Origin of the sequence: Photobacterium chitinilyticum, from assembly GCF_004104355.1 — a bacterium.
In the GTDB taxonomy this organism is placed as follows: domain Bacteria; phylum Pseudomonadota; class Gammaproteobacteria; order Enterobacterales; family Vibrionaceae; genus Photobacterium; species Photobacterium chitinilyticum.
In genome coordinates this window covers 57,672-241,273 of the sequence record NZ_RJLM01000007.1, presented here as the reverse complement: position 1 = coordinate 241,273, position 183,602 = coordinate 57,672, and the positions used below count along the sequence as shown (strand labels likewise).

The 183,602-nt window shown below is 49.6% G+C and carries 174 protein-coding genes and 2 pseudogenes (1 of these 176 only partly in view); 78 read left to right on the top strand and 98 right to left on the bottom strand.

Annotated features, from left to right (window positions below):
* From tuf to fkpA, 9 genes are all read right to left on the bottom strand, one after another.
* Positions 1-904 (bottom strand): elongation factor Tu (gene tuf, locus EDI28_RS17575; RefSeq protein WP_128785186.1); only part of this gene is annotated, 904 nt, incomplete at its 3' end.
* Positions 905-1,005: 101 nt separating this feature from the next.
* Positions 1,006-3,102 (bottom strand): elongation factor G, encoded by a 2,097-nt coding sequence (gene fusA, locus EDI28_RS17570; protein WP_128785185.1) that lies wholly within the window; start codon positions 3,100-3,102, stop codon positions 1,006-1,008.
* Between the two features lie 78 nt (positions 3,103-3,180).
* Positions 3,181-3,651: a 30S ribosomal protein S7 gene (gene rpsG / locus EDI28_RS17565; protein WP_128785184.1), complete on the bottom strand. Its 471-nt coding sequence runs from the start codon at positions 3,649-3,651 to the stop codon at positions 3,181-3,183.
* 96 nt (positions 3,652-3,747) lie between these two features.
* Positions 3,748-4,122, bottom strand: coding sequence for a 30S ribosomal protein S12 (gene rpsL / locus EDI28_RS17560; protein ID WP_128785183.1), 375 nt, complete (start codon positions 4,120-4,122; stop codon positions 3,748-3,750).
* 177 nt (positions 4,123-4,299) lie between these two features.
* On the bottom strand, positions 4,300-4,593 hold the full coding sequence (tusB, locus tag EDI28_RS17555) for a sulfurtransferase complex subunit TusB (protein WP_128785182.1): 294 nt from the start codon (positions 4,591-4,593) through the stop codon (positions 4,300-4,302).
* Between the two features lie 7 nt (positions 4,594-4,600).
* Positions 4,601-4,957 carry a sulfurtransferase complex subunit TusC gene (tusC, locus tag EDI28_RS17550; protein ID WP_128785181.1) on the bottom strand — a complete coding sequence of 119 codons (357 nt, stop codon included), beginning with the start codon at positions 4,955-4,957 and terminating at the stop codon, positions 4,601-4,603.
* Between the two features lie 24 nt (positions 4,958-4,981).
* On the bottom strand, positions 4,982-5,374 hold the full coding sequence (gene tusD, locus EDI28_RS17545; protein WP_128785180.1) for a sulfurtransferase complex subunit TusD: 393 nt from the start codon (positions 5,372-5,374) through the stop codon (positions 4,982-4,984).
* Complete coding sequence (locus EDI28_RS17540; protein WP_128785199.1) at positions 5,371-6,093, bottom strand: helix-turn-helix transcriptional regulator; 723 nt, start codon at positions 6,091-6,093, stop codon at positions 5,371-5,373. The genes tusD and EDI28_RS17540 overlap by 4 nt, the downstream gene beginning before the upstream one ends.
* A gap of 237 nt (positions 6,094-6,330) precedes the next feature.
* Positions 6,331-7,137: an FKBP-type peptidyl-prolyl cis-trans isomerase gene (gene fkpA, locus EDI28_RS17535; RefSeq protein WP_128785179.1), complete on the bottom strand. Its 807-nt coding sequence runs from the start codon at positions 7,135-7,137 to the stop codon at positions 6,331-6,333.
* Positions 7,138-7,332: 195 nt separating this feature from the next.
* Between fkpA and EDI28_RS17530 the strand changes: the two genes are divergently transcribed.
* Together EDI28_RS17530 and EDI28_RS17525 are read left to right on the top strand one after the other, a co-directional pair.
* Positions 7,333-8,310 (top strand): WD40 repeat domain-containing protein, encoded by a 978-nt coding sequence (locus EDI28_RS17530; protein WP_128785178.1) that lies wholly within the window; start codon positions 7,333-7,335, stop codon positions 8,308-8,310.
* 19 nt (positions 8,311-8,329) lie between these two features.
* Entirely contained in the window at positions 8,330-8,551 is a 222-nt protein-coding gene (locus EDI28_RS17525; RefSeq protein ID WP_128785177.1) for a SlyX family protein, read from the top strand.
* Positions 8,552-8,615: 64 nt separating this feature from the next.
* On the opposite strand, the gene slyD is transcribed toward EDI28_RS17525, so the two are convergent.
* From slyD to kefG, 4 genes are all read right to left on the bottom strand, one after another.
* Entirely contained in the window at positions 8,616-9,191 is a 576-nt protein-coding gene (gene slyD / locus EDI28_RS17520; protein WP_128785176.1) for a peptidylprolyl isomerase, read from the bottom strand.
* Positions 9,192-9,327: 136 nt separating this feature from the next.
* Complete coding sequence (locus EDI28_RS17515; protein WP_128785175.1) at positions 9,328-9,537, bottom strand: YheV family putative zinc ribbon protein; 210 nt, start codon at positions 9,535-9,537, stop codon at positions 9,328-9,330.
* 53 nt (positions 9,538-9,590) lie between these two features.
* Positions 9,591-11,399: a glutathione-regulated potassium-efflux system protein KefB gene (gene kefB / locus EDI28_RS17510; protein ID WP_199287457.1), complete on the bottom strand. Its 1,809-nt coding sequence runs from the start codon at positions 11,397-11,399 to the stop codon at positions 9,591-9,593.
* Positions 11,383-11,952 (bottom strand): glutathione-regulated potassium-efflux system ancillary protein KefG, encoded by a 570-nt coding sequence (gene kefG, locus EDI28_RS17505; protein WP_128785173.1) that lies wholly within the window; start codon positions 11,950-11,952, stop codon positions 11,383-11,385. Before kefG ends, kefB begins: the two co-directional genes overlap by 17 nt.
* A 238-nt stretch (positions 11,953-12,190) precedes the next feature.
* On the opposite strand from kefG, the gene EDI28_RS17500 reads away from it, so the two are divergent.
* Positions 12,191-14,116 (top strand): ABC transporter ATP-binding protein, encoded by a 1,926-nt coding sequence (locus EDI28_RS17500; RefSeq protein ID WP_128785172.1) that lies wholly within the window; start codon positions 12,191-12,193, stop codon positions 14,114-14,116.
* Positions 14,116-14,616 (top strand): TIGR02444 family protein, encoded by a 501-nt coding sequence (locus tag EDI28_RS17495; RefSeq protein WP_128785171.1) that lies wholly within the window; start codon positions 14,116-14,118, stop codon positions 14,614-14,616. Before EDI28_RS17500 ends, EDI28_RS17495 begins: the two co-directional genes overlap by 1 nt.
* Before the next feature lie 36 nt (positions 14,617-14,652).
* On the opposite strand, the gene EDI28_RS17490 is transcribed toward EDI28_RS17495, so the two are convergent.
* Positions 14,653-15,252, bottom strand: a complete 600-nt coding sequence (locus tag EDI28_RS17490) for a LysE family translocator (RefSeq protein ID WP_128785198.1) — start codon at positions 15,250-15,252, stop codon at positions 14,653-14,655.
* Positions 15,253-15,377: 125 nt separating this feature from the next.
* Between EDI28_RS17490 and EDI28_RS17485 the strand changes: the two genes are divergently transcribed.
* The 4 genes from EDI28_RS17485 to EDI28_RS17470 all read left to right on the top strand — a co-directional run bounded on the left by EDI28_RS17485 (position 15,378) and on the right by EDI28_RS17470 (position 19,143).
* Positions 15,378-16,778, top strand: coding sequence for an aminotransferase-like domain-containing protein (locus EDI28_RS17485; protein ID WP_128785170.1), 1,401 nt, complete (start codon positions 15,378-15,380; stop codon positions 16,776-16,778).
* A gap of 19 nt (positions 16,779-16,797) precedes the next feature.
* The gene (locus tag EDI28_RS17480) at positions 16,798-17,769 is read left to right on the top strand and encodes a hydrolase (RefSeq protein WP_233353453.1); all 972 of its coding nucleotides are present in this window, start codon (positions 16,798-16,800) and stop codon (positions 17,767-17,769) included.
* 140 nt (positions 17,770-17,909) lie between these two features.
* On the top strand, positions 17,910-18,131 hold the full coding sequence (locus tag EDI28_RS17475; protein ID WP_128785169.1) for a YheU family protein: 222 nt from the start codon (positions 17,910-17,912) through the stop codon (positions 18,129-18,131).
* Positions 18,132-18,273: 142 nt separating this feature from the next.
* A complete protein-coding gene (locus EDI28_RS17470; RefSeq protein WP_128785168.1) occupies positions 18,274-19,143 on the top strand; it encodes a phosphoribulokinase in 870 nt (289 codons plus the stop codon).
* Between the two features lie 89 nt (positions 19,144-19,232).
* Here the strand turns inward: EDI28_RS17470 and EDI28_RS17465 are convergent, their stop codons facing one another.
* Positions 19,233-19,637: an OsmC family protein gene (locus EDI28_RS17465; RefSeq protein ID WP_128785167.1), complete on the bottom strand. Its 405-nt coding sequence runs from the start codon at positions 19,635-19,637 to the stop codon at positions 19,233-19,235.
* A gap of 272 nt (positions 19,638-19,909) precedes the next feature.
* Here EDI28_RS17465 and crp point away from each other — a divergent pair, with 272 nt between their 5' ends.
* Both crp and EDI28_RS17455 read left to right on the top strand, forming a co-directional pair.
* Entirely contained in the window at positions 19,910-20,542 is a 633-nt protein-coding gene (crp, locus tag EDI28_RS17460; RefSeq protein ID WP_036801200.1) for a cAMP-activated global transcriptional regulator CRP, read from the top strand.
* Between the two features lie 195 nt (positions 20,543-20,737).
* The gene (locus tag EDI28_RS17455) at positions 20,738-20,986 is read left to right on the top strand and encodes a hypothetical protein (protein WP_233353451.1); all 249 of its coding nucleotides are present in this window, start codon (positions 20,738-20,740) and stop codon (positions 20,984-20,986) included.
* Positions 20,987-21,082: 96 nt separating this feature from the next.
* On the opposite strand, the gene EDI28_RS17450 is transcribed toward EDI28_RS17455, so the two are convergent.
* From EDI28_RS17450 to rpe, 8 genes are all read right to left on the bottom strand, one after another.
* Positions 21,083-21,877 carry a DUF1338 domain-containing protein gene (locus tag EDI28_RS17450; RefSeq protein WP_128785166.1) on the bottom strand — a complete coding sequence of 265 codons (795 nt, stop codon included), beginning with the start codon at positions 21,875-21,877 and terminating at the stop codon, positions 21,083-21,085.
* Between the two features lie 43 nt (positions 21,878-21,920).
* A complete protein-coding gene (gene astD / locus EDI28_RS17445; RefSeq protein ID WP_128785165.1) occupies positions 21,921-23,378 on the bottom strand; it encodes a succinylglutamate-semialdehyde dehydrogenase in 1,458 nt (485 codons plus the stop codon).
* 17 nt (positions 23,379-23,395) lie between these two features.
* On the bottom strand, positions 23,396-24,412 hold the full coding sequence (astA, locus tag EDI28_RS17440; RefSeq protein ID WP_128785164.1) for an arginine N-succinyltransferase: 1,017 nt from the start codon (positions 24,410-24,412) through the stop codon (positions 23,396-23,398).
* A gap of 140 nt (positions 24,413-24,552) precedes the next feature.
* Positions 24,553-25,767, bottom strand: a complete 1,215-nt coding sequence (locus EDI28_RS17435) for an aspartate aminotransferase family protein (RefSeq protein ID WP_128785163.1) — start codon at positions 25,765-25,767, stop codon at positions 24,553-24,555.
* A gap of 411 nt (positions 25,768-26,178) precedes the next feature.
* The gene (locus EDI28_RS17430) at positions 26,179-26,754 is read right to left on the bottom strand and encodes an aminodeoxychorismate/anthranilate synthase component II (protein WP_128785162.1); all 576 of its coding nucleotides are present in this window, start codon (positions 26,752-26,754) and stop codon (positions 26,179-26,181) included.
* A gap of 138 nt (positions 26,755-26,892) precedes the next feature.
* Complete coding sequence (gene trpS, locus EDI28_RS17425) at positions 26,893-27,906, bottom strand: tryptophan--tRNA ligase (RefSeq protein WP_128785161.1); 1,014 nt, start codon at positions 27,904-27,906, stop codon at positions 26,893-26,895.
* A 96-nt stretch (positions 27,907-28,002) separates the two neighbouring features.
* Entirely contained in the window at positions 28,003-28,692 is a 690-nt protein-coding gene (locus tag EDI28_RS17420; protein WP_128785160.1) for a phosphoglycolate phosphatase, read from the bottom strand.
* A complete protein-coding gene (gene rpe / locus EDI28_RS17415) occupies positions 28,692-29,366 on the bottom strand; it encodes a ribulose-phosphate 3-epimerase (RefSeq protein WP_128785159.1) in 675 nt (224 codons plus the stop codon). The genes EDI28_RS17420 and rpe overlap by 1 nt, the downstream gene beginning before the upstream one ends.
* A 142-nt stretch (positions 29,367-29,508) precedes the next feature.
* Between rpe and EDI28_RS17410 the strand changes: the two genes are divergently transcribed.
* Positions 29,509-29,739 carry a DUF2970 domain-containing protein gene (locus EDI28_RS17410; RefSeq protein ID WP_128785158.1) on the top strand — a complete coding sequence of 77 codons (231 nt, stop codon included), beginning with the start codon at positions 29,509-29,511 and terminating at the stop codon, positions 29,737-29,739.
* Here the strand turns inward: EDI28_RS17410 and EDI28_RS17405 are convergent.
* The 9 genes from EDI28_RS17405 to pilM all read right to left on the bottom strand — a co-directional run bounded on the left by EDI28_RS17405 (position 29,736) and on the right by pilM (position 38,622).
* On the bottom strand, positions 29,736-30,560 hold the full coding sequence (locus tag EDI28_RS17405; RefSeq protein ID WP_128785157.1) for a Dam family site-specific DNA-(adenine-N6)-methyltransferase: 825 nt from the start codon (positions 30,558-30,560) through the stop codon (positions 29,736-29,738). The genes EDI28_RS17410 and EDI28_RS17405 overlap by 4 nt on opposite strands.
* A 108-nt stretch (positions 30,561-30,668) precedes the next feature.
* Positions 30,669-32,201: an SPOR domain-containing protein gene (locus EDI28_RS17400; RefSeq protein WP_128785156.1), complete on the bottom strand. Its 1,533-nt coding sequence runs from the start codon at positions 32,199-32,201 to the stop codon at positions 30,669-30,671.
* 14 nt (positions 32,202-32,215) lie between these two features.
* Positions 32,216-33,295, bottom strand: a complete 1,080-nt coding sequence (gene aroB, locus EDI28_RS17395; RefSeq protein ID WP_128785155.1) for a 3-dehydroquinate synthase — start codon at positions 33,293-33,295, stop codon at positions 32,216-32,218.
* 19 nt (positions 33,296-33,314) lie between these two features.
* On the bottom strand, positions 33,315-33,833 hold the full coding sequence (gene aroK / locus EDI28_RS17390; RefSeq protein WP_128785154.1) for a shikimate kinase AroK: 519 nt from the start codon (positions 33,831-33,833) through the stop codon (positions 33,315-33,317).
* Positions 33,834-34,162: 329 nt separating this feature from the next.
* Positions 34,163-35,878: a type IV pilus secretin PilQ gene (locus tag EDI28_RS17385; protein ID WP_128785153.1), complete on the bottom strand. Its 1,716-nt coding sequence runs from the start codon at positions 35,876-35,878 to the stop codon at positions 34,163-34,165.
* 17 nt (positions 35,879-35,895) lie between these two features.
* Positions 35,896-36,435 carry a pilus assembly protein PilP gene (locus EDI28_RS17380; RefSeq protein WP_438942808.1) on the bottom strand — a complete coding sequence of 180 codons (540 nt, stop codon included), beginning with the start codon at positions 36,433-36,435 and terminating at the stop codon, positions 35,896-35,898.
* Positions 36,436-36,438: 3 nt separating this feature from the next.
* The gene (locus tag EDI28_RS17375) at positions 36,439-37,023 is read right to left on the bottom strand and encodes a type IV pilus inner membrane component PilO (RefSeq protein ID WP_128785151.1); all 585 of its coding nucleotides are present in this window, start codon (positions 37,021-37,023) and stop codon (positions 36,439-36,441) included.
* Positions 37,016-37,615: a PilN domain-containing protein gene (locus EDI28_RS17370; RefSeq protein WP_128785150.1), complete on the bottom strand. Its 600-nt coding sequence runs from the start codon at positions 37,613-37,615 to the stop codon at positions 37,016-37,018. Before EDI28_RS17370 ends, EDI28_RS17375 begins: the two co-directional genes overlap by 8 nt.
* Complete coding sequence (pilM, locus tag EDI28_RS17365; protein ID WP_128785149.1) at positions 37,612-38,622, bottom strand: type IV pilus biogenesis protein PilM; 1,011 nt, start codon at positions 38,620-38,622, stop codon at positions 37,612-37,614. Before pilM ends, EDI28_RS17370 begins: the two co-directional genes overlap by 4 nt.
* Positions 38,623-38,767: 145 nt before the next feature.
* Here pilM and EDI28_RS17360 point away from each other — a divergent pair, with 145 nt between their 5' ends.
* Positions 38,768-41,314: a penicillin-binding protein 1A gene (locus EDI28_RS17360; protein ID WP_128785148.1), complete on the top strand. Its 2,547-nt coding sequence runs from the start codon at positions 38,768-38,770 to the stop codon at positions 41,312-41,314.
* A gap of 103 nt (positions 41,315-41,417) precedes the next feature.
* On the opposite strand, the gene oxyR is transcribed toward EDI28_RS17360, so the two are convergent.
* A complete protein-coding gene (gene oxyR / locus EDI28_RS17355; protein WP_128785147.1) occupies positions 41,418-42,326 on the bottom strand; it encodes a DNA-binding transcriptional regulator OxyR in 909 nt (302 codons plus the stop codon).
* Positions 42,327-42,498: 172 nt separating this feature from the next.
* Here oxyR and EDI28_RS17350 point away from each other — a divergent pair, with 172 nt between their 5' ends.
* The 3 genes from EDI28_RS17350 to EDI28_RS17340 all read left to right on the top strand — a co-directional run bounded on the left by EDI28_RS17350 (position 42,499) and on the right by EDI28_RS17340 (position 45,113).
* A complete protein-coding gene (locus EDI28_RS17350; protein ID WP_128785146.1) occupies positions 42,499-43,227 on the top strand; it encodes a glutathione peroxidase in 729 nt (242 codons plus the stop codon).
* Positions 43,228-43,318: 91 nt separating this feature from the next.
* Positions 43,319-44,770, top strand: coding sequence for a dihydrolipoyl dehydrogenase (locus EDI28_RS17345; protein WP_128785145.1), 1,452 nt, complete (start codon positions 43,319-43,321; stop codon positions 44,768-44,770).
* 97 nt (positions 44,771-44,867) lie between these two features.
* Positions 44,868-45,113: a DUF3624 domain-containing protein gene (locus EDI28_RS17340; protein WP_128785144.1), complete on the top strand. Its 246-nt coding sequence runs from the start codon at positions 44,868-44,870 to the stop codon at positions 45,111-45,113.
* 61 nt (positions 45,114-45,174) lie between these two features.
* On the opposite strand, the gene argH is transcribed toward EDI28_RS17340, so the two are convergent.
* From argH to argC, 4 genes are all read right to left on the bottom strand, one after another.
* Positions 45,175-47,052, bottom strand: coding sequence for an argininosuccinate lyase (gene argH, locus EDI28_RS17335; RefSeq protein ID WP_128785143.1), 1,878 nt, complete (start codon positions 47,050-47,052; stop codon positions 45,175-45,177).
* 46 nt (positions 47,053-47,098) lie between these two features.
* Complete coding sequence (locus EDI28_RS17330) at positions 47,099-48,313, bottom strand: argininosuccinate synthase (RefSeq protein WP_128785142.1); 1,215 nt, start codon at positions 48,311-48,313, stop codon at positions 47,099-47,101.
* A gap of 93 nt (positions 48,314-48,406) precedes the next feature.
* Positions 48,407-49,186, bottom strand: a complete 780-nt coding sequence (argB, locus tag EDI28_RS17325) for an acetylglutamate kinase (RefSeq protein ID WP_128785141.1) — start codon at positions 49,184-49,186, stop codon at positions 48,407-48,409.
* Between the two features lie 11 nt (positions 49,187-49,197).
* A complete protein-coding gene (gene argC, locus EDI28_RS17320; RefSeq protein WP_128785140.1) occupies positions 49,198-50,211 on the bottom strand; it encodes an N-acetyl-gamma-glutamyl-phosphate reductase in 1,014 nt (337 codons plus the stop codon).
* A 652-nt stretch (positions 50,212-50,863) separates the two neighbouring features.
* On the opposite strand from argC, the gene ppc reads away from it, so the two are divergent.
* Positions 50,864-53,494 carry a phosphoenolpyruvate carboxylase gene (gene ppc / locus EDI28_RS17315; RefSeq protein ID WP_128785139.1) on the top strand — a complete coding sequence of 877 codons (2,631 nt, stop codon included), beginning with the start codon at positions 50,864-50,866 and terminating at the stop codon, positions 53,492-53,494.
* Between the two features lie 433 nt (positions 53,495-53,927).
* Positions 53,928-54,497 (top strand): PadR family transcriptional regulator, encoded by a 570-nt coding sequence (locus EDI28_RS17310; protein WP_128785138.1) that lies wholly within the window; start codon positions 53,928-53,930, stop codon positions 54,495-54,497.
* An 88-nt stretch (positions 54,498-54,585) separates the two neighbouring features.
* On the opposite strand, the gene metF is transcribed toward EDI28_RS17310, so the two are convergent.
* From metF to EDI28_RS17295, 3 genes are all read right to left on the bottom strand, one after another.
* Complete coding sequence (gene metF, locus EDI28_RS17305) at positions 54,586-55,482, bottom strand: methylenetetrahydrofolate reductase (RefSeq protein ID WP_128785137.1); 897 nt, start codon at positions 55,480-55,482, stop codon at positions 54,586-54,588.
* Between the two features lie 308 nt (positions 55,483-55,790).
* Positions 55,791-58,238, bottom strand: a complete 2,448-nt coding sequence (locus tag EDI28_RS17300; RefSeq protein WP_128785136.1) for a bifunctional aspartate kinase/homoserine dehydrogenase II — start codon at positions 58,236-58,238, stop codon at positions 55,791-55,793.
* A complete protein-coding gene (locus EDI28_RS17295) occupies positions 58,235-59,404 on the bottom strand; it encodes an O-succinylhomoserine (thiol)-lyase (RefSeq protein ID WP_128785135.1) in 1,170 nt (389 codons plus the stop codon). The genes EDI28_RS17300 and EDI28_RS17295 overlap by 4 nt, the downstream gene beginning before the upstream one ends.
* Before the next feature lie 183 nt (positions 59,405-59,587).
* Here EDI28_RS17295 and metJ point away from each other — a divergent pair, with 183 nt between their 5' ends.
* The gene (gene metJ / locus EDI28_RS17290) at positions 59,588-59,905 is read left to right on the top strand and encodes a met regulon transcriptional regulator MetJ (RefSeq protein ID WP_128785134.1); all 318 of its coding nucleotides are present in this window, start codon (positions 59,588-59,590) and stop codon (positions 59,903-59,905) included.
* Between the two features lie 96 nt (positions 59,906-60,001).
* Here the strand turns inward: metJ and EDI28_RS17285 are convergent, their stop codons facing one another.
* Together EDI28_RS17285 and rpmE are read right to left on the bottom strand one after the other, a co-directional pair.
* Positions 60,002-61,252 (bottom strand): malic enzyme-like NAD(P)-binding protein, encoded by a 1,251-nt coding sequence (locus EDI28_RS17285; RefSeq protein WP_128785133.1) that lies wholly within the window; start codon positions 61,250-61,252, stop codon positions 60,002-60,004.
* Positions 61,253-61,559: 307 nt separating this feature from the next.
* Positions 61,560-61,772, bottom strand: coding sequence for a 50S ribosomal protein L31 (gene rpmE / locus EDI28_RS17280; RefSeq protein ID WP_128785132.1), 213 nt, complete (start codon positions 61,770-61,772; stop codon positions 61,560-61,562).
* Positions 61,773-62,015: 243 nt separating this feature from the next.
* Here rpmE and priA point away from each other — a divergent pair, with 243 nt between their 5' ends.
* The 7 genes from priA (at position 62,016) to rraA (ending at position 69,876) form a co-directional block, all read left to right on the top strand.
* Complete coding sequence (gene priA / locus EDI28_RS17275; RefSeq protein ID WP_128785131.1) at positions 62,016-64,217, top strand: primosomal protein N'; 2,202 nt, start codon at positions 62,016-62,018, stop codon at positions 64,215-64,217.
* A gap of 172 nt (positions 64,218-64,389) precedes the next feature.
* A complete protein-coding gene (cytR, locus tag EDI28_RS17270; protein ID WP_128785130.1) occupies positions 64,390-65,394 on the top strand; it encodes a DNA-binding transcriptional regulator CytR in 1,005 nt (334 codons plus the stop codon).
* Positions 65,395-65,559: 165 nt separating this feature from the next.
* Positions 65,560-66,132 carry an SPOR domain-containing protein gene (locus EDI28_RS17265; RefSeq protein WP_128785129.1) on the top strand — a complete coding sequence of 191 codons (573 nt, stop codon included), beginning with the start codon at positions 65,560-65,562 and terminating at the stop codon, positions 66,130-66,132.
* A gap of 164 nt (positions 66,133-66,296) precedes the next feature.
* A complete protein-coding gene (gene hslV, locus EDI28_RS17260; protein WP_128785128.1) occupies positions 66,297-66,824 on the top strand; it encodes an ATP-dependent protease subunit HslV in 528 nt (175 codons plus the stop codon).
* A 10-nt stretch (positions 66,825-66,834) separates the two neighbouring features.
* Positions 66,835-68,166, top strand: coding sequence for an ATP-dependent protease ATPase subunit HslU (gene hslU, locus EDI28_RS17255; protein ID WP_128785127.1), 1,332 nt, complete (start codon positions 66,835-66,837; stop codon positions 68,164-68,166).
* A gap of 152 nt (positions 68,167-68,318) precedes the next feature.
* The gene (locus tag EDI28_RS17250) at positions 68,319-69,230 is read left to right on the top strand and encodes a 1,4-dihydroxy-2-naphthoate polyprenyltransferase (RefSeq protein WP_128785126.1); all 912 of its coding nucleotides are present in this window, start codon (positions 68,319-68,321) and stop codon (positions 69,228-69,230) included.
* A gap of 160 nt (positions 69,231-69,390) precedes the next feature.
* The gene (gene rraA / locus EDI28_RS17245) at positions 69,391-69,876 is read left to right on the top strand and encodes a ribonuclease E activity regulator RraA (protein ID WP_128785125.1); all 486 of its coding nucleotides are present in this window, start codon (positions 69,391-69,393) and stop codon (positions 69,874-69,876) included.
* 110 nt (positions 69,877-69,986) lie between these two features.
* Here rraA and zapB read toward each other — a convergent pair whose 3' ends face one another.
* Entirely contained in the window at positions 69,987-70,229 is a 243-nt protein-coding gene (gene zapB / locus EDI28_RS17240) for a cell division protein ZapB (RefSeq protein WP_128785124.1), read from the bottom strand.
* Positions 70,230-70,543: 314 nt separating this feature from the next.
* Between zapB and EDI28_RS17235 the strand changes: the two genes are divergently transcribed.
* The 7 genes from EDI28_RS17235 (at position 70,544) to EDI28_RS17205 (ending at position 76,667) form a co-directional block, all read left to right on the top strand.
* Positions 70,544-70,837, top strand: a complete 294-nt coding sequence (locus EDI28_RS17235; protein WP_128785123.1) for a hypothetical protein — start codon at positions 70,544-70,546, stop codon at positions 70,835-70,837.
* Between the two features lie 82 nt (positions 70,838-70,919).
* On the top strand, positions 70,920-71,765 hold the full coding sequence (locus tag EDI28_RS17230) for an MIP/aquaporin family protein (protein WP_128785122.1): 846 nt from the start codon (positions 70,920-70,922) through the stop codon (positions 71,763-71,765).
* Between the two features lie 56 nt (positions 71,766-71,821).
* Positions 71,822-73,336: a glycerol kinase GlpK gene (gene glpK / locus EDI28_RS17225; RefSeq protein WP_128785121.1), complete on the top strand. Its 1,515-nt coding sequence runs from the start codon at positions 71,822-71,824 to the stop codon at positions 73,334-73,336.
* Positions 73,337-73,558: 222 nt separating this feature from the next.
* Positions 73,559-74,566: a class II fructose-bisphosphatase gene (glpX, locus tag EDI28_RS17220; protein WP_128785120.1), complete on the top strand. Its 1,008-nt coding sequence runs from the start codon at positions 73,559-73,561 to the stop codon at positions 74,564-74,566.
* A 197-nt stretch (positions 74,567-74,763) separates the two neighbouring features.
* Positions 74,764-75,381 carry a helix-turn-helix transcriptional regulator gene (locus tag EDI28_RS17215; protein WP_128785119.1) on the top strand — a complete coding sequence of 206 codons (618 nt, stop codon included), beginning with the start codon at positions 74,764-74,766 and terminating at the stop codon, positions 75,379-75,381.
* Between the two features lie 13 nt (positions 75,382-75,394).
* A complete protein-coding gene (locus EDI28_RS17210; RefSeq protein WP_128785118.1) occupies positions 75,395-76,138 on the top strand; it encodes a ferredoxin--NADP reductase in 744 nt (247 codons plus the stop codon).
* 181 nt (positions 76,139-76,319) lie between these two features.
* The gene (locus EDI28_RS17205) at positions 76,320-76,667 is read left to right on the top strand and encodes a DUF3135 domain-containing protein (RefSeq protein WP_128785117.1); all 348 of its coding nucleotides are present in this window, start codon (positions 76,320-76,322) and stop codon (positions 76,665-76,667) included.
* 16 nt (positions 76,668-76,683) lie between these two features.
* On the opposite strand, the gene EDI28_RS17200 is transcribed toward EDI28_RS17205, so the two are convergent.
* Complete coding sequence (locus EDI28_RS17200) at positions 76,684-77,031, bottom strand: 5-carboxymethyl-2-hydroxymuconate Delta-isomerase (protein ID WP_128785116.1); 348 nt, start codon at positions 77,029-77,031, stop codon at positions 76,684-76,686.
* A 379-nt stretch (positions 77,032-77,410) separates the two neighbouring features.
* Here EDI28_RS17200 and tpiA point away from each other — a divergent pair, with 379 nt between their 5' ends.
* Positions 77,411-78,181, top strand: coding sequence for a triose-phosphate isomerase (gene tpiA, locus EDI28_RS17195; protein ID WP_128785115.1), 771 nt, complete (start codon positions 77,411-77,413; stop codon positions 78,179-78,181).
* Between the two features lie 148 nt (positions 78,182-78,329).
* On the opposite strand, the gene pfkA is transcribed toward tpiA, so the two are convergent.
* Together pfkA and EDI28_RS17185 are read right to left on the bottom strand one after the other, a co-directional pair.
* Entirely contained in the window at positions 78,330-79,292 is a 963-nt protein-coding gene (gene pfkA, locus EDI28_RS17190; RefSeq protein ID WP_128785114.1) for a 6-phosphofructokinase, read from the bottom strand.
* A gap of 554 nt (positions 79,293-79,846) precedes the next feature.
* The gene (locus EDI28_RS17185; protein WP_128785113.1) at positions 79,847-80,350 is read right to left on the bottom strand and encodes a CpxP family protein; all 504 of its coding nucleotides are present in this window, start codon (positions 80,348-80,350) and stop codon (positions 79,847-79,849) included.
* 207 nt (positions 80,351-80,557) lie between these two features.
* Here EDI28_RS17185 and EDI28_RS17180 point away from each other — a divergent pair, with 207 nt between their 5' ends.
* From EDI28_RS17180 to trmL, 3 genes are all read left to right on the top strand, one after another.
* Entirely contained in the window at positions 80,558-81,250 is a 693-nt protein-coding gene (locus tag EDI28_RS17180; RefSeq protein WP_128785112.1) for a response regulator, read from the top strand.
* Between the two features lie 52 nt (positions 81,251-81,302).
* On the top strand, positions 81,303-82,664 hold the full coding sequence (cpxA, locus tag EDI28_RS17175) for an envelope stress sensor histidine kinase CpxA (protein WP_128785111.1): 1,362 nt from the start codon (positions 81,303-81,305) through the stop codon (positions 82,662-82,664).
* A 97-nt stretch (positions 82,665-82,761) separates the two neighbouring features.
* Positions 82,762-83,226, top strand: a complete 465-nt coding sequence (gene trmL / locus EDI28_RS17170; protein WP_128785195.1) for a tRNA (uridine(34)/cytosine(34)/5-carboxymethylaminomethyluridine(34)-2'-O)-methyltransferase TrmL — start codon at positions 82,762-82,764, stop codon at positions 83,224-83,226.
* Between the two features lie 58 nt (positions 83,227-83,284).
* Here trmL and cysE read toward each other — a convergent pair whose 3' ends face one another.
* The 4 genes from cysE to EDI28_RS17150 form a co-directional block, all read right to left on the bottom strand.
* Positions 83,285-84,106 carry a serine O-acetyltransferase gene (gene cysE / locus EDI28_RS17165; RefSeq protein ID WP_128785110.1) on the bottom strand — a complete coding sequence of 274 codons (822 nt, stop codon included), beginning with the start codon at positions 84,104-84,106 and terminating at the stop codon, positions 83,285-83,287.
* Between the two features lie 176 nt (positions 84,107-84,282).
* Positions 84,283-85,299 carry an NAD(P)H-dependent glycerol-3-phosphate dehydrogenase gene (gene gpsA / locus EDI28_RS17160; protein ID WP_128785109.1) on the bottom strand — a complete coding sequence of 339 codons (1,017 nt, stop codon included), beginning with the start codon at positions 85,297-85,299 and terminating at the stop codon, positions 84,283-84,285.
* 16 nt (positions 85,300-85,315) lie between these two features.
* Positions 85,316-85,786 (bottom strand): protein-export chaperone SecB, encoded by a 471-nt coding sequence (gene secB, locus EDI28_RS17155; protein ID WP_128785108.1) that lies wholly within the window; start codon positions 85,784-85,786, stop codon positions 85,316-85,318.
* Between the two features lie 137 nt (positions 85,787-85,923).
* Entirely contained in the window at positions 85,924-86,373 is a 450-nt protein-coding gene (locus tag EDI28_RS17150; protein ID WP_128785107.1) for a rhodanese-like domain-containing protein, read from the bottom strand.
* Positions 86,374-86,806: 433 nt separating this feature from the next.
* Here EDI28_RS17150 and gpmM point away from each other — a divergent pair, with 433 nt between their 5' ends.
* Genes gpmM through EDI28_RS17135 form a run of 3 tightly spaced genes read left to right on the top strand, consistent with a single transcriptional unit; the run spans position 86,807 to position 90,254 of the window.
* The gene (gpmM, locus tag EDI28_RS17145; RefSeq protein WP_128785106.1) at positions 86,807-88,348 is read left to right on the top strand and encodes a 2,3-bisphosphoglycerate-independent phosphoglycerate mutase; all 1,542 of its coding nucleotides are present in this window, start codon (positions 86,807-86,809) and stop codon (positions 88,346-88,348) included.
* Between the two features lie 7 nt (positions 88,349-88,355).
* Positions 88,356-89,513, top strand: a complete 1,158-nt coding sequence (locus EDI28_RS17140) for a peptidoglycan DD-metalloendopeptidase family protein (RefSeq protein WP_128785105.1) — start codon at positions 88,356-88,358, stop codon at positions 89,511-89,513.
* Between the two features lie 24 nt (positions 89,514-89,537).
* Positions 89,538-90,254, top strand: a complete 717-nt coding sequence (locus EDI28_RS17135; RefSeq protein WP_128785104.1) for a divergent polysaccharide deacetylase family protein — start codon at positions 89,538-89,540, stop codon at positions 90,252-90,254.
* A gap of 112 nt (positions 90,255-90,366) precedes the next feature.
* Here the strand turns inward: EDI28_RS17135 and EDI28_RS17130 are convergent, their stop codons facing one another.
* Positions 90,367-91,011 (bottom strand): TetR/AcrR family transcriptional regulator, encoded by a 645-nt coding sequence (locus EDI28_RS17130; RefSeq protein WP_128785103.1) that lies wholly within the window; start codon positions 91,009-91,011, stop codon positions 90,367-90,369.
* Positions 91,012-91,124: 113 nt separating this feature from the next.
* On the opposite strand from EDI28_RS17130, the gene rfaD reads away from it, so the two are divergent.
* The 4 genes from rfaD to EDI28_RS17110 all read left to right on the top strand — a co-directional run bounded on the left by rfaD (position 91,125) and on the right by EDI28_RS17110 (position 95,348).
* Positions 91,125-92,069 carry an ADP-glyceromanno-heptose 6-epimerase gene (gene rfaD, locus EDI28_RS17125; protein WP_128785102.1) on the top strand — a complete coding sequence of 315 codons (945 nt, stop codon included), beginning with the start codon at positions 91,125-91,127 and terminating at the stop codon, positions 92,067-92,069.
* A gap of 127 nt (positions 92,070-92,196) precedes the next feature.
* Positions 92,197-93,315 carry a glycosyltransferase family 4 protein gene (locus EDI28_RS17120; protein ID WP_128785101.1) on the top strand — a complete coding sequence of 373 codons (1,119 nt, stop codon included), beginning with the start codon at positions 92,197-92,199 and terminating at the stop codon, positions 93,313-93,315.
* Positions 93,316-93,322: 7 nt separating this feature from the next.
* Positions 93,323-94,537, top strand: coding sequence for an O-antigen ligase family protein (locus EDI28_RS17115; RefSeq protein ID WP_128785100.1), 1,215 nt, complete (start codon positions 93,323-93,325; stop codon positions 94,535-94,537).
* Positions 94,530-95,348 carry a glycosyltransferase gene (locus tag EDI28_RS17110; protein ID WP_128785099.1) on the top strand — a complete coding sequence of 273 codons (819 nt, stop codon included), beginning with the start codon at positions 94,530-94,532 and terminating at the stop codon, positions 95,346-95,348. The genes EDI28_RS17115 and EDI28_RS17110 overlap by 8 nt, the downstream gene beginning before the upstream one ends.
* A 74-nt stretch (positions 95,349-95,422) precedes the next feature.
* On the opposite strand, the gene EDI28_RS17105 is transcribed toward EDI28_RS17110, so the two are convergent.
* Entirely contained in the window at positions 95,423-96,493 is a 1,071-nt protein-coding gene (locus EDI28_RS17105; protein WP_128785098.1) for a glycosyltransferase family 9 protein, read from the bottom strand.
* A gap of 148 nt (positions 96,494-96,641) precedes the next feature.
* Here EDI28_RS17105 and waaF point away from each other — a divergent pair, with 148 nt between their 5' ends.
* Together waaF and waaA are read left to right on the top strand one after the other, a co-directional pair.
* Positions 96,642-97,670 carry a lipopolysaccharide heptosyltransferase II gene (waaF, locus tag EDI28_RS17100; RefSeq protein ID WP_128785097.1) on the top strand — a complete coding sequence of 343 codons (1,029 nt, stop codon included), beginning with the start codon at positions 96,642-96,644 and terminating at the stop codon, positions 97,668-97,670.
* Between the two features lie 12 nt (positions 97,671-97,682).
* Complete coding sequence (gene waaA / locus EDI28_RS17095) at positions 97,683-98,960, top strand: lipid IV(A) 3-deoxy-D-manno-octulosonic acid transferase (RefSeq protein ID WP_128785096.1); 1,278 nt, start codon at positions 97,683-97,685, stop codon at positions 98,958-98,960.
* Positions 98,961-99,035: 75 nt separating this feature from the next.
* On the opposite strand, the gene EDI28_RS17090 is transcribed toward waaA, so the two are convergent.
* Both EDI28_RS17090 and EDI28_RS17085 read right to left on the bottom strand, forming a co-directional pair.
* Entirely contained in the window at positions 99,036-99,833 is a 798-nt protein-coding gene (locus EDI28_RS17090; RefSeq protein WP_128785095.1) for a glycosyltransferase family 32 protein, read from the bottom strand.
* 55 nt (positions 99,834-99,888) lie between these two features.
* Positions 99,889-100,593 (bottom strand): 3-deoxy-D-manno-octulosonic acid kinase, encoded by a 705-nt coding sequence (locus tag EDI28_RS17085; RefSeq protein ID WP_128785094.1) that lies wholly within the window; start codon positions 100,591-100,593, stop codon positions 99,889-99,891.
* Positions 100,594-100,671: 78 nt separating this feature from the next.
* Here EDI28_RS17085 and EDI28_RS17080 point away from each other — a divergent pair, with 78 nt between their 5' ends.
* Together EDI28_RS17080 and EDI28_RS17075 are read left to right on the top strand one after the other, a co-directional pair.
* Complete coding sequence (locus EDI28_RS17080) at positions 100,672-101,739, top strand: glycosyltransferase family 9 protein (RefSeq protein ID WP_128785093.1); 1,068 nt, start codon at positions 100,672-100,674, stop codon at positions 101,737-101,739.
* Complete coding sequence (locus EDI28_RS17075) at positions 101,736-102,521, top strand: glycosyltransferase family 2 protein (protein ID WP_128785092.1); 786 nt, start codon at positions 101,736-101,738, stop codon at positions 102,519-102,521. Before EDI28_RS17080 ends, EDI28_RS17075 begins: the two co-directional genes overlap by 4 nt.
* On the opposite strand, the gene EDI28_RS17070 is transcribed toward EDI28_RS17075, so the two are convergent.
* Positions 102,490-103,521, bottom strand: coding sequence for a glycosyltransferase family 9 protein (locus tag EDI28_RS17070; protein ID WP_128785091.1), 1,032 nt, complete (start codon positions 103,519-103,521; stop codon positions 102,490-102,492). The two genes, EDI28_RS17075 and EDI28_RS17070, sit on opposite strands and share 32 nt — an antisense overlap.
* Before the next feature lie 140 nt (positions 103,522-103,661).
* On the opposite strand from EDI28_RS17070, the gene coaD reads away from it, so the two are divergent.
* Positions 103,662-104,156 (top strand): pantetheine-phosphate adenylyltransferase, encoded by a 495-nt coding sequence (gene coaD, locus EDI28_RS17065; RefSeq protein WP_128785090.1) that lies wholly within the window; start codon positions 103,662-103,664, stop codon positions 104,154-104,156.
* Between the two features lie 74 nt (positions 104,157-104,230).
* Here coaD and EDI28_RS17060 read toward each other — a convergent pair whose 3' ends face one another.
* From EDI28_RS17060 to EDI28_RS17030, 7 genes are all read right to left on the bottom strand, one after another.
* Entirely contained in the window at positions 104,231-105,235 is a 1,005-nt protein-coding gene (locus EDI28_RS17060; protein ID WP_128785089.1) for an NAD-dependent epimerase, read from the bottom strand.
* Between the two features lie 140 nt (positions 105,236-105,375).
* On the bottom strand, positions 105,376-106,188 hold the full coding sequence (gene mutM / locus EDI28_RS17055) for a bifunctional DNA-formamidopyrimidine glycosylase/DNA-(apurinic or apyrimidinic site) lyase (protein WP_128785088.1): 813 nt from the start codon (positions 106,186-106,188) through the stop codon (positions 105,376-105,378).
* 20 nt (positions 106,189-106,208) lie between these two features.
* Complete coding sequence (locus EDI28_RS17050) at positions 106,209-106,700, bottom strand: hypothetical protein (protein ID WP_233353448.1); 492 nt, start codon at positions 106,698-106,700, stop codon at positions 106,209-106,211.
* A 153-nt stretch (positions 106,701-106,853) separates the two neighbouring features.
* Entirely contained in the window at positions 106,854-107,021 is a 168-nt protein-coding gene (rpmG, locus tag EDI28_RS17045; protein WP_004405486.1) for a 50S ribosomal protein L33, read from the bottom strand.
* Positions 107,022-107,034: 13 nt separating this feature from the next.
* A complete protein-coding gene (gene rpmB / locus EDI28_RS17040) occupies positions 107,035-107,271 on the bottom strand; it encodes a 50S ribosomal protein L28 (protein ID WP_041156229.1) in 237 nt (78 codons plus the stop codon).
* A 173-nt stretch (positions 107,272-107,444) separates the two neighbouring features.
* Complete coding sequence (gene radC, locus EDI28_RS17035) at positions 107,445-108,119, bottom strand: RadC family protein (RefSeq protein ID WP_128785087.1); 675 nt, start codon at positions 108,117-108,119, stop codon at positions 107,445-107,447.
* 105 nt (positions 108,120-108,224) lie between these two features.
* Positions 108,225-109,898: a methyl-accepting chemotaxis protein gene (locus EDI28_RS17030; protein WP_128785086.1), complete on the bottom strand. Its 1,674-nt coding sequence runs from the start codon at positions 109,896-109,898 to the stop codon at positions 108,225-108,227.
* 227 nt (positions 109,899-110,125) lie between these two features.
* Here EDI28_RS17030 and coaBC point away from each other — a divergent pair, with 227 nt between their 5' ends.
* The 3 genes from coaBC to slmA all read left to right on the top strand — a co-directional run bounded on the left by coaBC (position 110,126) and on the right by slmA (position 112,625).
* The gene (gene coaBC / locus EDI28_RS17025) at positions 110,126-111,355 is read left to right on the top strand and encodes a bifunctional phosphopantothenoylcysteine decarboxylase/phosphopantothenate--cysteine ligase CoaBC (RefSeq protein ID WP_128785085.1); all 1,230 of its coding nucleotides are present in this window, start codon (positions 110,126-110,128) and stop codon (positions 111,353-111,355) included.
* On the top strand, positions 111,352-111,807 hold the full coding sequence (gene dut, locus EDI28_RS17020) for a dUTP diphosphatase (RefSeq protein WP_128785084.1): 456 nt from the start codon (positions 111,352-111,354) through the stop codon (positions 111,805-111,807). Before coaBC ends, dut begins: the two co-directional genes overlap by 4 nt.
* Before the next feature lie 227 nt (positions 111,808-112,034).
* Entirely contained in the window at positions 112,035-112,625 is a 591-nt protein-coding gene (slmA, locus tag EDI28_RS17015) for a nucleoid occlusion factor SlmA (protein WP_075763021.1), read from the top strand.
* 177 nt (positions 112,626-112,802) lie between these two features.
* On the opposite strand, the gene pyrE is transcribed toward slmA, so the two are convergent.
* Both pyrE and rph read right to left on the bottom strand, forming a co-directional pair.
* A complete protein-coding gene (gene pyrE, locus EDI28_RS17010; protein ID WP_128785083.1) occupies positions 112,803-113,444 on the bottom strand; it encodes an orotate phosphoribosyltransferase in 642 nt (213 codons plus the stop codon).
* A 114-nt stretch (positions 113,445-113,558) separates the two neighbouring features.
* Positions 113,559-114,275: a ribonuclease PH gene (gene rph / locus EDI28_RS17005; RefSeq protein ID WP_128785082.1), complete on the bottom strand. Its 717-nt coding sequence runs from the start codon at positions 114,273-114,275 to the stop codon at positions 113,559-113,561.
* A 255-nt stretch (positions 114,276-114,530) separates the two neighbouring features.
* Between rph and EDI28_RS17000 the strand changes: the two genes are divergently transcribed.
* From EDI28_RS17000 to EDI28_RS16970, 7 genes are all read left to right on the top strand, one after another.
* Positions 114,531-115,394 carry a YicC/YloC family endoribonuclease gene (locus EDI28_RS17000; protein WP_128785081.1) on the top strand — a complete coding sequence of 288 codons (864 nt, stop codon included), beginning with the start codon at positions 114,531-114,533 and terminating at the stop codon, positions 115,392-115,394.
* A gap of 205 nt (positions 115,395-115,599) precedes the next feature.
* The gene (gmk, locus tag EDI28_RS16995) at positions 115,600-116,226 is read left to right on the top strand and encodes a guanylate kinase (RefSeq protein ID WP_128785080.1); all 627 of its coding nucleotides are present in this window, start codon (positions 115,600-115,602) and stop codon (positions 116,224-116,226) included.
* Positions 116,227-116,276: 50 nt separating this feature from the next.
* On the top strand, positions 116,277-116,552 hold the full coding sequence (gene rpoZ / locus EDI28_RS16990; protein WP_036821454.1) for a DNA-directed RNA polymerase subunit omega: 276 nt from the start codon (positions 116,277-116,279) through the stop codon (positions 116,550-116,552).
* An 18-nt stretch (positions 116,553-116,570) separates the two neighbouring features.
* Positions 116,571-118,673, top strand: a complete 2,103-nt coding sequence (gene spoT, locus EDI28_RS16985) for a bifunctional GTP diphosphokinase/guanosine-3',5'-bis pyrophosphate 3'-pyrophosphohydrolase (protein ID WP_128785079.1) — start codon at positions 116,571-116,573, stop codon at positions 118,671-118,673.
* A gap of 98 nt (positions 118,674-118,771) precedes the next feature.
* Entirely contained in the window at positions 118,772-119,482 is a 711-nt protein-coding gene (gene trmH, locus EDI28_RS16980) for a tRNA (guanosine(18)-2'-O)-methyltransferase TrmH (protein WP_128785078.1), read from the top strand.
* A 17-nt stretch (positions 119,483-119,499) separates the two neighbouring features.
* A complete protein-coding gene (gene recG / locus EDI28_RS16975) occupies positions 119,500-121,581 on the top strand; it encodes an ATP-dependent DNA helicase RecG (protein ID WP_128785077.1) in 2,082 nt (693 codons plus the stop codon).
* Positions 121,582-121,958: 377 nt separating this feature from the next.
* Complete coding sequence (locus tag EDI28_RS16970; protein WP_128785076.1) at positions 121,959-123,329, top strand: uracil-xanthine permease family protein; 1,371 nt, start codon at positions 121,959-121,961, stop codon at positions 123,327-123,329.
* Positions 123,330-123,452: 123 nt separating this feature from the next.
* Here EDI28_RS16970 and envZ read toward each other — a convergent pair whose 3' ends face one another.
* Positions 123,453-124,787, bottom strand: a complete 1,335-nt coding sequence (gene envZ, locus EDI28_RS16965) for a two-component system sensor histidine kinase EnvZ (protein ID WP_128785193.1) — start codon at positions 124,785-124,787, stop codon at positions 123,453-123,455.
* A gap of 14 nt (positions 124,788-124,801) precedes the next feature.
* Positions 124,802-125,521 carry an osmolarity response regulator transcription factor OmpR gene (ompR, locus tag EDI28_RS16960; RefSeq protein WP_128785075.1) on the bottom strand — a complete coding sequence of 240 codons (720 nt, stop codon included), beginning with the start codon at positions 125,519-125,521 and terminating at the stop codon, positions 124,802-124,804.
* Between the two features lie 426 nt (positions 125,522-125,947).
* Here ompR and EDI28_RS16955 point away from each other — a divergent pair, with 426 nt between their 5' ends.
* The 5 genes and pseudogenes from EDI28_RS16955 to EDI28_RS16940 all read left to right on the top strand — a co-directional run bounded on the left by EDI28_RS16955 (position 125,948) and on the right by EDI28_RS16940 (position 132,001).
* The gene (locus EDI28_RS16955) at positions 125,948-126,991 is read left to right on the top strand and encodes an SGNH/GDSL hydrolase family protein (protein WP_128785074.1); all 1,044 of its coding nucleotides are present in this window, start codon (positions 125,948-125,950) and stop codon (positions 126,989-126,991) included.
* Positions 126,988-129,090, top strand: coding sequence for a methyl-accepting chemotaxis protein (locus EDI28_RS16950; protein WP_128785073.1), 2,103 nt, complete (start codon positions 126,988-126,990; stop codon positions 129,088-129,090). Before EDI28_RS16955 ends, EDI28_RS16950 begins: the two co-directional genes overlap by 4 nt.
* A 284-nt stretch (positions 129,091-129,374) precedes the next feature.
* Positions 129,375-129,539, top strand: a pseudogene (locus tag EDI28_RS16945) (transcription elongation factor GreB); the annotation flags it as partial.
* Positions 129,540-130,095: 556 nt separating this feature from the next.
* Entirely contained in the window at positions 130,096-130,260 is a 165-nt protein-coding gene (locus tag EDI28_RS27025) for a hypothetical protein (protein WP_164918583.1), read from the top strand.
* 85 nt (positions 130,261-130,345) lie between these two features.
* The gene (locus tag EDI28_RS16940; protein ID WP_128785072.1) at positions 130,346-132,001 is read left to right on the top strand and encodes an anti-phage dCTP deaminase; all 1,656 of its coding nucleotides are present in this window, start codon (positions 130,346-130,348) and stop codon (positions 131,999-132,001) included.
* Positions 132,002-132,105: 104 nt separating this feature from the next.
* Here the strand turns inward: EDI28_RS16940 and EDI28_RS16935 are convergent, their stop codons facing one another.
* The 3 genes from EDI28_RS16935 to EDI28_RS16925 all read right to left on the bottom strand — a co-directional run bounded on the left by EDI28_RS16935 (position 132,106) and on the right by EDI28_RS16925 (position 137,855).
* Positions 132,106-134,994, bottom strand: a complete 2,889-nt coding sequence (locus EDI28_RS16935; RefSeq protein WP_128785071.1) for a type I restriction endonuclease subunit R — start codon at positions 134,992-134,994, stop codon at positions 132,106-132,108.
* A gap of 67 nt (positions 134,995-135,061) precedes the next feature.
* Positions 135,062-136,285 carry a restriction endonuclease subunit S gene (locus EDI28_RS16930; RefSeq protein WP_128785070.1) on the bottom strand — a complete coding sequence of 408 codons (1,224 nt, stop codon included), beginning with the start codon at positions 136,283-136,285 and terminating at the stop codon, positions 135,062-135,064.
* Positions 136,278-137,855, bottom strand: a complete 1,578-nt coding sequence (locus EDI28_RS16925) for a type I restriction-modification system subunit M (RefSeq protein WP_128785069.1) — start codon at positions 137,853-137,855, stop codon at positions 136,278-136,280. The genes EDI28_RS16930 and EDI28_RS16925 overlap by 8 nt, the downstream gene beginning before the upstream one ends.
* Positions 137,856-138,037: 182 nt before the next feature.
* On the opposite strand from EDI28_RS16925, the gene EDI28_RS16920 reads away from it, so the two are divergent.
* Positions 138,038-138,913, top strand: coding sequence for a GIY-YIG nuclease family protein (locus tag EDI28_RS16920; protein WP_128785068.1), 876 nt, complete (start codon positions 138,038-138,040; stop codon positions 138,911-138,913).
* Positions 138,914-138,962: 49 nt separating this feature from the next.
* Here EDI28_RS16920 and EDI28_RS16915 read toward each other — a convergent pair whose 3' ends face one another.
* On the bottom strand, positions 138,963-139,538 hold the full coding sequence (locus tag EDI28_RS16915; protein WP_128785067.1) for a VspR family transcription factor: 576 nt from the start codon (positions 139,536-139,538) through the stop codon (positions 138,963-138,965).
* A gap of 101 nt (positions 139,539-139,639) precedes the next feature.
* Between EDI28_RS16915 and EDI28_RS16910 the strand changes: the two genes are divergently transcribed.
* Positions 139,640-139,954 carry a helix-turn-helix domain-containing protein gene (locus EDI28_RS16910; protein ID WP_128785066.1) on the top strand — a complete coding sequence of 105 codons (315 nt, stop codon included), beginning with the start codon at positions 139,640-139,642 and terminating at the stop codon, positions 139,952-139,954.
* On the opposite strand, the gene greB (EDI28_RS16905) is transcribed toward EDI28_RS16910, so the two are convergent.
* From greB (EDI28_RS16905) to EDI28_RS27020, 5 genes are read right to left on the bottom strand one after another with little or no spacing between them, the layout of a single operon-like run.
* Positions 139,951-140,430: a transcription elongation factor GreB gene (gene greB / locus EDI28_RS16905; protein WP_128785065.1), complete on the bottom strand. Its 480-nt coding sequence runs from the start codon at positions 140,428-140,430 to the stop codon at positions 139,951-139,953. The genes EDI28_RS16910 and greB (EDI28_RS16905) overlap by 4 nt on opposite strands.
* Before the next feature lie 22 nt (positions 140,431-140,452).
* Positions 140,453-141,076 (bottom strand): gamma-mobile-trio protein GmtX, encoded by a 624-nt coding sequence (gene gmtX, locus EDI28_RS16900; RefSeq protein ID WP_128785064.1) that lies wholly within the window; start codon positions 141,074-141,076, stop codon positions 140,453-140,455.
* A 1-nt stretch (position 141,077) separates the two neighbouring features.
* Positions 141,078-145,562, bottom strand: coding sequence for a gamma-mobile-trio integrase GmtZ (gmtZ, locus tag EDI28_RS16895; protein ID WP_128785063.1), 4,485 nt, complete (start codon positions 145,560-145,562; stop codon positions 141,078-141,080).
* Entirely contained in the window at positions 145,559-146,851 is a 1,293-nt protein-coding gene (gene gmtY, locus EDI28_RS16890; protein ID WP_128785062.1) for a gamma-mobile-trio recombinase GmtY, read from the bottom strand. Before gmtY ends, gmtZ begins: the two co-directional genes overlap by 4 nt.
* A 4-nt stretch (positions 146,852-146,855) precedes the next feature.
* Positions 146,856-147,032, bottom strand: coding sequence for a hypothetical protein (locus EDI28_RS27020; RefSeq protein ID WP_164918582.1), 177 nt, complete (start codon positions 147,030-147,032; stop codon positions 146,856-146,858).
* Between the two features lie 149 nt (positions 147,033-147,181).
* Between EDI28_RS27020 and greB (EDI28_RS16885) the strand changes: the two are divergent.
* A pseudogene (greB, locus tag EDI28_RS16885) lies at positions 147,182-147,511 on the top strand (transcription elongation factor GreB); the annotation flags it as partial.
* A 16-nt stretch (positions 147,512-147,527) separates the two neighbouring features.
* On the opposite strand, the gene EDI28_RS16880 reads toward greB (EDI28_RS16885), so the two are convergent.
* Positions 147,528-148,418 carry a LysR family transcriptional regulator gene (locus tag EDI28_RS16880; RefSeq protein WP_128785061.1) on the bottom strand — a complete coding sequence of 297 codons (891 nt, stop codon included), beginning with the start codon at positions 148,416-148,418 and terminating at the stop codon, positions 147,528-147,530.
* 157 nt (positions 148,419-148,575) lie between these two features.
* Between EDI28_RS16880 and EDI28_RS16875 the strand changes: the two genes are divergently transcribed.
* The 7 genes from EDI28_RS16875 (at position 148,576) to EDI28_RS16845 (ending at position 158,240) form a co-directional block, all read left to right on the top strand.
* On the top strand, positions 148,576-148,971 hold the full coding sequence (locus tag EDI28_RS16875; RefSeq protein WP_128785060.1) for a RidA family protein: 396 nt from the start codon (positions 148,576-148,578) through the stop codon (positions 148,969-148,971).
* A 44-nt stretch (positions 148,972-149,015) separates the two neighbouring features.
* The gene (locus tag EDI28_RS16870; protein ID WP_128785059.1) at positions 149,016-150,464 is read left to right on the top strand and encodes an aldehyde dehydrogenase family protein; all 1,449 of its coding nucleotides are present in this window, start codon (positions 149,016-149,018) and stop codon (positions 150,462-150,464) included.
* A gap of 9 nt (positions 150,465-150,473) precedes the next feature.
* Positions 150,474-151,466 carry a membrane dipeptidase gene (locus tag EDI28_RS16865; protein WP_128785058.1) on the top strand — a complete coding sequence of 331 codons (993 nt, stop codon included), beginning with the start codon at positions 150,474-150,476 and terminating at the stop codon, positions 151,464-151,466.
* A 107-nt stretch (positions 151,467-151,573) separates the two neighbouring features.
* Positions 151,574-153,136: a BCCT family transporter gene (locus EDI28_RS16860; RefSeq protein ID WP_128785057.1), complete on the top strand. Its 1,563-nt coding sequence runs from the start codon at positions 151,574-151,576 to the stop codon at positions 153,134-153,136.
* Positions 153,137-153,251: 115 nt separating this feature from the next.
* Positions 153,252-154,985, top strand: a complete 1,734-nt coding sequence (locus tag EDI28_RS16855) for a hypothetical protein (RefSeq protein ID WP_233353439.1) — start codon at positions 153,252-153,254, stop codon at positions 154,983-154,985.
* A complete protein-coding gene (locus EDI28_RS16850; protein ID WP_128785192.1) occupies positions 154,985-155,722 on the top strand; it encodes a DUF3726 domain-containing protein in 738 nt (245 codons plus the stop codon). Before EDI28_RS16855 ends, EDI28_RS16850 begins: the two co-directional genes overlap by 1 nt.
* A 181-nt stretch (positions 155,723-155,903) precedes the next feature.
* Positions 155,904-158,240: a Tex family protein gene (locus tag EDI28_RS16845; protein WP_128785056.1), complete on the top strand. Its 2,337-nt coding sequence runs from the start codon at positions 155,904-155,906 to the stop codon at positions 158,238-158,240.
* 93 nt (positions 158,241-158,333) lie between these two features.
* Here the strand turns inward: EDI28_RS16845 and EDI28_RS16840 are convergent, their stop codons facing one another.
* The 3 genes from EDI28_RS16840 to bioH all read right to left on the bottom strand — a co-directional run bounded on the left by EDI28_RS16840 (position 158,334) and on the right by bioH (position 160,072).
* Positions 158,334-158,795, bottom strand: a complete 462-nt coding sequence (locus tag EDI28_RS16840) for an ATP-dependent Lon protease (RefSeq protein ID WP_128785055.1) — start codon at positions 158,793-158,795, stop codon at positions 158,334-158,336.
* A 37-nt stretch (positions 158,796-158,832) separates the two neighbouring features.
* Positions 158,833-159,195, bottom strand: coding sequence for a hypothetical protein (locus tag EDI28_RS16835; RefSeq protein ID WP_128785054.1), 363 nt, complete (start codon positions 159,193-159,195; stop codon positions 158,833-158,835).
* Positions 159,196-159,301: 106 nt separating this feature from the next.
* Positions 159,302-160,072 carry a pimeloyl-ACP methyl ester esterase BioH gene (gene bioH, locus EDI28_RS16830; protein WP_128785053.1) on the bottom strand — a complete coding sequence of 257 codons (771 nt, stop codon included), beginning with the start codon at positions 160,070-160,072 and terminating at the stop codon, positions 159,302-159,304.
* A gap of 210 nt (positions 160,073-160,282) precedes the next feature.
* Here bioH and EDI28_RS16825 point away from each other — a divergent pair, with 210 nt between their 5' ends.
* Entirely contained in the window at positions 160,283-160,828 is a 546-nt protein-coding gene (locus tag EDI28_RS16825; RefSeq protein WP_325062646.1) for a ComF family protein, read from the top strand.
* A 123-nt stretch (positions 160,829-160,951) separates the two neighbouring features.
* The gene (nfuA, locus tag EDI28_RS16820; RefSeq protein ID WP_128785191.1) at positions 160,952-161,530 is read left to right on the top strand and encodes a Fe-S biogenesis protein NfuA; all 579 of its coding nucleotides are present in this window, start codon (positions 160,952-160,954) and stop codon (positions 161,528-161,530) included.
* A 78-nt stretch (positions 161,531-161,608) separates the two neighbouring features.
* On the opposite strand, the gene EDI28_RS16815 is transcribed toward nfuA, so the two are convergent.
* From EDI28_RS16815 to EDI28_RS16795, 5 genes are all read right to left on the bottom strand, one after another.
* The gene (locus EDI28_RS16815) at positions 161,609-161,965 is read right to left on the bottom strand and encodes a 3D domain-containing protein (RefSeq protein ID WP_428430279.1); all 357 of its coding nucleotides are present in this window, start codon (positions 161,963-161,965) and stop codon (positions 161,609-161,611) included.
* 248 nt (positions 161,966-162,213) lie between these two features.
* The gene (gene cyoE / locus EDI28_RS16810) at positions 162,214-163,140 is read right to left on the bottom strand and encodes a heme o synthase (protein ID WP_128785050.1); all 927 of its coding nucleotides are present in this window, start codon (positions 163,138-163,140) and stop codon (positions 162,214-162,216) included.
* A 4-nt stretch (positions 163,141-163,144) separates the two neighbouring features.
* Complete coding sequence (locus EDI28_RS16805) at positions 163,145-164,188, bottom strand: COX15/CtaA family protein (protein ID WP_128785049.1); 1,044 nt, start codon at positions 164,186-164,188, stop codon at positions 163,145-163,147.
* A gap of 9 nt (positions 164,189-164,197) precedes the next feature.
* Complete coding sequence (locus tag EDI28_RS16800) at positions 164,198-164,746, bottom strand: redox-active disulfide-containing membrane protein (protein WP_128785048.1); 549 nt, start codon at positions 164,744-164,746, stop codon at positions 164,198-164,200.
* On the bottom strand, positions 164,743-165,420 hold the full coding sequence (locus EDI28_RS16795; RefSeq protein ID WP_128785047.1) for an SURF1 family protein: 678 nt from the start codon (positions 165,418-165,420) through the stop codon (positions 164,743-164,745). Before EDI28_RS16795 ends, EDI28_RS16800 begins: the two co-directional genes overlap by 4 nt.
* Before the next feature lie 27 nt (positions 165,421-165,447).
* Here EDI28_RS16795 and EDI28_RS16790 point away from each other — a divergent pair, with 27 nt between their 5' ends.
* A complete protein-coding gene (locus EDI28_RS16790) occupies positions 165,448-165,654 on the top strand; it encodes a DUF2909 domain-containing protein (RefSeq protein ID WP_128785046.1) in 207 nt (68 codons plus the stop codon).
* A gap of 39 nt (positions 165,655-165,693) precedes the next feature.
* Here the strand turns inward: EDI28_RS16790 and EDI28_RS16785 are convergent, their stop codons facing one another.
* From EDI28_RS16785 to lexA, 6 genes are all read right to left on the bottom strand, one after another.
* Positions 165,694-166,596: a cytochrome c oxidase subunit 3 gene (locus EDI28_RS16785; protein WP_128785045.1), complete on the bottom strand. Its 903-nt coding sequence runs from the start codon at positions 166,594-166,596 to the stop codon at positions 165,694-165,696.
* A gap of 9 nt (positions 166,597-166,605) precedes the next feature.
* Entirely contained in the window at positions 166,606-167,169 is a 564-nt protein-coding gene (locus tag EDI28_RS16780) for a cytochrome c oxidase assembly protein (protein ID WP_128785044.1), read from the bottom strand.
* A gap of 8 nt (positions 167,170-167,177) precedes the next feature.
* Positions 167,178-168,782: a cytochrome c oxidase subunit I gene (ctaD, locus tag EDI28_RS16775; RefSeq protein ID WP_128785043.1), complete on the bottom strand. Its 1,605-nt coding sequence runs from the start codon at positions 168,780-168,782 to the stop codon at positions 167,178-167,180.
* Positions 168,783-168,796: 14 nt separating this feature from the next.
* A complete protein-coding gene (coxB, locus tag EDI28_RS16770; RefSeq protein ID WP_128785190.1) occupies positions 168,797-169,906 on the bottom strand; it encodes a cytochrome c oxidase subunit II in 1,110 nt (369 codons plus the stop codon).
* Between the two features lie 278 nt (positions 169,907-170,184).
* Positions 170,185-170,982, bottom strand: a complete 798-nt coding sequence (locus EDI28_RS16765) for a class I SAM-dependent methyltransferase (protein ID WP_128785042.1) — start codon at positions 170,980-170,982, stop codon at positions 170,185-170,187.
* A 145-nt stretch (positions 170,983-171,127) separates the two neighbouring features.
* On the bottom strand, positions 171,128-171,748 hold the full coding sequence (gene lexA, locus EDI28_RS16760) for a transcriptional repressor LexA (RefSeq protein ID WP_128785041.1): 621 nt from the start codon (positions 171,746-171,748) through the stop codon (positions 171,128-171,130).
* A gap of 347 nt (positions 171,749-172,095) precedes the next feature.
* Between lexA and plsB the strand changes: the two genes are divergently transcribed.
* A complete protein-coding gene (plsB, locus tag EDI28_RS16755) occupies positions 172,096-174,546 on the top strand; it encodes a glycerol-3-phosphate 1-O-acyltransferase PlsB (protein WP_128785040.1) in 2,451 nt (816 codons plus the stop codon).
* Between the two features lie 353 nt (positions 174,547-174,899).
* On the opposite strand, the gene ubiA is transcribed toward plsB, so the two are convergent.
* Positions 174,900-175,760, bottom strand: a complete 861-nt coding sequence (ubiA, locus tag EDI28_RS16750; protein ID WP_128785039.1) for a 4-hydroxybenzoate octaprenyltransferase — start codon at positions 175,758-175,760, stop codon at positions 174,900-174,902.
* Positions 175,751-176,299 (bottom strand): chorismate--pyruvate lyase family protein, encoded by a 549-nt coding sequence (locus EDI28_RS16745; protein ID WP_128785038.1) that lies wholly within the window; start codon positions 176,297-176,299, stop codon positions 175,751-175,753. Before EDI28_RS16745 ends, ubiA begins: the two co-directional genes overlap by 10 nt.
* A gap of 169 nt (positions 176,300-176,468) precedes the next feature.
* Here EDI28_RS16745 and EDI28_RS16740 point away from each other — a divergent pair, with 169 nt between their 5' ends.
* Entirely contained in the window at positions 176,469-176,882 is a 414-nt protein-coding gene (locus EDI28_RS16740) for a flagellar basal body-associated protein FliL (RefSeq protein ID WP_128785037.1), read from the top strand.
* 93 nt (positions 176,883-176,975) lie between these two features.
* Here EDI28_RS16740 and glpD read toward each other — a convergent pair whose 3' ends face one another.
* The 6 genes from glpD to rpoH form a co-directional block, all read right to left on the bottom strand.
* Positions 176,976-178,496: a glycerol-3-phosphate dehydrogenase gene (gene glpD, locus EDI28_RS16735; RefSeq protein ID WP_128785036.1), complete on the bottom strand. Its 1,521-nt coding sequence runs from the start codon at positions 178,494-178,496 to the stop codon at positions 176,976-176,978.
* A gap of 236 nt (positions 178,497-178,732) precedes the next feature.
* Positions 178,733-179,494 (bottom strand): DeoR/GlpR family transcriptional regulator, encoded by a 762-nt coding sequence (locus EDI28_RS16730; RefSeq protein WP_128785189.1) that lies wholly within the window; start codon positions 179,492-179,494, stop codon positions 178,733-178,735.
* A gap of 97 nt (positions 179,495-179,591) precedes the next feature.
* Positions 179,592-180,962 (bottom strand): glycerol-3-phosphate transporter, encoded by a 1,371-nt coding sequence (glpT, locus tag EDI28_RS16725; RefSeq protein WP_128785035.1) that lies wholly within the window; start codon positions 180,960-180,962, stop codon positions 179,592-179,594.
* Positions 180,963-181,236: 274 nt separating this feature from the next.
* Entirely contained in the window at positions 181,237-182,067 is an 831-nt protein-coding gene (gene glpG, locus EDI28_RS16720; protein ID WP_128785034.1) for a rhomboid family intramembrane serine protease GlpG, read from the bottom strand.
* Between the two features lie 20 nt (positions 182,068-182,087).
* Positions 182,088-182,417, bottom strand: coding sequence for a thiosulfate sulfurtransferase GlpE (gene glpE, locus EDI28_RS16715; protein WP_128785033.1), 330 nt, complete (start codon positions 182,415-182,417; stop codon positions 182,088-182,090).
* A gap of 519 nt (positions 182,418-182,936) precedes the next feature.
* Positions 182,937-183,602 carry the 3' portion of an RNA polymerase sigma factor RpoH gene (rpoH, locus tag EDI28_RS16710; protein WP_128785032.1) on the bottom strand. Its footprint extends 195 nt past the window's final position, so the window shows 666 of its 861 coding nt (coding positions 196-861); its start codon lies beyond the right edge, outside the window; its stop codon occupies positions 182,937-182,939.

The window sequence follows — 183,602 nt, the reverse complement described above, 5'->3', positions numbered from 1 at the left end:
GTGGAGTGATTGAACCTGGCTTAGCAAGAACCTGACCACGCTCAACTTCGTCACGCTTAGTACCACGTAGAAGAACACCAACGTTCTCACCAGCACGGCCTTCGTCAAGAAGCTTACGGAACATCTCAACACCAGTACAAGTAGTAGTAGTAGTGTCTTTGATACCTACGATTGCAACTTCGTCACCTACAGTGATGATACCTTGCTCAACACGACCAGTTACAACAGTACCACGGCCCTGGATTGAGAATACATCTTCGATAGGAAGGATGAATGGTAGGTCGATTGCACGCTCTGGCTCTGGGATGTAGTTATCTAGAGCTTCAGCTAGTTCAACAATCTTGTCTTCCCACTCTTTCTCGCCGTTTAGAGCGCCAAGAGCAGAACCCATGATTACTGGGCAGTCATCACCTGGGAATTCGTACTCAGAAAGAAGTTCACGAACTTCCATTTCTACTAGTTCTAGTAGCTCTTCATCATCAACCATATCACACTTGTTCATGAATACGATGATGTAAGGGATACCAACCTGACGACCAAGAAGGATGTGCTCACGTGTCTGAGGCATAGGACCATCAGTTGCAGCAACTACTAGGATACCACCATCCATTTGAGCAGCACCAGTGATCATGTTTTTAACGTAATCGGCGTGTCCTGGGCAGTCAACGTGTGCGTAGTGACGAGTTGGAGTATCGTACTCTACGTGAGAAGTAGAGATTGTGATACCACGCTCGCGCTCTTCTGGAGCGTTATCGATAGATGCGAAGTCTTTAGCGTCACCGCCGTAAACTTTAGCAAGAGTAGTACAGATAGCTGCAGTTAGAGTAGTTTTACCGTGATCGACGTGGCCGATAGTACCAACGTTAACGTGCGGTTTTACGCGTTCAAATTTTTCTTTAGACACAATCGTGTTCCTTCCTAGTTAAGATGCGCCCCCTACTAGGTTAGGGGACGCGTCCGAAGTTTGTATTTTATGCGTCAACGACAGCCGACGCAATATTCAAATTAAGAGCGTGCTGCAATAATTCGCTCAGCTACATTCTTAGGTACTTCAGCGTAATCGCTGAATTCCATAGAATATGAAGCTCGACCTTGAGTAGCAGAACGAAGATCCGTTGCGTAACCGAACATTTCAGAAAGCGGTATTTGAGCACGGACAATTTTCAGACCTGCTGGTCCGTCATCCATACCTTCGATCATGCCACGGCGACGGTTAAGGTCGCCAACAACATCACCCATCCAATCTTCTGGCGTGGTTACTTCAACTTTCATCATTGGCTCAAGAATAACTGGGTTCGCATCTAGCGCACCTTTCCTGAATGCCATTGAACCTGCGATCTTAAACGCCATTTCGTTGGAGTCAACATCATGGTAAGAGCCATCATACAGAGTCGCCTTGACATCCATTACTGGATAACCAGCAAGTACGCCATTGTTCATCTGCTCTTCGACACCCTTAGATACCGCACCAATATATTCTTTTGGTACGACACCGCCCACAATATCATCAACGAAGACGAAGCCTTCACCAGGCTCCGACGGCTCGATCTTAAGCCATACGTGACCATACTGACCGCGTCCACCCGATTGACGTACAAATTTTCCTTCAACTTCCGTGGCACCACGGATCGTTTCGCGGTACGCAACCTGAGGTTTACCCACGTTACATTCCACGCTGAATTCACGTTTCATACGGTCAACGATGATGTCTAGGTGAAGCTCACCCATGCCAGAGATTAGTGTCTGGCCAGACTCATTATCGGTTTCTACACGGAAAGATGGGTCTTCAGCTGCTAGTTTACCTAGTGCGATACCCATTTTTTCCTGGTCAGCTTGAGAACGTGGCTCTACCGCGATCTGAATTACTGGTTCCGGAAATTCCATGCGCTCAAGAATCACTTTGTGATCTTGGTTGCATAGCGTGTCACCAGTCGTTACGTTCTTGAGGCCAATCGCAGCGGCGATATCGCCGGCGCGAATTTCTTTGACCTCTTCACGTTTGTTCGCGTGCATCTGTACGATGCGACCGAAACGTTCGCGCTTCTCTTTAACAGAGTTGTAGACTGAATCACCAGAGTTCACAATACCTGAGTAAACGCGCATGAATGTCAGGTTACCAACGAATGGGTCGGTTGCAATCTTGAACGCTAGCGCTGAAAATGGTTCTTCATCGCATGAGTGACGCTCAACACTATTACCTAGCTCATCTTCACCACGAATAGCTTTCACTTCCGTCGGAGATGGCAAGTAATCGATAACGGCATCGAGTACTGCCTGAACACCTTTGTTCTTGAATGCAGAACCACAAGTCGCAAGTACGATTTCGTTGTTTAATGTACGCTGACGGAGACCTGCCTTGATATCTTCTTCAGACAGTTCACCTTCTTCAAGGTATTTATCCATTAGTTCTTCAGATGCCTCAGCAGCTGATTCAACTAAGTTCATGCGCCATTCATCAGCAAGGTCTTGCATGTCTGCTGGAATGTTTTCATAAGTGAACGTTGTACCTTGATCTTCTTCCGACCAGTTGATGGTCTTCATCTTAATCAGGTCAACGACACCTTTAAATTCTTCTTCAGCACCAATATTAAGCTGGATTGGCACTGGATTCGCGCCAAGACGGTCCTTGATCTGAGCAACTACCCGTAGGAAGTCAGCACCAGCTCGGTCCATCTTGTTGACGAAAACCATACGCGGCACTTCGTATTTATCGGCCTGACGCCATACAGTCTCAGACTGAGGCTCAACACCCGAAGAACCACAGAAAACTACAACAGCACCATCAAGTACACGCAGAGAACGTTCTACTTCGATAGTGAAGTCAACGTGTCCCGGGGTGTCAATGATGTTAATACGGTGCTCTGGAAACTGAGCTTCCATACCACGCCAAAATGTCGTAGTAGCAGCAGATGTGATAGTAATACCACGCTCCTGCTCCTGCTCCATCCAGTCCATGGTTGCAGCGCCGTCGTGAACCTCACCAATTTTGTGAGATAGGCCTGTATAAAACAGAATACGCTCGGTAGTTGTTGTTTTACCGGCGTCAACGTGAGCGCAAATACCGATGTTACGGTAGCGCTCGATAGGCGTTTTACGAGCCACGGCTGTATCCTCTTACTAAGGTTAACCTTAGAGTATGGTTTAGATGCAGCAAGCAAAGCTTGCTGCATCCAGTCGTTATTACCAGCGGTAATGTGCGAACGCTTTGTTCGCGTCTGCCATACGGTGAACGTCTTCACGTTTCTTAACAGCAGAACCTTTGTTGTCAGCCGCATCAAGCATTTCGCCTGCTAGACGCTGAGCCATAGATTTTTCACCACGCTTACGCGCAGCATCAACTAACCAACGCATAGCTAGTGCATTACGACGTACTGGACGTACTTCTACAGGCACCTGGTAAGTTGAACCACCAACACGGCGAGATTTAACCTCTACCGCAGGGCGTACATTTTCAAGAGCTTTTTCGAATACTGACAGGCATTCTTCACCAGAACGCTCAGCCATTGCATCAAGTGCAGTGTAAACGATTTTTTCAGCAGTAGATTTTTTACCGTCAACCATTAGGATGTTAACGAATTTTGCCAGCAGTTCTGATTTGAACTTTGGATCTGGAAGGATCTTACGCTGACCGATTACGCGACGACGTGGCATGGATGTATCTCCGTTGTCTTCTTCAGGTTATCCAAAACTTTTCAGTTTCTTCAAAATTAAATAATTTAAATGTTTGGCCTTACTTAACGGAATCCATTAAGACTTAGGACGCTTAACACCGTACTTAGAACGACCTTTCTTACGGTCGTTAACGCCTGCACAGTCAAGTGCACCACGAACGGTGTGGTAACGCACACCTGGTAAATCTTTAACACGACCACCGCGGATAAGAACAACTGAGTGCTCCTGAAGGTTGTGACCTTCACCGCCGATGTATGAAGTAACTTCAAAGCCGTTAGTTAGACGAACACGACATACTTTACGTAGTGCGGAGTTCGGTTTTTTAGGAGTAGTAGTATATACGCGAGTACATACACCACGCTTCTGTGGACACGCTTCTAGTGCAGGCACGTTGCTTTTAACAACTTGCTTTTCACGTGGCTTGCGTACCAACTGGTTAATAGTTGCCATTAAATAGCTCCTGAAAATTACTTTCGTAAATGTGAAAAATCCGCCTCCCAACAACAGGAGGACGCGAAATTTTAGGCATCGCACTAATACGTGTCAAGATATATACAGCGATCAATCAGATGATCATTTCTTAAACAGTCGGAAAAAGCGGAATATCATATAGCCAAGATGCCAACTCTATGCCCATTTCACCTGGGTTTCATGCTGTTCAGTAAGCAAGATAAACCCTTTTAAATCAACAACATTAAGCTCGCTGTCAACTTTACTCAACAAGCCTCTCGCCGCAAGATCCGCTTCCAGTAAATAAATTTTTACACCCGACATTTTTATTGCCCCGCACCAAGTATTTTTTTCAATTCCGGCAAAAACAGCATCCTGAATTAATAAAATTTCATCGTCTGGGCTTATATAGCGTAGACAACGTTGTAGAGCTTGGGTCTGGAAAGGAGATGTGGCGATAGTATGGAGCATAACGGCCTCAGAAACTTAGAATTCGCTGACACTGATGAAGTTTGGCGGTGATATCGGCTTGATTGAGCAATTCAGCCTCAATCACAAGCTCATTACTATCAATGCATCGCTCGAGTAAGGACTGCTCACAGACATAGATATTTTCGATATCGTAAAGCGCTAGCATTTTAAAGGTAGCAATATAGTCACGGCACAACACCGCCCCTGGCTGTTGGTTGTTTAACAGCTGAAAAACACCATCTCCGATGAAAAACACATTGAGATCTTCACTGTACGCAGATGTCGCCAAGACGGCATCCAGCCCTTCGCGGCCGCTGCTGTTGCCATGAGGAGCACTGTGAAATACAAAGCCTAGCGATTTCATTGGGTTCTCTTGAGTAATAAGGACTTAAAACTGAATAATACGATCAGCCGTTAGCATGGCTTCGGCAAGGCCACCGAGACCCGCCTGCTCGAAACCAGTTGCCAGGTTGTTGCCCGGCAGCTGGTTTTGCTGTGCTTCTTGCTCGCTGATGATTCCGCGACGCAGTGCTGCTGCAACACAAGTCTGCAGCTCCACGTTGTTCGCCTGTGCCAGCTGCTGCCAACCAGCCACCAGATCAAATTCATCGGATGCCGGTGCCGATAACGCAGAACCGTTATGGACGCCATCCTGATAAAAGAACACCCGTGATAGTTGGTGCCCCTGTTGAATCAGTGCCTCGGCAAACTGAAATGCCGAACGGGCAGCCTGAGTACCATATGCCGGACCATCAACTACCAGCACATAATTCAAGCTCATTTCTCGCCGTCCTCTGTCTTACGCTGGCGAATATAGAGGTATACCGTGTGCTTGGAAATATTAAGCCGTTCCGCTACCCGGTTGATCGCATCTTTGATATCGAAGATGCCTTTGTCATAGAGCTCCATGACAATCTGGCGATTCTTAGCATTGTTCGACACATTCTTGTCGGCATTGATTTCCTCAATGGTACGTTCAACCGTCTGGTCAACAAGCTCGTCGACATCACTGGCGAAGTTAACACTCGATGCAGCCTGCTTTGCTTCATCAGTCGGCATGAATGACTGGAGAATTTGCGAGAACGGGGCATCCAGATTGATATTAATGCACAACAAACCAATAATGCGCCCCTCACCATTGCGAATCGCAATCGTGATTGACTTCATCAGATCGCCACCCTTAGCACGAGTGAAGTAAGCTCGGGAAAAGTTGCGCTCCGAGCCTTCAATATCGCGCAGCATGCGCAGAGCCAGATCAGTGATCGGCGAACCAACCTTACGCCCGGTATTTTCTCCATTGGCTATTTTGATCGCTGATGTATTCAGATCAGCCAATGAATGCAACACGATTTCGCAAAACGGACCTATCAGCGCAGCCAGTCCGTCAACCACTGCCTCATAGGAGCTTAAAATGATATAATCATGCTCACTAAATGCACGCGCCTCGATTAAGTCACTCTCGATCATGACTTCGGAGCCAAAGTTATCTGTAGATACCACTGTCATATCTTCCTTGCTAAAACCATTTTATTTAGTTTCACCGTCATCAAAGATCGTGAAAATAAATAGAACGGACAAAAAATCAAATCTTCCTTGCAAGTTTATCAGAATATTGACAGCTGCCTGAACTTTTATCTGATTGTTCAACTGGCAATATAAAGAAAAAAACCCGGCAATTGCCGGGTTTTCTCTACTCAAGGCTATCTTCTTAGACCAGAAGTATTAACAGTCAGTTCTTTATTGAGTCACTGCTTCAGCTGACTGTTCAGCTTTAACGATATCAAGCAGTTCAACTTCAAACACCAAGGTCGAGTTTGCCGGGATGCTTGGATTAGCCTGAGAGCCGTATGCCAACTCAGGCGGGATAACGAACTTGAACTTAGAGCCAACAGGCATTAGCTGAACACCTTCTGTCCAACCAGGGATAACCTGATTCAATGGGAAAGTTGCCGGTTGGTTGCGCTTGTAAGAGCTATCAAACTCAGTTCCGTCAGTTAACATACCTTTGTAGTGAACCTTCACCGTATCCGTTGCTGCTGGTTTTTCACCCTCGCCCTGATTTTCAACTTGATACAGTAGACCAGAATCTGTCTTCACCACACCGTTTAGTTTTTCGAACTCAGCACGGTACTCTTCGCCTGCTTTGATGTTCTTCTCAGCTTCTGCTTTCGCTTTTTCCGTCACGATATCAGACACGCGCTTATCCAAATCCTGAAGGGTCTGTTGGGTCTCTTCCGGTGTCAGACGACTCTTGCCTGCAAACACATCGCTAACACCAGCCAGAACCTGCTCACGATCCAAATCCAAACCTAGCTCTTTCTGCTGGTCTAGGTTAGCCGACAGATATTGTGCCAGTGACGCACCAATTGCGTATGCCGCTTTTTCATCTTCAGAAGCAAATGCTGCTGGCGCCGCTGCATCAGATGCAACCTGCTCTACCTTTGCAGGTTCTGCAGTTTTTGCTTCAGCCGCTTTTTCATCTTGGCAGCCTACCGCAAGTAGGATTGTTGCAGCCAAAACAGACATCTTTAGAACAGGTTTCATGTATTTCTCCATCAATCGATGAGGGAATGCCTCATTTTTATAATCGGCTTTTCACCATTGCTGTGAAAAGCGCGCTATATCAATATACTAATACCAATCATATTAAGTCACTGCCTAACCATTATTTTTAATCAGTGACTTAATACGATTGGCCACATTCTATCTCTTAGCAAAACAAACCGGAACCAGACCTTAATGCATAAAAAAATACAAGCCTTTAGCATTATTTTGGCACTGATTACCCTGACTGGCTGTTTTTTTTCAGGCTCCGAGCTCAAACGCTGGGCCATTGCCCCTGAAGGCGCAACCAGTTTTAGTCTTAGCCGAGACGGTCGTTTTGCTATTTTGCACTCGACGCAACAAGGTATCGTGCTATGGGACTTACAGCAAAACAAAAAGTTAGCAGATTTTGGTTCTCAAGATCCACATCACAATACCGTTCTCACCAGTAAAATTTCTGACAACAACCGCTTCGCCATCACCGCGACAGCTCAAAATTTTGCAGTCTGGGATCTCGCCTGGGGCCAATCGAACGGTCTCTGGTCTATCTCGGACGGAATCATCCGCGATGTCGATATCGCCAGCAACGGGCAGCATATCCTATTGGGACTATCGAACGGCAAGGCCCTGTACATCGACTTGGGCAGCGGACGACGGCTAGAGTTCCTCGCCCACCGAGAAAAAGTCAATTCCGTGGCGCTTTCAGCCAACGGTCAGTTTGCCCTTTCCGGCGGTAATGACTATTTTGCCTACCTGTGGGACACCCGCAGCGGACAGATCATCTATCAGTTCGAGCACACTTCGCGGATCAGCCGCGTGGCCCTACAACGAGACGGCAGGCTAGCTTTAACCGCCGATGGCGGCAACGATATTTTTATCTGGGATCTTAGTAACGGCAAGAAACAGGCTGAGCTAGCTGTTCGCCTGCGCCAGCAGAATTTATCCAGCGCCCGTTTTTCCGATGACGGTACTCGGTTGGCAACGGGGACTCCGGCAAGACGTATTGAATTATGGGACTCGGCAACCGGTAACAACCTCGGTCGCTGGGAGGCTGCACCGCAACAAGATACTCGACCACCTGCAGCAGTGGTGTATGATGTCGCCATTACCCCTGACGGACAGGTTATATCCGGCACATCCGCCGGCATTGCCCAGGCTTGGACCACAGATTAACACCGGACGAATTCGCCCTATGACTGACACCAAGAAACTACAGGCTCAAATTGACGAGCTGGAAATGAAGCAGGCTTTTCAGGAGCAGACCATCGATGAGCTCAATCAGGCTCTGACCAAACAACAGTTTTTAATCGACGAGATGCAGGTACAACTGAAATTTATGGTCGGTAAAGTCAAGGGAATGCAGACCTCCAATATGGCTGATGAATCCGAAGAGACGCCACCGCCGCATTATTAATAGTTAAAAAAAAACGGGAAGCCTGAGCTTCCCGTTTTTTATTCGTTCTTAAGAAGAGTACTTCTTAGTGAGAACAGCCACAGCCGCCCTTCTCTTCGCCACCACAGCAACCACCTTCTTCTTTGTGGTCGTGACCATGGTCATCACCGCAGCTACCGCCACCACAACAACCGCCACCCTGGTGGATATGGCCGTGAGCAATTTCTTCTTCAGTTGCTGCACGAACAGCTACAACTTCGGCATTAAAAGTCAGAGTCTGACCAGCTAGCATGTGGTTGCCGTCAACAACAACGTGGTCGCCGTCTACTTCTGTTACTTCAACCGGGATTGGGCCTTGGTCAGTATCTGCCAGGAAGCGCATACCCACTGTGATTTCATCAACACCCTGGAATACATCTGCAGGTACACGCTGAACCATTTCTTCAGCGTGCTCACCGTATGCGTCTTCAGGAGCAACAGTCACTTCAAATTTTTCACCCGCTTCGCGACCGTCTAGTGCTTTCTCCAGGCCAACAATCAGGTTGTTGTGGCCGTGAAGGTAATCTAGTGGTGCTTCGGCAGTTGATTGATCAACAACCACGCCTTCTTCAGTTTTCACTTGATAAGCTAGGCTTACTACGATGTCTTTAGCGACTTTCATGTTTACTCCGATATGTAGATAGTACCGTTTCATCGTGACAGATAACCTTACTCACAATCACGATGAAACGGTACTCAATATAAATCTGCCCCCGCATGATAACGGATAAAGGCACCTCGATGCCAATGTCTGCTCACTATTCGGGTTTAAAGATCCCTATCACTTGCTGTTTGGTTTGTTGAGACAGCTGTTCACTTTCCGCTACAGATTGCGGAGCCCGGCGGTCAGTATGATGACATTCCACACACTCAACCATCTCGACATCATTCTCTTGCCACCAGCGTAGTGTGTCTTGCTTTTTGCATTCAGGACACACAGCACCAGCTATAAATCGTTTCTTTGCCATTCTACCCATTCCCTTACAACTGGTTGTTGTGACAAACATTCACAACACCAGCACTAGTCCCAGCCATTATGGCGTTCACGTTCACCACGCATTTCCCGGTCAAAAATGTCTTCCAGCTCTTTTCGGGCCTCCTTGGACCGCGAAGCCAGATGAACATCTTCGGAATGCTGCGGCAGCAAATCCTGCAGGGCTGTTGTATCAAGTTTACGGAAATGTGCTTCAGCCCGCTTGGCTTTGTACGGGTGCATACCCAGAGATATGAGGGCCTGACGGCCTAAATCAAGGGCGCCGGCAAAAGTTTCCCGAGAAAAGTTCTCAACACCATGGCTAAGCAGCTGATGGGCCTCAACCCGGCTCCTTGCCCGTGCCAATACTTTAAGCTTAGGAAAATACTGCTGGCACAGGTTGACGACTTCCATCACCTCACCAGGCTCATCGGTACAGATAATAATGGCCTCGGCCTTATCTGCCCCTGCCGCCCGAAGCAAGTCAAGTTGGGTAGCATCACCGTAATACACTTTATAGCCAAACTTACGCAGAAACTGGATCTGGCCTGGATCCCGTTCAAGCACCGTAACCCGAATTTTATTAGCAAACAACAGCCGCCCGACCACCTGACCAAAGCGTCCGAAACCGGTAATGATCACCCGCGGCTCACGGTCAATAACATCACTTTCCAACGCTTCCTCTTCCGCCTTGAACGTCCGGGCAAACCACCGATCTTGCAATAGCAAAATAAGCGGAGTCGTCATCATCGATATACTCACGACCACCAGCAGCAAAGCGGACAGCTCGTTGCCAAGTAACCCCTCGCCCAGTGCCGCCGTAAACAGGACAAAGGCAAACTCACCGCCCTGGCTGAGAATCGCAGCCATCTGGCTTCGTGATTTTGGCCGGATCCCAAACAGACGGGCCAAGCCGTATAGCAACAGTCCCTTAACGCTGATCAGGGCGATCACGGCCAAAAGAATTTGCAGCGGGTATTCCAGCAACAATCCAAGATTGACGGCCATACCGACCGAGATAAAAAACAGCCCGAGCAACAGCCCCTTAAACGGCTCGATAGCTATTTCCAGCTCATGACGGTATTCACTTTCGGCCAGCAGTACGCCGGCCAGGAAAGTACCCAGTGCCATCGACAGCCCCAGAGACTGCATCCCGAGCGCAATACCAATGACCAATAGCAAGGCTGCGACGTTAAACAGCTCCCGCACACCACTCAATACCACCCAGCGAAACAGTGGACGCAACAGGAAGTGCCCACCAACCAACAACGCCAATATGCCTCCAATCATCCAGGCGAAATCGAGCCAGCTACCGCCTCCGCCCCCTGCCAGAACGGGCAATACCGCCAGCATCGGGATCACTGCAATATCCTGGAACAACAACACGGCAAAGCCCGACTGCCCGGTCTCGCTGCCATCAAGACTCTGCTCTTCAATCACCCGCAGCGCAATAGCCGTAGAAGACAACGCCAAGCCCATACCGACCACAACGGCGTCCCGCCAGCTGATCTCGGGTAAAAACGAACGGCAGGCCATGACGATTGCTGCAATAACCGCGCTGGTCACCACCACCTGACTACCGCCCAGTCCGAGGATCGGCTTGCGCATCTGCCATAGCTTCTTGGGGTTCAGCTCAAGGCCAATCAAGAACAGTAACAGGACCACCCCGAACTCGGAGAAATGCAAAATAGCATCGACATCAGAGATCAGCCTCAACCCCCACGGACCAATCGCAATCCCGGCCAGCAGATATCCCAGCACGGAACCAAGCCCCAGCCGTTGGGCTATCGGTACGGCCACCACTGCCGCGGCAAGGAAAACGACACTGACAGACAGAACGTCATTGGCCATACTCAACCTCCTTGCCACTGGCAAACGGAGAGAGTAACCAACGGCGGTAGTGCTGAACATGCTGCTCTAGTTCCCTCGTCGGGATCCGCCTCGCCCAATGCAATACCAGCGGCTCAAGCCACTCCATCTGGCATAAATCGGCTGACAGTTCGAACGGCTTCAATATATCGGCGATACTACAGCGGTTATAACCATCCGGCGTATAGGCTTCCGCCGCACCTCCTGTTGTGATCACCGATCGCCAATACTTCCCCTTGGTCTCGAGGCCGTCACCATGGGCAAAGCCCTTGCTCAATATCACGTCCATCCATTCCTTGAGCAACGCAGGGCAGGAATACATATAGAGGGGATGCTGGAAAACAATAATGTCATGCTGGCGGATCAGCTTCCGCTCATGGTTAATATCAATGAAAAAATCCGGATAGGCCGCATATAAGTCATGCACCGTCACATGCTCAAGATCATCAATACCCTTGAGCATTTCACGATTTGCCACCGATTCCTGAGGATCAGGGTGGGCATAAATGACCAAAATTCTTGGCCGTCCTGGTGTGGTCATAATTTCCCTTACAACATCCTGCGGATTATTCCTTCAGACGCAACGTCTGTCATTGTCTCTGTACACATCATACATAATTGTTCCTCAAGCGGATCGCCTGAATCTAAATTCATAAGTGCATCCTTCTAATATAGCCCCGACAACTATCATCGAGTTAGCAGTCAAAGGCCGTTTGGTATAGACTGCCGCTCATTTCGTGCACTTTATTTTGCGGAGCGGGGCTACCCCGACACTGTCGATGATTACCTTTTCGGACATTCAGCTTTTACGAGGCGGTAAAGCCCTTCTCGAGAACGCCACGGCAACTATTCACCCCGGCGACAAAGTCGGCCTTGTGGGCAAGAACGGTTGCGGCAAGTCTACTTTATTTGCATTACTAAAAGATGAATTGAGCGTAGACGCCGGTTCCTGCCAGTTCCCGGCCAACTGGGAACTCGCCTGGGTAGCCCAGGAAACCCCGGCACTGGAGCGCCGTGCAATTGAATATGTTATCGATGGTGATCGCGAATACCGCAAGCTAGAACAGGACTTGGCCGCAGCCGAAGAAGCAAATAACGGCAACAAGGTTGCCGAACTTCACGGCAAGCTGGATACTATCGGTGGATACAGTATTAATGCCCGCGCCGCAGAACTGCTTGATGGGCTGGGGTTCACCCAGGAGCAGATGCAATGGAACCTTACCCAGTTCTCGGGCGGCTGGCGGATGCGTTTGAACCTTGCACAGGCACTGCTGTGCCGTTCCGATCTGTTGCTGCTCGATGAACCGACCAACCACCTGGATCTGGATGCCGTCATGTGGCTGGAAAAATGGCTGCAAAACTACCGCGGGACACTGGTACTGATCTCCCATGACCGCGACTTTCTTGATCCCGTCGTCGGCCGTATCATTCACATTGAAAACCAAACGATGAACAGCTATACCGGCAACTATTCGTCGTTTGAAAACCAGCGAGCGGAAAAGCTGGTGCTGCAACAGGCCATGTACCAGAAACAGCAAAAACAAATGTCGCATATGCAGTCGTATATCGACCGTTTCCGTTACAAAGCCAGCAAGGCACGCCAGGCACAGAGTCGAATCAAGGCCCTGGAGCGCATGGAAAAGGTACTGCCGGCCCAGTTCGATAACCCGTTCAGCTTTGAGTTTCGTGAACCGTCAGCCTTGCCCAACCCTATCATGATGATGGATCAGGTTGCGGCAGGTTACGGTGACAATCTGATCCTGGAGAAGATCCGCCTAAACCTCGTTCCGGGCAGCCGCATCGGCCTGCTGGGCCGTAACGGCGCAGGTAAGTCAACCTTGATCAAACTCTTATCTGGTGAACTGCCGGCACAGGCCGGTGACTTGACCTATTCACAAGGAGTCAAGATTGGTTATTTTGCCCAGCACCAGTTAGAGACTCTCCGTCTTGATGATACGCCGGTACAACACCTGGCACGCATTGCCCCACAGGCTACCGAGCAGCAACTTCGTGACTATCTTGGTAGCTTCGGCTTCCTCGGAGACAAGGCGCTCGATAAAGTCGGCCCGTTCTCGGGTGGTGAGAAAGCACGTTTGGTGTTGGCCTTAATTGTTTGGCAACGCCCTAATCTCTTGCTACTCGATGAACCGACCAACCACCTTGATTTAGACATGCGCCAGGCACTGACTTTCGCATTACAGTCTTATGAGGGTGCGATGGTGATTGTCAGTCACGATCGTTATTTACTGCGAGCTACAACCGACGACCTCTATCTGGTTCATGACTGTCAGGTGATGCCGTTTGATGGCGATTTGAATGACTACCACAAATGGCTCACCGAGCAACAGCGCCACGAACGTCGTGAACTACAGGCAACTAAGCCTGAAGTCAGCAAAGACAACAGTGCGGCATCCCGCAAAGAGCAAAAACGGCTTGAGGCCGAATTCCGCAAACAAACCGCACCACTGCGCAAGAAAATCGACAAGCTGGACAAGCAAATGGAAAAGCTTGCCGCCGAGGTCTCGAGTGCAGAAATACAATTATCGGATCCCGCAATCTACGAAGCCGACAACAAAGCTCGTCTCAACGAGCAACTAAAGCGACAGGGAGATGCCAAGTCCACGCTTGAAGAAGTAGAGATGGAATGGATGGAACTACAGGAAGAGCTGGAAGCAATGGAAGCCCAGTTCAGTAGCGAGAGCTAATGCCGACACCTCGCTCTTTGTCACTTAGCACGCAGGACTTTTGGCAGTTCAGCCTGAGCCACTATGCTCGGGCTGGCGTCAAAACCGCTAGCCTGACATTGCAAAATGAGTACCAGGGCAACGTGAACCTTGCCCTGTTATTGCATTGGCTAGACACCCAACGTATCGGCCTGACTGACCTAGAAATCAATGCACTGATTACCGTGCTTACGCTCAGCGATACTCGGCTGGAGCAGTATCGAGCTATGCGCCAGCAGTTAAAACCACAGCTCGATCAAGCAGGCTATCAGCAATTATTGGCTTTTGAACTGGAGCTGGAAAAAAGCCAGCAGCATGAGCTGCTCGGGCAAATCAATCAATTTGCATGTGTTGGCTCTAATCCGACCGCAGAAGTTGTCAAAGAGGCTGTCACAGGAGCAACCTCAGAAAATAACCTCGCCCGTTACTGCCAACTGCTCGGTGCATCCACACTACTGCTTCGGCTTCAAGCCCATCAATAGCAATAGCAATAGCAATAGCAATAGCAATAGCAAACGTTACCAAATCATCACCACGCAGCCCGCCGTCAACGCCCCCATCACGGTGTTAAATACCCGCCGTACTTTACAGCTATGCAGCCAGCGGCCAATCAAAGTACCAAAACTTGCCCAAATAGAAACGCTCGGGAAACAGATCAGGAAAAAAATCCCGGCCACAAGCGCCGCCGATTGCCAGTACAACTCTCCCGCAACCGTAAAGGTGCTAATAGCAGTCACGGACATCATCCACGCTTTTGGATTCACGTACTGAAACATAGCTGCTGCCCAAAACGTCATCGGCTGACTGCTCTTCTGATCGGTATGGATAGCTGAGCTGGCCGAAGCAATCCTCCAGGCCAAATACAACAGGTAGGCACTGCCGGCCCCCCTCAGAAGCTCATGCAACACAGGAAAACGGGTGAACATAACCCCGAGCCCAGCCGCCACCAAGACAATCATCGACACCAGTCCCGTGCCTATACCCATCATATGGGGCAATGTCCGCCAGTATCCAAAATTAGCTCCGGAGGCTGTGACCATTAAGTTATTCGGCCCCGGAGTGCCTGTCATCGTGGCCGCAAATGCAGCCAGAGAAATAATAAATTGCCATTCCCACATAAAATTCAAATACCCCAACCAATTGTACCGATACAATTTGCGACTAATGTTGATTAAATTTGTCTAATCGCACAAAATGAACCCTATCAGCAGGATTTATCGAGATCAAAAGGTTTATTGTCACCATGACAATTATGAATATTGTACTGACTCCATCAACTGAGAGTCACAAGTCTGATCCGCTCTACCGTCAGATCGCCGATGCCATCGAGCAACAGATCACATCTGGCGAACTATCTGCCGGACACAAACTGCCAACTCACCGAGCCTTGGCCGAGCAACTCAAGGTAACAGTGGGAACAGTCACCCGGGCCTATGCAGAGGCAGAACGACGTGAGCTAGTGGAGGCGCGAGTAGGCGCCGGTACTTTTGTCTGCCAGAAAGATTCTCCGAGCTGGGTATACAACTACTCCGCTCAGGAAGAAGAGGCCTGCAACCTCGGCCACAATATTCCACCCTGCATTGATCGCGCCGAAATGCTCAAAGAGGCGATGGATAATTTGTCCCGCCATCCAGACCAGCTCAACCAGATGATGCTGTACCACGATCCGCAAGGACTGGAACCGCACCGTCGTGTAATAGCCCACTGGCTGCAGACCAAGGGCCTTGATATTGATCCCGAGCGTATGCATTTCAGCTCTGGGGGCCAACATGCCGTTCAGCTGATCCTGTCTGCATTCTGCCGGCAGGGAGACACTCTGCTTGTAGAACAAGTCACCTACCCTGGATTTCTTAGCCTCGCCAGACAGCAACAGGTCAGCGTCAAGCCTGTTGAGCTTGATCATGAAGGGATAATCCCAGCTAGCCTTGAAGCCGCCTGCCGTCAATATCAGCCACGGATGCTCTATTGCACGCCTACACTGCAAAACCCGACAACTGCAACAATGGGTGAGCAGCGACGCAATGAGATCCTGGCCATCTGCCGCCGCTATCAAGTACTGCTGGTTGAGGATGATGTGAACGGCCTACTGCCACAACAACGACCGGCCCCTATGCTTAATCTCGATCCGGAGTTGGTGATCCATATTGGCGGCCTGTCAAAATGCCTGGCTCCGGGCCTGAGACTGGGCTATATCCAGGTCCCGCAGAACCTCCAGCAACGGCTCAATACCGCACTCCACAATCACAGTCTGATGATCAGTCCGTTACTGACTGGGCTGGCCTGTGAACTCATCCAAAAAGGGGATGCAGACCGTGTATTGCAGCAAATTCACCACGATATAAGTCTGCGTCAGCAATTGGTGTCTAAACATCTCGGTAAGTTCGCTATTCAGCATACCCCTGACAGCTTTCATGTCTGGTTGACACTACCTGAGTATTGGCGTCTCAGTGATTTTGTTTCTGCTGCCGAGCAACAAGGCGTGATCATTAAATCGGCCGAGATGTTTACCCCGCCGGGAGCGACAATCCCACCAGCGGTACGGTTGGCAATCAGCGCACCCTTCACCCATAAAAAACTGGAACAGGGCTTGCTTATATTGGCTGAACTGTTACAAAAAGACCCCATGAATGATTTTGCCTTGTAGCAGGAAGGAGTAGCTGCAGATGATGACTTTTAAACCCGCAAGCGGCCTGCGTAACGCCCACTTACAGACCCTGCTGCCACGCTTTCTCCGTCGCAGCCCACTGTTTACGCCGATAGAACAACGAATTGAGACACCGGACGGTGACTTTCTCGACTTGGCCTGGACGGCACAAGCCACGGAGCATCCAACTAACAAGCCGATCATGATCCTGTTTCATGGTCTTGAAGGCAGTTTTCACAGCCCTTATGCCAACGGACTGCTGCATGCCGCCAGTCAGCAAGGCTGGCTTGGGGTCATGATGCACTTTCGCGGCTGTAGCGGTGAAATCAACCGTCAGGCTCGTGGCTACCACTCTGGTGAAACCAGTGATGCGACTTTTTTTATCAAGTGGTTACGACAGCAATTTCCTGATGCCCCGTTCTTTGCCGTCGGCGTGTCGCTCGGCGGTAATATGCTGGTCAACTATCTGGCAGAAACTCAAAACCAATCAGAGCTTGTGGCTGCACAGGTTATTTCCCCGCCGCTAAACCTCGCTTCCTGCTCTGAACGGATTCAGCAAGGTTTTTCCCGGATCTATCAGCAGTACCTGTTAGGCTCGATGAAAAAAAACCTTAGCCTTAAGATCGAGGCCCTGCCGAACAAAATGCCAGTCGCCGCCGACCAGGTCGAGCAGATCCGTTCCCTGTGGCAATTTGACGAGCAGGTAACGGCCCCGCTGCACGGGTTCAAGGATGCCGATGACTATTATCGGCGCTGCAGCGGCATTGGAAAACTGCAACAGATCAAAACCCGGCTGCGGATCATCCATGCCGCCGACGATCCGTTTATGACCTCCTCGGTGATCCCCTCTCAACCTCTGCCTGATAACATCGACTATCACCTAAGTCCTTACGGCGGTCATGTCGGCTTTGTCTCCGGTTCATTGCGCAATCCGGATTTCTGGCTGGAAAAAACGGTACCCGAGTGGTTTGAAAAAGTTGCTAGCTCATAGGGGCTAGACTCAAGCAGCGAGGAGGAAGGCACGAGAAACTCGTGCCTAGTTTTCCACGAAGCCTCAGAAAAATAGTACCGCTCTACAATTAATGAAATTAACAATATAATCAGCTATCCACCCCACATGCAGATACCGCTATGATTATTCCTTGGCAAGACATTGTCCCAGAGACCCTGACTAACCTAATTGAACAGTTTGTCCTGAGAGAAGGCACCGACTACGGCGAAAGTGAACTGACTATGGCGCAAAAAGTTCAACACGTGCACCAGCAGCTATCATCCGGTGAAGCCGTGATCGTCTTTTCCGAGCTGCACGAATCGGTCGACATCAAACTACGCCGTGACCTAGAAGCCAACTAACCTCCAGAAACCACCAATGCTAGCCCGGCCGACAACACATGCCGACGGTATCATTTTTCGTCATTGAATCCGGGTTATGCTTGACCTTTCGTCAACAGCCTGTTAATAACTCTCTCCGTTAATGTTAACGACAGGGTATGTCATGTCTGCAAAACATCCGATAATTGCAGTAACAGGGTCCTCAGGTGCTGGCACCTCCACCACCTCTGAAGCTTTCCGTAAAATGTTCAATATGATGAACATCAATGCCGCCTGGCTGGAAGGCGATAGCTTCCATCGCTTTACCCGCCCGGAAATGGATGTCGAAATCCGCAAGGCCAAAGAGCAAGGCCGTCACATCAGCTATTTTGGCCCTCAGGCCAATGACTTTCCGTTACTGGAAACATTCTTTCGTCAATATGGTGATGATGGCAGCGGCAAGTTCCGCCGCTACCTTCATACATTTGACGAGGCCGTGCCCTACAACCAAATGCCCGGCTCTTTTACTCCGTGGCAGGAACTGCCGGAAAACACCGATGTGTTATTTTACGAAGGCCTACACGGTGGTGTCGTGGATGGCGAAACCAATGTCGCCCAACATGTCGACTTGCTGATAGGCATGGTACCAATTGTAAACCTGGAGTGGATCCAGAAGATCGTCCGGGATACCCGAGATCGCGGCCACTCCCGTGAAGCCGTGATGGAGTCAATCGTCCGCTCAATGGACGACTATCTTAATTACATCACCCCGCAGTTCTCGCGTACCCATATCAACTTCCAGCGGGTCCCGACGGTAGATACCTCAAACCCTCTCAGTGCCAAGGCCATTCCCAGCCTGGATGAAAGTTTCGTGGTGATCCGTTTTCGCGGGATCAAAAATGTCGACTTCCCGTACCTCCTGTCGATGATCCAGGGATCCTTTATGTCACGTCACAATACCCTGGTCGTACCGGGCGGCAAGATGAGCTTTGCCATGGAGCTGATCATGCGTCCGCTGATCCAGCAGCTGATAGAGACAGGTAAGATAGGCTAGTACCTAAGATCAATAACAAGAGTCGAGTAACGAGTTGCGAAAGGTGTGCTTTCCGCTCTTCTCGATACTCGTCTCTCGTAACGCACAACTTATGCTTTGACTGCCTCATATGAGTGCGTCATCTCTACACCCTCGCCTAGCATCAGACATACCGAACAGTACTTCTGCAACGAATCAGCCACGACCTTTGCTACGAGGGCTTCATCAAGATCATGGCCCGTAACCACAAAATGAATATTGGCAGAAGTGAAAATCCGTGGTGCCTGCTCGCGGCGCTCGGAAGAAATCTGAGCTTCACAGGCCACAATTTGCTGTCCGGCAGATTTCAGCCCGTCGACAACATCCACCGAGCTACAACCACCCGCAGCCATGAGTACCATTTCCATCGGACTTGGTGCTTTTTCGCCCCCATTACCGTCCATTACGACGCTGTGGCCAGAGTTTGACTGGCCCAGAAAGGTCATATCTTCGACCCATTTCACTCGTGATTGCATTGCTTTTTCCTTACTCTAAACAGGGGGATTTGGCACTAACTCACAACGGTGTGATCATGTGCACACTTATGACTACAAAATGCCCATTTCAGATAGATCAATATCAAGAAATACGCGCCGAAAACAGATAAACTCTGAACTAATTATTCACGTGAGCTTGCAGCCCAGCGGTTGACTGCATATCCTAGACGGCGAACAATTCTATTGTTAGGCCCAGCTTCAAGTTATAAGGATATCGTTGTTGGGCAACAAACGCAGAGGAAGTTAGTAATATGGTTCCAGGTAAACCTCAAACAGATCCAACTCTAGAGTGGTTTCTTTCCCATTGCCACATTCATAAATACCCTTCTAAGAGCACTTTGATTCATGCGGGTGAGAAAGCAGAAACCCTCTACTACATCGTCAAAGGTTCTGTTGCCGTATTGATCAAGGATGAAGAAGGCAAGGAAATGATCCTGTCTTACCTAAACCAGGGTGACTTCATCGGTGAACTAGGCCTTTTCGAAGAAGGTCAGGAGCGTACAGCTTGGGTTCGCGCGAAGACGCCTTGTGAAGTTGCTGAGATTTCATTCAAGAAATTCCGTCAGCTGATTCAGGTAAATCCAGATATCCTGATGCGCCTTTCCGCTCAGATGGCAAGTCGACTACAAGTGACCAGCCAGAAAGTCGGTGACCTTGCATTCTTGGATGTTACGGGCCGTATCGCTCAGACACTGCTGAACCTTGCGAAGCAGCCAGATGCGATGACTCACCCAGACGGTATGCAGATCAAAATCACGCGTCAGGAAATCGGTCAGATTGTCGGTTGTTCGCGTGAAACTGTTGGTCGTATCCTGAAGATGCTGGAAGAGCAGAACCTAATCTCGGCTCACGGTAAAACGATCGTAGTATACGGAACTCGCTAAGCCTTCCGCTCAGTGAGCTAAAATGATAAAAAGCCGCACTTGCGGCTTTTTTTGTGCCCGCCGTTATGCCCAGGCAGCATGAATGCAATAGCTTTAGACATAATTTGCCACAGCGCTCACTCTTAACCCCCTTGCACTACACCCACCAATGCCACATTATGCATATATATTGTAATCTCCTTGTGGTCTGATCCAATGATTGAGGAAATGGTGTCAGATACGGGACGGGATAATACGGAAAGCAACTATATGGATATCGAACGCTTTGCACCTAATGCCGGCTCCACACCACCAGCCGCAATACAAACACTCCCAGCCACTGTCGAGCTCACCGGATTCAGCGGCCAACGCCACTATCTTGAGCAACAGACAACCTTTGATCCTTCTAGCCGTCATCAGAGTAATGACACCTATTGGGTACCACCGCTTGATAGCCAGCACTAACAAAAAATCCACGGTCACCATAGGTAACCGTGGATAAGCTTTACGTCGCTGTAAAGTTACGGCTCAGCATTTCATGACGGCTGACGCTCGACTTAATTACTGATTGGTACTCTCGAATATTTTATCGGCGGAGGCTTCAACAAAGCCGCTGTAAAGCTCTCCATCTTCCATTGGGTAGCGCTTGGCAAACTCATAAAAACCACCTGGAATTTCTTTCTTGCCATCAAGGAAGCTTACCGGCACCCGGTCTGCCATTGTTGAAGATTGCTCTAGCATGACTTCAGGGCTACCTTTAACTTCCCCGCCGGACTCATTGATCAAAAAGCCGTTGTGGCGCAGCAGGTGGTTCACCTCCTGGATCTCGGTAAACTGCTCAAGCTGATTAATGCTGACGGTAAAGTGATTAGCACCAAAACCATGAGCCGCCAGCCAGCCGGCATATTCACTTTCTGCCGACAGTAGCTCATAGGTGGCATAATCTAAATCCCATAACCGCCCGCCGTACAAAAAAGCAGGATCATGCATCGCCGATTCCGGAACTTGATTCACTAAATCTCGTACTGTCTGCTGAAGCAATGATGAAAACTGCCCCACCATCAACTCGCTAATAAAGACCTTCGGTGCCAGCGGGTTTGGGTGCTCGAAGTGTTCGGCATAGAGCTTCTTCGCCTCAAAATGGTACTTACCGCAAGGTTTATAACCAATGGCTATAAACGGTGCAGCCAAGCGATCGAGCCCGACCTGCGGTAAGTTAAAGGTCCGCAGGGCGATATGATCATTGAGCAGGGGCTCACCTTCCTCCAACAAGTCATGTACCTGAGCGGCTGACGGACACAGCCGCTGGATATAATCTTGCCACAGCGCGTTAAACAATTGTTCGACCCTTTCCATGATGATGCTACCCCCTTTATCGATAAATTCCAGCCACTAACGCTTACAGCGATATGCCCGGCGACAGCTGTGCCGGCAACTCGGTTTGCTCACCTTCCATCGATGCCATTGGATAGGCACAATAGTCCGCCGCATAGTACGCGCTAGGTCTAAGGTTTCCGGATGCACCTGGCCCACCAAACGGGGCATCACCGCTGGCACCAGTTAACTGCCGGTTACGGTTCACAATTCCGGCACGGATGTGATCAATGAAGTATTGCCATTCATCATCACTGGTGGAGACCAAGCCGGCAGACAGACCGTACCGTGTATCATTCGCCAACGTCACAGCCTGTTCCAAACTCTGGTAGCGCACCACCTGCAGCAGCGGACCGAAATATTCTTCATCCGGTAGCTCAGCGACATTGCTCACCTCAATGATTGCCGGTGTCACTATCGCGCCCTGACCTCGTTTGGCTTCCAGCAATACCTTCCCCCCCAGGCTGACTAAATTGGCCTGCGCACGCACGATACCGTCAGCAGCCGTTTCCGATATTTGCGGCCCCATAAACGGTTGAGGCTCGGCAAATGGGCCGTCGATGATGAGCTGTGACGTGGCCTCGACCAAACGCTTAAGCAATACATCACCCTTGTCGCCATCCGGCAAATACAGACGTCGGGCACAGGTGCAACGTTGGCCGGCACTGATAAACGCTGACTGAATAATAGTGTAGACAGTCGCTTCCAGCTCGCCATAGTCACTGGAGATAACCATCGGGTTGTTCCCCCCCATCTCCAGCGCCAGCATCTTGCCCGGCTGGCCGGCAAACTGACGATGCAGAATATGACCGGTATTGGCACTACCGGTAAACAACAGGCCATCGATACCGGAAGAGCCAGCCAATGCCTCACCAGTGGCGCGGGCACCCTGCACCATGTTAATAACACCATCAGGCAAACCTGCCTGTTGCCACAGCTTCATGGTTTCTTCAGCAATCTTCGGCGTCAGCTCTGATGGCTTGAATACGACGGTATTCCCTGCCAATAACGCAGGAACAATATGACCGTTAGGTAGATGGCCCGGAAAGTTATAAGGCCCGAAGACTGCCATAACTCCCAACGGGCGATGACGCAGTACCGCCTGGCTTCCCGCCACCTCTTTCTGTTTATTCCCGGTACGCTCTTGATAGGCGCGTAGCGAAATAGCGATCTTGCCGACCATCGCTCCGGCTTCCGTCCGGGTTTCCCACAACGGCTTGCCAGTCTCCTCGGCGATAGTACGCGCAATATGCTCACTGTTTTCTTTTACTAATTCGGCAAAACGTTCAACGATGGCCTGACGTTCGCTAAGCGCGGTTTTTCGCCAGCTCAGGAGAGCCTGCCGGGCACTGGCAACAGCTAGCTCTACCTGCTCGGCAGTCGCCCCTTCGCCCTGCCAGATCACCTCACCGCTAAACGGGTTCAGTGACTGCATCGCTTCGCCATTACCTGCCTGCCAGTTTCCTGCAATCCATTGTGTCATGATGTTCTCCCGTCCTGTTATTGCGCAATCAGGCGTACCTGATCACCATTGTTAACCTGCAGGGCTTCTGCCATTTCTGCATCTATCAAAGCCGTAGCATTCTTTTCATCAAGCACGACCTTACCGACAACAGCACGGAAGTGCTCAAACGAACTGTTGCTAATAATGCAGTCTCTACCGTTGTCCGCTTCACCAACCGTGACCGTACAGCGTTGGGAATGGCGTACTGATTCGATATTGCGTGCATCACACTCGACCGTCGGGCCGGCATCAAAAATATCCACATAACCGCGACAGCTAAATCCTTCTTTTTCCAACAAACGAAGGGCTGGACGCGTCTTCTCGTGCACTTCACCAATCACCGCCTGGGCTTCCGGGCTCAGCAGGTTGACGTAAATCGGCAGCTTCGGCATCAGATCGGCAATGAAGCCCTTCTTCCCGATCCCGGTCAGGTAATCTGCCAGCGTGAAATCAATCGAGAAGAAATGCTCTTTCAGCCACTCCCAGAACGGCGAGTGACCTTCCTCATCGGAGACACCGCGCATTTCTGCAATCACCGTGGTATCAAAACGCTCCGGATGCTCGGCCATCATCATGAAACGACACTTCGACAACAGGCGGCCATTCAACCCCTGACGCCACTCCGGACGCAAGAACAGGGTGCATAGTTCGCTCACACCGGTGTAGTCATTACCAAATGTCAGTATTTTCACCACGTTGTGGACATTGAGTCGGCGAGATGAATGAACAACAGTGCTCAGGTGATAGGTATAAAAGGGATTGTCCAGCCCGATAGCGGCTTCTATTGCTGTGGTACCCGCAATCTCTCCAGTCTTGGTATCTTCTGCCACCATCAGATAGCCTTCCGGCCCCGGCTTGGTAACCGCTTTGGCAAAGCTCTCGACCGAATGCCCAATCCTGTTGCTCAGGATCTCTTCGTTCACCGGTAGTGAGGTAAAACCATGACCGGACTCTTCGGCGCACTGCATAAGCGCCGGTAAATCGGATTCAGTAATAGGACGTATAACCAGCATCGAACTCCCTCCAGATGCAGGTAGCGGCAAGCACCGCTAACTTTTTGTTTTCAAATAGTAGGTATATTGCCTTCTCATGTTAGGAAACAGGCAACTGCAGCGGCCAGGCTCCTGCCAGCCACTACAAGGTATATACAGGCTTACTGATGAAGCTTGGCAATTGCACACTCAAGGCGTGCCATACCTTCATCGATATCGGCCTTGTCGATCACCAGTGACGGCGTAAAGCGCACTACGTTCGCACCGGCAACCAACACCATCAGCCCCTCCTCGCCAGCCGCCAGCAGAATGTCACGGGCACGCCCCTGCCATTCTTCGTTCAGGGCGGCGCCCAGCAGCAAGCCTTTACCACGGACTTCATCAAAAATTGGATATTTAGCGTTAATATCTGCCAGCGCGTCACGGAACCATTGCTCACGCTGCTTAACGCCAGCCAGCACTTCCGGTTTGGTGACTTCATTCACTACTGCTTCTGCTACCGCGCAAGCCAGCGGGTTGCCGCCATAGGTTGAGCCATGTGTTCCGACCTTGAGGTGAACGGCCAGCTCAGAGGTTGTCAGCATAGCGCCAATCGGGAAACCACCGCCCAGTGATTTCGCAGTACTGAGGATATCCGGGGTAACACCCAGCCCTTGATAGGCATAAAAATCACCGGTACGGCCATTGCCAGTTTGTACCTCATCAAAGATCAACAGGGCATTGTGCCTGTCACATAATTCACGAACGCCCTGGATAAACTCCTGAGTCGGAGAAATAATTCCGCCTTCGCCCTGCAACGGCTCCATCATGACCGCACAAGTACGTTCTGACATATGCTCAGCCAGTGTCGACAGGTCGTTGTATACAAGATGGGTCACATCACCGGGTTTCGGGCCGAAGCCATCAGAATAGGCCGCCTGGCCACCTACGGTTACGGTAAAGAAGGTGCGACCGTGGAACCCTTGCTGGAAGGAAATGATTTCCGATTTTTCCGGACCAAACTTATCCGCCGCATAACGACGGGCCAGTTTCAGTGCCGCTTCGTTGGCCTCGGCACCGGAGTTTGCAAAGAACACCTTTTCGGCAAAACTGTGCTCGGTCAGCTTTTTCGCCAGGCGCAGCGCCGGCTCATTGGTCATGACATTGCTTAAGTGCCATAACTTATCGGCCTGATCCTTGAGCGCATTGACCATAACAGGATGGCAATGACCCAGACAGCTCACTGCGATACCGCCGGCAAAATCAATGTATTCACGGTCGTCCTGATCCCATACTCGCGCACCCAGACCTTTCACCGGTACGATCTGCATCGGGGAATAACACGGTACCATGACCTCATCAAACAACTGACGTCCTACTTTGTGCTCCATTGCCATCATCCTTTCCTTCTGTATATTGCGTCTTAAGCATAGTATTTACATTTTATTAACCAATTCCAATAGCAGAATATTTTTTTTATCCTTTATTTGAGTTGGGTAACTCTCTGTTGAATACATATTTATGCGGGTTTAAGGGAAGTTTATTAACCGCACATCGGAAAAAAGTGTTTTTCCGCTTAGGAAATAACGGCAGGCGGCAGTACGATAAGTGCATAAGGTTGCCAGCGTCATTTTCTGAAAAGCGCTAACGAAATGTTAAGAAAGGTGATAAGGATCGCGGAAACAAGACAGTTTGTAGGACGGCTCCCCTCTGTCGAGAGAGAAAATCCCGCAACCTAGTGAGTAGATTATTAACTGCGTCTGTTGCTCATTCAGCAGAAAATCCTGCTGCAATGCTTTTCTGCTCTGTCAGCGTCGAAGAAAGTTGGCCAGTAACTGGTGGCCCTGCTCGGTCAAAATGCTTTCGGGGTGAAATTGTACGCCTTCAATGGGTAGCGTTTTATGGGCAATCCCCATGATTTCGTCAAACTCGTCGTTGCGCTCAGTCCAGGCTGTTACATTAAAACAATCTGGCAATGTATCGGTATGCACCACCAGCGAATGGTAGCGGGTAACGGTCAGCGGATTATTCAGCGTCGCAAAGACACTGCTATCGGTATGGACCACAGGCGAGGTCTTGCCGTGCATCACCTGACGGGCCCGCACCACTTTAGCGCCAAACACCTGGGCAATCGCCTGATGGCCGAGACAAACCCCCAAAATAGGCAGCTTACCGGAAAAATGCTCGATGGCCTGTAGCGAAATACCGGCATCATCCGGAGTACAGGGCCCCGGTGAGATCACCAGATGGGAAGGTGACAATGCCTCTATGCCTGCAAGATCTATTTCGTCATTACGTACGACTTTCACCTCGGCGCCCAGCTCGCAGAAGTATTGGTACAGGTTGTAGGTGAAAGAGTCATAGTTGTCGATAATCAGCAGCATTGATACATCAGATCCCAAGGTGATTTGGCGGTCTATTTTGCTATAGGGAATAATAAAGGCAAGCCAAGATTAAAGAAAAACATTAAAGAAAAACCGGCCAAAAGGCCGGTTTCAAAGAATATTCCTACACTATATCGCTTATGGGCGGGGCACAAAACCAACCGCTTCGAAGGCTTTCTTCAATGTCACGGCAGCACGTTGAGAGGCTTTTTCAGCACCGGCTTTCATGACTGAGTCCATGTAGGCGCGGTCTTCACGAATACGCTTGTATTCGGCCTGAACCGGCTCAAGCATCGCAACAATAGCTTCACCAACGTCTTTCTTGAACGGACCGTACATCTCCACACCCTGGTATTGTGCTTCGATTTCCTCAAACGACTTGCCCGTCGCCGCCGAGTACAGACCCATTAGGTTGGTAATACCGGCTTTGTCGACGCCATGGGCAATACGCGGCGGCGTGTCGGTATCCGTTTGTGCTTTGTTGATCTTCTTGATGATCGACTTAGGCTCTTCCAGCAAAGTGATCACGTTCTTACGGTTATCGTCAGACTTCGACATCTTCTTGGTCGCATCTTGCAGGCTCATAACACGCGCGCCAATTGTCGGAATATACGGCTCCGGCACCTGGAAAATAGTATCGTCGCCACCGTAAATGTTATTAAAGCGAGTCGCGATATCGCGAGCAAGCTCAAGGTGCTGCTTCTGATCACTGCCTACTGGTACCTGGTGAGCGCCATAAAGCAGAATATCTGCAGCCATCAATACCGGGTAGCCAAACAGGCCGACATTGACGTCATTCGCATGGCGCTGCGACTTGTCCTTGAACTGCGTCATGCGGCTCAGCTCGCCCATCTGAGTATAACAATTTAGCAGCCAACCAAGCTGGGCATGCTCAGGAACATGTGACTGGACGAATAGCGTGCTTTTCTTCGGATCCACGCCAACGGCAAGGCAGATAGCCAGCGCATCTAACGTCGCTTCATAAAGCGCTTTCGGATCCTGACGGACAGTGATTGCATGGAGGTCAACAACACAGTACTGACAATCATAATCATCCTGCATCTGTTCCCACTGACGCAGCGCACCCAAATAGTTACCAATACTCAATTCACCAGAAGGCTGGACGCCACTCAATACAATGGGTTTACTCATGATGGGATTTCCTATGTCACTAAAGATAAGCAGCGGCACAAGTGCCGCTGACTAATATTCAAAACTTGTCGTCAGGCAAACGCAGGCCTGATAGTACTAGCTGTCTAGTTTAACCACTTCTGCCAACAGGCTAAAGTGATCCAGTACAATATCGGGGTCACTGTCACTGATCGGCTGACCGTAATTGTATCCGTAGGTCAGTCCGACAACATAACATGTCGCTGCTTTTGCCGCCAAGATATCGTTGCGGGAATCACCGACCATCAGCATTTCTGTTGCTGCCAGCTGATGTTTTTCCATCAGCCAATGCAAGGCAAAGGGATCCGGTTTTTTCAGCGGGAAGGTATCACCGCCAATAACATCGACAAAATAGTCACTGATACCATGCTGTTCCAGCAAGTGCGGAACGAACTGCGCAGGCTTGTTGGTTACGATAGCCATCGGAACCCCTGCCTGATGAAAAGAAGCAAGGGTATCTTTTACCCCAGAGTAAAGCGCACTTTGCTTGTGTCCACCAGCATCGTAAAAGCGGTCAAACAGCTGGCGGGCTTCTTTATGCAGTTCGGGATCGAGCTGAGGGTCCACTTCAAGGCTTCGACTCAGAGCGCGGCCAATCAGCACATCGGCACCATTGCCAATCCAAGTCGTCACCTGCTCAACCGTCACACCAGGACGGCCAAGAGTACGCATGGCCTTGTCTGCTGCTTCAGCCAGATCGGGAACGCTGTCGAGCAGCGTCCCGTCCAGATCAAAAGCAATAAACTTAATGCCTTTGAAGTGTTCCATTAACGCTCAACCTTGGCCAGCTCGGCACGCATTTCATCAATGACGGTCTTGTAATCTGGCTGACTGAAAATAGCTGAGCCTGCTACGAACATATCCGCACCCGCCTGGGCAATTTCACGGATATTCTCAACTTTAACGCCGCCATCAATTTCCACACGGATATCTCGACCAGAAGCCTCGATACGCTTACGCACTTCACGCAGCTTATCAAGCGTATTTGGAATAAACGACTGACCACCAAAGCCCGGGTTAACTGACATCAGCAAGATTAGGTCAATTTTATCCATGACATAATCTAGGTGATGAAGTGGCGTTGCCGGGTTAAATACCACACCCGCCTGGCATCCGTGTTCTTTTATCAGCTGCAAGGTACGGTCTAGATGCTCAGTTGCTTCAGCGTGGAAGGTGATCATCGTCGCGCCAGCTTTGGCAAAATCCGGGATAATGCGATCTACCGGCTTCACCATTAGGTGAACATCAATCGGCGCAGTAATGCCGTAGTCACGCAGTGCCTTACACACTGGCGCACCAAATGTCAGATTCGGCACATAGTGATTGTCCATCACATCAAAGTGAACCACATCTGCACCTGCAGCCAATACTTTCTCGACATCTTCACCAAGACGTGCGAAATCTGCAGACAGGATAGATGGAGCGATCAAAAAGTCCTTCATGTTCAGCCTCTATACGGTACATACGAAAACGTTATCGGAAATCGGCGCAATTCTACCCGATCCAAAGAATGATGTCTTAACGGATTTCTGCCAGCAACCGCCGGTTTAGTAACTATGCTTGTAGAACATGATGGAGGTAGGAATGGAAAAACAAAACGTTGGTGCCAAAAAACGTTCTAGAGACAGGCAAGGCAGCCTTGCTCTGAGCATCGCCGCAGCATTGTTCGGAGTACAGTCAGAACGCAATCGCCAGCATGATTTCAACCAGCGAACGCCGTGGCCCTTCATTGTCGCTGGTATTGTCGGGATACTTTTATTTATCGGTTTGCTTGTTGCCATCACTTTGATAGTCACAGCAACCCATGGACGCTAAGCTGACGGTGACTTAAACAGCGCCAACAGCTCATCGACTTTGTTGCGTCCGCTGCCATTGCGGCTGATCGTACGCTTCACTTTCACCACGGATAAATCAGCACCGTGGTAAAGACGTCGGGTCAAGGTCGTATCGTGATTAGATATCAGCACCGGGATCTCACGCTCTGTTGCAGCCTTTTCTGCCACATCAGCCAGGGCAGCCTGATCATCAAGGCTAAATCCATTTCCCGCATAAGAGGTAAAGTTCGCCGTGGTCGACAATGGCGCATAAGGCGGATCACAGTAAATCACACACCCTTTACGGGCTCGGGAAAACGTCTGGTGATAGCCCTCACAAACAAAGGTGGCACGTTTGGCTTTTTCGGCAAAGAAATACATTTCGTCTTCTGGGAAATAAGGTTTCTTATAAGAGCCAAACGGAACATTGAAGCCACCTTTTTTGTTATAGCGGCAAAGTCCATTAAAACCATGTCTATTCATGTACAAGAAATACAGAGAACGAAGGTATGGATCGTTGGTCTTGTTAAAGGCCTCACGGATTTCCAAGTACGCCCCTTTCTGGTTGTACTCAGGCGTGAACAGGGCTCTAACATCTTTAATATACTGCTCAGGATTCTCTTTAAGCAGGTTATAAAGATTGATCAAGTCCGGATTGATATCAGCCAGCAGGTATTGCTCAAAGTCGGTATTGAGAAAAACAGATCCAGCCCCGACAAAAGGCTCGACCAATTTACGCGCGGGTGGCAGATGGCGCTCGATTTCCTCGACCAGAGAATACTTGCCTCCAGCCCACTTAAGGAATGCACGATGCTTTTTCATTCAGCTAACCACCACAAAAACCGATATTGTCACGAAAGGTGGCGGATTGTACCTTATTTCACACCGAGTCTGATACCAATTCACGTAAATATCTACTAACTGTTGTGATTATTTCACCCGCTCAATTTCACGATGAATTTGTGCATAGGATTTCACCCATGGCTGAACAACCTGCAGTCTTTCCGGCAGCTTAGTTTCAGCTCTGCGAGCCGCGACGATATTAGGATAATCACCACTAATGACAATAAACCACGGCTCACCATTACGACGGGTTTCGTAAATAGTCGCTATCTGGTCGATCTGGTATTCAGCTATGAAGTTGTTGGCGGCCGACAGGGATTTAAGCGCGGCTAGCTGCAACGCATAATGACGCTTATCAACTGCTTTCAACGCCGCCCCAAGATTTTCATTTTTCCGTGAAGCTTCCGCTTGCCCCTCGGGCACTGATGTCGTCGTCTCTGGGGTAGGATCACCAGCAACAGGCGATCGTTCAGAGTTGCTCTGTGCGACAGTTGCCACTGGCTGAATAGTTTCAGCGACAGCCAGCTCTCCACTGCCTCCCAGCTCCTGTTCCGATATCATCGCGTCCACCACATCTGATGGCACGACGACCCGCTGACTATCGTCACTACGACCGACTGTCAGCCCCTCCAGAGATATTTCCGGCGGCAGGCGGTGAGAGTCATCATCAGCCGTATCTGTCACCGTCACCCCGAGCGATGGCGTCGCTTGTTCTATTTCTGGCGGAGGCAAAAGCTCTTCCATATTTTCGTCAACACGTCCGGTCGACAGGGTTAGCTCCTGGCGATCATCGCTAACCTGCTGCAAACTATCATCCTGAACGGTAACCGTTTCTGGTTCGCTGGCAGGAAAAAACAAAAAGACCAATCCGGCGGCGGCAGCAACAAGTAAGACAGCAAGCAATGCCATCGGTGATAATTTACGAGACCGCGAACTGGCCATATTTGTCTGCTCCGTATGTTCTAATTGCATCAGCGCCCCCGGTGTCGGTGGGGCCGCCCCGGCTTTCTCTCGCAGAGAGCGCCTTCCGTTAGCATCCAGCTGATCACTGCCGAATATCACTTCGACAAACGTTTGTACTTCTTGTTCACCAAAATCTGTAATTTCCAGCTCAAGCGGCGCCGCCCCCTGACCATGGGAAACCTGGCTCAGGTACTTATCAAGCCGCCCCGACTGGCTAAAGAGCAACACGTTAATTTGCCAGCCATGCACTGTCTGTGCCTTTTGTACCAGAGCCCATAGTTCGGCAATCAGCGTGGCACTGAGCAAGTGCGCGTCATCAATAACCAGCAGCAGGTTGGCAGAGCCTCCCCCCAACATATGTTCAACGCTCTGTTGCAGAGGATCCTGCTCATTAAACACCGGCTGGGCAACAAGCTGCTTGAGTATGATCGAGCGGTGCTGGCTGTCGGTCTGTGCCCGATGACAAAGCAATAGCGTTTGGTTGCTATTATCCGCCCATTGCTCCAGGTAGCGCTGCGCCAACCAGGTTTTTCCAGCCCCTTCACGGCCGGTTACCTGGATCAGGTTAGAACTAAAACGGGTTAAAAACTGAATACGGGAAAGGAGTTGGACCTGACTATCCAGATCCAACGTTGCGACTGAGGTGTCACGAGTCATGGTAGTTCACAACTTTAAGGGTTGATCACACGACGCAGAATATCGTGAGGCACATCAGCCACGACTGCAGCACTACCGATAGACGTCGGTAATACCAGCCTTAGCTGACCTGACAATACTTTTTTATCCCGCATCATGTGCTTCATATAACAATCAAAATCCATCGATGCTGGAGCTTTGACAGGTAAGTTAGCCCGCTCAAGCAAACGGGTAACACGCTGAACATCATCTAATGATAACAAACCATGCAGATAGGCAGTTTGCGCCGCTTGTACAGTCCCCGCCGACACAGCCTCACCGTGCAGCCAGTTTCCATATCCCATCTCAGCTTCAATTGCGTGGCCAAAGGTATGGCCTAGATTCAGCAACGCCCGCACACCAGATTCTTTCTCATCCGCAGCGACTACGTCCGCTTTGAGCTGGCAGCAACGCCCGATTGCATAGCACAGGGCATCATTATCCAATGCCTGTAACTTTTCGAGATTTTGTTCTAACCAAACAAAGAAATCATTGTCGGCAATAATACCGTACTTGATCACTTCAGCCATACCGGCTGCAAACTCACGGTCTGGCAGTGTTTTCAAGCATTGGTTATCCACCACAACCGCTTTAGGTTGGTAGAATGCCCCAACCATATTCTTGCCAAGCGGATGGTTTACAGCTGTTTTGCCACCAACAGAAGAGTCCACCTGGGACAACAAAGTTGTTGGTACCTGGATAAAATCAACACCTCGTTGATAGCTCGCAGCAGCAAACCCCACGACATCACCAATAACGCCACCACCGAGCGCAACAATAACCACATCACGACCGTAATTGCCTTCCAGCAAAAACGTCATGATCTGGTTAAATGTCTCAAGGGTTTTGTATTGCTCACCGTCAGGCAGTGAAAGCAAGGCAACATCACATTGCAGCTTACGGATGGTCGCCATTACCGTTTCGGCATATAGCGGTGCCACCGTTTCATTGCTGACCACAACAACACGTCGACCGGCACTGATGGCAGAGGAAAACAACGCCGGGTCATTAAATAACTCGGCGCCGATTGATATTGGATAGCTTCTGTCACCTAGGTTGACGTTGATCCGTTCCATGGTCAGCTTCTCTTTATAATTAACGCTCTTCAAGCATCTTGATGATTTGATTGGCAACTACTTTAGCGCTCTGATCATCAGTGCGAATTACGTAGTCTGCAACCTCTTCATACATAGGGTTACGCTCCTCTGCCAGAGCCTCTAGTACTTCACGTGGCGCATCTGTTTGTAACAGAGGACGCTTCTTGTCACGCTGAGTACGTGCTAGTTGTTTTTCTATGGTAGTTTCAAGATAAACCACAATGCCGCGAGCAGACAGGCGGTTGCGGTTCTCTTTACTTTGAACGGAACCACCACCTGTCGCAAGTACGATCCCTTGCTCTTGGGTCAGGTCATCAATCACGTTCTCTTCGCGAACACGGAAACCGTCTTCACCTTCAACATCAAATACCCAGCTGATATCGGCTCCAGTACGGTCTTCAATGACAGAATCAGAGTCAAAGAATTCCATATGCAGCTGCTGTGCAAGATGTCTACCAATAGTACTTTTGCCGGCACCCATTGGGCCGACCAGGAAAATATTTCGTTTTTCAGCCATTTTTAGCAATTTTACGCGCGGTTAATAAAACGACACCGCCCGCAGGCTATCTATAAATAAGCCCGAGGCGCCAACTTCCTCACATTTAATGCGTGATAAGACCGAAAATTATCTCAGGACTCGATATCATTTGGCAATAGCTAGAGTGCCTCATTACCAATTTAATTAACCTTGAGACAGTCAGCGACGCAAGCTCCCTCCTGAAAAACGGCACTCAACAAGCAAAATATACCAATAAACACAGTTAGTTATAACTTAACAGTGTTTATACGCAGCCTCATTGCAACTAACTCAATACCGAGCAGCTACAATCACTGAAAGCCGCTTAATTACTGCATTACTATCTTCGGTGTGACAAAAATCAGTAATTCCCGCTTGGCCATCTTTTCCAATTTGTGGCGAAACAGTGCGCCCAGTATCGGCAAATCACCCAGCACAGGGACTTTTCTTACCGCATGATCTGTTTCGTGCTGATAGATCCCGCCCAGCACCACCGTCTCACCATTTTCAACCAATACCTGGGTACCAATTCGCTGGGTATCAATCGCAACGGCCTCTCCGGTTCCTGTCGACACTGTCTTACCGGGTTTATCCTGGGTTACCACCAAATCCAGCACCAATTTATCGTCCGGCGTGATTTGTGGCGTCACCATCAGGCTAAGTACAGCCTTCTTGAACCCAACAGACACAGCCCCGCTCGATGACGATTCCAGGTAGGGAATTTCAGTTCCCTGCTCAATATACGCCATTTGCTTGTTGGTAGTGACGAGTCGAGGACTGGAGATAATTTCCAGTTTATCCTCTGATTGCAGGGCGGAAAGCTCGAGATCCAACAATATATCGCCCATTTTGGCGACCTGAAAGGCAATGCTGGAAGCTCCCGTCTGAGTTGCTGCCAAATTGACATTAAGGAAATTATCCACTGACGCCTCGCTATCCAACAGCCCTACAGAGCCAAGGTTGCTCTCAATCGAGCCGCCAACTGTACGACTTCCGCTGCTACTCAGCAGGCCCCACCGAACCCCGATTTCATCGATATCACCTTCATTCACCGATACAATTCTGGCTTCGATATGGACCTGCTTGACCGGAATATCCAGCGCGGAGACAATATGCTTAATACTGTCGATACGCCCACCAAGATCATTAATAATCAATGAGTTGGTTCGATCATCAACATGCAAGGAGCCACGTTTTGAAAGCATACTGCTGCCACTATCCGCGCCCTGTAGCAAATCGGCAAGATCCGTTGCTTTGGCATAACTGACCGGGATGATCTCCGAGCGTAAGGACGCCAGGTCCTGCTCTTTCCGCTTAGCCTCAAGGAGCTGCTGCTCGCTCTGGACCAGCTCTTGTTTCGGTGCAATCAGTACGACTGAGCCCAGCACCCGTTTATCCAGCCCTTTCGCTTGCAAAATGATATCCAACACCTGGGGCCACGGCACATCATCCAGACGCAATGTCACGTTTCCCTGAACACTATCAGAAACAACGAGATTGAAGTCATTATATTCAGCTATCAGCTGAAGTACGTTGCGAACAGGAATATCCTGGAAATTAATCGAAATCGGTTTGCTGCTATAGTTCACCTCGCCAGTCTGGCCTGCCTTGGCTTCATCAGGGCGATCTGCAACCATAACATTCAAGCGGACACCTTTCAGATCGTAATCATAGGCAAACCGTCCCGTCATATTGAGCACCAGCCGAGTTCCATTCTCGATGCGAAGTGTTTCGATGGAATCTACCACCGTCGCAAAGTCAGTCACATCCAGCAAATACACCCTCTCATTGCTGATCGCGGTACCAACCATGTCGATATACAGCTGCCTGCCCGACTTGCGTATATCCACCAAAGACTGAGCTTTGGCCAGATCGACACTCAGTATCCCCCGGTCTTGTTTATCCCGCCTGAAATCAATGTGGGTGATCTGGTTATCTACCACCGTAACCGCTGCGGCCGGAAAAACCACCACTGCCATACCCAGCCAGAAAACCAGTAGACACACAGCCTGCACCATAGCGGGTAACGGGAAGTTCCTTCTCATCTTTTACTTCATCCTTTTTATACTGCAGAACCCACGGAGGCTAATGGTAATGTGATCTGCCTTTTCACCCAGCATCCCATACCGTCAGGTAGAACTTCTTCGACCTCGACACTTCTCGGGCTAACATGCCGAACCTTTCCATGGTTAGGACCGAGGTAATATCCATCTCGAATTTTTTCCAACTTCCCTTCAGGGGTAGAAATTATCGCCCAAAGCATATTCTTATCACCGATCACTCCCTTCATTCTTATCTGTCCCAAAGGAATACTTTCCAGTGCCGTCCGCACCCGCTGCATGTCCGGCTGCCAGCATGCCTTATCCGTTTCTTGCCCAGTAGCCATTAATTCCGTCCGCGGGCGTACAAATGGAACCCGGGTACTTGTCATGGCAAATTCATCGGCAACAAATACATATTGTTGCTGCAAGGGTTCAACCTCCGCCTGGGCCTGGTTATGGGCTAACTCAATAAACTGTTGAATCGAATCTTCATTTGCCTGACAACCCGTTACGAGCAAGGTAAAGAAAACAACAAAACAAATCCTTTTCAAACTATCCACCTCTTACTGCGGCGCTTTAAAGCGATAGGTACTGGCAGAGACTTTCAACGACAGGGTTTCCTGATTCTGCTGCTGCCTTACAAGTACCAAGTCAAAATCGGTAAGGGTGACAATTCGTGATAGCCTGGCGACCGATTCCGCAAACTTGCCAATATTTTCATAGCGGCCGGTTAGGGCGATATTGATAGGAAGTTCATAGTACAGCGACTTGTTAATTGTCGGCCCCCATTCTATTCGTTGAAATTCAAGCCCATTCCTAAGCCCGATGTCATTAACGCCAGACAGCAGGCTGGCCAGCTCTTTCTCCTCGGGCAATTGTTCAACCACGTATTGGTAACGCTTTTCCAGCTCTTTAACCTGCAGCCTGACAGTCGGCAGAGCCGCGACCTGACTGGCCCGTACCCCGACAAGGCTACGAAGTTCCGACTCTTTTTGCTTTAACGCTACAAGCTCCTCCTGCAATGGAGTCAGCCAGTACCAATACCCAAGCCCCCCCAACACCAGCGCCAGTACAAACGCAACAGCACATTGCGGCATCAGCGGCCATTCAGTAATTTCATCCAGATCTAAATCTTGCCAGTCACTCACTAGCGCCCCCTCGCCGGTTATGTCCAGCCTCAGATGTCAGCTCAGGACGTTTTGCCAGAGTAAACGAGGCTTTAAATTTCGTCTGGTCCTGGGCTTTATCACCTTTGGTGGCGACGATAGAATGCATGGCCACATCTTTCAGCCAGGGAGACTGTTCGGCATTGGACAGCAAAATCGCCAGGCGACCATTCGAGTCGCCAATACCATTAACGGAGATCCGATTGGATTTCATCGAGATACTGTCTAGGTAGACCCCCTGCGGCACAATACCAGGCAACAGACTCAGCAATAGAGTTAGCTGGTTTCGTTCTTGCTGAATATCACTAATCACCCCAAGCCGTTTGTTGAGCGCTTCACGCTGCCTATCCAGCTTGGGCAAGAAAGAGAGCTGGCGCTCAAGGGTTGATATTTCTTGCTGCAACTGCTGATTACGAGTCTGTTGGTACACCTGATGCTGCTCGAGATAACTGACCAGCAACCATTGCACTGCGGCGACAACGATCACCACAGCGCCCAGAATGGAAAAAAAACGCTGTTTATGCTGTTTTCGTTTTTCCTCTCGCCAAGGCAGCAAATTAAGTGATGCTATCATTGTGCGGCCCCCCGAATAGCCAGTCCTGCCGCAACAGCATATTGACCGTAATAACTATCGCTGGCTATCTGGCCCAGCTTTTTGCTACAGGTAAAATAGCGAAAAGGATTGATCCAGCGCGCTTCAAGGCCCAGTAACCGACCAAGTAACTCCTCGAACACCACGTACTGACCACCGCCACACAACCAAACCCCTTTGAGCGGCGAGCGCGGGTGTGTAGAGTTATATAGCTGGAATTGACGTTTGAGATGATCGGCCAGCTGCTTGGTAAAGAGCTCGGCCTGCTCAGGTTCAGGGGTAAAGATCTTCTGGATTACGCCATCGCCAGCACTTGGCCGACTAATCAATTCAGTTCCGAAAGCCATTTCTCGATGGTAGGCCGCACCACCTGACGGCTTGACACTGAACTCGGTACATCGCTTGCCAATATCCACGAGCCCCCACAATTCATGCTCCTGGGCCCGCTCAGCCGTGTACTCAGCTAGCCACAATAAAGCGTGAGTCTGTAGTTCTACTACACTCGGGTTTAAGCCCGCTTTTTTCAACGCTTTAACCCGGCTATCAATCGTCTCTCTCCGGGCAGCAAAGACTTGAAACGGCACCGTCGTCGCCGTTTCCATGAAGTTATCCGACGATAAAGGGAAAAAATCCAAGCGTAGCTCTTCAACAGGAAACGGCGAGGTAGCACTGAGTGCCTGGCTAACGGCAAATTCAGCTTCTTCATCACTGAGGTTGGTATCAAGCTGGATCACTTTGCTAATAACCGCACTATCTGGCAAAGCAAGGGCCACTGTCTTTGCATTAAACGGCAGACTCTTTTTTAATTTACGTACTGCTGACAACAACGCAGGCGTATTCACGCTATGCTGATCGTTTATAACAGAAGAAGGCAACACAATTTCTGCAAAGGCAGATAATTCCAATTGTCCTTTTTTTGGATTAAGCACGACCGCTTTGACACTATGATGGCCTATATCAATCCCAATTATTGGTGGGTTCCGAAACATACCGTGCTATGCTCCCTGATAACGGAAAAGCAATTTATTTTTCAAACGAACACCAACCTATAACGTTAATTTTATTTAAGTTATCTTTATACTCTTGGTTGAAATAGATTGAACGGTCGAATGATGGTGTAACAGGAATTCTCAAGTGAAGTTCATAAAGCGATTACTTATCCTTGCATTGATTTGCATAATTCTTGGAGTCGGTACAATCTTTGGTTTTTACCTTTATGTAAAGCCAGAGCTCCCGGATGTCGCAACACTAAAAAACGTTGAATTACAAACACCTATGCAGGTGTTCAGTACCAACGGAAAACTGATATCACAATTCGGTGAGAAACGACGTATCCCACTGGCACTCGACGATATTCCACCGCAAATGATTAATGCTATCATCGCGACCGAAGACAGCCGTTACTACGACCACCCCGGTATTGACCCGATCGGCATAGCCCGTGCCGCCTTTGTCGTCGCCACCTCAGGCTCTGCCAAGCAGGGTGCAAGTACGATTACCCAGCAGCTTGCCCGAAACTTCTTTCTCTCCAACGAGAAGAAGCTGATGCGAAAAATCAAAGAAATTTTTATCGCTATTCATATCGAGCAACTGCTGAGCAAAGAAGAAATCCTTGAGCTTTACCTTAATAAAATTTACCTGGGTTATCGTTCATACGGCGTCGGTGCTGCTGCACAAGTCTATTTTGGCAAAGAAGTCAGCCAACTGACCCTGAGCGAAATTGCCATAATTGCCGGCCTGCCGAAAGCACCATCCACGATGAATCCGCTTTATTCGTTGGATCGCGCCACAACCCGTCGTAACGTAGTGTTGGGCCGAATGTTTACTGAAGGCTATGTTACTCAGGCAGAACTGAATCAGGCTCGATCAGAACCCATTGTTGCGCGTTACCACGGTGCGGAAATCGAGCTCAACGCTCCGTATTTCGCAGAACGCGCCCGTGCCTGGATGGTTGAACGTTATGGTGAAGATGCCTATACCTCCGGGATGCGTATCTACACCACCGTTGATCCAAAGCTACAGAACGCGGCACAGACTGCTGCGGTCAATAACCTGCTTAACTACGATCAGCGCCATGGTTTCAGGGGCGCGGTAGCAACGCTATGGAAATCCGAGCAAACCGCCTGGGGTTCTAACAAAATCATCGAACACCTGAAAAAGCAGCCAAGTTACGGTGAGCTGCAAGCCGCCGTGGTAACGACCGTCAGCGGCCAAACCGCCCAGGTGATAACCAAAGAAGGCGAGCAGCACACTATCGAATGGAGCGGAATGAAGTGGGCTCGGAAGTTTGTTACCGACATCCGCCAAGGCCCAGCCCCTAAGGCAGCAGCAGATATTTTGGCTGCCGGCCAGCAAATTTGGATACAGCAAAGGGAGCAACAGTGGGTACTGAGCCAGGTACCCGATGCCAATACGGCATTTGTTGCGGTATCGCCACAAAACGGTGCCGTCAAGGCCATGGTCGGCGGTTTTAACTTCATCCACAGCAAATTTAACCGTGCGACCCAGTCCATCCGCCAGGTTGGCTCCAGTATCAAGCCGTTTATTTACTCGGCGGCACTGGAAAAGGGCATGACACTGGCCACCTTAGTCAATGACGCACCGGTCAATCGTTGGGACAAGAGCATGGGCACAGCGTGGCGCCCTAAAAACTCACCACCGACCTATAATGGACCAACACGTCTACGCTTAGGCTTGGCACAATCTAAAAACGTAATGGCCGTACGCGTACTCCAAAATGTCGGACTCGATGAAACCATCAGCTACCTGACCCGCTTCGGCTTCAAACGCGAAGATCTACCACGGGCAGAAGCGATTGCCCTCGGTGCGGGCAGCCTGACACCACTGGAAATGGCACAAGGCTTCTCAGTCTTTGCCAACGGCGGCTATTATGTCGAGCCCTACTTTATTGAGCGTGTTGAAGACCCTTACGGCAATCTGATCTATCAGGCCAACCCGAATGTTGTCTGTAATACCGAATGCCAGCGGGAGCAGCAACAAGCCGGTAATAACATTGCAGCCAGCCGGGCAGTCCTAAACGATATCGCTATCAGCGAGCAGGAGCTGGGTGATACCGGTAGCGCCATTGAAAGCGATCAGCAGCAAACAAGGTATGCGCCACAGGTTATTTCCGAGCAAAATGCCTTCCTTGTCCGCGAGATGCTAGAAAGCAATATCTGGGGCGGCGGTGACTGGCGTCACGGCAGTGGCTGGAACGGCACAGGCTGGCGTGGCCAGGTACTAAAGCGACGAGATATCGGCGGAAAAACAGGTACCACCAACGGCTCGAAAGATGCTTGGTACTCAGGTTTCGGCCCCAATATTGTAGCAACATCCTGGGTCGGCTTTGACAATCACAGCCGTGCACTGGGTAAATCGGCCTGGAACAATAATTTGGGTAAAAAGCAGATTTCAGGCGGCGAAGCCGGTGCAAAAACAGCGCAACCAGCCTGGGTTTCGTTTATGGACAAAGCCCTGGAAGATGTACCTGTCCAACGCAAGCAGCTTCCGTCTGATATCGTAAAAGTCCGTATTGACCGCGATACCGGCAAGCTCAGCAACCGCAACGATTACACCTCGATGTTCGAGTACTTTGAGAAAGGAACGGAACCGACCGAACAAGTTGGCGAAGGAGCATCTGACGGTATTTTCGAATCGGACAGTTCCGACGAACTATTCTGATCCCTCTCCCGGACATTTCTCCTAGAGGCTTAGCCTAAACACCTGTGTCTAAAATAAAAAGAGCGCCCTAACGGCGCTCTTTCTATATCTGCCGATATCAGCACTAAAGCCATTCTGCACTAAAACGAACATCAATATGTTGGTTGATCAGCTCGGCGATTTTTTCATAACGTGCCCGTAATGGTGAACCGGGTCGGTAAGCCAGAGTGATCAGCCGTGTTGGTACCGGATCACAGGCCTTGATATAGCTCACGCCGTCCCGGCTCTGCTCCTTTGGCGTTGCCAGCTGGGGCAACAGAGTGATCCCACTCCCCGCTGCGACCATATTACGCAATGTTTCGAGACTGGTGGCCTTGAAACTTCCGTCTTCATGCGCTCCGGAAGCAAAACAAAAGCCCATAGCCTGATCCCGCAGGCAATGGCCGTCGCCCAACATCAGCAGGGTTTCTCCATTCAGCTGATCCATGTCCAATGTTTCCATTTTAGCCCAGCGGTGCTCCTCCGGAACCGCAAGTATCATTGGTTCGTTATAAAGTGGTAACTCTATAAAATGTTCAGTCTCTTTGACGGCAGCCAGGATAATACAATCAAGCTTGCCCTCTTCCAGTTGTCGCACTAACTGATGAGTCTGCGCCTCATGGAGAAACAACTCGAGTTGCGGAAAAGCAGCCTTGAGCTGTGGAATAATATGCGGCAATAGGTAGGGGCCCACCGTCGGAATAAAACCGATATGGAGCGGCCCGGCCATACTCTCCCCCTGTTGGCTTGCCAGCTCCGTCAGCACCTTAACTTCTAGCAATATTTTTTGCGCCTGAGAAACCAAACTCAAACCGGCATCGGTAAAAAGAACCCGCCGACTGGTTCGTTCCAGTAACGATACACCCAGTTCATCTTCCAGTTTGCGAATTTGTCCACTCAAGGTGGGCTGACTGACAAAACACGCTTCGGCGGCTTTTCGGAAATGCCTGTGCTCAGACAATGCGACCAGATATTCAAGATCTCGGATGTTCATGGCGAATATGTCCTTTAATAGGATATAACTATCAAAACCATAGCAGCAAACGATTAGAGCTATCAAGTCAAAAGCGACATAATCATCACATCAAAACGGAGCAGTGAAGAGTAAGCTCCGGTTGAGACACAAATAACCAGCTATACACAAATAAATTATTAAGGAAATTATTATGTTCGCATCAAAAGAAGGCCAGTCAGTTCCGCAGGTTACTTTCCACACTCGCCAGGGCGATCAGTGGGTTGACCTGACAACCAACGAACTGTTTGCCAACAAGACAGTTGTGGTCTTCAGCCTGCCGGGCGCCTTCACCCCGACCTGTTCTTCAAGCCACCTGCCTCGCTACAACGAGCTGGCATCTGTACTTGCCGAGCACGGTGTCGACGACATCCTGTGTGTATCAGTCAACGATACCTTTGTTATGAACGCTTGGAAGGCAGATCAGGAAGCAGAAAACATCACCTTCATCCCGGATGGCAACGGCGAGTTCTCAAAAGGAATGGGCATGCTGGTCGACAAGGAGGAGCTTGGTTTCGGTCCTCGCTCATGGCGCTACAGCATGCTGGTGAAAAACGGCGTGGTTGAGAAAATGTTCATCGAAAACGAAGAGCCGGGCGACCCGTTCAAAGTTTCTGATGCCGACACGATGCTGAAGTACGTTGCACCAGAGCACAAGCTACAAGAGTCAATCACGGTATTTACCAAGCCTGGCTGTCCGTTCTGTGCCAAAGCAAAGCAGAATCTTATCGACAAAGGTCTTCAATATGAAGAAGTTATCCTAGGCCAAGATGCAACGACAGTCAGTCTGCGTGCGGTATCTGGTCGCAGCACCGTGCCTCAGGTATTCATCGGCGGCAAACACATCGGCGGCAGCGAAGAACTAGAAGCATTCCTGGCCTAAATCGACCAAAGCAGTAATAAAGCGGGGCAAGAGTGCCCCGCACTTCAAATAAAGGCCGGATACAGGCAAGACGCGAGTGGAGAGAACCGAGATGAATACCCTGAATGTTGATGTTGCAGTCATTGGCGGTGGTACAGCAGGCCTGGGCGCATACCGTGCAGCCAAAGCCCATACCGATAGCGTGGTGATGATTGAAGGAGGCCCATACGGCACAACCTGTGCCCGTGTTGGTTGCATGCCATCAAAACTACTGATTGCTGCAGCTGAAAGCGTTCACCAGATCGAAAAAGCACCGGCGTTTGGGGTTCACCCGCAAGGCGATATCGTGATTAACGGCCGAGAAGTGATGGACCGTGTCAAACGCGAGCGTGACCGCTTCGTTGGTTTCGTTCTGGAAGGGGTCGACGAAATTCCGGCACACGACAAAATTTCAGGCTACGCCAAATTCATCGATGACAACACGCTGATCGTAGACGATCACACCCAAATCACAGCAAAACGCATTGTTATTGCTACGGGCTCCCGTCCTGCCTATCCGGGCGTATGGAACGAGCTGGGTGATCGCCTGATCATCAATGATGATGTCTTTGACTGGGACGATCTGCCGGGTTCGGTTGCAGTATTCGGTCCCGGTGTTATCGGCCTTGAGCTAGGCCAGGCCCTAAAACGTCTCGGCGTTGAAGTCGTCATGTTCGGCCTTGGCGGTCAGGTTGGCCCGCTAACCGACCCTGCTGTCATGGCCTATGCAGACAAAACCTTTAACGAAGAGTTCTATCTGGATGCCGATGTCAGGCTCGAGAGCATGAAGCGCATCGGTAACGCCGTCGAGATCCAGTACCAGGATAAAGACGGTGAGTTCAAAGTGATCACTGTCGACTATGTATTGGCAGCCACTGGCCGCCGGCCTAATATCGATAAGCTCGCCATTGAAAATACAGCACTGGAGCTAGACGAACGTGGTGTGCCGGTTGCAGACCATTTCACCCTGCAGACATCTGTCGCAAGTATTTTTGTCGCCGGTGATGCCAGCAACCAGCTTCCGTTACTGCATGAAGCTGCCGATCAAGGCCGTATTGCGGGTGACAATGCAGGCCGCTTCCCGGGTATCCGAGCCGGACTACGCCGCTCGAAAATATCAGCAGTCTTCTCGGATCCGCAAATTGCGATGGTTGGTGAAACTTACAAGGAAATTACCACACGCCTTGGTAACTGTGGTTGCTTCGAGACCGGTGAGGTGTCGTTTGAAAATCAAGGCCGTTCACGAGTCATGCTGCGGAACAAAGGAGTACTGCATATCTACGGCGAACACGGTACCGGCCGTTTCCTGGGTGCCGAAATGATGGGCCCGAATGCCGAACACCTGGCGCACCTGCTGGCATGGGCGCACCAAAACAAGATGACAGTAGCGGAAATGCTGGATATGCCGTTCTACCATCCGGTTATCGAAGAAGGTGTCCGTACCGCGCTGCGTGACCTCAATGCCAAACTGCATCTGGGTCCAGAGATGGTCAAACACTGCCTAGACTGCGGCCCGGGCTGTTAATCAACGCAACAACTCTCCTGCACTACCGATTCGCCCTCCATCCGGAGGGCTTTTTTCGTGTACAATCTTACCCACCTCAAGCGATTCGGATGACGTCATGGGTTGTCGAAACTGCCGCACGGCACAAGCATTCAAGCAAAAACTCGGTCGGTGTCGCCAGTGTATGGCTCAGCTATCATTACTGAGCGTGATCTGCTGGGGAGCCTGGTATTACTTCTACTTGCCCACGCCCACCGTGGTGGAGTCCATCACCCTTCTTTTTGCCGCCACCGCATTCAGCCTGTTGCTGCTCGCCCACTGGGTTGTCGCCTTGGTGTTATGGCTAAAAAAATCCGGCCGCTAGGATTGATACCTAGGGCCGGATTTTTGTCATTTGAATAAAGTACTAAATAGCGTACTGGTTGCTATGCCACATTCACTGTCGGAATTGCCTGCTCCTGATCCAGACGAACTTCCAGAGCAACTTCGTCACAGGCATGCTGGCGGGGGCAACGGTCACAGTCTTTCATTACCTTTTCCGGTAACAGCGACTTTGATGTCGGGATAAAGCCTTGCTTCATAAAGAATTCAGGTACACGTGTCAGCACAAAGACCGTCTTGATCGCCATCTGGCCGGCTTTCTCAATCAAGTGATCGACAATCGCTTTCCCCTGACCCTGTTGTTGCCAGCCGGCCTCGACACCCAGCGAGCGAATTTCTGCCAGTCCGGAGTCGTAGACATACAACGACGCACATCCCGTCACTGTGCCATGGTGCTCAGCCACGGCAAACGAGCCAATATCACGCACCAGTTCATTGCGCATCCGCGGCAGATTCTCGCCCAGCCCAGCCCAGTAGACAACCATACCTTCGATTGCATCAAGATCAGTCAGACGAGCTCCCCGTACCTTCACACCCGGCGAGTAACGTTTCTCAAGGCGCTTCTCAACCTGACCAATGGCATAATCCACTTGATTCGGCGCGACACCGCCGAGGGCGCAACGCTTATCAAGGCATGAGTCGATAGTCAGGATCGGATACACATCCTCCTCAATGACCTCGGAGAACGCTTTCATTTCGGCCAATGACAGCTCTTCCAGTGCACACCCCTTGGCAATGGCGGCAACCACGGCAACCCCAACGATATGGTGCGCTTCACGGAACGGGATACCTTTGGCAACCAGATAATCGGCCAGCTCGGTCGCATTCGAATAACCCTGCATCGCCGCCTCAAGGGTACGCTCTTTGTTGACCTTGATGCCGTCAAAACAAAGTGCAGCCATTTCCATACAGTCATGCCAGCTATCAAGAGCATCAAACAAGCCTTCCTTGTCTTCCTGCATGTCTTTGTTGTAGGCCAGCGGCAACGCCTTCACCGTCATCATCATACCGGCCATGGCTCCGTATACCCGGCCACACTTGCCCCGGATCAACTCCAGGGCATCCGGATTTTTCTTCTGTGGCATCAGGGACGAGCCCGATGTCACGGTATCGGCCAATTCGATAAAGTTCGATTCACCGGAGTTATAGAAGATTAAATCTTCCGCCATCCGTGACAGGTGCAGCATCGAAATCGAGGCCGTCGACAACAGTTCCATCACGTGGTCGCGATCCGACACCGAGTCGAGGCTGTTCCGGGTTGCCCGGTGAAAGCCCAGGCTATGGGCCAGCTCCTCGCGATCAATCGGATAGGCTGTACCGGCCAGTGCGCCCGACCCCAAAGGACAGGTATCAAGACGATTAAGCGCATCATGCAAACGTGAATGGTCACGTTCGAACATTTCCACATAGGCCAGGCACCAGTGGGCAAAAGTCACCGGCTGGGCACGCTGCAGGTGGGTATAACCAGGCAATACCGTTCCCTGATGATCACGAGCGACCGAAACCAGCTGGTTCTGCAGCTTATCCAGCATCAGCAATAACTGCTGGCCCTGCTGGCGACACCACAGCTTCAGATCCGTAGCCACCTGGTCGTTACGAGAACGGCCGGTATGCAGCTTCTTGCCCAGATCACCCACTTTGCTGATCAACTGCTGTTCAACCCAGCTGTGAATGTCCTCGGCATCAGAACGTAAAATCTGCTCCGGATCTTCCATCACCGCCAGTTTGAGCTCGTTCAGTGCCAGTTCGAGCCTCTGCTGCTCTTCATCCGTCAGGACATTAACCTGACGCAGTGCCTTTGACCATGCAATAGAACCAACGATGTCTTGCTCCGCCAAACGGTAATCAAAACGTAGTGAATCGTTGAACTGCTTAAACCGTGTGTCAGCTGCCTGACTAAAACGTCCGCCCCATAGTGCCATGGTACTTCTCCTATGCTTCGCTACTCGACTTGCTCATTGCTTTGGATTATTTATTTTTCTTTTGTTCGTTTAACGCACGAATACGGCTTGCTAGCGAGTACAGGCGGATAAAGCCTTCGGCATGGCTGTGGTCGTAAACCTCATCTTCACCAAAGGTTGCAAATTCTTCCGAGTACAGGCTGTTTAGCGAACGCTTCTGAACCACAGTAGCTTGACCTTTATACAGCTTCACCACAACTTCACCGCTCACATCCTGGGCAAGTTCATCGGCTGCAGCCAGCAATGACTTACAAAGAGGGGTGAACCAACGGCCGTCATAGATTAGGTGCGAGGCTTTCAGGCCAACTGACTCACGGAACTCAAACGATTCCTTATCAAGAACCAGCTGCTCGACGGCACGCAGGGCCTCGTTCATGATTGTGCCGCCCGGAGTTTCGTAACAGCCACGGGACTTCATCCCAACCAGACGGTTCTCGACAATATCAATCCGGCCGACACCGTGCTCGGCACCCTTATCATTCAGGTAAGTCAGCACCTTAAGCGGTGACATTGTTTCACCATCAACGGCGATGATTTCGCCTTTTTCAATCAGAATAGAGACCGTTTCGGATTTTTCTGGTGCATCTTCAGGATCCTTGGTCCATACCCAGCACAGGTCGTTTGGCTGGTTCCAGGTATCTTCCAATACCCCGCCCTCGGTAGAAATATGCCAGGCATTGGCATCACGCGAGTAGATTTTTTCCAACGATGCCGTACATGGAATATCACGATCGGCAAGGTAATCCAGTAGCGCTTCCCGGCTACGCAGATCCCATTCACGCCAAGGTGCAATCACTGTCAGCTGAGGAGCCAATGCTGCATAGGCACTCTCGAAACGTACCTGGTCATTGCCTTTACCGGTACAACCGTGACAGACCGCATCGGCGCCAACTTCCAGCGCGCACTCAACCTGCGCCTTGGCAATAATCGGACGCGCCATCGAAGTACCCAGCAGGTATTTGCCTTCGTAGACAGCACCCGTCTTCAAGCTAGGGTAGATATAGTCGGCGACCATTTCGTCTTTGAGATCGGCGATGTAGCAAGATGAAGCACCGGAAGCCAGTGCTTTCTCTTCTATTCCTTCCAGCTCCGCCTCGCCCTGGCCAACATCGGCAACAAATGCTACAACCTCACAGTCATAGTTTTCTTTCAGCCATGGAATGATCGCTGATGTATCCAGACCGCCGGAATAGGCCAATACAACTTTAGTTACCTTACTCATAATGCTCTCCTGATTGCCTGCTCGACGGTCATACCGCTCAGGCGTTTTAAAATAATAGGTGTTCTAGTTTAATAAATTCTGTTTTCGCCCGGTTTATGCCGAGAACTTGGTACCGATACTCTGGCCATCGAACAGAGCTTCCAGCTTGTCCGGGTAGCGCCAGGTCGCAATCTCAATCGGCCGTCCCAAGGCTTTCGCAGCCTCGAAGGCTGCACGCACCTTGACGACCATGCCATCGGTGATCACCGCCTGGGTGATCAATGCTTCCGCTTCGCTCTCGGTTAAGCTGGCAATCAGATGCCCTTTACCATCCAGAACGCCACTGACATCCGACAGCAGAACCAGCTCGGCATTCAGTGCCGCCGCGACGGCAACCGCGGCCTGATCCGCATTGACATTCATCAATTCGCCATCGGCATCAAGGCCAATCGAACTCACAATCGGTAAATAGCCTGATGCCATAATCAGCTTCACCAGGTCGCTATTCCCCGGCGCGGCTTTACCCACTGAGCCCAGCTCCGGATCCAGCTCGGTGATCTGACACAAACCACCGTCGGCCAAGCTCAGGCCCACAGCGGCAACCCCTGATTTGATCGCCTGCCCTTGCAACACTTTGTTTGCGGTACCAGCCAGTGCCCCGGCAATAAATGGGATATGTTCTTTCGGCGTGACTCGCAGGCCTTCTTTTTTAACCGTTTCGTGCTGTAGTTTTTCCATCAGCTCATCAACCAGATAACCGCCACCGTGTACCAGCAGCAGTGGACGTTGTGCCTTTTCCTGATAATGACTGATCGCATTGAACAATTTTTCCAGCGTGTCAGTGCACGACAGCACAGCACCACCTAACTTAATAACCAAAGGAACCTGACTCATGGTGATACCTCCTAAACCAACGCCGTTAACTGCGGATAGTTATTCCGAATATTTATGCACTGCATCGCTTGGGACGAGGCACCTTTCAATAAATTATCAATTGCCGATGTTAAAATAATGTGTTGCCCCTGAACCTTCCAGCCAATATCACAGAAGCAAGTATTAACAACATTCTGGATACTTGCCGTTTGCTCGCCCAGCAGCCTGACAGCATGCTGCCCAGCTTGGCTCTGATAGGCTTTCTGCATGGCGGCGGCCACTTTTTCGGCATCAGCTCCGGGGGCTAGCTTCGCAGTAATTGTCGCCAGAATTCCACGCTTAAAGTTGCCAAGGTGCGGAGTGAAAATCACGTCACAATCAAGGTGAGTCGCAATCTCAGGCTGGTGGCGATGTCCGAAGACGCCGTAGGCCTGAAGGCTCACTTCACAAAAGCTATTGACCATAGATGCTTTGCGCCCGGCCCCGGAAACACCGCTGACCGCGTTAATCACTGGCCACTGATTTTTGTCAATAAGGCCTGATTTCAACAGCGGCTTAAGCGCCAGCTGCGAAGCCGTTGGATAACACCCCGGAACCGCAATCAACTGAGCCTGCTCAATCGCTTGGCTATTCCATTCAGCCAAGCCGTAGACCGCTTTCTCTAGCCACTGTTGGTGCTGGTGTTCAAAACCATAGTACTGAGAATAGAAATCATCCCCCTTCACCCGAAATGCGCCAGATAAATCAAACACCTGACAACCTTTTGAGAGGAACATCGTGGCCAGATCATGGCTAACTTCATGGGCGGTAGCCAACAGGACAATATCTGCCTGAGCTGCAACCGCCGCGGGATCCACCAACGGTGTAAGGGGCAAGTCCACAATGCCTTTTAGCTGCCCGTGCAACTCGCTCAGCGGCTTGTTGGCATCGAGACTGTTTGCCGAAACATACAATCCCGCCAGATTAAGATGAGGATGGGTGTACACCATTTTCGCCAGCTCTGCGCCGGTATAACCGCTGGCACCGATAATATAGGTGTTCAACATAAGTGATTCCGTTTTAATGCGTTAAGTAGTTAATACTTGGTATTTGAAAATATGCTGCAGAAACAGCGGATGAAGGGGTGCACGAGCGCACCAGGCAGATGAGACTTAGCGTCGTCGGAGGGAATTCAGATTGTGAATATTTGCCTGGTTCATGTTAATTATTTCCTACATTCAACTTCTTTAACTATTCTTTTCGCTGACGTTCGTCTTCAATACTAACGCCGAAGAACGATTAAATTTTTATTCACCTTGTTTGCATTTATATGTTTACCGATTAATCATTGGCCTGTCAACAGCAGGAACCAAAAAAAATGCTAACCCGAGGTGGTTTTTTTGCGACTTACGATAAAAGGAAAAGAAACGTACTGCTCTCCCACAAAAAGCAATACAACGCATAATAAACTTGATCTACCACGCCATTTTTGATGAAAGTTATAGCGCTATGCACAAAGAGCACACTAAATGCGTGTCTTATGACTCATTTTTACGAAAATTTGTTACAAGCTGGATTTCATATCATGACAAATATCAATGTAGCTTCAATTTATTGCGGCTAAATGTAATCAAAGTTGACCTGAAAGTGGGATCACGGATAGATTGTCACTAACGCAATAGCGAATTGGATGTAACAAAATTACGAGATGGATACGATATGAACGAAAAGTACAGCGCGTTAAGAAGCAACGTCAGTATGCTCGGCCACCTGCTGGGTAATACCATTAAAGATGCGCATGGCGAGCCCCTGCTAGACAAAGTGGAGACCGTACGTAAGTTATCTAAATCTGCCCGTGCAGGAAATCAGGATGATCGTGAGAAGCTGATCGATGAGTTGCAAAACCTGCCAGATGATCAGCTACTTCCTGTAGCTCGTGCCTTTAGCCAGTTCCTTAACTTGACCAATATTGCCGAGCAGTACCACACAGTGTCCCGCCACTGCGAAGAGCATATCTGCAGCCCGGACTCTATCGATACCCTGTTTGGCAAATTAAACAACAGTGATATCAGTCAGTTTGATTCAATTCAGGCCGTACGCGATTTGAACATTGAGCTGGTACTGACGGCGCACCCGACGGAAATTGCCCGCCGGACCATGATCCACAAGCTGGTGCAAATCAACAAGTGCCTGTCAAAGCTTGAGCTGAGCGAGCTGTCACCCAGCGAACGCCAGCGCGTCGAGCAGCGCCTTGAGCAGCTCATCGCCCAGGCATGGCACTCTGATGTGATCCGCCAGCAGCGCCCAACGCCGCTGGACGAAGCCAAGTGGGGCTATGCCGTTGTCGAGAATTCCCTGTGGCAGGCGGTACCGGAATTCCTGCGTCAATTCGACGAAAAGCTGACAACCCACCTTGGGGAAGGCCTGCCAATCGATGCCTCTCCGGTTAAGTTCTCTTCCTGGATGGGCGGCGACCGCGATGGAAACCCGTTCGTTACCTCGAACATCACCCGGGAAGTCTTGCTACTGTCACGCTGGAAAGCAGCAGATCTGTATCTGACCGATATCCAGGAGCTGGTTAGCGAACTGTCGATGGTCAAATGCAATGATCAGGTACGCGAACTGGCCGGGGACGAACACGAACCGTATCGCGCTATCCTCAAGGATCTGCGCGCCAAGCTGACCAATACCCGTGATGTACTGGATGCCAAGATCAAAGGACTGAGTGTCCCGAACTTCGGCATCATCGACCATATCGACCAGCTTTGGGACCCACTATACGCCTGCTACCAGTCGCTGCATGAGTGCGATATGGGGATCATTGCCGACGGCCTGCTGCTGGATGTCCTCCGTCGCATCAAATGTTTCGGCGTCCACCTGGTACGCCTGGATATTCGCCAGGAAAGTACCCGCCATTCGGATGTCATTTCCGAACTGACCCGCCACCTGGGGATCGGCGATTATGAACAGTGGAGTGAGCAGGACAAAGTGGCTTTCTTGGTTCGCGAGCTTGCCTCGAAACGCCCGCTCCTGCCTCGCGACTGGCAACCGTCTGCAGATGTTCAGGAAGTCATTGAAACCTGCAAGGCCATTGCCGAACAGCCACGAGAAGCATTAGGTGCCTATGTCATTTCCATGGCACGTACCGCCTCTGATGTTCTCGCCGTCCATCTATTACTCAAAGAAGCCGGCTGCCCGTTCAGAATGGATGTCTGCCCGCTGTTTGAAACCTTGGAGGATCTCAACAACTCCGAGTCGGTGATCAAGCAACTAATGAGTATCGACTGGTACCGTGGCTTTATCCAGAACTACCAGATGGTGATGATTGGCTACTCCGACTCAGCCAAAGATGCCGGTGTCATGGCTGCTGGCTGGGCCCAGTACCGGGCAATGGAAGCATTGGTCGATGTCTGTGAAGACGCCGGAGTGGAGCTGACCCTGTTCCATGGCCGCGGCGGTTCTATCGGCCGCGGGGGCGCACCGGCTCATGCCGCGCTACTCTCCCAGCCACCGCGTAGCCTAAAAGGCGGCTTGCGGGTTACCGAGCAGGGCGAGATGATCCGCTTCAAGCTTGGCCTACCGGAAGTGGCCGTCAATAGCCTGAGTCTGTATGCCAGTGCCATTCTGGAGGCCAACCTGCTGCCACCACCGGCACCGAAGCAAGACTGGCGTGAGTTGATGGATGTTCTGTCTGAAGTTTCCTGTGAAGCCTACCGTGACGTAGTACAAGGCAACGAAGAGTTCGTACCGTATTTCCGTGCGGCAACACCAGAGCTGGAGCTAGGCAAACTGCCTCTGGGCTCACGTCCGGCCAAGCGTAACCCTAAAGGTGGCGTTGAAAGCCTGCGTGCAATTCCATGGATTTTTGCCTGGAGCCAGAACCGTCTGCTATTGCCAGCCTGGCTGGGTGCCGGCGAGGCAATCCAGTACTCGATTGATAAAGGCCATGCCCAGCAACTGGAAGATATGTGTCGTGAGTGGCCATTCTTCTCAACCCGCCTTGGTATGCTGGAAATGGTTTATACCAAAACCAATGTCGGTATTGCCGAGTACTATGATCAGCGCCTGACCGAGCCATCACTATGGCCAATGGGACAGCGACTACGTGATCAGCTCCAGAAAGATATCAAGGCTGTCCTGAATGTCGAGAACAGTGCGCACCTGATGGAGCAAGACCCGTGGGGCGCTGAAGCTATTCGTCTGCGCAATATCTATGTTGAGCCACTCAACATGCTGCAGGCCGAGTTGCTCTACCGTACCCGCCAGCAAAAAGAACCGTCGCCGATGCTAGAAGAGGCATTGATGGTTACAATCGCCGGTATTGCGACAGGCATGCGAAACACCGGCTAACCCGCCAGCATCCTAGTTCTTACCCTATTCAAAGGCCTTCCTCGCGGAGGCCTTTTTCTTTATCAAACCGGCACTCCAATTCTGTTCCGGTGTTATTTGACATTTTTTTTATTACAGTGACTCAATAATGAGACGTAATGTAACTAGTCGCATAGTCTAAAGTAATCACATGCACTGTGAACATGAATGAATCACAATATATTGCAGTGCACCGTAAACCTTAAGATATAGACAAACATCACAAGATGAACAATTGGTCGTTCCCCAAAGTGGTTATTATCACTTTCAAGTGTCGATAAAGATCACATTGATGTGTATGCTACGTGATCTCGATCAGGCACTGCAACAAGACGATTATAACAAACGCCAAAGAGCGGAAGGGTAACGTCAGTCTGATTGTTTTTTATTTGTAGTATTTTAACGGATAGAAGAGATGTCACTACCACACGTAATTTTGACCGTGCTGAGCAGCCGCGACGCAACCGGTTATGATATAACAAAAGAATTTTCCCACAGCATCGGCTACTTCTGGAAGGCAAGCCACCAGCAAGTTTACCGAGAGCTTAACAAGATGGCGACCAACGATCAGGTAACCTGCAAGCTAGAACCGCAGGAAGGCAAACCGGATCGTAAAGTGTATTCCATTACCGACCTAGGCCGTCAGGCACTGTTTGAGTGGTTCCAGGAACCTGCTCGCAACCCGACCATTCGTGATGAGTTCTCTGCCAAGCTACTGGTTTGCGGTGTGCACAATTCCGTGCCGATGCAACAGCAGCTTGAAGGACTGATTGAAGAGTCTCACACTCTGATGAATCACTACCACGAGCTGGAAAAAGTTCATTTTGGCGATTACAAAAACATGGATCGCCAGTCCCGTCTTGATCGCCTAACCCTTCGCCGCGGCATCCACAACCGTCAGGCATGGATCGACTGGGCAGAAGAAGTACTGGTCGAGCTAAAAGATATGGACAGTACTGACAGCAAGGTAGCTCTAAACAGCTAACCAAGCGCCCTAACGAAAAAAGCCGCTGTTAAGCGGCTTTTTTAATGGGAGAATTTCATAAACAGTAACGGAATCTTCTCACCTATCCTTACACTGCAGCCTCGGCTCGAACCCCCAGAGTATGGCAAATAGCATAGGTTAGTTCGGCACGGTTCAGGGTATAGAAGTGGAAATCCTTGACGCCTTCACGGCTCAGTACCCGCACCATGTCTATCGCATTACTGGCACCGACCATCTGGCGGCTCAACAAATCATCGTCAAGCCCCTGGTATTGCTTCTCCAGCCAACCTGGGATCTTCACATTATTCGCCAACGCAAACCGCTTAGCCTGGTTCATGTTGGAAACTGGCAGAATGCCCGGCACGATTTCGACATCAATCCCGGCCGCAACGCAACGGTCACGGAATCGTAGATAGCTTTCAACATCAAAGAAGAACTGGGTAATAGCCCGGCTGGCTCCGGCATCGACTTTGCGCTTGAGGTTAATCAGATCAGCCTGGGCACTTTTCGCCTCAGGGTGAACTTCCGGATAGGCTGCAACCGAGATATCAAAATCGGCTTCTTTTCGCAGCAGCTCCACCAAATCGGCGGCATACATATCAGGTTTTACCCCTTTCTCCGGCAAATCGCCACGCAACGCAACGATATCGCGGATACCATTGTTCCAGTAATCCCGGGCAATCGTACGTAGTTCGTCACGGCTTGCATCAATACAGGTCAAGTGCGGTGCGGCCACCAGGCCGGTTTGCTCTTTAATGTCTTTGATGATGGAGTGGGTCCGGTCCCGCTCGCCAGAGTTGGCACCATAGGTAACAGAGACAAACTTCGGCTTCAGGGTTTTCAGGCGGTGAATAGAATTCCACAGGGTCTGTTCCATTTGCTCGCTGCTTGGCGGAAAGAACTCAAACGAAACATTAATGTCACCGTTGATATCGGCAATGTTCTGGTTAAGCGAATCTAAATGACTTGCGTGTGAATACCCCATAGTCTATCCCTTTCTGTTCCGGCCCCGGGCCTACTCCCTAAATGGTGACGCCGTCAAATAACCGTTTAGACGTCTATATGTCTACAGAATGTCTTGTAACCAATTTAATGTCAACAAAGTGAACATGAATATTTCTCAAGTTCATGTTGCATGATCTTCAACATAACCAACATCGCCCAAATAAGCAAAAGCCCGCGAGATGCGGGCTTTTCTCTGTAAAGCAGCAATTCAAACTGCACTACCTTCGTTTGATAATGGTTTTCACCGCACCAACCCTAGATGGGCACTATTTTCACCTTCAAAACAGGCTACAGCATTGCTGCCAATCGGTTAATATCTGACAACAGCGCACCTGCAGTGACATCCCGACCCGCCCCCGGTCCCCGGATCACTAACGGGTTGTCACGGTACCAGCGGCTTTCGATGGCAAAAATATTGTCGCAAGGCAAGAGGTTTGCCAATGCATGCTCCTGTGCCAATGCTTCCACACTGACTGCCGCCTTGCCGTTTTTATCCAGGCGGGCAACATAGCGCAGCACCTTTCCTTCCTGCTGCGCTTTGGCCAGACGCTTGTTGAGCAGTTCATCCAGCACTTCAGCCTGCTCAAAAAAACCATCCAAAGTCAGCGGTGCCAGCTCATCAGGAACCAGTGACTCAACCTTGACCTGCTCAGGCTCGAGCTCCAGACCGGACTCGCGGGCCAGGATCACCAGCTTGCGCATGACATCACTGCCATCGAGATCATGGCGGGGATCTGGTTCTGTCAGCCCCTGCTGCCAGGCTTGCTCTATCAGATGGGAAAACGGTAGCGAACCGTCAAACTGCTGGAATAACCACGACAGCGTGCCTGAAAAGATCCCAGACAAGGCAATAATGTCATCGCCACTCTCGCGCAAGTCCCGCACAGTATGGTTAACCGGCAATCCGGCACCTACCGTCGCGTTATACAGCCAGTGGCGACTGCTTTTGGCAAAGGCATCCCGTACTGCATGATAATCCTCGCCCGATGCCGAACCGGCCACCTTGTTGGCCGAAATCAAATGCAGGCCGCTTTCTGCAATCTGCGGATATTTTGCCGCCAGCTCGGCACTGGCTGTAACGTCCAGTACCACGACATCATCATAGGGATGCGCAGCCAGCACATTCATCAGCTCCCCCTCGGCATATTCAATGGCCTCGTCATCAAAAGCCGTCAATGCCCGGGTAGGCTCCAGCCCCTGAAAATCAATCCAGTGGCGGTTGCTATCTGCAACCCCCACCAGGGTAAAGCTCATTCCGTGGCGCTTTTCCAGCTGCTCTTTTTCGCTGTCAAACAGCTCCAGCCAGCGGCTGCCAATATTGCCCTTGCCACAAAGCACCAGACCAATACGCTTCTGGGCCTGGAACAGGCTCTGGTGGATATTCTCAACCAGAGGAGCGGTATCGACTTTGCGTAAAACAGCGACCAGGCTCAGCCCCGACTCTATCTCGGTCGTAAACTCGACCGGCTGGTTCTTAAGCTGGTGATAAAATCCATAGCAGTGCACAGGATTGTTCACCACCCCGGCGCCGACCGCAGCAACTACAACAAAACCATCACGAAGACGAAGCTCGGCGGTGATACCGCTATCTTGCAGCAGTGCCAACACGCAGTTAACCACCTCGCCGGTATAGGCCAGCTGAATGCGTCCCTTATCCGCTTCAATACTCTGCGCCAATGGCTGTAGCTGTGCACGCTGCAGCGTCCGTTCCAGCTCTCCCAGGATTGGCTCAAAATCATGCGAGCGCGCAACATCCAGCTCAATCAGGCAAACATCATCAAGAGAAGTAATGATCTTGGCTCCACGGCCTGAGGCCAGCACCCGCTCTACCCGGGTCGATCCCGACTCGGGCTGGTGACTGCAGCGTAATGTTAAGTCAATAGCACTCTGGGCGACCGGCTGCAATGTCCGGCTATGCAGCACCGGGGCTGCCAGTCGAGCAAGCTCACTGGCCTCGTCCAGGCGTAATAACGGCAATAGGCAGGCATCTTCGACTTTACGCGGATCAGCGCTGTATACACCGGCCACATCGCTCCAGATGGTGACTCTCGACACTTCAGCCAATGCACCAATAATCGTTGCAGAATAATCCGAACCGTTGCGTCCCAGCAAAACAGTTTCACCCACCTGATTGCGGGCCATAAAGCCAGTAATAACGATACGGTGCAGGCTATGCTGAGCCAATTGTGCCTTTAACAGCGGCCAGGACTGGGCACGATCAACCTCCGGCTGGGCTGCTCGCTCGGCCCGAAGAAACTCTCTCGAGTCGAGATAACCCGCCGGCATGCCTTTTTGTCCCAGCAAAGCAGCCAATAAACGTGCCGACCACAATTCACCATGTCCCAGGATTGTTGCAACCGCGGCTTCATCCAGTTTCGTCTCACCCAGCTTGGCCAATTCGCTCAACTCAAGGTGGAGCTGGGTCTGCAACTCGTCAGCCTCGGTACCAGTTAATAGCTCGGTAATGAGCTGCTGCTGGTAATAACGTAGCTCCTGCAGAACTTCATGCGCCTGACGGCCATCTTTGCCCAGCAGCTCGACCCAGTCAATCAGACGGTTGGTGGTCTTGCCGGCCGCTGAAACCACAATCAAATCATCACTGCTGGAATGTTCTTGTAATATCGTCGCTACCCGGCGGTAACAGTCCGGGTCGGCAAGGCTGCTGCCTCCAAATTTGTGCAGCTGTCTTTGGGCGACCTGTCTCTGAGTTGACTGACTCTGAAGTGGCTGACTCATTCGGTTACCTCCGCAGCGAGTTTAAAGGCCTGATCCAAATCGGCAATCAGATCGCTTGGGTCTTCCAAGCCCACAGAAAGACGAAGCAACGATGGCTTAATTCCGGCTTCAGCCTGCGCTTCGTCAGACATCGCGCGGTGGGTCATACTCGCTGGGTGGGCGATCAGGCTTTCCGTCCCCCCCAACGATTCAGCCAGAGAGAAGCACTTTAGCCCGGCAACAAACACCTCTAACTGGCGATAGCTACCTGCCAACTCAAAACTGAGCATAGAACCAAATCCTTTCTGCTGCTTGACCGCAATGGCATGACCCGGGTGATCGGGCTGGCTCGGATGGTAGATCTGGCCAACCAACGGCTGTCCCTGCAGGTATGTCAGTATCTGTGCACTATTTTCCTCGTGCATTTTCATTCGAGGGGCAAGCGTGCGTAGACCACGCAAGGTAAGATAAGCATCAAACGGTGCCCCGGTCGCCCCGATACAGTTTGCCCACCAGGCAATATTCTCGGCCTGTTCGGCATCTTGGGAAATAAGTACCCCACCCACCACATCGGAATGACCGTTGATATATTTGGTGGTCGAATGAACAACAAAATCCGCCCCCAGCGCGATCGGCTGCTGCAAAATCGGGGACAGGAACGTGTTATCAACCGCCACCAAGGCTCCTGCCTGCTTGCTCTGTTCGCACAGCTCCGCGATATCAATAACCCGAAGCAGAGGATTTGACGGGGTTTCGACCCATACCAGCTTAGGCTTTTTCGCCAACGCAGCCGCCAGTGCCGTCGGATCTGACTGATCAATAAACTCGACCTTAAAATCCCCCTTTCCTGCGCGGGTGTTGAATAAACGATAGGTCCCGCCATAGCAATCATGGGGAGCAATCACCAGATCACCGGGCCCCACAAGTGCCGAGGCCAACAGGTTAATCGCTGCCGTACCACAGCTAGTCACTACACCACCGGATCCCCCTTCAAGCTCAGACAAGGCATCAGCGAGCATATTTCGGGTCGGGTTACCAGAACGTGAATAATCATATTGAGGAACCTCGCCCAGTTGTGGGAAGCTATAGGTAGAGGTCAGATAAATAGGCGGAACAACAGCATTATGCTGCGTGTCTGATTCAATACCGGTACGAACGGCAACGGTGGCAAGCTTCTTGTCACTCATAATTACTTTCCTTGTCTCGGGCAAGCCCTGCTTTCGAATAACTTTTAATCAACAACATTAACCACATTCAATTGGGACGTCAATACTTCTAGACGTCTATATGTCTTTGCTTATGGCAGTAAATCCCGCTAAAATTCACCCATATTAAATTTATTGAATCCAACATCGCTGAGAAGGTAAAAAATGGCAGAGTGGAATGGCGAATACATCAGCCCGTATGCGGAACACGGTAAGAAAAACGAACAAGTAAAAAAAATCACCGTTTCGATTCCATTGAAGGTACTCAAAATACTGACTGACGAGCGTACCCGCCGTCAGATCAACAACCTGCGGCACGCAACCAACAGCGAGTTACTGTGCGAGGCCTTCCTGCATGCCTACACTGGCCAGCCGCTACCGACCGACGATGACATTCGAAAGGACCGCCCTGACGATCTGCCCGCTGAAGCCAAGGAGCTGATGGATGAAATGGGCATAAAATACGAAGACATCAACGAGTAAGCACCACATTGGCACGTTTCAGTATAGACTGCCGTTTTCAGACATAAAAAAACCAGCCCGATGGCTGGTTTTTTTATATTTCGACGAAGCAATAACTTATTTGTTATCCATATAGCCGACAGGCATCTCAATCTGCGCCACGCCTGAATCAATGGCCGCCTGGGCAACAGCCTTGGCAACTCGAGGAAGCAAACGGGGATCCATCGGTTTTGGAATAATATAGTCAGTACCAAATTCCAGCTTGTCAGCCCCCGCCGCTGTTACGACTTCAGCAGGCACTGGCTCTTTAGCCAGTTCGCGGATGGCATGAACTGCCGCCAATTTCATTTCATCATTAATTACGCTGGCACGAACATCCAATGCACCACGGAAAATGAACGGGAAACAAATCACATTGTTTACCTGATTCGGGTAGTCTGAACGGCCAGTCCCCATGATCAGATCATCACGCACGGCGTGGGCAAGCTCAGGCTTAATTTCAGGATCCGGGTTAGAACACGCAAAGACGACTGGCTTATCAGCCATGAGTCCGAGAGCTTCCGGTGTCAACAGGTTGGGGCCAGAAACACCAACAAAGATATCAGCACCCTCGATCACATCTTCCAGAGTGCGCTTGTCGGTATTGTTGGCAAACAGCTGCTTGTATTCATTAATGTCGTCGCGACGGGTGTGGATCACGCCCTTGCGATCCAGCATATAGATTTTCTCACGCTGGGCACCACACTTGATCAGCAGCTCCATACAGGCAACTGCCGCTGCGCCAGCTCCCAGACAGACAATCACAGATTCACTGATGTCTTTGCCCTGGATATCAAGTGCATTCAGCATGCCCGCAGCCGTTACGATTGCCGTACCATGCTGATCATCGTGGAAAACAGGAATCGCACAACGTTCAATCAGGCGCTTTTCAATTTCAAAACAATCGGGAGCCTTGATATCTTCCAGGTTAATGCCGCCAAAGGTATCAGCGATATTCGCTACCGTCTCAACGAACTCATCGATAGTGCGGTGCTTCACTTCGATATCGATAGAATCTAAACCAGCAAAACGCTTAAAAAGTAAAGATTTACCTTCCATAACAGGTTTAGATGCAAGAGGACCAAGGTTACCTAAACCCAGGATGGCGGTACCGTTGGTAATGACTGCAACCATGTTGCCCTTACCGGTGTACTTGTATACGTTTTCTGCGTTTTGCGCGATCTCTCGAACAGGCTCTGCTACACCTGGGCTGTAGGCCAAAGCAAGATCTTCAACCGTATTTGCCGGCTTGGTGAGTGAAATTGCGGTTTTACCTGGTACAGGGTAAGCGTGATAGTGCAGTGCTTGTTGGCGAAAATCTTCAGACATAGTGGTCTTGATCCTGAATGAAAATGATGTTCAGTACGGTATTGGGATATAGATCATATTCTATAGCGATACAAAATCCTAGCGCAGCAACGCTGGTCGAGCCAATAAATCCCTACCGGAATACTCAGGTATAGCGAAATTTTGATCAGGTACCGCAAGAATGGGTAGAAAACGTGCTACTTAGTAAGCAAAGTATTCAAAAATAGAAGAATATAAAGAAGAAAAGACTGAATAAAATACACTGGCTATTTTCAGCAGATAAAAAAAGGGATGCTTGCGCATCCCTTTTTCGGAATTCATCTGGCAATTACTTGCTAGAAAGCGCACCGAAACGCTTGTTGAACTTGTCGATACGGCCGCCAGTGTTAACCTGACGCTGCTTACCTGTGTAGAAAGGGTGACACTTATCGCATACATCAAGGTTGATGTCTTTGCTCATTGTAGAGTTAAATACGAAAGTGTTGCCGCAAGAACATTTAGCGTTCACTGCTGTGTATTCTGGGTGAATACCTTGTTTCATGGGATTACCTCAAAGCTAAGGCCGTGTCGCTCTCCCGATCCAAAGCCGGGCACCACACGCGTTAATAAACAGTATAAAGTCTGGCCATCAGCAAGCTGAAGCCAATACAATAAATTAGGCGGCGTATAGTAATCAATCACGCCGTCCAAATCAACTAATGCGCTCCTTTTTTCACCGCTTTGCGCCCGCAGCCGAGCAATGTACACTTCCTTATCTTAGTATATGTGGATTAATCGGTTAGTTATGACGCCCAACATTGCCCGAGTGGCACTTCCTGTACCATTAGATAAATACTTTGATTATCTGATTAAGCCAGATCATTCTCCCGTCGTCGGCGGTCGGGTACGGGTTCCTTTTGGCCGCCAGCAGCTAGTCGGCATCGTCATGGCTATCACCGATCAATCCGACTTCCCTCTGGCCCAACTAAAAGCCATTAACGCCGTGCTGGATAGCAAGCCACTCTGGCAGCCGCCATTATTCGGCCTACTAAGCTGGGCCAGTAGCTATTACCAGTACCCGCTCGGCGATACTTTGGCCAACGCGATGCCGACATTGCTGCGCAAAGGCCGTGACGCCTCACCTGCCAGCCTGAAAATGTGGCAAATTACCGAAACCGGACGCGACCAACCGTTGGCTTCGTTGAGCCGGGCTCCTCGCCAGGCCCAGGTACTCAATACCCTGCGTCATGGCAAATGCAGCCACGAAAGTCTGCTGGCCGATGAAGTCAGTTCAGCAACATTGAAGACGCTAAGTGACAAGGGTTGGATTAAAGCCCTCGAGGAGCAGCCTCGCAGTGTTGACTGGCAGCGCAGCTTTGCCGTCACCGAAGAAAAGCCCAAGCTCAATGACGAGCAGGCACTGGCGGTTGCTACCGTCAACGCCAACCCAGAGTTTGGCTGCTATCTGCTCGAGGGAATTACCGGCTCGGGTAAAACTGAGGTCTACCTCAACCTGCTGGAGCCTGTACTGGCAGCCGGCAGGCAGGCCCTGATCCTGGTGCCTGAAATAGGCCTGACCCCGCAGACCATCAACCGTTTCCGCCGCCGCTTCAATGTGCCACTTGAAACCGTCCATTCAGGACTGAATGATACCGAGCGGTTGTCATCCTGGCTGGCTGGGCGGGATAACCAGGCAGGGATCATTATCGGCACACGTTCGGCACTGTTCACCCCCTTTAGCAACCTCGGCATTGTTATTGTTGACGAAGAGCATGATGCCTCGTACAAGCAGCAGGACAGCCTGCGCTATCACGCCCGGGATCTGGCCGTGATGCGGGCCAACCGAGAAAACATTCCGGTGATCCTCGGCTCGGCTACCCCTGCCCTGGAAAGCCTTCACAATGCCAGAACCGGCAAATACCACCACCTGACGCTTACCCGCCGGGCAGGCAATGCCCAACAGGCACGCCACGGGGTACTGGATGTCAAAGGCCTCTATCTTGATGCTGGGCTTTCCGCGCCGCTTATTGCGCGAATGCGCAAACATCTCGAGGCCGGAAACCAGGTTATGCTGTTCCTTAATCGGCGAGGTTTTTCCCCGGCGATTATCTGCCACGAATGCGGCTGGCTTGCCGAGTGCAAGCGCTGTGATGCCTACTACACCTTCCACCAGCAATCTGGCGAGCTGCGCTGCCACCACTGCGCCACCCAGCGTCCGGTAATGCCGCAATGCGGCAACTGCGGCTCGACCCAGCTCAATGCTGTTGGGGTCGGAACCGAGCAGCTGGAACAACAGCTGGCCACTCTGTTCCCAGAATACAAAACCGTACGGATAGACCGTGACAGTACTCGCCGTAAAGGCAGCCTGGAAAACTACCTCGAGGCGATCAAAGACAATGAGTATCAAATCCTGATCGGTACCCAGATGCTGGCCAAAGGACACCATTTTCCTGATGTAACACTGGTCAGCCTGATAGATGTCGACAGTGCGCTGTTCAGCAATGACTTCCGGGCATCCGAACGGCTGGCCCAGCTGTTCGTCCAGGTTGCCGGACGAGCAGGCAGAGCCAGCAAGCCCGGAGAGGTTATCCTGCAAACCCATCATCCGGAACATGCCCTGCTTCAGGCTTTACTGCATAAAGGCTATGATCAGTTTGGCGTCAGTGCACTTTGCGAACGCAAGCAGGCGCTCCTGCCGCCATATACCTACCTGACCCTGTTTCGTGCAGAAGCAAACAACAGTGAGCAGGTTGAACAATTATTACTGCAAGTTCGCGGTATTTTCGAATCAAGTCCGCTATATGGCCAGGATACCCAGATTATGGGCCCCAATCCCGCTCCGTTGTCACGCCGCGCCGGGCGCTATCGCTGGCAGTTGTTAGTTCAGGCACCGGATCGTAAGACCCTGCAGCGAATGCTGGCTATCGCCAAACCGGCTATCCAGTTATTGCCTCTTGCAAGAAAAGTCAGGTGGTCGATTGATGTAGAACCGCAGGATTTAACTTAAAATGAACAATGCGACCCATGTCACACCTTGAATGTAATTTATGCTATTGCGAGCATGTTTAATCCCCCGCGGAGAGCCTACAATAACAGGCTCGCTGGCATAGGTATCTGCCCAATTTGGCTACGATCCTCCGGCAATTATGAGAGAAATATAATAGAGAGGAACTGTAATTATGGCGACAATGAAGGATGTTGCCCAGCTCGCCGGTGTCTCAACAGCCACGGTTTCCCGTGCCTTGATGAACCCGGAAAAAGTGTCGGCTTCAACCCGAAAAAAGGTTGAGCAGGCCGTCATGGATGCTGGCTACTCACCCAACTCGCTGGCTAGAAATCTTCGTCGTAACGAATCTAAAACCATTGTCACTATCGTGCCGGATATCTGTGATCCTTACTTTACAGAAATAATCCGGGGTATCGAGGAAGCCGCGATGGAGCATGGCTACCTGGTATTGCTCGGTGACAGCGGGCAGCAAAAAACCCGTGAGAACTCGTTCGTCAATCTCGTCTTTACCAAACAGGCTGACGGTATGCTGCTACTCGGTACGGATCTACCGTTTGATGTCAGCAAACCAGAGCAGAAAAATTTACCCCCAATGGTAATGGCCTGTGAATTTGCCCCTGAACTCGAACTTCCCACGGTTCATATCGACAACCTCACAGCGGCCTTTGAGGCGGTCAACTACCTGACCCAAATGGGCCACAAACGTATTGCACAAATATCAGGCCCGGATTCGGCGGCGTTGTGCCAATTCCGTTCGCAAGGCTATCAGCAGGCCCTGCGCCGCGCAGGCATCGAGCTCAACCCGGCCTATACCGTCAAGGGCGATTTCACATTTGCAGCCGGTGCCCGTGCCGTAACGGCATTGCTATCGTTACCCGAGCCGCCAACAGCCTTGCTGTGCCACAGTGATGTCATGGCTATCGGTGCCATGCAACAAGCCAAGCGTCTCGGTTTCCGGGTACCGCAAGATTTGTCCATTGTCGGTTTCGATGACATTCAGTTCGCCGAATACTGCGATCCACCGCTAACAACGGTTTCGCAGCCGCGCTACGAAATCGGTCGTCAATCGATGCTGATGCTGCTTGAAATCCTCAAGGGCAAAGATGTCTCATCGGGATCTCGCCTGCTTGATGCCAAGTTGGTGATCCGAGAAAGTGCAGCACCTCCGGCACCTTAGCCCGCTAACGACTCCCTCTGTGAGCTTATGATTTGGGTATAAGCTCACAAAATTCACTCAATTGAGTGCAAGTATTCCTTCCAGATCTGATCACGACACTAGTCAGCTCCAGCGCAACTTTGTAACATAGCGAGAATTGTTTCTCCCGTTGTGTTTATTCTTACTGTGGCCACAAAAGATTATGTAAAGCGCGGACGCTCGCCGAAAAAGCCAGCCCGTAACACTCGTAAAGCCCCGCCGTCCGGGAGCTTCCCGTTAAAATGGGCATTTATTGCACTGTGCCTTGTCAGTGCACTCGCTTATGGCCTGTATTTCCTGTCGACAGCCCCGGCTCCTCAGCCAGAGATCGTTCAGCCGAAATCCGCCCCTAAGCCGCAACCGAAACCAAAAGCCAAGCCGCAGGAAAAGAAACTGCCACCGAAGCCCGAGGAAAAGTGGCGCTATATCGAAGAGCTCAAAAACAAAGAAGTACCGGTTGAGGCCAAGAAAGAACAGAAACCTAGCCGTCCGTATCTTATGCAGTGTGGTGCCTACCGCAGCCAAGACCAGGCCGAACAGCGAAAAGCCATGATTGCTTTCCAGGGGCTGACCAGCCAGGTCAAGGTAAGCCAGGGAGAAAAGGGCAACTGGTACCGGGTGATCCTTGGTCCTTACCCGCAAAAGCGCAAAGCCGAGAGTGATCGCAACATGCTGCGACGAGCCGGTATCGAGCCTTGTGCGATCTGGTTCTGGGAGTAAACAGCTTGCTCGCGACCAGCGGCTAACAACCGGAAAAGAAAAAGGATGCGATGGCATCCTTTCCTTTTTCCAATATTGATACCTTGAAAAAATCCCCCCCCACCCCCAGATAAGCAGTAATACCGATACCGGCACAGGCCGGAGAAAATCAAAGAGGTAAAACCGTGACAACTATCGTATCTGTACGTCGAAACGGTAAAGTCGTTATCGCCGGTGATGGCCAGGTTTCCCTGGGCAATACCGTGATGAAAGGTAACGCTCGCAAAGTGCGCCGTTTATACAACAACAAAGTTCTTGCAGGCTTTGCCGGCGGCACGGCTGATGCCTTCACCCTATTCGAACGTTTTGAGCGTAAGCTTGAAATGCATCAGGGCCACCTTCTCAAGGCGGCGGTGGAGCTGGCCAAAGACTGGCGCACCGACCGTATGCTTCGCAAGCTCGAGGCCCTGCTGGCTGTTGCCGATGAAACCGGCTCCTTAATCATCACCGGCAACGGTGACGTGGTTCAGCCAGAAAATGATCTTATCGCTATCGGCTCTGGTGGTAACTTTGCGCAGGCCGCAGCCACTGCCCTGCTAGAAAATACTGAGCTAAGTGCCAGTGAAATTGCAGAAAAATCACTGAACATTGCCGGTGACATCTGCGTTTTCACCAACCACCACCACACTATCGAAGAGCTTGATACCAAATAAGGAAGCCGTAATGTCCGAGATGACTCCACGCGAAATCGTCCATGAGCTTGATCGCCATATCATCGGTCAAGACAAAGCCAAGCGCGCCGTGGCTATAGCCCTTCGCAACCGCTGGCGCCGTATGCAGCTTCCCGAAGAACTGCGTGTTGAAGTAACCCCGAAAAATATCCTGATGATCGGCCCAACGGGTGTCGGTAAAACCGAAATAGCCCGCCGCCTGGCCAAGCTTGCTAACGCACCATTCATCAAGGTTGAAGCCACCAAGTTCACCGAAGTGGGCTACGTAGGCAAAGAAGTAGAAACTATCATTCGTGATCTAACGGATGTAGCGGTGAAGATGACTCACCAGCAGGCAATGGAAAAAGTCCGTTTCCGCGCTGAAGAGCTCGCCGAAGATCGCATTCTCGATATTCTGCTGCCGCCGGCACGTGATGCCTGGGGACAAAACGAAGAAGCAGATAGCAGCTCAACCGCTCGACAGTCTTTCCGCAAGAAACTGCGCGAGGGCCGGCTGGACGACAAAGAAATCGAAATCGAAGTTGCAGCCCCTCAGATGGGGGTCGAAATCATGGCGCCTCCCGGCATGGAAGACATGACTAACCAGCTACAGGGCATGTTCCAGAATCTTGCCGGTAACACCACCAAAAAACGCAAGATGAAAATCAAAGATGCGATGAAGGCGGCAACCGAAGAAGAGGCGGCAAAACTGGTCAATCAGGAAGAGCTGAAAGAACAGGCCATCTTTGCCGTTGAAAATAACGGTATCGTGTTCCTTGATGAAGTCGATAAAATCTGTAAGCGCGGTGAGTCGTCGGGTCCTGATGTCTCTCGCGAGGGTGTCCAGCGTGACTTGCTGCCACTGGTAGAAGGCAGCACGGTATCGACCAAGCACGGTATGGTTAAAACTGACCATATTCTGTTTGTTGCATCGGGTGCATTCCAGGTTGCGAAACCATCGGATCTGATCCCTGAGCTACAGGGACGCCTGCCAATCCGTGTTGAACTCGAAGCCCTCACCAGCAACGACTTCAAGCGTATCCTGACCGAGCCGAACGCATCCCTGACCGAGCAGTACAAAGCGTTGATGGCAACCGAGTCAGTCAATATCGAGTTTACCGAAAACGGGATCAACAAGCTGGCAGATGCCGCATGGCAGGTTAACGAGCGTACTGAAAATATCGGTGCTCGCCGCTTGCACACGGTCATGGAGCGCCTAATGGAAGAGCTCTCTTTTGATGCGACCGAGAAATCGGGCGACAAACTGATCATCGATGAAGCTTATGTCAACGAGCGCCTTGGCGAGCTGGTAGAAGACGAAGACTTGAGCCGCTTTATCCTATAGGCCCAACGATCTATGTGATCTATACCAATTATCGAAACGGTGCGGCTGAGCACCGTTTTTTTTGTTCTTGAACAAACAATATGCCGATAAAGTTGCCCATTGCTGTGTTTGCGCCATAATAGCTCCTCGACTGATTCCGAAATAAGCACACTATGAATTCATCTTCACTCGCAATCTGGCTGGATGCCGCAAGACCAAAAACCTTGCCTCTGGCCGTCGCATCGATTGTATGCGGAAGTGCAGTCGCAGGATGGCAAGGAAGTTTTTCTGCTTTAATCGCGGGCTTGGCCCTGCTGACTGCACTCTTACTCCAGATCCTGTCAAATCTGGCCAATGACTATGGTGACGCCGTCAAAGGTACGGACAACAAACACCGTCTCGGCCCGCAACGTGCTATCCAGTCAGGAATGGTGACGCCGTCAGCAATGCGCAACGCCATGATATTAAATACTATTCTTACCATAACAAGCGGCCTGAGCCTGATCTTTATCGCCTGTAATAACCTCCAGGACATGTTCGGATTTATGCTACTTGGACTGATGGCCATTGCAGCCTCTATCGCCTATACCGTCGGTAACAAACCCTACGGCTACCGTGGCTTGGGAGATCTATCCGTACTCATGTTCTTTGGCTGGCTAGGCGTTGCCGGTACCTATTACCTGCAAGCCGGACAGATAGACTCTATTATCATGCTGCCCGCAACAGCCTGCGGCCTGCTGTCTGTTGGCGTTTTGAACATCAATAACCTGCGTGACATCGATAATGACCGGGCGTGCGGCAAGCTCACCCTGGCTGTGCGCATGGGGCCAGACTGGGGACGCAAATACCACCTGTTCCTGCTGGCAGGCAGTGTCGTCTGCCTGGCATTGTTTGCGGCCCTGGAACTGCATTCCCCCTTTGGCTGGCTGTTTGTCCTCAGTGCACCGCTATTGTTCAAGCACGGCAAACAGGTTCTCCAATCAGCCGACGGAGCCGCTCTTCGTCCCATGATGGCGACGATGGTGAAATGTGCCCTGCTCACAAATCTGTTGTTTGCCGCCGGCGTAGTGCTTGCTGCTACCTAGATCGACCTCACTAGTTTGCCCCTGCTTTGTGAGGGGCGTTATTGCAATGTCTTAGCGGCTAGTTATACTTTCAACAGGTTATATAACAGCCAACACCAGATCATCATTATCAGCAGGCTGTGCACCACCCTTTTCTATTGCCACAAGAAGAAGCGAACTTATGGAATATAATACGTCCGAACTATGCGATATCTACCTCGACCAGGTCGATGTTGTTGAGCCAATGTTCAGCTCTTATGGCGGCCGAAGCTCATTTGGCGGCCAGGTTACCACCATTAAGTGCTTTGAAGACAACGGCCTGATCCGAGATGTTCTGCAACAATCCGGTGTGGGGCGTGTTTTGCTTATCGACGGCGGAGGCTCATTGAGGCGCGCGCTGGTTGATGCCGAAATCGCACAACTTGCTGCCAGCAATGAATGGGAAGGGTTAATTGTCTACGGTTGTGTACGCAACGTCGATGAATTGGACGAGGTGGAAGTCGGCATTCAGGCGATGGCTTCAATACCGGTCGGTGCAGATCAGCAAGAAATTGGGGAAGTGGATGTTGCCGTGAATTTTGGCGGTGTCACCTTCCTGCCGGAAGACCATATCTATGCCGACACGACAGGTGTCATCCTTTCGCCTGAACCGCTCGATATAGAGTGAGCCTGGAACCATCAGCCGCTAGCCTAAGCGCTAACCGAAAATGGGTTCCAGCCACTAATAACAGCAGTACTTGCCTAGATAAAAAAACAGAGCCTTCAGGCTCTGTTTTTTTATTCTACGTGATCCATCTTACCAAGCAGGTTGCGTACGCGATCCTGCCAAGCCTGATGGTCGTTACGTAGCTTCTCGTTGTCTTGTTCCAACGCTTCTCGGCCTGAACGCAGTTCCTGGGCTTCAGTCGATAGGCTATCGTTTTGTTCTTTTAGTTCTTCAATTTCCATCTGCAGCAGGGAAATTGTATCAACAGCCATCTGTACTTTGGCTTCTAGCTTTTCCAACATTTCTAATGACATATTGTTCACCTGATCTCAGCCTAGCTTTTTACCTTAAACCGTTAAGGTAATATCCCACAGGCCTGTTTACATTACTGTTGGGCCTATTCTAACGAGGCTGCCGCCTTCTAGCATCTACAAATCCTCTGCTTTGCAACAAATGAGTGAAATTTGCACAATTCTGATAGTTATTTTGCTTACCACCAGCTAGATGTGGCCAATGTACGACATACTCACCGACGACCTAAGTCTGGGCTACGCTTTTTCGTCATAATGCCGAGGAAGTGAACAAATGCTCGGAGACACACAAACAGAACACAACGTAATGCTTAAAATTGCGATCTAACTCTATTTTAATGCAGGGTTGCCATGCTAATTTTTATCTTGATCGTATCTCTCTTGGAGCAATCCAAGATCTTGCCCCTATGGCACATCCGGCCTTTTCCTGGCCGGATTTTTTATTTCAATTCAATACTTTAAAAGCATTTGATCGAATCAATAATCACTTAATTGCAGTGCGCAATTTCAAACAAGATCCAGTTCAAAAAAGCCGCAACCGTTTGCGCGAACGCGCAAAAGTGAACTTATTTTATGCTCGAACGCACAAATTTAATTCTGTAACATTTTAATCACGTTTAGATCGAGTACATTAAGAGCGAATAAGAAAGAGAAAAGAAATACCCCTACAACATTCGACAAAAGGACTGAACAATGACTACCCCGAAACAACATACGCTACTTGGCGAGTGTATCGCCGAGTTCATAGGGACAGGACTATTGATTTTCTTCGGTGTTGGCTGTGTCGCAGCACTGGTACTAACCGGTGCTAACTTCGGCCAGTGGGAAATCAGCATCATGTGGGGCTTAGGTGTCGCTATCGCCATCTACTGCACCGCCGGAGTTTCCGGTGCCCATATCAACCCTGCGGTAACCATTGCCCTGGCTATGTTCCATGGCTTTGACAAACGCAAAGTAGCTCCTTATATCGCCGCCCAGTTATTGGGGGCATTCTGTACCGCAGCACTGATTTACGCCCTTTACAGCAACCTCTTTACCGAATTTGAAGCAGCGAACCAAATTGTACGTGGCAGCGAAGCTAGCCTGGCAACAGCCGGGATCTTCTCGACCTATCCGCATGCAGCTCTGTCTTTCAGCGGTGCCTTTGCGGTTGAGTTCGTCATTACTGCGGTACTGATGTTTGCCATTCTTGCACTTACCGATGATAAGAACGGTGCTCCTCGCGGCCCTATGGCCCCGCTGATGATTGGTATCCTGATCGCGGTAATCGGTGGCTCTCTTGGTCCACTAACCGGTTTTGCCATGAACCCTGCTCGTGATTTCGGTCCGAAGTTCTTTGCCTTCCTGGCAGGCTGGGGCGATGTCGCGCTAACTGGCGGAAAAGACATCCCCTATATGATTGTGCCTATCCTTGCGCCTATCTTCGGGGCCTGCTTCGGTGGTTGGCTATACCCGAAAGCTATCAGTGCTTACCTGCCAGATAATAGCGAAGCCGTTGCAGAAGAGCGTGAAAGCGCCAGCGAAGCAGCAAAAGCATAATAAGCAGAAAAATCTCTCTACTACCCTTTATATAATTACAACTAGAGGAAACCATCATGACAACAGAGCAAAAGTACATTGTTGCACTTGATCAAGGTACAACCAGCTCCCGTGCCGTTGTGCTGGATCACAACGCCAACATTGTGTGCTCGTCACAGCGTGAATTTACTCAGATCTATCCAAAAGCCGGATGGGTTGAGCATGATCCTCTCGAAATCTATGCCACACAAAGCTCGACGCTGGTTGAAGTTCTCGCCAAAGCCGGGATCCGCTCCGATCAGGTAGCCGGTATCGGTATCACCAACCAGCGCGAAACGACCATTGTGTGGAACAAAAATACCGGCAAGCCAGTATACAATGCCATTGTCTGGCAGTGCCGCCGTACCGCCGATACCTGTGAAACATTGAAAGATCAGGGACTGGAAGAGTACATTCGAGAAAATACGGGCCTAGTCGTTGACCCTTATTTCTCGGGCACCAAAATCAAATGGATTCTGGACAACGTCGAGGGTGCACGCGAAGAAGCCGAAGCCGGAAACCTTCTGTTCGGTACTGTCGATACCTGGCTGATCTGGAAGATGACTCAGGGACGTGTCCACGTTACTGATTTCACCAATGCATCTCGTACCATGGTATTTAACATCAACACCATGCAATGGGACGAAAAGCTACTTAAAGCGCTGGATATCCCACTGTCAATGATGCCTGAAGTGAAAGCATCGTCTGAAGTGTACGGCCAGACCAACATCGGAGGTAAGGGCGGTACCCGTATTCCTATCGCCGGTATTGCTGGCGACCAGCAGGCGGCACTATTCGGTCAGATGTGTGTCAAACCAGGCCAGGCAAAAAATACCTACGGCACCGGTTGCTTCCTTCTGATGAATACAGGCAAGGAAAAAGTCACCTCGCACAATGGTTTGCTGACAACCCTGGCCTGTGGCCCGACCGGCGATGTGGCCTACGCCCTCGAAGGTGCAGTCTTCATGGGCGGTGCATCCATCCAATGGCTGCGCGATGAGGTGAAGCTGCTTGATGATGCCAAAGATTCAGAATACTTTGCCGAGAAAGTGGGCAGCGCTAACGGCGTCTATGTCGTACCGGCCTTTACCGGTCTGGGCGCTCCGTACTGGGATCCGTATGCACGTGGTGCTATCGTCGGCCTGACCCGCGGCGTTAACTCCAACCACATTATCCGTGCAACCCTGGAAAGTGTCGCTTACCAGACCCGTGACGTACTGGATGCAATGCAGGCTGACTCCGGTATCAACCTCGCATCACTGCGTGTTGATGGCGGCGCGGTTGCCAACAACTTCCTAATGCAGTTCCAGTCCGATATTTTGGCAACGGAAGTCCACCGCCCTGTTGTTACCGAAGTGACAGCACTGGGTGCGGGTTACCTTGCGGGCCTAGCAGTTGGTTTCTGGGGCAGCATTGATGAGCTGAAAGACAAAGCCGTGCTGGATCGCAACTTCGTCCCTGACGGTGACGAACAAAAACGAGATCATCGTTATAAAGGCTGGAAGCGTGCTGTTGAGTGCGCCAAAGGCTGGGCTGTCGAAGACGACGTGTAATCACTCGTCCCTCTGAGCCCCCTCAAGAAGGCCTGCCATGCAGGCCTTTTTTATCCGCAGTAGCTAGTCCATCGGTTCACCATTCCTCCAAGCAGAACTCTCTTTAACTCCGGCAATGATTCGCTATTTCATCGACAATAAATTTACGCAAACGTTTCACTAGCAGCTGTGATAGAATCGCGCCAGTTTTTTAGCCCACTGATTTCTATTTCTGGAGTAACCATGAAACGCGATTTAGCAATGGCATTTTCTCGAGTCACCGAAGGTGCAGCACTGGCTGGCTACAAATGGCTTGGCCGCGGCGATAAAAACGCCGCTGACGGCGCCGCCGTAGAAGTAATGCGCACCCTTCTGAACCAGACTGAGATCGAGGGTGAAATTGTGATCGGGGAAGGTGAGATTGATGAAGCGCCGATGCTATATATCGGAGAGAAAGTAGGCTCCGGCGGCGATGCGGTCGATATTGCAGTAGACCCTATCGAAGGCACCCGCATGACGGCAATGGGCCAAAACAATGCTCTGGCAGTATTAGCCGCCGGCGAAAAAGGGTCGTTCCTGAAAGCACCAGATATGTATATGGAAAAACTTGTTGTCGGCCCGGCAGCAAAAGGGTGTATCGATCTCGGCTTACCACTGACAGAAAACCTGGCGAACATTGCAGCAGCCCTAGGCAAAACACTTGATACCTTGGTTGTTACTACATTGGCCAAACCTCGCCATGACGGGGTGATTGCACAAATGCAGGAAATGGGCGTACGCGTCTTTGCCTTCCCTGACGGCGATGTCGCCGCCTCGATCCTGACCTGTATGCCAGACAGCGAAGTCGACGTAATGTATTGCATTGGCGGCGCACCTGAAGGTGTCGTCTCGGCAGCGGCTATCCGTGCCCTGGGTGGCGACATGCACGGCCGTCTCCTTCCTCGCCATGAAGTCAAAGGGGACAATGAGGAAAACCGTCAGCTAGGCCAGGTAGAAATCGACCGTTGCCACGAAATGGGTATCGAACCGAATATCGTGCTACGTATGGAAGATATGGCGCAAAGTGACAATGTGATCTTTGCCGGAACCGGTATCACCAAGGGTGATTTACTTGAGGGGATCAGCAGTCAAGGCAATATCGCGACCACAGAAACCCTGCTGATCCGTGGCAAGTGCCGCACTATCCGCCGCATTAAATCGACCCATTACCTCGATCGCAAGGACGATGCTATCAAGGATCACATCCTGTAATGTATCTCAGGACAGAACATCCGGTCTAACCGAATAGGCGTGCCATGAAGCACGCCTTTTTCTTGCCTGCAATCTCAATAAAACAACGCTAGTTCTCTCACAATAGTGATTACTCGCGTATACTTAACTTTGTAAAGCTGTTGCTTTATTTACTTGGCTGGCTACATAATAAACCAATTAAGGAAAATGCAGCTGATATGAAAACGATTGAAAAAATACTCTATCGGATGAAACGGGATGGCCCGGTGACAGCCAAGGTGCTGGCCGAAGAATTCAAACTGACAACCATGGGCGTTCGGCAGCACCTGCAGGGGCTGGAAGAAGACGGGTTGGTTGACTTTCAGGACATCAAAGCCAAAGTCGGCCGCCCGACCCGGCACTGGAACCTGACCAGCAAGGGCCACCGCCGCTTTGTCGATCGCCATGGTGATCTTATTATTCAAATGCTTGATTCTGTCGAAGAGATATTTGGTACTGATGGGCTTCATCAAGTAGTCGAACGAAGAGAGAATCAAACCTTTGAACTATATCAGCACGCATTGGCAAACAGCTATAATTTAAAAGAAAAACTGGAAATACTGACTACACTGAGGGAACAGGAAGGTTACATGGCCCAACTTCACCAGGACGGTGAAGACTTCATTTTGGTGGAAAATCATTGCCCAATTTGCCATGCAGCCAAGCGTTGTCCTTCACTATGTAAATCTGAACTCTCTGTCTTCCGACGCCTGTTGGGCAACGAGTACCATATAGAGCGAAACGAACACATTATTGCCGGAGAGAGGCGCTGCGCTTATCGAATACAAAAATCATAATTAGGAGATTATTATGGCCGACTGGATCCCTGCTGAGGTTATCACCAACCGTCACTGGAACAGTGACCTGTTTAGCCTTGTCTTGCGTGCAAACATTGAGCCCTTCAAAGCCGGGCAGTTTACCAAGCTAGGATTGGAAATTGACGGTAAAATGGTCCAGCGAGCCTACTCCTTTGTGAATCCGCCCAGTGATAACAACATAGAAATCTATGCTACCCGGGTCGCTGACGGGCTGCTTTCCCCTCGCCTCCATGCGCTTGACAGCGGCGACACCGTTTTCATTTCAGCCCGCGCCAATGGGTATTTCACCCTCAACGAAGTACCTGACAGCGAGCATTTGTGGCTACTGGCCACCGGAACCGCTATCGGTCCCTATTTGTCTATTTTGCGCGAAGCCGAAGTCTGGCGCAGATTTCGAAAAGTTGTTCTGATCCACGCCGTTCGCTACGCCGCCGATCTAAGCTATCAGGCTGAAATTAATGAACTCAAAGCACAATACCCGGAACAGCTGATTGTCCAACCCTTTGTCAGCCGCGAGCCCGCCGTATTATCGCTACCCGGCCGGATCCCGCTTGCGATTGCCGATGGCATGTTGGAACGCCACGTTGGCCTGCCGCTCACCCCCGAGCGAAGCCAAATAATGCTCTGTGGTAACCCGGAAATGGTCAGGGAGACGAAGGCGGCACTCGAATCCAAGGGCTTTAGCAAGAACCTGCGACGCAAAGCCGGTCAAATCACGATGGAGCACTACTGGTAGACAGAAATGGGTCGCTAAAACTCACCTTGTCTCACTGCAATCTCGTGCAACATCTCATAAATGAGTCAGCTTGTTCCTAGCGAGCTGACTACCTTTAAAGCATAACTCATACCAACTCATTGATAGTCATGCGTGAATATCAATGAGCATCGAAGCCGGTGGCTTGATAGGGGAATCCGTTATGCAAACCTTACCTTCTTTTGATGAATTAAAAGTGATGGCTGAACAGGCACCAGAAGAACTGGAATCGCTACGGCTGTCGATGAGCGAAGATATTATCAACAATGCCAGTACCGAGATGCAACCACGGCTTCGGGCTCAAATGAGTCACATCAACCAGGTGATTGCCAAAGGGAAGAACCCCAACCACACCAATATTCTATTGATGGCGGAGCTACAAATACAACTGAAACGCTTTGCCCAGGCGTTAAACGCCCCAGAAACGCTGACCGAGCATCAAGCCGAGATCATGCCTTTCTCTCGACCCACAGCACAGCATGACGCCCCTACCAAAAGGCTGAAGGAATGAATCTGCAGATGCTGAGTTAGCAGCTCACCTTGATGAAGCTATCACGATCCATATCGCGGACATCGACTGTCAGGCTATTGATTGTACTCGCATGCTGCTCCAACACCGTAATCAAGCTTCTGGAAAGCTCTCGCTTTTGCTCCGGGCTCCGCCCTGACAGCATGCTCAGCTCAATATGGATAAAGGTATTGAGATCCCCTTCTGCGCCAACCAACCAAGTATGGCAAGGGTAACAGCGGGACTTAACCGAACCGGCCTCGAACAATCTGCATGATAGTAAGGCTTGATGTAAATCTTCCAACAAACCCGGAACATTGACACGTTCGGCAACCGGATCGGCATATTCCATAACAAGATTAGGCACAACTTCCTCCATGACGTTAAAAATGCTACTAACAGATAAAAATACAGGGTACTGTACCGAAACATCTCCAACTTACCTGATTCCTTGCTGACAAGCCAAGCAAATAGGCTATATTTCAACCACCGATCACTGTCTTTTTTCATCCTATTCTTTGGTCGAAATGAAATAATTAAAAATATTTCCGGCCCAATTGTTCACTTTTGATGTTGAAAAAGGTACAACCAAGCACAGATATGATTTTGGACAGTAAAAGTATCAACCCAAGCTGTTATATTTTTACAAAATGGCTGGATACCCAAGAGCATAATTGTCTGAAATAGATCAGAAAATTACGCTTTTTGGTATTATTTTTTACATCAAATTGATTTGGAGAAAAGCTATGCGCCATCCTGTAGTTATGGGTAACTGGAAGCTAAACGGTAGCAAGGAAATGGTATCTAACCTACTTAAGGGACTTGATGCTGAACTAAAAGGTGTTGAAGGTGTTGACGTAGCAGTAGCTCCACCAGCTATGTACCTTGATCTGGCTGAACAGCTAATCGGTAAAGGTGAGAGCAAAATCATTCTTGGTGCCCAGAATGTTGACGTAAACGCAAGCGGTGCATTCACAGGCGATATCTCTCCTGAAATGCTGAAAGACTTCGGTGCAAGCCATATCATCATCGGTCACTCTGAGCGTCGTGAATACCACAACGAATCAGACGAGTTCGTAGCTAAGAAATTTGCTTTCCTTAAAGAGCAAGGCCTAACACCTGTTCTTTGTATCGGTGAATCTGACGCACAAAACGAAGCTGGCGAAACAGTTGCCGTTTGTGCTCGTCAAATTGATGCTGTGATCAAAACTCAGGGTGCTGAAGCACTAAACGGCGCAATTATCGCGTACGAGCCAATCTGGGCAATCGGTACAGGTAAAGCAGCAACAGCTGATGACGCACAGCGTATCCACGCGGCTATCCGTGGCCACATCGCAGAGCAGAATGAAGAAGTTGCTAAGAATGTTGTGATCCAGTACGGCGGTTCTGTTAAGCCTGAAAACGCAGCAGCATACTTCGCACAGCCAGATATCGACGGTGCGCTAGTTGGCGGTGCAGCACTAGACGCAGCAAGCTTCGCAGCTATCGCAAAAGCAGCCGCTGAAGCGAAAAAATAAGTCATCCTAAGTTTTAGGGTAGATTGATAAGAATATCAGAGGCCACCTTCGGGTGGCCTTTTTAGTTTCTGGTTTCTGAAAAAAGAAGAAAACAGAGACAAAAAAACCGACTCGAAAGTCGGTTTTTTACTAATCAGCAACAACCGTCCTAGAACAGTTTGTCAGCCAAGTCGTACAGATCTTTGCGAACCGGACGCTTCATGTTCTCAATTGCATCGATGATGTCGTGGTTCACCATTTTTTCATTCTGAACACCGACACAACGACCGCCCAGACCTTCCATAAGAAGGTCAACGGCGTAAGCTCCCATGCGAGAGGCAAGAATACGGTCAAATGCCGTTGGCTGCCCACCACGCTGGATATGACCAAGAACCGTCGCACGAGTTTCACGACCAGTTTCATCTTCGATGTACTTCGCCAGCTCGTTAGCATCGGTCATCAGCTCGGTAAGCGCAATAATCGCATGCTTTTTGCCTTTGTAGATCCCTTCTTTGATCTTCGCCAGCAGCTCTTCTTTGTTCAGACCGGTTTCTGGTGTGATAATGTACTCACAACCACCGGCAATCGCAGACATCAGGGTAAGATCACCACAATGACGCCCCATCACTTCAACAATAGAAATACGCTGGTGAGAAGAAGACGTATCACGTAAGCGGTCAATCGCATCGATCACGGTATTCAATGCCGTTAGGTAACCGATTGTGTAGTCAGTACCTGCAACGTCATTATCAATCGTGCCTGGCAGACCGATACATGGGTAACCCATCTCAGTCAGCTTTTTCGCACCCATGTATGAACCATCACCACCGATCACAACCAGTGCGTCGATACCGTGAATTTTCAGGTTCTCAATAGCCTGCGCACGAACTTTCTCGTCTTTAAACTCAGGAAAACGTGCTGAACCCAGGAATGTACCGCCTTTATTGATCACATCTGACACGCTTGAGCGAGTCAGCTTTTCAATACGGTTCTGGTGCAGGCCCTGATAGCCGTCATATACACCATAAACTTCCAGGCCTTCTGACAATGCCGCGCGAACAACACCGCGAACCGCCGCATTCATACCAGGTGCGTCACCACCACTGGTCAATACACCAATCTTTTTAATCATGGTTACCCTCTGACTTTGGGAATTGAAAAATCAAATCCGGCACGAGTTACCGAGGTTCCCCCTCTCGGTACCATAAGCCGCAATGCCGGGCTTATGCTCGTGTAAACTGTAACTTTCCTACTAATGTGGAAGTATTACAATTTTGATAAAAAATTTTGTTGATTCACATCACGATCATCCCTGACTTCAGTCAGCAGCATGATCTTTGCCTGATTGGCCAGCGGATATGAAACGAAACTGTTAGCATTCTGGTTGACGACCAGGCAGATACCGCACGTAAAGCTGCATCATGCCTTAAGTATATATCCTGTCATCAGAGCCACCAGTCGTGCATCTAGGAAGAGTGACAACCGTGGGCGACTGTGCATTTTTCATCCATGATAATCACACCTATTCATAAGCACTCACTGGGCAATGTCACGCAGTATAGCTTTTTTACGATGAAAATTAATAACAAAAATAGTAGGGAACAGTAAATTCCTGAGGGATTTCCGATTTTGTACAACCAAAAGAAAGCCGCAACCAGCGTTGCGGCTTCATTGGCGATAGCAGGATTATTGGTTCTTTTCTGCCCAGCGCGCCTGGCATTGATCAGCTCGGTCAGCCTGTAGCTGCTGGAATTTAGCTTTTTGATCGGCAGTCAGAATATTTAGCATTTCATGGCGTTTCTTCATCATTGTTACCCGACGCTCAACTTGCTGCTCTGACATCTGCTGGGCCAGTTCACGTACCGCATTTTCGTCAAAATCAGCAGCCAGCAACAATGATTGCATTTTCTGGTGGTTGGCTTGCATTACCGCGCGCTGCTCACCATAGCGGCCTTTCATTTCCTCGCGGTTGGCATCGCGCATCTCTTTCATTTGCTGCTGCTGAGTATCCGTCAAATCCAACTCACGGAAAACCTTGCGTCCGTCTTTCATACCACAGCCTCCTTTACCACCGAAATATCCGCCATGGTGACCGCCGTTGCCACCACCGCCGAAGGCCAGTGCAGAGGCAGAACCTAGAGCCAGTGGAAATGCAATTGCCATTACGAGTGTCTTCTTGAATGTAGTCATGATGTTCTTCTCCAAATGTCCCTCAGCGGGTATAGATTAAGAATAACGACCACAAGGTAAACTGCTGTCTAAAGAACGTAAAACTGCGTAAAGCCAGCTAGCATTAACTTGGTTCCGGGTGCGAGATTAGCGATACTGAAGCTATCTCATTCATCTTGTCGCGTATTTACCTGAATATCGCGGGACTGGAACAATAAGGTAACTCTCATGGCAAAGATTCTGCTGGTCGATGACGATACAGAGCTGACTTCGCTGCTCAGCGATATTCTCGAAATGGAAGGCTTCGAAATCGTAGAGGCAAACAATGGCGAGCAAGGGCTTAGCAAAGTCGATGACAATATCGACCTGATCCTGCTCGATGTCATGATGCCGAAAATGAACGGCACCGAAATGCTGCGCAAGCTGCGGGAAAACTACTCTACCCCCGTACTCATGCTGACCGCGAAAGGTGAGGAAATAGACCGCGTCCTGGGACTGGAGCTCGGTGCCGACGACTACCTGCCCAAGCCGTTCAGTGATCGCGAGCTGCTAGCACGCATGCGGGCAATTTTGCGCCGAACGCAGACAACCAGCAGTGAATCGCGCAACACGCCGGAGTGCCTGACCTATCAGGACATCGATATCTATCCGGGCCGACAGGAAGTGTTCTGCAAAGGACAGTCCATTGAGATGACCGGCACCGAGCTGGCTTTGTTAAGCTACTTTATTCAGCACCCAGGCAAGATCATTGCCAAAAATGAACTCAGCCTCGAAGTACTGGGCAAGCGTCTGGCGCAATTTGACCGCGCGATAGATATGCATGTATCTAACTTGCGCAAAAAGCTGCCGGATCGCATCGATGGAAAACCTCGCATAAAAACCCTTCGCGGCAAGGGCTACCTGCTGGTCGAGGAAATATAATGCCCTCAAGAGCACCGACGACATGCCATCCAGTCAAAAAAGGAGGCGATCAATGAAGCTGCCACGTTTTTCCAGTCTGTATGGCCGGATATTCGCTGTATTCTGGCTGACACTGCTTATTGTCGTCGTCACCATCGTGTTGCTGCCCAATCTCGATCCCCGCGCCCAGCATACGATACCGGAACAACAACAAAAGCGATTTCAGGACTCCGCCCAGAGCATTGCCAACAAGATCTCCCACGACCAAGGACAGCTAAGGAACCGATTACAGCGCTTCACCAACCATGATCGCCATAAGGGGTTTCAGCTCTATTTCACCACCGATGAAGGCGAAATCATTGCCCCTAGGGGTCGCAACAAGGCCCTGCGTAACTTTATTACCATGGCTGACAGCCCTGATGCACCAAAGCAAAAGCTGTATGGCCGTTGGATGATGGCAGGGCCGTTCGCCCTCACCTATGAGCAGCAAACCATACTGATGTATGTCGGCCGGGTTTGGCGAAAACCGCCGCCTTTTTTCATTCAAATTCTTGATAAGCCTTTACAGCTGCTACTCGTCACTATGCTCGTCAGCACACCACTATTGTTATGGCTGGCATGGGCGATCAGCATCCCTGCACGTCGTCTCCAGCAGGCTGCAGAGCGTGTTGCGACAGGCCAATTCGAAGCCGATCCGAAACTGGAGTCTGGGCCGAAGGAATTCAAGCAAGCCGGTGCCAGCTTTAACCAAATGGTCCAGGCCATCAACCAGATGATCGGCGGCCAACAGCGGTTATTGTCGGATATCTCCCACGAACTGCGCTCGCCGCTTACCCGTCTGCGAATGGCCACAGCACTGGCCCAACGCAAACAGGGAGAAAGCAAAGAACTAAGCCGTATCGATACCGAAGCAGAGCGGCTGGAAAAAATGATAAGCGAGCTACTGGAACTATCACGGATGCAGGTCAATAGTCATGAACTGCGAGAGCACTCCGATGCACGCAGCCTGTGGTATGAAATGCTGGAAGATGCCCGTTTTGAAGCCGAGCAAAACAGCAAAGAGTTCAGCGTCAGCGATTTGAATGAATGGCCTGTCAGCGGCAATCCCAACTTACTGATCAGCGCCCTGGAGAATGTCGTCCGCAATGCTATCAAATACGGTAACGATATCATTCAGGTCAACTTTAACGTCAGCGAAAACACGCTCTACATCATGATTGACGATAACGGTGAGGGAGTGCCGGATGATGAGTTGGATGATATTTTCCGTCCGTTTTACCGCGTATCCACAGCACGGGATCGAAGCAGTGGCGGAACCGGACTGGGGCTAGCTATTACTGAAAGCGCTATCCGCCAACACAGCGGCACCATCGAAGCCAGCCGTAGCCCTCTGGGCGGGCTACGGATCACGATTGCCTTGCCCCTGACCCATTAATTACCGACTGTTCAGTAAGCCGATCAGACAATCCACTGTCTGATCGGCCCTCTTTTTCGCTACAATATGGTCAAATTTCCAAACTGACATGCAGACAATGTTTGATATCGCCCTGTACGAACCAGAAATTGCCCCCAACACTGGCAATATAATTCGCCTATGCGCCAACTGCGGTGCCAACCTGCACCTTATCGAGCCTCTTGGTTTTGATTTGGAAGAGAAAAAATTGCGCCGAGCCGGACTGGACTACCACGATTTGGCGCATGTACACCGCCACAAAAATTTTGATGCTTTCATGGCAGCAATTGGTGATCGCCGGATCTTTGCCTGCACGACCAAAACAACCAACTTCCATACCAACGCAAAGTTCCAGGAAGGCGATGTCCTGCTATTCGGCCCGGAAACCCGTGGCCTGCCTGCAGACCTCATTGACAGCCTACCGCTAGAACAGCGCCTGCGAATTCCCATGCATCCAGACAGCCGCAGTCTGAACCTGTCCAATGCTGCCGCGATCATCGGCTATGAAGCCTGGCGTCAACTGGGGTTCGAGGGATCAATCTAAAGCATAGCGAGAAGCGAGATGTTAGGAACGAGAAGCGCAGCGCCTCTCGTTTCTGCTTTTAAATCCCGTCGCCAGCCATGAACGTCTGGGCAGTGCCGTTGAACTGCTGATCCATATCCATCGAAGGCTTTTCACTACTGGGCCTGCCGACAACTTTTGCCGGAACGCCTGCCACCGTGGTATGCGGGGGCACCGGATTAAGTACCACGGAGCACGAGCCGATTTTTGCGCCTTCCCCGACTTCAATATTCCCCAATACCTTGGCACCGGCACCGATCATCACCCCTTCCCGGATCTTCGGATGGCGATCACCGCCTTCTTTACCCGTACCGCCCAGAGTGACGTCCTGGAGAATAGAAACATCATTATCGATCACTGCCGTTTCACCGATAACAATACCGGTCGCATGGTCAAACATGATCCCCTGGCCAATCGTGGCAGCCGGATGAACATCCACCTGACAGGCCACCGAAATTTGATTTTGCAGATACACAGCCAGCGCAACCCGCTTCTGCTTCCACAGCCAGTTGGACACACGGTAACCCTGCAGAGCATGGTAGCCTTTCAGGTATAACAGAGGAATAGAGTACATCTCTACCGCGGGGTCACGTTCAACAACGGCACGGATATCACAGGCAGCAGACTCGGTGATCATACAATCTGCAGCAAAAGCCTCCTCAACGACTTCGCGCACCGCCATGGCCGGCATGGACGGTGTCGCCAGCTTGTTGGCCAAAATATAACTTAGCGCAGCAGCTAAATTATCGTGCTTGATAATCGTTGCATGATAAAAGCTGGCTAACATCGGCTCTTGTTCTGACTGCTCTCGCGCTTCCCGCTTGATCGCCTGCCAGACCTCATGTTGTTGACATTCCCTCACATCACCCTCTGTTTATTTTGTCATCAATTCGGTATCTATTTAACTTTAACGCGCTCAGAAAAAAAAACAACGCGAGCTTAACAGCTCGCGTTGTTTAATTACTCTTTGGCGCAACGTCACTCTCTTGCTGCTTACCAGCAACCGGAGCTATGTGTCGCCATTGGGCTATATTGCCGTTATTCGTCTTTTTTCTCACGAGCTAGCAGATCTTTGGCTGCTTCACGAGCATCTTTATTTTGATAAAGTACTTGGTAGATCTGCTCGGTGATAGGCATCTCAACCTCGTAGCGTTGGGCAAGCACCCAGACTTCCTTGGTATTGCGATAGCCTTCCACCACCTGACCAATTTCAATCTGGGCCGAATCAACCGTTTTCCCCTGACCTAAGGCCAAGCCAAAACGACGATTTCGCGATTGGTTATCGGTACATGTTAGTACCAGATCACCCAATCCAGCCATCCCCATAAAGGTTTCCGGCTGTGCGCCCAGAGCCGCACCAAGCCGACACATTTCAGCCAGCCCACGCGTGATCAGGGCTGTACGGGCATTGGCTCCAAAGCCAATACCATCGGACATACCGGCACCAATCGCAATCACGTTCTTCACAGCCCCGCCCAACTGCATACCGATGAAATCGGTATTGCTGTAAACGCGGAAAGTTTTACTGCAGTGAATTTTCTCCTGCAGCTCGCGGACAAATGTCTCATCGGGAGAGGAAACGGCAATTGCCGTCGGCATTCCCGCTGCCAGCTCTTTAGCAAAGGTCGGGCCAGATAATACGGCCAATGGCACATCTTCGCCCAGAGCATCAATGGCAACCTCTTTCAGCAGGCGGCCGGTTTCAGGCTCAAGTCCCTTGGTTGCCCAGCAAATACGTGAATCTTCACGCAGGAAAGGCTTCACATTAGACAGCACGTCACCAAACACATGGCTCGGTACCACAACCAGCAAATCCTGACAAGCCTGAACGGCTGCCTCCAGATCCGCCGAGACAATCAGCGAGTCAGGAAACGGAACACCCGGCAGAAATGCCTCATTCGCCCGATCGATTTCGAGCTGTGCCATATGCTCAGGTTCATGACCCCACAATATGACGTTAGCGCCATTACGGGCCAGAGATATGGCCAATGAGGTGCCGTAAGAGCCGGCACCCAGCACTGTCATCGTGATTGCTTTATCTACGTTCTGATTCATAACGGCCCTTTAGCAATTAAGCTTCAGTGCTTTCAGGGTTAGCTTGCGCTTGGTTCTGAAGATAATTCATGAACAAAGCATCAAAGTTAACTGGCGCCAGGTTCAGCTGTGGGAACGTACCTTTAACCACTAGGCTTGAGATAGTTTCACGTGCATATGGGAACAGAATGTTCGGGCAGAATGCGCCTAGGCAATGCGCTAGCTGAGGAGCTTCCATGCCAGAAACAGAGAAAATACCGCCTTGCTGAACTTCACACAAGAACGCAGTATCGTCAGCATTCTTCACTGTCACTGTAAGACGAAGAATAACTTCGAAAACACCTTCACCCAGCTCACGGCTTTGCGTATCCAAGTCCAGTTTCACATCAGGATTCCACTCTTTCTGGAACATATCTGGTGAATTTGGCGCTTCGAAAGAAACATCTTTCAGGAAGATACGCTGGATTTGGAAGTTCTGTTGTTCTTCGTTGTTTGCTGCTTCAGCCATTTTCGTGTCCTTTTTATCTCTCAATCTCATCACATGAGATCATAAATATTCGCAACCATGATAATCATCACACGCTGCACAAACTCGATCTGCATCGGAAACGCCGTCAAGGATCGCGTTATCCGAGCGGCAAGGTATTACTTCTTGCCTTTGATCGATTTGCTGCGGATTAGCGGCATATTGGCTTCATTCCAAGAAATCAGGCCATCCTTCAGCAAATTGACATTTTCAAAACCGGCTTTATGTAACAGATTGGCACTCTCTTGTGCTGTCTGGCCTGTCTTGCATACCACAATGATTGGGGCTGTTTTGTGCTTTTCAAGTTCTGAAAAGTTCTGTTCTTTAATTTGACTCGGCAAAATGTGAAGCGCGCCCGCAATATGACCCTGACGGTACTCATCACGGCTGCGGATATCGATGAATACGCCGTCTTCACGGTTCACCATGCCCGTTGCTTCATTGGGCGTAATAACCTTATAGCCCGCGGCCTTCTGTTTCACATAAGACGCCACAAGCGCTACGGCTATACCCACCCATGCTAGAGATAACAATGGATTACTTGTAAAAAAATCGATGTATTGCTGCATGACTTTCGCTCTATTTTCCTAATACCAGACACCTGAAAATCAGGGCCAAACTCCACCTAAAAAGGAACCCGAGTATACCCGCGGCAACTTTGTTGTACAGCAGGAGTCAACAATTCCGCGCCGTGGCTCACTCGATTCCGGCGTTAATAGTATACGCCCTGAACAATCGTTTTCAGCTTCCACCTTTCAATGAAATAGAAAAAAACTCTCAATCGGGGCTTACACTCAAGCACAGAAATGAATATATTCCACGTAGGAAGATAACAATCTATTTACAGCATTGTTTGATCTTGCCCTACAGTTTTCGCCATAACTTGTAGTAAAATTACACACAAACCAGACTCATCACCTTAGATATTTCATCTTTCATCAGATATTTAATGTAATTGGTCTAAATTAAACTCAGATTTCTAACTTTATGAGAGGACAGCATATGTCTGCTAAGAAGCCACTGGCTTTAGTTATCCTGGATGGCTGGGGTTACCGCGAAGACAATTCCGACAACGCAATTGCAAACGCAAACACACCAGTCATTGACGGCTTGATGGCAAGTGAAGCCAACACCCTGATTTCTGCCTCTGGCATGGATGTGGGCCTGCCTGACGGTCAAATGGGGAACTCTGAAGTTGGTCATACCAACATTGGTGCCGGTCGCATTGTCTATCAAGATCTGACCCGTATCACCAAGTCTATCACTGACGGTGACTTCTTCGAAAACGAAGCCCTGGTATCGGCAATGGATAAAGCCATCAATGCAGGCAAAGCGGTTCACATTATGGGCCTGATGTCTCCAGGCGGCGTGCACAGCCATGAAGACCACATCGCGGCAGCGGTTGAAATGGCAGCCAAGCGCGGCGCAGAAAAAATCTACCTGCACTGCTTCCTCGACGGTCGTGATACGCCGCCTCGTAGCGCGCAGGCATCACTGGAGCGTTTCGATGCGCTATTTGCCGAGCTAGGCAAAGGCCGCGTGGCTTCTCTGGTTGGCCGTTACTACGCGATGGACCGTGACAACAACTGGGATCGTGTTGAGGTTGCTTACAACCTACTGACAGCAGCCAACGCCGAGTTTTTGGCGGCATCTGCCGTTGAAGGCCTTGACGCTGCCTATGCGCGTGATGAAAACGATGAGTTCGTTAAAGCAACCGAAATCCGTGCCGAAGGCCAGGACGTTGCCGCTATGGAAGATGGCGATGCCGTTATCTTCATGAACTACCGTGCTGACCGTGCCCGCCAAATCACCCGTGCATTCGAAACGGATTTCGCCGGTTTCGAGCGTGCTCAAGTGCCTGCACTGGCTGATTTTGTGATGCTGACTCAATACGCTGCAGATATTAACCTTGCGATTGCTTATCCATCTGCAAGCCTGGAAAACACCCTGGGTGAGTGGCTATCGAAGAAAGGCAAGAAGCAGCTGCGTATCTCTGAAACAGAAAAATATGCTCACGTTACTTTCTTCTTCAACGGCGGCGTAGAAAGTGAATTTGACGGCGAATCTCGCTCGCTAGTCGCGTCTCCGAAGGTGGCAACGTACGATCTCCAGCCTGAAATGAGTGCTCCGGAGCTGACTGAAAAGCTAGTTGCAGCCATTAAGGGCGGCGAGTTCGACACGATTATTTGTAACTACCCGAATGGCGACATGGTTGGCCATACCGGTGTTTACGATGCAGCCGTAAAAGCTTGTGAAGCACTCGATAGCTGTATTGGTAAAGTAATTGCAGCCATCAAAGAAGTTGACGGCCAGCTGCTGATCACTGCCGATCACGGTAATGCCGAAATGATGGTTAACCCTGAAACTGGCGGCATTCACACAGCACACACCAACCTGCCGGTACCGCTAGTTTACGTGGGTGACAAGTCACTGACCCTGAAAGAAGGCGGCAAACTGTCTGATCTTGCACCAACTATGCTGGCGCTAACAGATATGGAAATCCCTTCAGAGATGACTGGTCAGGTGCTGTTTGATCTGAAATAATCCCCCCATGCGGGATAAGATCAAAGACCTAAGCAACATCCTCCGCGCCAGTGCATTATGCACTGGCGCTTTGTTATGTCTGGCATTTTCACTATCAGTCAATGCAGCTAACCAAAACCAGCTCGATGGGGTAAAGCAGGAAATCACACGCCAGCAGGATCAGCTCGGCAACAAGCAAAAGAAAATCAATACCCTGCAAAAATCACTCAAGCAGCAAGAGCTTGCCATCGCAGCAACAGCCAATAAGATCCACCAGGCCGATAATCAGCTCAACCAGCTCGATCGTTCCATCAGCAAGCTTCAGCAAGAGCAGCAAGTTCTGCAGCAGCAGCAGTTCGGCCAACAGGAAATGCTGAAAGAGCTTCTGAACACCCAGTACCGCCAGGGGAAAAACAGCCAACTGGCCACCCTGCTCAGTGGCGAAGACAGTACCGAACTTGATCGTATATCGGTATATGCAGAGCACCTGAGTGAAGCACGAGCCAATACGCTTAATGAACTGGCAGCAACGACCACGGAGCTGCAGCTAAAAAAACACCAGCTGAGCCAGCAACGCCAGCAGCAGCAGGCCTTATTGACTCAACTTAAAACGGAAAAAAGCAAGCTGGAAACCGAGCAGCGGCAGCGCAAAAAAACGGTTCGTACCATCAAAGGCCAGCTAAAAACTGATTCCCAGTATCTGTCTGAACTGAAGACCAACGAGAAGCGTCTAGTCAAAGAGATAGCTAAAGCCAAGGCAGCCGCCGAGGCGGCACGACGAGCCCCGATGGACGGGCTGGTCAGGCACAAAGGCAAGCTGCCATGGCCGGTGAAGGGGTCAATTCTTCATCAATACGGTACCGTCCAGCAAGGAGAGCTGCGCTGGAAAGGTATGGTGATTGGCAAGCCATCCGGAAGCCAGGTCAAAGCGGTATATTCCGGTAAGGTAGTATTTGCCGACTGGCTACGAGGCTACGGCCTGATGCTTGTTATCGATCACGGGAAAGGGGATATGAGCTTCTATGGCTACAACCAGACCTTACTGAAGAAAGTCGGCGATGTGGTACAGGCCAACGATGCCATTGCCCTAGTCGGGGACAGCGGGGGTCAGGAACGTTCGGGACTGTACTTTGAAATACGCCGTAAAGGTAACCCTATTAACCCTAAGAGCTGGCTGACAAGGTAAGTTCAGCCAGATAAGGACACCTGCATGCGACGGATTGCAATCTGGTTTTCTCTGCTCTTCAGTTTGGTCCTGCCAACTTATGTCCATGCCGCTAAGCTGGCAATCGTCATTGATGATCTGGGCTACCGGGCAATGCCGCCTGCACTCTCCACCCTGCCTGCTGAAGTGAGTATCTCCATTCTTCCCGATACCCCTTTTGATCTCGCAACAGCCCGTCAGGCCGGACAGGAACAACGGGATACACTACTCCATATGCCAATGGAGCCCCTGCGCCAGGCACCATTAGAACTAACCACCCTCACAGGAAAAATGTCACAGGCCGAACTCCAGCAAACGCTTCGCCGTGCTTTGAGCCGGGTGCCAAATGCCGTCGCGATGAATAATCACATGGGTAGCGCCCTGACCCAGAATACCAAGGCGATGAATTGGGTTATGGATATACTGAATGAACAAGGGGTGAACTTTCTCGACAGCCGAACAACGGCGAAATCAGTTGCGTTAAAGCAGGCACGTGCCCAAGGCGTGCCAGCCCTACGACGGCATATATTTCTTGACCATTTCCGTACCCCACAGTTTGTCCGCCAGCAACTAAAGCAGGCTGTTCGGCGCGCCAAGCGCGACGGTTATGCCATCGCGATTGGACACCCCTACCCCGTGACCTTGGCAACACTTGAGGAGCAACTGCCGGGACTTGCAGAACAAAATGTACAACTGGTACGAATTTCGTCCCTATACCCTTAACTTTTACCCTTAAACCTAAGAGCTCGAGCGAAGCTATAACCCACTGGCTGACAAACTTATACGGTAAGCATCTATGCTGTCATTCATCATTCACTGGCAGTCAGTTACGAGGCTATGCCTCTCGTTTTACCTGCTCGCAGTAATGAGATTCAAGCTGGATTACCTGCTCTTTCCCTTTTGCAGTCGTCAGCGGACGAACAATACTCAGCATCTGCAGAACGCCTTGGTAAATAACCGCCTTGGTTATCTTAGCCCCAACCGCCTGAGTGGTCTGGTAGCAAATCCAGCTGGAGGCAACTAGCTTCAGCGTATTCGCCAGGCTGAGCAACTCGTCATCATCTAGATCAAGCAGCTCGCTGGCACGGAAGCTGTTCATCATCCCCATAATGTTCCGATGAAGCTCTCCCTGAGCTGCCAGGTACTTTTGCTGCAGTTCTGAATCTCTGCGCAAGATATCGGGTAGGTTGGCGTAAAAAAAGCGATATCGCCACATCAACATGAACACCGCATCGAGATAACCCAATAAATTATCGGCAGTTACGTTCGGTTCATCCTGCGGCTGAAAACGAATACTTAGATCACGGGCGTATTCATCAAAAATACTGTGTATAATCTCTTCTTTATTGCGAAAATGATAATATAGATTGCCGGGGCTGATCCCCAAATGAGCGGCAATATGGTTCGTGGTTATATTTGGCTCACCGCTTTCGTTGAAAAGCTCCAGTGCTGCCTGAATAATTCTGTCGCGGGTCTTCATTTGCTTCTCACTTCCGTCGCCCGATGGCAATAGTGTAATGTTATCACAAAGAATATTTATAGCGGTGGCTGTTATGCGGCCGTTGTCCCAATGTATTAAAGACTGGAATAGCCATGATTATTGTAACTGGTGGCGCCGGCATGATCGGCAGCAATATCGTAAAGGCTCTGAATGAGCAAGGACGCAACGACATTTTGGTCGTGGATAACCTGAAAGACGGAACCAAATTTGCCAACCTGGTTGATCTTGATATCGCTGATTACATGGATAAGGAAGACTTCATTACCCAAATCATGGCAGGTGATGATTTTGGCCCAATTGACGCCATTTTCCATGAAGGCGCATGCTCTGCAACCACAGAGTGGGACGGCAAATACATGATGCTAAACAATTATGAGTACTCAAAAGAGTTACTGCATTATTGCTTGGAACGCCAAATCCCGTTCCTCTATGCTTCTTCGGCGGCAACTTACGGCGGCCGCGATCATGACTTCATCGAAGAAAAGCAGTATGAAGGTGCGCTGAACATATACGGTTACTCGAAGCAGCAGTTCGACAACTATGTCCGTCGCCTGTGGCAAGATGCCGAGGAGCACGGCGAGACCCTGTCTCAGATCACCGGCTTTCGCTATTTCAACGTCTACGGACCACGCGAGCAGCATAAAGGCAGCATGGCCTCGGTGGCTTTCCACCTCAACACCCAAATCAATAATGGCGACAATCCGAAATTGTTCGAGGGCTCCGATATCTTCAAGCGTGACTTCGTCTATGTCGGTGACGTCTGCCAGATGAACCTGTGGTTCTGGCAAAACAATGTCTCGGGTATCTTCAACTGCGGTACCGGCAATGCCGAATCTTTCCGTGAGGTTGCCAAGGCCGTCATCAAGCACCATAACAAAGGAGAAGTGGAAGAAATTCCGTTCCCCGAGCATCTGAAAGGTCGCTATCAGGCGTTTACCCAGGCCGATCTGACCAAAGTACGCGCGGCAGGGTACGACAAACCCTTTAAGTCAGTCGCCGAAGGGGTCGCTGAGTATATGTTATTGATTAATCAATAAGCTGATGTAAATCACTCTACAAAGGCGAGCTGGGTTTTCTCAGCTTGCTTTATTATATCTGATATATAAGTGATGAATATTCAACCTACGATGCTAGATGCCTAACGGCACCCAAAGGTGTTAATCAATGTCTAACCAAGCTGTACTTCATATTTGTCTCTCCAAAGGCTGGGGAGGGTTGGAAATGTATCCAATCCGTACCGGCGGCCAGTTCAAAGAAAAGGGCTGGAAAGTGTTTGGCCTGTGCCTCAAGGGGTCGCGTGTTGCACAAGGTATGCGTGAGCAAGGCATAGAAACCTATGAAGTCGAATCAAAGTTAGCAGCGATAACGCAGCTTTATCGAATTCATCGATGGCTCCAACAAAATAGTATCAGCCTAATCCATTGCCATAAGTCGGGCGATCTAGTTGTTGCAGCCCTGCTCGATACTCTGTCTTCGTACCGGATCATCTTTACCGAGCACATGGGAGTAACCCGACCCAAAAAAGACGTTTACCATCGCTGGGTCTATCGCCATGTCGATAAGGTACTGTCAATCAGTGAGGCAACCAAGAAGCGCAACCTGAAAGCACTGCCGGTTCCGGCAGAAAAAATTCAGCGCCTGTGGCTAGGAACCGAGATCCGCCCGGCAATAGAAGATATAGAACTTGTGGCTCAAATAAAAAAAGAGCTGGGTATACCTACTGATGCGATTGTTATTGGGACTGTGGGACGTATTAATCACGCTAAAGGCCAGAAAGAATTGCTTGATGCCTTTATCGCCCTGGCTAAACTGCGCCCCCAACAGCCGTTACATCTATTGATTGTGGGCGGTTTACAAGCCGATCAGGGCTCTGATATCGAATTGGTAGCAAAACTTCAGGCAACAATCGAGCAAAGTGGCCTGCCTCACCAAATCCACCTTACCGGTTTCCGAAAAGATACCGATAACATGCTGGCCGTCATGAATATTGTTGCCATCTTGTCACATAATGAGGCCTTTGGCCTGACAGTGATTGAAGCGATGGCGGCAGAAAAACTTATCTTGGGCGCTAGCTGTGGAGCTGTCCCGGAAATCCTTGGTGAGAACTATCCGTTCACTGCCAACCCTTTAGAGGTCAGTGATATACAACACCAACTTAATAAGATGACAGTAAAGCCCAATAAATTCAAGCAACTAGCACAAGACTTGAAAGCAAGGGCAATATTCCACTTCAGCACTGAAATACATAATGACAGTCTAGAAAAAATTTATAAAGGTAGTTAGACAAACAATGAGAAGCATCGTAAATATCAACTTTATTGAAAAATCCATCATTGTCTTCTTTGGTTTTTCTGTCTTTACATCCAAAGCAGGATTGAACATCTCTGTTGCCCTACTATTGATCCTGTTTGCCTATTCATGCATCAGCAATAAAAGCTACCGAGCACAGGTAGCGAGTAATAAAATATTTATTTTATCAGCATTACTGTATGTCATCGGCCTTTTATCAACAATCATCTACCCGTCTAGCGCTGCAGATACCATCTACTTTGCCCGTAAAGCGGCGTTTTTATTGGCTATTCCCTGCCTCTTTATGCTCAATATGAAAAAAGAGAACAAGGAGTTAGCCATACGATCACTATGTACTGGCTTTATTGTTGCCGCTTTGTATGTCGGATATCAGGCGATAACCCTTGGGGGGTGGGAGGGGGAGAGAATTGCGAGCTTTCTCGATGTTGGCCGCTGGTCTGAAGTGCTGACCTATTTCATCGTTTTCCTATTTCCATTGGCCTTAGATGGCAAAGAGCAAAAGAATCGTAGAATCATCTTTTTTTGTCTGATCCTTATCGGCTTTATCTGCCTGGTACTTAGCGGTTCAAGAGGCGGAATGGTCGCCTCATTCACCGTTTCCGTACTATATCTGCTCTCTTACAAACGAAATATATTATTAAAGCTATCGGCGGCCATGCTGGTGATATTGCCATTATTGATGTTTATGTTCCCTTCCAAGGTAGGTGTTATACAGGACAGAATTGTCAGCATCACAGATACTACAAGCAACGAATCCAATACCGCACGGATTAAAATGTGGGAAGCGGGCTATTTATTTGCGCTAGACAAATACGACAATAACCCAAGGGCTTTCTTTTTTGGTAATGGTCCGATTAACTTCGAAAAAGAATACACATCATTCATCAACTCAACCAACAAAAATATAACAAATAGCTATATCTATTTTTCTTTTAAGGATAACCATAATGGCGTTTTAGATGCAGCCAACAAACTTGGTGTTGTCTATGAGTTGTTTTTTTTGCTGCTCGTTGCCTTAATAGCCGCTAAAATACTCAAGGCTAACCCGAACATTAAATACTCGGGTTTAAGTGTCATTCTCGCCTTTTTCATTATTGGGGTATTTTATACCAACCAGCTAGAGTACCAGACCATCTGCATGTTCTACTTTATTTCTATCGCACTACCTCGCATGCAGGAGAATACTCATGCTTAAAGCTAGCGTAATCATTGCTTTCTACAACAATGTAAAAAGCCTGGAGATGATCCTAACAGCCTTGAATAACCAATATGAGAACAACTTTGAAGTTATTATTGCTGATGATGGCTCGACTAATGAAAATGTGAATAAGGTAAGAGCTCTTGCTGAAAGCTATAAATTTAATATTTATCATGTCTGGCATGAAGACAAGGGCTTTCGCAAGAACAAGATCCTCAATCAGGCTATATTGATGTCAACCAATGACTATCTGATTTTCATTGATGGTGACTGTATCCCTCAAGATAACTTTGTCAGCGATCACCTTAATCAAGCTGAGCCCAATACCTGCCTCAACGGAAGAAGAGCCGATCTTTCCCCGGGTGTTAGTGACAAGATAAGAGAAAGTGTACACACGGAGCCAAACCGGCTATTTAAGTCATATCGAAGTGCAATTTTATGTGACTATCTGATGGGTAAGGGAAAGAATATAGAGAAAGGCTTTCGCATCACCAAACCGGCAATTTCGAACTTTCTCAACCGGAAAAATAAAGGGTTGGTCGGCTGCAACTTCTCTGCCCACAAATCAGATCTATTGAATATCAACGGGTTTGACGAAAGGTATGAGGCACCAGGTATCGGTGAAGACAGTGATATAGATTACCGCCTGAGGCTTTCAGGGGTAAACGTCAAGAATGTCTTTTTTATGGCCAATCAGATACACCTCTATCACATCGAACTTCCTCGTTCTTCGGTCAATGAGGCCCTGTTTGATCAAGTAAGACAAGAAAAAATTGCCTATACCCAATATGGCATTCAGAAAGACTAGTTGAAGCCAATAAACGAACACCTGTTCCATCTTCAATATAAAAGATGGAACAGATACCGCTTACAACCAGGTTACTATTTGGCAGCCATCAACAACTCTACCCCTGCGACGACTTTATCGATTTCAACACCGTTAATATGGTTTTCTTTTGAGAAAATCACTTCAAACTGGTCTGATTTCGGAGCCCACTCATTGTAGTTATTCATATCTGGATTATACAAAGCGATTAATTTCTTATTCAGGCCACTTGCAATGTGCACCATCGAAGTATCGACACTTATTACCAGATCGGCCATGCTGATAAGTGCAATCGCATGGTAAATTGAATGACAAGAATCTAGCAGCAAACACACATCAGAATTTCCTTCCACTAATTCTTCAATAATGCTTTTTTCCGCCGGTGAAACAGTAAAGGCAATTTTCACCCCTAGCTCAAGACTTCTGATCCTGCTAATTAGTTCCTGCAGCTTTTGCTTAGATAGCTTTCTTGGTGTTCCGCTGCCAAAAGGGTTTATAACAATAAGGTAATCTTCAGCAAGATTCAGCTCACTGGCAACTTCAGCGTAGCACTTCTTACTGTTTGGTATCACATAAGATTCATCAAAATCTGTAATATTATAATATTCAAGTAGTGCTTTATACTTATAAGAAAAATGCTGATCTTTCGTTTTATTACCGAGTTTAATATTGACCAGGTTGACCTCATCATCCAAGCCAGCAACCGCCTTTCCATTTAAGCGCTTCAGAAAAAAAAGATCCTTCATCTTCAGAGACTTTGAAAAGTGAACAACAAGATCGGCCCCTGCAACCTTATCGGCGATTTTGGCAATTTCAGAATACCCGGGTCTTTTTTTTGACAAATAAACATTATCAACGTCAAAATAACTTTTGTACATGTCACTCATTTCAGTCGTCGTAATAACATCAATAATCACATTTGGAAAACGCCGCTTAAAACCTCTATAAACAAAAGAAGAAACAATAGAGTCTCCAATTTTAGCGTCTAGACGAAAAATGACTATTCGTTTGAGCTGATTAAAATCAACTTCTCCGCTATTTTTATTATCAAATAAAACAATACCAATTCGTCTTCTTATTAAATCTCGACTTAATCGTATTTTATCTATTATTTTACGAATACTCATCCAATCAACCCAAATGTAAATAATATCTATTATTTTCAACTGACAGAAATATTAAGCTGATATCTGTCTTTCAGAATATTAGAAAATCATACACAACATATGCTAAGATTGGAAATCCGTACAGATAAAATATAATTCTTGGCATGCTATGAAAATACTGATTATAGGTCCATCATGGGTGGGCGATATGGTGATGTCTCAGTCGCTATATATAAGCCTGAAGCAACAGCACCCTGATGCAACGATAGACGTTATGGCACCGGCATGGTGTCGGCCTATTCTTGAGCGTATGCCCGAAGTCGATAACGCGATCGAGATGCCAATTGGTCACGGTGAGTTTAATCTCAAGGGACGCTATAAGATCGGTAAAGCATTACGGGAAGAACAATATACCCATGCGTTTGTACTGCCCAACTCAGCCAAGTCAGCGTTGATCCCATTATTCGCAAGAATTCCATCCCGTACCGGATGGAAAGGCGAATCACGTTATGGCCTTCTGAATGATATTCGTACAAACAAAAAAAGCTTTGGCCTAATGGTTGAACGCTATTGCGCCCTTGCATATGAAAAACACGCCATGCATGACAGCAGCAGCCTTTCCGCCATTCCCCACCCCAAACTGACGGTCAAGAGTGAATCACAGCTGCACAGTATTAAAACACTTGGCCTTAACCAACAGCGCCCTATCATTGGTATGTGCCCAGGCGCCGAGTTTGGCCCGGCCAAACGCTGGCCAGATAAATACTTTGCGCAGGTTGCAACCGAGGCAATCCAAAAGGGCTATCAAGTTTGGCTGTTTGGTTCCAACAAAGATCAGGCTGTCACGGAAGATATTCAGCAGCAAATTACACCTGAACTACGTCAGCATTGCTTCAACCTGGCCGGACAAACCCAGCTTGTTGAAGCAGTTGACCTCTTGGCAAGTTGCGAAATCGTGATAAGCAATGACTCTGGCCTGATGCATATCGCAGCCGCGGTTGGCACCAAAATTATCGCCGTTTACGGCTCAACATCACCGGATTACACGCCGCCGCTGTCACAGCAGGTAGAAATTGTGCATACCGATATTAGCTGCCGCCCTTGCTTCAAGCGAGAATGCCCTTACGGCCATTTGAAGTGCCTCAATGATCTGCCTCCGTCGCGCGTCATTGAAGCCGTCGAAAAACTTTCATCATAGTTATCCAAGCCCATGATACGCAGCCTTTACTCAATTATATTGTGCCTTGCGACACCTTTCTTTTTGAGAAAGCTATATAAGTCGCAGGACGACAAGCCACCTTACGGCTCACGATGGCGGGAGCACTTTGGTATCTGTCCGCCTTTACAGCACCGCCATCCTATTTGGATACATGCGGTTTCTGTTGGGGAAGTCATCGCTGCCACACAACTGGTCAAAGCTATACAGCAGGACTATCCCGAACAGGCGATTCTAATCACCACCACCACCAGTACCGGTGCCGCACAGGCAGAAAAGCTCTCGGGACGGGTTGAGCATCGCTACATGCCACTTGATTTTGGCTGGGCAATTCGTCGGTTTTTACGTGTCACGCAACCTAAAGCCCTGCTGATCATGGAAACGGAACTGTGGCCGAATACGCTTGCTCAAGCCCGGTTAGCCAAACTTCCCGTCTATGTGCTCAATGCCCGGCTCTCTGAGCGCTCCTGCCGACGATATAAGAAGGTGCAACCGCTCTTCAACATCGTCAAGGACAACATTGATCATCTTCTCTGCCAGCACGACGATGATGCGCAGCGCTTTTTACAATTAGGGTTAAGAGAGGAACAGGTCGCTGTCACCGGGTCGATGAAGTTTGATATTGCAATTCATCAGGACATTAGGGACAAAGGCAAGCAACTCCGATTGCTGCTTGGACAGCAGCGTCCCGTCTGGATTGCCGCCAGCACCCACCAGGGAGAGGACGAACAGCTCCTGGATGCTTTCAGCAGAATCAAAGCCGACATTCCAGATTCATTGCTGCTCCTGGTTCCCCGCCACCCCGAGCGCTTCGCCGATGTCGCTGAACTGTGCCGCTCAGCCGGGCTGAATGTCATTCGCCGAACCGAAGCTTCAAACAAGCCTGTACCCGATAGCTGTGATGTCTATCTCGGTAACACGATGGGAGAAATGTTAGTCATGCTAGCTGCCGCAGATATTGCCTTTATCGGCGGAAGTTTACTGGGGAACAAGGTTGGCGGGCATAACCTGCTTGAACCTGCGGCACTGGCCAAGCCCATTATCACCGGCCCCAGCTATTTTAACTTTGCAGATATTACCCAGCAGCTACTTGACCACAATGGCTGCGTTGTCTGTCAGGACAGCGTAGCAATTGCCGAGCAGCTCTCGTCATGGTTCAAAGACAGGGCATCACGTGAGAAAACCGGCCAGCAGGCACTGCAGGTGGTCAAACTGAATCAGGGTGCTATCAATAAAACGATAAGCAAATTAAACCCTGTATTAATACAGTAATAAAACTGGGCTCAGCCTTTTATTAAGGGCTGAGCCTACATGCCTGACAATATTCACAGGTCGTTTAATCCGTCGTTATTCTTTTGAATCCGAATCCTCATCCTTGATCAGATCTTTAGCCGAGGTATGAATCCACTTTCCTCTTGGTTTGTCGAGATATTGGAAGTATTCATTGGTAAAACTGCCTTGAATACACGTGTAGCGATAGCTTCTAAAGTCTACATCTTCACCTTGTAACGCATTGCTTAACACTTCCGGACCGGTTGTTGAGTACACGCCCTGGGTCTCGTCTCTGTTTTTTATGTTATTAATAATAAGATCGATCGTCTTTTGATAGATAGGGTTGTCTGGTGCCGTTGCCAGGAAAAAGTTGGTTATTTGGGTATCTTGCTTATTTTTAATAAACACATGGCGTTTTCCCTGAGTAATTCTTGACAACGGCCAGACTAAGTTGGCATCAATATCAAGATATACGCCGCCTTTCAGGTTAAGGACAATCAGTCGCCACAGATCTGCCTGCGCCGCACCGTCATTAATCCTCTTATAGCACTCATATACCTCTTCGGGTGTGTTGTCCCGAATGAACTCCAGTCTTTCTTCGGTACTCACATAGCGATAATCATGATCAAGAGACAGCAAACGGTTGAACAAATAGTTTAGATAGACAGGTAGTGTGGACTTGTTCGAGTAGTTTGTTTGCCAGATAACGCGAGGAATATCAGACTCACTACTCGGTTGTATCCTGGCCTTTGAATACGAGGGTATAGCAAACCTTTTTTTAGGAAACATAAAATGAAAAGGGTATGCGAGCAACTTGCATATGTTGCCAATAACTTTACTCAACCGGTTACATAATATAATTACTGTGTTCATAGTCTTACTTTCTACCATCGATTCACGTCAAAAAATGTTTATCATTCAATTATGTTTAGCGTCCAATATAGCCGCTATATAGCCAATTCCATTCGTTTTCATTCCATAATATAGAAAATCGCTGTACCTCTTTCCTCAGGGAGCGTTGCAGCCGCTCGAGGTTACTTTGCTTCCACTTGTCACCTTTGCTCTGGTAGCACTTGTCAAAGTCGATAAGCCAGAACTGCCCCTTATCGTCTAATAGTATGTTATGGATGTTCAAGTCGGTGTGACATACCTGCAGATTATGCATTTTTTTAATTAACTGCCCGATATCTCGCCACTCCGCCTCAGACAACCGTCGCTGTTGCAGCACCGCAACCAAATCGCTGGCATCGGCAACCTGCTCGGTAAGAATGTCGGCACGGTATGTCAGGCCGCATCGCACCGCCCTGGCTGCCACTGGTCTTGGCACTCTGACACCGCCTTCGGCCAAGAGTTGCAACAATTTGATCTCTTCAGCGCAACGCGTCTTTTCCCAACCGGTAAACACATACTGATCTTTTATCAGCCGCCCCAGTAATCCCCCACGCCAATAATGACGAAGGGCCATCGGTAGCTTGGGGGTGGAAATAAAATACGTTGTACCACGACCGTTTGCCTGACCTGTAATGGCCTCTTGCTGCTGCCAGTATGCCGGATCAAACCAGCTTGCAGGCTCTTTGCCGAGTAACGAATCGTCATACCAGATCCGGCTTATTTTTGATGATATTACTTGCATATGCGTTAAAATGAGTCGTTTTACAATTTTATATCCCAGCTGCATAATGCAGGTTAATGAGTTCTAGAGCAATTAAGTATGGCCCTATTTTCGTCTCCTCCGGCTTCATTATGTATCCTCCGCCTTTCAGCCATCGGCGACGCATGCAATGCCAGTGCTATGGTACAGGCCATTCAGCGCCAATGGCCCACGACGAAAATAACGTGGGTAATGGGCAAGGCAGAAGCACAGCTACTGGGTGATTTACCGGGCGTACGTGTCATTCCCTTTGATAAAAAACTGGGGTTTAAAGGCTACACCCAACTGTGGCGGCAACTGCGTGGCGAAAGATTCGACGCGCTGCTACATTTGCAAACCGCGCTGAGAGCCAGCATCGCCAGTCTTGGGATCAGGGCGAAATACCGGCTTGGTTTTGACCGTGTCCGCAGTAGCGACTTGCAGAACTGGTTCATTAACTACCCCGTTCCTTCGCCAGCCTCCCCTCATGTACTTGATGGCTTCATGGCATTTTCCCAGGCGCTCGGTATTGAAAATATCACACCACATTGGGAGCTAGAGCTATCCCAGGCCGACAAAGACTGGGCCCGGCAACAACATTCAGATCCGGCTCCGTTGCTTGTTATCGTCCCTGCAGCCAGCAAGGCATTCAAGAACTGGACAGCCGACGGCTATGCCAGAGTAGCCGAACATGCGGTATCAAAAGGGATGAAAGTGATATTGGCCGGCAGTCCTGCCAAGGTCGAAATAGAACTGGCCGAGCGCGTCAGCAAACTGTGTAATGTTCCAGTGACTGATCTGGTCGGAAAAAGCACCCTAAAACAAATGCTCGCTTTATTGGCACAGGCTGATCTGGTCGCAGCACCCGATACTGGCCCGGCCCACATGGCCGTTGCGGTCAACACCCCGGTGATTGGCCTTTATGCCCACCACAACCCGGAGCGGACAGGCCCCTACTGTTATCAAGATTATGTTGTCAGTGCCTACCCGGAAGCCATTGAGGCTGAAACAGGAAAACCACTGAACCAGCAGTCCTGGCGTAGTCGAGTCAAAGATCCTGATGCGATGAAGCGTATCCGCGTCGACGCTGTTATTGCAATGCTCGACAAAGCCCTTTCTGACTTTCATATCCTTAAGGAGAAAAAATGAGTGCCACTAAGCCGACCCTTGCTGTTGCGCTGATCGTTAAAAATGAAGCCGATAACTTGCAGGCCTGCCTGGAGTCAGTCAAAGGATGGGCAGATGAAATTGTTGTGCTCGATGCCGGAAGTACCGACAACACAGAGTCTATCGCACGCCAGTATACCGATAAGTTTTTCGTCAATGCCGACTGGCCAGGATTTGGTCCCCAGCGCCGGCTGGCCCAGAGCCATGTCGAATCGGATTACATACTATGGCTAGATGCCGATGAGCGTGTCACCCCGGATCTCAAGCAGAGCATCCTACAGGTGCTATCGTCGCCGCAAGACAACACGGTATACAGTGTTCCGCGCCTGAGCTGGGTATTTGGCCGCTATATCCGCCACTGCGGCTGGTATCCGGACAGGGTCAACCGCCTATACCCAACCAAGCTGACACAATACAACCAAGACTTAGTGCATGAGAAGGTCGAGCTGTCACCGGACATGAAGGTACTGCCTTTAGAAGGCGATCTGCTGCACTTTACCTACAACGATCTGCACCATTATTTGGTGAAATCGGCAGGATATGCAAAAGCCTGGGCTGAGCAGCGAGAAAAACGCGGCAAACGCAGCAGCATCGGCCAGGGACTGCTTCATGCAATTGGCTGTTTCTTGAAAATGTATGTCCTTAGAACCGGCTTTCTTGATGGCAAGCAAGGGTTTCTGCTGTCAATTCTATCGGCACACTCCACCTTCGTGAAATATGCCGACTTATGGATCAGGAGCAGTACTGAGCCGCCCAAGGCGTAGCCTTTTCAAGTACGGCGTCAATATCAATCAATTCCATGTCCGTATCCTGCCCTTTGCCAGCAGGCGGACAAAATGCCAAATGACGACCAGCAGTGTTCAGCGTCTTCCAGCGTAACGGCGTCGCTGAACGCTTGCTTGGGAAAAAACCAATGGTCGGAATATCAAGTGCGGCGGCGATATGCAGCGGGCCTGTCGAACCGGCAATAAACAGATCGGCACAAGCCAAAGAGCGGGTAAAATCTTGCAGGCCGTCGTTTTTGTCATAAATATAGGCGGCAACATCAGCCTTGATCAACGAATGAAGCGATGCGGCCATGGCCTCTTCTCCCGGCCCGGCAGTCAATACGAACTCACAGTTATGTTTTGCTGCCACGCCCTTTATCAGAGCCGCATACTGCTCCAACGACAGATTATTGGCCGAACCGCCACTTCCGACATGGATAAAACACCACGGTTTGCTGGCATCCAGAGCCAATTGAGCCACCAGCTGCGTTTTTTGCGTCGCCAGTACCTCTTCAGCAAACGCAAGATAGGGGCCCTGCGGCTCTTGGCAGGCAATCTGGTTGTCATCAAGAAAATAACGGATCAAATCCAGGTTGTATTCAAATTCCGGCTTTTCCGAGCGTGAACGACGCTGCTTGAGTCTACGGGTAAACAGTAATTGAGCCAGTTTGGTAGCAGGGGCAAGACGGTATGGAATACCTGCGCGCCAGAGCAGCTTGGCATTGTAACCGTTCGAGAACAGGCAGATAGCAGCATCAAAATCACGTTGCTTGATCTGCGACACTAAACCGGCCTGCTGCGCTTTGTCCGCTTTTGAGGTCGGATCAATAATCACATCATCAATCCATGGACATAACTGGGCAATCGAGGCGGTATAATTAGGAACAAGGGCAGTGATCTGGCACTCTGGCAGTGACTGCTTGAGCATCGCAAAGCTGGGCCATGCCAGCATAAAATCACCAATTTTATCATTTCGCACAACGAGAACTTTTTTCATAGCACCTTGTTCCAACTAAAACCAATCCGTCCGGATAATACAAGATAAGGAAAAATTAACCATAGCAATTCACCTGAAAGATGGAGAAGCTTGCTGCTTTTTTGATAGCATAACGTCATCTTTGTATTGAGGATCTCCTTGTGAAGCACAATAAGAATACCCGTGTCATCTATCCCGGCACCTTTGATCCCATCACCAACGGGCACCTTGATCTCATCGAACGCGCAGCCGCGATGTTTGACCACGTTGTGGTCGGTATTGCCTTCAGCCCTAGCAAAAAGCCCCTGTTTGATCTCGAGGAGCGAGTTCAACTTGCCAAGCGTATTACCCAGCACCTCACCAATGTCGAGATTGTTGGCTTTTCCGGACTGCTGGTTGATTTTGCGAAAGAATACCAGGCCAATATTTTGGTCCGCGGACTACGAGCCGTATCTGACTTTGAATTCGAATTCCAACTGGCCAACATGAACCGCCGCCTGATGCCTGAACTCGAGACAGTATTTCTGACCCCGGCAGAAGAGAACTCTTTCATCTCTTCTACGATTGTAAAAGAAGTCGCATTGCACCACGGAGACGTTAGCCAGTTTGTCGACCCGTATGTCACGGACGCCTTGCTAAAAAAACTGCACGGATAACAGATTGCCAATCATGATATAGGTAAAAAAGGAGGCCACGCCTCCTTTTTGTACCCAGCTGAACACTTCTTTGGCTAGCATTGATAAAACTCTCGGTACCAGTCAACAAAGGCTTTAACCCCCTGCCTGACAGATACTTCAGGCTTATAACCTGTCATTTCAAATAAGTCTTCCGTATCCGCGTAAGTCGCGTATACGTCACCTGGCTGCATTGGCATAAAGTTTTTCTTCGCTTCGATACCCAACGCCTCTTCCAGCGCATTGATGTAATCCATCAGCTTTACCGGACTACCGTGGCCAATATTATAAACGCGGTAGGGTGCCGAGCTGGTTGCCGGCGTACCGGCTTCAACACTCCATTCTGGGTTTGTTCTTGGGAGCACGTCCTGTATGCGGATAATCCCTTCGACGATATCGTCGATATAGGTAAAGTCACGGTGCATATCACCATTGTTGTAGATATCAATTGGCTCACCTCCAACAATCTTTTTGGTGAACTTAAACAGCGCCATATCTGGCCGTCCCCAGGGACCGTAAACCGTAAAAAAGCGCAAACCGGTTGTCGGAAGGCCGTACAGATGGGAATAGGTGTGGGCCATCAACTCATTGGATTTCTTGGTTGCCGCATACAGGGAAATAGGGTGATCGACACTATCCGCGGTATCAAACGGCATCTTTTGATTCAGGCCATATACCGAGCTTGAGGAGGCATACACGAGATGTTGAACATGGTGCTGCCGGCAGCCTTCCAGTATCGTCAGGTGGCCGACAAGGTTGCTGTCAGCATACGCAAGCGGATTATCAATGGAATAGCGCACACCAGCCTGTGCGGCCAAGTGAATAACACGCTCAAAACACTGGTCCGCAAACAAGTCAGCAATACCTTCCCGGTCGGCAAGATCCATTTTAATGAAGGTAAATGCCGGATGGCTTATTCTATCCAGACGCGCCAGCTTCAGGTTGATATCGTAATAGTCATTGATATTATCAATACCGATGACCTCATGGCCCTGTGCGCACAGGCGTTCTGAAACCGCACTACCAATAAATCCGGCGGCTCCGGTGACAAGATATTTCATAAATAGCTTTTCCCCAACTGATCTATCTAGGCGATATATCACAAATTCATACAATCACCATAGAATCATAGTTATAGACTTTCTATTTCGCTATGGCCTAACGGTGTGAGTACTGCGAATGGGGGGATAACAACGTCGGGTTATTTCTGGCAATCGCCACAATAGACCGTTGCCCGCTGTCCGATTTTCATCTCGCTCAGCGTCTTGTCACAGCGCGGGCAAGGCTCACCGCCCTTTCCGTATACCTGCAGCTCCTGAGCAAAATAGCCGGGCTTGCCGTCTGCATTCTTGAAGTCTTTCAGGGTTGTCCCGCCCTGCTCGATAGCGAAGGCCAGGACGGCTTTCACTTCGGCCACCAATGCCGTCATACAGTGACGGGAGACGTCTCCAGCCGCTCGTTTAGGATGAATTCCGGCACTGAACAAAGACTCGTTGGCATAAATATTTCCGACACCGACAACAACCTGGTTGTCCATAATAAATTGCTTGATGGCAGTTCGCTTTCCCTGAGCCTTTTCAAACAGATAATCAGCTGTAAAGCTATCACTTAAAGGCTCGGGACCGAGCTTGCTCAATACCGTATGCTCTTCATCCAGCGGCTGCTGCCACAGCCAGGCTCCAAACCGCCGCGGATCGTTATACCGCAGCATTTCACCGCTCGAAAGGACCAAATCAACATGGTCATGCTTTTCAGGCGGCACCGAAGCTGGCAACACACGCAGGCTGCCCGACATCCCCAGATGGACAATGGCATAGCCAATATCGGTTTCAAGTAACAGGTATTTTGCCCGTCGGCTAACCTGGCGGATCACCTGTCCTTCAATCTGACGGATCTCCTCGGGCACCGGCCAACGTAACTTAGGATTGCGAACGATGATTTCGGCCACGCGACGGCCAATGACATGAGGAGAAATCCCCATTCTGCTGACTTCGACTTCAGGTAGCTCAGGCATGGTTCAGCTCCACAATCAGATCAATTAGGAAATAGATACGACTCGTCGACCGAAATCGCCAACCAAGTGCCCTGCCAGCTTCTCAACAACCAAAACTGCGGTAATTGGTACACAGTTACCCGTACAGGCTCATCAGCCGATTGTAACCATACCTCGACGGTTCTTGGAGAGCTCAGCTGCGGCTTTAGCTGAGATATCATACCATCATCGACGATAGTACCAGCGAGAGACTGCCAATGCTCAACGAATGTCTGGGGAGCCCCTTCAATCTGAGGCTCTGCGGTCCAGCTGCCACCTTGAAGGTCTTGAGGAGTAAAGACATGCTGCGGCAGGACCAGCCGCGATACAACGGCCTGCTCGGGCAACAGAAATTGTACATTCGAAGACGAATGTATGTCATCGGTGGCAAACCGCTCCCTGATTAAATCAGGAAACTGAATAACAGCAATAAAGAGCACGACAGCAATAATTATGACATTGTTCCAGCCCCGCCGTGACAGCTTGATCCCCATAGTTATTCCTTTATTTCTCAGTTTGACTACTCTATGAATATAACACCAAAGCAGCGTTCGCATGATATAGAGGAAGCACAGCCAGCAGCAAACTGCAGACATAAAAAAACCCAGCATAAAGCCGGGTTTTTATCAAAGAATAGAAAAAATCAATTACTTGATTTTAGCTTCTTTGTACATAACGTGCTTGCGAACTACAGGATCAAATTTCTTGATCTCGAATTTACCTGGCATGTTACGCTTGTTTTTGTCGGTAGTGTAGAAGTGGCCTGTACCAGCAGATGATACTAGACGGATCTTCTCACGAATGCCTTTAGCCATTGTTCAAATCCTCTTAAACGTTCTCGCCGCGAGTACGCATATCTGCAAGAACGGTATCGATACCTTTCTTGTCAATGATACGCATACCTTTCGCAGAAAGGCGTAGTTTAACGAAGCGTTTTTCGCTTTCTACCCAGAAACGATGAGTTTGCAGGTTCGGCAGAAAACGACGCTTGGTGGCATTACGTGCGTGTGAACGGTTGTTACCCGTTACAGGACGCTTACCAGTTACTTGGCATACTCGGGACATTACTGTCTTCTCCAAATCGTTTCAGCTCGATATCTACCGTGGTTAATTCAATGCAAAAAAAACTTTTTACATATAACCACAGCTATCAAAGGTCGCGCATTATACTAAGTCAAAACCAGTTGCTCAAGTCCCGAGCAGTCCTTTCTCAACTTTTTGATCGAATTTTGGCTATTTTATAGCCAATTCCGCTCGGCGAAAGAAACAATCTCTCCATCACCTACAACAAAATGATCTAGGATGCGAATATCGACCAAGGCCAGCGCATCGCTGATTCTTCGTGTAATTCGACGATCTGCCTGACTCGGCTCTGCTACGCCTGACGGGTGATTATGCGCTAAAATGAGCGCGGCTGCATTAAGTTCCAGTGATCTTTTTACAACTTCTCGCGGATAAACGCTTGCGGAGTCAATTGTTCCTTCAAAAAGTACCTCTCCAGTCAGCACCCGATGCTGGTTATCCAAAAACAATACGTAAAACGCTTCGCGGTGCCTATCTCGTAACTTTTGACTAAGATAGCGGCGGGTATGTGCAGGGCTGGTAAGAGCATCTTCTTTTTTCAATGTTTCTTCAAAATGCCGGTGGCTCATCGCCAAAACTGCCTGAAGCAAGGCATATTTGGCAGGCCCCAACCCTTTATGCTGACAAAAATCGTCCTTGCTTGCCGCCAGCAAAGCACGTAACGAGCCAAACTGCTCCAGAAGGTAGGTCGCCAGCTCGACGGCATTCATGCCAGCGATACCGGTACGCAGGAATATCGCCAGCAACTCGGCATCGGTTAATGCTTCTGGCCCATGGGACAATAGCTTTTCCCGCGGGCGGGAAGCCGGTGGTAACTGCTTCAAAGACATAGAGTCTCTCCTGTAATTAGCTACAGAAGAGGACTTTATCGACTACAAGACAAGAACTTGCCGCTGCTTGTGAGAAAACCTTCGCAAAAAAGCACCTGGGTTGCATTACAGCCTAAACCGCCCTACGAGCTCACGCATCCGCTCCCCAGAAGCGGCGAGCTGCGTGGTGGTGGTCTGAGTGCCAGAAAGAGCATCGACCAAATCAGTTAAAATCTGCTGGATCGACATTAAGTTGGTATTAATTTCCTCTGAAACATTACTCTGCTCCTCTGCCGCTGTCGCCGTCTGGGTCCCCATAGCATTTATATTGACAACCGCCTCATTTACCAAACGCAAACTTGTAGTAATATTTTGAGACTCTACCAAGGTTTCTTGGCTACGGTTCTGGCTGATCTGCATCGCATCAACGGCTTTCCGAGTCCCTGTCTGTAATTCACTAAGCATCTGATTTATTTCTTCCGTACTCTGCTGTGTCCGTCCAGCCAACGAGCGAACCTCATCGGCAACCACGGCAAAACCACGGCCCTGCTCTCCCGCTCTGGCAGCCTCTATCGCCGCATTCAACGCCAGCAGGTTTGTCTGATCGGCTATGTCGCCAATCACCGTTAGCACAGAGTTGATTCGACCGGCCTGCTCATTGAGTACGGCCATAGCCTGCCCGGCATTATCTACGTTTTCGGCCAGTTGCTCGATACCGTGAACCACCGTGTCCACCTCGTTCTGGGCCGACACGGTTTGATCCGCCGCTTCCTGGGTTGCAGTCGCAGTATGGACGGTGTTGGCAGCCACTTCACGGGCTGATGCACTCATTTCAGATACCGCTGCAACAACCTGCTCGGTTTCTCGGCTGTGCTGCTCCATCTGGTTCCCTGCAACTGTAAATTGCTGCTGCAAGGTGTGCGATGCCAGGTCAACATGTTCTGTCACTTGCTGAATTTCGCCAATCAGCTGCTGAAGCTTAGCCATAAAGCCATTAAAAGCCGTCGCCAGCTCACCGATTTCATCACCGCTGGTGACCGCCAGCCGTGCCGTGAGATCACCACCACCAGCCGCAATTAGCTCCAATGCCTGCACCATATGGTTTAACGGCTTGATCGCACGACCAGTCACCCAGATAACAACGATGCTGGTCAGGAGAATGACAGCCGCAGTAATCCCCAGAGACAGCCATAGCTGCTTCTCGAACTTCGCCTGAGTCTGTATCTCAAAATGTGCAACATCGACATCAATTTCATCAATATAAACACCCGTTGCCAGCACCCAGTCCCAGTTCGGAAGGTATTCTGCATACCCAAGCTTCGGTGCCGTGCCATTTATCGACGGTTTGTGCCAACTGAAATTTAAATATCCATCACCTTGCTTGGCGGTATCAATCAGTCCAGCAATCACCCTGACACCATTCTCATCCACCACATCAATCAGGTTCTTACCTTCCAGTTTCGGCAGGGCTGCGTGCATGGTATTGATGCCTTTAGAGTCATAGGCAAAAAAATAGCCGTCACCGCCAAAGCGCATTGCCTTAAGGATTTTTTTGGCCGCCGCAATGTTCTCACCATCGCGATCCCCCTCGTAAAGATCTTCCACCGCCGTTCGGGCCAGCTGAATGGCGCCTTTTAATTCCTCCTTTTTCAAGGTCAAAATCTGATCCCGGTAAGTCACAACTTGCTCGTCGAGGTTTGCTTTTTGTTCACTTAGATACACAAGGTTAACTAGGGTGGCAACAAGCAGTACAGGTAACAAAACCAGCAACAATAATTTACTTCGACAACGTAATTCCATTTGAGGTTCGTCCTGTTTAAATTTGAATGTTATTCATATTTATCCTATGAACAGCGAAAAATTATTCCATGACAGAGGCAGCATACTTAGTAATAAAGAGCTTGATTAACAACAAAAACTTGCACTCCATCCTGATTGTCGCTTGATCTCGAACGGTGAATCTCATGTCCTTTGTGCTATCTTGTTGACCAGATTGAATAGGCTCACAGAGACAGACAGGCAGAACAATGCAAACACTGGCAGGAAAAAAAATACTTCTGGGGATCAGCGGCGGAATTGCAGCTTATAAGTGTGCAGAGCTGACACGCCGTTTAATAGAGCGCGGTGCCGAGGTGCGTATCGTGATGACCAAGGCCGCCCAGGAGTTTATTACTCCGCTGACCATGCAGGCGGTCTCGGGATATCCTGTCTCTGATAGCCTTTTCGATCCCGCAGCCGAGGCATCGATGGGCCATATCGAGCTGGGTAAATGGGCCGACCTGATACTGCTGGCACCGGCGACTGCCGACCTGATTGCCCGCATCAGCGCCGGAATGGGCAATGATTTGTTATCCACCCTATGCCTTGCCAGCGACTCACCTGTCGCCGTGGCTCCTGCAATGAACCAGCAGATGTACCTTAACGTCGCAACACAGGAAAACCTTGCGACCCTAAAACGCCGAGGTTTCCCTATCTGGGGACCGGGCAGCGGCGAGCAGGCCTGTGGCGATGTCGGTCCGGGACGGATGCTTGAGCCGATGCAGCTGGTTCATCATGCCGAGGCTTTCTTTCAGCCAGCCGACTTGTGTAATGTCAAAATAGCTATCACTGCCGGCCCGACCCGAGAAGCCATCGACCCGGTTCGCTACCTGACCAACCACAGTTCAGGCAAAATGGGTTACGCCATTGCCGAAGCCGCAGCCAAACGCGGTGCACAAATCACCCTGATCAGCGGCCCGGTCAATCTGCCCGCCCCTGCGAACGTCGCTCGTATCAATACTGAAAGCGCCGAGCAGATGCACCAGGCAGCCCTTGAGGCCGCAACCAACCACGATATCTTCATCTCCTGTGCCGCTGTTGCCGATTTTCGTCCGGCAGAGATCGCCTCTCAGAAAATGAAAAAAAAGTCCGGCGAGGATGAAATGATCCTTCGGCTGATCAAAAATCCGGATATCGTAGCTAGCGTGGCAGGGCTGACCAGGCAACGTCCGTTCACTGTCGGCTTTGCGGCAGAGACTCAGGATATCGAACAATATGCCCGCGGCAAGCTCAGCCGCAAAAACCTGGATTTAATCTGTGCCAATGATGTGTCCCAGCAAGGCCAGGGATTTAACAGCGACAGCAATGCCCTGCACTTATTCTGGGCTGATGGTGACAAAGCCCTGCCCCTCGCGCCAAAACACGATCTCGGACAGCAGCTGATCAGTGAAATCATTGCACTGTATAAAGAGAAACTAGATAAAGAGAAACAAGCATGAATAAGATTGACCTGAAAATCCTCGACCCGCGCGTCGGGAATGAATTTCCGCTTCCTGCCTATGCGACGGAAGGGTCTGCTGGCCTCGACCTACGTGCTTGCCTGGATGAGGCGCTCACCGTTGAGCCCGGCCAAACGCACCTGATACCCACAGGCCTTGCTATCCATATTGCCGATCCAAGTCTGGCAGCAACTATTCTGCCTCGCTCGGGACTTGGCCATAAGCACGGTATCGTCCTGGGGAATCTGGTCGGCCTTATCGACTCAGACTATCAGGGCCAGCTAATGGTATCGGTTTGGAACCGGGGCCACAGCACCTTTACCATTGAACCGGGCGACCGTATCGCCCAACTAGTCTTTGTCCCTGTGGTACAGGCCGACTTCAATATCGTCTCTGACTTTGATACCAGTGATCGCGGCGAAGGTGGGTTCGGCCACTCCGGCCGCCGCTAAGCGTCCTATTGGCAGGCAGACATTCGCTATCAGCTGATGACGAATTAGTCGAATGAGATCAAATATAAAGCTCGCCTCTTCAGGTTGAGCTTTTTTTGTCGATAAAGAGATCAGTATCTGCAGCCAGTGCTTTTCACAGCGCGGCTGCATCGCTAAGATAAGCGGGTTTGATCGGCAGGCTACAAACTGCCTGATGACAGACTCATTTCGAAAAGGAACGGTTATTCATGGCTGGCAACAAAAAAAACAATCGCCGCGAAGAAATTTTGCAAGCGCTGGCGCAAATGCTGGAGTCTGCCCAGGGCAGCCAACGTATTACTACCGCCAAGCTGGCAGCACAGGTTGGTGTTTCCGAAGCCGCCCTGTACCGCCATTTCCCGAGCAAGGCACGGATGTTCGAAGGGTTGATTGAATTCATCGAAGACTCAATCACCACACGTATCAATCGTATCCTCGATGACGAGAAAGACACCCTCAACCGCCTGCGGATGGTATTGCAGCTGATCCTGGGCTTTGCAGAACGCAACCCCGGCCTGACGCGTATTATGACCGGTCATGCTCTGATGTTCGAGCAAGACCGCCTCCAGGCGCGTATCAACCAACTGTTTGAGCGCATCGAAACCCAGCTACGCCAAATCCTACGCGAGCGCAAGCTGCGAGAAGGCAAAGGCTTCCCTGTGGATGAAAGTATCCTGGCTGCACAGTTACTTGGTCAGGTAGAAGGCAGCCTGAACCGCTTCGTACGTTCAAACTTCAAGTACAAACCGACCGAAAGCTTTGACGACTACTGGCGACTGCTGAGTGCGGAATTAGGTTAAGTCCAGAGCCGAGTTTCGAGGCGCAAGTGTCGAAATAAAAAAGCGAGAGGCAGATACCTCTCGCTTTTTTAGTTTATACGACCACTGCAAACTCAATAGTACGCAATTTTTGCTCCTCCCATTTTTCAAGGGAGAGGCCGGGAGGGGGTTAAGCTTTACCCCTTCCTAGAACTTCTCTTACACCCCGTATTCCGCACGGTACGCCTTCACCGCACCAAGGTGTGTCTCCATGCCGTCCTGCTCTTCCAGGTAGCTGACTACATCACCCAGCGAAACAATGGAGATCACCGCACAGCCGAAGTCACGCTCGACTTCCTGAATCGCCGACAGCTCGCCCTTGCCTTTCTCCTGACGGTCAATCGCAACCAGTACACCGGCCAAATCCGCACCGTTGGCCTTGATGATTTCCATCGACTCACGGATTGCCGTACCGGCCGTGATCACATCATCAACCAGCATAATACGACCTTCCAGTTCGCTGCCGACCAAGTTACCGCCCTCGCCGTGTGCTTTGGCTTCTTTGCGGTTGAAACAATAAGGCGTATCGACATCATGATGATCCGCCAGTGCCACCGCTGTCGTTGTCGCAATCGGGATCCCCTTGTACGCAGGACCAAACAGTACATCGTAGTCGATACCGGCATCCACTAAAGCTTCAGCGTAAAAACGGCCAAGGCGCGCTAAGTCACGACCTGTATTGAACAATCCCGCATTAAAAAAGTACGGGCTCTTGCGGCCAGATTTCAGAGTAAACTCACCAAACTTAAGAACACCTTTTTCCAGGGCGAATTCGATGAACTGACGCTGATATGCTTTCATGGTTTCTCCTTTTTTTTCTATAGTTGTGCTGCTACACAGATTCCAAACCTTGCTGATTGACTGCATCACCAAAATTTAGACAAAAAAAAGCGACTCAATAGAGTCGCTCAATAATTAATTTTCCAACGCTCGCTTCTGAACGCCGATAATGTCGTCAATGCCGTCCTTTGCCAGGGCCAGCATTGCCAGTAATTCTTCGTGGCTAAAGGCCTCGCCCTCCGCGGTGCCCTGAATTTCGATCATCTTGCCTTCTTCGGTCATCACCACGTTCATGTCGGTCTCGGCAGCAGAATCTTCGACATATTCCAGATCACAGATTGGCTCGCCGTTATAGATGCCCACCGACACGGCAGCAACCATTCCCTTCAGCGGGCTTTCCTTAAGCAGACCTTTCTCGATCATATAGTTGATGGCATCAACCAGAGCAACCATCGCACCGGTAATCGATGCGGTACGGGTACCGCCATCCGCCTGGATAACATCACAGTCAACCGTGATCATCTGCTCGCCCAGCGCTTCCAAATCAACCGCAGCGCGAAGACTACGAGCGATCAGGCGCTGGATTTCCATGGTACGGCCGCCTTGCTTGCCGCTGGCAGCCTCACGGCGGTTACGCGAATGCGTTGCGCGCGGCAGCATACCGTATTCAGCCGTTACCCAACCCTGTCCTTTGCCTTTTAACCAGCGGGGTACATTTTCTTCTACACTTGCTGTACAGATCACTTTCGTATCGCCGAACTCGACTAATACTGAACCTTCAGCATGTGCTGTGAAATTACGAGTGATCGTAATAGGACGTACTTGACTGGTGCTTCTTCCGCTTGGACGCATCGGGACTTTACCTTTAGCTGGGCTACATTAACCGGCGATTATAGCCAGTTCTCAGACGCAGTGCACGTTAATCCCTATACTGCGGGTTGCGAAATAAAAGCCTAACGTAGCACTTCATTTCTTTTGTTCGGAATGGTGAGTATAATCAGCACTATCCGGTAACTACGCACCTATCCTTTCTATTTTGCTTCCTGCTTTATAGCCGTAAGCCTAATAAGTAGTTACATTCCATCATATAAAAAGGGCCATCAGCCAATGATCCATAGCATGACCGCCTATGCCCGTCGTGAAGTAAAAGGCGACTGGGGCACTGCCGTTTGGGAAATTCGTTCTGTCAATCAGCGTTATCTGGAAACGTACCTGCGTATGCCAGAACAATTCCGAGGCTTGGAACCTGTACTGCGCGAGCGCTTCCGCAAGCGCCTGGCCCGCGGAAAAGTGGAATGCAACCTGCGTTTTGAAGCCAATACCGCCGCCAACAGCGAACTGAGCATCAACGAAGATTTGGCCAAGCAGGTTATCAAAGCTGCCAAGTGGGTAAAAGAAACATCCGGCGAAGGCAATATCGGACCATTCCAAGTTCTGAACTGGCCTGGTGTAATGGAAGCTCCGGAGCAAGATCTGGATGCTATCAACAAAGATCTGCTGGCCGGTTTTGACGAGGCCATCAATGACTTCATCGCGGCACGTGCCAGCGAAGGCAAGAACATGAAGGATCTGATTGACCAGCGCCTGAAAGCCATCGCCATTGAAGCAGCGAAAGTCCGCCAACAAATGCCTGAAATCATCAGCTGGCAGCGTGAACGCCTGACAACCCGCTTTGAAGAGGCCAAAGTTGAGGTCGACCCAGGTCGTATCGAGCAGGAGCTGATCCTGATGGCACAAAAAAGCGATGTCGCTGAAGAGCTGGACCGCCTTGACTCCCATGTAAAAGAAACCCAGAAGATCATGAAAAAAGGCGGCGCCTGCGGCCGTCGTCTTGATTTCATGATGCAGGAGTTCAACCGCGAGTCGAATACCCTGGCCTCAAAGTCCATCAGCACCGATATCACCGCTTCGGCCGTTGAACTGAAAGTCTTGATTGAACAGATGCGCGAGCAGATCCAGAACATCGAATAGTCACAACTCGCGAGATAAAAAAGGCAGTGCGAACACTGCCTTTTTTGATAGCCTTCGTCGCACAGGCACAACGCCAAAATCCATCTAGGCTTAAGATTACGGCCATAGCGTTTGAAAAAGATGATTTTTCAGGCAATCAGATAATTTCAATTGTGCCCAGATCATGATAATCTGCGCGCCCTTCTATCACTGAGTGAAATAGGCAATGAGCAAAGGTACTCTATACATCGTGTCGGCTCCAAGTGGCGCTGGTAAATCAAGCTTGATTAACGCCCTTCTTGAAACAAATCCGACCTATGACATGAAAGTATCCGTATCCCACACCACACGCGGCATGCGCCCGGGTGAAGAACACGGTGTTCATTACAACTTCATTAGTGTCGAAGAATTTACTGATCTGGCAGAACAAGGTGCATTCCTTGAACATGCCGAAGTCTTTGGTAACTATTACGGGACCTCTCGTCCTTGGATTGAGGAACAGCTTAATAAAGGCATCGATGTCTTTTTGGATATCGACTGGCAGGGCGCGCGTCAAATCCGCAAACAAATGCCACAAGCCAAAAGCCTGTTCATTCTGCCTCCGTCAAAAGAGGAGCTGGAGCGTCGTCTAAACGCCCGCGGCCAGGACAGCGAAACCATTATTGCCCGTCGCATGCAGGAAGCACGTTCGGAAATCTCCCATTATGACGAGTACGATTATGTTATCGTCAATGATGATTTCGACGTTGCACTGATGGATTTTAAGGCCATTATTCGTGCAGAGCGATTGAAGCAAGACAAACAAGCTGCTAAATATAACAGCATGCTCAAAGCCCTACTGGCGGAACAGTAAGTATTTTTGTACAATTTTCCTTCTTTTATATATAACCACTGGAGTCCTCCATGGCACGCGTAACCGTTCAAGACGCTGTTGATAAAATTGGCAACCGTTTCGATCTGATCCAAATTGCTTCACGCCGCGCTCGTCAGATGCAAACTGGCGGTAAGGATCCACTGGTTCCGGAAGAAAACGATAAGTATACAGTGATCGCACTTCGTGAAATCGAAGAAGGCCTGATCACTAAAGATATCCTGGATGCTCGCGAGCGTCAGGAACTTCAAGAGCAAGAAGCAGCAGAGCTAGCAGCTGTTAGCGCTATTGCAGGCGACCACCGTTAATTCAGGGAACCGGGCGAATTGTATCTTTTTGATAGCCTGAAAGAAGTCGCAATCGAATACCTGCCTGAGTCTCAAATTGAGGCGCTCAGGCAGGCGTATCTCGTTGCGCGAGATGCCCACGAGGGGCAAACCCGCTCAAGCGGCGAACCATACATTATCCACCCGATTGCCGTAGCCCGCATCCTTGCGGAAATGCGCCTCGACTACGAGACGCTAATGGCAGCTCTGCTCCACGACGTTATCGAAGATACCGAGGTCACCAAAGACGATCTCGCCAGCCGTTTCGGCTCTACGGTAGCCGAGCTGGTCGACGGGGTATCGAAGCTGGATAAACTGAAGTTCCGCGATCGCAAAGAAGCGCAAGCCGAGAACTTCCGCAAGATGATCATGGCCATGGCCCATGATATCCGTGTCATTCTGATCAAGCTGGCTGACCGTACGCACAATATGCGTACCTTGGGCGCCCTGCGTCCGGACAAACGCCGCCGTATTGCCCGCGAGACATTGGAGATTTTCTCTCCGTTAGCCCACCGCCTAGGTATCCACAACATCAAAACCGAGCTTGAAGAGCTGGGCTTTGAAGCGCTGTACCCTAACCGCTATCGGGTACTGAAAGAAGTGGTGGCTTCTGCACGCGGCAACCGAAAAGAAATGATTAATAAGATCCACGCCGAAATCGAGGGACGTCTCGAGGATGCGGGGATTGAAGGCAAAGTATTGGGCCGCGAGAAAAACCTGTACTCCATCTACAACAAGATGAAGAACAAGGAGCAGCGTTTTCATTCGATCATGGACATCTACGCCTTCCGCGTACTGATCAAGGATCTGGATACCTGCTATCGCGTACTGGGGCAGGTACACAACCTGTACAAACCCCGCCCGAGCCGGATGAAAGACTATATCGCCATCCCCAAAGCCAATGGCTATCAGTCGCTGCACACCTCGCTGGTCGGCCCCCATGGAGTGCCGGTCGAAGTGCAGATCCGTACCGAAGATATGGATCAGATGGCAGACAAAGGGGTGGCGGCACACTGGACATACAAAGACGGTGAAAGCAGCGGCACGACCGCTCAGGTCAAAGCCCAGCGCTGGATGCAGAGCCTGCTGGAACTGCAGCAAAGCGCCGGCAGCTCATTTGAATTCATCGAAAACGTAAAATCAGATCTGTTCCCGGACGAGATCTACGTCTTCACGCCAAAGGGCCGGATTGTCGAGCTCCCTGTCGGGGCAACAGCCGTCGACTTTGCCTACGCGGTACATACCGATGTCGGTAATGCCTGCGTCGGGGCACGGGTCGAGCGCCAGCCTTACCCGCTGAGCAAACCGCTGAAAAACGGCCAAACCATTGATATCATCAGCGCACCGGGGGCACGTCCGAATGCTGCCTGGCTCAACTATGTGGTGACATCACGGGCACGGACCAAAATCCGTCAGGTGCTGAAAACCATGCGCAGGGAAGAGTCGATCACTCTTGGCCGCCGCCTGCTCAACCATGCACTGGGCGATCTGAGTATTGATCAAATTATTCCGGACAACCTGAATCAGGTTCTTGCCGACTTGCGCCTGGAAACCATGGACGACCTGCTGACCGATATTGGTCTGGGTGAATTGATGAGCGTGGTGATTGCACGGCGCCTTCTGGGCAATGCCGACGAACTGACAGCCAGAAAAACCGACCAGCGCCTGCCAATCCAAGGGGCTGACGGTATCTTGCTGACCTTTGCCAACTGCTGCCACCCAATCAATGGTGATCCGATCATGGCCCATGTCAGCCCGGGCAAGGGACTGGTGATCCACCGTGAAGAATGCGCCAACATTCGCGGCTATCAGAGAGAACCGGACAAATACATGCCGGTGGAATGGAGCGAAGACTTCGAACAGGAGTTCGTGACCAACCTGAAAGTCGACATGCAGAACCATCAGGGCGCATTGGCCGATCTGACCAATACCATTGCCGCAACTGGCTCCAATATCCAGGGGCTGGCCACCGAAGAAAAAGATGGCAGGCTATATACCATCACGGTGCGCCTGACGACCAAAGGGCGAATTCATCTGGCCAATATCATGCGCCGCATCCGGGTTATGCCGAATGTCGTCCGCGTATCCCGCCAGAAGAACTAATTGCTAACAGGGCTGACTGGTCAATCCAGCATTTCCTATACTGAACATAAACGCCCGTTTTCGGGCGTTTTCTTTATTAAAGAAAGACAAAGAACACTATGACTCCCGATCGTTTTCAACGTATTCAATCTGTCCTGGCCACTCGCCAGCCAGATCTGACGGTATGCATGGAAGAAGTGCATAAACCCAATAATGTCTCCGCGATTATCCGTACTGCCGATGCGGTCGGCGTACACAAAGTCCATGCCGTCTGGCCAAAAGACGGCATGCGCGTACTGAGCCATACCTCAGCGGGCGCCCGTAACTGGGTCGAGCTCGAAACCCATGACAACATGGTCAATGCCGTCAATGCCCTGAAAGAGCAAGGCATGCAGGTACTGGCAACCAACCTATCAGACAGCGCGATTGATTTTCGTGATGTGGATTACACCAAGCCCACTGCCATTATCCTTGGCGGGGAAAAAAATGGGATCACACCTGAAGCCCTTGCCCTGGCCGATCAGGACATCATCATTCCGATGGTAGGTATGGTACAGTCGTTGAATGTCTCGGTTGCCAGCGCCCTTATTTTGTACGAGGCCCAGCGTCAGCGCCAGATTGCGGGGATGTACGACCTGGAAAAAACCCAGCTGTCTGACGAGGTTGTTCACCGTATCTTGTTTGAACGCGGCCACCCGGTACTGGCTAAAGTCGCCCGCCGCAAAGGACTACCGTACCCACCGCTGGACGAGCAGGGGCAAATCGCCGCAGATAATGAGTGGTGGAGCATCATGCAGGCGACAGAACCGAAAAAGAAACCTAAGAAATAGCACAATCAGGAATAGCGATGAGCGGAAAACTACTTGATACCATAGCCCTGACCGAACTAGCCGGGGTTGGTGCAAAAATGGCAGAAAAGCTGGAGAAAATAGGCCTGAGCACTGTTCAGGATCTGCTTTTTCATCTTCCGCTCCGCTATGAAGACCGTACCCGGATCTGGCCGATAGCCAATGCCATGCCCGGCCAGCACCTGACCATTCAGGGGGAAGTGCTAAATAGCAGTATCAGCTTTGGCAAACGGCGGATGCTGACGGTAAAGATCAGCGATAACAGCGGCTCGGCCACCCTGCGTTTTTTCAACTTCAATGCGGCGATGAAAAATAGTCTCAGTGAAGGCAAGCAGGTAAAAGCCTATGGCGAGCTAAAACGCGGCAAGTTCGGGCTGGAAATTATTCATCCGGATTACAAAGTCTTTTCCGAACCCACCGAACTCAGCGTCGAGGAAACACTCACGCCGGTCTACCCCACGACCGACGGCCTCCGCCAGCTAACCTTGCGTAACCTGACCGATCAGGCCCTAAACCTGCTCGACAAGGCAGCAGTCAGTGAGCTGTTGCCTGACGGACTGTACGATCGCCAGATGACGCTAGCACAGGCACTGCATATCATGCACCGCCCGACACCGGATGTCTCCCTCGACCAGCTTGAAGAAGGCAAACATCCGGCCCAGCACCGGCTGATCCTCGAAGAGCTGCTGGCACAGAACCTGTCGATGCTGGCAGTGCGCAGCAAGAGCCAGCAGCATGATGCCTGGTCGCTGCCTGCCTGCGATACGTTGAAAAAAAAGCTTCTCGATAGCCTGCCATTTAGCCCGACCGGGGCCCAGCAGCGGGTGGTAACCGATATCGAAACCGATCTTGCCAAATCACATCCGATGATGAGACTGGTGCAGGGGGATGTCGGCTCGGGCAAGACCCTGGTTGCAGCTCTTGCGGCCCTGCGGGCGATTGAGCACGGCTACCAGGTTGCATTGATGGCACCGACCGAACTGCTGGCCGAACAACACGCCATTAACTTTGCCAACTGGCTCAACCCGATGGATATCCAGGTCGGTTGGCTGGCCGGCAAACTCAAGGGCAAGGCCCGGAACACGGAGTTGGCGCGCATTGAAAGCGGTGAAGCAAAAATGGTGGTCGGCACCCATGCTCTTTTTCAGGAGCAAGTGGTGTTTGATAATCTGGCGCTGGTCATCATTGATGAGCAACATCGGTTTGGCGTCCACCAACGTCTGGAACTGCGCGAAAAAGGGGCCAATGAGGGCCGCTACCCACACCAGCTTATCATGACGGCCACCCCGATCCCGCGTACGCTGGCAATGACGGCTTATGCCGATCTCGAAACCTCAGTTATCGATGAACTACCACCGGGTAGAACCCCGATCCAGACCGTGGCACTGCCCGACTCCCGCCGAGCCGAAATTATCGAACGGATCCGCCGCGCCTGCCTCAGCGAAGGCAGACAGGCATATTGGGTCTGCACCCTGATAGACGAATCCGAGGTCCTTGAGGCCCAAGCCGCTTCCGATACTGCCGACGAGCTAACCGCGCAGCTTCCCGAGCTCAATATCGGACTCGTGCACGGCCGAATGAAACCGGCCGAAAAACAAGCGGTAATGAAACGCTTCAAAGACGGCGAGCTGCACCTGCTGGTTGCCACCACCGTAATTGAAGTCGGGGTTGATGTTCCCAATGCCAGCCTGATGATCATTGAAAATCCCGAGCGTCTTGGCCTGGCACAGCTACACCAGCTGCGCGGGCGGGTTGGCCGGGGAAATATTGCCAGCCATTGTGTCCTGCTCTACCATGCGCCGCTCTCTAAGACTGCCCAAAAACGCCTCGGCGTACTGCGTGAGAGCAGCGACGGATTTGTGATTGCCCAACGCGATCTGGAAATTCGCGGGCCGGGAGAACTGCTGGGAACCAAGCAGACCGGTATTGCCGAATTCAAAGTCGCCGATCTGGTTCGTGACCAGCACCTGATCCCTCAGGTGCAAAAAATGGCCCGCTATGTCCACGACCGTTACCCGGACAACGCCAAGGCGATCATTGACCGCTGGCTGGGACAGCGCGAGAACTACTCAAACGCATAACCACTTCGACAATTCAGTCAGGAAAGGTAAATGCCTACCTTTCTGACTGAACGCAATCGCTTCGCTGACAACATAATTTTTTACTGTGATCTAGGCAGCCAAGGAATAATAGTGCTTCTGGCACATTCCTTTCGTTTTCACCCATCTAACCTCTATTCCCTACTCAAGCAAAAATAATCTTAACCAAATAGCGCAATCGTTTGCTATTTACAGAAAGATAATTAAAATAGCGCACAAATTTCACCCACTTTCACTTCTCCCGGTGTCGGCTTGGATCTGAGTAACAGCAATCACAGAACTATCCAGCTTTCACGCGACGGTGCCCATTCAGCGCACCAGAAAGGGAAACAGAAGTAAGCCCAAGGAATAAGACGGCCATGACCCGCCCGCATAGCGATATCGAAACACCGCGAAATTCTGATCTGATCTATCGTTTGGAAGATAGACCGCCACTGCCGCAAACCCTGTTTGCTGCTACCCAGCATTTATTGGCGATGTTTGTTGCAGTGATCACCCCCTCGCTGATCATCTGCCAGGCACTTGGCGTTCCAGCCAGCGATACCAATACCATCGTCAGCATGTCTCTGTTTGCCTCGGGGCTGGCCTCGTTTATCCAGATCCGTACCTTTGGTCCTGTCGGCTCTGGATTGCTCTCAATTCAAGGAACCAGCTTTAACTTTCTCGGTCCGATCATTGGTGCCGGCCTGTCGCTAAAAGCGGGCGGTGCAGATCTCCCCACCATGATGGCTGCCATTTTCGGTACAATCTTAGTCGCCTCGCTGACCGAGGTCTTTATCTCCCGCGTCCTCCAGCATGCCCAGCGTGTTATCACTCCGCTGGTCTCCGGTATTGTGGTTACCCTGATAGGCCTGACTCTGATCCAGATTGGCCTGACATCAATGGGCGGCGGCTATGCCGCGATTGAAAACGGTAGCTTCGGCAGCCTGGACAACCTGATGCTGGCCGGTACCGTACTTGGCCTAATCGTACTGCTAAACCGGGTGAAGAATCCGTACCTGCGCGTCTCATCTATTGTTATCGCAATGGCGGCAGGAACTTTGCTGGCCTGGCTGAACGGTATGCTCGATACATCACGGGCTGCTGAGACGGAGCTGATTGCCATCCCGCTGCCAATGCAATACGGCCTCGGCTTTGACTGGTCGCTGCTGATCCCGCTGGTGATTGTCTTTGCCATTACCTCGCTGGAAGCTATCGGTGATATTACCGCGACCTCGGAGACCTCAGAGCAACCTGTTGCCGGTCCGGTTTACATGAAGCGCATTAAAGGCGGAGTCCTGGCTGACGGTATCAACTCGGCACTGGCCTCGGTATTGAACAGTTTTCCCAACTCAACCTTCAGCCAGAATAACGGCATCATCCAGCTCACCGGTGTTGCCAGCCGCTATATCGGCTACTTCGTTGCCGGAATGCTGGTCCTGCTCGGCCTGTTCCCGGGCGTCGCGAATCTGGTCCAACTGATCCCGGAACCGGTTTTGGGCGGCGCAACCATCGTGATGTTCGGCACCATTGCCGCATCGGGTGTGCGTATTATTTCCCGCTGCGAGCTCGACCGCCGTGCCATTCTGATCATGGCGCTGTCATTCTCAATGGGATTGGGGATTGCCCAGAAACCGGAAATCCTCCAGTTCATGCCGGAATGGATTAAAAGCATCTTGTCTTCGGGTATGGCGGCAGGCGGTATCACTGCGATTATACTGAATCTGGTGTTACCCGAAGAGAACAAATAACGCGGGCAATGCCGTTAACAGCATGACGACAGGCAAAATCAAAAAAGCGAGAGCCAAGGCTCTCGCTTTTGTTTTGCTTTTCCTCTAAAAACCGAGGTTATAGAAACTCGCAGCTACGATGTACTACTTCTTGTTCGCTACCAGCGACAAGCTAACCTGCACCTTCAGACCGCCGGCACTACGGTTGGTCACCTGAATCGCGCCATCGTGCTGGTCAATGATCCGCTTCACGATCGCCAGACCGAGGCCGGTCCCTTCAGCCTCACTGCCACGTGCCGAGTCACCCCGGGTCAGCGGCTGAAACATCTTGGCCACCTGATCCGGTTCAATTCCGGGGCCATCATCCTCGACACAGAACCACACGGTTTTGCGATCAGCAGTCACGCCACTGGATATCTTCACCCAGCCATTGCCATAGCGGATCGCGTTCACGACCAGGTTGGCTACCGAACGCTTGATCGCAACCGCATTGGCACGGACGATACCGGGAATATCACCAAGCTCGAGTTCAATCTCACGCTCGTAGCCCCCTTCGGCTTCAGCCACTTCCTGCAACAAGATATTCAAATCAAGATCTTCTTCTTCCAGCTGCTTGGTCGACTTCAGATAGTCCATAAACTGGCTGATGATCTCGTTACATTCCTCGGTATCCTTAATCATGCTCTCGGCCAGATAACCGTCTTCCGGCGACATCATTTCAGTTGCCAGACGGATCCGGGTCAGCGGAGTGCGCAAGTCATGGCTCACTCCGGCCAGCAGCAACGCACGGTCATCTTCCAGCTGTTTAATTCCTTCGGACATCCGGTTAAACGACTTGGTCACGGCCCGAATTTCCGATGCTCCTTTTTCCGGCAAGTGCGGCGGGGTTTCACCACGGGCCACCTGCAGTGCCGCCTGCTCCAGCGCCACCAGCGGCCGATTCTGGATCCGAATAAAGAGCCAGCCTCCGGCAATCACCATAAAGGCAATGATCAGGCTGTAATGAAACAGAGGCGAGAAATCCTCTTCCTGCAGTTCCGACAACGGGATCCGCATAAAGTAACCCGGCATCGCATCACACTGCATCCACAAAACATAACTCTCAGCACCGAGTACCAACCGCACTTCGGTCGGTGCGCCGAGCTCACGGCTCATCTCCTCGCTGAGATACTCTATCTTGGTAGCTTGCTGATATTCCTTGAGCTCAGGGCTGTCTTCGAAGTGCAGCGTGACGCCCAGCTGCTCCAGCAACTGGCGACGCACCGGGGGATCGATGTGAAAGGTATTGCCGTCAGCCAGCTCGACATCATCTTCGAGCATTAGCCGAACTTCATAGGCCAGAATACGATTGAACTGCTGCAGACTGGGCAACAGAGCGTAATTGAGTACCGCCAAATACGAAAAAATCTGGCTGGCAATTAGCAAGCCAGCCAGAAGAATAAGTGTACGGGTAAATGTGCTGCGCGGTGACATCCGCATCATCGTTATCTCACTTAGGCATCACTGCCATCGGGCACGAAGACGTAACCTAACCCCCACACCGTCTGGATATAACGAGGGCGGCTCGGATCTTCTTCTACCATCCTGCGCAAACGGGAAATCTGCACATCAATCGAACGCTCCATGGCCGAATATTCACGACCACGTGCCATGTTCATCAGCTTATCACGGGACATCGGTTCGCGCGCATTGGTCACCAAGGCTTTGAGCACCGCAAACTCCCCGGAGGTCAGCGGCATTGCTTCTTCGCCACGGAACATCTCACGGGTGCCCAGATTTAATCGGAAATCGCCGAACTCGATAATTTTGCTATCGATACTCGGTGCGCCAGGCGCTTCTATGGTCTGGCGACGCAGCACGGCACGGATCCGGGCCAGCAACTCACGCGGATTAAAAGGTTTCGGCAGATAATCATCAGCCCCCACCTCAAGGCCGACAATACGGTCAACTTCATCACCTTTGGCAGTCAACATCAGGATTGGCAGCATATTATTGGCATTGCGTAACCGACGACAAATCGACAGGCCGTCTTCACCCGGCAGCATCAAATCAAGCACCATCAGATGAAAAGTCTCACGGGATAACAAGCGGTCCATCTGCTCACCATTAGCCACACTACGTACCTGGAAACCCTGTTCCGACAAGTAGCGCTCCAGCAATGCGCGCAGGCGCATGTCATCATCAACAACCAGAATCTTGTAATTTTCCTGCATATCTCACCTTACCTGCATCGACAATATCATCGAAATCTATTCTCATCTTACTCGACAACAGCAGCTAGACGCTGAACAGTGCTGCTAAATCATACCCCAAATTGTTACAGAGTATGTCGCATGTTTACTAACTCAGCTAAAAGGTGCGAATTCGATCTTATTTCCACCGCCACAAGCGTATTCAAGACGATAACGAGTCAAACCTGACTCATAAGTCAAAAATATCAATCATCACTCATTGATATATTTGATAATAAAAATACTTGCCATATAATCCGATCGATTCAACTATTTGCATTGCGCCAATATGAACAGACAAAGAATGCAGTACAACTGTTTTAACCAGCGTTCGGGTAATAATCATACCTCTCAAACATAATGCAAATTCATTCCCCCCATTAAGTCAAACATACGAATAAGTAAAATATGAATAAAATTACATTACCTACTCTTCTTGCACTTTTTCCTCTTAGCCTTCACGCCGCGGATTTTAATGCGATATCGAACTTCGGGGACAGCCTGTCCGATATGGGTAACAAGCACCTCATCACCGTCGACCTGAACCAGGCAACGTCAGGAAATATCGGCATTCGTGCCTTGGAGCCTAATTTCAACGGGCACTTCAGCAACGGGCCGGTCTGGACGGAATATCTCGCCAGCTTTCTCGCCATGCCGGCACCAACCCGTGCTCATGGCAACATTGAAAGTACTGTCATCCTGAAAAACCAAGACGGCAAGCAGGTGACCTATCATTATCAGGATCAGGCACTGCCGGGCACCAACTGGGCGGTCGGCGGAGCCATGTCCGGCAAGGGCCACTTCATCGACATTGATGCCACCAACGGTTTCACCGCCGAATCCGGTCTTGACGTGCTGGCCAACAGCGGTCAGCAAATTCAGCAGCGTGTCATCAACAAAGGCCGCTTCAACGGCAGCGAACTGGTCAGCTATATGAGCGGTACCAATAATTTGTGGTTCACCCTGTTCGGTGATCTCAACCAGACCGGCGACAAGGCGGCAGCCTATGCCCTTGCAGATGTGGAAGCCTTGATCGATGCAGGGGCCAAACAGGTCCTAGCTGCAAATATTCCAAACTTTGTCGATGCACCGTGGTTTACCGGCCAGCAGGACAAGACGACGCAATTCATTCAGTCGCACAACCAGGCATTAAAAACTGGGCTAAAGCTGCTGGCAGCAGCCCATCCTGATACCGACATTTTCTACTTTGATACCTATGCCCTGTTCAGCAAAGTGATCAACGAAGTAAAACAAAACGGTCAATACCATGATGACAAGCTGGCTATCACCATTAACGATGTCAGCGGTGAAGCCTATAGCTATGCCACCGGCAAGGTTATCGACCAGCCAAACAACAACCTGTTCTGGGACGGCCTTCACCCGACAACAGCAATGCATAAAGTCATTGCCAAGGGTGCCGCCGATCTCGTCAAGAACGGAACCCCATTATGATTTCACTCAAATCGATACGCCATCAAATCATTATCGGTGCGGCAAGCTGCCTGTTTATCTCGCTCGCCGCGGTACTTGTGGTCGGGCTGAAATACTCCAACCAGCTAAAGGAGATGGTCCACAGCAAAACCTATAACTTTGCCGACAGTACACTGACCGAACTGCTGGAGGAGACGAGTAAGTACCATTCAGAACAGATCCAAACCCAGCTATCTGTCGCGATGAACTCCGCGGAGGCCATGGCCAGTGTCATATCCGGAATGGCAAGCGGTCCCGATGGGCAGAACAAGCCGAGCCGGGAGAACCTGTCATTAATGGTCCGCGATCTACTGGCTGGCAACCAGAAGTTCCTCGGCGCCTATATTGCTTTTGAACCCGATGCCTGGGATGGCAAAGATGCGGTCTATGAAGCCATTGACGGCAAAGGCCAGTTCAACGTCTACTGGACACGTGGCAGCGACAACCAGCTCAAGCCTTCCTCGGTCGACTCCGATCGCTTTTACCTGCGGGATAAAACCAAAACAGGCACCCGCGTCAGTGAATGGTATCTCTGTCCGCTTGAAACAGGACGCAGCTGCCTGATCGACCCCTGGGCATACGATGTGCAGGGCAAGCAGGTACTCATGGCCAACCTGGTCACCCCGATCAAAACTAACGGCCGCACTATCGGCATGCTCGGTATCGATTTGTCGGTTAACTTTATCAACGAACTGGCACTGAAGCTTCAACGCGACAAGTTCGGTCCGAACTCCCATGTCAGCATTATTACTTACCGTGGGGTTGTTGCGGGTGACACCGATCCGGTTTCCCCGCTAGGCGAAGTACTGTCTGACTGGAGCCAGCGCAAGACCCAGTTTCAGGCCGGAAATCAAACCTGGAACTCAACGGAGGAATTCTCCAGCCTGGTAACACCGATTAAGGTCGGCAATACCGATATGCCTTGGATGTTATGGATATCAGTCCCGAAAGCGGAGCTATTACAAGACATCAATGCCCTGCAGAACGAGCTGGAATCATCATTCAAAGATTTCCTGAACAGCCAACTGCTTGCCGGCGTCTTGATTTCTTTCCTTGCACTCGCCTTGCTTTATTTTCTGGCCAAACGAATTTCCACCCCGATCCAGCAGGTGGTTAACATCGTTCAGCAGCTTGGTCAGGCTGGTGGCGATCTCACCTATCGGCTCGATGTAACAAGAGCTGATGAAACCGGGGCTCTGATGAACGGCCTGAACACGCTGATGGCCTCGCTACAGGGAATGATCCGGGATATTGCAGGCTCAGTTGATAACCTGAAGATGTCGGCACATCGCTCTGCCGGGATCGCAGAGACATCACACCTAGGTGTGCAGCAGCAGCGTCAGGAGCTGGAGCAGGTCGCGACGGCTATTAATGAAATGGCCTGTACCGCGAGTGAAGTCGCCAATAATGTGGCCAGCACGGCTAGCTCGGTAGAAGAAGCGAATCAGGCCATTACCCGCTGCGGCGATGTGGTGAATGAAAGCGCGGGCATGATCAACCAGCTTGGCCAGGAGATGGAACGTTCTACGGAAACCATTGTTGAACTGGAAACCCAAAGCCATCAGATCAGCAGTATCCTTGAGGTGATCCGCAGCATTTCCGACCAAACCAATTTACTGGCCCTGAACGCAGCAATTGAAGCCGCGCGCGCTGGCGAACATGGCCGTGGATTTGCCGTTGTTGCTGACGAGGTGCGTCAGCTGGCCTCCAAGACCCAGAACTCTACCGAAGAAATTCAGCAGATGATTGACCGTTTCCAAAGCCAGATACAGCTAACCGTCGAGGCCATCTCCAATGGCCAGACTTATAGCCGTAACAGCATCGAAAGCAGCAAAACGGCGGTCATGGAGCTTGAGGCGCTGATGGCAACCACCTCGACCATGCAGGAAATGGTGTGCCAGATAGCGACAGCTGCCGAGGAGCAGCACCAGGTGACGGAAGATATTAACCGCAACATCAGTGCGATCACCGATATTACCGTCAAGGCCGCCGAGAGTGCGAAAACCTCCAGCCAGGAAGCACAAGGCATGCTGACCCAGACCGGTGATGTAGAAGACAAACTAAACAAGTTCAAATACTAGCGCATATTTGAAATACATATTGAAGGCAAGACGGGCAGAAAGCCCCTCTTGCCTTCAATTATTATCTTCCGCATTGTTCACCTCTTTCTGTCCATCTTTTTCTATCTATCCCTTCCTTCTTAATTCCTTTCGACCTAGCTATTCCTACCTCGTTTTTTCTGCCACCGCTTCCTCGGCAGCAGTCGAATATTGACGAAACGGTAGCAATTACAATGGCAAATATTGACGCCACCGGAAAAGCATAAGAAGATTTATCCAGCCCAAAACCAAATTCGGACTCAACGATGAAAACCAATCTAATCACGCGCGAGGGGTATACCAAGCTCAGAAACGAGCTCGATTACCTCTGGAAGGAAGAACGGCCCGAAGTGACCAAGAAGGTAACCTGGGCAGCCAGCCTCGGCGATCGCAGCGAGAATGCCGACTTTCACTTAGAACCTTACAATAGATACTAAAGAGATTAAAATATTGATTTTTATTGTTTTTTACATGGTATGTATACTATTAACGCATACTATTCAAAACGATCAACTAAGAAGTGCCACCTCCTCTATTCATACTGCCAAAGCTAATACAAGAGGCTATGACATTTAATTAGTAATCATCTTAATACCACTACGCAGCAAACCAGCAAACCAGCAAACCAGCAAACCAGCAAACCAGCAAACCAGCAAACCAGCAAACCAGTGTTTTAAAACAATAGCTGACGATGAAAGTTGTCTAGCTACTTCAAATTTCTCATATATGACGTAGATTTGTGACGTCCTATGGATATAATCAAACCATGAGGTGTATAAAGCTTGAACTGATAGTATGTCACTTCTAAAATTATATGTACTGGCGTTTTTTGATAGAACAGTTAACCGGCTGAATCAAAAAGACAGCATAAATAGCAACTAAATACTACATATTTAAAGGATTAATGTGTTCACCTTTTTCTGACACAAAGCTTATTGACCTGGATAACTTTGTAAGTAAAATGTGCGCTCTACAAGAGGATACGTAATGGTTGTCAATTTTCAAACTAACTCAAAAAGTGCATCAACTAGAGAACAATCTAGCTCTCAAGATAGCTCAAAAGTTTACTCATTGAAGGCATACTCTGATAAGCGTGTCACAAAAAAAGCAGAGCAAAATATTTTGCGCCGAGTTGCAAAACAAACTTGGTAAGATTACTGTAAAATCCCCTTAAAAATAAACTGTTAGTGTAGTAGAGTCCGTAGAAAAGTGATTATTCTTATGAGACTCTATTACAATGGCAGCAGCAGAACAAAAGAAAGCAGACCTCCAACCTCCTGTTTCCAAATCATCTTCATCTTCAACAACGAAAAACGCAACTAGCTTAATAGCTAAACGTCAAGCTAAAGACATTGTTATAGGCTTTTGTGGTCCAGTTGGATCCGGTGTCAATAGCCTACGCACCTCTCTTGAAGAAGTTTTGACTGAATCAAATTATGAAATTGAACATGTTCATATCAGTTCAATTATGAAAAACTTTAAAGAAGCATCTTCAGTTTTGTCATCAGATCCAGACGCATATAACCGCTACATAGAACATCAGAATCTTGGTAATTCGCTTCGAGAAAAATATAACAATGCGATCCTTGCTGAAGCAGCTATAGCTCACATCACAAAGCATAGAGAAGAAAGCCTGATTGTAGGCTCTCCCAAAAGTGATACCTCAGAGGACACTGAAGCAGATATTGACGAAAAACCCAGATCTAATGTAAGAGTTGCATATCTTATAGACCAATTAAAAAATCCTGCTGAAATTGAGTTGCTTCGACTTGTTTACCAACATAATTTTTACCTTATAGGGACAATCCGCTCTGAACAAGAAAGAAAAAGAAACCTTCGAGATGAGGGAATAGATAAAAGTAAAATTGATGACTTGATACATCGAGATAGAAAAGGAGATGGAAAATCAGGGCAGCATACTGAAAAGACTATCTTGGATGCAGACTTTTTTATAAAAAATAATCAAAGTCACAAAACTGAACTTAAGAAAAAGTTACTTAGATTTATAAAATTAATTCATGGTACAAATGGTATTAGCCCAACAGTTAATGAAAAAGGGATGTATGCTGCCTTTAGTGCTTCATTGCAGTCAGCTTGCCTATCAAGGCAAGTAGGTGCATCTATTGTTGATGAGAAAGGCGATGTTTTAGTCACAGGTAGAAATGATGTCCCTAAATTTGGGGGGGGACTGTATTTATTTGAAGATGAAGATAAAGACTATCGCTGTGTCCATAAAGGAGGTAAGTGCTACAACGATTTTCACAAAAAGAATATTCGTAAAAAAGTAGCAAGCATCCTAACGAAAGAGCTTAAGGCTATTAGCAAAGGAAAAAGTCTTGATACCGGAACGTCTGCTTCCGATATGTTTAATAAAGATGCTATCGACAAAATAGCTGATAAGATCCACTCAGATACACCAATCGGTTCATTGATTGAATACTCAAGAGCAATACATGCAGAAATGGACGCAATAACTTCACTTGCTCGCCGTGATGGTTCTTCAACACTAAACAAAACTCTATACAGTACTACATATCCTTGCCATAACTGTGCTAGGCATATTGTTGCTGCTGGTATTAACAATGTTTTTTATATCGAGCCATATGATAAAAGTCTAGCTTTAGATCTTCATGATGATGCAATCACTGAACATTCTGAAAGAAATAAAGTTGTATTTCAAACATTTGAAGGGATTTCCCCTAGGCGTTATCAAAAGTTTTTCTTTGCTCCGTATGACAGGAAAGATAAAAATACTGGAAATGCGCTTATGAACTCTGCCGCCGGTAAATATCAAATAGATGTCCAGCTTATTGAAGGATATAGAGAATACGAAGACCGCATTTGTGCTGATTTCATATCAAAGACCAGCATAAACTCATATAACAAGGAGTAATGCAAACTCATAAAGGAGTCCGAAAATATGACTCCTTTATTGACCATTCTCAACCGACCTGATGATAAGTTTAAGCTTCTAATACACTTTATGGAAATTAACTGTTAAAACCCACCAATAAACGTATCGACAAACCCTTTAAATTTCTCAGTAAGCCGTCCTACAATCTTCTTGCGCTGCAGTATTGTCGGCTTGATTTGCAGTGTTCCAGCAAAATCATCACGTAGTGGCATCTCTTCACTTAACTCGTAACGATTGACCAAAATTTTGAGTTTATCGGTATCCAGGTTTTCCTCTGATGCCATCTGATCTAAGGCTTCACGCTTTTCTTTTTCCCAGAAATACTCAAACTCTTCCTCAACATCAGAGTGGGCGGGGATTCCTTCAAGATGTTCATTCATGAACTTTTCAATCAGTGCTTTCTTACTCAGCAATGTTGGGTCAGAACTGATTAGGTTTGCGATAACCTGGCGTTTACGCTCTTTTTCGTCCGCACTCTCTTCTTCGTGCAGCTCACGGAGTAAATGAAGAATGTATCCAACATTAACTTCATCACGATGCATTAACTCAAGCTCGAAATCGACATCATCTAGTATTGATACCTTCTCTTTGGTTGAGTTCTCGCGTAACTGACGATTTAGATCAGCATATTTGCTAGTAAAGTCCTGAAACTCTTGAGCACTCATCGCGGTAGAGTCCATATCGAAATCGGCAAAATTGCCTAGCATGTTTTTAAGGCGCATCAACTCACGGAATTGCCTTACAAACAAAGCTTGAGCTTCTTCATCAGGGAGGTCATCTACAGAATCTACTGTTGGTGTAATTGCCATTAATGCATCGTAAGCTTTATCGAAGTCAGCTAACAGAACCTCAAACGGTGGAACTACAATCGACTCATTTGGCTGCTTGTTTGAGAACAGCGTGAAAGCATCATCAGCCGCTTTCTTTAAGTTACGAAAACACACCACATTACCGTGAGATTTCGTTTCATCTAACAAACGGTTAGTTCTTGAGAACGCTTGGATTAGCCCGTGGTTCTTCAGGTTTTTATCTACGTATAAGGTATTGAGCTTCGGTGCATCAAACCCTGTTAAGAACATATTCACCACTAGAAGAATATCAATCTCCTTGGCTTTAACTCGTTTGGATATATTCTTGTAGTAGTTATAGAAAGACTCACTATCATTCGTCGTGTAGCTAGTGCCAAACATTTGGTTGTAGTCGCCTATGAAAGACTCTAACTTGTCTCGGCTGTGCAGCTTTACTGTTTGAGCATCATTAAGATACTTTGCAGCGGCTTCTTTTACGTCACTCGCTTCGCCATTACCTAACTCATACTCTTCTTCTTCGTTCGCTTCATAACTGAAGATGGTCGCAATCTTAAGGTTATGCTTTCCTTCTGCCTTCTTTTTAGCAAGCAATTCGTAGTATTGAACTAACTCTGGCACACCAGATACGCAGAACATTGCATTGTAGTCACCGCTATGCGTCTTTCGACGGTGATGGGCAATGATGTAATCGGATATCTTATCTAGGCGGGCAGGAGAGCTTAGAAGCTCTTTGGTATCGATATCTTCGACTTCAATATCAAGATTATTGTTAGAACCATCTTTGTACTGGTAACGACCAACGTACTCGATAGCAAATTTAAGTACGTTATTATCTCGGATAGCATCAACTATCACATACGGGTGTAGGCACTCACCAAAAAGGTCTTTGGTGGTTTTCTTGATTGAATTCTTAGCCACTGCGTTTTCAGCAAAGATAGGCGTACCAGTGAAACCAAATAACTGAGCCCCCTTAAAGAACTGGGTGATATTTTGGTGTGTATCTCCAAACTGGCTACGATGACACTCATCAAAAATGAAGACAATGCGCTTATTTTGCAAGGCTTCCATTTCATTCAGATAGCGCTTTTTAGTCACAACGTTATTGAGCTTTTGCAACGTAGTGACGACTAGTTTGGTATTGCGGCTTTCGTTAACTTTTTTGCCTTTTATCGGCTTATCCAATAGCTGATGAAAGAGCATACTTGTGTTGTCCGTACTATCCACACAGCCTTTAGCAAAGGCATTAAACTCCAATGCTGTTTGGTAATCGAGATCTTTACGGTCTACCACAAACACGACTTTGTCCACCTCATTGAGTGAAGTCATAATCTGCGCCGCTTTAAATGAGGTCAGCGTTTTACCTGAACCCGTGGTATGCCATATGTAGCCATTCAAGTCCGTTGTTTTGACTCGGTTAATAATCGCTTCTACTGCGTAGAACTGATATGGACGCAGAACCATTAAGAGCTTACCCGTCTCATTCAAGACAATGTATTTGGTAAGCATGGCCGTTAAGTGTGAAGTGGTTAGGAAAGCACTGGCAAAGTTTGAGAGCTGACTGATTTTCTTGTTATCAAAGTCAGTCCAGTCAAAAGTCTGCTTGGATGACATCTCACTATTGTTGGAGAAATACTGAGTATTCACACCGTTGGAGATAACAAACAGTTGGATGTAGTTAAACAAACCATGATTGGCGTGATAAGAGTGCTTTTGATAGCGTTTAACCTGATTAAATGCCTCTTTTAGCTCAATACCGCGACGCTTCAGCTCGATTTGCACCAGTGGCAAACCATTGACCAAAATAGTCACATCGTAGCGGTTGGTATACACGCCCTTTACTGTAATTTGCTGGGCTACCTGAAAGTGGTTTTTACTGACATCATCAAACAACAACGTGATATGGCGGCTATCTCCATCATCTAGCGTAACATCAAGCTGATCACGTAATATCTTCGCTTTCGTGAAGATATTACCTTTCTCTAGCTTACCCAATACCTGACGAAACTCGGTGTCAGAAAGTACGCACTCATTGACCTTCTCAAGTTGAGTTTTCAGGTTCGCTTCAAGTGCCGCGTTATCCTTTAGTTGGATAACCTCAAAACCTTGAACCGAAAGTTGGGTAATTAAATTATCTTCTAGTTGTTGTTCAGATTGATAAGCCATATGACGAATTATTTTCCTAGACTACTTTTGCACAGAGCCCCTAGTACAAGGACTCTGTGTGAATATGCTATACAAACATCTGCTGTAGTAAGCCTTTTTTGAACTGTTTGGTTTGTTCGATTTGCTTTGCAACACCTTCGATTTTTCTATCGATAGATTGAAGGAATTGAGCGATTTTTTGTTGTTCCGGTTCACTAGGTACAGGAAGAGTTACTTGATAGAAATCCTTCTCCCCAATATTCAACAACCCGTCCATACGCGCAGAAGATGATATTAAGCGCCTAAGTTGCCTATCTAAATATTTATGCTCAAACAACTGTGCGTAAAAGTCAGAAACACCATGTGCCAACTTAAAGCTCCTATATACAAAGGGAACTAAGGCTTCGTCATCTAACAAAAGATAAACACAACCATACTTAAAAGATTTTGAGTTGCCACGATTATAAGAAAACTCCCCTTTCATTAGGTGAGTGTACTTATCTAAACTAGTACCGGCAATTACCTGGCTAAACCTATCTTTTTGATGTAAAAATCCTTTCCCTGCAGATATTGTCATTACATTTTCAATTACCGAAGAAGCCTTTCTTTTTACTGGGAGTGAGATTTCATTTAGAGCTTTAATTTCCCAATCAGAGAACGCATTACCATCTTCATCTTTAAAGCGGATCTGTTGACTAAAAACCTGTTGCATCACACCTTTTTTGTATTCTTTGAGTAGGCGATGCTTTTCGGTTAGTTGGTTAATCTTAGTATCTACTGAGGTTAGAAAATCAGCGATTTTTTGTTGTTCCCCTTCATCGCTTGGCAGTTTAACTTTATAAGGTGATAAGAATTCTATATTTATGTTTTTTTGAGCTGCCTGAGGGGCAAGGTAGTCAATTCTAGGCTGCTCTCTATTCAAATAGATACTAAGAAACCGATTATGTGTTCCTTTTTTACAGCTAATACCAACAAGACTATCAGGGCAAGCCATTGCTCTTTTTAACAGACCACAGTAGCCAATATTGGCAGCTATCGTCATTAGAATGGTCCCCTCTGGAAATAGTTTACTTACCTTTAGTCCTTTCTCATTAAGGGTTTGAGAATAAGTACTTATGTATCCTCTTGATGAACTAACGTCATTAGTTTGAGCAAAAGGAATATCCCCCCCATAGAACTGAGGGTCATTTCTAGGGCGCGGAGAAAATCGCCCCCTCTCAATCTTTGCTACTTTTGAAAGGGGATACTCTATCCAGTCCTTACCTTCAAATTCAGAAAATCTAATACTAGGCTGCACTACCTGCTTAGGCATTGTTCTTGTCCTCAAACGGTACGTCAATCTCTAACTCTAAGCAGAATTCGGCAATCGATTTATCACTCTCTAACATCGCTTTATCGTTGCTTATTAGTAACTTCGATACTTCCTCTAAGTCGACTGCAACTTCTTCTTCAAAAGTATCCACATAACGTGGAATATTGAGGTTGTAGTCATTCTCATTTAAATCAGCAGGTGTAGCTGTAAAGGAGAATTTATCAATCGTTTGGCGCTTAGCTACCGCATCAAGAATGCGCTGCAAGTCCTCCTCACGCATTATGTTGTTATTAGTACCTTTATCAAAATGGCTACTCGCATCAATGAACAACACGTCATCATCGGCTTTACGGTTTTTCTTCAACACCAGCACACAAGTTGGAATAGGCGTGCCAAAGAAGATATTGGCTGGTAAGCCAATCACCATATCAAGATAGTTTTTCTCTGTAATTAGATGCTGACGAATATGCCCCTCAGCAGCACCGCGGAATAGCACGCCATGAGGAAGTACCACTGCCATTGTGCCGTCATCATCAAGCTGATGAACCATATGCTGAACAAAAGCAAAATCCGCTTTTGATTTAGGTGCGAGCTTACCGTAATCAGAAAAACGCTCATTGTTTAGATGCAAAGGATTTGCTGACCATGATGCAGAAAACGGAGGATTAGCCACAACCGCACTGAAACGTTGCTCAATATGTGCTGGCACTTCTAGTGTATCGTCATTCTGAATATCGAACCGATTATAGTGAACATCGTGCATGATCATGTTCATACGAGCAAGGTTATAGGTGCTTGGGTTCTGCTCTTGACCGTAAAACTTCAAATCAGGGTTATTCGCTTCTTTGGCAACACGTAGTAACAATGAACCAGAACCACACGTTGGGTCATACACAGACTTTAGGTTCGGGTTATCAAGTATCACAAGCTTAGCTAGCAACTTAGAAACCATTTGTGGTGTATAGAACTCACCAGCTTTTTTGCCCGCACCACTGGCAAACATACCAATCAAATATTCGTAAGCATCACCCAGAATATCGATTTCACTGCTTTCTAGGTGAAAATCGATGTTGTCTAAGTGCTCAAGCACTTTAGCAATCAGTTTGTTACGAGCATCAGGAGTTTTACCTAGCTTGTTTGAAGTCAGATCTAGCTCATCAAATAAACCATTAAAGTCATCGGCACTGTCTGCCCCCATAGTACTTTGTTCGATGTCATTGAGCACATCACGCACGTCATCAAGAATGAACTCACCATTCGCCCCTGCTTCTGCAATGACATGGAAAAGCTCGGATGGTTTAAAGAAGTAACCTAGTTTATCTAATGCTTCTTCTTGCACTGCTTCTAAGTACTCTTGACCCTTTTCGCTCTTTTCATTAATTTGAGCGAACTGGATACCATCTACAGAAAGCAGTTCATCGGCATAGCGATTAAGTTTATCTGACAGGTATTTGTAGAAAATTAGGCCAAGAATGTAATCACGGAAGTCATCGGCTGACATGTTGCCACGAAGAGTATTTGCGATGTTCCAAAGCTGTTTTTTTAGCTCTTGTTGGTGTTGTTCGACCATGAAAAAGGGGCTCTTTGTTGCATTGACTCAGACAATAGGCCAACGATAGGTTCTAAAACTCCGCCGATTATACATTGGAATACCAACAAAACTGAGTACCGAGTCAAAACAGTTGCAATTATGACCTCTTCAGCAGTGCAACCTGTTAATATGTGGTATCTATTCTTAAGAATTCATGAACGATGACTAAAGGACGACAACTCAAAATTTACCTTGCTGATGGAACAGTTTCCGGCATTCGTCATGCAGAAATCGTGAACTGGACAGGTCAAGCTCTTGCAATTCCTCGAGTGAAGATAAAAGACTTAGATGGATGGGAAGAAGTCCATCGCCCAGGTGTGTACTTCTTATTTGGATATGACGATGAAGTGAGCCGATTGGCTGCCTATATCGGTGAAGCAGAAAACATTACCAAAAGACTCCAACAACACTTATCTTCAAAAGACTTCTGGAATGAAGCTATTTGCTTTACCAACAAAGATGAAAATCTGACCAAGGCCCATATTAAGTATTTGGAATCCCGCCTCATTGAACTATCACTTCATGCTAACCGCTATCAGCTAGATAATGGGAACCAGCCGCCTCAGTCCTCCCTGCCAAGAGGTGAGCGGGATGCAATGGAAGAATTCCTTGAGAACATTCGTACTTTGCTTGGCACTTTAGGTCATAAACTGCTTGAGCCCGTTGTAAAAACAACAGCTTCAGAGCAAACATCCAGTTCTGAACCTAACCAAGATCTCGTGACACTAAAGGGGCGAAAATACAAAGCTACTGCTCAATTGACCAGTGAAGGCATTGTCGTTCTCAAAGGCTCTGAAGGCAGCATATCCGCCAATCAAAGCTTGTCGAAAGGCTATACCAAGATCAGGGATAACCTGATTGACAAAGGTCTGCTGATAGAAGAAAACAGTAAGCTCGTAGCCACAGACGACATCCTTTTCACTAGCAGCTCTCAGGCCGCAGCCGTCTTGTTAGGCTACCCATGCAATGGACTGGATTATTGGATTGATAACAAGGGGCAATCGCTAAAACAGCGAGAGAGCTTAGTTGATGGCTGAGGGACACTCCCTCAACCACTGCAGTTGTTTTTGTTACTTGATTAAAACCTCAACATGAGGCTTTCTTCGACGATTGAGGGTAATGCAAAAAGAGCTTAGTAAGAGCTTCTAGATCTCCCTGAATGTTTTTGACACGCACCCTTGCTTGTAAAAAAAAAGTTTGAACATAACTGGCTTCATCAGGAAAACGGTTCAGAACCTCTTGATACTTAACCATTTCACGAAGTGAAATTTCTTGTAATGCCTCTAATTCAGATTTCTCTTTCCGAATTGTATCTAGGAAACCACTACTGGCCGGTACATGTACTTCTGGCAGCCTAATGCACTCCCTATGCTGATGCTTTTTCAGCCTGCGAATTTTTGCAATAAATTGGCTTTGTTTGAACACCTCAGATTTAAGGTAGATAGTGTCTTTTCGGCTGATGGCAGCTTGTTTTTCCAACAAACCTTTATCAACCATGCGCGATAACTGACGATAGATAAACTTTCTTGCTTCATTTTCATCATCAAACTGTTCTGTTGATTTCACCAAAGCGTCCCTGAGCTCAATAACTGTAAATTGATCCAAATCCTTTACGATCAGCAGGTTGTAAATATGTTCATTCAATGCCACAGCTTTAGACACTTTAGACTCCTGATACAATAAAACTTAGGATTGCTAAGTATACAGAAATCGGTAAAACTTAGACAATCTAAGCTATTCAGGACCAACCAAATGAAACCTCAGTGGCCAGAGAAAACCCGATCCCAACACGCCTCAAAGAGGCGCGTAAAAAAGCAGGTATCACTCAAAAGGATCTGGGTGTTCGTATCGGCATGGAACCAAGCTCGGCAAGTGGCCGCATGAACCACTACGAGAAGGGAAGACATACACCAGACATCAGCACACTACAAAGAATGGCTGATGAGCTCGGTGTACCTTTGAATTATTTCTATTGTGAGGATGAAGTGTCGGCTGAACTTGCGTGCCTAATTGCAAGAATGAGTGAAGCCGATAAGAAAAAACTAATCGAACATATAAGCGACTTATCGAAAGATTAATCTTTCTCATACTCAATAGAGTTAATGAACCACTCTTTATCACCCTCAGGCGTTTTCACTACAATGTCATCATCAACTTCTTTTTTGAGTAAAGCTCTGGCCATTGGAGAGTCTATAGAGATGTAATCTTTCACATCACCATAGATTTCTTCTGGGCCAACAATTCGAAACTTCTTTATATCTCCGGCTTCATTTTCAATTTCGACCCAAGCACCAAAAAATACTCTCCCTTCTTGCTGAGGTGAGTAATCGACAACCGTTACATCAGGCAGAAACTTTCGTAAGAAACGAACTCTTCGATCTATTTGTCGCAGGATACGTTTATTGAAGGTGTAATCAGCATTTTCAGAACGATCGCCAAGACTTGCAGCCCAAGTGACTATCTTTGTAATTTCAGGGCGCTTTTCGTTCCACAAGTAGTCATGTTCTTTTTTGAGTTTGTTGTAGCCTTCTCGAGTAATCAGTTTGGTTTTCACGCTTAAATACTTCCTGATTCTGTTATAGATTCTGTAATGCTTTCTTTATCGCATCTATGGTCGCAACAGGGAAAAAAGATTCTTTGCTACCGCTCTTAACTATACTTCCATTCGCACCAGGCTCCAATTGATGTCGCCGTAAAAACTCCCTAGATAGTAGATGCTCCAAAGCACTGCGTTCTAGTTCATTTAACTTTATTGATGAAGCAGCTGTTGCTCCGCCATCGAATACTTCAATCACTTGATTAATAGGAACAACTTCTTTGAGAAGTCTTTCAGCATCTTTTTTCTGAGAGTAGATAATGTTGGCTTGTAACCTCACTACTGGGTCTTCTAACTCATCTATCCATGCGTACGTTTGCCCCTTTTGAGAGTGACTTGGATATTTTTCCGATTTGGAATTCGCAGATGCAAAACTATCAATCAGGGTTCGGTATGCTTCGCCAGTTTTATTGCGAATGCTCTGCGCGGCAGGCACTCCTCGCCCTTTACCCAACCTAGCTATTGTCGCGTAGCTAAAATCGGTAAGACCTCGTTCACGTTGCTCTTCACAAACAGTAAAGACAGCCTCTAAAGAGTTCTGCATCCGTGTCGAAACTTGCTGTTTTAATTGCTCTAGCACCTTCTCTGGAGGGATTCCTGTCATATCACTTTATCCTTTTCAGTGGCTGAGAACGTTCAAACAATTCTTGGATCGTATTCGCTGTAAACTTGGTATCCTCACTTAAGTCCATCATAGATAATCGACCATCCATTAATCTATCGACACTTTCCCAACTTTCTAAGCGACTCAACATCAGTTGGGTTAACTGATTGCCCACTGCTAATTGTTCTTCTTCACTCAAAAGAAACATTCGTGGCGGCATGCTATTTCTAACCATCATTTGGTCTAACGCTTGAGAGCGTCTTGTTACAGAAAGCTCATCACTACAACTATGATACAGTTCTGCATTCTCACAGACTTCAGAAAGTTGATGGAAGCTGCTAACTTCATCCAACTCAACATCAATTTCGAATTGTCTGGGAACTATTAACTGTAGCTTGCTCGATTCATTTGAATCTAATTGCTGATCTAATACCTGCTGACAATTATGAATATGCCTATGTACAGCATTCATATCAGACATGTACAGATCCAACTTCTTGGCACGCGTTTCGATTTCAGAGTTGAGCTTTTGACGTTGAGATATAAGATCTTTTCGATCTCTTTCTAATCTGTTGTCAGCAGTCTTTCTCTCATAGAGTTTGTGAGAAATTACTTCGATTTCCTGTGCCGTTTGGTTAAGTTCAGCCTCAAGCTTCGAATACCGAAAAGACTGAGTATTCACGGCAAGACTTACTTCATTGAAGAGTGCAGCAAGGCCAACCATAAATGCTGGTCCCGTTATGAAAAAACGGCACTGAATACAGTTTTGTTCTCCAAGATACCCTGCAGGGACGGGATAAAAAATATTCGCTTTGGTGGCAACTGGTTTCCCGCCTTCGCTACAGAATGCGCCCCCCACAGGACAGATACCAAAGTCCTTGAAAAGATAGTTGGATGCAGGTCGGCTGTTGTCTAGGGAATTCAAAAATTCAGGTGATGAAGCAACCAACTGAGATTTGCATTCTTCAATACGCTGCTGTTCCACATACGATTTGAACGTTTTCACCGCGTTGCTTAAAGCTTCTTTTTCTCCTTTCTCGATTCGCTCCCTAATATTGGCTCCAGTCTTATCGCTCTTTATGTAGTAGATTTGCATCATGATGCTCGAATGACCGACTAGCTTCATGATTACTTCTAGAGGAATTCCGAACTCATAGGCATATGCGTTTATCAAACTTACACGCATAGAATGCGGTGTATACAGAGATTTAAAGTGGTAAAGGGGGATCGTCTTATCAAGTTTCAGTGATGCAATACAATCCGCATAGGTTTGCCCCTTAAAAATAGCGGTAGTCACTTCATCTTTAGCTGAAAAAAACAATGCAGCCGCGAGGCGTTGGGTTAAGCGCCCTCCAAAGTTTCCAGGCTCGTCTTCTTGGAAGTCCCTAAACAGGAAGCTATTGATACCTTTTTGTTTACGCTGAAGCTCATTAAGGTTAGTACGCTTACAGTCAAGCCAATGAGTTGAAGCTTCTATCGGGTTATATTTTTGTTGCCACTTTCTCAGCTTTATCAGCTTTATCAGCCAGTAAGCTAGCTCTATTGGCATGAATGGAACGAAATAACCTTTTCCATCAAAGTGAGTTTTATTGGATGTATAATGTACCCCAAAATCGTCTTTTCCGGTTTTGCTCACCATCCCTTGATGCTTGGTGAGTCCAGCAAGCTTACTTTTGTTTTTCTTCCAGATAACTTTGTTATTCTTGAAATCTGCAATATCAGAATCGGCCTCTCCTGAGTCACAGTATACGATTTGCATACCTCTGGCTGGCAGTTGCATTAACGCATATGTGTAAGTCCAATACACAGGAAACCAAAGATAAGTTTTGTCTCCATCAACTTTCACAACACAGTCTGGATCGCTTTCATCAATTAGCGAAATGTCCTCAATTGCCACCCAATCAGCAGGGAACACATGTAGATGAGTTAAATCAGAATAACTTTGCTTATTAGTAATCGAATCATCCGGATATATCCAATCCCTACCAGATTTTACAAACTGATATGGTAAAGCTAGTTTGTTTGTTTCATTGGCAACTTGTATTACCCGTTCACCATTGAAACTAATATGTGAGAATGGGTTGTTAGCTCCCTTAATTGGTGTTATCTCACCAGTATCCACATCCTCTAGAAGCAAGTAGTTATAAACTACCCAATCAAGAAATTCGTTAATTGAGTAAAGCCATTTTTTCTTTCGGGTTATTGGCACTTTATCAAACAAGTCCAACATAGGTTGAATATTTGTTTTCCCTCTAGTTAGGTACTCAAGGGGGCTTTTTTCAAATCCATTAGGCTCAATATACTCGCGCACAAATTCACAAAGGTCTTTCGCTTTAGTATCTCCACCTCGGGCAGACTTGAGGAATTCCTCTATTTTTTCAGCCCAAAGTCTCCACTCATCAGTAAAATACTTTATTTGGTAGGGTCTTGGTTTTCCAAAAAAATCGAAAGTGTTCGTCCAGCCTTTTCCTTTATAATACTCTTCTGGCGATGAAGGTATTCGAGGATCGACTAATTGCACACGCATCTCTTTGTAGTCAGCCATATTGACACAATTGTGTTTGATTACGATTTGACGCAAGATATCGTATTGATAAGGTTTTGGTATATCTAAAGCATCGTACCAACTTATCCAACCTTCTATTGTCTTTTCTGGCTTTGATGGTAATTTTCTAATTACATTTCTAGCTTTTTTATATTGTTGCGAATTTTTGACTCCTAATACCTGGCAAGCCTGTTTAAAAGACACCAAGTTATTAACATGCTTAGGAAGTAGAAAATCACACCAATTGGACCAATCTTTTGAATAATATGCAGCTGGGTCAGAATGAAGTCTTAAATCTTTGATATAGTTTTGTTTATAATCCTTAACACTAATAATGCATAATTTTATAGCCGCTTCACTAGCTTCCTCGTAAGATTGATAAAAATCATAATTTAACCCCAAGAATATTCTATAACCTTTCCATTGGCTTAAATAAAATTTATTTGGAGTTGCAGGTAGCTTTGGATCTTTTTTATACAACTTAAGATATTCCTCCTTTGTCCTTATATCAAGCGATTGCGCTGCGTTACTCGCTTCAATATAACTTTGATAAAATATCATGTTTTTTGCTAAAAACTTACTAAACCCTTGCCACTCGTTTGGGTAATGACTCTTGGGGGAACATGGTAATTTAGGGTCTTCATGGTAACGTTTTAAATACTCGTTGTAAGTTTTTATCCCTAGAGATTGTGCAGCCGTACTTGCTTTTTGGTAGGTTGAATAGAATACTTTTTTCTTCTTACCTAAGAATTCTGCATACCCCGTCCACTGACTTTTGTATTCTTTATTTGGACATGATGGTAGTCGAGAGTCCTCTTTATAACGAATGGTATATTCTTTTGTTGTCTTGATACCCAAACTCTGAGCTGCGTTACTCGCTTCCTGATAAGTTAAATAAAACCCACCTCTTGAACCTAAAAACTTTCTGAACCCTTGCCAATCTTGTGAATACTTTATTTTAGGTGAAAAAGGTAATCGAGAGTCCTCTTTGTAGCGAATAACATATTCTTTAGCTGTTTTGATACCAAGCGTTAGAACTGCTTCTCTAGCACCATTGTAATTTTCATAAAATTTTTTATTTGTATTTAAAAAATGAGAAAAGGTATGCCACTCCTCCTTATAAACCTTTTCTGGAGCAAAGGGTAACTTGGGTTCTTCTTTATAGCGTAACCGATACTCTTTCTGGTTTTTTATGCCCATGGTTCGGGCTGCTTTACTAGCATCTTGATAGGTTGGATAAAACTTTTCTTCTGTACGCAAAAAATTTTCAAAATTATGCCACTGAATGGCATAAATTTTATTAGGAGTAGCTGGTAATCTCGGGTCTTCAGAGTATCGTCTTGTATATTCTTTATATGTTTTAATTTTTAGCGCTCGCGCAGCTTCACTAGCCTCTTGATAAGTTAGATAAAACTGGCTTATATTCCCTAAAAACTCTTTAAAACCTTGCCATTCCTGCGTATAAATTTTACTTGGAGTAGATGGTAAATGGGGATCTTCATGATAACGTTTTTTGTATTCAGATTGGGTCTTTATCACTAAGGATTGAACAGCAAGACGTGCTTCTTCATAAGTCGAATAAAAAGATTTTTCTTTATGTAAAAACTCATCAAATCCAGGCCATTGTTTCTTATATAAACTACGAGGATCGGCTGGTAGTTTCGGATCTTCACAATAGCGTTCCTTATACTCTGCTCCTGTTTTTATTCCCAAAGCTATTGCTGCAATACTTGCTTCTTTAAGTGTTGTATAAAATATACGTTTATTTTTCCCCAAAAAAACTTCAAACCCTTCCCATTGCTCTGAGTAAACTTGCTCTGGGCGGGCTGGCAAATGAGGGTCTTCACGATACCTCTTTCTGTATTCCGTGCTTATTTCTATCTTTAAATGCTGGGCGGCAAGGCTCGCCTCTTCATATGTCAAATAGAGTTTTCTTCTCATATACACCTCATCCTTTGTCGCACTTCTTCATCGGTGGGTCTAATGTATGCGAGGCAACTATCAGGGCTTTTGTGATGCATAGCTTTTTGAATTTCTAATTGATTAAACCCATACTCCCTCAACCGATACCCATATGAATGCCTATGGCCATGACATGTAGTTCCCTGACTTTTAGCTGTTATTAACCCAATTCGTGTCACTGCATTACTATGCTTTTGAATGAAATTTTTCTTAGTCTCAGCATCACCACGTGAGTTAGAAAAAAGAAAAGGATGATGACCATTAACTCTTAAACTTAGATACTTCTGTAGTAGTAGAGTAAATTCAATTGCTTTGTGGGCAGGAAAGAACATTACTTCGAATGACAAATTTCTATTGGTCAATAGAGGTTGCTTCCAACCAGCATGAAGTCGATGATTTCGAGGATACTCATTTCGAGGGCTTAGACGAAATTTTGTAGCGAGATAATCTCTTCGGTTATTAAAACCGGTTTCGGGTGCTTTACCATCGCTTGGATGAAATACCGAAACCAATGCAGCTCCTGTCTTAGGATCTATAGAGATATCGTTAACATATATTTGGAAACATTCAGATAGCCTTAATCCACCATAGTGCATTAACATAACAATCAATTGGCTTGCATAGTCTTGATGTCCACAAGAAGACTTAAACCCATCATTGAACAGCCTGTTAAAGTACTCTTCTGGAAATCGATAAACAGACTCTACAGATAACAGATGTCGCTCAGGTCCATTCACACCACGCACGTATGAAAGCTCTTTAGCTGAAGGCTTATTCAAGTGATTCAGAAAACAGCGACTATGACGACGATAGTATGCGCACCAACGCAAACGCTCTTCAGCATGCGTTGCCTTTCTCATCGGATTTAGCTTAGGTAAGCCTTCACCATGAACCTCATCTAGATAGTCACAATATGATGTAATATGCCCCAAAAGAACATTTACATCCTCGCTCTTTCTAGGCCGCCAATAGAGTCCCGTAGGATCTTGCTCATTCTCGACTGTCCCAAAACACAAGGCGTCAACAAATGCTCTAAGCAGTTCCGTTGCAGATTGATAAGACAAAGTCTGGTTGTTGATAAACTTCAGCAGTAGCTCTATGGCAAAACAGTTTCTCTCCAGCCAAGACTGTGACTTGTTTCGCTTGGTGTAAAGAAACCTCAAATGAGAAATAAGCACACCCTTTTCAGTGAAAAGGGCAGGAAATTGAAAAGTCACGGCCGACTTATGAGCTTTGTAGTTAACTTGCCGCTTGATTACATAGCTCATTTTTTTAAACGAACACTTGTAAGAAAGTCATGCCATCCTTTCCAGTTATTGTTATCTGTCTTCTCTGAGCTCTCTTTTTTTCTTTGTCACTACTTTTGTCTTTAAAGCTACTTTGGAACTCTAAAAACTCAGACCAGCCTTGCCAATCCTTAACCATGTATCTTTCATTTATTCTCGACATTTAACGCCCCTATAACTTAGTATTCCTAAGTGTACTAAATAGTATTTAGTACATAGATATAACTTTTTCCAGTTTCTTACTAAGAAAGAGAAGTGACTTAAATCTAGTCAAAAGAGTAGGAATTAGTATGCTTATGTGAGTAGAACTAATACCAATATAACAAAAAGCGTCTGCGCGAAATCGATCGCCGGGTGCGCTTTCTACGTAAGCGTCTGGAAATCGTCCAGGTCGTTGACTATTCCCCGCAGCAGGACGGTAAAGTCTTCTTCGGTGCCTGGGTCGAGATTGAAAACGATGACGGCGAAACCAAGACTTTCCGCATTGTCGGCCCAGATGAGATCTATGGCCGCAATGACTATATCTCTATCGACTCCCCGATGGCACGGGCGCTGCTGAAAAAAGAAGTCGACGATGAGTTCGAGGTCAATACCCCGGCAGGCAGGAAGGAATGGTTCATCAATAGTATCCGCTATACCTGATTGATCACCGCTCCCGTCACGACACGCTGTCCCGGCCTTGCAACTGCTCACAGCACAGGGAAAAGAACGCATTGGCCGACGGCGAGATATGACGTTCATGCAAGCGGAAAATACCAATCTTCCGCTCCACTTTAGGATCGATCAGAGGCCGCCAGACCAGCGGTGTTTCTGCCTCGGGGAAAGCCAACTTAGGCAGCGTCGTGACCCCAATTCCCAATGACAATACCGAGAACAAAGAGGTGATATTTTCCACCGTGTACAGCGCACTTTCTGTCAGCACCCGGGCCGGCGTCGGATCCAGCAGCCTACAGGTACCGTTTTTAATAAACGGATACGCCGTGACCTGGCACCACGTCACCCCGTCGACCATTGCCGCTATCGGATGATCACGCAGGCATACAACCCCCAGCTGATCAGACAGTAATGGCGTAAAATCAATCCGCTCGTCGTTAACATGCAGGCAGTTGCCCAAAGCAAGATCAACCTCGCCCGCCAGCAATCGCGCCTCCACCCCGGCAGCGTTGTCATCAACCAACGATACCTCCACCTGCGGATAACTAACGCTGAACAATGCCAATACCTTGGGGATCAATTTCGCGGCCACCGATGGAACACAGGCAATTCTGACCTGTCCCTGCTGGCCGATGGCCGCTGCCCGCAAATCGCTATCCAACGCCTGATATAGGCGAAGAAACTGATCGACTTTCGGCAGGCAAACCTCGCCATAGGGGGTCAGCTTGGCTTTATGACCAGATTCAAACAGCGGCTGGCCGAGGGTTTTCTCCAGCTCTTTTACCGACGTTGACAGCGCCGCCTGGGAACGGTTCGCCTTGGCTGAAGCCGCCCGAAAGCCGCCTTCTTGCACAACCAAAGAAAAGTGCTTCAGCTGCTGTAGCTTCATGTCCATGTCATTTCCCTTACTGATATCCGTAGCGCGATCAATTCACCCTCCTTTTTGATAAAAAAAACTTATCAATTGTCAGAAATAAACCATTCGATTTATCGCCTGATTATGTGCAATATTTAACCACATTGAAACATTCTTGTTACATTGCAGGTAAAATATGTCAGCCACACCATCAAAGAAAGCCGTTCCTACATCACTGTTTGCCTCGAAAGCCCCCTTGGAATGGGCTGTCGTCAACAACGGAACCCTGTATACCGCGCAAATCCCGATCGACCAGTCCGGCAGTGTCGTTGAGGGCGGGATCGAAACCCAGACTCGCCAGACCATGGATAATCTGGTCCATACGCTGGAGTGCGCCGGCGTCTCAACCGATGCCGTCCTGCAGGTACTGATTTATGTAACTGATCGTAGTTACCTGGCGACTGTCAACAAGGTATATGCCGACTATTTCAACGCCCCTTACCCCAACCGTGCCGCCGTTGTTGTTGCCGGGCTGGCACGGGAAGAAATGCTTGTCGAGCTGGTCGTTTACGCCGCCGTCAATGAGCTTTGACCAATGACTGATAACCAATAACGCATTATTTCAAGGATAGCCCCATGACATTTGACGCAGAAAAAGCCCTCTACATCGCCGGTGAATGGCAGTCCGGTACAACGACTATCAACAATATCAATCCGTCAGATATTAGCCAAAACCTCGGGGAGTTTGCCCAGGCCAGCCAACAGCAGGTTCAGCACGCTATCGATGCTGCCAGGACTGCACAGCCCGAGTGGGAAAAAACACCGCTAGAACATAAGCAGAAAGTATTGCAGGCCATCGGTGACGAACTGATCGCGCGTTGTGATGAATTAGGTACGCTGCTGTCCAGTGAAGAAGGCAAGCCCTTTGCCGAGGGTCGCGGCGAGATCTACCGGGCCGGCCAGTTCTTCCAATACTATGCCGCTGAAGTGCTGCGTCAGATGGGCGATATTGCCCAATCAACACGTCCCGGAGTATCGGTTGAGGTAAGCCGTGAAGCCGTCGGTGTGGTAGCAATCATTTCACCCTGGAACTTTCCGACTGCCACGGCAGCCTGGAAAATCGCCCCGGCACTGGCCTTCGGCAACAGCGTGATCTGGAAGCCAGCCAACCTGACTCCGGCCAGTGCCGTTGCCCTGACTGAAATCATTCACCGCCAGGGCCTGCCCGCCGGCACTTTCAACCTGGTGCTTGGCAGTGGTTCAGAAGTCGGCAACGCCTTAATCAACTCAGAGCAAATCAATGCCGTCAGCTTCACCGGCTCGGTCGACACCGGCCGCAAGGTAGCCGCAGCAACAGCTCCCAACTTCGTTCGCTGCCAGCTTGAAATGGGCAGCAAAAATGCCCTGGTTATTGCCGACGATGCCGATATTCAAACCGCTGTTGAGGCAACCATCATGGGCTCCTTCTCCGGAGCAGGCCAGAAATGTACCGCCTCGTCGCGTTTAGTCGTTGTTGACAGCATTCACGATGCCTATGTCGATGCACTCATCAAACGAATGAGTACGCTCAAGATCGGCCATGCACTCGAAGACGGGGTGTTCATGGGGCCGGTGGTCGATGGCAACCAGCTGCAGTCGAATCTGGACTGGATTGAGAAAGCCCGCCGGCACGGTGCCGAACTGGCCTTTGGCGGCGAGAAGCTCAACATGGAACATGACGGCTACTACATGACACCGACCCTATTCCTCGATACCCAGAACCACTGGGATGTGAACCAGGAAGAAGTCTTTGCCCCGATGGCAAGCGTCATTCGCGTTGCCGATCTGGATGAGGCCATTGCCACGGTCAACGATACCCGCTTCGGTCTAACCGGCGGCATCATCACCCAGAGCCTGCGTTCCAGTGCCTTGTTCAAGCAGCAGGCACAAACAGGCTGTGTCATGGTTAATCTGCCGACGGCAGGCACGGACTATCACGTCCCGTTCGGTGGCCGCAAGCAATCAAGCTTTGGTCCCCGAGAGCAGGGCCAATACGCCAAAGAGTTCTACACCGTAGTGAAAACCGCCTACCAGCGTCCTTACTAAGGAGCTTTTATGTATCAGGATCGTATCATCATCGACGGGCTGCAGTACTGCAACTGGGATCGTGCCTACTTTGAAACACTAAAGGCCAGCGGGATCACTGCGGTACACGCCACTCTGGTGTACCACGAAACCGCCCGCGAAACCCTCACCCGCTTTGCCGAATGGAACCGCCACTTCGAGCAGCACGGCGACCTCATTATGCCTGTCATGACCATGGCCGATATCGAAACCGCCAAGGCAACAGGGAAGGTCGGTATCTTCTTCGGTGCCCAGAACTGCTCGCCGATTGATGATGAAATCGGCCTGATCGAGGTAATGCGCAAGCAGGGGCTGCTGATCATGCAGCTCACCTACAACAACCAGAGCCTACTGGCGACAGGTTGCTATGAGCAGGAAGACAGCGGTGTCACCCGCTTTGGCAGGCAGGCGATTGCCGAGATGAACCGGGTTGGCATGATCATCGACATGTCGCACAGTGCCGAACGCTCCACCCTGGAGGCTATCGATCTGTCTTCGCGTCCGATCTGCATCAGCCACGCCAACCCGACCTTTGCCCATGATGCCCTTCGCAATAAGTCCAACGAGGTCATCAAATCACTGGCCAGCCGAGGCGGTTTGATTGGATTTAGTTTGTACCCGTTCCATTTACCCAATAGCAGTCACTGTAGCCTAGAGCATTTCTGCCAGATGGCAGCTGATACCGCTGAATTGATCGGCGTCGAGCACCTCGGAATTGGTAGCGATCTATGCCTAAACCAACCGCAGGCGGTACTGGAGTGGATGCGCAACGGCCGCTGGTCGAAAGCCATGGACTATGGCGAAGGCTCGTCCAGCAATGCTGGCTGGCCTGATGCACTGCCTTGGTTCTGTGGCACCAAGGGAATGGAAAATATCTATAACGGCTTGTTAAAACAAGGGTTCAGCGAATCAGAGACAAACCGGATCATAGGCGGAAATTGGTTCAGCTTCCTGCAGGACGGTCTTAAGCCCGGGACGCCTTAAATCAACCATACTGAAGTGGCTAATTAAAAAGAGAACAAGAATCAAAACAGGTAGTGAAACGATTACTTTTATGCAAAGGCAAATCCGATAACGTTTGGAGACATCACATGTCCGACTTTACCAACACTGTAAAAGCAGAACATATTCCAAGATCACAATCGACAGCCGAAAAACTCGGGCTCGATAACCCCGCATTATGGATGAGCGGCGGTTTTATTGCCCTCTTTGTCGTACTGGCGGTATACGACAGTGCCTTGCTCTCTGACTTGGTCAATGCCGGCTTCTCGTGGGCGGTAAAAATTTTTGGTCCTTATTGGCAGGTGCTGTTACTGCTTACTTTCTTGATAAGTCTGGTTTTAGCCGCAGGTCGTACCGGGCACGTTCGCCTAGGCGCACTGGATAAGCCTGAAATAGACGGTTTCCGCTGGATGGCAATCATCCTATGTACGCTTCTTGCTGGTGGTGGGGTATTTTGGGCTGCCGCCGAGCCTATTGCTCATTATGTTAGCCCTCCGCCTTTGTACGGCTCGCAAGAAAACCCCCAGCAAGGTGCGATTAATGCCTTATCGCAATCCTTCATGCACTGGGGATTCCTCGCATGGGCGATTCTTGGCAGCTTAACCTCGATTGTATTAATGCACCTGCACTACGATAAGGGGCTGCCACTACAGCCGCGTACTCTGCTCTACCCCATTCTTGGCCAACGCGCATTAACCGGCCTAACTGGCGCACTGATTGATGCCTGCTGCATCATTGCCGTCGCCGCGGGAACAATCGGCCCAATCGGTTTCCTTGGGCTACAAATCAGCTTTGCATTAAATGCGCTATTTGATATCCCAGACGGTTTTACCACCCAATTTATCGTTATCCTTTGTGCAATTGCGATCTACACCCTGTCGGCCTTAAGCGGCTTGAATCGCGGTATTCAAATCCTTAGCCGTTATAACGTCATTCTGGCTGTTGGCTTAATGGCCTACATTCTGCTCGTGGGCCCAACTGGCTTCATCGTAAATGGTTACATTCAAGGTGTCGGTAGCATGATCGACAACTTTATTCCAATGGCAACCTACCGTGGTGATGAAGGCTGGCTAAGCTGGTGGACCGTATTCTTCTGGGGCTGGTTCCTCGGTTACGGCCCAATGATGGCAATCTTTATTGCGCGTATTTCACGCGGCCGCACTATTCGTCAATTGGTGATGGCGGTTAGCATCGCGGCACCGATTATTACTTGCTTCTGGTTTACGGTCGTCGGCGGATCCGGCGTCGCATTTGAAATCGCCGATCCGGGCTCCGTGAGCAAAGCCTTCGAAGGCTTCAACCTGCCGGGTGCCCTGCTGGCCATTACCCAGCAACTGCCGCTCCCGTTAATCATCTCCATTCTGTTTCTGATACTGACGACAATCTTCATCGTCACTACCGGAGACTCGATGACCTACACCATCAGTGTGGTGATCAGTGGCGACACCGAACCGAATGCTGCCATTCGTATATTTTGGGGGGTGATGATGGGACTGACAGCACTAATCCTAATCTCCTTAGGCTCAGGCGGCGTTTCGGCGCTCCAATCCTTTATCGTCATCACAGCAGTCCCCGTCTCTCTTATCTTGCTGCCATCGCTGTGGAATGCACCACAAATGGCAATGAAGATGGCAAAGGAACAAGGCTTATAAATCACGCTTTACCCTACACCGCGCTTTACAGCCAAAGTCAGGCAGCCTGTCGAGCTGCCTTCCATAATAATAATGAGCCGTCACCGGCTCAGACAACTTGAATATGGTGAGCAAAATGGATGCACATCGTTGTACTGGAACTCTACCTCAACTACGTCACCCGGATACGGTTATGTCTCCGGATCGTCTCGGCGCCATGCACCAAACACGGATCAGCTTTGTCAGAAGCTTAATCCGCCGGATGGCCAACCAAAACTGGCAAACCTCCCAGTATCGCTGGGACTTGTCCGAACACGGATTTGGTACAGCCATTTATCGTCTGACAACACCAGAGCACCACTATCATCTTGTCGTGTTCTCCGATGAAATCGCCGATGACGAACGTAATGACCGAGTGATCGCTGAAAAATGGGACATCACCTTTGCCTTGGTACATGGTGATGTTGATGACGCACTTTTAGCCCAGTTACAGAGCAATGTGCCGCTCCAGGAAGCAGGCAGGAACACCAGCAAAGTACTGGTACTTGCACGTGCCAATAAAAGTGTCCGGGTCTTTGACCATCTGGTCGAAGCCCTCTCTCAAGGACAGCAGCCTGACAGTCAGGTACTTGCCAGCGTCGGTTATATCCTGCGTACCACCGCCGTTTACGGTAATGGCAAGTTTGGTATTGCCGACTTTGAAATCTTACAAGACAATCATGATTTCAACCTCTCCTTCAGCGCGCAAATGTGTGCAGTCTATATGCTGCGCCAGTTCAGCCTCGACTGGATCCACTTTCTGGCCCAGCAGCAAGGCGGCGAGCAGGCCATCCAGCTGGCACGCCCATTACAGCGTTACCTGGGCGTCGGCAATGCAACAGGGCTGGGTATGGCCCCCTACCTGATCAACCACCCCCGTATAGTCGACCAGTGGCTGTCCGAGCGAGAGAAGGCGATTGCGGCCATCAGCAATAAAACCATCACCCCATCCGGTTGTGACACGATTACTCCGCTACTCCAGCGTGCCTGCCTGCACCTACAGCAAGTCGTTACCATTGACGCTCACCAGCGGGCATTGAACCACCGGGCAGTCAGTGAAATCGAAACTGTCATCAGCACCCTGCATGACGCCGCGAAACTGCACCAATCATGGCTGCAGTGGCTGGAGCAGAATCAAAGCTATAGCTACGAAACCCAGGAAATCGCACTTTCCTGCTTGCTGGAGCTCTACCCAGACGATGTCGACAGTTTCGAAAACACCATGAATGCCGACGAAAACTTAACACTGAGCCCCGGCATTACCGTCTGTGATCTGCAGGATGTCCTCGCCACGCGTTATCGTTGGGCGCTGGACATCGATTTTAGCCAGCCGGAAAACACCTACTGGTTCTGGTACCGTTCGGAAGACAAGGAAGAACCGCGAATGGGGGTCCGGGGACAGGAGCCGGGTGAGGATCGTGAACTTGGGCTGGATATCGCCTATCAGGTCTATCAACTAAATTTGGCACTGGCCAAAGAGCCGTCCCACAGCACGCTGGCAGAATTTCTGCTGAAACAACCGCAGTTCCGTTCGGTTGCCCGTAGGGCCTGGACCTTGGGCCATTGTCCTATGGGTGATATTCAAATGAACGTGCTCAGCCAAAGTGCGCTGCCGATGCACCTGCTGCGCTGCAAACTGGCAATGTTTGGTGCCACCAAATTTGACCCACGCTCGGATCGCTGGGTACGGGTGACCTTTTTCCAGGGCGCTCCCCTGACTGATGAAATCCATGACGGCGAATGGTTGTTCCCGCTTTTGCCTGCAGACCACACCGATACCCACGCCAACAACTGCGTCGACACGACATCACAGCCGGAGGACAACGCATGATGCAAGTCTCACACAACGAACTGGTAGTACTGATAGGAAAAGCCTTTACAGGTCTGCGTCGCAGCTGTGGTGAAGCCGACATGATTGCCAATATGGTCGCCGATCTGGAGATGGTCGGCCTCAATGGCGTCGAGCACTTCGTCAAAGCTCTGGCATTTCTGCAGCAAGAACGTGACTGTCCGGTTGATGTCGAGGCCACCTCGCCAGGCTTGCTCACTGCCAACCTGCATGGCTGCAGTATTCTATGCCACCTGCCGACAGTACTTGATTTCACCCTTGAAAAGCTCATAGGCAGAAGCAGCATCACTCTCAATATCCAGCACTGTCATAACCGCTGGCTGGCCTTCGGCGAGCTGGTGAAACTGGCAGCCAAAGGGTTATCGGTTAAAGCTACCTGGCACAACGGCCATGACCCCAAGCACATCATGTATGTCCTCAACAAAGGCTGCATCAACCCCGAACTGTTTGTCTCTGCCCAGTCCGCAACGCAACCAGCATGCCTGCATAGCTTAAAAATCGAGATCAGCACCCAACCTATCCCGCAGCCCGAAGCCTCCGAGTTCGAGCACCATATTTCGTCACAGACACTAGCCAACGCTCAAGTGCAAGCCTGGCAGCATGGCATCACTGTCGATGAAACGCATTGGCAACAGATCAAGCAGGCCGCCGGAGCGATCTTGGTCGAGTCGAGTGACACCTCCCGCCGTGGTGCCGGAGAGTCAGAACCGTCCCTGTAATCCATTCCCCCCGCTTTTCACGAGTTAGCCCCCATTCCCGCTGGCTCGTGACCAAAGTTGCTCTTCCCGTTAAGTGTCTACAATTAACGAGCACTGACACACTCTTAACACATCGCACCTTGCTACTACCCCATTCCTCCGTAGAATGAGCGGGTTAACGACAACCAAGAGATACCAACGGATGAGCAACGCTATTAATCAGATGATTGCCAGCGAACTGAATGTTCGCAATGAGCAAATCACAGCCGCAGTCACTCTGTTAGATGACGGTAACACGGTGCCATTTATTGCCCGCTACCGTAAGGAAGTCACAGGGGGACTGGACGATACCCAATTACGTAACCTGGAATCCCGCCTCGGTTACCTGCGCGAACTGGATGATCGCCGTCAGGTCATCCTCAAGTCAATTACCGAGCAAGGCAAGCTGACCCCGGAACTACAGGCTGAAATCTTCGGGGCTGACAGCAAGACCCGCCTTGAAGATCTGTACCTGCCATACAAGCAAAAGCGTCGCACCAAAGGCCAGATCGCGATTGAAGCCGGCCTAGAGCCTCTGGCCGATACATTGTGGCAACAGCCAGCAAATGCTCCTGAAGCAGCCGCAGCCAGCTACATTAATGCGGATAAAGGGATCGCCGATACCAAGGCAGCACTGGACGGTGCCCGTGCCATTTTGATGGAGCGCTTTGCCGAAGATGCTGCGCTGCTCGATAAAATCCGTCGCCAGCTGCAGAACAACGCCGAACTGACATCTCGTCTGGTCGATGGCAAAGAGCAGGAAGGCGCAAAATTCAAAGACTACTTTGAATATAACGAACCGCTGAAAAACATTCCGTCCCACCGTGCCCTCGCACTGTTCCGCGGCCGTAACGAAGGCTTCCTGCAGTTGTCGCTCAATGCCGATCCCCAGCAGGACGAAGGTGTTAGAGGCTCTTACTGCGAGGTCATGATTGCCGATCACTACGGCGTGACACTCGGCAGCCAACCAGCCGATACCTGGCGCAAACAGGTGATCAGCTGGGCATGGCGCATCAAAATTCTGATGCACATGGAAACCGAGCTAATGAGTGCGCTGCGTGAAAAAGCCGAAGAAGGTGCCATGCAAGTGTTTGCCGACAACCTTAGCGATCTGCTAATGGCTGCACCGGCTGGCCCGCGTACGACACTGGCGCTTGATCCCGGTTTACGGACCGGCTGTAAAGTTGCCGTCATCGACACGACTGGCAAGCTGGTCGATATCGCCACCATCTACCCGCACCAACCGCAACGGCAAGTCGCCCAGTCGGAATCCACCATCCTGGCTCTGCTGAAAAAACATCAGGTGGATCTGATTGCAATTGGTAACGGCACTGCTTCACGTGAAACAGATGCCTTTGTTGCCAAGCTACTCAAAGACAACAACCTAAAAATTCAAAGCGTCATGGTGAGCGAAGCGGGTGCATCCGTTTATTCGGCATCAGAACTTGCAGCCAACGAATTTCCTGACTTGGATGTATCCATTCGTGGTGCAGTATCCATCGGGCGTCGCCTGCAGGATCCGCTGGCAGAGCTGGTGAAAATCGATCCGAAGGCTATCGGCGTCGGCCAGTATCAGCATGATGTTAGCCAAAGCATGCTGGCCAAGCGCCTTGATGCGGTGGTGGAAGACTGTGTAAACGGCGTCGGTGTCGATGTAAACACCGCATCTGCGGCCCTGTTGACCCGCGTTGCCGGCCTGACCAAGACTATCGCCCAAAATGTCGTCGATTACCGCGACGAGAATGGCCGCTTCGAAAGCCGTACCACCTTGAAAAAAGTCGCTCGCCTCGGGCCGAAAGCATTCGAACAATGTGCTGGTTTCCTGCGTATTATGAACGGCAAGAACCCGCTCGACAGCTCGGCGGTCCACCCTGAATCGTATGCCGTCGTTAAGGCAATTGCAGCCAGCAATAGCAAGCCGATGGATGCCGTTATTGGTAATACCGACTTCCTGCGCAGCCTAAAAGCCGCTGACTATACCGACGAGAAGTTCGGCCTGCCGACGGTCACCGACATCATCAGCGAGCTGGACAAGCCTGGCCGCGATCCGCGTCCGGAATTCAAGACGGCAACTTTTGCCGAAGGCGTCAACGAGGTCAAAGATCTGATCCCGGGTATGGTGCTTGAAGGGGTGATCACCAATGTCACCAACTTCGGGGCATTTGTCGATGTCGGTGTCCATCAGGACGGTTTAGTGCATATATCGGCCCTTTCCGACAAGTTCGTGTCGGATCCCCGCGAGGTGGTAAAAGCCGGTGATATAGTCAAGGTAAAGGTGATGGAGGTCGATCTGCAGCGCAAGCGGATAGGCATGTCTATGCGCCTAAACGATGAGCCGGGACAAGAAAAACCAGCCCGCAAGCCTCAGGCCCAGCGCCAGCAACCCCAAGAGCAGCGCCAGCCTCGCGGCAATAGCAACCGTGGCAACAGCAGCCAGGGAAATAACGGGGCAATGGGCGGCGCCTTTGCTGCGGCATTTGCCAACGCGAAAAAGAAATAAAAGGTAACGAAAGGCTAGAAACGAGTCTCAAGTTAAAGCAGAAGAGCCAGCATGAGAATGCTGGCTCTTTTTTGTTAATTCTGGAGCCTGCTTTTAAAGCACCACCAAATATTCTGTCGGCGGGTTCGGGATCGTTGCCTGCGCATAACGATGGGCAACAACCCCTTTGGTACGCTCAACTTCGCTGATTTTCTCCAGATCCTCAAGCAACTCTCTCGGCAGCTGAATATGCATGGAATAGCCAAGCTCACTGATATCGGCCATATAGCTATCTGCCGACAACGCCTTGACCAACTGCTCGAAATCTTCCTGATAGCCATACTGTTTTTCAGCCACAGGCATATCATGATAGTCAGGGTGCTCGCTAGGATCCCACGAGGGCTTCTTGAGCTGTTTTTCATCACTACTGAGTGGTTTTTCCCGCGCAGATTCGGCAGTTTGGGTCGGAGGGACAATTTTTTCACGTACACGGTTATCCCGCGCGACCTGTTCGGTAGGCGGGTTCACTGAAGGAGCAACCGTTGGCGCTCCTACCTGTACTGGGGAAACAATCATGCTGACGCACTTCTCCGAGCATCAGCCGATGGATTAATCAGGCAATTGCAAGCAACACCGTTGCTACCGTACCCAGAGCTGACAGCACTTGCCCTGCAGTATAGAAGTCATCGGTATTTTGCTTCACTTCATCGGGGTGATCCATCCCCAATGCGCCATAGGCAAACGACTCGGCGAGTTTAGCCGTTTGCTCATTACCATCAGCCTCAGTTTTCTGTTTGCCCGTGTCTGCCGCCTGCATACGTTTCGCCTCCTCTGAGATCGATACGGTGCTTTCACCGGTTTTCACGGAACGGGTTAGCTCAGCCGTCTGATTCCCTTCATCAGCCTTGGCTGAAGCCGACGCTTTCAACGTCGCTGGCGAATAAGCAGTTGTATTCGCAACACTTCCTACTGTCATTATGGCCTCTCTCCTTTACAGAGCAACTCCATTTCTAAGATATCGGCACCACTTTCGAAAAGTTTAAGAAAATGTTACCAATTCGCCACACATGACCAGTATTCCGTTAAGCCTGCCCGATGAAGGCACGCAATGCCTTCACAAACTCCTCAGGATGCGAGATGAACGGGGCATGCGATGCCGCGGCAAATACTTGCCGCTGAGACTGAGGAGCCAGTTCATCCAGCACGGCTGCAATTTTCACCGGAACCAACCCGTCAAGACGTCCGTACAGGCGCAACCAAGGCTGGGAGATCTGACCTAGCTGATCCCGCAAGTCGACATCAGCCAGCAGTTTCAGTCCAGTCGCCAGTGCTTCTGGGTTCGGCTGAGGACGTGAAAGTACCGCCTGCTTCAGCAGTTTGATATCCTGACGTGCCGTCGGGCTGCCCATCGCCTGCAGCGCCATAAAACGCTCAATGGTCAGCTGAAAATTGTCGCTCAGCTGGTGCTGAAAATCTTCCAGAACCTGGGGCTGAATACCTCGCCATGTGTTTTCTGCTGCAAAACGCGGGGAGCTGGCTACCGTTACCAGAGAAGTCACCCGCTCAGGTGCCTGGAGGGCAGCCTGAGTCGCCACGAGTCCCCCAAGGGACCAGCCCAACCAAATTGCAGACTCTGGCGAATATTCAAGCAATTGGTATGCCATTTCTTCAATATTGGCTGCAAGAAGCTCATGACTGTGACCATAGCCTGGTAAATCAACCAGATGTACACGGAAATACGGCGTTAACAATGGCAGGAGCTGCTGCCAGACCGCCCCATTCATTCCCCAGCCATGAATGAGAACCAGATCCGAACCTTGGCCTTCAGTTTGCCAATGTAGCTTCGCTGTCATTTACAATTCCTTCCAATAACCACAAGAACAGGCTATTACCAGCCCAACAGGATGGCAAAGATGTTATTCCTATTATCGCCAAGATCAATATTTCAATGGACCAACCAGCAATGTCAGCTATGTCACCTGCCGCTGTATCCTCAGGAACAGGTGTGGTGCCGGCACTGTACCGACCATTTCCCCCAGCCGCCCTATTGCTCACGGTGCGGCATGACAACCGTTAAGCCATCCGGAGAATGCGGCAACTGCCTGTCAAAACCGCCTCCCTGGCAGCAGTTCTACCGGCTCGGGGAGTATGACTTCCCCCTGCGCCAGTTGGTTCACCAGCTCAAGTTCAGCGGTAAATTCTGGCTTGCCGAGCCCCTCGGACGCCTTCTCGCCCGGCAAATCGTCCATCCGGCACCTGCCGTCATTCCGGTCCCGCTGCATCCGCTGCGCCGGTTCAGCCGTAGTTTCAACCAAAGTACCTTATTGGCCCGGGCCATTGCCCGAGAAACGGAAAGCCGGTGTCTGCCCAATGCACTTCGACGCACGCGCCACACCCAGACACAACGTCATCTGAGCAAACGCGATCGCAAAAAAAACCTCAATCAAGCCTTTATACTTAAAGCAAAGCGGCTGCCTGAGCATGTCGCCATCGTCGATGATGTCGTCACGACGGGCAGTACCGTGGCAGAGCTAACGCACTTATTGCTGCGAAGTGGAGTCAAACAGGTAGATATCTACTGCATCTGCTTCACGCCGCCGCGGCAATAGCCGCAGAAAATCCCCAGAAATGTGATGAAAGCATAGCCACAACGATTAGGGGGTGATACAAAGTGCGTCTAAGAGTAGAATAGAATTAATCTTACTAAATAAGTCAGGTATTACGTCGTGTCTATGATTACTATTTCTGAAAATGCCCAACAGCATTTTGGCAAACTTCTTGCGCAGCAGCCGGAAGGCACCAACATTCGAGTATTCGTGGTTAACCCTGGTACTCAAAACGCAGAGTGCGGCGTGTCCTACTGCCCGCCGGAAGCGGTTGAAGCAAGCGATACTGAAATTAAACTCGAGCTATTTTCTGCTTTTGTCGATGAGCTTAGCCTACCGTTCCTTGACGATGCAGAGATCGATTTTGTCACTGACAAAATGGGCTCCCAGCTTACCCTGAAGGCACCGAATGCCAAAGTTCGCAAGGTGTCTGACGATGCCTCGCTGATGGAGCGTGTCGACTACGTCATCCAGACTCAGGTTAACCCGCAACTAGCAGGCCACGGCGGTAATGTCTCTCTGGCGGAAATCACCGAAGACGGTGTTGCGATCCTTCAGTTCGGGGGGGGCTGCAATGGCTGTTCAATGGTTGATGTCACCCTGAAAGAAGGGATCGAAAAAGAGCTGCTGGCTCAGTTCACCGGTGAATTGACCGGCGTTCGCGATATCACTGAACACGCCCGTGGCGAGCACTCTTACTACTAAGCGCGAAACCAGCCTCAACGTACAAATAAAAAAGCGAGAGCCAAGGCTCTCGCTTTTTGTATTTTGTCTGGTCGGTAGTTACGAGTCGATTACCGTAATGGTCACTGAGCGACGTCCCCAGTTTCTGGCAGCCTGAATATCTTTGCCCATATAGATATCAATCTTGCGGCTCCAGCGCTTGTTCATCTTATCCAGCACGACGTATTCACCAGGCAAACCAGAGATCTTGACCTTGGTACCGTGGGTGATCCCCATTCTCAGCAGATCACGAGATACCGCAATCACCTTCATACCCGGCTTTAGGCGATCGCCCCAGGCCGCAATAGAGGGATTGCTATTGGTTTGGGCCCGGACCGAGTTATAAGCCGTTGCTGTTACTTTTAACGTTTTTCCCTGCATGCTTGCCAGTGCGGAGGTTCCCCAGCCCAGCGTCATAACAGCCAATATGAAGCCAACTATTGCTTGTTTCATTTACACTACCTGTTCAATAATTGAGCGCATTTTAAACAAATAGCTTACGTCATGTGTAGCCTTTTTTTGTTGCAAAAATAACCAATTCGAGTTGAAAAAACCTAACTAGTTGTTTGTGCTAACAGGTTTCAGAAGCGCCCTGGAAAATATTTTTATCTCTTATTGATAAATAACACGTCAAGATAGTCAAACCCGATATAGCTGCCCCCATATCAGGCTGACCACCAGGCCAGCAGCCAGTGATCAGCCAGCAAGACCACAAACAGCGCCAGCAAATGCCAAATTGAGTACTTGAATGTTGCCCACGCATGGCCGGTGGTATCGGCAAACTTCAGTTTGGCAGCATAGGCAATAAAGCCGAGATTCAGCAAACCGCTCCCTGCCAGATACAGTTCGCCGCTCATTCCGGTAAGCCACGGCAACAGGCCGACCAGCGCCAGCAAAACGGTATAGAGCAGCACCATGGTCTTGGTAAACTCTATCCCGTGGGTCACCGGCAGCATCGGGATGCCGGCTTTGGCATAATCATCCCGGCGGTGGATAGCCAGCGCCCAGAAATGCGGTGGAGTCCAGGTAAAAACCAGCATAACCAGCAGCAAGGCGTGCGGGTCAAACTGACCGGTAACCGCGGTCCACCCCAGTAGCGGCGGAGCCGCTCCGGCCAAGCCCCCGATCACGATATTCTGCGGGGTCGCATGTTTCAGCCATACGGTATAGACCACGGCATAGCCAATCAGGCTGGCGAAGGTCAGCCATGCCGTCAGGGCATTTAGCTGCCATAACAAGACAAACCCAGCCACCATCAGGACAGAGGCAAATATCACCGCTTTGTAGGTTTCGACCCGGCCCTTGGCCAGCGGACGATGATGAGTGCGGGCCATCTGAGCATCAAACCGACGATCCAGCACATGATTAAAGGCAGCCGCTGCAGCCGACTGCAACCCGATACCGGCCAGTCCGAGCACCACCGCCTTCAGCGGCGGAATACCGGAAACGGCCAGACACATACCTACCAGTGCGGTCAGCAACAACATCGCCACCACCTTGGGTTTGGTCATGGTCAGGTAATCCTGCCAAACCCGCTGACGATGACGGACTATTTTGAGACTGGCATTACCTGCCATCTGTAATTTAGCCATAATTTCAACCCTCCCTAGCATGATTCCAATGGCTGCGAAGTGGTGTCCGGTAGCTATATATCTGGTAGTTAGTTGCAACCAGTGTTAGCAGCAACACAGCACCAACCACATTGTGTCCAACCGCTACCATCAGAGGCAGGCTGGCAACAATATTAGTGATCCCCAACGACAACTGAAGCAGCAGTACACTGCTGACCGCCAGTGCAAATCGCCGTAGGGCGGCGATCTGCCACAAGTGCCAGATCAGCACCATCAGCACCAAGGTGGTCATCGCCGCCCCTAGCCGATGGGCAACGTGGATCGATACCCGCTGCGGAAAATTAAGCACGCCATACTGATAACTCTCGCTCTCTGGCTGGAGCGGATTGAATGCCGACAACTCGAAACTCTGCTGCCAGTCGACTTCACAAATAGGCAGCTGGGTACACACTACAGCGGCATAATTCGCCGCCGTCCAGCCGCCGAGCGCTACCTGACCGACAGTCACCACCAAGGCTGCGGCAGCCAATAATGAAGCTCCCGTCAAAGAATGGGCTGAAGATGGCCGATAGATCTGACTGACAATACGAGCCTCTCTGCGGCGTACCCGCAGCGCCAACAGAAGCAGCAAAGCTGCGGTCGTAAATCCTCCCAGCAAGTGGCCCATCACAACCACTGGCATCAAAGACATCGTGACAGTCCACATACCGAGTACGGCCTGGAAGATCACCGTACCAAGCAGCAAGACAGGCAGACCACGCGGGGTATTCCTGCGACGCCAGGCAATCAGATTAATGGCAGCAATAAACACACCCAGCGTACCGGCCAGATAACGGTGAAACATTTCGTTCCAGGCTTTCTCAACGTCGACTGGGCTGTCAGGAAATGCAATCAATGCCTGAGTATGTTGCTCGCTGGTCTGCGGTACGGTGGCAAACCCGTAACATCCAGGCCAGTCCGGGCAGCCAAGTCCGGCTTCTGTCAATCGCGTATAGGCCCCCAGAGCAATGACACAAAGGGATAGCAGAAAGGTCACATAGACAAGATATTTAAAACGAAACAACCGCATAGGCCCTCCTTAGCCAATTTTAGACACTTTCAGCAGCCGCTTCAGATCGCGCAGCAAATCCTTGCCCTGAGCAAGAATAGCTGTTTGCCCTTTGACTAAAGGATAGGCCATCATGACATTACCGAGAGGATCGGCAATGTAGATTGCCCTGGCACCGTACTCCAACGTCCGAAGCTGCTCAACAACATGATCGGAAACCATTATTTGCTCCACCCCCTGTATCTGACTGTCGGGATCTGCCGACAAATGGGGCAAGGCTGCCTCAGCAACCAGCAGTACACTGCTCACCCTATCCTGCTCGGCCCCGACGGCTTGCGGGATCTGCCGAAGGTTGAACAGTGCGCCAACACATAGCTCGTCACATTCATCCGGCATCAGGTAGACCAGCTGCCACCTACCCTTTTGACCAAGCCAGTCAGACGCCAAAGGAGCAGACAGCAACTCGCCGCGGTTTGTCACGCCTCCCTGATACCAGTTCAAATCCAGTACCAACTTGGCCAGTACAACCGGTAGCAAAAATGCACTGAGTAACAACAACAACGTTCCGTGTTTCTTCATATCTTGCTCCGTTTCAACCACCAGCCGGCAAGCCCGGTTATTGCGAGCGCCATCAAAAACCACTGCACGGCATAGGCATAGTGCTTCTGGGGCCCGACCACTACCGGTGTCCATGTCTGTTGCTGGGCTACCGGGTTGTCAGGATCGATCTGTAAAACCCATGGCCTAAGCGGCAATGCCATTTTCTCGCTCAGCTTGTCAATGTGCAGGTTCTGTACTCGCAGCGGCCAATCAGAGCCCAGGGGAACGGAACTCAATTCCAGCAACGATGAAGGGGGAGCGATCACCCCGGATATTCTTAGCTCGCCATGGTGTTCAGGCAATACCGGTATCTGCTCACGGTAATCAGGCGCCGCTATCCAACCAAGATTGACCAGCACCCAACCGTTATCTGCAACAAACGGATACAGCACATGGTATCCCGGCCTTCCACGGTAAAGCTGGTTATCAAGCAGTACAGCCTTGCTATGTTCAAACTCACCGCGCAAGGTCAGGCTGTACCAGCGCGGATCACTGGGCAGACTGGCCAAGCTGTAATACATCTGCTCACTGCGATACTTGAGAGCCGAGCTCAACGTCTCTTTTTCCTGCGCCCGCGACATTTGCCATAAACCAAGCTTGACCAATGTCACCAGTACCGCCACAGTAAAAAGTATGAAACCAATCCTTCGCATGCTCACCTGTGATCTGTTGGAGTACCTATGCTGCTAAAAGCGATTATCGTCTGCCTGCTCGTGTTTATTGTTCTCAACCTGTTTCGTGCCCTGCCGGCAATGCTCAGAGGCCAGAACAACCAGCCCATGAGCCGTTACCTTGGCCGGCGAGTCATGATTTCAGCCATCGTCTTTGCCTTGCTGCTGCTCGCGCTAGCCAGCGGTTATATCACCCCGAATCCAAGGCCGTACTAGAAACCCAAGGCCAACCTTGTCAGCGAAGTACTGCGCACCTCAGAGTATATAGACGAAGACAAACAACCCGAGCCAGACGACATCGACAAAATGCCAGTACCAGGCACCGGCCTGGAAGGCAAAATGCTTCTCGGGCGAAAAGTGCCCTCTTAATATCCGCAGCCATACAATAAACAGGATCACAGTCCCCAGGGTCACATGGAGGCCGTGAAAACCAGTAAGCAAAAAGAAGGTATTGCCGTACACACCCGAGTCCAGTGTCAGCCCCATATCCTGGTAGGCATGGATGTACTCAACCCCCTGGAGGTAGACAAACAGCGAGCCCAGCAATACTGTCAGCAGCAAGAACAACGTCAGCCGAGGCCTGTCACCCCGTTCCAGTGCGGTATGGGCAATATGAACCGTCACCGACGACGTCAGCAGGATCATGGTGTTATACAGCGGCAGCCCCAATGGCCCCATACCCTGAGTTTCGGTTCCGCCCGGCGTCAGCTCCAACGGCCACTGGGCGATAAACTCCGGCCACAGCACCGCATGGGTCATGGCATTATTTCCCGCCCCGCCAAGCCAGGGAACCGCAATCATCCGGGCATAGAACAAGGCGCCGAAAAAGGCGGCAAAGAACATCACTTCCGAGAAAATAAACCAGCTCATGCCCTGCTTGAAAGAGCGATCCATCTGGCTACTGTACAACCCACCCATCGATTCACGGATAACATCCCGGAACCAGCCAACCAGCATCAGCAGCAGCAGGCCGACACCGGACAGCAATATCCACGGTCCCTGACCGTTAAACAAATCACCTACCGTCGCACCAGCGCCAAGAGCAATAAGAAACAGGGCGGCGGCACCGACAATGGGCCAAATACTGGCTTCCGGCACATAGTAGTGCTCATGCGGCGTTTTCATCGATTGATCATGTTCAGTGTATGGATTCGCCATCTTTCAACCTCATTGCGTTTGTGCCGTGGCAGTCGGCTGGGCGTTGTATAAGGTGTATGCCAACGTCAGGGTGTGAATATCCTCCGGCAGCTCCGGATCAACATAGAACACGAGAGGCAGCTGCGCCGACTCCCCCGCCTCGAGCGGCTGACGGTTGAAGCAGAAACATTCAATCTTGTTAAAGTACTGGGCGCCGAGTCCCGGAGTCACCGAGGGTACCGCCTGACCGATGCTCGCATGCCGGGTCAGATTGCGGGCGGCGTAGTTGATAGTCTGGGTCTGGCCGGGATTCACGACGATCCGCCGCACCTCAGGCTCGAAGGTCCATTCCATTCCCGGATTGATATAGGCAACGAACTCCACCGTCACCTGACGCTGGGTATCAATCGTCATACTGCTTGCAGCCGGTGCATCCGCGGTCTTGCCGTTAATGCCGGTAATATCGCAAAACACGTCATACAGTGGCACGAGAGCAAAGGCAAAACCGAACATGGCAATAGCCAGCCCCACCAGCGACCAGACAGAGCGTTGATTGTTCCTTTTTTCCTGCCCCGGGGCAGACGGCTTGCTCATGGTGCCCCCTAGTCAATCTTCGGTGGCGTAGAAAAGGTATGGTGCGGGGCCGGTGACGCTACGGTCCACTCAAGCCCTTCGGCACCGTCCCACGGTTTGGCCGACGCCTTCTCGCCGCCGCGGACACACTTGATAACCACAGCAAGGAAGATCAGCTGCGACAGGCCGAACAGGAACCCACCCACGCTGACCACGGCATTGATATCGGCAAACTGCAACGCATAGTCCGGGATCCGGCGCGGCATCCCGGCCAGACCGAGAAAGTGCATCGGGAAGAACAGAATATTGACCGAGACAATCGAGCACCAGAAGTGCCACTTCGCCAGCCTTTCGTCGAACATGTAGCCGGTCCATTTGGGCAGCCAGTAATAGGCGGCCGCCATGATGGAAAAGATAGCCCCCGAGACCAGTACATAGTGGAAGTGTGCGACGACGAAATACGTATCGTGGTACTGGAAGTCAGCCGGGGTAATCGCCAGCATCAGGCCGGAAAAACCGCCGATGGTAAACAGCACGATAAAGGCTATGGCAAACAGCATCGGTACCTCGAACGTCAGCGAGCCGCGCCACATGGTGGCGACCCAGTTGAAGACCTTGACCCCGGTCGGCACCGAGATCAGCATGGTGCAGTACATGAAGAACAGCTCGGCCGCCACCGGCATGCCGGTGGTAAACATATGGTGCGCCCACACCAAGAAGCTCAGACCCGCAATCGAGGCAGTCGCGTAGACCATCGAGCTGTAGCCAAACAGCTTCTTACGGGAAAACGCAGGAATAATCGCAGAGATAATACCGAAACTCGGCAAAATCATGATATAGACTTCCGGATGACCGAAGAACCAGAAGATATGCTGGAACATCACCGGATCCCCGCCGCCGGCAGCATCAAAGAAGCTGGTACCGAAGTATTTGTCGGTCAGCACCATAGTCACCGCCCCAGCCAGCACCGGCATGACGGCAATCAGCAAAAATGCAGTGATCAGCCAGGTCCAGACAAACAGCGGCATCTTCATGTAGGTCATGCCCGGAGCGCGGAGGTTAATGATGGTCACGATCACATTGATCGCCCCCATGATAGAGCTGATCCCCATAATATGGATCGCAAACACAAACAAGCCGGTGCTTTGTGGGCTGAAGGTCGTCGACAGCGGCGCATAGAAGGTCCAACCGAAGTTTGGTCCCCCCCCTTCCATGAACAGCGAGGCCAGCAGGAGGGAAAAGGCAAATGGCAAAATCCAGAAGCTCCAGTTGTTCATCCGCGGCAGCGCCATGTCCGGTGCCCCGATCATCATCGGGACCATCCAGTTTGCCAGCCCGGTAAAGGCAGGCATAACTGCACCAAAGACCATGATCAGGCCATGAACGGTGGTCATCTGGTTAAAAAAATTCGGTTCCACCAACTGCAGGCCCGGTTGAAACAGCTCGGCCCGGATCACCATGGCCATTGCACCACCCACCAAAAACATCGCGAAGCTAAACATCAGGTACAGCGAGCCGATATCTTTGTGGTTGGTGGTAAACAGCCAGCGCTTAAGTCCACTCTGGTGATGTTCGTGATGGGCCTTAGTATCAGTGTCTTCGACCTCAGTTTGTTCACGCAGCATATCCGTCATTATTTCAACCTCCCTTAAAGCTCTTCACCATTGAGGACAGCCTGCACTTCTGCCGCCTGAACCGTTTCACCCGTACTGTTTCCCCAGGCGTTGCGCTCATAGGTAATCACTGCCGCCAGCTGTTTCAGGCTAAGCTGGGGGCCAAACGCCTGCATGGCGGTCCCGCTGCGTCCATGAACGACGATGCTGATATGTTCGAGCTTCTTCGCCGAATCAATTGATAATCCCTGCCCAGCCAAAGCGGGAAATGCACCGGGCAACCCTTTGCCGTTCACTTGGTGGCACATTGCACAGCGCGTGTTATAGACCTGCTCGCCCAGCTCCATCAGCTCATCCAATGACATCTCCATGGCCAGCAGCCGTTGTTCTTCTTCATAGGCTTGCTGCTGGGCAACCTTGGTGGTTTGGAGCCACTGGTCATACTCAGCCTGAGGCTTGGCAATCACGACAATCGGCATAAAACCGTGGTCTTTGCCGCATAGCTCGGCGCACTGGCCACGATAGATGCCGGGCTTGTCTATCCGGGTCCAGGCCTCATTGATAAAACCTGGATTGGCATCTTTCTTAACGGCAAAATCCGGTACCCACCAGGAGTGGATCACATCCTGCGAGGTGATCAAAAATCGCACTTTCTGCCCGACAGGCAATACCAGAGGCCTATCAACCTCTAGCAAATAGTTTTCCCGCTTGTCGCGCTCATTCGCTATTTGGGCAGAGGTTGTCGCCAGCAGTGAGTAAAATTCAACATCTTCGTCAAAATAGCTGTAATGCCATTTCCACTGCGAGCCGGTAACCTGAATGGTGATGTCAGATTCCGAGGTATCTTCCATTGCCAGCAACGTATTGGTGGCCGGTACCGCCATCACAATAAGAATAACGAAGGGGATGATGGTCCACAGAATCTCGACCTTGGTACTTTCATGGAAGGAGGCCGCGACAGACCCTTTGGATTTGCGGTGATGAATGATCGACCAGAACATGACACCAAATACCACAATACCAATCACAACGCAGATATAGAGAATGGTCATATGGAGATCAAATACACGCTGGCTGACTTCAGTAACACCCTCGGTCATGTTCAAGCGCATTGTTTCCGTTTCGGCGGTCACAGGCAGCGTCATAGCCGCAACCAGTGATCCCCAGATCAATTGGCGATTCTTCACCCGGATCCCTCCTTTCCGTCGTCCTGATTTACTTCAAGAGCAGGTCAGTAAAATGCACTTGTCACTCTTCTCAAGGGCAAATTAGTGCAATGCAAATAACATTTTATTTACATTTAACTTAGGACAGGATTGAAAAAATGAGCAATAAATTGGACAGAAAAAATGAAACGTACAAAGGGGATATCACAACAGAGTAACAGGTTGAGGAGGGGCTAATCGCAGGGCAGCAGGACAAACTACAAGCGGAAATGCACTAAGACGGGTGTCAGGCGATATTTTAAGCTAGGGATTTTTGCAATCCAGCGCTGCCATGAACGCCAGCGGGTACAGTGGTGATCCAATGGGCTATGGCTACTGATCAGCTCAGCCCAGGGCAGCCAGTTCAACACCTGCTGCACGGGATCTTTGTAACCATGACGGTAGTCGCCCGCGCCCATTTTGGTTGCCATTGCCGAGCTACAGCGATCACCGGCAATCGCCAGACACACCTCAATCTGGCTAAAATGGCAGCCCATACGCTGGATGAAATGAACCAGCTCACTACTATTGCATTGCAGCAAGGTCTGATCACACAGCAGCATAACCGGCGCATTATTCATCACCGGTAGCGACTTGAGCCAAGAGAGATCGGTGACTGAACCAGGCCGCATCGTATAGCGCTCGCTACGGTGGAAAAGACGCTCGCGCCACAATAAGTTTTCGTCGGTATCGAGCTCAAACCAACGACAACGCCCGTTATCGAGACGATAGAAGCGGGTATCAAGGCCGGCACCGACATTGATAATCCAGCCGTTGGGATGACGACGCAAAAACTGCTGAACCTGGCGGTCACATTGCAGGGTCAAAGTCGCATGGAGCAGCTGACGTTCAGTCACATTGCCCGATAAGCAATCCGGCTTGAGATAGCACTGGCTGCACGCAGCTGCAGCGACAGGATCATAGATCAGGCCGTCATCCTCTAGGCTCTCGCGACTACGCAGCCATAAAGGTTGAAGCAAGGCGGTAGGTATGTGGTAACGGGAAGAGTTGGTCATTATCACCTCCATCTGATCATGAGAGGATGATAATGACTATCATTAACTTTTGCAAAACATTCTACACAAATAATGGACAGTTCTTCATCTTGAGCTGCAAAAGTCTGTATTATGCTGCCGACCAAGTCGGCTGCCGAATAAAAAGCTACATCCAGTCAGCGTTGCGGATCACACCGACGGCAATACCTTCAATCGACAACTGCTGATGGTTCAAATCAACCACAATCGGCGCAAACTCTTCGTTTTCCGCGTGCAGCAGCACCTGGGAACCTTTCTTCTCGAGACGTTTTACAGTGACATCATCCTCAACACGGGCAACGACCACCTGACCATTGTGAACGTCCTGAGTCTTATGCACAGCCAATAAATCGCCATCCATAATACCGATATCTTTCATGCTCATGCCATTGACCCGCAACAGGAAATCAGCACGGGGCTTAAACAGCGCCGGGTCGACTTCATAATGCGTCTCGACATGCTCCTGAGCCAGTATCGGCTCACCGGCAGCCACCTGGCCAATCAGCGGCAGGCCTTGCTCTCGGGCATCATCATTATTGACAAGCAGACGGATCCCACGGGATGCACCCGGAATGATCTCAATCACTTCTTTGCGTGCCAATGCTTTAAGGTGCTCTTCGGCAGCATTGGCAGAGCGGAAACCGAGTTCACGGGCTATTTCAGCACGTGTTGGCGGCATTCCAGAATCTTCAATTTTTGCTTTGATCAAATCAAAGACTTCTTGTTGGCGCGGCGTTAACGGCTTCATGACTCACCCTGTCTTTTTATACAGTTCACTGTGAGTATATCCAGTGTTAACAAGGTTGAAAAGACAATTGTTTACGAAAAGAGCAATTTTCCTCTAATCCGTTTCTCATCCAGCCAGCAGCGAATCATTGCGCTTGGTGGGATCCGGATACCAGACGTACTGATCATCAGCATCGTTTTCAGTCAAAAATCAATACGTCGTGAATATGCACAACAAGACCAACTGGTTAGCACTAAATATCATTTACAATAAGATTTAACCGAAAGTATGTGGTATATCGCTGCAAAACGACACGCGTTTTCTGCTATCCTTGCCTCGCATTAAGAATTCGAGGCTAGTAAAAAGATATGTCAAGTTGGCAGAAAATCTATCGAAAATTATTGAATTTGCCGCTTTCTCTGCTGGTTAAAACCCATTCAATACCTTCTGATCCGGTCGCTGATCTGGAACTCGATCTAGAACGACCGATTATCTATATTCTACCGTTTCGCTCTAACACCGATTTGATGACATTGCGCAGCAGTACCCAAGAGCTGGGGCTGCCTGATCCGCTGTCACCCCTGGAAATTGATGGCAAGCCGTACATACGCTATGTCTATATCTCCGACGGTCCGAGTGTGTTCGGTTCAGATGGCGAGCTCCCGCAAGAGTCCATTGATCTGTTCACCGCACTGCTCGAGCAACATAAGCAGGATGCCGAGCTCGATCTTCAGGTCGTTCCCGCGGCGATTCTCTGGGGTAGAAAACCGGGCAAGGAAGAGAACCACAAACCGGTACTGCGTCCCCTCAATGGTCCGGAAAAATTCTGCACCATTTTAGGCCGCGGACGAGACTGTATGGTACGCCTGAGTACCCCGGTATCCCTGCGCTATATGGCAGACAATCACGGTACCGATGACTCTATCGCCCACAAGCTGGCACGCGTGGCCAAAATCCACTTCTCACGCCAGCAACTTGCCGCTTCCGGGCCGAAGCTGCCGGATCGCCAGGCACTATTCAAACGCCTGTTAGCCTCCAAAGCCATTGAAAAAGTCGTGGCCGAAGAAGCCCAGAGCCGAGATGTACCTGTCGAGAAGGTCCGCAAAGAAGCTATTGATATGATGGAAGAGATCGCGGCTGATTTTTCATACTCGCTGATCAAACGCGGCGAACGCTTCCTCGGCTGGCTCTGGAACAAGCTATACCAGGGGCTGAACATTCACAATGCTCAGCGGGTAAGGAAGCTGGCTCAGGACGGTCACGAGATTGTCTATGTCCCCTGCCACCGTAGCCACATGGACTACCTGCTACTGTCCTACGTACTATATCGAGAAGGCCTGGTACCTCCGCATATTGCCGCCGGTATCAACCTGAACTTCTTCCCGGCCGGTCCTATTTTCCGTAGGGGAGGCGCCTTCTTTATTCGCCGCAGCTTCAAGGGCAACCGCCTGTACTCAACCGTTTTCCGCGAGTACCTGGCAGAGCTGTTTGCCAAGGGCTACTCCGTTGAGTACTTCAGCGAAGGCGGCCGATCTCGTACCGGCCGTTTGCTTCAGGCCAAAACCGGTATGCTATCGATGACCATTCAGGCGATGCTGCGTGGTCTGAACCGCCCGGTCACCCTGGTACCGGTCTATATCGGCTACGAGCACGTAATGGAAGTGGCAACCTATGCCAAGGAGCTACGCGGCAAGCGCAAGGAAAAGGAGAATGTCGGACAGGTACTCCGTACCCTGCGCAAGCTTCGCAACCTCGGCCAGGGCTATGTCAACTTTGGCGAGCCGATTTCACTGAACCATTACCTCAATGACAATGTCCCTGAGTGGCACCAGGACATTGATCCAATTGAGCCGCAGCGTCCGCAGTGGCTAAACCCGGCAGTCAATGATTTGGCGAATAAGATGATGACCCACATCAACGATGCCGCGGCGACCAATGCCCTGACCCTCTGCGCGCTAGCGCTGTTGGCTGCCCGCCAACGTGCACTGAGCCGCGAAGAGCTCGAGCAGCAAATCGACTGCTACCTGCAGTTACTGCGCAATGTACCGTATTCCGACCAGTGCACCATGCCTGATTCTGATGCGGCGACCCTGGTTGGGCATGCAATGGAAATGGATAAGTTTATTGTCGAGCGCGATAGCCTTGGCGACATCATTTCCCTTGACCGCCAGCAGTCAATTTTGATGACTTACTATCGTAACAATATTATTCATCTGTTTGCGCTGCCGTCGCTGATCGCCCACATCGTGGTCCAGCACCAGCGTCTGAGTGTGGAGGCTATCCACCAGCAGGTCGAGCTGTTGTACCCGTTCCTCAAAGCTGAGCTATTCCTGCGCCACGAGAAAGAATCGCTAGGCGAAGTTATCGACAGCCAGATAGCGGAACTGGTTCGCCAACGCCTGGTACTCAGTGATGGTAAGTATATTGCACTGAACAATGCTCGCATTGGCCCGCTACAGCTACTGGCGCGTACTATTTCGGAAACGCTTCAGCGCTACGCTATCACCCTGACGCTACTTCGTTCCGAGCCACAACTGATGAAGAGTGATCTTGAGCAGCAAAGCCAGATGATGGCCCAGCGCCTGAGTCGTCTGCACGGCATCAATGCGCCGGAGTTCTTTGACAAGGGGGTATTTGCGACACTGGTCAAAACCCTGCGCAGCGAGGGCTACCTTAACGACGAGTGCCATGCGGTATCCCGGCCGGTTGAGACTCTGGCTGATCTGCTTGCGGCACTGGTCTCCCCAGAAGTGAAGCTGACCATTCAGGCCGTAATGAACCGAGAGGACAAGGTCGAGGAGGTTGACCCAAGCGCCTAGCCTTTCAGGTAATACGCCCTTCAGATACAGCGCAATAAACTCAAAGCTGGCCTCATTGGCCAGCTTTTTTATATCTGTTCCCTATCGTGCAACCGGTACAGCTTTTGGGCTGTGGTAGATCAATAGCTCCCAAAGCTGCACACTCTCGAGTATTAATCATAACCACCTGTTAATTAATACAAAAAAAGCCAACCAACAAAATTATCATGACAGCTTCAACAGCTTGTACAGCTTTTGGGTCGCTTGAGGTCAAAAACTCCCTCAACAGTCCAAGACCTTGATAAATCCTTATTCGGAGCCGAAATTCAGGTATAAAAAAAGCGCCTGACGGCGCTTTTCATCGAATAATTGTATCAGCCGAGACCAACGCCGGCAGCAATACCGATACACACCAGCATGCCGACATAATTATTATTGAGAAACGCTTTGAAGCACGGCTCTCGCTCTCGCTCACGGATCAGCATCTGTTGATAGACAAACAAGGCGGCGGCTAATAGCAAAAACCAAAAATACAGCTGATGCAACGCCAGCATGGCACCAATAGCAATGAGTACAACCAGCGTACCAAGCTGCAGTAACCCGACAGCTATCTTATCCGATCGGCCAAACAAAATAGCCGTCGACTTGATCCCAACCTTCAGATCGTCGTCACGATCAACCATTGCATACTGGGTATCGTAGGCAATGGTCCACAAAATATTGGCAGTAAACAGCAACCATGCGGCTGCGGGCAGCTCTCCGGCCTGCGCGGCATAAGCCATCGGAATTGACCAGCCAAATGCCATGCCCAATATCAGCTGAGGCAAATGGGTAAAGCGCTTCATAAACGGATAGGCAGCAGCGAGCAACAAGCCAACCACCGACAACATGATAGTCAACCGGTTCATCGTCAGCACAAGCAAAAACGAGATCAGAACCAACAGTCCAAACAAGCCTAGCGCCTCTCGCTCCGATATTTTTCCGGACGGCATCGGACGCTGGGCCGTGCGCTTAACGTGACCATCAAAATTGCGGTCCGCAAAATCATTAATCACACAGCCCGCTGCACGCATAAAGATCACCCCGAGTACGAAGACAACCAATACCTGCGGGTTGGGAAACCCGTCGGCAGCAAGAAACAATGCCCATAGCGTAGGCCAAAGCAGTAACAGGCTACCGATTGGGCGATCAAATCGTGCTAGCTGCCAGTATGCCTTTGCTTTGCTCAATTCCAACTCTGACTCTCCTTCGCATATACCGGAGCATCTTCTAGAAACAGCTCAGCAACCAGTAGCGGTTTTTCATTAATCCATAACCTTGAGCGCCGGGCCCACAACGGCTCAGGGTAGGTACCGACGTTAGCGACAACCAATGCATCGCGCCGGGCACTGCGATCGGTGAACACCCGAAGCCCCAACGGCATCTCGCCGAGTTGCTCCAGATCACTTTCCTGACCGGTAAGCGTCGATAACGGGATAAGCGTACGGGCAAATACCCAAGGGATCCCGTCTCCCATCAGGACGACTTTTCGCAACAGACAATCAACATCACCAATTAATGCCCGTTCATCATCCGATAGCTGTGACTTTCCAAGTTTTGACTGTTCAATCAGAGACACCGTGAAATGGTCACAATGGCGCTGAAAGCGCCGCGACAATGAATCCGGTTCAAGCAACCAATGCCCAAATCCGGTCCCTTCTACGGCTGTCTCTTCCGGTGCCTGCCACTGGGCACGATCCAGCAAGGGCTTGTACAACTGCTTGAATTTCGACATTTTTCCAATATAAACCCCACCAAGCGGTCATCTAATGCTTGGTAGAATCCGGTTAATTTATTACCATAAGGAAACACTATTGTAGCAAGCTGTAACGGGTACGAATATCGTTACGATCGAAAGAACGCAATTCATTGCCTGAAAAGGCTGTAAATCCATGAGTGTAATAATGAAACCGACAATCTTAGGCTTCACCCTATTTTTTGCAGCCCTGCTGACACCATTTTATGCCTCGGCAGACGAGGCAGCTACGGCTACACCACAATACACTTACTTCACCCTTGAGCCTGACATCACCACCAACTATGTCACCCAAGGGAAAAAAATCGGTTATCTGCGACTGCAAGTTGATTTGATGGTATCCGACCCAGATTTAATCAAGCAGCTAGAACACCATGCGCCGCTGATCCGCGATGCGATTATCTACATCATCGGCCAGCAACCGGAAGCAAGGATCAAGTCTCTTGCCGGACGGGAAGAGATCCGACTGGCCTGCCTGAACAAGGTCAATGAGCTGCTGATCATGGAAACGAAACAAAGAATTCTCACCGAGCTGCTATTTACCAAATACCTATATCAGTGATCGCAGAAGCGGATACCGCCGTTCGCTAATAACAACAAGCCCAACTAAAAAAGGCGCCCAATGAGCGCCTTTTTCCAAGTTACTAGTTATTTCTTATGCTGCTGCAACCGCGTGCGATCGACGTTTTGCCAAAATATAGTCTGCAACTGCCTGCTGCTGTTCAGCGCTCAGGTACAAGCCGAGCTTGCTTCGACGCCATAGGGCATCTTCGGCAACCTGCACGAATTCATGCTCCATCAGATAATCCAGCTCGCGGGCATAGAGTCCTTCACCGAAGAGCTGACCCATATCAGCTTCCGCACTCACACCTTCAAGTACCTTGAGAGCATAACTACCGTAGTTGGTGGCCAGTCGCTCGACGGTGAAACGCGACAGCCACGGACACTGCTGTTGCAGGCAAGTGGCCAATTGCGGGCCATCAAAATCAGCTTCCCCACCCGGCAGGTAGGATTCCGCCGTCCAGCTCTGCCCCATACGCGGGAAGAAAGGAGCCAGCTTGGTCATCGCAGCTTCTGCCAGCTTACGGTAAGTTGTCAGCTTGCCACCGAAAATTGACAATAGCGGCGGGTGATTACCTTCCTGTTCCAGCTCCAGCGTATAGTCACGGGTGATCGCCTGCGGCGAATCAGACTCATCATCACATAGCGGCCTGACACCGCTATAGGTCCAGACTACATCCCCACGTTGCAACTTCTCGACAAAATGGTTGTTGTAGACATTCAGCAAATAGTTAATTTCATTCTCGTCGATGGCAACCTCGCGCGGATCTCCCTGATACTCGACATCTGTAGTACCAATAATCGAGAAACGATCCAGGTACGGGATAACAAATACAATTCGGTTGTCTTCGTTTTGCAAAATATACGCCTGAGGCTGATCATGCACACGGGGAACAACTATGTGTGATCCTTTGATAAGCCTAATATTACGCGGAGATGGTGCCTCCAGGCTCTGATCGTAAAATGCCTTGACCCAGGGGCCTGCCGCATTAACCAGGGCATGGGACCTACGCTCGAACGTATCGCCGCTCACCATATCCCGAATAGTAACTACCCAGAGATCACCCTGCTGCTCAGCTTTTTCCACTTTGCAACGATTGCGGACTTCACCGCCACGGGCGGCCACTTCCATTGCGTTTAGCACCACGAGGCGAGCATCATCAACCCAGCAGTCAGAATATTCGAATCCCTTGGTAATTTCTGGAATCAGTACTGATTCCCGGCCGAACTTCAGCCCCTGGCTAGCAGGCAAAGTCGTCCGCTTACCCAAATGGTCATAAAGAAAAAGGCCTGCACGGATCATCCAGGCAGGACGAAGATGAGGGCGGTGCGGCAAACGAAAACGCATCGGACGGGCAATATGGGGAATTTTTCGCAACAGCACTTCACGCTCGGCCAATGCCTCACCGACCAGGCGAAATTCATAATGCTCGAGATAACGCAATCCGCCATGGATCAGCTTAGAGCTTGCCGATGAGGTTGCGGAGGCAAAATCACTGGCCTCAAACAGCCCGACCCGCAAGCCACGTCCTGCAGCATCAGCGGCAATACCTGCGCCGTTAATCCCGCCACCGACGACAATCAGATCCAATACATCAGTTGTTGCTACCCTCATACCACCACCTCAATCGAAACCAATAAAGTTCACAAACGCTCAAAATGTTCGTTATCGAGCATAATAGACGAGTTTTTAATTAAGATCATCTTTTATATTTTCGACTTGTTACATGATTCCGGGGGCGTTAACAGGATTGATACAAAAAACGGGCTGCCATTTCTGGCAGCCCGCAACTATGTAGTATGTGTGGTGATATTGTCAGTGGCTCAGCCGCTAACTCAGCCAATACAGACCTAACGAATAATTTCGGTATGAATTTCGTGTTCAGCCAAACGCTTTGCCAGCTCTTCTGGCGGGTTCTGATCCGTAAACAACATATCAATCTGGCTGATATCCCCCAGGTTGACCATCGCATTACGGCCGAATTTGGTATGATCGACACCCAGCATTACGCAGCGGCTGTTTTCGATAATCGCTTGCTTCACTCGCACTTCGTGATAATCGAAATCCAGCAACGAACCATCGAGATCAATCCCGCTGATCCCCATAATGCCGAAATCCAACCGAAACTGAGAGATAAAGTCGAGCGTCGCCTCGCCAACAATACCGCCATCCCGGTTACGTACTTCCCCCCCAGCCAAAATGACGCGGAAGTCGTCTTTGCCGGTCAGGATACTGGCAACATTCAGGTTGTTAGTTACAACACGCAAGTCGTTATGCTCAAGCAATGCACGGGCAACAGCTTCGGGAGTCGTACCAATATCGATAAATAGCGTGGCGCCATCCGGAATATGCTGCACCATGGCCTGGGCAATACAGTCCTTTTCGGCCAGCTGCATCACTTTACGGGTGCTATATGAAGTGTTGACCGAGCTTGATGGAATTGTGGCGCCTCCATGATGGCGGCGAATTTTATTATCGGCAGCCAACTCATTGAGATCGCGGCGAATAGTTTGCGGGCTGACATTAAAACGCTCAACCAGATCGTCAGTGCCGACGTAGCCCTGGTTTTTAACGAGATCGATGATTTCCTGGTGACGTTTGCTTTGCTTCACGACTAACGCTGCTCCTAGTTGCAACAAGGCTCCGCGAATGCGAAGCCTTGCCATATTACCTAGAGCGTTACCAAGATGCCAATGATGGCGATCTCAATCACGCATTTTGCTCTGCACTACCAGTAACAACTTCTTTGTGCAGCTTGCTTTCACCGATCAGCGCCAAGGTCAGGAAGAAGATCGAGAAGCCACAGGCTGAAGTCAGTACCATGAAGCCGCCGTCCCAGCCGAAGTGGTCAACGGTATAGCCCAGAACGGCGTTTGCCGCAACGGCACCACCAAGATATCCGAACAAGCCAGTAAGACCCGCAGCAGTACCTGCCGCTTTCTTCGGAGCCAGCTCCAATGCATACAGGCCGATCAACATAACCGGACCGTAAATCAGGAAGCCGATAGCAACCAGAGCCATCATATCGATCATTGGGTTACCCGGAGGGTTAAACCAGTACACCAAGACAGCCACGGTAACCAGCGCCATGAACAGGATCCCCGCTGGAGCACGACGTCCTTTGAAGAATTTATCCGACATCCAGCCACACAGCAGCGTACCCGGAATACCAGCCCACTCATACAGGAAGTAAGCCCATGATGATTTATCCACAGTAAAGTCTTTCACTTCACTCAGGTAAACCGGAGCCCAGTCCAATACGCCGTAGCGGATCAGGTAAACAAAGGCATTCGCAATCGCGATGAACCACAATAGTTTGTTGTTGAAAACATACTTGAAGAAGATTTCCTTCGCGGTCATCTCTTTCTCGTGAGATTCATCGTAATTATCAGGATAATCGTTCTTATGCTCTTCAATCGCAGGCAAGCCGCAAGACTGTGGTGTATCGCGCATCACCAGCAGGGTGAAGGCAGCGACCAACAAGGCAAAGAAAGCAGGTACGTAGAAAGCCGTACGCCAATCGTCATTGAATGCCCACAGACCAAGCAGGAACATCGGACCAATCAGACCGCCACCCACGTTGTGGGCTACGTTCCATACCGATACGATTTCACCACGCTCTTTGCGTGACCACCAGTGCACCATCGTCCGTCCGCAGGCAGGCCAGCCCATGCCCTGGAACCAACCATTAAGGAACAACAGAATGAACATCGCGGCAATACTGCTGGTTGCCCACGGCATAAAGCCAAAGCACAGCATCACCAGAGCCGACATCGTCAGACCGGCAGCCAGGAAGTATCGTGGATTCGAGCGATCCGAGACACTACCCATCAAGAACTTAGATAAACCGTATGCAATGGAAACAGCCGCAAGAGCGACCCCCAAATCACCACGGCTGTAACCATACTCTTCAATAAGGAAAGGCATCGCCAAACTAAAGTTCTTACGTACTAGGTAATAACCGGCATAGCCAAAGAAAATACCTGCGAAAAGTTGCCAACGGAGTCGCTTGTAGACGGGATCGACGTGGCCATCAGCCAGTCGCTCCGTATGCAAGGCGGGTTTAAAAATGCCAAACATAAAGTGTTCCTTAAAATGTTGTTGTTGTTTTAGCGATGGTTTGCGTAAACGCAATATAGGGCGAGCGAAATAAGCAATATCGCTCAAGGTATGCAAATTATTGCTCGAATGAGAACAAATAAATGTGAAAAGAATCAAAAACGAAGATTTAATTTTCAGTAATGGTGCATTTACTCTAATTTTTTCATAAAAATCAGAGCTAAAGACGCTGATCAACAGATTCAGTTAACTTCTGCTGTTGAAATTTTATCCACTATATTGGCTATGTTATTGCCTAGCGACGGATTTTTGCATCCAGCAAAGCCAAACCACAACCACTGAGCAAACCAAACAGGTGCGCCATATTGGCAACCGACATACCCAAAGGCTGGGCAAAACCGAGCACCAGCCAGGCCAACATGAAAACCACATAGGGCTTGGGAATAGACAAACCACGCTGTGGTGCCAGCCAGCCCATCCACCAGATGTAACCCAGCAAGGCATAGACGACACCTGACAGACCGCCGAAATTAGGACCATGAAGCCAGAACTGGGCAAAACCGGAGATCAGGGCCGAAATGAGGAAAAGCTGAACCAGTTTAGAACTTCCGCTATGCCGCTCGAGCTGCCCGCCCAAGAGCCACCACCACAGACAGTTGAAGAGAATATGCAGTGTAGAAAAGTGGATCAGCGCATGGGAAAAGAAACGCCACACTTGCCATTGATCGCCATCCATTACCGGAAAATGAAACAGATTGAATACTGACTGCTGCAATCCGAACAACCAAAGCCCATAGACAGCAATAGAGATAACCATGACTGACAGGCTAAACGGACCCGCCTTCGACTTGATAATTGCCAGCAAGTCTGGATGGTTATAATAGAATTTTGCCGTCCGCGATTCGGCGACATCCCACGAAGCAGCCTGATACTTCCTATCTTGCGGGTTAGCCAAAAACAAATTGAGTTCGGCCTGCGCTTCTATCAGATGCTGGGATTCCTTCAGCCAGATAGCAAACATCCCTTCCGGCTCGGGGGCCAATGTCAGGGCAATCCCGCGTGAAGCCATATAATCAATGAATGCCTGTGCCTGACGGGGATTATTTAATCCGGCTAACCGATGCATCTGCTACTCCGTAATAGGACCTATGCCTGTTGGATACAAGGATATGCCTGGCGACGCCAAGCCTCAAAACCACCGTCAAGACTATACACTGTTTCATAGCCTTGATTAATCAAGTATTGCGCCGCCCCCTGGCTGCTAATGCCGTGATAACACATCACAACGATAGGCTGCTCGAAATCGACCTTATTCATCAGCTCAACCATTGTATCATTGGTCAAGTGAAAAGCAGGCTCCGGATGTGACAGAGCAAAAGACTGCGGATCGCGGATATCTACCAGCACAGCTTCTAGTTCAGGTTGTTGTAATAATGTGTATGCCCGCTCTATCGAAATATGCTCAAACTGTTCCATTGACTGCCTCGTTCTCTGTCAGATCAGGCTACCCACCGATGGCCTGCTATATTATTCAAGTTACGATAATGGCTTGATCTTACCGATGAGCAAAAACGTGATGATCGTCCGTTTTAGGATCCTGGCGCAAGATATCGGCCTGATTATCGCTGCCACACATTGTACCGCACAAAGTTACTCACAACCTCGCACAGAAAGTAGGGCTTTACATCCCTGAGGAGAGACTGACCAACATCAGGTACAACAAGGCACAGCAAGAAGCTCGCCCGACCTCCCCCCTTACCGCTGATCAAAATACCACCAGCTGTGGAAAAACCTGTGAATAGCGTTGATAATGTGTTTTGCCAAACTTTGATCCACTATATGTAGATTGGATCCGATCAAAAACTGTGGATAACTCAAGATGTAGTGCACAGCTATACTCACAAATGTGAGGTATATCTCAGAAAACAAGCACAAAAAAACCGGCCCATGGCCGGTTTTAAAAATTCTATTATTGTGGATAATTTGCGAGGATCTTTAGATGCTCTCTCCGACCGCTTCTTTCAGTTTCTTCATCGCATTTTTCTCCAACTGACGGATCCTTTCAGCTGATACACCATAATGATCAGCAAGCTCCTGCAACGTTACCTTCTGCTCATCTAACCAGCGGGAACGGACAATATGCTGACTACGCTCATCCAGCCCACCCAGAGCAAGAGACAAGCGGTTGTTCGCGTGTGCCTCCCAATTATTCTCTTCATAGCTTAGCGCGACATCGGATGACTTATCTTCAAGGAAGTACACCGGTGCAGTGTAGCCGCTATCCCGATCATCGTCCTCAGAAGGCATTTCAAAGGTCGGATCCTGCGCAGCGAGTCGAGATTCCATCTCGCGGACTTCGCTGGCATCAACGCCTAACTGTTCTGCAACCATCTCGACTTCGGCATTGTTGAACCAACCAAGACGTTTTTTAGACTTACGCAGGTTAAAAAACAGCTTACGCTGAGCCTTGGTGGTTGCCACTTTCACGATACGCCAGTTACGAAGTACATACTCATGAATTTCAGCCTTGATCCAGTGCACAGCAAATGAAACCAGACGTACCCCGACTTCAGGATTAAAGCGCTTTACCGCCTTCATCAAGCCAATATTACCTTCTTGAACCAAGTCCGCCATTGGTAGGCCGTAACCTGAATAGCCACG

Excerpts from the sequence above, each read along its gene's own strand:
- fkpA (WP_128785179.1), bottom strand. The coding sequence starts at position 7,137 with ATGAAACCTGTTCTAAAGATGTCTGTTTTGGCTGCAACAATCCTACTT.
- rpmG (WP_004405486.1), bottom strand. The coding sequence starts at position 107,021 with ATGGCTAAAGGCATTCGTGAGAAGATCCGTCTAGTATCATCTGCTGGT.
- gmtX (WP_128785064.1), bottom strand. The coding sequence starts at position 141,076 with ATGACAGGAATCCCTCCAGAGAAGGTGCTAGAGCAATTAAAACAGCAA.
- EDI28_RS17430 (WP_128785162.1), bottom strand. The coding sequence starts at position 26,754 with ATGCTGCTGATTATCGACAACTATGACTCTTTCACCTACAACCTGTAC.
- EDI28_RS16920 (WP_128785068.1), top strand. The coding sequence starts at position 138,038 with ATGACTAAAGGACGACAACTCAAAATTTACCTTGCTGATGGAACAGTT.
- EDI28_RS17310 (WP_128785138.1), top strand. The coding sequence starts at position 53,928 with ATGTCACTACCACACGTAATTTTGACCGTGCTGAGCAGCCGCGACGCA.
- cpxA (WP_128785111.1), top strand. The coding sequence starts at position 81,303 with ATGAAGCTGCCACGTTTTTCCAGTCTGTATGGCCGGATATTCGCTGTA.
- pfkA (WP_128785114.1), bottom strand. The coding sequence starts at position 79,292 with ATGATTAAAAAGATTGGTGTATTGACCAGTGGTGGTGACGCACCTGGT.
- slmA (WP_075763021.1), top strand. The coding sequence starts at position 112,035 with ATGGCTGGCAACAAAAAAAACAATCGCCGCGAAGAAATTTTGCAAGCG.
- tpiA (WP_128785115.1), top strand. The coding sequence starts at position 77,411 with ATGCGCCATCCTGTAGTTATGGGTAACTGGAAGCTAAACGGTAGCAAG.
- cyoE (WP_128785050.1), bottom strand. The coding sequence starts at position 163,140 with ATGGCTAAATTACAGATGGCAGGTAATGCCAGTCTCAAAATAGTCCGT.
- plsB (WP_128785040.1), top strand. The coding sequence starts at position 172,096 with ATGTCAAGTTGGCAGAAAATCTATCGAAAATTATTGAATTTGCCGCTT.
- EDI28_RS16865 (WP_128785058.1), top strand. The coding sequence starts at position 150,474 with ATGTATCAGGATCGTATCATCATCGACGGGCTGCAGTACTGCAACTGG.
- EDI28_RS17105 (WP_128785098.1), bottom strand. The coding sequence starts at position 96,493 with ATGAGTATTCGTAAAATAATAGATAAAATACGATTAAGTCGAGATTTA.
- EDI28_RS16925 (WP_128785069.1), bottom strand. The coding sequence starts at position 137,855 with ATGGTCGAACAACACCAACAAGAGCTAAAAAAACAGCTTTGGAACATC.
- crp (WP_036801200.1), top strand. The coding sequence starts at position 19,910 with ATGGTTCCAGGTAAACCTCAAACAGATCCAACTCTAGAGTGGTTTCTT.
- priA (WP_128785131.1), top strand. The coding sequence starts at position 62,016 with ATGACGCCCAACATTGCCCGAGTGGCACTTCCTGTACCATTAGATAAA.
- rpsL (WP_128785183.1), bottom strand. The coding sequence starts at position 4,122 with ATGGCAACTATTAACCAGTTGGTACGCAAGCCACGTGAAAAGCAAGTT.
- EDI28_RS16930 (WP_128785070.1), bottom strand. The coding sequence starts at position 136,285 with ATGCCTAAGCAGGTAGTGCAGCCTAGTATTAGATTTTCTGAATTTGAA.
- rraA (WP_128785125.1), top strand. The coding sequence starts at position 69,391 with ATGGAATATAATACGTCCGAACTATGCGATATCTACCTCGACCAGGTC.
- rpmE (WP_128785132.1), bottom strand. The coding sequence starts at position 61,772 with ATGAAACAAGGTATTCACCCAGAATACACAGCAGTGAACGCTAAATGT.
- astA (WP_128785164.1), bottom strand. The coding sequence starts at position 24,412 with ATGCTGGTTATACGTCCTATTACTGAATCCGATTTACCGGCGCTTATG.
- EDI28_RS16835 (WP_128785054.1), bottom strand. The coding sequence starts at position 159,195 with ATGACAGTAGGAAGTGTTGCGAATACAACTGCTTATTCGCCAGCGACG.
- trmL (WP_128785195.1), top strand. The coding sequence starts at position 82,762 with ATGTTTGATATCGCCCTGTACGAACCAGAAATTGCCCCCAACACTGGC.
- gmtZ (WP_128785063.1), bottom strand. The coding sequence starts at position 145,562 with ATGAGAAGAAAACTCTATTTGACATATGAAGAGGCGAGCCTTGCCGCC.
- ctaD (WP_128785043.1), bottom strand. The coding sequence starts at position 168,782 with ATGACGGATATGCTGCGTGAACAAACTGAGGTCGAAGACACTGATACT.
- EDI28_RS17285 (WP_128785133.1), bottom strand. The coding sequence starts at position 61,252 with ATGTCTGAAGATTTTCGCCAACAAGCACTGCACTATCACGCTTACCCT.
- hslU (WP_128785127.1), top strand. The coding sequence starts at position 66,835 with ATGTCCGAGATGACTCCACGCGAAATCGTCCATGAGCTTGATCGCCAT.
- EDI28_RS17490 (WP_128785198.1), bottom strand. The coding sequence starts at position 15,252 with ATGTGGGAATGGCAATTTATTATTTCTCTGGCTGCATTTGCGGCCACG.
- EDI28_RS17495 (WP_128785171.1), top strand. The coding sequence starts at position 14,116 with ATGCCGACACCTCGCTCTTTGTCACTTAGCACGCAGGACTTTTGGCAG.
- rph (WP_128785082.1), bottom strand. The coding sequence starts at position 114,275 with ATGCGTCCAAGCGGAAGAAGCACCAGTCAAGTACGTCCTATTACGATC.
- EDI28_RS17250 (WP_128785126.1), top strand. The coding sequence starts at position 68,319 with ATGAATTCATCTTCACTCGCAATCTGGCTGGATGCCGCAAGACCAAAA.
- EDI28_RS17295 (WP_128785135.1), bottom strand. The coding sequence starts at position 59,404 with ATGAGTGACAAGAAGCTTGCCACCGTTGCCGTTCGTACCGGTATTGAA.
- aroK (WP_128785154.1), bottom strand. The coding sequence starts at position 33,833 with ATGGCTGAAAAACGAAATATTTTCCTGGTCGGCCCAATGGGTGCCGGC.
- tusD (WP_128785180.1), bottom strand. The coding sequence starts at position 5,374 with ATGAGCTTGAATTATGTGCTGGTAGTTGATGGTCCGGCATATGGTACT.
- EDI28_RS16800 (WP_128785048.1), bottom strand. The coding sequence starts at position 164,746 with ATGAAGAAACACGGAACGTTGTTGTTGTTACTCAGTGCATTTTTGCTA.
- envZ (WP_128785193.1), bottom strand. The coding sequence starts at position 124,787 with ATGCGGATGTCACCGCGCAGCACATTTACCCGTACACTTATTCTTCTG.
- EDI28_RS17110 (WP_128785099.1), top strand. The coding sequence starts at position 94,530 with ATGCTTAAAGCTAGCGTAATCATTGCTTTCTACAACAATGTAAAAAGC.
- slyD (WP_128785176.1), bottom strand. The coding sequence starts at position 9,191 with ATGAAAGTCGCTAAAGACATCGTAGTAAGCCTAGCTTATCAAGTGAAA.
- glpE (WP_128785033.1), bottom strand. The coding sequence starts at position 182,417 with ATGGAACAGTTTGAGCATATTTCGATAGAGCGGGCATACACATTATTA.
- EDI28_RS17115 (WP_128785100.1), top strand. The coding sequence starts at position 93,323 with ATGAGAAGCATCGTAAATATCAACTTTATTGAAAAATCCATCATTGTC.
- EDI28_RS16935 (WP_128785071.1), bottom strand. The coding sequence starts at position 134,994 with ATGGCTTATCAATCTGAACAACAACTAGAAGATAATTTAATTACCCAA.
- astD (WP_128785165.1), bottom strand. The coding sequence starts at position 23,378 with ATGACACAATGGATTGCAGGAAACTGGCAGGCAGGTAATGGCGAAGCG.
- trmH (WP_128785078.1), top strand. The coding sequence starts at position 118,772 with ATGACTCCCGATCGTTTTCAACGTATTCAATCTGTCCTGGCCACTCGC.
- EDI28_RS16880 (WP_128785061.1), bottom strand. The coding sequence starts at position 148,418 with ATGGACATGAAGCTACAGCAGCTGAAGCACTTTTCTTTGGTTGTGCAA.
- rpe (WP_128785159.1), bottom strand. The coding sequence starts at position 29,366 with ATGAAGGACTTTTTGATCGCTCCATCTATCCTGTCTGCAGATTTCGCA.
- rpmB (WP_041156229.1), bottom strand. The coding sequence starts at position 107,271 with ATGTCCCGAGTATGCCAAGTAACTGGTAAGCGTCCTGTAACGGGTAAC.
- glpT (WP_128785035.1), bottom strand. The coding sequence starts at position 180,962 with ATGTTTGGCATTTTTAAACCCGCCTTGCATACGGAGCGACTGGCTGAT.
- zapB (WP_128785124.1), bottom strand. The coding sequence starts at position 70,229 with ATGTCATTAGAAATGTTGGAAAAGCTAGAAGCCAAAGTACAGATGGCT.
- EDI28_RS17345 (WP_128785145.1), top strand. The coding sequence starts at position 43,319 with ATGAATACCCTGAATGTTGATGTTGCAGTCATTGGCGGTGGTACAGCA.
- argB (WP_128785141.1), bottom strand. The coding sequence starts at position 49,186 with ATGAGTCAGGTTCCTTTGGTTATTAAGTTAGGTGGTGCTGTGCTGTCG.
- gmtY (WP_128785062.1), bottom strand. The coding sequence starts at position 146,851 with ATGAGCTATGTAATCAAGCGGCAAGTTAACTACAAAGCTCATAAGTCG.
- EDI28_RS17050 (WP_233353448.1), bottom strand. The coding sequence starts at position 106,700 with ATGGGGATCAAGCTGTCACGGCGGGGCTGGAACAATGTCATAATTATT.
- EDI28_RS17455 (WP_233353451.1), top strand. The coding sequence starts at position 20,738 with ATGATTGAGGAAATGGTGTCAGATACGGGACGGGATAATACGGAAAGC.
- EDI28_RS17080 (WP_128785093.1), top strand. The coding sequence starts at position 100,672 with ATGGCCCTATTTTCGTCTCCTCCGGCTTCATTATGTATCCTCCGCCTT.
- EDI28_RS17060 (WP_128785089.1), bottom strand. The coding sequence starts at position 105,235 with ATGAAATATCTTGTCACCGGAGCCGCCGGATTTATTGGTAGTGCGGTT.
- EDI28_RS17465 (WP_128785167.1), bottom strand. The coding sequence starts at position 19,637 with ATGCAATCACGAGTGAAATGGGTCGAAGATATGACCTTTCTGGGCCAG.
- EDI28_RS16875 (WP_128785060.1), top strand. The coding sequence starts at position 148,576 with ATGTCAGCCACACCATCAAAGAAAGCCGTTCCTACATCACTGTTTGCC.
- EDI28_RS16950 (WP_128785073.1), top strand. The coding sequence starts at position 126,988 with ATGATTTCACTCAAATCGATACGCCATCAAATCATTATCGGTGCGGCA.
- EDI28_RS17215 (WP_128785119.1), top strand. The coding sequence starts at position 74,764 with ATGAAAACGATTGAAAAAATACTCTATCGGATGAAACGGGATGGCCCG.
- EDI28_RS16825 (WP_325062646.1), top strand. The coding sequence starts at position 160,283 with ATGACAACCGTTAAGCCATCCGGAGAATGCGGCAACTGCCTGTCAAAA.
- tusB (WP_128785182.1), bottom strand. The coding sequence starts at position 4,593 with ATGCTCCATACTATCGCCACATCTCCTTTCCAGACCCAAGCTCTACAA.
- EDI28_RS16940 (WP_128785072.1), top strand. The coding sequence starts at position 130,346 with ATGGCAGCAGCAGAACAAAAGAAAGCAGACCTCCAACCTCCTGTTTCC.
- EDI28_RS17340 (WP_128785144.1), top strand. The coding sequence starts at position 44,868 with ATGGGTTGTCGAAACTGCCGCACGGCACAAGCATTCAAGCAAAAACTC.
- dut (WP_128785084.1), top strand. The coding sequence starts at position 111,352 with ATGAATAAGATTGACCTGAAAATCCTCGACCCGCGCGTCGGGAATGAA.
- lexA (WP_128785041.1), bottom strand. The coding sequence starts at position 171,748 with ATGAAGCCGTTAACGCCGCGCCAACAAGAAGTCTTTGATTTGATCAAA.
- EDI28_RS17330 (WP_128785142.1), bottom strand. The coding sequence starts at position 48,313 with ATGAGTAAGGTAACTAAAGTTGTATTGGCCTATTCCGGCGGTCTGGAT.
- argC (WP_128785140.1), bottom strand. The coding sequence starts at position 50,211 with ATGTTGAACACCTATATTATCGGTGCCAGCGGTTATACCGGCGCAGAG.
- EDI28_RS17300 (WP_128785136.1), bottom strand. The coding sequence starts at position 58,238 with ATGAGTCAGCCACTTCAGAGTCAGTCAACTCAGAGACAGGTCGCCCAA.
- EDI28_RS16845 (WP_128785056.1), top strand. The coding sequence starts at position 155,904 with ATGAGCAACGCTATTAATCAGATGATTGCCAGCGAACTGAATGTTCGC.
- EDI28_RS17030 (WP_128785086.1), bottom strand. The coding sequence starts at position 109,898 with ATGGAATTACGTTGTCGAAGTAAATTATTGTTGCTGGTTTTGTTACCT.
- aroB (WP_128785155.1), bottom strand. The coding sequence starts at position 33,295 with ATGGAACGGATCAACGTCAACCTAGGTGACAGAAGCTATCCAATATCA.
- radC (WP_128785087.1), bottom strand. The coding sequence starts at position 108,119 with ATGTCTTTGAAGCAGTTACCACCGGCTTCCCGCCCGCGGGAAAAGCTA.
- EDI28_RS16870 (WP_128785059.1), top strand. The coding sequence starts at position 149,016 with ATGACATTTGACGCAGAAAAAGCCCTCTACATCGCCGGTGAATGGCAG.
- EDI28_RS16970 (WP_128785076.1), top strand. The coding sequence starts at position 121,959 with ATGACCCGCCCGCATAGCGATATCGAAACACCGCGAAATTCTGATCTG.
- EDI28_RS17470 (WP_128785168.1), top strand. The coding sequence starts at position 18,274 with ATGTCTGCAAAACATCCGATAATTGCAGTAACAGGGTCCTCAGGTGCT.
- EDI28_RS16805 (WP_128785049.1), bottom strand. The coding sequence starts at position 164,188 with ATGCGGTTGTTTCGTTTTAAATATCTTGTCTATGTGACCTTTCTGCTA.
- EDI28_RS17500 (WP_128785172.1), top strand. The coding sequence starts at position 12,191 with ATGATTACCTTTTCGGACATTCAGCTTTTACGAGGCGGTAAAGCCCTT.
- EDI28_RS17185 (WP_128785113.1), bottom strand. The coding sequence starts at position 80,350 with ATGACTACATTCAAGAAGACACTCGTAATGGCAATTGCATTTCCACTG.
- rpoZ (WP_036821454.1), top strand. The coding sequence starts at position 116,277 with ATGGCACGCGTAACCGTTCAAGACGCTGTTGATAAAATTGGCAACCGT.
- EDI28_RS17130 (WP_128785103.1), bottom strand. The coding sequence starts at position 91,011 with ATGAAGACCCGCGACAGAATTATTCAGGCAGCACTGGAGCTTTTCAAC.
- EDI28_RS16740 (WP_128785037.1), top strand. The coding sequence starts at position 176,469 with ATGAAACCGACAATCTTAGGCTTCACCCTATTTTTTGCAGCCCTGCTG.
- waaF (WP_128785097.1), top strand. The coding sequence starts at position 96,642 with ATGAAAATACTGATTATAGGTCCATCATGGGTGGGCGATATGGTGATG.
- gpsA (WP_128785109.1), bottom strand. The coding sequence starts at position 85,299 with ATGAATCAGAACGTAGATAAAGCAATCACGATGACAGTGCTGGGTGCC.
- EDI28_RS17070 (WP_128785091.1), bottom strand. The coding sequence starts at position 103,521 with ATGAAAAAAGTTCTCGTTGTGCGAAATGATAAAATTGGTGATTTTATG.
- EDI28_RS16840 (WP_128785055.1), bottom strand. The coding sequence starts at position 158,795 with ATGATTGTTTCCCCAGTACAGGTAGGAGCGCCAACGGTTGCTCCTTCA.
- EDI28_RS17180 (WP_128785112.1), top strand. The coding sequence starts at position 80,558 with ATGGCAAAGATTCTGCTGGTCGATGACGATACAGAGCTGACTTCGCTG.
- EDI28_RS17450 (WP_128785166.1), bottom strand. The coding sequence starts at position 21,877 with ATGGAAAGGGTCGAACAATTGTTTAACGCGCTGTGGCAAGATTATATC.
- rfaD (WP_128785102.1), top strand. The coding sequence starts at position 91,125 with ATGATTATTGTAACTGGTGGCGCCGGCATGATCGGCAGCAATATCGTA.
- EDI28_RS17410 (WP_128785158.1), top strand. The coding sequence starts at position 29,509 with ATGGAAAAACAAAACGTTGGTGCCAAAAAACGTTCTAGAGACAGGCAA.
- metF (WP_128785137.1), bottom strand. The coding sequence starts at position 55,482 with ATGGGGTATTCACACGCAAGTCATTTAGATTCGCTTAACCAGAACATT.
- nfuA (WP_128785191.1), top strand. The coding sequence starts at position 160,952 with ATGATTACTATTTCTGAAAATGCCCAACAGCATTTTGGCAAACTTCTT.
- EDI28_RS16785 (WP_128785045.1), bottom strand. The coding sequence starts at position 166,596 with ATGGCGAATCCATACACTGAACATGATCAATCGATGAAAACGCCGCAT.
- ppc (WP_128785139.1), top strand. The coding sequence starts at position 50,864 with ATGAACGAAAAGTACAGCGCGTTAAGAAGCAACGTCAGTATGCTCGGC.
- ompR (WP_128785075.1), bottom strand. The coding sequence starts at position 125,521 with ATGCAGGAAAATTACAAGATTCTGGTTGTTGATGATGACATGCGCCTG.
- EDI28_RS17420 (WP_128785160.1), bottom strand. The coding sequence starts at position 28,692 with ATGGAACACTTCAAAGGCATTAAGTTTATTGCTTTTGATCTGGACGGG.
- waaA (WP_128785096.1), top strand. The coding sequence starts at position 97,683 with ATGATACGCAGCCTTTACTCAATTATATTGTGCCTTGCGACACCTTTC.
- cytR (WP_128785130.1), top strand. The coding sequence starts at position 64,390 with ATGGCGACAATGAAGGATGTTGCCCAGCTCGCCGGTGTCTCAACAGCC.
- EDI28_RS17350 (WP_128785146.1), top strand. The coding sequence starts at position 42,499 with ATGTTCGCATCAAAAGAAGGCCAGTCAGTTCCGCAGGTTACTTTCCAC.
- argH (WP_128785143.1), bottom strand. The coding sequence starts at position 47,052 with ATGGCACTATGGGGCGGACGTTTTAGTCAGGCAGCTGACACACGGTTT.
- EDI28_RS17385 (WP_128785153.1), bottom strand. The coding sequence starts at position 35,878 with ATGAGAAGGAACTTCCCGTTACCCGCTATGGTGCAGGCTGTGTGTCTA.
- recG (WP_128785077.1), top strand. The coding sequence starts at position 119,500 with ATGAGCGGAAAACTACTTGATACCATAGCCCTGACCGAACTAGCCGGG.
- EDI28_RS17205 (WP_128785117.1), top strand. The coding sequence starts at position 76,320 with ATGCAAACCTTACCTTCTTTTGATGAATTAAAAGTGATGGCTGAACAG.
- gmk (WP_128785080.1), top strand. The coding sequence starts at position 115,600 with ATGAGCAAAGGTACTCTATACATCGTGTCGGCTCCAAGTGGCGCTGGT.
- tusC (WP_128785181.1), bottom strand. The coding sequence starts at position 4,957 with ATGAAATCGCTAGGCTTTGTATTTCACAGTGCTCCTCATGGCAACAGC.
- EDI28_RS16790 (WP_128785046.1), top strand. The coding sequence starts at position 165,448 with ATGCTGCTAAAAGCGATTATCGTCTGCCTGCTCGTGTTTATTGTTCTC.
- EDI28_RS16795 (WP_128785047.1), bottom strand. The coding sequence starts at position 165,420 with ATGCGAAGGATTGGTTTCATACTTTTTACTGTGGCGGTACTGGTGACA.
- EDI28_RS17230 (WP_128785122.1), top strand. The coding sequence starts at position 70,920 with ATGACTACCCCGAAACAACATACGCTACTTGGCGAGTGTATCGCCGAG.
- EDI28_RS27025 (WP_164918583.1), top strand. The coding sequence starts at position 130,096 with ATGGTTGTCAATTTTCAAACTAACTCAAAAAGTGCATCAACTAGAGAA.
- EDI28_RS16860 (WP_128785057.1), top strand. The coding sequence starts at position 151,574 with ATGTCCGACTTTACCAACACTGTAAAAGCAGAACATATTCCAAGATCA.
- EDI28_RS17530 (WP_128785178.1), top strand. The coding sequence starts at position 7,333 with ATGCATAAAAAAATACAAGCCTTTAGCATTATTTTGGCACTGATTACC.
- rpsG (WP_128785184.1), bottom strand. The coding sequence starts at position 3,651 with ATGCCACGTCGTCGCGTAATCGGTCAGCGTAAGATCCTTCCAGATCCA.
- EDI28_RS17515 (WP_128785175.1), bottom strand. The coding sequence starts at position 9,537 with ATGGCAAAGAAACGATTTATAGCTGGTGCTGTGTGTCCTGAATGCAAA.
- EDI28_RS16850 (WP_128785192.1), top strand. The coding sequence starts at position 154,985 with ATGCAAGTCTCACACAACGAACTGGTAGTACTGATAGGAAAAGCCTTT.
- EDI28_RS17085 (WP_128785094.1), bottom strand. The coding sequence starts at position 100,593 with ATGCAAGTAATATCATCAAAAATAAGCCGGATCTGGTATGACGATTCG.
- secB (WP_128785108.1), bottom strand. The coding sequence starts at position 85,786 with ATGGCTGAAGCAGCAAACAACGAAGAACAACAGAACTTCCAAATCCAG.
- EDI28_RS16780 (WP_128785044.1), bottom strand. The coding sequence starts at position 167,169 with ATGAGCAAGCCGTCTGCCCCGGGGCAGGAAAAAAGGAACAATCAACGC.
- glpG (WP_128785034.1), bottom strand. The coding sequence starts at position 182,067 with ATGCATCGGTTAGCCGGATTAAATAATCCCCGTCAGGCACAGGCATTC.
- EDI28_RS17210 (WP_128785118.1), top strand. The coding sequence starts at position 75,395 with ATGGCCGACTGGATCCCTGCTGAGGTTATCACCAACCGTCACTGGAAC.
- glpK (WP_128785121.1), top strand. The coding sequence starts at position 71,822 with ATGACAACAGAGCAAAAGTACATTGTTGCACTTGATCAAGGTACAACC.
- EDI28_RS17435 (WP_128785163.1), bottom strand. The coding sequence starts at position 25,767 with ATGGCAATGGAGCACAAAGTAGGACGTCAGTTGTTTGATGAGGTCATG.
- EDI28_RS17120 (WP_128785101.1), top strand. The coding sequence starts at position 92,197 with ATGTCTAACCAAGCTGTACTTCATATTTGTCTCTCCAAAGGCTGGGGA.
- bioH (WP_128785053.1), bottom strand. The coding sequence starts at position 160,072 with ATGACAGCGAAGCTACATTGGCAAACTGAAGGCCAAGGTTCGGATCTG.
- EDI28_RS17485 (WP_128785170.1), top strand. The coding sequence starts at position 15,378 with ATGACAATTATGAATATTGTACTGACTCCATCAACTGAGAGTCACAAG.
- EDI28_RS16855 (WP_233353439.1), top strand. The coding sequence starts at position 153,252 with ATGGATGCACATCGTTGTACTGGAACTCTACCTCAACTACGTCACCCG.
- oxyR (WP_128785147.1), bottom strand. The coding sequence starts at position 42,326 with ATGAACATCCGAGATCTTGAATATCTGGTCGCATTGTCTGAGCACAGG.
- EDI28_RS17525 (WP_128785177.1), top strand. The coding sequence starts at position 8,330 with ATGACTGACACCAAGAAACTACAGGCTCAAATTGACGAGCTGGAAATG.
- EDI28_RS17370 (WP_128785150.1), bottom strand. The coding sequence starts at position 37,615 with ATGATAGCATCACTTAATTTGCTGCCTTGGCGAGAGGAAAAACGAAAA.
- glpD (WP_128785036.1), bottom strand. The coding sequence starts at position 178,496 with ATGAGGGTAGCAACAACTGATGTATTGGATCTGATTGTCGTCGGTGGC.
- EDI28_RS17150 (WP_128785107.1), bottom strand. The coding sequence starts at position 86,373 with ATGCAGCAATACATCGATTTTTTTACAAGTAATCCATTGTTATCTCTA.
- EDI28_RS16955 (WP_128785074.1), top strand. The coding sequence starts at position 125,948 with ATGAATAAAATTACATTACCTACTCTTCTTGCACTTTTTCCTCTTAGC.
- EDI28_RS17090 (WP_128785095.1), bottom strand. The coding sequence starts at position 99,833 with ATGAACACAGTAATTATATTATGTAACCGGTTGAGTAAAGTTATTGGC.
- EDI28_RS17000 (WP_128785081.1), top strand. The coding sequence starts at position 114,531 with ATGATCCATAGCATGACCGCCTATGCCCGTCGTGAAGTAAAAGGCGAC.
- EDI28_RS17075 (WP_128785092.1), top strand. The coding sequence starts at position 101,736 with ATGAGTGCCACTAAGCCGACCCTTGCTGTTGCGCTGATCGTTAAAAAT.
- pilM (WP_128785149.1), bottom strand. The coding sequence starts at position 38,622 with ATGTTTCGGAACCCACCAATAATTGGGATTGATATAGGCCATCATAGT.
- EDI28_RS17400 (WP_128785156.1), bottom strand. The coding sequence starts at position 32,201 with ATGACTCGTGACACCTCAGTCGCAACGTTGGATCTGGATAGTCAGGTC.
- coaBC (WP_128785085.1), top strand. The coding sequence starts at position 110,126 with ATGCAAACACTGGCAGGAAAAAAAATACTTCTGGGGATCAGCGGCGGA.
- EDI28_RS16745 (WP_128785038.1), bottom strand. The coding sequence starts at position 176,299 with ATGTCGAAATTCAAGCAGTTGTACAAGCCCTTGCTGGATCGTGCCCAG.
- EDI28_RS17480 (WP_233353453.1), top strand. The coding sequence starts at position 16,798 with ATGATGACTTTTAAACCCGCAAGCGGCCTGCGTAACGCCCACTTACAG.
- coxB (WP_128785190.1), bottom strand. The coding sequence starts at position 169,906 with ATGACGCTGCCTGTGACCGCCGAAACGGAAACAATGCGCTTGAACATG.
- glpX (WP_128785120.1), top strand. The coding sequence starts at position 73,559 with ATGAAACGCGATTTAGCAATGGCATTTTCTCGAGTCACCGAAGGTGCA.
- metJ (WP_128785134.1), top strand. The coding sequence starts at position 59,588 with ATGGCAGAGTGGAATGGCGAATACATCAGCCCGTATGCGGAACACGGT.
- EDI28_RS17140 (WP_128785105.1), top strand. The coding sequence starts at position 88,356 with ATGCGGGATAAGATCAAAGACCTAAGCAACATCCTCCGCGCCAGTGCA.
- kefG (WP_128785173.1), bottom strand. The coding sequence starts at position 11,952 with ATGACCACACCAGGACGGCCAAGAATTTTGGTCATTTATGCCCACCCT.
- EDI28_RS16765 (WP_128785042.1), bottom strand. The coding sequence starts at position 170,982 with ATGACCAACTCTTCCCGTTACCACATACCTACCGCCTTGCTTCAACCT.
- mutM (WP_128785088.1), bottom strand. The coding sequence starts at position 106,188 with ATGCCTGAGCTACCTGAAGTCGAAGTCAGCAGAATGGGGATTTCTCCT.
- EDI28_RS27020 (WP_164918582.1), bottom strand. The coding sequence starts at position 147,032 with ATGTCGAGAATAAATGAAAGATACATGGTTAAGGATTGGCAAGGCTGG.
- gpmM (WP_128785106.1), top strand. The coding sequence starts at position 86,807 with ATGTCTGCTAAGAAGCCACTGGCTTTAGTTATCCTGGATGGCTGGGGT.
- EDI28_RS17135 (WP_128785104.1), top strand. The coding sequence starts at position 89,538 with ATGCGACGGATTGCAATCTGGTTTTCTCTGCTCTTCAGTTTGGTCCTG.
- pyrE (WP_128785083.1), bottom strand. The coding sequence starts at position 113,444 with ATGAAAGCATATCAGCGTCAGTTCATCGAATTCGCCCTGGAAAAAGGT.
- EDI28_RS17405 (WP_128785157.1), bottom strand. The coding sequence starts at position 30,560 with ATGAAAAAGCATCGTGCATTCCTTAAGTGGGCTGGAGGCAAGTATTCT.
- EDI28_RS16815 (WP_428430279.1), bottom strand. The coding sequence starts at position 161,965 with ATGACGCTGGGCTGGGGAACCTCCGCACTGGCAAGCATGCAGGGAAAA.
- trpS (WP_128785161.1), bottom strand. The coding sequence starts at position 27,906 with ATGAGTAAACCCATTGTATTGAGTGGCGTCCAGCCTTCTGGTGAATTG.
- EDI28_RS17475 (WP_128785169.1), top strand. The coding sequence starts at position 17,910 with ATGATTATTCCTTGGCAAGACATTGTCCCAGAGACCCTGACTAACCTA.